The sequence below is a fragment of the Mesorhizobium sp. M8A.F.Ca.ET.181.01.1.1 genome (assembly GCF_004792025.1).
Taxonomy (GTDB): Bacteria; Pseudomonadota; Alphaproteobacteria; order Rhizobiales; family Rhizobiaceae; genus Mesorhizobium.
In genome coordinates this window covers 111,156-339,197 of sequence record NZ_SRTV01000007.1, presented here as the reverse complement: position 1 = coordinate 339,197, position 228,042 = coordinate 111,156, and the positions used below count along the sequence as shown (strand labels likewise).

Below are 228,042 nucleotides of genomic sequence, written 5' to 3'. Positions count from 1 at the left end.
ACATCGCGACTCAATTCCGCCGACCCTGCTTGCCATCTGCCGTCTCACTTAATAGGGTGTTAAGTGGAACGGAGACAGCAATGCCACGCGCATCGGACTCCACGGCAAAACAGTTGGATGGTGTAGCGGCCGCGCCGGAGGCGGGCGGCGTCGGCCCTCGCATCAAGGCGTTGCGCACGGCACGGCGCGTCTCGCTGCGCCAGCTCGCCGACATGACCGGCACGACGGCGAGCTTCATCAGCCAGCTCGAGCGCAATCTATGCGGCGCCAACACCGGCACGCTGCTCAAGATCGCCGGCGCTCTAGACCTTGGCATCAACGATCTGTTCGAGGACAATGCCCGCCCCTTGCACAAGGTCCTGCGGCGTGAGGAACGGCCGGTCGTCCCGGTCGGCAGGTACGGCCGCAAGATGCTCCTGTCGCGGCGGCCGATCCACCAATTCGAGGCCTATGCCGGCCATTTCGAGGTGGGCGGCTCGACCGGCGACGAGACCTATGCCCATAGCGGCGAGCACGAAATGTTCATGGTGCTCAAGGGCACCGTTGAACTGACACTCGCCGATGAGCGCCACGTCATGCACGAAGGCGACAGCGTCGAATACGCAACCTCGGTGCCGCATCGCACGGTCAATATCGGCGACACGCCGGCGGAGGTGCTGTGGATCATCGCCCCGCCGACCGCCGGCGCGTTCGAACTCGATCAATACAGGTCCGGAAACCGCTCGCGTCCGGGTGAATGAAAACACATGCGAGTTCTGCAATGGAAAAACTGGCGCTCGCCCGTCGCGGCGTTGCCGGTGACGGCCGCAACCGGCTCACGGGGCGCATCGGCGAAGCGATCTACCTCGGTTCGGGCTCCAAATACGAGGTCGATCTGGCCGACGGCTCGAAAGCGATCGTGCGCTCGACGCTGGAAGCAGACAGTTTTGCCATCGGCGACGAGGTCGATGTGCTGTTCGCCGGCAGCGACGTGAAGCTGCTCGCCGATGACGACAAGGCCGACCTTACGCTCACCTGATTTCGGAACGGATTTCAAAAAATGCAAGCCAAGCACAATGGCGACGTGTCGTTCTGGTATGCCGATATCGGCGGCGTGCCGGCCTATCGCCCGTCCCTGCCCGGCGACATCGAGGCCGATGTCTGTATCGTCGGCGCCGGCTACACCGGCCTGTGGACCGCCTACTATCTGAAGAAGGCGCAGCCCGCGCTGCGCATCGCCATCGTCGAGAAGGAGTTCGCCGGCTTCGGCGCTTCGGGCCGCAATGGCGGCTGGCTGTCGGGCGGCTTCAGCTGGTCGCGCGAGAAATACGCAAAAACCTCGTCGCGTGGCGCCGTGATCGACATGCAGCGCGCCATGTTCGGCACGGTCGACGAGGTGATCGCGGTGACGGAAGCCGAGGGCATCGACGCCGATATCCGCCGTGTCGACAACATCACCGTCGCCACCAACGCCGCGCAATTGCAGCGCGCCAGGGCCGAATACGAGGAGCTGCTGAGCTGGGAGATGCCGCCGGAGCGGCTGGCCTTCCTCGACGCGCGGGAGGCGCGCCAGCGCATTGCCATCGACAAGGTGCTGAGTGCTTTCGTCGTGCGCAACGTCGCGCGCGTGCAGCCGGCCAAGCTGGTCCAGGGTCTGGCGGCGGCGGTCGTGCGGCTCGGCGTGCCGATCTACGAGCAGACACAGGTGCTGGCGATCGAGAAGGGCAAGGTCACCACCACCAGGGGCATCGTGCGGGCGCAGAAGATCGTCCGCGCCACCGAAGGCTTCACGGCGGGCATTCCCGGCTATGAGCGTCTCTGGCTGCCGCTCAACAGCGCCATCGTGGTGACGGAGAAGCTGCCGCAGAAGCTCTGGGACGCGATCGGCTGGAACGGCTACGAGGTGCTGGGCGATGCCGCCCACACCTATTGCTACGCGCAGCGCACGCGCGAAGGCCGCATCGCCATGGGTGGCCGCGGCGTGCCCTACCGCTTCGGTTCACGCACCGATGTGCGGGGCCGGACCCAGCAGGCGACCATCGACCAGCTGCAGGAGGTGCTGACCAGGCTGTTGCCGCAGACCAAGGGCGCGCGTCTCGACCATGCCTGGTGCGGCACGCTCGGCGTGCCGCGCGACTGGTGCACGACTTCGGGTTTCGATAGGGAAAGCGGCATTGGCTGGGCCGGCGGCTATGTCGGGCTCGGTGTGTCGAGCTCCAACCTGTCGGGCCGCACCTTGTGCGACCTGGTGCTCGGCCACGACACCGAGTTGACCCGGCTGCCCTGGGTCAACCGTACGGTCAAGAAATGGGAGCCGGAACCGCTGCGCTGGCTCGGTGTGCACACCATGTACCAGCTCTATCGCATCGCCGACCGGCGTGAAGCAAACGGCCTGGGCCGGACCTCACGCCTTGCGGCCTTTGCCGATCGCCTGACCGGGCACTGACGATGTGCAGCGGTTTCCGTCTGGAACCGCGCCGAACCGCGTGACGTTACAGTTTTCGATCGAGGGAGGTCTCGGATCCGGGCTTGTGAATGAAAGCCGCACCCAGGATGGGACCTGGCAGGCCATCCTTGCCGACCGACTGCAGAAGCACGGCGCAACCGCCCTTCTTGGTGATCTCGCTCAGCGGCAATTCGTAGCGCTGCGCCTTGCCGTGCCACATGCCGGCGGTCTGGATCCCGGTCACCGCGTTCCAGTAGGTCATCTTGCGGCCGGAGTTCTCACCCTCGGCGATCTTGACCGTCTGCGGAGGCTCGAAATAGACGATGACGACATGGGCGTCGCTGGGGCCCGCCCCGGCATCGCCGGCGTCTATGATCACGCGGTCGCTGGTCCGGCTGACCTTGATAGCGACGCGCATGCCTTCGCCGCCCCGCGCCATGCGGGCAAGCGCGCCGTCGACTTCGCCGCGGTTGGCGCCGTTGACGTGGACACGGCCATTGATGACCGCTTGCGGCGTGTACACGGAGCGGCTGCCGAAGGCGCGCATATAGTCGTTCTGGCGCTCGGTATTCTCTTTGTGGCTCAGCGTGTCCCGCCAGCCGAGATAGTCCCAATAGTCGACGTGATAGGAGAGCGCGACGAGGTCTTCCTGGACAGCAAGTTCGGCGAAGAAGGCATCGGCCGGCGGACAGGAACTGCAGCCCTGGCTGGTGAAAAGCTCAACCACGCCGAGCGGCTTCTCCAGCTGGGGCTTGTCTGCCTGGGCCCTCTCGGTCTCGCCGGCATGGCCAGCGCCGGCAAAAGCCGGGAAGGCCAGCGCGAAGGCTGCCAGCCACAATGATCGTCGCGAGGCCATGACCATTCCAATTCCCGCCGGTGATGCCGGCTTTGTTCTGCTTTGCCGAAATATGTGGCAGAACGGGAAGTCAACGGGAAGTCACGTTGCGGTGAAATTTTACCGCTGCAACCGTGGGGTAAGGCCGCAATAGGGGAAGCCACTGCATTTCAGGGCGTGGTTCGATTCGGCGGCGGCATCATCCCCATGTGGCAGGTTCTCCTCACCCCCGTCGATCTCTATTGCGAGCGAACCGGCCGTGGACTTTGGTCCGAGCCGGTCAATGCTTTGACGAACCTTGCCTTCATCGCCGCAGGACGGGGGAGTAGGGGAGTAGGGGAGTAGGGGAGTAGGGGAGTAGGGGAGTAGGGGAGTAGGTTACCCATCCCCAGCTAGTTCCCTACTCCCCTACTTTCTACGCTGCCAGATCGCGCAGCACGTATTGCAGGATGCCGCCGTTCTTGAAGTAGTCGAGCTCATCCAGCGTATCGATGCGGCAGATGATCGGCACGTTCTTCACCGTGCCGTCGCCATAGGTGATCTTGGCGGTCATCGTCTGGCGCGGCTTGATGGCGCTCAAGCCATCGATCTCGACCAGCTCGTCGCCCTTGAGGTTGAGCGAGGCCCAGGAGGTGCCTTCCTCGAAGACGAAGGGGATGACGCCCATGCCGACCAGGTTCGAGCGGTGGATGCGCTCGAAGGACTGGGCGATGACGGCGCGGACACCAAGCAGGTTCGTGCCCTTGGCCGCCCAGTCGCGCGACGAGCCGTTGCCGTATTCGACGCCGGCGAAGATGACCAGCGGCACGCCTTCCTTCTTGTATTCCATCGCCGCGTCGTAGATCGATTCCTCTTCCTTCGTGGGATAGTGGATGGTGTAACCGCCCTCGCGGCCATTCTCGCCCAGCATGTGGTTGCGGATGCGGATGTTGGCGAAGGTGCCGCGCATCATCACCTCATGGTTGCCGCGCCGCGTGCCGTACTGGTTGAAGTCGGCGACGCCGACGCCATGGTCGGTGAGGTATTTGCCGGCCGGCGAGGCGGCCTTGATCGACCCGGCGGGCGAGATGTGATCGGTGGTGATCTTGTCGCCGAACAGGCCGAGCACGCGGGCGCCCTTGATGTCGCCGATCTTGCCGAAACCTGATGTCATGCCGGCGAAGTAGGGCGGGTTCTGCACATAGGTCGAATTGTTGTCCCAGGCATAGGTCTGGCCTTCCGGCGCCTTGACGTTCTGCCAGTACTCGTCGCCCTTGAAGACGTCGGCATATTTGCGGGCGAACAGCTCGCGGGTGACGTTCTTCTCGATGAACTCCTGGATCTCGGCCGAGCTTGGCCAGATATCCTTGAGATAAATCGGATTGCCATTCTTGTCGTCGCCGAGCGGCTCTGATGTCAGGTCCTTGGTGACGGTGCCGGCGAGCGCGTGGGCCACGACCAGCGGTGGCGAGGCGAGGTAGTTCGCCTGCACGTCGGGAGAGACGCGACCTTCGAAGTTGCGGTTGCCGGAGAGCACGGCGGCAGCGATCAGGCCTTTGTCGTTGATGGTCTTGGAGATCGGCGCCGGCAGCGGGCCGGAATTGCCGATACAGGTGGTGCAGCCGAAGCCCACCAGGTTGAAGCCGATCTGGTCGAGCTCCTTCTGCAGGCCCGACTTTTCCAGATATTCGGCCACCACCTGACTGCCGGGGGCCAGCGAGGTTTTTACCCACGGCTTCTGCTTCAAACCGAGGCGGTTGGCGTTGCGGGCAAGCAAGCCGGCGCCGATCAGCACGCTCGGATTCGAGGTGTTGGTGCACGACGTGATGGCGGCGATGACGACGTCGCCATGGCCGAGGTCATGGTCGGTGCCTTCAACGGCGTAGCGCTTGGAGATTTCCGCCGCCTTCTTGTACTCGGTGTCCATCGCCTTGGCGAAGCCGGCCGGAATGCCTTCGAGCGCCACACGGCCTTCCGGGCGCTTGGGGCCGGCCATGGACGGCACGACGCTGTCGAGTTCCAGTTCGAGCAGGTCGGTGAAGACCGGATCGGCGGAACCGGCCTCGCGCCACATGCCTTGCGCCTTGGAATAGGCCTCGACCAAGGCGATGCGGTCCTCGCTGCGGCCCGACATTGTGAGGTAGCGGATGGTTTCCGAATCGACCGGGAAGAAACCGCAGGTGGCGCCGTATTCGGGCGCCATGTTGCCGATGGTGGCGCGGTCGGCCAGCGTCATGTTGGACAGACCGGGCCCGAAGAACTCGACGAACTTGCCGACGACGCCCTTCTTGCGCAGCATCTGGGTGACGGTGAGCACGAGGTCGGTGGCGGTGACGCCCTCCTTGAGCTTGCCGGTGAGGCGGAAGCCGATGACTTCGGGCAACAGCATGGAAACCGGCTGGCCGAGCATGGCCGCCTCGGCCTCGATGCCGCCGACGCCCCAGCCGAGCACGCCAAGGCCGTTGATCATGGTGGTGTGCGAATCGGTGCCGACGCAGGTGTCGGGATAGGCTGTGGTTTCGCCGTCCTCGGTGCTGGTCCACACGACCTGGCCGAGATATTCGAGGTTGACCTGGTGGCAGATGCCGGTGCCGGGCGGCACGACGCGGAAGTTGCGGAACGCCTGCTGGCCCCATTTCAGGAATTTGTAGCGCTCTTCGTTGCGCTCATATTCGAGTTCGACATTGCGGGCGAAGGCCATCGGCGTGCCGAACTCGTCGACGATGACGGAATGGTCGATGACGAGGTCGACCGGGACCAGCGGGTTGATCTTCTGCGGATCGCCGCCGAGCGAGGCCATGGCGTCGCGCATGGCGGCGAGATCGACCACGGCCGGGACGCCGGTGAAATCCTGCATCAAGACGCGGGCCGGGCGGTAGGCGATCTCGACGCCGGCGGTGCCCTTGTCGGTCAGCCAGCCGGCCACCGCCTGGATCGATTCCTTGGTGACGGAGCGGCCATCCTCGTTGCGCAGCAGGTTTTCCAGCAGCACCTTCATCGAATAGGGCAGCTGGGCAATGCCGGTGAGGCCGTTCTTCTCGGCCTCGACGAGGTCGAAATAGACATACTCGGCGTCGCCCGCTTTCAGCGTGCGGCGGCAATTGAAACTGTCGAGGGATTTTGACACGTGCGATCCTTGTCTGTTCAGCCTGAAAGGGAACGGACGCCGATGGCATGCAATCACGCGCAAAGGTGCGGGTACGGCCATTTCCGCTGTCCGCTCCCAAGCAACCCGAGCCGTTCAAGGCGGCGCGTGCGCTGGTTCGGCGCTAATTCTGTTCCCGTGCCGACCGCTGGCACGGATGACCCGCATATAGAGAATTTTCTGGAATAGTTCTAGACAGTTGCAAAGCAAATTTGTGCGATGCGGCAGCGGCCGTGCCGCTTCGTTCGAGGGACAGGCAAGGGATGCGGCTGATCGCCGAAAATCTGGGCGGCGAGCGCGGCGGCGAGGCGGTGTTTTCCGGCATCGGGTTTGCGTTGGAGGCGGGGCAGGCGTTGGTCGTCACCGGGCCGAACGGCTCGGGCAAATCGACCTTGCTCAGGGTGGTCGCCGGGCTACTGCCGAAAGCCGCAGGCCGCCTGCTGCTCGAAGGCGGCGGCGACGCATTCCCGTCGATCGCGTCGGCCTGCCACTATCTCGGCCATCAGAATGCAATGAAGACGGCGCTGAGCGTGGCGGAGAATTTGCGCTTCTGGCGGGAGTTCCATGGCGAAGGCCGGCTCGGTGTCGAGGAGGCGCTGGAAACGGTCGGGCTGGGCGGCATCGGTCATTTGCCGTTCGGCTATCTCTCGACCGGGCAAAGGCGCCGCGCGGCGATCGCCAAGCTTTTGGTCAGCCATAGGCCGCTGTGGCTGCTGGACGAGCCGACGGCGGGCCTGGACAAGGCTTCGGAGGGAAGGTTCGCGGGGTTGATGCAGGAGTATTGCGCGGAAGGCGGGATGATAGTCGCGGCGACGCATCTGCCGCTGGGGTTGGAAGGGGCGCGCGAGCTGCAAATGAGGGTAGGCCATTGATTTCCGTGCTCTACGGCGCCCCCCTCTGGCCTGCCAGCCATCTCCCCCACGAGGGGGGAGATTGGTGGCTTCGGCGCCTCGCTCATCTTGGCGACGCTAGTGATTGGCGAAAGCCGAACCGACGGCTGATCTCCCCCCTCGTGGGGGAGATGTCCGGCAGGCCAGAGGGGGGCGTGACGGAACGCCTTCTTCAACCGGGGACCACATCGTAATGTGGTCCCTCTTAGCCCGCGACATCCGCCTCAATATCCGTGCCGGCGGTGGCGCGTTGACCGGCGTTATCTTCTTCCTTGCCGTCATCGCCACCATCCCCTTCGGGGTCGGGCCGGACCTCAAGCTCTTGGCCCGCATCGGCCCTGCGATCCTGTGGATCGGCGCCTTGCTTGCCTGCCTGCTCGGCCTCGACCGGCTGTTCCAGGCCGACCGCGAGGACGGCGCGCTCGATCTGCTGGTGCTCGGCCACGACCGGCACATGCTGGCGCTGACGGTGCTGGTGAAATGCGTCGCGCATTGGGCGGGAAGCGTCTTGCCGCTGGTGGTCGCCGCGCCCCTGCTCGGCCTGTTCATGAACATGGAACCGGTCGCCATCGGCGCCACGGCACTGACGCTTCTGGTCGGCACGCCGGCCATCACCTTCATCGGCGCCGTCGGCGCCGCGGTGGCGGTGGCGCTGCCGCGCGGCGGGCTGTTGATCTCGGTGTTGGTGCTGCCGCTGACCATTCCGGTGTTGATCTTCGGTGTTTCGGCAAGCTACGGGGCAACGGCGAATCCCGATCCGTTCCTGCAGCCTTTCCTCATTCTTGCCGCGCTGACGTTGTTTCTTGCGGTGCTGGGCCCCGTGGCCGCGGCGCTGGCGCTGCGCCATGGCACGGATTGAGGCGGCCGCGAGCGGCAGAGGCTGCGGCGCGGCGGCAGATTGCGCGGCCCGTGGCGCGAGGTTAAGGGAAGGCATGAGCGAGCGCAGCGAACGGACCGGGTTGGCGAGCGGCATGCCAGGGAGGCGGCCGGCATGAGCCCGCACGCACTCTACGTCACCGCCGCCTATGCCATCACCGCGATCGTGCTGGCCGGGCTGATCGGCTGGATCCTGCTTGACCAGCGGGCACGCAAGCGCGAACTCGCCGAACTCGAGGCGGCCGGGGTGCGGCGGCGCTCCGACAAGACCGGGGCGGGAAAGCCGTGAGCAGCGAAATCGAAACGCGGACGCGTCGCCGCCTGTTCGTGTTCTTGCCGCTGCTGGTTTTCCTCGGCCTGGCCGGCCTGTTCCTGTCGCAGCTTCTGTCGGGACGCGATGTCTCGGAAGTGCCATCGGCGCTCATCGGCCTGCCGGCGCCGCAGACCAGTCTGCCGGCGCTGGAGGGGTCAAACCTGCCGGGGCTCGATTCGAAAGCCTTCGCCGGCAAGGTCACTCTGGTCAACGTCTTTGCGTCGTGGTGCGCGCCGTGCCGGGAAGAGCACCCGGTTCTGTTGGCGCTGGCGCAGGACAAGCGGTTCACGATGGCGGCGCTGAATTACAAGGACCGGCCGGAAAACGCCCGCCGCTTCCTCGGCGACCTCGGCAATCCGTTCCAGGCGATCGGCGTCGACGAAGCCGGCCGCACGGCGATCGACTGGGGCGTCTATGGCGTGCCGGAAACCTTCGTCATCGGCAAGGATGGCAAGATAGCCTACAAGCATGTCGGCCCGCTGACGGCGGAGTCGGCGAGGGATCTCTTGCTGCCACAGATTGAAAAAGCGCTGGGCGTACCGAACTGACAACTCCAACTCGCCTTCGTCATCCTAGGGCGAAGCAAGGAGCGAAGCGACGCGGCGCAGACCCCTGGAGCTGCTTTGCAGCCCAAGGGATCCATGCCGTGATATTAGTGACAGGCAAGGCGGATCAGGATAAGGGACTCTTCGCCGCTGATAGAACCGCTATTCCGAGCCGCTGCATGCTTCGTTTGAAGTCGCGGCATGGATCCTCGGGTCAAGCCCGAGGATGACGAAACGCGGTGGGGCTCAGCCGTAGATCTGCTTGTGGATCTGGTAGAGCATTTCCGAGCGGTCGGCGCGCATGTCGGCGAGGTCGCGGCTGGAGAAGCTGTCGATTTCGGCGACGAGGCGGTTGTAGTGCTTGCGCTTGGCGATGCTGCTGCGAGCGCGGGTCATCAGGTCATTCAAGATCATAGCAAGGTTCCTTCTGTGCCGCATTCTCGCGGCGGGTTCTTCCTCCCTTGATCGATACGGAGCATGACATAGTAATGGTGCATTGCAAAAAGAAGATGTTGCAATGCACCATTGCACTGCGCGCATAGCCGGTTAATGGCGTCCTAAGGAACGTCCCGCCGTTTTGTCTTACAAATTGCTGATACCCCGTCTTGCCAGATCGATCGCGGGCTGGCTTGATCCGGCGTCACGTGATGCCGGGAGGAAATGCATGGCGGCCGCAGACTATTACGAAATTCTCGATCCGCGTTTCGCGCGCCTGTTCAATGGCAGCGCGCAAGTGGAGAAACTGTTCACCGGCTGCCGCTGGGCCGAAGGGCCGGCCTGGTTCGCCGCCGGCCGCTATGTCGTGTGGTCGGACATTCCGAACAACCGCATGCTGCGTTATGACGAAACCGACGGCAGCGTCAGCGTGTTCCGCCAGCCCTCGGGCAATTCCAACGGCAACACCGTCGACCGGCAGGGCCGGCTCGTCACCTGCGAGCATTCGGGCCGCCGCGTCAGCCGCACCGAGCATGATGGCTCGGTCACCACCATCGCCGCCAAATGGAAGGGCAAGCGGCTGAACTCGCCCAACGACGCGGTGGTGAAATCCGACGGCTCGGTCTGGTTCACCGACCCCAGCTACGGCATCGACACCGACTATGAGGGCGACAAGGCCGAGAGCGAGATCGGCGCCTGCAACGTCTACCGGGTGGATCCCGACACGGGCGAGGTCGAGGCCGTGATCACCGACATGGTCAGGCCGAACGGGCTTGCCTTCTCGCTCGACGAAAGCCTGCTCTATGTCGTCGACACCGGCCGCACGCATGGCGCTGAGAACCCGGCGCATATGCGGGTGTTCAACGTCGGCAAGCACGGCAAGAAGGTTTCCGGCGGCAAGGTCTTCGCCGACTGCACATCAGGCCTATTCGACGGGTTCCGGCTCGACGCCGACGGACGCATCTGGACCAGCGCTGCCGACGGCATCCACTGCTACGATCCGGACGGCACGCTGATCGGCAAGGTCAAGGTGCCGGAGGTGACCGCCAATTGCGTGTTCGGCGGCACCAAGCTGAACTGCCTCTACATCGCCGGCACCACCTCGCTCTATTCGGTGCGGCTGATGGTGAATGGGGCCAAGACTTTTTGAGGCTGCTCGCAACTTTTCTCTGGCGGCCCTTGTTGGCGCTTCTGCGGATAGCCGCGGCACCCGCTTCGCCGCGGCTTCCGCAGCCGCCATTATTTGCTCCGCCGGAGCGGAGTTCGAAGCAGTCCGCCGATGGTATCAGGCACAAATCAATGGGAGGACGTCATGCCATTCGTCAACATCCGCATCGTCAAGGAAGTGATCGCCGCCGATCCGGCAGGCAAGAAGGCTGACATCGCCAGAAAAGTCACGGCGGCCATCATGGACGCCACCGGACTCGGCAATGACGACGTCTGGGTGGTGTTCGAAGAGGTCAACGCCCGCGACTGGTATGTCGGTAAGACCGATGTCGAGACCTTGCGGAAGGGGTAGATCGAAGGAAGGCGAAGTCCTTTCCACTTCGTCATCCTAGGGCGAAGCAGTCGCGAAGCGACGTCGCGGAGACCCTAGGATCCATGCCGGACCTTTCGAACGTCGCGGCGGTGCAGTTTCCGTCTGTGATACGGTCAGTGTACTAGCCACGTCGGGGTGCCTGTTCTGAACCGCTGCATTCTTTGGCAAATGTCACGGCATGGATTCTAGGGTCTGCGCCGCGTCGCTGCGCTCCTTGCTCCGCCCTAGAATGACGAAGTCGCATGGTTGGCCGCTAAAGGATCAAGGCTAGCGTATGAAATCTGCGAAACCGGACAGCGCATTGCGCATTGCCAGCACCTTTTCCGGCTCAGCCAAAATGGCCTCCATCTCCGCTGGCTTCTTCCCGAGCAGGGCGATCTCCAACCCACCATCATGCAGCGCGAACGACATGGTCCGCATGATCTCGGCCAAAGCGGCTCGGGCATAGAGCGAACGCGGCGAGGCGTGGGCCAGCATGGCCGGCTTGTCGACGGCGGCGTCGCGCGAGACCAGCCAGTCGAGCGCGTTCTTCAGTCCGCCCGGCACGCCATGCGCATATTCGGGGCAGGAGACGATGACGCCGTCGGCGCGGGTGACGGCGTCGATCAGGTCGGAGGCTTCGCCCGGTGTTCGCTCGCCCTCGTCGTCGGGGTTGAAGATCGGCAGGCCGCGAAGTCCGTCATAGACGGTGATACGACAGCCCTCGGGCGCGTTCAGCGCCAGTGCCGCGACCAGGGCCGAATTGGTGGAGGCCGCCCGCAGGCTGCCTGAGATGGCAAGAAGGTGGAGCAAGATGGATAGGTCCGGGCGAATCGTGGGCCGAAAACCCTACCACATCGTCTGCTTGTACTCGTCGTCCAGCCAGCGGTCGGTCGCCTCGGCCGAATCGGCCAATGCCAGTTGATCGCGCAGGATCTGGCCGAGCGTCGGCAGCGTGGCACGGTCGTACCAGCTCTCGGGCTTCCACAGATCGGAGCGCATGAAGGCCTTGGCGCAATGCATGTAGGCGGCCTTGACGGCGACCACGATGACGCTTTGCGGCTCCTTGCCGTCGACCGCGAGGCGCTCGCGCAAAGTGGCATCCACGGTGATGCGGGCTTCGCCATTGAGGCGCAGCGTCTCGTTCATGCCCGGGATGAGGAAGAGCAGCCCGACCGAGGGATTGCGCAGGATGTTCTCCAGCGTATCCAGCCGGTTGTTGCCGGGCCGGTCGGGAATGGCGATCGTATTCTCGTCGAGAATGGCGGTGAAGCCGGGCTTGTCGCCTTTCGGGGTAACGTCGGCATTGCCTTCGCCATCGGACGAGCCGATCAGCACGAACGGGCTCTTGCCGATGAAGGAGCGGCAATGGCCGTCGAGCGCCTTCAATTCCTTGCGGATCGAACCATCGGTCGGGCGCGGCGTCTTGTAGATCGTCCGCAGCTCTTCCTGGGTGGTGACGAATTCCATGGCTCTCCCCTTTATTCCCTGCCTTATTTGCCGGCTTTCTCTTCCCCGCCGGCTTTGTCGTCGAGCGAATGGCGCAGGATGAGCGGCATCTGGCTGAAGGTGAACAGAAGCGTTATCGGCATGATGCCCCAGACCTTGAAGGTAACCCAGGCGTCGGTGGAAAAATTGCGCCAGACCACTTCGTTGACGATGGCCAGGAACAGGAAGAACAGGCCCCAGCGGAAGGTGAGCTTGCGCCAGCCTTCGGCATCGAGTTTGAAGGCGGACTCGAAGACATAGCCGAGCAGCGAGCGGCCGAAATACAGGCCGCCGAGCAGCACCCCGCCGAACAGCGTGTTGACGATGGTCGGCTTCATCTTGATGAAGATGTCGTCCTGCAGATAGAGCGTCAGCGCGCCGAAAATGAAAACGACGACGCCAGACACCATCGGCATGATCGGCAGGGTGCGGGTCAGCAGCCATGAGGCGATCAACGCGATCGCGGTCGCGGCCATGAACAGGCCGGTGGCGACGAAGATCGGACCGCCGAATTCGGCCAGCACCGGAAATTTCTGCGTCAGCCACTCGCCGCGCGCATTGGCGAAGAAAAAGACGAGCAGCGGCCCCAGCTCCAGCGCCAGCTTGAGCAGGGGGTTGATGCCTTCCTTCTTCTCTTTCTGCGGGTCGGACGGATCGCGTTCGAGAATGGGTGGGTTCATGGTTTCCTTCTTACGCACGATCCAATCCGGAAGCCTCACTTCCGGCATCGTGCCTGTTCAAGCCACTCCAGCGATCGCCCTGGCGAATTCGCTTGCGGAAAACGGTTCGAGGTCGTCGACTTGCTCGCCGACGCCGATGAAATAGACCGGCAATTTGTGCTTTGCCGCGATCGCCACCAGAATACCGCCGCGCGCCGTGCCGTCCAGCTTGGTCATCACCAGGCCGTTGACGCCGGCGACATTGCGGAAGATTTCGACCTGGTTGAGCGCGTTCTGGCCGGTGGTGGCGTCGACTGTCTGCAGCACGGTGTGCGGCGCTTCGGGATCGAGCTTACCAAGCACGCGAACGATCTTTTCCAGCTCGGCCATCAGTTCCGTCTTGTTCTGCAGCCGGCCGGCAGTGTCGATGATCAGCACGTCGGAGCCCGCCTCCTTCGCCTTCTCGAAGGCGTCGTAGGCAAGGCCGGCGGCATCGGCGCCGAGCTTGGAGGCAATGACGGGCGATTTCGTGCGTTCGCCCCAGATCTTCAGCTGTTCGATGGCGGCGGCGCGGAACGTGTCGCCGGCGGCCAGCATCACCGACAGGCCGCCATCGGTCAGCTTGGCGGCGAGCTTGCCGATGGTCGTGGTCTTGCCGGTGCCATTGACGCCGACCACCAGGATGACATGCGGCTTGTGCGAGAGATCGAGCTCGAGCGGCTTTGCGACCGGGGCGAGCACCTTCTCCACCTCGGCCGCCATGACGGCGCGCACCTCGGTATCGGAAACATCCTTGCCGTAACGGCTCGAGGCCAGTGAATCGGTGACGCGCAGCGCCGTCTCCACGCCAAGATCGGCGCGGATCAGCACGTCCTCCAGGTCCTGCAGCGTCTCCTCGTCCAGCTTGCGCTTGGTGAAAACGCCGGCAATGTTGCCGGTCAGCTCGCGCGACGACCGGGCAAGTCCGTCCCGCATGCGCTGGAACCAGGACCGCCTCGGCGCCGGCTCGGGCGCCTTCTGCACTTCGGCCTTCTGCTCGACCTTCCTGGCCACCGTCACCTTGCCGGGAGCGGGTTTGGGCTCCGGGGCGGGTTGTGGGATCGATTGAGGCTCGGGCGCGATCTCGGCAATGACCGGCTGGGTTTCGACGGGTGCCGGCTGGCGGATAGGTGACGCGATTTCCGCCGATGGAGCGGTTTCGATCGGAGATGGGATGGTTTCCGCAGGCTGGCGCTGCCCCTCACCCTCTCCCAGTGAAGGACGGAGAGAGGGAGGCGTCAGCGTTGAGCTTTTCTCCTTGACGTCGCCAAGAGGGGCGCCGGCATCGCGATCAGCTCCGTTCTCCTCGTCCCTATGCGGGGAAAAGGTGCCGGCAGGCGGATGAGGGGCAGCGCCAGCCTCTGAAGTCGGCTGCTCGGAGGCGGCCGTCGACTGAGGGGCTTCAACCGGCGACGCCGGCGGCACTTCGACCGGTGCGGGCATGTCGGCCGGCACTTCGACTGGGGGCGCCGGCACTTCCACAGGCGCGGGTTCGGGTTGCCTCTCCGGACGCGATGGAACGATCTCCGGCTCGGATGGCGCGGGCGGAATCTCCCGCGGCCGCCGTTCGGGCGCGGGCTCCGGAACGACGGGCGGCTGCGGCACTTCTTCGGGCGCCGGCGGTTCAGGCGTCTGGGGCGGGGCTGCCGGTTTCTCTTCCGGCGCAGGCTCCGGCTGCCGTTCCGGTTCTGACGGAACGGTAGGCTCCGGCGGGGGCGGAATGGTGGGGACAGGTTCGGGCTTGGGCTCCTCGGGCTCCGGTCCAGGCGCGGCCGCCGGCGCGGCTTCCGCCACAGCCTCCTCCCGCTTCAAAAACTCCGGCACGGCCTGCTCGGCCGCCGGCTTCAGCGCGTCGAGCTGATCCCATTTGATCGGCGGGAGGGGGGCGGTCTCGTCGATGCGCTCCTCGACGACCTCCTTCTTGCCGAACGAAAATATCTTCTTGAAAAAACCAGCCATGCTTTTGCGTTTCTCAGGCGGCGCGGGCGGCAAGGGGAGCGGCTGTCAGCCGCGCGCCATCGTGGCCGGTTATTTCAGCTTCGACGATCTCTCCCGGCGCGCCGGTGGCGAGTGCGGCAAGCGTGAACCCTTCGGTGCGGCCAAGGCCGTCGCGCTCGATCAGGATCGACTGGCGGCTGCCGGCGAGCGAAGACAGATGGCGCTGGTAGGTCGCTTCGCCGGCTGCGCGCAGCCGGGCGGCGCGCTGCTTGACCAGCTCGCGGCGAACCTGCGGCATGCGCGCGGCGGGAGTGCCTTCGCGCGGTGAAAACGGGAAGACGTGGAGATGGGTCAGGCCGCATTCCTCGACGATTTTTTCGGAATTCTCGAACATGGCTTCGGTCTCGGTCGGGAAGCCGGCGATGATGTCGGCGCCGAAAACAATGCCGGGACGCAGCTTGCGCACATCCTCGCAAAAGCGGATCGACTGGTCGCGCAGATGCCTTCGCTTCATGCGCTTCAGGATCATGTCGTCGCCAGACTGCAGCGACAGATGCAGATGCGGCATCAGCCGCGGCTCGGTGGCGATGGCGTCGAGCAAGTCCTCGTCGGCCTCGATCGAGTCGATCGAGGACAGCCTGAGCCGCTTTACGTCGGGCACCTGCCTCAGGATGGTCTTCACAAGCTTGCCGAGCTTCGGCACACCAGGCAGGTCGGCGCCGAAAGACGTCATGTCGACGCCGGTCAGCACGATCTCGGCATAGCCGTTGCCGGCCAAGCGCTTGACCTGCTCGACCACGGCGCCCATCGGCACCGAGCGCGAATTGCCGCGGCCATAGGGGATGATGCAGAAGGTGCAGCGGTGGTCGCAGCCGTTCTGCACCTGCACGAAGGCACGTGCCCGGCCCTCGATGGCGTCGACCATGTGGCCGGCGGTTTCGCGCACCGAGAAGATGTCGTTGACGCGCGCCTTCTCGGTGTCGTTGACGCCGAAATCGGGCAGCGCGCGATAGGAATTCGCCTTGAGCTTTTCCTCATTGCCAAGCACGAGATTGACCTCGTCCATGGCGGCGAATTTTTCGGGCTCGGTCTGCGCGGCGCAGCCGGTGACGATGATGCGCGCGGCCGGGTTGTCGCGGCGCGCCTTGCGGATCGCCTGCCTGGCCTGGCGCACCGCTTCGCCGGTGACGGCACAGGTGTTGAAGATGACGGCGCCGCCGTCGAGCGCGCCGAGGCCCGCGCTTTCGGCCTCGCGCCGCATCACCTCGGACTCATAGGTATTGAGACGGCAGCCGAAGGTCACCACGTCGATGCGGCCGGGCTGCTTCGCCACGTCGACGCCTTTGGCAAGAGCGGACATCAGGCCGCGCTTTCGGTGTCGCGGGCCCATTGTCCGGTCGACGGATCGAAGCTGCCGGAAAATTCCCATTCGGCCGCCCCGGTCAGGATGACGTGGTCGTCATCGCGCCATTCGACATGCAGCGTGCCGCCGCCAGGCGTCAGCAGGTTGACGCTGCGGCCCGTGCGCCGGGTGCGGGCCGCTGCGACGACAGCCGCGCAGGACGCGGTGCCGCAGGCCTTGGTCAGGCCGGCGCCGCGCTCCCAGGTGCGGATGATCATGCTGTCGGGCGAGGTCACCTGCGCGATGGTTATGTTGGCGCGTTCGGGAAAGATCGGATGGTTTTCCAGAAGCGGGCCGAAACGGTCGAGTTCATAAGTCCAGACGTCGTCATCGACCCAGAAGATGGCGTGCGGGTTGCCCATCGAAACGGCGGAAGGCGAATGCAGCACAGGCGCGTCGATCGGGCCGACCTGCAACTCGATCATGCGGGTGTCGCGGAACTCCTCGGCCAGCGGAATGTCGCGCCAGCCGAAGCGCGGCGTGCCCATGTCGACAGAGATCGAGCCGTCGGCGTGTTCGCGGGCATTGAGGATGCCGGCCACGGTCTCGAAGGTGAAGGTCTTCACGCCGGTCTCGGCGGCCAGGGCCTGGACGACGCAGCGCATGCCGTTGCCGCAGGCCTGCGCTGCGGAGCCATCGGAATTCAGGATGTCGACGAAATAGGCGGTGCCTGGCGTCCTGGCGTCGTGGATCGCCATGATCTGGTCGAACCGCGTCGCGACGTCGCCATTGAGCGCGATGGCGGCCGCGGCCGTCACCCGATCCGCACGGCCACGCATGTCGGCAACGATGATCTCGTTGCCGATGCCGTTCATCTTGGCGAAAGGGGCCGTGCCTGCCATTGCTCCGAAATTCCATGTCCGTTCGGCGCTATATGGCGGAAACGGGCAGGAATTACCAGTGCGCAGCCGCTTTCACGCGACGGCGCCGGACTTACGTCACCGCGAAGACCCCCAGCAAGATCAACAGGAAGATCACGAGCACGACGCCGATGAGAATGCGCGCGCCGGTGGCGGCGGCGCCGGCCAGCGCCGGCATGCCGAGCAGGCTCGCCGCGGCGGCGACGATGAGAAGAATGATGATCCATTTGAGCATGGGAATGCCTCGTAAGCCGACAGATTTGAAACCGCAGGAAAAACGCGGCTGTCGTGCTTGGGTTCCCGCTCGTTTCGAAGCCTGGTCGGTTCAGGCCGCCGTCGTTTCCGGCACGTCCCAGACTTCGCCGGCCCGCAAGGCGCGAAAATGCTCTTGCGGTACACCCTCAGCCCCGAGCGCCTCGGCCAGTTTTCGGACCGGTTCGTCGATCGGCTCGTCGGTGAGCTGGAAGGTGCCCCAGTGGCAGCCGGCGGCAAAGCTTGCGTTGCACAGCTTCATGCCTTGCACCGCTTCCTCGGGATTCTGGTGCTGCGGGGCCATGAACCAGCGTGGCTCGTAGGCGCCGATCGGCAGGATGGCGAAGCGGAAGCCGCCATGTTTTTCCGCCATCAGCCGGTAGTTGATGCCGTCGTGGAAGCCGGTATCGCCGGCGAAGTAGGTCTTCCCGCCCGCTGTTTCGATGACGAAGCCGGCCCACAGCGCCATGCGCCGGTCGCGGGCACCCCGCGCCGACCAATGATGCGCGGGCTCGATGTGGATGGCGGTGCCGTCGGAGACGTCGACCCTGTCGCCCCAGTCATGCGCGGAAAGCCGCATGCCGGGCACCGCGGCGGCGATGATGGCATCGTTGCCGAGCGGCGTCACTACCAGCGGATCGTGCGTCTCCTTCAGCTTCCTCAGCGTGGCAAGGTCGAGATGGTCATAGTGGTTGTGGCTGACCAGCACGACGTCGATCGCCGGCAGATCGTCAAAAGCGATGCCCGGCGGATTGACGCGCCGGGGTCCGGCAAAGGAGAACGGCGAGGTGCGCGCCGACCACACCGGATCGGTGAGGATGTTGAGCCCGGCGGTCTGGATCAGCAAGGTGGAATGGCCAACCATGGTCACGGTCAGTTCGGTACCTTCGACCATCGCGGCCGGCCTTGCCTGTGCGAAGGGGCTCGGACTCGCAGGCGGCCATTTCGAACGCTGGCCGCTGAACTGCCATTTCAGCAGGTCCGTGAAGGGGCCAGGCATCCGGCCGTCGGGGTTGAAGAACAGGGTGCCGTCGAAATGATCGCTGGGCGGGCCGCTGTAGTAGCGGTTGGCGGCTTTGTGTCTCGCGGCCAAGGTCTGCGCTCCGGCGGGTTTCGGTGAACTCTTTGTTTTCACGCAATTCCCTGGGGGGAAGCGCTACGCGTTTTCCCGGGAAAACCGCTGCACACTTTTCCTGGGACTATTCTAGACATAAGCCTTGCCGCGGCTGGCGCAAGCGTTTGCCGGCCGAAGGCCAAGGGGGACGAAGCGGCCTCGGCTAGGATCGCGGATCAGGAGGAGGACGCCATGGCGATGAAGCGGACGAAGACGCTCTGGATGAAGGCCGAGGATTTTGGCCGCTCGCTGCCGCGCGGCGTCGGCGTCAATTTGCTGGTGACCGACATGCCGGCGATGGAAGCCTTCTGCCGCGACGTGCTTGGCGCCCGGGTCATCTATGCCGACGAGGATTTCGCGGCGATCGAGCTTCTGGGGTCGGTATTCATGCTGCATGCCGACCATTCCTATCTCGACAACCCGATGACGGGCTCCATCACGGGCGCCGAGACACGCGGTGCTGGCATCGAATTGCGCCTCTATGGCGCCGATCCCGACGCGATCGAGGCGGCGGCGCTGGATCATGGCCACATCGTGCTGGCCGGCGCCGTCGACAAGCCGCATGGTCTGCGCGAGTGCTATATCGTGGGGCCGGACGGATATGTGTTCGTCCCAAGTGCCGCCCTGGCGTGATGATTGCGATAAATTTGCAACAATCTTGCCGCAAACCCTATTTTAACCATATCGGGTTGAAATTTCGCCACCTTCTCCATCTTGGTGGAGGTGAGATTGCGCGGACGGCACCCCCAGCCGATTCCGACGGAGGTTGTAATGAATTTTGCGAAAGGCGGCCTGGTGGCCGTATCCCTGGCGGCGCTCGTTGCGAGCGGCTGCTCAACCTCACGCTTCTCGTCGATGGACGACCAGCAGCCCGCCCCGCTGCAGCCGGCGCCTGCCGGCCAGGTGAGCTCGAATCAGCTGCCGCCGCCGGCGTCCCCCGGCACCACCGACCCGTCTCAATTCCCGACCGCGCCGGCAAACACGCAGGTTGCCTCGCTGCCGCCGGATGGCGCGGCGCCTGCGGGTGCCGCGGATCTCAACGCGGCAAGCGTCGCCGGTGTCTGGAACGTCAGCGTTTCCGGCCAGAGCTGCAAGGTGGCGACGCCACAGACCAAGTTCGGCGCCGGCTTCCGCGCCGGTCCGCTGCACTGCCCGGCGCCGATCGACGGCATCAAATCGTGGAACGTCGCCGGCAAGCAGCTGACGCTTTATGACGAGAATGGCGGTTCGCTGGCACGTCTCTATTCGTCGGGCGGCTCGAAATTCGACGGCCAGACTTCCAACGGGCAACCGATTTCGCTTACAAGATAGGCTGGGTATGCCGGTATTCAGGTGATGCCGGCCTGCGAATCGCGGCTTCCTGCCCTTTCGGCTCGGCCTGGCCTGAATCTCAACATACCTTCTCTCTTGAGCATACCGCTCCGAACAACGACGTGACCGATGCATCTGCGTGACGGCCTCCAGACCCATGCGACCGTCCGGCAGCGCTACGACCATCTGGTGGTATCAGGCGCGATCGGACGCGACCCCGCGCAGGAGGAGATCGCCGCCGCGCTCGACCGGCTGACCGACGAGATCTCGGCCAAGCGGCTTGCGCAAAAGTCCAGCGCGCTGGGCTGGCTGTTTGCCCGCAAGCGCGAGACGCAGGAGGCGGTCAAGGGCCTCTACATCCATGGCGGCGTCGGGCGCGGAAAGACCATGCTGATGGACATGTTCTTCGAACTCTTGCCGGTCAGGCGCAAGCGCCGCGTCCATTTCAACGACTTCATGGCCGACGTGCAGGACCGCATCCAGAAGCACCGGCAGGCGCGCAAGGAAGGCACGGTCAGGGAAGACGATCCGATCCCGCCGGTGGCCAAGGCGCTCGCCGAGCAGGCCTGGGTGCTGTGCTTCGATGAATTTTCGGTCACCGACATCGCCGACGCCATGATCCTGTCCAGGCTGTTCTCGGCACTGTTCGCCAGTGGGGTCGTGCTCGTCGCCACCTCGAACGTGGCGCCTGAAGACCTCTACCGTGACGGGTTGAACCGCCAGCTCTTCCTGCCGTTCATCGCCATACTGAAACGCCATGCTGAGGTGCTGTCGCTGGACAGCGACAAGGACTACCGGCTGGAAAAGCTTGCCCGCACGCCTGTCTACGTCATGCCGGCGGATGCGGCTGCCGACGAGGCGCTCGACGAGGCCTGGCAGGCGATGACGCACGGGGCGCCGACGGCCGAGACGTCGCTGACGCTGAAGGGCCGCAAGGTGGCCGTGCCGGCCGCCGCCGGCGATGCGGCGCGCTTCTCCTTTGCCGACCTGTGCGAAAAGCCGCTCGGCGCGCGCGATTACCTGGCGATCGCCGGCCGGTTTTCGACCGTCTTCATCGACCATGTCCCGGTGCTGGGCGAAGGCAAGCGCAACGAGGCCAAGCGCTTCATCCTGTTGATCGATACGCTCTACGACCATCATGTGCGCCTGGTGGTGAGCGCGGATGCGCCGCCGCACGAGCTTTATGTGGCTAGGCGCGGCGTCGAGGTGTTCGAATTCGAGCGCACGGCCTCGCGTCTGATCGAGATGCAGAGCCGCGACTGGCTGGACGATTGGGCCGTGCGGCGGAAGGCGAAGGCTGCCCCGGCTGACGCGTCACGGGCGCAGGCCACCATGCCTTCGTCATCCTAGGGCGAAGCGACGCAAGCGGAGCGCGGACCCTAGGGATGACGGCGGTAGCGGGGCTTCGATCGTCCCGCTAAAGTCGATACACATACATCACAAAGCTCTCCGCCTCGGCATGCGGCTTGCGCGCCTCGTAAAGCGCTCGGGCCGGCAGATTGTCAAGTTCGGTGCCGACCCAGGCCTCCTCGCAACCATGCTCCCTGCCGAGCGCGAACATGGCGTCGAGCATTTTGCGCGCAATGCCCTGGCGCCGGAAGGCCGGCGAGACGCCGACCTCGTCGATATAAAGTTCGGTCGGCTTGTCCGGATGGCGGTGGATGACCGCCGCGCATTGGCCGACGACCAGGCCCTCGACGAGGGCGACCATCATGAAATGGCCCGATTGCGCGAGATAACTGGCCAGGCGATCGGGCCGGACCGGCTCGTCGAACACGTCGTCGGCAACCCGCATCACAAGGGCGTCATCGCCGGGATAGAGCCTTCTGATCTCGACCGTCATTGTGTAAATTCTCCCAAGTCGGCTTACAAATTTTGACGTTTACGTAAATCCCAAGCACTCTAACCGATTGAAAATGCAGGGGTTGAAATAATCGTTTGAATTTATTTCGCACCAGAGCTATTGGGTGCGGCGATATCAGCGGTTCCCCGCAGCATTCCGGCCTCTTCCTCGACGCCGTGTTGGCGTCGCCACAGACAAAGGGAAATCATCCTCACATGGCACGCAACAAGATAGCGCTTATCGGCTCTGGCATGATCGGCGGCACGCTCGCGCATATGATCGGCCTCAAGGATCTCGGCGACGTGGTCCTGTTCGATATTGCCGAGGGTATTCCGCAGGGCAAGGGGCTCGATATCGCGCAGTCATCGCCGGTCGATGGTTTCGATTCCCGGCTGACCGGCGTCAACGACTATGCCGGCATCGAGGGCGCTGATGTCTGCATCGTCACCGCCGGCGTGCCGCGCAAGCCGGGCATGAGCCGCGACGACCTGCTGGGCATCAACCTGAAGGTCATGGAGCAGGTCGGCGCCGGGCTGAAGAAGTACGCGCCGAAGGCCTTCGTCATCTGCATCACCAATCCGCTGGACGCCATGGTGTGGGCGCTGCAGAAGTTTTCGGGCCTGCCCAAGACCCATGTCGTCGGCATGGCCGGCGTGCTGGACAGTGCGCGTTTCCGCTATTTCCTGGCCGAGGAGTTCAAGGTCTCGGTCGAGGACGTCACCGCCTTCGTGCTCGGCGGCCACGGCGATTCCATGGTGCCGATGATCCGCTATTCGACGGTGTCGGGCATTCCGCTTCCAGACCTGATCAAGATGGGCTGGACTTCGAAGGAAAAGCTCGACCAGATCGTGCAGCGCACCCGCGACGGTGGCGCCGAGATCGTCGGCCTCTTGAAGACCGGCTCGGCCTATTACGCACCGGCGGCCTCGGCGATCCAGATGGCCGAATCCTATCTCAAGGACAAGAAGCGCGTGCTGCCGTGCGCGGCGCACCTCTCCGGCCAGTATGGCGTCAAGGGCACCTATGTCGGCGTTCCCGTGGTGATCGGTGCCGGCGGTGTCGAGCGCGTCATCGAGATCGACCTCAACAAGGCCGAGCAGAAGATGTTCGACACCTCGGTGGCGACCGTGCAGGGCCTGACCGAGGCCTGCGTCAAGATCGCGCCGCAACTCGCCTCGAAGTGACCTCCCCAACATCACCCCCGGCAAACGACCTGGAGATAGTTCCCCATGAACATCCATGAATATCAAGGCAAGGCGCTGCTGAAGAGCTTTGGCGCGCCGGTGGCCGAAGGCGTGCCGGTGTTCAAGGCAAGCGAGGCGGAAGCCGCCGCGCAAGCGCTGCCCGGCCCGCTTTATGTGGTGAAGAGTCAGATCCATGCCGGCGGCCGTGGCAAGGGCAAATTCAAGGAGCTCGGCCCCGACGCCAAGGGCGGTGTGCGGCTGGCGAAGTCGGTCGCCGAGGTGGTCGCCAACGCCAATGAGATGCTCGGCCACACGCTGGTCACCAAGCAGACCGGTCCGGCCGGCAAGCAGGTCAACCGTCTCTATATCGAGGACGGCGCCGATATCGAGCGCGAGCTTTATCTGTCGATCCTGGTCGACCGTTCGGTCGGCCGCATCGCTTTCGTCGTCTCGACCGAAGGCGGCATGGACATCGAGGGTGTTGCCCACGACACGCCGGAAAAGATCATCACCGTCGCCATCGATCCGGAAAAGGGCGTGACGGCGGATGATGTCAAGGCGCTCAATGGCGCGCTGAAGCTCGACGGCGACGCGGCCAAGGATGGCGGCACGCTGTTCCCGATCCTCTACAAGGCCTTTGTCGAGAAGGATATGAGCCTGCTCGAGGTCAACCCGCTGATCGTCATGAAGAACGGCCGGCTGCGCGTGCTCGACGCCAAGGTTTCGTTCGACAACAACGCGCTGTTTCGCCACCCCGACCTGATGGAACTGCGCGACACCACCGAAGAGGACGAGAAGGAGATCGAGGCGTCGAAATACGACCTCGCCTATGTCGCGCTCGACGGCAATATCGGCTGCATGGTCAACGGCGCCGGCCTTGCCATGGCGACCATGGACATCATCAAGCTCTATGGCGCCGAGCCCGCCAACTTCCTCGACGTCGGCGGCGGCGCGTCGAAGGAGAAGGTGACGGCGGCGTTCAAGATCATCACCAAGGACCCGGCGGTGAAGGGCATCCTGATCAACATCTTCGGCGGCATCATGAAGTGCGACATCATCGCCGAAGGCGTGATCGCCGCGGTCAAGGAAGTCGGCCTGAAGGTGCCGCTGGTGGTGCGCCTTGAAGGCACCAATGCCGAGCTCGGCAAGAAGATCATCAACGACAGCGGCCTGAACGTCGTGTCCGCCGACGATCTCGACGACGCGGCCAAGAAGATCGTTGCGGCGGTGCAGGGCTGAGCCGGTGCCTCCGCGCAAGATAAACCTGGTCGAGGCGGCGGATCGCAAGATCACGAAAGTCTTCGATCCGCATGTCGCCGGCGACGTCAATGACAGCCAGGCCAAGGTCGCCAAGTTCGGCGAGGCCTTCGACTGGCACGCGCATGACAATGAGGACGAAGCTTTCCTGGTACTGCGGGGCAGGATCGCCATCGATTTTCGCGATGGGCCGGTCGAGCTCGGCGAGGGCGACTTCATCGTCGTGCCGCGCGGTGTCGAGCACCGGCCGCGCTCGCTGACATCAGAGCCCGTGGTGCTGATGTTCGAGCCGGCGACGACGCTCAATACCGGTAATGCCAAGAGCGATCTGACCGTCACCGATCTGAAGCGGCTCTGACCATGAACGCGGCGTCCTTCTCTTCGCTCTCGGCCGACCACCAGCGCCTGCAGGCGCTGGTCGGTGCGTGGCGCGGCGAGGAAGAGGTGGCGGACACGCAATGGGCCGATGGCGGTGCGGCGACCAGCGAAGTGCTGGCTGAGGCACAGTTCGGCGGCCAGTTCGTGGTGCAGCGTTATCGCCAGCGCCGCGACGGCACGATTTCCTTCGGTTCGCACAATGTGTTCGGCTTCGACCAGCCGAACAGCCTCGTCACCATGCACCAGTTCGATTCGATGGGCTTTGTACCGGCCTCGCCGGCCACGGGCACGTGGAACGGCAGCGAGCTCAATCTGGAGCGGTCGTCGCCGCGCGGCGCGGCGCGCGTGACGTATATTTTCGACGATGCCGACACCTACCGCATGCGACTGCATTTCAAACCCGCCGGCAGCGATGGCTGGCAAGACATGGTGAGTGGCGTCTACCGGCGCGTCTCGCCTTCCTCGATCAACAGTTTTTAGAAAAGGGCTCCGATGTCCATTCTCGTCGACAAGAACACCAAGGTGCTGGTGCAGGGCCTGACCGGCAAGACCGGCACGTTCCACACCGAACAGGCGCTGGCCTATCACGGGACAAAGATGGTCGGCGGCATCCACCCCAAGAAGGGCGGCGAGACCTGGACCGGCTCGAAGGGCGAGAGCCTGCCGATCTTCGCCACCGTCGCCGAAGGCAAGGAAAGGACGGGCGCCAATGCCTCCGTCATCTATGTGCCGCCGGCGGGTGCGGGCGAAGCCATCATCGAGGCGATCGAGGCGGAAATCCCGCTCATTGTCTGCATCACCGAAGGCATTCCGGTGATGGACATGGTCAAGGTCAAGGCGCGGCTCGACCGCTCCAAGTCGCGGCTGATCGGGCCGAACTGCCCGGGCGTGCTCACCCCCGACGAATGCAAGATCGGCATCATGCCCGGCAACATCTTCCGCAAGGGTTCGGTCGGCGTTGTTTCGCGCTCGGGAACGCTTACCTATGAGGCTGTGTTCCAGACCACCAATGTCGGCCTCGGCCAGACCACCGCCGTCGGCATCGGCGGCGATCCCGTCAAGGGCACCGAGTTCATCGACATGCTCGAGATGTTCCTTGCCGACGACGAGACCAAGTCGATCATCATGATCGGCGAGATCGGCGGCTCGGCCGAGGAAGACGCCGCGCAGTTCCTCAAGGACGAGGCCAAGCGCGGCCGCCGGAAACCGATGGCGGGCTTCATCGCCGGGCGCACCGCACCGGCCGGCCGCACCATGGGTCATGCGGGCGCGGTCATCTCCGGCGGCAAGGGCGGCGCCGAAGACAAGATCGCGGCGATGGAATCGGCAGGCATCAAGGTTTCGCCCTCGCCGGCGCGGCTGGGCACGACCTTGGTCGAGGCGATCAAGGGTTAAGTGAGTAGGCAGTAGTGAATAGGGACTAACGGTGAGTAGCAGCTGACTGCTCACCATTCCCTTCAAAAGGAGACGGAGCCAGGCTCCGCGGACAAAAATGGCACGACAAGATCAGGCCAACGACCAGTTTTCGCTCACCTCATTCCTCTATGGCGGCAATGCCGATTACATCGACGCACTCTACGCCGCCTATGAGGACGATCCTGCATCGGTCAATCCCGAGTGGCAGGAGTTCTTCGCCGGACTGAAGGACGATGCCGGCGATGTGCGCAAGAACGCCAAGGGCGCTTCCTGGGCCAAGCCTTCCTGGCCGCTGCAGGCCAATGGCGAACTGGTGTCGGCGCTCGACGGCAATTGGGGCCTCGTCGAGAAGCACCTGGAAAAGAAGGTCAAGGACAAGGCGGTCACCAACGGGGTCGTGCTGTCCGACGCCGACGTGCACCAGGCGACGCGCGATTCGGTGCGCGCCATCATGATGATTCGCGCCTTCCGCATGCGCGGCCATCTGCACGCCAATCTCGACCCGCTCGGCATTGCCAAGCTCGAAGACTATAACGAGCTGTCGCCGGAGAATTACGGCTTCACCGAAGCCGACTATGACCGGCCGATCTTCCTCGACAATGTGCTTGGGCTCGAATTCGGCAGCATCCGGCAGATGCTGGAGATACTCACCCGCACCTATTGCTCGACGCTCGGCGTCGAGTTCATGCATATTTCCGATCCCGAGGAGAAAGCCTGGATCCAGGCGCGTATCGAAGGCGCCGACAAGGAGATTTCCTTCACCGCCACCGGCAAGAAGGCGATCCTGCAGAAGCTGGTCGAGGCGGAAGGCTTCGAGCAGTTCATCGACGTCAAGTACAAGGGCACCAAGCGCTTCGGCCTGGACGGCGGCGAATCGCTGATCCCGGCGCTGGAGCAGATCGTCAAGCGCGGCGGCCAGCTTGGCATGAAGGAAATCGTGCTCGGCATGGCCCATCGCGGCCGGCTGAACGTGCTTTCCCAGGTCATGGCCAAGCCGCACCGCGCCATCTTCCACGAGTTCAAGGGCGGCTCGGCCGCCCCCGACGAGGTCGAAGGCTCGGGCGACGTGAAGTACCATCTCGGCGCCTCGTCCGACCGTGAGTTCGACGGCAACAAGGTGCACCTGTCGCTGACCGCCAACCCCTCGCATCTGGAAATCGTCGACCCGGTGGTGATGGGCAAGGCGCGGGCCAAGCAGGATTATCTGTTCGGCCGCGGCCGCGAGGAGATCGTGCCGCTGGAAGAGCGCGCCAAGGTGCTGCCGCTCTTGCTGCACGGCGACGCCGCTTTCGCCGGCCAGGGCGTGATCGCCGAAATCCTCGGCCTGTCGGGCCTGCGCGGCCACCGCGTCGCCGGCACGCTGCACTTCATCATCAACAACCAGATCGGCTTCACCACCAATCCGCGTTTCTCGCGCTCGTCGCCTTATCCGTCCGACGTCGCCAAGATGATCGAGGCGCCGATCTTCCACGTCAATGGCGACGACCCGGAAGCCGTGGTGCACGCCACCAAGGTGGCGATCGAGTTTCGCATGAAGTTCCACAAGCCGGTGGTCGTGGACATGTTCTGCTACCGCCGCTTCGGCCACAATGAGGGCGACGAGCCGGCCTTCACGCAGCCGCTCATGTACCGCAACATCCGCACCCACAAGACGACGGTGCAGATCTATGGCGACCGGCTGATCGCCGAAGGCCACATCACCCAGGCCGAACTCGACCAGCTCAAGGCCGACTGGCGCGCGCATCTGGAAGCCGAATGGGAAGTCGGCCAGGCCTACAAGCCCAACAAGGCCGACTGGCTCGACGGCGCCTGGTCGGGCCTGCGCACGGCCGACAACCAGGACGAACAGCGGCGCGGCAAGACCGCCGTGCCGGTCAAGACGCTGAAGGAAATCGGCAAGAAGCTGACCGAGGTGCCGAAGGATTTCGAGGCGCACAAGACGATCATCCGCTTCCTCGAGAATCGGCGTCAGGCGATCGAGTCCGGCGAAGGCATCGACTGGTCGACGGCGGAGGCGCTGGCCTTCGGCGCGATCCTGCTCGACGGCAACCCGATCCGGCTTTCGGGCCAGGATTCCGAGCGCGGCACCTTCTCGCAGCGCCATTCCGTGCTTTACGACCAGCGCGACGAGACCCGCTACATCCCGCTCAACAATCTGTCGGCGGCGCAGGCCGGCTACGAAGTCATCAACTCGATGCTGTCGGAAGAGGCGGTGCTAGGCTTCGAATACGGCTACAGCCTGGCCGAGCCGAAGGCGCTGACCTTGTGGGAGGCGCAGTTCGGCGACTTCGCCAACGGCGCCCAGGTGGTGTTCGACCAGTTCATATCGTCGGGCGAGCGCAAATGGCTCAGAATGTCGGGCCTCGTCTGCCTGCTGCCGCACGGCTATGAAGGCCAGGGCCCGGAGCATTCCTCGGCCCGGCTGGAACGCTTCCTGCAGCTTTGCGCCGAAGACAACATGCAGGTCGCCAACTGCACGACGCCGGCCAACTACTTCCACATCTTGCGCCGGCAGCTGAAGCGCGACTTCCGCAAGCCGCTGATCCTGATGACGCCGAAGTCGCTGCTGCGCCACAAGCGGGCGGTGTCGACGCTGCCGGAAATCTCGGGCGAAAGCTCGTTCCACCGGCTGCTGTGGGACGATGCCCAGCTGCTGCCCAACCAGGCGATCAAGCTCACCAAGGATTCCAAGATCCGCCGCGTCGTGCTGTGCTCGGGCAAGGTCTATTACGACCTCTACGAGGAGCGCGAGAAGCGCGGCATCAACGACATCTACCTGCTGCGCGTCGAACAGCTCTACCCGTTCCCGGCCAAGGCGCTGATCACCGAGCTGTCACGCTTCCGGAACGCCGAGATGGTGTGGTGCCAGGAGGAACCCAAGAACATGGGCGCCTGGTCGTTCATCGATCCGTATCTGGAATGGGTGCTGGCGCATATCGACGCCAAGCATCAGCGGGTGCGCTACACCGGCCGTCCCGCGGCCGCGTCGCCGGCGACCGGCCTGATGTCGAAGCACCTTGCCCAGCTCGCCGCCTTGCTCGAAGACGCGCTCGGCGAATAGGCAGAACTGGGCGAATAGAACTGAACCGAAAGAACGGACAGGCACAATGGCTACCGAAATCCGCGTCCCCACCCTGGGCGAATCCGTCACCGAAGCGACCGTCGGCAAATGGTTCAAGAAGGTCGGCGATGCCATTGCCGCCGACGAGCCGCTGGTCGAGCTCGAGACCGACAAGGTGACGGTGGAAGTGCCTGCCGCCGCCGCCGGCACGCTCGGCGAAATCACTGTAAAAGAAGGCGAGACGGTCGGCGTCGGCGCGCTGCTCGGGTCGATTTCGGGCGGTGGGGCGGCTGCTCCCGCCACCAAGCCGCAAGCGGTGGCGCAGGCGTCCAGCCCCGACGCGGCGCAGACCACCAAGCAGGCCGCGGCCGAGACCGCCAAGGTTGCCGGCGATGCGGGCGCGGTCGAGCCGCGCACCATGCCGCCGGCCCCGGCGGCGGCAAAACTGATCGCCGAGAACAATCTGTCGGTCGACCAGCTTTCCGGCTCGGGCAAGCGCGGTCAGGTGCTGAAGGGCGACGTGCTCGACGCCATCTCCAAGGGCGCGCCGTCGCAGCCAGCCGAAACGCCAAAGGCGGCGCCGGCACCGGTTGCCGTGCGCGCGCCGTCGTCCGGCGACGATGCTTCGCGCGAGGAGCGCGTGCGCATGACCAAGCTGCGTCAGACCATCGCGCGCCGGCTGAAGGAAGCGCAGTCGACCGCCGCCATGCTGACCACCTTCAACGAAGTCGACATGTCGGCGGTGATGGCGCTCAGGACCAAATACAAGGACGTGTTCGAGAAGAAGCACGGCGTGAAGCTCGGCTTCATGGGTTTCTTCACCAAGGCCGTCACCCACGCGCTGAAGGAAATCCCGGCGGTCAATGCCGAGATCGACGGCACCGACATCATCTACAAGAACTTCGCCCATGTCGGCGTCGCGGTAGGCACCGAAAAGGGTCTCGTGGTTCCGGTCGTGCGCGATGCCGACCAGATGTCGATTGCCGAGATCGAGAAGGATATCGGCCGGCTGGGCATCGCCGCGCGCGACGGCAAGCTGTCGGTCGCCGACATGCAGGGCGGGACCTTCACCATCTCCAATGGCGGCGTCTATGGCTCGCTGATGTCGACGCCGATCCTCAACGCGCCGCAGTCGGGCATTCTCGGCATGCACAAGATCCAGGACCGGCCGGTCGTGGTCGGCGGCCAGATCGTGATCCGGCCGATGATGTATCTGGCGCTCAGCTACGATCACCGCATCGTCGACGGCAAGGAAGCGGTGACCTTCCTGGTGCGCGTCAAGGAAAGCCTGGAGGATCCGGAACGGCTGGTGCTTGATCTCTGAGGCGGTCGGATGGCGGGTTGCGGCAGGGGTGGCCAATGACGGCCCGTTTGCTTGGGCTCGCCGGACCGGTCGTGCTGGTGGCCGGCATTCTCGCGCCTGTTGCAAATGCCCAGGCCGCCTGTCCAATCAAGCTTGCCGTTTACGGCGATGCACAAAGTGGCGCCGAGATCGACTTCACCCCGACAGGCACCTCGGCCACAGTCACCAACACGTTTCGCTTGATCCTCGACAACAATGTGGTGCTGAACGGCATCGTCATGTGGACCCAGGACGTATCGCGGCCAAACGGCGCGCTGATGTACAAATGCCCGGAGGGTGACGTGACCGGCGCCGAGCTTGCCGCCTGCACGTTGTGGAACGGCGTCATCTATACGGCCGATGACAAGGGCGCTGTCGGCCTGTTGCCGGCCGAGGGCGTAGAGGCGCCAAAGACGCTGATCCTGCCCGATCTCGGGCCGGTGCTACGGCAATCCCGGGCCTATGGCGGCAGCGGCTTTTCGAAGGTGCCGTCGGATGTGTTCTCGATGAAGGGGTGCCAGGAATGACCACGGTGCAAAAAGTGCTGCTGGTCACCGGCGGCAGCCGCGGCATCGGCGCCGCTATCTGCCGGCTCGGAGCCAAGGCCGGCTATCGTGTCGCGGTCAATTACGCCTCCAACAAGGCTGCCGCCGATGCGCTGGTTGCCGAGATCAAGGCCGGCGGCGGCGACGCTGTTGCCGTCAGGGGCGATATCGGCAAGGGAACCGACATCGTGGCCATGTTCGGCGCCGTCGACCGCGCCTTTGGCAGGCTCGATGCCTTCGTCAACAATGCCGGCATCGTCGACGTCAAGGCGCGCGTCGACGAGATGGATGTGTCGCGGCTTGAGCGCATGATGCGCATCAACGTCGTGGGCTCGTTCCTGTGTGCCCGGGAGGCGGTCAAGCGCATGTCGACGCGGCATGGCGGTTCGGGCGGCGCGATCGTCAACATCTCTTCGGCGGCGGCGATGCTGGGCTCGCCGGGTGAATATGTCGACTATGCCGCCTCCAAGGGCGCCATCGACACCTTCACCGTCGGGCTTGCCCGCGAGGTGGCTCTGGAAGGCATCCGCGTCAATGCGGTGCGGCCTGGGATCATCGACACCGAAATCCACGCCTCCGGCGGCCAGCCCGACCGCATCGAACGGTTCCGCGACCTGCTGCCGATGAAAAGAGCCGGTACCGCGGATGAAGTCGCGGGCGCGGTCCTCTATCTTTTATCCGACGCCGCGTCCTATACGACGGGCGCGATCCTGAATGTCAGCGGCGGCCGCTGAGCCCCAAGCAAAAGGGAAACAAACATGGCTTATGACGTGGTTATCATCGGCTCTGGACCGGGCGGCTATGTCTGCGCCATCAAGGCGGCACAGCTCGGGCTGAAGGTCGCGGTGGTCGAGAAGAACGCTACCTTCGGCGGCACCTGTCTCAACATCGGCTGCATCCCGTCCAAGGCGCTGCTTCATGCCTCGGAGATGTTCGCCGAGGCCGGCCATTCCTTCGACACGCTCGGCGTCGAGATACCGGCGCCCAAGCTGAACCTGAAGAAGATGATGGCGCACAAGGACGCGACGGTGTCGGCCAACGTCAACGGCGTCGCCTTCCTGTTCAAGAAAAACAAGATCGATGCCTTCCGCGGCACCGGCAAGGTTGTCGCCGCCGGCAAGGTCTCGGTGACCGGCGAGGACGGCAAGGTCGAGGAGATCGAGACCAGGAACATCGTCATCGCCACCGGCTCCGACGTCGCCGGCATTCCCGGCGTCAAGGTCGACTTCGACGAGAAGGTGATCGTGTCGTCGACGGGCGCACTGTCGTTGGAGAAGGTTCCCGGCCATCTGGTGGTGGTCGGCGGCGGTGTCATCGGGCTCGAGCTCGGCTCGGTCTGGGCACGGCTCGGCGCCAAGGTCACCGTGGTCGAGTTCCTCGACACCATCTTGGGCGGCATGGACGGCGAGGTGTCGAAACAGTTCCAGCGGCTGCTCTCCAAGCAGGGCTTCGAGTTCAAGCTCGGCGCCAAGGTCACCGGCGTCGCCAGGGCCAAGAAGGGCGCGACCGTCACCTTCGAACCGGTGAAGGGCGGGGCGGCTGAGACCATCGATGCCGACGTCGTGCTGATCTCGACCGGGCGCCGCGCCTTTTCAGACAGCCTTGGGCTGAAGGAAGCGGGCGTCGAGGTCGACGAGCGCGGCCGGGTCAAGACCGATGGGCATCTCAGGACCAACGTGCCCGGCATCTATGCCATCGGCGATGTCATCGCCGGGCCGATGCTGGCGCACAAGGCCGAGGACGAGGGCGTGGCGGTGGCCGAAACCATCGCCGGCCAGGCCGGCCACGTGAACTATGATGTCATACCGAGCGTCGTCTACACCAGTCCGGAAATCGCCTCGGTCGGCAAGAGCGAGGAGGAGCTGAAGAAGGCCGGCATCGACTACAAGGTCGGCAAATTCCCCTTCACCGCCAACGGCCGCGCCCGCGCCATGCTGCACACCGACGGTTTCGTGAAGATCCTCGCCGACAAGCAGAGCGACCGCGTGCTCGGCGTGCATATCGTCGGCTTCGGCGCCGGCGAGATGATCCATGAGGCGGCGGTGCTGATGGAGTTCGGCGGCTCGTCGGAGGATCTGGCCCGCACCTGCCACGCGCATCCGACGATGTCGGAAGCGGTGAAGGAAGCGGCGCTGGCCACGTTCTTCAAGCCGATCCACATTTAGGGTTGTCTTGATATTCAGGTGATGCCGGCCTGCGAACGACGGGTCGGTTCGGCCTGCCCTGAATCTCAAAACACCCCGTGCCCGTCGCCCAAAACAAAACGGCCCGCCATTCGGCGGGCCGTTCGTCTTTGATATCGAGCCGATCAGTTGGCCGGTGCCGGAGCCGGTGCCGGAGCTGGCGCGGGGGCCGGCGCTGGGGCCGGCGCGGGCGCTGGTGCAGGAGCCGGGGCGGGCGCGGGCGCCGGTTCGGCTGGCTTGGCCGGTTCGGCAGGCTTCATCGGTTCAGCCGGCGCGGGCGCCGGGGCCGGTGTGCTGGCTGCTGGCGGCTCTGCGGGTGCCGGGTGCTCGCCGCTTCTTCCGAAAACGTAATACGCGACAATCGCCAGAATAACGACGACCAGGGCAATCAGCCAAGGGCTGCCGCCGCCGCCGCTTGGCCTGGGAGTGTCGTTTGGTGTGTTCGCCATGAAAGTGTCCTCCGTGGATGAAAATTATCAATCAACAGACATCAACGCGCTATCGTTGAACAGGTTTCACGCTAGCGAAGGGACACGCCGAAAATACGACGGGCAGATCCGCCAGTTGCCATCCGACTCAATTGACAGCGGCGACAGTATAGCCGGCTTTACGAAAATCCTCGACCAGTCCCTCTGGATCGGGAAGTGCGGCCCGCCGACCGCGATGAAAGCGTCGGTCAGGCGGCGTTTCGCCACGCAGCCAGCCACACCAGCGGATGCTATCGTTGGTTACGAGGGATTTGCCGGTATGACGCCCACTGCACGGACTTTTCCTGATCCCGAAGGTGCTCTTGCCGGCGCTCAGTTCGCCGACCGATATGTGCTGATAACCGATGGCCTTGCCCTGACCGCCATTGGCGCGGCCGAACGCGTGCTGGGGCGGACACCGGGATGGGTCGGCCTGCTGACGCAGCTGCGCAACCTCGCCGTCAGGCCATTTGGGCTGAAAACGGGGGCGGAACCCGACGCGCCGCCGGAAAGCAGGATCGGCATATTTCCGCTCATCAGCCAGACACATGGCAGGGTCGTCCTTGGGCTGGACGACCGGCATCTCGATTTCCGCATCCTGGTGGAGGTGAACGATCTCGGCGCGGGCCGGCAGGAGGTGGCTGCGTCGACGATCGTGAAGACGCATAATCTGCTTGGGCGGACCTATCTCGCCATCATCATGCCGTTTCACCGCATCATCGTTCCGGCGATGCTGGCTCAGGTCTTGATCAAATAGGGCTTAAAGCCCCACCGCCGTGACGGTATAGCCGGCTTTGCGGAAATCCTCGACCAGTCCCTCGGGACCGGGAAGATGCAGCGCGCCGACCGCCATGAAGGCGTTGCCCTTGGCCAGGATCGGCCCGGCATGATCGACCATCACCTTGTTGCGGCTGGTGATCATGGTCTCCTCGAAGGCGGCGTAGCCCGCAGGGTCGTTCTGCTCGTCGGGCATGGCGGCGCGGAACAGCGGCCAGAACATGCCGGTGTCGCCACGCTGGTAGAGCACGATCATGGTCTCGTTGATGTCGTTGACCTTGTCGCCCAGCTTCAGCGTGTCGACCAGACCCTTCATGTGAAAGGCGAGCGGCAGCGAAGCCATGGCGCGCAGCTGGCTCTCGGCTGTTTCCAATCCTTCCACCGGCTTGCCCGCCGCCTTGGCGCTCTCGGCCAGCTTGACGTCAAGCACCGGCGCTCCGCTGGACTGGCGGGCGAGTTCGCAAGCCGGAAGCGCCATCATGGCCGACAGCATCCACGGCTTCATCTTGGCGACCGTTGCCGGCGGGATGCCGCGCGCGTCGAGCGCGGCGTTCATGGCTGCCGCCTCGTCCGGCGACAGCAATGACGACAGCGTCGTGGAGTCGGTGAACATCATCAGGTCCGGCTCCTTCAGCATCGCCGTCATCATCTTCTGCTTGTCGAGCACGTCGGTGGTCTCGATGATGAGGGTGCCGGCGGCGTCAAAGGCCTTCTGTGCATAGGCCGGCAGCGTGGTGACGCGCGGATCGGTCATGTGCATGGTGCCGAACAGGTAGGATGGCTGTTCGCCTGATTTTTCCAGCTTCCACAGCAGACCCTTGCCGTTGAGCGTGGCAGCGGCCTCCGCCTCGATCTTGTCGTAGGTGGCGGGGCTGCCCTTCTGCAAGGCCGACAGCATGTCGGCGCCAGTGCAGGTCGGGATTTCCGCGTGCGCCCTGCCGGCCGCGAACAGCAGGACAGCAAGGAAGGATAGGAAAAACAGCACGTTGAGCGCGACAAGCAGCTTCAGCGAGATGGAAGCTGCACGGTCGGCGATGGCGATGACGCGTTTCATGATCCCATTCCTAGGACCGAAAAGCGGCAAAACCGTTAATCGGGACGGCAAAATTGAAGGGTTCAGGCTCTGGGATGGGCCGATTCGTAGATTTCCAGCAGTCTCGTCGTGTCGACGCCGGTGTAGATCTGCGTCGTCGACAGGCTGGCGTGGCCGAGCAATTCCTGGATGGTGCGCAGATCGCCGCCTCGGCCGAGCAGATGAGTGGCGAAGGAATGGCGCAAGGCATGCGGTGTCGCTGTATCGGGCAGGTTGAGCGCCGAGCGCAGTTTTGCCATGTCGCGCTGGATGATGGCCGGGTTGAGCGGGCCGCCGCGCGCGCCCCGAAACAGCAACTCCTTTGGATCGAGATGGTAGGGACAGAGCCGGCGGTATTCGGCGATAGCCCTGAGCGCGACCGGCAGCACCGGCACCAGCCGCGTCTTGCCGCCCTTGCCGGTGACGCGCAGCACGGTGTAGGCTTCAGATGCCAAATCGGCGGCGCTGAGGCCAAGCGCTTCCGAAATGCGCAGGCCCGAGCCGTAGAGCAGCGTCAGCACGGCGGCGTTGCGGGCGGCGATCCAGGGTTCTTCGGCCAGTTGACCCTCGACGGAGACCACCTGCCTGGCATCGCTCGCCGTCAGCGGCTTGGGCAGCGATTTGGGCTGGCGTGGCGCCCGCAGGGCCGCGGCGCCCGCCGCATTGGCCAGGCCTCGCCGTTCGAGGAATCGCAGCAGCGAGCGGATGCCTGCCAGCCCGCGGCCGAGCGTGCGAGCGCCGGCGCCGGCATTGCGCCGGGTGGCGAGGAATCCGCGCAGATCGGCCGGGCGCAGATTGGCGATATCGGAAATGCCGGGCGGTCCGCCGATATGGCCGGTGAGGAAGTGCAGGAACTGGCGAGAATCGCGCTCATACGCCTCGACGGTTTGCGGCGACAGCCGGCGTTCGCGCGCCAGCATCTTCAGCCAGTTTTCACGCGCCGCCTGGAGATCGGGTTTTGCCGGTATGAGGAATTCCTGCATCGGGTCTGTTCCGGTTCGCGGTCATTTTCCGGCAGCCGGGTTAGGAAGCGGTGAAGAGCCCGTCATTGAAATGACGGCGGGGCGGCGCTAGAGCAGGGACAAAGGATTTTTCGCCATGAGCAAGCTCCAAAACCCCGTCCAGATGGCCGTGATCGGTGCCGCCCACGGCATCAAGGGCGAGCTCCGGGTGAAAACCTTCACCGGCGATCCAATGGCGCTGGCAGACTACGGGCCGCTCTACGCCAGGGACGGCCGTGCCTTCCAGATCACCGACATAAGGCCCGCCAACACCGTTGTCGTGGTGCGCTTCAAGGGCGTCAGCGACCGCAACGCGGCCGAAGCGCTCGCCGGCACGGAGCTGTTCGTCGACCGTTCGATGCTGCCGGACGATGGCGAGGAGGACGAATTCTACCATGCCGACCTGATCGGGCTGGAAATCCGGGATGATACCGGTGCTGCCATCGGCAAGGTCGTCGCGGTGCACAATTTCGGCGGCGGCGACATCCTCGATGTGACGCTCGCCGGGCGCAAGGGCGTGCTGATCCCGTTCACGCAGGCCGCCGTGCCTGCCGTGTCGATCGCCGAGGGGTTCGTCCGCGTCGACCCGGTGGCGGCCGGCCTGGTCGAGGACGAGGATGGCGAGGCGCCGCGCGAGGACGATTTCGATCCCAAGGGCCGGCCGCGCGGACCGCGTGACGCCGGGGGCAACCGGTGAGCTTTGCCGCGTCGGTGCTGACGCTCTATCCCGAGATGTTTCCGGGCGCGCTCGGCCTGTCGCTGGCCGGGCGGGCGCTGGAGGCGGGCACCTGGTCGCTTGATGCGATCCAGATCCGCGACTTCGCCACCGACCGCCACCGCACCGTCGACGACACGCCGGCCGGCGGCGGCGCCGGCATGGTGATGCGCGCCGATGTGCTGGCGAAGGCGATCGACCATGCCTCGCCGCCGGGAGATGCGCGCCCCCGCCTGCTGATGAGCCCGCGCGGCAAACCACTGACGCAGGCGCGCGTGCGCGAACTCGCCGCCGGGCCGGGCGCTGTCATCCTGTGTGGCCGCTTCGAAGGCGTCGACCAGCGGGTGATCGACGCGCGGGGCCTAGAGGAAGTCTCGATCGGCGATTTCATCCTGTCGGGCGGCGAACCGGCAGCACTCGTGCTGCTCGACGCGGTGGTGCGGCTGTTGCCCGGCGTGATGGGCAATGCGGTCTCCGGCGAGGAAGAGAGTTTCGAGAACGGCCTGCTCGAACATCCGCATTACACGCGGCCGCAAGAGTTCGAGGGCAGGCCGATTCCGGACGTACTGATCTCCGGAAATCACAAGAAGATCGCCGAATGGCGGCGGGACCAGTCAGAGCGGCTGACGAAGGAGAGGCGGCCCGATCTTTTGAGCGCTCAGCCCTTGGTGAAATAGTAAAAAGCCAGAAACAGGCCGACGGCGACGACGAAGCCGCGCACCGCGTTCTGCGGCACGCGCTTGGCGATCCAGACGCCGGCATAGCCGCCCAGCGCTCCGCCCGGGATCATGACGATCGCCTGCGGCCAGGCGACGACACCGCCCGAGACGAAGACGACGATGGCGACTGCCGCGATGACCACGGCCAGCATGTTCTTCAGCGCGTTCAGCCGGTGGTAGTCGCCGGCCTGGGTCAGACCGAGCGTTGCCAGCATCATCACGCCCATGCCGGCGCCGAAGAAGCCGCCATAGATGGCGGTGATGAACTGCGCCAGCGAACCGGCGAGCGAGCCCACGGCCGCTTCGTGTCCGGCTTTCGGCGCCGGCTTCAGCCATGGTCCGGCGGCAAACAGCGCGGTCGCGCCCAAAAGCAGCCATGGCACCAATGCCCGAAAGGATGGATTGTCGAGCGCGAGCAGAATCAGCGCGCCGGCCATGGCGCCGATGGCGGAGATCAGGCAGAGCAGCAGCGCGCCGCGCCAGAAGTGCCTGATGTCGTCCCAGTAGGCGAGCGTCGAGGTGATGTAGCCGGGAAATTGCGTTACCGAGGAGGTGGCGTTGGCGACGATCGGCGGCACGCCGATCAATGTCATGGCGCCAAAGGTGATGAAGGTGCCGCCGCCGGCGACCGCGTTGGCGGCGCCTGACAGAAAGCCCGCCAGGAAGAGCAGGATGGCATCGAAGACTGACATGGAAGGCCGCCGTGAAGAACTGTGCTATTTCTGGCTTAGGAAGCTTGCCGGACCGGCGCAACCCGGCACGACAGGATTACGATGGTGCCATGCCGGGAGCCATGCCGGCAAAAAATGCATGGCCAAGGCGTGACAAAGCGCCGAAATAGCTGTATGTGCCCGCCCGTACCGGCAAGAACAATCTTCCGGACCCGTCAACAATGACGGTGTAGTCGCCCCTGTCCGATGTTTTAAAGACAATTGTCTTGGAGACAAAGGGCATAGCCGAGCGGTCAATGGAACGGCAAGGCAAGCGTAGGGCGCTCTGACTGTCGGAAGAACAAGAAGTGGATTTCAAGATGGATCTCATCCGTCAGCTCGAGGCCGAACAGGCCGCCAAGATCGAAGCCAAGCGCAAGCTTCCCGAATTCCAGCCCGGCGACACCGTGCGCGTCCAGGTCCGCGTGACCGAAGGCACCCGCACCCGCGTCCAGGCCTATGAGGGCGTCGTCATCGCCCGCGCCGGTTCCGGCTTCCAGGAAAATTTCACCGTCCGCAAGATCTCCTATGGCGAAGGCGTCGAGCGCGTGTTTCCGGTGTTCTCGCCGATGGTCGAAGGCGTCGAGATCGTGCGCCGCGGCAAGGTGCGCCGCGCCAAGCTCTATTACCTGCGCGACCGTCGCGGCAAGTCGGCCCGTATTTCGGAAAACACCGGCGTGCGCGCCCGCAAGCTCAACGATGAGGAGCGCGATGCGCTGAACGCCGAGAAGGCCCGCATCGAGGCCGAGAAGGTCGCCGCCGCCCAGGCGCTGGCCGCCGAGACGGCCGCCAAGGAAGCCGCCGAGAAGAAGGCGGCCGCCGAGGCCGAAGCAGCCAAGGCCGCCGCGGAAGCCACTCCGGCCGAATAAGGTTTCGGAAATCCATTCAAAAGGCGGCTTCGGCCGCCTTTTTCGTTTTGGCGAACAGCCAGGCATTCTACCGTGGTTCTTCGTGTTTACGGACACCTTGGCGATTGGCCGAGACATCTGTGTGTCGTCATCCACGGGCGAAGCAAGGAGCGAAGCGACGCGGCGCAGACCCGAGGATCCATGCCGCAACTTCTGAGCGCCGCTACGGTGCAGAGCTGGCTCCGGTGAGCGCGACCCCATCTGAACCGCTGTGCTAGGTTGACCATCACGGCATGGATCCTAGGGTTTCCGCGACGTCGCTTCGCGACTGCTACACCCTAGGATGACGAAGTCTGGGATTCCCATCCTCTAAGATAGCGAAAACACAGCGGCAGGGAGCTTGACGCCTGATTATATTGTGTACTAACTAATCGTGTACAAATTAATTGGAGACTACGATATGGCACTCTACACCACACAGGCTCGCGTCACCGGCGGCCGCGCCGGCCATGGCGAGACCGCTGACGGTTTGCTCAAGGTCGACCTGGCGATGCCCAAGGAGCTCGGCGGGCCGGGCGGCGCCACCAATCCCGAGCAGCTCTTCGCCATCGGCTATGCCGCCTGCTTCGAAAGCGCCGTCCGCTTCGTCGCGCGCAAGCAGAAGCTGCCGCTCGCGGATGCCGCGGTAACCTCCACGGTCAGCCTGCTTCCCAATGGCGAGGGCTTCAGGCTCGGCGTCGCGTTGGCGGCGGAGACGAAAGGCCTTGATCAGGCGGCCGCGGAAGCGCTTGTATCGGCGGCGCATCAGATTTGCCCCTATTCGAACGCCATCAGGGGCAATGTCGAAGTGGCGCTTTCGGTAAAGGCGGTATGACGGCAAAGGTCGAAACGAAAGCCAGCGAAGTCCCGGCGGAAGCCGCCGGGGCGATCCCCGTGCCACGGCTCGATCAGCAGCTCTGCTTCGCGCTCTATTCGGCGAGCGGGCTGATGACTAAGCTCTACCGGCCGCTGCTCGATCCGCTTGGCCTGACCTATCCGCAATATCTGGTGATGCTGGCGCTGTGGGAACGCGCGCCGAGCACGGTGGGCGACCTTGGCGAGGCGCTCGGCCTGGATTCGGCGACGCTGACGCCGCTGCTCAAGCGGATGGAGGCGGGCGGGCTCGTCACCCGCCGGCGCGATGCCGCCGATGAGCGCCGGGTGCTGGTCGAGCCGACGGCCAAGGGCCAGGCCCTGCGCGCGAACATGAAGGATGTGCAGACCGCGCTCGATTGCGGCATGCCGCTGGAGCGGACCGAGCTCAAAACCCTACACGGCACGCTCACCCGCCTGGTCGCGGGATTGCGCGAAGCCACGATTGACCAAGATTGATCGCGGCAAGGACTGTCCTCAAAACCGCCTCCCAGAAGCCGGGAATCCACGTTGACGCGTAACGTCGCAGTGGACCCGTCTTGCAAGGCGCTTGCGGAAAGCTAAAGTCGGCGCTGGATTTTCCTGCCGCGCCGGCATCGCGCGGCCAATCATTTCGGGGGTGTGTCGTGACAAAATCAAAATTGCTGCTGGCCGGCCTGTTGGCTCTGGTCCTGGCGCCCGTTGCCGCCTTCGCGCAGGCGCTGCCCGATCTCGGCGGCAAGAAGGTGGTGGTGGTGACGGAAAACGCCTATCCGCCGCTGCAGTTCATCGATGCCAAGACCGGCAAACAGATCGGCTGGGAATATGACGCGATGAACGAGATCGCCAAGCGGCTCAATTTCAAGGTCGAGTACCAGAACACCTCCTGGGACGCGATGATCCAGGCGGTTTCCGACAACCAGTACAACATCGGCATGACCGGCATCACCATCAAGGACGACCGCAAGGAGAAGGTGGATTTCTCCGATCCCTACATGCGCTCGGAACAGTTCATGCTGGTGCGCGGCGATGAAAGCCGCTTCACCGACGCCAAGACCTTCGGCGCCTTCAAGGACGGACTGATCGGCGCGCAGGCAGGCACGACGCCGTTCTACACCGCCGTCTACAGCGTGCTCGACGGCAACGAGCAGAACCCGCGCATCAAACTGTTCGAGACGTTCGGGGCCACGGTACAGGCGCTGAAATCCGGCGACGTCGATGTCGTGCTGACCGACGGCACCGCCGGCAAGGGCTATGTCGACGCTTCGGCGGGCAAGCTGAAGCTGATCGGCGGCCCGCTCGGCACCGAGGATTTCGGCTTCATCTTCCCCAAGGGGTCGGACCTGGTGAAGCCGGTCAACGCCGCGATCGCCGCGCTCAAGGCGGATGGCACGCTGGATGCGCTGAACAAGAAGTGGTTCCTTGATTACAAGATGGGGCAGTGAGCCCATCTTGGTGCGCGCAGTGGATTTGCAGGAAATTGCGCTGACTCGGCGCGATTTCCTTTCCGGCGCCTTTTGATGCCATCCGCATCCACCACCAAACCCGAATTCCCCTGGTGGCTGGCCGTCGCCGCCATCCTTGCCTTGGCGGCGGCGCTGTTCATCGCCACCAGCGATCTCTACGCCCAGGTCTTCGCCACCGTCGCCAAGGGTATCGGCATCACCGTCTTCGTCACCGTCGTTGCCTTCGCCATGGCGTCGGTCATCGGTCTCGGCATCGCGCTGATGGGCCTGTCTGCTTCAACCTGGCTGCGGCAGATCGCGCGCTTCTATGTCGAGATCATCCGTGGCGTGCCGATCCTGGTGCTGCTGTTCTGGATCGCGTTTGCCGGCGCGCCGGCCTCCGTCGCGGCCTGGAACGCGCTGACCGCGCCGCTGCAGAATGCCGGCCTGTTCGGCGAGCTTCTGGTGCGCGACGTGTCGTTGCTGTGGCGCGCCATCATGGCGCTGACCATCGGCTATTCGGCCTTCATCTCGGAGGTCTTCCGGGCCGGCATCCAGTCGGTCGAGAAAGGCCAGATAGAGGCGGCGAAGGCTTTGGGGCTGAGTCGCGCGCAGCGCTTCCGGCTGGTCGTGTTCCCCCAGGCGATCCGCACCATCCTGCCGCCGCTCGGCAATGATTTCGTCGCCCTGGTCAAGGATTCCTCGCTGGTCTCGGTGCTCGGCGTCGCCGACATCACCCAGATGGGCAAGGTCTATGCGGCCGGCTCATTCCGCTTCTTCGAGACCTATTCGATAACGGCCTATATCTACCTCATCCTCACAGTCGGCCTTTCGCTGGCGCTCAGGACGCTGGAGCGGCGTTTGCGCCGCCAGCAGGAGGAATAGTTTTTCGGCAAGGACAGCGTTAGGCTCGGCTGCTGACCGGAGGAGGAGCTTGCCCATGAACATCGACAAGGCCAATGCGGCGCTGGATTCGGTCTACACCGCCGATACGCCCGAAACGCTGGCGCAGGCCTATGCCGCATGGGCGGCGACCTATGACAGCGAGACCGCCTCGCTCGGTTATCTCCTGCCGTTCCTGATCACCGCCTGGGTGGCGCGCCACGTGCCGGCGGGCGAGGGGCCGCTGCTCGACGCCGGCTGCGGCACCGGCCTGTCGGGACCTTCGTTGAAGGCGCTCGGCTACGGCGACATCGCCGGGCTGGATCTCTCGAACGACATGCTCAAGATCGCCGGCAGCCGCAACGCCTACAGCGAACTGAAGCAGGCGATGCTGGGCGGACCGCTGCCGTGGCCGGATGGGCATTTCCGAGCCTTCTTCTCGACCGGCGTGTTCACAATCAGCCATGCGCCGGCATCGAGCCTGCACGAACTGGTGCGCATCACGAAGAAGGGCGGCCACGCCATCTTCACCGTGCGCGACCAGGTGTTCGAGAGCGGCGGTTTTCAGGCTGTCTTCGACGAATTGGAGCAGGCAGGGAAATGGCGGGCGGTCGAGGCAAGCCCGTGGTTCCGCTGCTATGCGATCGGCGAGCCGGAGGCTCTGGTGAAGACGTTTGTGTTCGAGGTGCTTTGAGCGGACTTCCCTTCCCCCCTTGTGGGGGAAGGTGGATCGGCGCGATAGCGCCGAGACGGATGAGGGGTGTTCCAGGGGAAAGCCAGCGTCTCACTCCGCTGGAACACCCCTCATCCGTCGCCTGCGGCGACACCTTCTCCCACAAGGGGAGAAGGAAGAAGCGCTGACCCACGCCGCAATTGCCGAAAAGCCAAAACATTGCTATCTACCCGGCCATGGAAGAGCTTTTTGGCGATCCGGCTTACAAGGGATTCGTGCTGCAGGACAGAAAACGCCTGCCGTCGCGCTTTTCCGCGCGCGTGTCCGGCGCCCTGACCAGCCGACTTCGCTGATCCTGACGGCCGGCCGCGGGTTTGCGGCATCAGCTCTTTCCCATTCTCATATCGACGGATTTACGCACATGAGCGCACCGCGCACCCTCTACGACAAGATTTTCGACGACCATGTCGTCGACCGCCAGGACGACGGCACCTGCCTGCTCTATATCGACCGCCACCTCGTCCATGAAGTGACCAGCCCGCAGGCCTTTGAAGGCCTGCGCATGAGCGGCCGAAAAGTCCGCCATCCGGAAAAGACGCTGGCCGTGGTCGATCACAATGTCTCGACTTCGCCCGAGCGCAAGTTCGGCATCAAGAACGAGGAAAGCCGCATCCAGGTCGAGGCGCTGGCCAAGAACGCCAGGGATTTCGGCGTCGAGTATTATTCGGAGAACGACATCCGCCAGGGCATCGTCCACATCATCGGCCCCGAGCAGGGCTTTACGCTGCCCGGCATGACCATCGTCTGCGGCGACAGCCACACCTCCACCCATGGTGCTTTCGGCGCGCTGGCGCATGGCATCGGCACGTCCGAGGTCGAGCATGTGCTGGCGACGCAGACGCTGATCCAGCGCAAGGCCAAGAACATGCTTGTGCGCGTCGATGGCGTGCTGCCTGAAGGCGTCACCGCCAAGGACATCATCCTCGCCATCATCGGCGAGATCGGCACCGCTGGCGGCACCGGCTACGTCATCGAATATGCCGGCGAGGCGATCCGTGCGCTGTCGATGGAAGGCCGCATGACGATCTGCAACATGTCGATCGAGGGCGGTGCGCGCGCCGGCCTGATCGCGGCGGACGAGACCACCTTCGCCTATGTCAAGGACAAGCCGCGCGCGCCCAAGGGCGCTGCCTGGGACGCGGCGCTCGAATACTGGAAGACGCTGCGGACCGACGAAGGCGCGCATTTCGACAAGGTGATCGTGCTCGACGCGGCCAAGCTGCCGCCGATCGTCTCCTGGGGTTCCTCGCCCGAGGACGTCGTCTCCGTGCAAGGCATCGTGCCCAACCCGGAAGACATTCCAGACGAGAACAAGCGCACCTCCAAGCTGCGCGCGCTCGACTATATGGGCCTGACGCCAGGGACGAAAATCACCGACATCACGCTCGACCGCGTCTTCATCGGCTCCTGCACCAATGGCCGCATCGAGGATCTCCGCGCCGTCGCCAAGGTGGTCGAGGGCAAGACGGTCAGCCCGCATGTCGATGCCATGATCGTGCCGGGCTCCGGCCTGGTCAAGGAGCAGGCGGAAGCCGAGGGTCTCGACAAGATCTTCCGCGCCGCCGGGTTCGACTGGCGCGAGCCGGGCTGCTCGATGTGCCTTGCCATGAACGACGACCGGCTGAAGCCGCATGAACGCTGCGCCTCGACCTCGAACCGCAATTTCGAGGGCCGGCAGGGCTTCAAGGGCCGCACCCATCTGGTGTCGCCGGCGATGGCGGCGGCGGCGGCGATCGCCGGCCACTTCGTCGACATCCGCGACTGGAAGTAGGCCGTCCGATCCCGAGCGCATTCCAGGCCCCGGACCGCGTCGCTGTCCGGGGCCTTTCTTCATTCACGCGGCCGCATATGCGCCTTCGCTTAACCGCTTGTTTGGGCTTGCCCCCTATGGTCTTCCCCGACGTCAAACGAAGGGAAGTCACGGTCCTTTGGACACTGGCCTATTGATAGCGCTGCTCAATCCGACGATCGCGCTGGCGCTCGGCGCGGCGTTCCTCGTCCTGTGGTTCTATCAGCGCCATCGTCCCTACCTGGCGGTGCTGGCGCTCAGCTACTGCGTGTCGGCGCCGGGATTCCTGTTCCAGTATTTCACCTTGCCCATTGGCGTGGTGCTGACCAAGCTGGTGTCGAACATCTGCTTCTCCATCGCCGCCTGCTGCCTGTCCGGCGCCATCATTGCCCGCTATGGCAGGAAGGTGCCCGCAGTGGGAATCGCCGTTCTGGCGGGCGGCGGCCTTGCGGCCTTCGCGTGGTTCCTGTTCGTCACGCCGGATCTCACCTGGCGCATCCTGGCGATGAATTTCGGTTTCGGTGGCGTCAGCCTGCTCGTCGCCGCCGAACTGCGCCCGGTGCGCAACAATGGCCCGACAGAAATGATCCTGTTCGTGTTGTCGCTGCTGTCCAGCGTCAACTTCTTCGTACGCACCCTGGTGGTGGTCATCGCGCACGGGCCCTTCGCCAGTTATGACGGCTTCTACGGCTCGTCCTATTGGACGACGGCGCTGTTGTCGCACGCGCTGCTGTCGCTGCTGATCGCGCTTTGCCTCTTCACCGCCGCCGCGCTCGACGTGATGAAGGCACTAAAGACGGAAACCCATACCGATCCGCTTTCGGGGCTGCTCAACCGCCGAGGTTTCGGGGAGCGCGCGGCCATGCTGCTGCAGCGTTGCGCCGTGGCCAAATTCCCGGTGGCGCTGGTGCTGGCCGACCTCGACCATTTCAAGGCCCTCAACGACGTGCACGGGCACGCCGCCGGCGACCGGGTGATCGCGGACTTCGCCGCCAAACTGCGCTCGGCCACGGGAGCACGAGGTGCCGCGGGCCGTATCGGCGGGGAGGAGTTCGCCGTGCTCCTGCCGCTGACCGATCTCGCCGCCGCGCGGCTGTTCGCCGAAGCGGTGCGCACGGTCTATTCGGCCGGCGGCGTCGACGGGCTTCCCGCCGGCACCAAGGTCACCGCCAGTTTCGGCGTGGCGGCCCGCAGCGGCGACGAGACGCTGGAACCCTTGATGCGCCGGGCCGACGAGGCGCTTTACAAGGCCAAGAAAAACGGTCGCGACAGCGTGCGCCTTTCCTACGAGCGACCGGAGACGGTGTTCGTGCCGGAGCCGGTCAAGGCCTGCTGACCACCACCTCCGCGCTTCGCGTTAACGTCTTTTTCGCCCGTCGATGTTTAGCTGTCGGCGGGGGTTTGAGGATCTATGAACGGCGCCAACTTCATCCTGTTGATCAACCTGTCGGTTGCCGGCCTGCTGGCGGCATCCTTCATGGCGGTCTCGTTCCATGATGCCGGCCGCGCCCCGGCGCGCTGGCTGGCGTCAGGCTATGTCCTGGGCATGGCCTACTTTGCCATCGAATTCAGCATTCCCGCCTTCAGCGACGCGCGGCTTCCGGTGGCTGCCGCCTTCGCCGTCTTCCTTGGCGCCACCATTGCCTTCAATGGCGGGCTTGCGCGAAAATATGGCGTGGCGCCGCCATGGACGCCGATGCTGTTCTTCCTGGCCGCCGCCACCATCGCGGTCTATTTCGTGCAGGATCTGCCGCGCCAGTCGCTCACTCGCATGATGGCCTACCAGCTTCCCTACGCAGTCATGCAGTTCGTCGGCCTTGGCATCGTCTGGTCGTCGCGGCAAAGCCGTGGCCGGCTCGATCTGATCCTGATGGCGGTGCTTGCCGCCAGCGGCCTGCAGTTTGCCTCAAAGCCTTTCATCGCGCATGCGCTGGGCGGCTGGGGCGCCAATCCGCAGGCCTATCTGCAAAGCAGCTACGCGCTGGTGTCGCAGTCGCTCGGCACGGTCTTCGGGCTGGCGCTGGCGCTGCTCATTCTGGCCATCCTGGTCCGCGACATACTCGCCGAAGTGACATCGAAGTCAGAGATGGACACGCTGTCGGGCCTGCTCAACCGTGGCGGCTTCACGCGTCAGGCGGAGCTGGCCGTGCACGACGCCACGCGTTCGGGCATGCCGGTGGCGATGGTCATTGCCGATCTCGATCATTTCAAGACCATCAACGACAGTTTCGGCCATGCCTCCGGCGATCGGGTGATCGAGACCTTCGCCGGCCTGCTGCGAGAAGCGGCCGAGAGCCATCACGTGGTTGGCCGCATCGGTGGCGAGGAGTTTGCCGTTATCCTGTCAGGCGCCAATCTTGCAACCGCCCGGCTGTTCGCGGAAGGCACCCGCCACGCATTCGGCGCGTTGCCCATCAGCGGGCTGCCGGCCGACAGCCGCTGCACGTCGAGCTTCGGCATTGCCGAGCTTCACATCGGCGAGGGTTTCTCCGACCTGATGCGGCGTGCGGATGAAGCGCTCTATCTGGCAAAGAATGCCGGGCGCGACTGCGTGCGTGTCTCCACCGGGCCGGCCGATGGGCTGGCCGTTGTAAAAATCGGCCAGGCCCGTTTCAGCGGCAGGGGCTGAGCTGCGGCATCTCGCCATCGGAAAGGCCGTACATATAGGAGCGGCCCTTGACGAACACCGGCGGGCGATAGCAGTCGCCGTCGCCCGATATGTCGTCGGATTCGTTCTGGTAGATCACCTTGGGCTGGCCGGCGCTGGTGTAGTCGGACAGCTGCTTGGCCAGCTTGCCTTCGCCGACGATGATGCGCTTGTAGCCAGCGGCGCTGTCGATGACGAGATTGCCGAACGAATCGGCGTAGACGCGGTCATGGTGGCGCAAGCCGGCCTCGGCCGGCGCGGCCACCGCAACCGCAAGTGCCGTCAGCGTGACGGCCGCGAGGCTTGTCCGTACTGATTTGGCCCGCACTGATTTGGAACGCATGTCGCTCTCCCTTTGTCGGCGCGAGAGAGATCGCGCCCCGATCTGGTCCGAATCGGAAATTAACCCTTTCTTAACCTTTGTTAAGGGGCGGAGCGGTTCCGTGGCCGTTTCTTAATGAACATGGTTAATTTATAGGCGTCGCGTTCGAGTTGCCGCCGATATCCACGGCCGGCCGGCGTGGCCCGCTGGAATCCCGGGTGAACTTGATCTCGGCGCGCCGCGTGGCTAGCGTGCCCGGGCATGAGAGGGGCAGCACATGATGTTTGGCCGAACGGTTCGGGTGTCGTTCGTTATTCCGCTGCTTCTCGCGGCCGGTGCCTGTGTGCCGCAAGACGGCGCGCCCAAGGCAGCGAGCACGGTGACACCCGTGGTGGCGCCTGCCGCCCCCACCCAGCAACAGCCCGCGCCGCCGGCGACCAAGATCACCACGGACCTCACGGCGCCACGCTTCACCACGGGCACGGCCACCTATAGATGCGGCAATGGCGGCATGATCACCATCCAGAATTTCGGCACGTCGCTGCGTGTGGTGGGGCAGGAAGGCGCCACCGAGGAGTTCGCGGCGTCGCCGGCCAACCAGAGCAGCCGCTACCAGGCGGTGACGCATGACGCAATCGTGATCGACGGACGCGAGGCGCTGGTGATGAAGAGAGGGTCGACGCCGCAGACCTGCACCCGCTGACGCAAATCCCGACACGGCAGCGCCCCGGGCCAGACATGCTGCACTGCAGCGATATCGAGCCGGCTTCGGGTGTCCGGCCGCTAATCGATTGAAGCCGCATCCGACCTTTTAGTCAGACTAAATTACGTTTTCGAAACGGTTTTCTGGCTTTGACGCGGTGCAAAAAGAGCATTAGAAACCGGCTGTCCGAAGTCGCAACCGGAAGCGGCAATGCCGCATTTCCACCTGAGGCGGGAGACGCCGAACTGGGGCAGCCATGAGCAAATCACCAGCCACCCAAGCCAGACGCGAAAGGCCGCTTTCGCCGCACCTGACGGTCTACCGGCCGCCGATCACCATGACGATGTCGATCATCCATCGCATCACGGGTGGCGCGCTCTATTTCGGCACGCTGCTGGTCGCCGTCTGGCTGATGGCGGCGGCGAGTTCGCAAGCCACGTTCGACTGGGTGAACTGGGCTTTCGGCACCTGGCTCGGCCGGCTCATCCTGTTCGGCTACACCTGGGCGCTGATGCATCACATGCTGGGTGGTGTCCGCCATCTGGTCTGGGACACCGGCGCCGGCCTGGAAAAACACACGGCCTCGAAGATCGCCTGGGCGACGCTTGCCGGCTCGGTCCTGCTCACACTCCTGATCTGGATCGCCGGCTATATGGCGCGGGGGGCCTGACCATGAGCACCGGAAAGACCGACATGCGTACGCCGCTGGGCAAGGTCCGCGGCCTGGGCTCGGCCCGCGAAGGCACCGGGCATTTCTGGCGCCAGCGGCTGACGGCCATCGCCAACATCCCGCTGACGCTGTTCTTCGTCGGCTTCCTCATCGCGGTCAATGGTCATGGCTACGCGGAAGTGCGCGCGACGCTCGCCAATCCCTTCGTGGCCCTGGTGCTGGCGCTGATGCTCATCTCCGGGCTCTATCATATGCGGCTCGGCATGCAGGTGATCATCGAGGACTATCTGCATGGCGAGGGCATGAAGCTCGCGCTGATCGCACTCAACGCCTTCTTTTCGATAGCGGTCGGCGTCGCTTCGCTCTTCGCCCTGCTCAAACTGGCATTCGGAGGCTGAAGTCTTGGCCCAGGACACGAAATCAGCCAACACGGCAGGCTACACCTTTGTCGACCACAAGTTCGACGTGGTCATCGTCGGCGCCGGAGGCGCTGGCCTGCGCGCCACGCTCGGCATGGCCGAACAGGGCCTGCGCACGGCCTGCATCACCAAAGTGTTCCCGACGCGCTCGCATACGGTCGCCGCGCAAGGCGGCATCGCCGCCTCGCTCGCCAATATGGGTCCGGACAACTGGCAGTGGCACCTCTTCGACACCGTCAAGGGGTCGGACTGGCTGGGCGACATCGACGCGCAGGAATACATGGTGCGCGAGGCACCTGCGGCAGTCTACGAGCTCGAGCACTACGGCGTGCCGTTCTCGCGCACGGAAGAGGGCAAGATCTACCAGCGGCCCTTCGGCGGCATGATGATGAATTTCGGCGAAGGGCCGCCGGTGCAGCGCACTTGCGCGGCCGCCGACCGTACCGGTCATGCCATGCTGCACACGCTCTACGGCCAGTCGCTGAAGAACAACGCGCAGTTCTTCATCGAATATTTCGCGCTCGACCTGATCACGGAGCCGGACGGCACCTGCACCGGCGTGGTGGCCTGGAACCTCGACGACGGCACCATCCACCGGTTCTCCGCCAAGATGGTGGTGCTGGCGACCGGCGGCTATGGCCGCGCCTATTTCTCCGCCACTTCGGCGCATACCTGCACCGGCGACGGCGGCGGCATGGCGGCGCGCGCGGGGCTTGCGCTGCAGGACATGGAGTTCGTGCAGTTCCATCCGACCGGCATCTACGGCGCCGGCTGCCTGATCACCGAGGGCGCGCGCGGCGAGGGCGGCTATCTCGTCAATTCCGAGGGTGAGCGCTTCATGGAGCGCTATGCGCCGTCGGCCAAGGACCTTGCCTCGCGCGACGTGGTCTCACGCTGCATGACGATGGAGATCCGCGAAGGCCGCGGCGTCGGGCCGAAGAAAGATCACATCTTCCTGCACCTCGACCATCTCGACCCGGCCGTGCTGCATGAGCGGCTGCCGGGCATCTCGGAATCGGCCAAGATCTTCGCCGGCGTCGACCTGACCAAGGAGCCGATCCCGGTGCTGCCGACGGTGCATTACAATATGGGCGGCGTGCCGACCAATTACTGGGGCGAGGTGCTCAACCCGAATGCCGAAAATCCAGACCGGGTCTCGCCCGGCCTGATGGCGGTCGGAGAGGCCGCCTGCGCATCCGTGCACGGCGCCAACCGGCTGGGCTCGAATTCGCTGATCGATCTGGTCGTCTTCGGCCGTGCCGCGGCCATCCGCGCCGGCGAGGTGATCGACCGCAATTCGCCCATCCCTTCGCCCAACGCGGCTTCGGTCGAGAAGATCATGGACCGCTTCGACAGGCTGCGTCATGCCAACGGCTCAACGCCGACGGCGGTGCTGCGCGAGAAGATGCAACGCGCCATGCAGGAGGACGCTGCGGTGTTCCGCACGCAGGAATCGCTCGAAAAAGGCTGCAAGCGCGTTTCCGAGATCTGGGGCGAGCTCAAGGACATCAAGGTCACCGACCGCTCGATGATCTGGAATTCGGACCTGGTCGAGACGCTGGAGCTGGAAAACCTGATGGCCAACGCCATCACCACCGTCTATGGCGCCGAAGCGCGCAAGGAGAGCCGCGGCGCGCATGCGCGGGAGGATTTTTCCGCCCGTGACGATGCCAACTGGCGCAAGCACACGCTTGCCCATCTGAGCGAGGACGGCAATGTCACGCTGACCTACCGGCCGGTGCACACCGAGCCGCTGGTGGCCGAAAAGGACGGCGGCATCAGTCTCGCCAAGATCGCGCCGAAGGCGCGAGTGTACTGACAATGGCTACGGCGGCGGGATATTCCGGTACGCCCCTTCCGGCCAAGCTCGGCCTGAAGGACGGCATGATTGCCGCCTTCATCGCGTTGCCGAGGGAACTCGAGAGCCTCACAGGGGCCGTTGATTTCGCCGAGGTCGACCGGCTGGCCGAATGGTCCGACATTTCGGGCGCAACCCTGAAATACGATGCCGTCCACGCCTTCACCAGACAGCGCGCCGAGATCGAGGATCGCCTCGGCGCCGTCGAAGCGGCGATCAAGCGCGATGGCATGGTCTGGGTGTCCTGGCCAAAGAAGGCCTCGAAGGTGGTCACCGACGTCACCGAGGGCGTTGTCCGCGCTGAAGCGCTCAAGCTCGACCTTGTCGACGTCAAGGTCGCCGCCGTGAACGAAATCTGGTCCGGGCTGAAGCTCGTCATCCGAAAGGACCTGAGGTAATGGTCGAACTCACGCTTCCCAAGAATTCCAAGGTCCAGCAGGGCAAGACCTGGCCGAAGCCGGAAGGCGCGACCAACCTGCGCGAATACCGCATCTACCGCTGGTCGCCGGACGATGACGAGAACCCGCGCATGGACACCTATTTCGTCGACATGGACGATTGCGGGCCGATGGTTCTCGACGCGCTGCTCTACATCAAGAACAAGATCGATCCGACGCTGGCCTTGCGCCGCTCCTGCCGCGAAGGCATTTGCGGCTCCTGCGCCATGAACATCGACGGCTCGAACACGCTCGCCTGCACCAAGGGCTGTGACGACATTTCCGGCGCCGTCAAGGTCTACCCGCTGCCGCATATGCAGGTGGTCAAGGACCTGGTGCCGGACCTCACCAATTTCTATGCCCAGCACGCCTCGATCGAGCCGTGGCTGAAGACGGTGTCGCCGACGCCAGCCAAGGAATGGCTGCAGAGCCATAAGGACCGCGAGAAGCTCGACGGGCTTTACGAGTGCATCCTGTGTGCCTGCTGCTCGACGTCCTGCCCGAGCTACTGGTGGAACGGCGACCGCTATCTCGGCCCGGCGACACTGCTGCAGGCCTATCGCTGGCTGATCGACAGCCGCGACGAGGCCAAGGGCGAACGACTCGACAATCTGGAAGACCCGTTCCGGCTCTATCGCTGCCACACCATCATGAATTGCGCGCAGACCTGCCCGAAGGGGCTGAATCCCGCGAAGGCGATCGCCGAAATCAAGAAGATGATGGTGGAGAGACGGGTTTAGGCCTTCGCTTGCGGCAATCTCCAACGCAGCGATCCTTCGCGCCCCCCTTTGTCCTGCCGGACATCTCCCCCACGGATGGGGAGATTGGCCGTCATCCTGGCTTTGGCCAATCTCAAGGTTGAAAGATCGGGCGCCGTCGGCGAAGCTGCCGATCCCCCATGGGGGGAGATGTCCGGCAGGACAAAGGGGGGCGCTGTCCGGCGAGCGTCAGAAAGGATAGCAGCCCAATGACTGACCTTCCCATCCTCTCTCCCGTCGAAGCGCGCGTGCTTGGCTGCCTGATCGAGAAGAAGGAGCTGACGCCGGACGTCTATCCGCTGACGCTCAATGCGGCACTTGCCGCGGCCAACCAGAAGACGGCGCGTGAGCCTGTCATGGCGCTGGAACAGACAGAGGTGCACCGGGCGCTGAAGCTGCTTGAGCAGAAAGGGCTGGTGCGGCAGATGTTCGGCTCGCGCGTCGAGCGCTACGAGCACCAGATGGCGCAGCGCTTTTCACTGACCACGCCGCAGACCGCCTTGCTTGGCCTGCTCTTGCTGCGCGGACCGCAGACGGCGCATGAACTGCTGGCGCGAGCCGAGCGCATGGCACGGTTTTCGTCGATCGAGGATCTGCGCGGAGAACTCGACATGCTGATCGGCCGCCGGCCGCCGTTGGTGCAGGAAATTCCGCGCGGGCCGGGCCAGCGCGAGGACCGCTATGTGCATCTGCTCGCCGGCCCGGTGGACGTCGCAGCGCTATCGGCGCAACGGAGTGTGACGGCGATGCCTGCCTCCGACCTGGAAGCACGGTTGGAGGCGCTGGAGCAGGAAGTCGCGGCACTACGCGCGCGGCTTGATGCGCTGGGCGCTTAGCCCTCTTCTCTGATTAACGTGCCCGGCGCGACCATGCGCGCCGGATTTCACACGGGATGCCGCAATCTCAGCCCAGCCTGGCGTCGAGCGAAACCTTGATGGCGCCGAGCGCCTTGGAGACCGGGCATTCGGCCTTGGCCTTCTCGGCCAGTTCCTTGAACTTCGCAGCATCGATGCCGGGCACCTTGCCGACCAGCGTGATCGCGCTGCCGGTAATGCCAGTGCCCGGAATCAGCGTTACCACCGCCTTGGCGTCGAGCTCGGCCGCCGGCGTGCCGTTCTCGGCCAGGAAATGCGAGAGCTGCATGGCGTAGCAGCCGGCATGGGCCGCGGCGATCAACTCTTCCGGATTGGTGCCGGACTTGCCGCTTTCGTCCTCGAAGCGCGCCTTGAACGAATAGGGTGTACCCTTCAGGGTTCCGCTCTGCGTGTCGAGCGTGCCCTTGCCTTCTTTCAGATTGCCTTTCCAGACGGCGTTTGCGGTGCGGTCCATGGAGTCCTCCTGGGTTGTCGTGAACTTGTCCTGGGTGAGTCAGCTTCAGGCCAACTATAGCGCGGGCGTGCGCGAAGACCACTGCGCTGTTTGCACCACGGCGCGATGACGGCCCCCTTCTTCCGGGAAAAATATGCATGCAAAAATGTCGGCTTCCATCCGGGCCGACCGTCCTGCGGGCGGCCACGGGAATTGTGGCCGGATGGAGGTTCACATGGACAATCTGTTTTTCGCGCTGTGGAAGAGGCCGGGCCGCGGGCCGGAGCGAGAGGAAGACTTCTGGCTGGACCCGCCGGCGTCCGGCTTCGGCAGGCTGCTGGCCGCTGTTGCCATCATTGTGGTCGCGGCATGCCTTCTCGATCATGCGGCGGCGGTCGACCGCAAGGCTGACATGGTTGTCGCCGCATCCTATGGTTTGGCGCAGGAAGGGAGCTTGAAATGAAATATGTCTGTCTGGTCTATGGTGAGGAAAAAGATCTTTATGCACTTACCGCCGAAAGGTCGGCCAAACTCGACGCCGACTCGCTGGCCTACGACAGGTCATTGGATCAACAAGGCAAGCTGATCGTCGCGCAGGCACTGCAATCGGTGACGACAGCCAAGACCGTGCGCCGTCGCACGGGCAAGCGGTTGATCATCGATGGGCCCTTCGCCGAAACCAAGGAGCAGTTGCTTGGCTTCGTCATGGTCGAGGCCGAAAATCTCGACGAGGCGCTGGACATTGCCGCCGGCATTCCGCTGGCCGAAATCGGCACGATCGAGGTTCGGGCCGTCTACGACATACCGGGGTCATAGGCGGCCCCCGGCTTCGATGGCGCGAACCGGCTTGTTTACCCGCCTAAGCTTCACCAGCCACGAATTGTTTTTTCTTCGTTAGAGGCAACTCTTGCGTGTTGAAGCAACGCGACAGTTCTCCTATCGTCGCCGGGATTTTCGGGGGATTTGGACATGCCTTTCCTGATTGCTGTCCTTGGCGTGCTCGGCGCGGCGGCGTTCTGGTGGTACCGGATGAAGGCGATGAACGACGCCGCGCGCGAGGTCGCCGACGTCGTCGGGCGCGTGCAAGGCAACATCAGGCGCAAGAAACTGCGCAAGCAGGCCGCGCTCTCGCCGCTGACGGCGATCGACGATCCGGTTGTGGCCGCCGCGACGCTGATCACCGCGATGGTTTCGGAAGATGGCCCGATTCTGCCGCAGCGCGAGGCCGTCATTCGCGAGGTGATTTCGCAGATCGCGGCCGGCCAGAAGAAGACCGACGAGGCGGTTGTCTATGCCAAGTGGGCTGCCTCGCAAATAGACGACACCACCATTGTCATCGACAAGCTAGCACCCTTCTTGCGCGAGCGCCTCGACCCGAGCGAACGGGACGATCTGCTGCAGATGCTGAACCGGGTTGCTCAAGGCGGTGAGCGGGGCCTGAAGATACCGGACCAGCGCATGCTGCGGCTGCGCCAGAAGCTCGGTTTTGAAGTGAACTAGGACCCTTGGGTCCATCGGCAGTTCGCAGACCTTGGTGATTGATGACGAAGCTGGGCAGGTTCAGATCGCCTCGCCCTTCAGCAGCCTTGGCGTGCCGGCGGAAAGGCCCGATGCCTGGCGGATGAAGAACTCCTTCAGCCGTGGCATGCGTTCCACGAGGCCGAGGCCGATGTCGCGGACGGTGCGCAGCGGGGTGATGTCGTTGGAAAACAGCCGGTTCAGCACATCCGTCGTGACGCCCATCTGCACCGTGTCGAAACGGCGCCATTGCTGGTAGCGTTCCAGCACGTCGAGCGCGCCGATGTCCTGGCCGAGCCGGTCGGCCTCGACGATCACCTCGGCAAGTGCGGCTACATCCTTGAAGCCGAGATTGAGGCCCTGGCCGGCGATCGGATGGATGCCGTGCGCGGCGTCGCCGGCAAGTGCGATGCGCGGCGCGACGAAGGCGCGCGCGATGGTGAGGCCGAGCGGCCAGGCGCGCGGCTTGTCGGCGACGCGGATTTCTCCCAACTTGAGGCCGAAGCGCTGTTCGAGTTCATGCTCGAAGACGAGATCGTCGCCTTCCACGAGCGTTTTGGCGTCTTCCGTCCGTTCGACCCAGACGATCGACGAACGGTTGGTGCCGTCCTCGTCGGGTTTCAGCGGCAGCGTGGCGAAGGGGCCGGCGGGCAGGAAATGCTCTTCGGCGCGACCATTGTGCGGCCGCTCGTGAGCGACGGTGCAGACGATGCCGGACTGGCCGTATTCCCACTTGACCGTCTTGATGCCGGCCATGTCGCGCAGTTTCGAATTGACGCCGTCGGCGGCAACCAGCAGCCGCGCCGTCAACGTGGCGCCGTCGGCCAGGTGCACCGTGATGCCGGCGCCATTGGTCTCAAAACCTTGCACCGCCACGCCTTCGATGATGTCGATGCCGAGCCTTTCGGCTTTGGCCCGCAAGGCGCCGTTCAACGCCCGGTTGGCGACCATGTGCGCGAAGGGTTCGCCCGGCGCCACCTCGCCGCCGAAGGTCAGGAAAACCGGGCGCACCGGATCGGCGCTGCGTGAATCGGTGATGATCATCTCGGTGATCGCTTGCGCCCTCGGCGCGATTTCGGCCCAGACGCCGAGCTGGTCGAGCATGCGGCACGCGGCCGCGGCGATGGCCGAGGCGCGGCCATCCCTTTGCCAGGATCCGGCGGGCGCCGCATCGACCAGCGCCACGGCGAGGCCCGGCCGTGCCTGCTTCAGCGAGACGGCGGCGGCCAGGCCGACATAGCCGGCACCGGCGACGAGAACATCGAGCCCGGATCTGGTCTTGGCGTCCGCCTTGCGTTCCATTGTCCTGGCTCCTTCTCTCGGCGACCCTTTGGGCGCGCCGACCGGGGGCTCGCGCCCTTGACGGCTCGTTCTTCCTGTCGGAAACGGCCATAGCAATTTTGCGGCGAGGTCACAAAACATGACGGCGGCGATCGACGAGCTTCTGCGCATTCTCGACCTCGAGAGGCTGGAACACAATCTGTATCGTGGTCGCAGCCCCCAGGTGGAGTGGCAGCGCGTGTTCGGCGGCCAGACCATCGCCCAGGCGCTGGTGGCGGCGCAGCGCACGGTGGAGCCGGACCGTTTCGTGCATTCGCTGCACGGCTATTTCATGCGCCCGGGCGACATCAAGGTGCCGATCATCTACGAGGTCGACCGCATCCGCGACGGCGGTTCCTTCACCACGCGGCGCGTGCTGGCGATCCAGCACGGACAGGCGATCTTTTCGCTGGAGGCTTCGTTCCAGGTCGACGAGAAAGGGCTCGAGCATCAGTTCGCGCTGCCCGACGACGTGCCGCCGCCGGAAGGGCTGAAGACGCAGCGCCAGCTGCTCGAAACTGCCGACCGGGTGCCGGAAGCGGTGCGCCGTTTCTGGGCGCGCGAGCGGCCGCTGGAACTGAGACCCGTCAATCTCCAGCATTATGAAAGCCGCGACAAGCTGCCGCCCCGGCAGAATGTCTGGATCCGCCTTGCCGGTCCCGTCCCCGACGACCGCGCGCTGCAGTCGGTGCTGCTCGCCTATCTCTCCGACATGACGCTGCTCGACACCTCGACCTTCGCGCATGGGCGCGGCCTGTTCGATCCCGACATCCAGGCCGCCAGCCTCGACCATTCGATGTGGTTCCACCGGCCGCATTCGCTCGATGGCTGGCTGCTCTATGCACAGGACAGTCCCTCGAGCTCGGGATCGCGCGGTTTCAGCCGCGGCACGCTCTATGCCCGTGACGGCACGCTGATTGCCTCGATGGCACAGGAAGGCCTGATCCGGCTCAAGCGTTGAGCACTTTGCGGGTCTTGTTTGAGCATGATCTTTTCCGAAACCCAGCCTCGCCTTTTCGGGGTCACTCCCAAAGCCGGCAAAATAGGCAATTTCGAAAAATTGCATAATTTTTGAGCATATGATGCACCGCAGGCGTCAGCACCTGCCGGTTCCGGCCACTCCATTCCCTTTGTTTACAACAGGTTAATACCCTGCTTCGGCACTTGGCACGGAGCTTGAATCCTTGGGGGCACTCTCCGGCTCCTCGGGATCGGTGAAGGTGTGCAAACGCGGGGGACCGCAACAGCAAAGGGTGAAACCTTATGAAAATCGTGATGGCAATCATCAAGCCGTTCAAGCTGGACGAGGTGCGCGAGGCGCTCACCGCCGTCGGCATCCAGGGCCTGACCGTCACCGAAGTCAAAGGCTACGGGCGTCAGAAGGGACATACGGAAATCTATCGCGGGGCGGAATACGCGGTCTCCTTCCTGCCGAAGATCAAGATCGAAGTCGCGGTCGCGGCCGACATGGTCGACAAGGCCGTCGAAGCCATCACCGCCGCAGCCAAGACCGGTCAGATCGGCGACGGCAAGATCTTCGTTTTCGGCATCGACCAGGCGGTGCGCATCCGCACCGGCGAAACAGACACCGACGCACTCTGAGCGGCGAACACGTATTCCAATGGAGAGTTCAATGAATATTCCTTCTACCTTGAAGACGACGGGACGGGCGGCCCTGCTGGGCTCGCTCGCTCTCGCAGCGTTGGGCAGCGTCGCCGCCTTCGCGCAGGAAGCCGCACCCGCTGCGGCGGCTGCCGCGCCGGCTGCCGCTCCGACCCCGGTGCTCGATACCGGCAACACCGCCTGGATGCTGACCTCGACGGCGCTGGTGCTGATGATGACCATCCCGGGCCTGGCGCTGTTCTACGGCGGCATGGTGCGCAAGAAGAACGTGCTTGCCACCATCATGCAGAGCTTCGCCATCACCTGCCTGGTGACGGTGCTGTGGTTCATGTTCGGCTATTCGCTGGCCTTCTCCGACGGCGGCGGCATGAATGCCTATCTCGGCGGCACCTCGAAATTCTTCCACCACGGCATCACCACCGCGAGCCTGTGGCTGCCGGGTGTGGCCAACATCCCTGAATTCGTCTTCTCGATGTTCCAGATGACCTTCGCCATCATCACGCCGGCGCTGATTGCCGGCGCCTTCGCCGAACGCTTCAAGTTCTCGGCGCTGCTGATCTTCATGGCGCTGTGGCTGCTGGTCGTCTACGTGCCGATCGCGCATTGGGTCTGGGGTGGCGGTTTCCTCGGTACGGCTGGCGTTCTCGACTTCGCCGGCGGCACGGTCGTCCACATCAATGCCGGTGTGGCGGGCCTCGTCTGCGCGCTGGTGCTCGGCAAGCGCGAAGGCTATGGCACCACCAACATGGCACCGCACAACCTTGTCTATTCGGTCATCGGCGCATCGCTGCTGTGGGTCGGCTGGTTCGGCTTCAACGCCGGTTCGGAACTGGCGGCCGACGGCCTTGCCGGTGCCGCCATGCTCAACACCCAGGTCGCCACAGCCGCCGCGGCTCTGGCCTGGATGTTCGCCGAATGGATCATCGCCAAGAAGCCTTCCGTGCTCGGCATCATCTCGGGCGCCGTGGCCGGCCTCGTCGCGGTGACGCCGGCTTCCGGTTTCGTAAATCCGACCGGCGCCTTCATCGTCGGCATCGTCGCCGGCGTCGTCTGCTACCTCTCGGCGGTCAAGGTGAAGCACATGTTCGGCTATGACGACTCGCTCGATGCCTTCGGCGTGCATGGCGTCGGCGGCGTGATCGGCGCCTTGCTGACCGGCGTGCTCGCCGACCCGGCGATCAACAGCCTCTCATCGGGCGCTTCGCTCGGCAAGCAGATCTACGGTGTCGCCGTCACCATTATTTGGACGGCGGTTGCCACCTTCGTCATCCTCTACGTCGTCAAGGCGCTGGTCGGCCTGCGTCCCACCACCCAGGAAGAGGTCGAAGGCCTCGACATTTCCCAGCATGGCGAAGTGGTGCCGTAAGGCATCCTTGCCACGGGGCCGGCGGAACCCTCCTCCCGCCGGCCCCATACCTCCAGGCACTTCCGGAAAACCGCAAAGGCACTTTTCCTGGAATTGCTGGAGTTCTTTGTTTTTACGCAATTCCGGACGGAAAACCGCGAAAGCACTTTTCCTGGAATTGCTCGAGTTCTTTGTTTTTACGCAATTCCGGACGGAAAACCGCAAAAGCACTTTTCCTGGAATTGCTTTGAAAAGCATCCCGTCGTGACGTCCTCGAAAGGGACTCACGCCTTGAGGCCCGGATCGCTCCGGGCCTCTTTTTTTGGCAAATTCTTCTTTCTGGTGGAGATCAACTTCGCGCAATCACGTTCGCGTGAAGGAGATTTTCGAGGAAACATCGACCGCCCTGTCTCCGAACTGTGGAGGCGCCCGTCGTTCTGACGCTCGTGTTTCGAAACATAGGGAAGGAATTTGCTCATGAACCTCAAGGATATCTGCCTCGGGGCACTCGCGCTTTCCATGGTCAGCGGCTTTGCATTTGCCGGCGCACTGGATGAGCCGGACAACATGGCGCCGTTCTTCACCGATTCCAGCATGAAAACCATGAAGCCGATGGAGGAATTCAAGGCAGCTTTCATGGCCATGCCGAAGGAGAAGCAGGACGCCATGATGAAGGAATGCCAGGACGCGGCGATGAGCAAGCCGCACGCCGAGTTCTGCGCCAATGTGAAGATGCTCGGCGGCGCCAACAAGTAAACGCACGGCCGACCCGACCAATGGATGGCGGGCCGAAGCGCCCGCCATTTTCATGTAACGCGAGCGCTGGAGGTGTCGATGTCGAAAGGACGATCGCCGCAGCCTTATAGTTAATGCGCCCTTAACCTTCCCACGCCTAGTCTGGCATCCGAATCTGCCGGAGTGCGTCATGCGCTCGGGCCAGGCAATCACTGACGGGGAAGAGCATGCGTTCAGGGGCTTCAGCACCGCTCGCGCTGACCGATACCGGGGGCGGCATCCAGGCATTCGCGCGGCGCCAGGTCGGCCGGCTGGTCGGCGCCGGCCTGTTCGCGTTCACCGCCTTCGCCGTCGCAAGCCTCGCGACCTGGAACGTCGCCGACCCGAGCTTCTCGCACGCCACCGCCAACACCGTCACCAACGCCATGGGCTATGCCGGCGCGGTCTTCTCCGACCTTGCGATGCAGTTCTTCGGCCTTGCCGCGGTTGCCGCGCTGGTTCCGGCCGTCGTCTGGGGCTATCTGCTGTTTTCGGCGCGCGGCGTCGACCGGCTGCCCAAGCGCGGGCTGTTCTGGTTCGGTTTTGCGCTGCTCGCCGCCGCGATCGCGGGCTGCGTGGTTCCGCCCAAGACCTGGCCGCTGCCTACCGGCCTCGGCGGCGTCTTCGGCGACATGGTGCTCAAGATTCCCGGCGTCCTCATCGGCGGCTATCCGACCGGACTGGTCGCCAGCGTGCTCGCCATATTGCTGGCTGCACCGGCGCTCTGGCTGTTCGCCTATGGCGCGGCGCTGATCGGGCGCAAGAACGGCTTCGCCGTGATGGAAGAACCGGCCGCGGCGGACCCGCGCGAGGACGAGCTTCTCTTCGACAATGACGAGGACGAGGGTGACGAGGGCATATTGGCGCTCGGCGCCATCACCCATTGGTGGCTGTCGTTGCGCGCGTGGATGCATCGCCGCGCGGTGCGCCGCAGGCAGGAGCGCGATGAGTTCGAGCCGGAGATGGAGCCACGCGCCAGTGCTTGGCGACGTGCCGCCGAACGGGTCGAGTCGGCCGAGTTCGCCGAATCCCGCATGAGCCAGGACGGCCGCGCCCGTGTCGAACCGGAATTCTTCGCCGCCATGGTGAACGACCGCGGCGTCTCCGTCGATCCGGCCGACGACGATGTCTTCGGCCGCGACGACGAGGACATGGATTTCGACGACGAGCCCGTCGCCCAGCGGCGTGCCCCCACTGCCAAGGTCCAGCAATTCCGTTCCGATGCCGCCACCCGGGTCGAGGCGCCGGCGGCGCGACCTGTGCCTGGCGCCCGCGTCCAGCGCGAGGCGCAGACCTCGCTGATCGGTTCGGACACGTTCGAAATGCCGTCGCTGCATTTCCTGTCCGAACCCAAGAACGTCGCGCGCGACCCAAGTCTTTCCAAGGACGCGCTGGAACAGAACGCGCGCCTGCTCGAAGGCGTGCTGGAGGATTTCGGCGTCAAGGGCGAGATCATCGCCGTTCGCCCGGGTCCGGTCGTCACCCTTTACGAGCTCGAACCCGCGCCGGGCATCAAGTCGTCGCGCGTCATCGGCCTTTCCGACGACATCGCCCGCTCGATGAGTGCGATCGCCTGCCGCGTCGCCGTGGTACCCGGCCGCAACGCCATCGGCATCGAACTGCCAAACGCCAAGCGCGAGACGGTTTATCTCAGGGAGATCATGGCCAGCCGCGATTTCGAGACGACCAAGGCCAAGCTGGCGCTGGCGCTGGGCAAGACCATCAACGGCGAGGCCGTCATCGTCGACATCGCCAAGATGCCGCACGTGCTGGTCGCCGGCACCACCGGTTCGGGCAAGTCGGTCGCCATCAACACGATGATCCTGTCGCTGCTCTACCGGCTCACGCCGCAGGAATGCCGGCTGATCATGATCGATCCGAAGATGCTCGAACTCTCCGTCTATGACGGCATTCCGCATCTTTTGACGCCGGTCGTGACCGATCCGAAGAAGGCCGTGGTGGCGCTGAAATGGACCGTGCGCGAGATGGAGGACCGCTACCGCAAGATGTCCAAGGTCGGCGTGCGCAACATCGACGGTTTCAACGCCCGCGTCCAACAGGCCGAGAAGAAGGGCGAAAAGATCTCGCGCACCGTACAGACCGGCTTCGACCGCCAGACCGGCGAGGCGATCTACGAGACCGAGAATCTCGATCTCGAGCCGATGCCCTATATCGTTGTCATCATCGACGAAATGGCCGACCTGATGATGGTCGCCGGCAAGGACATCGAAGGCGCCGTCCAGCGCCTGGCGCAGATGGCGCGCGCCGCCGGCATCCATGTCATCATGGCGACGCAACGTCCCTCGGTCGATGTCATCACCGGCACCATCAAGGCGAATTTCCCGACCCGCATCTCCTTCCAGGTGACGTCGAAGATCGACAGCCGCACCATTTTGGGCGAGCAGGGCGCCGAGCAGCTGCTCGGCATGGGCGACATGCTCTACATGGCCGGTGGCGGCCGCATCCAGCGCGTGCACGGGCCGTTCGTCTCCGATGACGAGGTCGAGAAGATCGTCGGGCACCTGAAGCTGCAGGGCGTGCCGGAATATCTCGACGCCATCACCGAGGATGACGGCGAGGACGACGACGAGCCGTCCGGAAAGGGCGGTTCCGGTGGCGGAAGCGGTGGCAATTTCGAGGATTCCGACGATCCCTACGATCAAGCGGTCTCGGTGGTGCTGCGCGACGGCAAGGCCTCGACCAGCTACATCCAGCGGCGTCTGGGCATCGGCTATAACAGGGCCGCCTCGATCATCGAGAAGATGGAAAAGGAAGGCATTGTCGGCCCGGCCAACCATGCCGGAAAACGCGAAATCCTGGTGCCGACCGAAGACGACAAATTCTAGCTGGTGGGAGTTCGCGGCAACTTTGAACCTGCTGGCGCGTTCAAGCGATTGAGCAGCGAGCGCCTCGCCAAACTTCAGCCCAACTGGGGGTTCACGACAGCGACCAAATCAGGAATCAAACGAGAGTGACCGATATGAAAAACGATCTTTCAGCGCTCAGCGATCTTGCCCCGACACGCCGCCAGTTGCTTGGCCTCGGTCTTGTGTTCGCCGGTGCCGCCGCCCTCAACGTGGTGCCCGGATTCGAGCTGCTGGCCTCGGCGCAGGCGGCCGCGCCTCCGGCGGCGCAAAAGATCGCCGACCATTTCTCAGCGGTCAAATCGATGAGCGGCGAATTCGTCCAGTTCGGCCCCAAAGGCGAGCAGACCGGCGGCAAATTCTTCCTGGAACGGCCGGGCAAGATCCGCTTCAATTATGACGGAGCTTCGAATTTCCGGGTGATTTCCGACGGCAGATCAGTTGCCATCCTCAACAAGAAACTGAACACGTCGGACCTTTATCCGCTATCAAAGACGCCGCTGAAGCTGCTGCTCGACGACCGCATCGACCTCTCCGGCGACCGCGTCAAGAGCGTCAAGGAAGAGGACGACCTCACCACCATCCAACTCTCCGACAGGTCGGTTTTCGGCAATGCGCGAATCACCATGATGTTCGACCCGAAAACCTACGACCTGCGGCAGTGGACGATTACCGACGCGCAGGGCAAGGACACGACGGTGATGATCTTCAACACCAAGGAAGGCGTCAGTTTCGCGCCGGACACCTTCGCCATCGACTATACGGCCAATCGCGAGCTGAACACGAAAACCAGGTAGGTTTCGTCGCCTCGCTTGTCTTTCCGGCGTGCGGCTGGCAGTAGTTCGGCGATCTCTCGCCGGACCTTGCCGCATGCCCTTTTCGATCGCGACCTGGAACATCAACTCCGTGCGCCTGCGCATGCCGATCATCGAACGCCTGCTCGATGAGTATGCGCCCGATGTGCTTTGCCTGCAGGAAACCAAGGTCCCGGACGAGCTCTTTCCCGAAAAAGCCTTTCGCAGGGTCGGCTATCCCTACATCGCATTCCATGGCCAGAAGGGCTATCACGGCGTGGCGACGGTGGCGCGGCGGCCGATCGAGGTCGTCGAAAGGCGCCGCTTCTGCGATATCGAGGACAGCCGGCATCTGTCGGTGACGGTGCGGGCCGGCGGCAAGACAATCCTGCTGCACAATTTCTACGTTCCCGCGGGCGGCGACGAACCGGATCCCGAGATCAACAGGAAGTTCAGGCACAAGCTCGATTTCGTCGCCGAGATGAATGCCATCCGGGCCGAGCATGACGAGGTGTCGGCCTCGGTTCTGGTCGGAGACCTCAATATCGCGCCGCTGGAGCATGATGTCTGGTCGCACAAGCAATTGCTCAACGTGGTCAGCCACACGCCGGTCGAGACCGAAAACTTCGAGGCGATGCGGCTGGCCGGCGGCTGGGTCGACCTGATGCGGCTCAACGTGCCTTCGGAACAGAAGCTTTACACCTGGTGGAGCTATCGTGCGCAGGATTGGGAGGCGTCCAATCGCGGCCGACGGCTCGACCATGTCTGGTCGTCGCCAAACCTGGTGCCTGATTTTGCCGGCTATGAGATCCTCCGGCAGGCACGTGGCTGGGACCGGCCTTCGGACCATGTGCCGGTCATCGCCAGGTTTGATCTGGATTAGTGCCACGTAGGTTTCGCGACGAATGTAGTGTGGTTCCGCTGGTTGTGCCTCAACCCGAAAAGCGCGGGGCCAGTTCCTCGATGCGGCGGATCATGTCGTGGAATTCCTCGGAGATGCGCTGGTGCAGTTTCACCGCCAATTCCGGATACTCCTCGAGGATGCGCCGGAACATCTTGCGGCTCAGCCTTATCACTTCCGAGTCGATTTCGGCCGAGGCGCTGGTCAGCCGGTTGGTGTCGGCGATCAGCGCCAGTTCGCTGAGCATCGTGCCGGGGCCGACTTTTCCAATCGGGATGCGCTCGCCATTTTGCTCGCGATAGAGCACGATGAGCCCGCTGACCACGACATAGGCCGAGTCGGCCACGTCGTCCTCGCGATAAAGCTTGTGGTCCGCCTGCACCAAAGTGGTCTCGGCACCGAAGGCGAGCAGGCGCAGCTGTTCCTGCGTGAAGCCCTCGAAAAGCCTCACGGCGGACAGGATGCGGATGTCGTCATCCAGCGCCATCTAGCTGTGTCCCCGAACGGTCAGTCCAATCCCTCCTCTGCGGTACGCTTCCTGAATCCCCCTCCAACAGGATCGTACCCGAAAACGGCCCCGTCCAGACCGCTCATTGGATAGTGAAATGTTTAAGGAACCAGCTTGTAGCCGCCGCTTTCTGTCACAAGAATTTCGGCATTGGAAGGATCACGCTCGATCTTCTGGCGCAGACGGTAGACATGGGTTTCCAGCGTGTGCGTGGTGACGCCGGAATTGTATCCCCACACTTCCTCCAGCAGCACGTCACGCGTTACCACCTTCTGGTCGGCGCGATAGAGATATTTGATGATCGAGGCCTCCTTTTCCGTCAGCCGCACCTTGCCGCCGCGCGGGTCAATGAGCAGTTTCTGGCTGGGCTTGAAGGTGTAGGGGCCGACCGAGAAGGTCGCGTCCTCGCTCTGCTCGTGCTGGCGCAACTGCGCCCGGATACGGGCAAGCAGCACGGCGAAGCGGAACGGCTTGGTCACATAGTCGTTGGCGCCGGCCTCGAGGCCCAGAATCGTGTCCGAATCGGTGTCGTGGCCGGTCAGCATGATGATGGGCGCCTTGTAGCCGCCCTTGCGCAGGATCTTCACCGCTTCCCTGCCATCCATGTCGGGCAAGCCGACATCCATGATGAGCAGATCGATGAGCCCGCCGCGCGCAGCGGTGACGCCTTTTGCCGCAGTGGATTCCTGCAGCACGTCGAATTCCTCGTAGAGGGACAGTTGCTCGACCAATGTGCCGCGCAGGTCGTCATCGTCGTCGACGATCAGGATGGTACGTGAGGTCATGGATCAATCCGTTGTTTTGAAAAGTGAATTCAGTTGACCGCTGCGTATTTATGCGGAAGCTGGCCGGCACAATAGCCGATCACAGTGATTTGTTCCGTGGCACGATCATACAAGAAAAAACGCGATCGCAATGCAGCCGGCGCAATTTTGGCAAAAGGGCTGCCCGTACTGACCGTGCGGGCGAGGCCCGGCCACCCAAGCCAAGGCCTGCTGCAGGCCGGCAAAACGGTGTTTGCGTGCGCGCTCGGGCGCGGCGGCATCTCGTCCGGCAAGCGGGAAGGCGACGGCGCCACGCCGCTCGCTTCGATGCGCATCCTGGCGGGCTATTTTCGGGGGGATCAGTTTGCCGCCGGCCGCAAGACGCGGCTGGCTATGGCGCCGATCGGGCCGGATCTCGGCTGGTGCGAGGTACCAGACGACCGCAACTATAACAGGCCGGTCAGGATTCCCTATGGCGCCAGCCACGAACGCATGCGGCGCGACGACCGGCTCTATGACGCCTGCCTGGTGCTCGACTGGAATATCGCGCCGCGCCGCCGCGGGCGCGGCAGCGCCATCTTCTTCCACCTGGCGCGCCCCGGCTTTACGCCGACGGAAGGTTGCGTGGCGGTGACCGCGCGCACGATGGCGCGGCTTTTGCCGCTGCTGTCGGACCGGACGGTGGTGAGGGTGGTGAGGTAAGGAATAGGGAATAGGGAATAGGGAATAGGGAATAGGGAAAGTCTTCAGTAGGAGCAGGCACGCCCAGGCCCCATCATCTGCCCTACTCCCTACTCCCTACTCCCTACTCCCTACTTCCTACCTCTTCCTATTCCGCTGCCAGCCGATGTCGAGAAGGCCCAGCCGGCCGGTCTCACGGTCCATGGCCTTCGCGATGTCCTTGCGGGCGGCGCCGATATCGCGCAACTGGCGGTCGGACAGGTCCTCGACGTCCTGGTGGGCAAGATTGATCGCGACCCTGGCCTGCCGCAGCCAATCACGGGCAGCCGACAGCCAGCTTGGCCGGGCGATGTATGCAGGGTGAAGAACGATGTGAGACATGATGGGATTCCTATACTCCGGACATCAAATCCGGTTTGATGGTGTTTTGATGCCGCGATCATGCCGGATTGGAAAACAAACGAGAAACGAGTAGTTCTTTTCTCATCATCAAGTTTTATTTGAGGATTGAGGCTTCATGGATCGCTTCGATCGGGCCGTGCGCTGATGGCGGCCCTGTTGCCGGGAACGCGGGCGCTGAGAACGCTGGAGGCGGCGGCCCGGCACCTCAATTTCACCCGCGCCGCCGACGAGCTCGGCCTGACGCCCGCCGCCGTCAGCCACCAGATCAAGGAAATCGAGGATCAGCTCGGCATCGTGCTGTTCACCCGCACCAGCCGCACCATCCGACTGACGGAAGCGGGCACGGTGCTGTACGAGGCGGCGACCGACACGCTCGACCTGCTTGGCCGGGCGGTGATGCGCGCGCGCAAGATGGCGCGCGGCACCGAATTCCTGAAAGTGACGCTGGATGCCCAGTTCGCGGCGAAATGGCTGATGCGGCGCGTCGAAAATTTCCGCAAACTGCGGCCGGGCATCGAGCTCAGGTTCGACATCGCCTATGGCTTGCGCGATTTCGATCTCGACGACGTCGATGTCGGCATCCGCTTCGGCGCCGGCAAATATCCGGGGCTCTGCGCGCATCGACTGTTCGACAACATCATCATTCCCGTGTGCAGTCCGGGCCTTCTGGCATCTGGGCCGCCCCTGCGCGAGCCGCGCGACCTGTTCAACCACACGCTTGCCCATATCGAATGGGCTCGCCAGGGCGTGACATGGCCGAACTGGCGCATGTGGATGGCGGCGGCCGGCATCAACGATTTCGACGACAGCCGCACTGTCGTCTTCGGCACGTCCACGGATGCTGTCCAGGCAGCGCTCGACGGCAATGCCGTCGCGCTCGCCGATTTCGCCATGGTGGCAAACGACCTGTCCGAGGGCCGGCTGGTGCGGCCCTTCGAGCTCAGCATCAGGGTTGCGCCGGAATTCGCCTATTTCCTTGTCTATCCGCAGGCGACAGCCGAGGATCCCCGTATCGTCGCCTTCCGCGAATGGATTCTGGAGGAGGTGGCGAGGACGCGCAGCGCGGACAAGCTGTAGGCGGCTTCGCGAGGTTCGGCCTTCCTTAGGACCGGGCGTTGTGGCCGAAGATCATGCGCCGGTACTTTTTCACGTTCCATTTCAGCTTCTTGTAGAGAAGCGGCTGTCTCTTGCCGGCGACGGACGTTTGGAAAGCGCCGTTCTCGCTGCCCTGCTCGACGATCGGCCGCTCGAACCACAGCATTTCAACACCGAGCTTCTCGTCCATCTGTTCGATCTGGTGGTCGATGGCCGTGTATATCTTGTTTTGCGCAATCCAGTTGCAACGGGCTTCGGCGACCGGCCGGGTGATCAGGTAGGAATCGGCGCAGCGGGCATGGAGCGCCGGGTAAAGCTTCTGGCCTTTGCGCAATTTCCAGCTCGGCGTGTAGTAGTTGCTTCCATTGCCGAGATAGATGACGGCCTTGCGGTTGGGATCGCCGAGTTCGGCGAGCCCCTGCCGGAACTTGGCGACAAAGTCGCGGGCGAGGAAGACGTCATCCTCGAACACCAGGCAATAGGGCTGGTCGGTTTCGAGGAAATCACGCCAGATGCCGACATGCTTCAGCGCCAGCGAGACAGCCGCCGGGTGTGTAAAGTCTGGAGCGACCAGTTCGGCCCGGATATCGGGCGTGATGTCAGGCTGGTCCCAGTCGGTGTAGAAGGTGACCGGCACGCCGCGCCGCTCGAACTCGCGCACGATATGCCGGCGCCGGTCGTCATAGCCGTTCTTGACATGACAGATCCGGCTGAACACCAGGTCGCGCGGAAAGCCGGTTTCGTCCGCCATCAAAACTAGCGCTCCATTCAGGCCGCGACGGCGCCGAACCAGCCGATCACCACACCGATGATCAGCAGCACGCCGAGCCAATGGCCACCATCGATGAGGGTCAGGTCCCAGCCGAAATTCTCGTAGCGATGGTTGACCGACAGCGTCGTGGCGACGAAACCCAGCCAAAGCACGAAGCCGAAGATCAGCCCCGCCAGCCAGGTCGGCTCACCACCCGTCATCGCGCCGACGACCAGGGCCATGACCAGCGCCATAATCAGTTCCGCGATGAAGGAGATGACGAAGGGCAGCGGCGATTTCTTCATCGTCGCCGGATCGAGCTTGGCGGCCTTCAGCCAGGGCTTGCTCAACGCCATGTACCAGGCGGCGCCGAACAGCCATGCGACGACGGCGGCGGCGACCACCGCCATCCAGTTCACTGCTGAAAAATCCATGAGCTTCCCCCTCCAGATGCGGTTTATGGAAACGCCTGTTCGGCGATGGCGTCAAGCAGTCGCCACACGGTCGTACGTTTGACCTCGGCATCCTCGAGCGCCCGTGTCACCGGCACCTGATAGACGCCAAGCGGCGCCAGCCCCGATCGCGGCAGGTAGGACCGGCCGGGATCGCCGACCAGTATGTCGGCGCCACGCCGTTTGAGCGCCGAAAACCACGGCATCAGCCGGTCGGCGAAGGGTTTGTCATAGAAGACGTCGCCAGCCAGGACCACGTCCCAGCCCGCATCGGTACCGATACAGTCCGCGCCGAGGAATTCGATCGGAACACCATTGGCCTCGCTGTTGAGACGAACCGCGGTGGCGCAGAACGGGTCGATGTCGGCGGCGGTCACGGCCGCCGCACCGGCCTTCGCGGCGGCGATGGCGACGAGGCCGGAACCCGAGGCGAAGTCGAGCACGCGCTTGCCTCGCACCATGGCGGGATGGTCGATGACATATCGGGCGAGGCCCTGGCCGCCGGCCCAGGCAAAAGCCCAGAAGGGCGGCGGCAGGCCGATCTCGACCAGTTCGTCCTCGGTCCGCTGCCAAAGATCGTGCGCTTCGTCGGCGAGGTGGAGAAGAATCTCCGGTACATGCGGCGGCGCCATCAGCGCCGTGTTGTCGAGAATGAACTGCCTGGCGCTGTCGGAGGTGAGCGCCGTCACGGCGCAGGCGTCAGGCCGCCCATGCGGCAGACTTCCTTCCATTCGGCCGGCGTCACCGGCTGCACGGAAAGCCGTCCGAGCCGCACCAGCGCCATCTCGGCCAGTTTTGGATTGGCCTTGACGTCTTCCAGCGTCGGCGGGTTCGGCACGTCCCTGACGGCGCGGATGTCGACACACTCCCAGCGCGGATCATCCGATGTGGTGTCGGGATGGGCCAGCGCGCAGACCTCGGCGATGCCGACCACGTTCAGCCCCTCGTTGGAATGGTAGAAGAAGCCGAGATCGCCGATCTGCATGGCCTTCATGTTGTTGCGGGCGGCGTAGTTGCGCACGCCGTCCCATTGGGTGCCGGCCTTGCCCTTGGCCTTCAACGCCTCGAAGGAGAAAACCGAGGGTTCGGATTTGAACAGCCAGTAGTTCATTTTCGTTCTCCTGCCGGTTAGCCGGCCGCCGGCTTGTTGAAGACCCAGTTCCACGGGCGGATTTCGACGCTCTCGAACAGCCCCGCCTTGGCATAGGGGTCGGCGGCCGACAGCGCCTGCGCTCCGGCCATATCGGGCGCTTCGATCACGGCGAGCGTGCCGTTCGGCTTGCCATCAGCATCGAGGAACGGGCCGGCGAAGGCCAGCTTCTTCTCGCCATTCAGCGCCTCGAGAAAGGCGACATGCGCGGGCCGCGTATCAACGCGCACCTGCAGGCTTCCGGGCTTGTCCTTGCAAATCAGTGCAAACAGCATGTCTTTCTCCTGATGGTCGTCAATCGTTGGTCTCGGTCTTCAGCGGCCGGGTCATCAAGGCCGTCACGGCCTGCCGGACGGTGATGGTGCCGTCCAGTATGGCGGCCACGGCGGCGATGATCGGCGCATCGATGTTGCGCTCGGCGGCGATGCGGGCGGCGATGGCCGCCGTCGGCACGCCCTCGGCCAGCGGCAGCCCGGAAAGCGCCTTGCCTTGCCCGAGCGCCAGCCCATAAGCGAAATTGCGCGATTGGGTGGACGAGCAGGTGAGCAGCAGGTCGCCGAGGCCGGAAAGCCCCATCAGGGTCTCGGGCCTGGCGCCGAAGGCGGCACCGATGCGGCGCAGCTCGACGAAGCCGCGCGTGACCATGGCGGCCTGGGCGCTGGCGCCGAGCCCGGCCCCGGTGACGGCGCCGGCGGCGATGGCGAAGACGTTCTTCAAGGCGCCGCCGATCTCGACGCCGATCAGGTCGTCGCTCGAATAGCAGCGCAGGTTTTCAGCCGAGAAACGGGCGGCAAGGTCGGCGGCGAGCGCCTCGTCGCCGGCGGCCACCACGACCGCCGTCGGCAGGCCGCGGGCGACATCGCTGGCGAAGCTCGGCCCGGACAAGGCGGCGACCGGGTTTCGCGGCAGGATTTCCAGGGCGATTGCCGACAGCAAGGCGCCGGTGTCGCGCTCGATGCCCTTGGCGCAGAGCACGAGCGGAATGCCGGCCGGCATATGATCCTTCGCGGCCGCCAGAGTCGCGCGCAACGCCTGCGCCGGCGTCACCGCCAGCACGCAATCGGCGCCAGTGAGCGCCGCCTCGATGTCACTCGTTGCCTCGATGCCTGGCGCGATGGCGATGCCGGGCAGGTAGCGTGGGTTCTCGCCTCGACCGATCGAGGCCACGGTTTCAGGGTCACGCGCGAACAGCCGCACGGCATGGCCGGCGCGCAGCATGGCCAGCGCCAGCGCCGTGCCCCAGGCGCCGCCGCCGAGCACGGCGACACGCCAGCCACTTTTGCCCCGGCCCGCGCTCTTCGTGGCCCGATCTGTCATGCCTTGGCTCCGCGCCGACCGGAGCCGACCATTGGCGTCGAGACGCTGTCCAGGGGCCAGCGCGAGCGCGGCACGAAATCGAAGCCGTTCTCCTGCGCCATGCCTGCGCGCAGCCGCTCGATGCCGGCCCAGGCAATCATCGCGGCATTGTCGGTGCACAATTTCAGCGGCGGCGCGACGAAGGTGAAGCCGGCCTCGGCGCAGAGCCGTTCCAGCGTCGCCTTGATGGCGCGGTTGGCGGCGACGCCGCCGGCGACGACCAGCGACGGGCTTTTCGTGCCAGGGAATGTCTCGCGAAAGCGTGCCAGGGCGCGAGAAACGCGGTCGGCCAATGCATCGGCGACCGCCGCCTGGAACGACGCGCAGATGTCGGCGACATCCTGGTCGCTCAGGGGCTCGATCGCGGTTGCCGCCTGGCGCACGGCGGTCTTTAAGCCGGAAAAGGAAAAATCGGGCTGCGCCGAGCCCTTCATCGGCCGCGGGAAGGCAAAGCGCGACGGGTTGCCCGATAGCGCCGCCTTCTCGACATTCGGACCGCCGGGATAGGGCAGGCCGAGCATCTTGGCGGTCTTGTCGAAGGCTTCGCCGAGCGCGTCGTCGATGGTGGTGGCCCAGCGCTGATACTCGCCGACGCCGCGCACGGCGAGGATCTGCGTGTGGCCGCCGGAGACCAGCAGCAGCAGGTAGGGGAATTCGAGCCCGTCGGTCAGCCGCGCCGTCAAGGCGTGGCCTTCGAGGTGGTTGACGGCGATCAGCGGCTTGTTCGCCGCGGCGGCGATCGCCTTGGCCGTCATCAGGCCGACGATCAGCCCGCCGACGAGGCCTGGACCGGCGGTTGCGGCGATCGCGTCGATATCGGCCAGCGCCACGCCCGAATCGGCGAGCGCCGCCTCGACGATGCCGTCCAGCGCCTCGACATGCGCGCGCGCGGCGATCTCGGGCACGACACCGCCGAAGGCGGCATGTTCCTCGATCTGGGAGAGCACGACATTGGACAGGATTTTCGGCGCGGCATCGCCCTCCAGCGCCACGACGCTGGCGGCGGTCTCGTCGCAACTCGTCTCAATACCCAGAACGCGGATCAATTCGTCGCTATCCCAAGAGATTGTTTATGAGGCTATTCCCCATTAGGAAAAGGCCGGCAAGACCTCGATTTCGCTCGGGGGTTATCACGGACCGCGCGCCATGCAAACTTTGAAAATCGGAACCTGCAAAATCGGAACGCGCGGCAGCCCGCTGGCGCTTGCCCAGGCGCATGAGACGCGTGTGCGGCTGATGAAAGCGCATGGCCTTCCCGAGCAGGCGTTTGAAGTGGTGCCCATCTCGACCAGCGGCGACCGTATTCAGGACCGGCCACTGTCGGAGGCCGGCGGCAAAGGCCTGTTCACCAAGGAAATCGAGGAAGCGCTGCTCGACGGGCGTATCGACATCGCCGTGCATTCGTCGAAGGACATGCCGACGGTGCTTCCGGGCGGATTGGAGCTTTCCACTTTCCTGCCGCGCGAGGACGCGCGCGACGCTTTCATAGGCAAGGCGGTCAGGCGGATCGCCGATCTGCCGCATGGCGCCAAGGTCGGATCGTCATCGCTCCGTCGCCAGGCGCTGATCCGCCGGATGCGGCCGGATTTCGAGGTGGTGATGTTCCGCGGCAATGTGCAGACGAGGCTGCGCAAGCTGGATGAAGGCATCGCCGAGGGCACCATTCTCGCCTATGCCGGGCTGAAGCGGCTCGGGCTCGAAGGCGTGATTACCGACCTGATGCCGCTGGAGGATTTTCCGCCGGCGCCGGGACAAGGCGCGATCGGCATCGAAACGCGCGTCGGCGACCGTGATATCGAGACAATGCTTGCGGCGATCCATCACGTGCCGACGGGCCAGGCCTTGGCCTGCGAACGCGCGTTTCTCGCCGCGCTCGACGGCTCGTGCCGCACACCGATCGCCGGCCATGCGACGGTGTCGGGGGGGAAACTGTCCTTTGCCGGGCTGATCATCTCGCCCGACGGCACGGAGTGGCATGACGTCCGGTTGGAAGGCGAGGCCACGGACGCGGCTGAAATAGGGGCTGACGCCGCGCGGGCGGTTCGCGCCAGGGCCGGCGAAAAGTTCTTCGACGGCTGGCTCTGAAAATGCCTCGCATCCTGGTCACCAGACCGGAGCCCGGTGCATCGCTCACGGCGCGAAAGCTGAAAGAAATGGGTTTTGAGCCTCTTCTCCTGCCATTGACGGAGACGACGGCACTGCCGGTCGATGCCAAGGCGGTTCCGGACGATGTCGCAGCCGTCGCCATCACCAGCGCCAATGCCGTGCGCCATGCCCCTGGAGATCTGGTAGCGGCGCTTTCCAGGCTGCCTTGTCATGCTGTCGGCAAGAGGACCGCCGAGGCCGCGCGCAAAGCCGGTTTTCTGTCGGTCAGCGAGGGGCCTGGCGATGCCGAGGCGCTGGCCGACGGCATGGCGACCGCCTTTTCCGGCAAAACGATCGTCTATCTCTGTGGGCGCGTGCGGTTTGCTGCCTTCGAACAGAAGCTGGAAGCAGCGTATGTCCAGGTCCATGCCGTAGAGACTTATGACACGCTTGCGGTGAGCTATTCGGACGAAGCGACCCTGCCGCTGCTATCAGGCCAAGCGGTCGATGTGGTGCTGCTCTATTCGGCCAACGCCGCTGCCGCGATGCAGGTCCTGGCCAGACGACCCGCCCTGCAAAAAGCCTTTGAAAAGACGCGTTTTTTTGTCCTTTCCGCGCGCATCGCCGCCGCCTTCGGCGACAGCGCCGGCAAAGCAATCCGTGTCGCCGCACGGCCCGACGAGGAGGCGCTGCTGGCACTTTTGCGGGCACGGCCCTGACCCGCGTCATCACACCGCCCCTTTTCACCGCTTGGTGATGTGCTAGACCCTTTTTAGAACCATCACGCGCCGCCGCGCGTTGAGACGAAGCGAATTTTGCGGAGCCCATGCATGGTCAAGACGCCGAAGATGCGACACTCGAAAAGCCGCCGCGAGCCGGTGACCATCGACCTCGATCCGGGCGCTGTCTCACGCATCGTCGACGAGGATGCCGCCAAGGTTACCGTCCAGACCGACGAGGCGAGGGCCGAGGAATCCGCGAACGCCTCGCGACCAGAGCTCCCGGAAGAGCCGGTGCATGCCGATCAGGCGGATCTCGAACCCTGGGAGCATGGCGACGACGCCGCCGGGCGGTCCGGCACAGAGGCGCCGCCGCATGCCGAGGCCGAAGCCGCCGAGCCGGAAATGCCTTATCCCGGTTCGGATACACCTCCCAACCAGTCCAGGGCGTTCGACTACAGCTTCGAGGACGCAAGCACAAAGACCGGCGAGGCCAAAGCGGCTGCCGGAAAAACCGACTCAAGGAGCGAGCCGATGGCAGCGCGGCCGAAGCGGGGCGGCCTCAACGGCATCGCCGCCGGCATCATCGGCGGTGTCATCGCGCTGGTCGGCGCCGGTGGCCTGCAATTTGCCGGCCTGCTCGGCGCGCCGGGTTCCGCTCCCGGTGCCTCGCTCGACGGCGTCAATGGCGAGATCGCCTCGTTGAAGAGCGAAATCGCAGACATGAGGGAAGCCGGCAACAACAATGGTGCATCGGCCAAGGTCGACGGCCTGTCGTCGGCGCTCGACCAGGTCAAGAGCGATGTCGCGGCGCTGAAATCGGCGGTCGAAAAGGGCGGCGCCGGCGACAATGCCGGGCTCGCCGCACTTGGCGACAAGGTCAAGCAGATCGAAACGGCCGTCGCCGCTCTCGGCAAGGCCGGCAGCGCGGCGCCCGTCGATCTCGGCCCACTCAACGAAAAAATGGCCGGTCTCGATGCGCTGGTGAAGTCGACGGGCGAGGCGGCGAAGGCGCAGGAAGGCCGGCTTGCCGCGCTCGAGCAATCGGTGTCGCAGCTTTCCGGGAAGGTCGACGCACAGGCGTCGCAGCCGAAGATCGCGATCGCCATCGCGGCTTCCGCGCTCAAGGCCGCGCTCGACCGTGGCGCGCCGTTTTCGGCCGAACTCGATACGCTGGCCGCGATCTCGCCTGATGCGCCGCAGCTTGCGACCTTGCGTGCCTATGCCGAAAAGGGCGTTCCGACCCGCACCGAGATCGCCTCGCAGATGGACGTCGCCGCCAATGCCATGGTCGCCGCCGCCACGCCGGTCGACCAGAATGCCGGCTTCCTGCAGAATTTGATGTCGAGCGCCGAGTCACTGGTCAAGATCCGGCCGATCGGGGCCGTCGAAGGTAAAGGTGCGCCGGAAACCGTGGCGCGCATGGAGGTTGCGGTCACTCAGGGTGACTACGCCAAGGCGCTCAGCGAATATGACACGCTGCCGGAAGCCGCGAAGGCCGCGGGCGCCGACTTTGCCGGCAAACTGAAGGCGCGCATCGAGGTCGAAACCCAGGTCGACGCGCTGATCTCCGGCGCGATGAAGGCATGAGGGCAACACGATGATCCGCCTGCTCGCTTTCCTCATCGTCGTCTTCGCGCTCGGGCTGGGCTTTGCCTGGCTGGCCGACCGGCCGGGCGACATGGTCGTCACCTTCAACGGCTATCAGTACCAGGTCAGCCTGATGGTGGCGGCGGTGGCCGTCGTCGCCGTCGTCGCGGCGGTGATGATCGTCTGGTGGCTGATCAAGTCGCTGTGGAACAGCCCCTACACAATTTCGCGCTATTTTCGCGTGCGCCGCCGCGACCGTGGCTATCAGGCGCTGTCGACCGGCATGATCGCCGCCGGCGCCGGCGATGGGGCGCTGGCCCGCAAGAAGACCAAGGAAGCCGCCAAGCTGATCCGCTCCGACCAGGAGCCGTTGATCCATCTGCTCGAAGCGCAGGCATCGCTGCTCGAAGGCGACCATGAAGGTGCGCGGCAAAAATTCGAGAGCATGCTCGACGATCCGGAAATGCGGCTGCTTGGCCTGCGCGGGCTTTATCTGGAAGCCGAGCGCCTGGGCGACCGCAACGCCGCCCGGCACTATGCCGGCCGCGCCGCCGCGGTGGCGCCGCAACTGGCATGGGCGGCCGAATCGACGCTGGAGGAGCTGACCGCGCGCGGCGATTGGGACGGTGCGCTGAAACTGGTCGAGGCGCAGAAGTCGACGCGGCAGATCGAGCGCGACGCTGCCAACCGCCGCCGCGCCGTGCTGTTGACCGCCAAGGCGCAATCGCTCGCCGACAGCGATCCCGCGGCTGCCAGGACAGCGGCGATCGAGGCCAACAGACTCGCCCCCGACTTCGCGCCTGCCGCCGTTGCCGCCGCCGCCGCGCTGTTCAAACAGAACGACGTGCGCAAGGGCTCGAAGATCCTCGAGACCGCATGGAAGGCCGAGCCGCATCCCGAAATTGCCGAGCTTTACACCCATGCTAGGCCTGGCGACGCCGTGCTTGATCGGCTCAACCGGGCAAAGAAGCTGCAGGAGATGAAGAAGAACCACACCGAATCGTCGATGACGGTGGCGCGTGCGGCGCTCGACGCGCAGGATTTGTCGACCGCCCGCCGCGAGGCCGAAGCCGCGATCCGCATGGACCGCCGCGAGGGCGCCTATCTGCTCCTGGCCGACATTGAGGAGGCCGAGACCGGCGACCAGGGCAAAGTACGGCAGCTGCTCTCCAAGGCGGTTCGGGCGCCGCGCGATCCGGCCTGGGTCGCCGACGGCATCGTCTCCGAGCGCTGGGCGCCGGTCTCGCCGGTCACCGGGCGGCTCGACGCCTTCGAATGGCGCGCGCCGATGGAACGCCTTGGCCAACTGATCGACAGTCGCGATGTTGAACCGGATGCCCCGGTGGTAGCCATCGAGGCGACGGGCAGGCCTGAAAAGCCGGTCGAGGTGATCGATCATGCCGCCCCGGGCAACGAGGCAACGGGCAAGGACGCCGAAAGCCGCGAGGATCATGTCACCCCGGTCACGGCCGCCGCCTTTGCCGCGGTGCCGGCCGATGCCGAGGCCGTCGAGCCGGCGGAAGAACTGGCGCGCCTGCCGGACGATCCAGGCGTCGATCCGGACGACGAGGCGGAAAAGTCGCCACGCCGGTTCCGGCTGTTTTGATTTTGGCCATCGGGTGATTTGACCTGGCCATCGGGCCGTTTGGGAATGAATTGATGTTCGAGCGCGTTCTGTCGTTTCTCAGGGATTTACCGGCCGGCTCGGCCAGCCACACCAGCGCGGACGATCCGCGCGTCGCGGCTTCGGCGCTGCTCTACCATGTGATGAATGCCGATGGCGTGCGCCAGGATGTCGAGTGGGAGCGCTTCAAGGCGGTGCTGGCGCAGAGCTATTCGATCAGTGGTGCCGAACTCGAAGCGCTCGTCGCCGCCGGCGAGCGCGCCGACAATGAAGCGATCGACCTCTATGCCTTCACCAGCGTGCTCAAGCGCCATCTCGACGCGGAGGGGCGCAAGGCCTTCATCGGCCTGATGTGGGAGATCGTCTATGCCGATGGCGAGCTGCATGAGCTCGAGGACAATACGGTGTGGCGCGTTGCCGAGCTGATCGGCGTCGAGCGCCACGACCGGGTCGAGGCGCGCCGCCAGGCCGCGGCGCATGCGCCAGGCGCGCGCGGGACGTCAAGCGACGAATAGACGGGATTTCGCCCAACGATGCAGCGCGCAACGAGCCCGAAGCCAAAGATCCTGATCGTGCTGCATCAGGAGAATTCGAGCCCCGGACGCGTCGGCCACATGCTCCTGGAAGAAGGCTTCGATCTCGACATTCGCCGCCCGCCGCTCGGTGACGCCTTGCCGGAAACGCTGGATGGCCATGCCGGCGCGGTGGTGTTCGGCGGGCCAATGAGCGCCAATGACGAGGACGAGTTCGTCCGCCGCGAAACCAACTGGCTGGAAGTCCCGCTCAGGGAAAACCGGCCGTTGCTCGGCATCTGCCTGGGCGCGCAGATGCTGGCCAATCATCTCGGCGGCAAGGTCGAGGGCCACGGCGAAGGGCTGGTGGAGATCGGCTGGTATCCGCTGAAGGGGACCGAGGCCGGCAGGAAGCTGATGCACTGGCCCGAAATGGTCTACCAGTTCCACCGCGAGGGCTTTTCGCTGCCGAGCGACGCGACGCTGCTGGCCACGAACGAGACCTATCCCAACCAGGCCTTCCGCTATCGCGACAATGCCTGGGGCATCCAGTTCCATGGCGAACTCACCAGGGTGATGATGCAGCGCTGGGTGGTGCGCGGCGCCCATCGTTTCGAGCTACCCGGCGCCCAGCCCGGCCGCGACCATCTCGGCGGCCGGCTGATCTGGGACATGCACCTAAAGCGCTGGCTCGACGAGTTCTTGCGGATGATTTTTGGCGGGCCGGCCGCGCGTTAGGGCAGACCAGTGGCCGCCAATGTGGCCGACCATCGCTTTTCGGAGTGTGGAAACTACTCCGAAAACCTCACGCTCACGCCGCGCTGCCGAAAGTAAGCCTGCATCAACTTGCGGCCCGAGCGGTTGTTCTGCGCCAATTTGGCAGGATCGAAGACCGCCTGTTTTATCCCCTCGCGTGTCAGCGCCGCCTTAAGCGTCGCGATATGCGCGTCGATGTCGGCATTGTCCGCCCGGAGCGACGCATAGATATTTTCGGTCGCCTCGGCCACGGTCGGTTCGCTCACAGGTGTCGTCCTTTCGTTGATTGGGCGGCGGCTTAGCACAGATTCGCGGCCCCGCCGATACCGATGAAGCCTTCAGTTTCGTCCCTTGAGGTGCCTGACCTTGCGCAGCGCGGGGAACAGATAGGCCCACAGGCCGGCAACCGCGACGGCGCCGACGCCGCCGATGACCACCGCCGGAACCGTGCCGATCAGTGCCGCCATGGTGCCGGCGCGGAATTCGCCGACCTCGTTGGAGGCGCCGACGAAGACCTGGTTGACGGCGTTGACGCGGCCGCGCACCGCGTCGGGCGTCCACAGCTGGATCAGCGTTTCCCTGATGTAAACGCTGAACATGTCGGTGGCGCCGAGCAGGGCAAGTGCCGCTATCGACAGCCAGGTAAGGGTCGACAGGCCGAACAGCACTGTGCAGGCGCCGAACGCCGCGACGAAGCTCAGCATGATCTTGCCGGCATGATCGCGGATCGGATGGCCGGCAAGCCAGATGGCGACGCAAATGGCACCGATGCCCGGCGCCGAGCGCAGCAGGCCGAGGCCCCAGGGGCCGAGTTGCAGAATATCGCGGGCATAGACCGGCAGCAGTGCCGAGGCGCCGGACAGAAGCACGGCAAAGAGGTCGAGCGAGATGGCGCCGAGCACGATCTTCTCGCTCCAGATGTAGCGGAAGCCGGCAAACAGCGTCTCCATTGTCGGCTTGTCCGTGGCCGTCTGTTGCGCGGGCTTGGGGATGGTGAAGATGAGCAACGCGGCAGCGAGCATCAGGACTGCCGCCGTGGCATAGGTCACCTCCGCCGACACGCCATAGAGCAAGCCGCCTGCGACAGGGCCGACAATCGTCGCCGTCTGCCAGGCGGAGGAGTTCCAGGCGATGGCGTTGGCGAAATCCCGCTGCGGCACAAGATTGGCGAACAGCGAGGACGAAGCCGGCCCATAGAAGGCTCGGGCAATGCCGAACATGACCAGTACGGCGAAGATCGGCAGCGGGGTCGTAAGGCCGCGCAGGGTCAGAAACAGCAGAGCCAGCGCGCAGGCGCCTTCGACCAATGTCGCCAGGGTCATGATCAGCCGGCGGCCGAAGCGGTCGGCGACGACACCTGTCACCAGCACCAGAAGCAGCGATGGCAGGAACTGGACGATGCCGACAATGCCGAGGTCGAACGGATCGCGCGTCAGGTCATAGACCTGCCAGCCGACGGCGACGGAAACGATCATGGTCGCGAAGGTGGTGAGAAAGCGCGCCGTCCAATAGCTGAGGAAGGCTTTGTGCCGGAACGCGGCGTAACGCTGCTCCGGCAAAGTTTGTTCTGGTATCATGGAAAGAGGCCCCGTTGCGGTGGGCATCGGCTCGCGGGGCACTTCCCGGATGGGCGCTGTTCGACCAATGGAACTGGATAAAAGTTCGGGGCGGATATGCTTCAAATTCAGACCTGGATCAAGGGACTTTCGGTCCGCACCGTCCAGCCCACGCGGAAGTTACTGCCGCAGCGCGGCCGAAATCGCGTCCAATCCGCCTTTCAACTCGGCCTCCGTCGGCCAGCCGAAGCCGACGCGGAAGAAGCGCTTTTCCATCTCGAACCAATGGCCGGGTCCGACATAGGTGCCGTGGTCTTCCAGCAGCCTGACATAGAACCGGTCGAGGTCGAAGCCGGGCTCGACATTGAGGCGCGGGAAGCCGACCACTCCGCCCTCGGGGCGCACCCAGTCGACTAAAGGTTCGCGGTCGATCCATGCCTGGACGATATCGCGGCGCCTGGCCATTTCGGGCAGCAGCTTTCCCAGAAACGCGTCCCGGCGCGCCAGCATGCCGCGCGCGATGCCTTCGTCGATGACGCTGCCGCAGATGCCGATCTGCTCCTTGGCGGCGAGGAATTTTTCCTGGAGGGCAGCATCCCTGGTGACCAGCCAGCCGATGCGGATGCCGGGAATGCCGAAGGCTTTCGACAGTGACGAGACGCTGATCGCCTTGTTGCTCAGCGAGGCCGCCGAGGGCAGGCGCCGTCCATAGGAGAGGTCGCGATAGGTCTCATCGACCAGCAGATGGCAGACGCTGGCTTCGGCGAGCGCGACCAGTGCGTCCAATTCGGCACGGCTCATCATGGTGCCGGTCGGGTTGTGCGGGCAAGTGACGCTGATCAGCCTGGTGTTCGGCCGCATCGCCGCCCTGACGCGCTCGACATCAATGGCGAAGCCTTCGTCGAAGGCGAGGTCGACGAAGCTGATGGCGCAGCCGATCGCCCGCGGCGTTTCGATGTTGGTGGCGTAGTTGGGCCTGATGACGACGAGATGATCGCTGGCCGACAGAAGCGATGTCGAGATGATGAACAGCGCGCCGGCGGCGCCGGCGGTGACCAGCACATCATCGGGCGAGATGCCGGCATCCTGCGCCGCGACCAGGGCGCGCAAGTCCTTGTCGCCACGATGCTCGCCATAGAAAAGCGTCAGGTCGGGCAGCGACAGGCCGATGTCGGAGAGCTTCTGGTCGGCGATCGAACTTTCGGAAAGATTGTAGCGGATACGATCGTAGCCGTATTCCTCCGGTGCTTCTTTCTCGATCACCATCCTGGTGTAGTTCATGGCAGTTCCCCCTCAAAGCACCTGTCCGGTTCATCCAAGCCACAAAAACATGAAGCCTGCCAAGGCGATTTTCGCCGGCAGGCTTCCGTTCCAGTCGTCCTAAATATTGGCTCAGGACTGAATTGCTCAGGCCGAAACCTTGGCCTTCCGGCCTTTGCCCTTGACGGGCGCCGGGGCGACGGCCTTGCGGCCGAGGCCGATCGACTTCGCCAGTTCGGAGCGCGAAGCCGCATAGTTGGGAGCAACCATCGGATAGTCAGACGGCAAGCCCCATTTGGCGCGGTAGGCATCCGGCGTCAGGCCGAAATGCACGCCGAGGTGACGCTTCAGCGATTTGAATTTCTTGCCGTCCTCGAGGCAGATGATGAAATCCGGCGTCACCGACTTCTTCGGGTTGACGGCCGGGACCAGCGGTGCCGCCACCGGAGCGACCGGCTGACCGAGCCCGCTGATCGAGGCGCTGACGCTGGCGATCAGCTCGGGAAGGCCGGACGCAGGCAGGCGATTCTTCTCGACATAAGCCGATACGATATGGGCGGTCAGTTCGAGAAGGTCGAGGGTCTTGCTGGCGTGGCTGTCTTCGTCGGTCAATCTATTTCTCCATCCATGGCGCATGACCTCGAAAATGGGGCCGTTTTCAAAAAGGATGATGCGCAAAATTAAAGTGCGTCGTCATTGTGCGTCGCGCGCGACGCGATGTAGTGGGGCTGACTTCCTAGTCGGCAAATCTGCACAATGCAATCTATCGGCGCGGCATCACACGTCATTTTGAACGACTATACTAAACTGTAATACTCTCAGACGATCAGCGCCTTGTCGCGCCATAGACGAAATCCGCCTTCGAAGGCGCGTGTGTTGTCACCGCGTCTGGAGTGGGCGGGCAATTCGTAGAGCTTGTCGACATTGCCGCCGCCGATGACGACATAGTCTGGCTGCAGGGCGGCTCGTAGCCGGTTGACGACGTCGAAGACATAGCCGCGCCACTTCTTCTTGCCGCGTTTTTCCAGGCCGCGTTCGCCGACATAATCCTCGAAACTCCGGCCTTTTCGGTAGGGAAGATGGGCGAGTTCCATCGGCTGACCGACATTGTCGAAGACCATCGCCGCGCCGAGGCCGGTTCCGAGACCGAGGAACAGCATGCGCCCGCCCTCATAGCTGCCGATGGCCTGCATCAGCGCATCATTGACGACCTTGACTGGCTTGCCGAACTCCGCGGCGAAATCGAAGCCGGCCCAGCCCTTGCCGAGATTCATGGGGTCAAGCATCGGCTTGTTGTGGCGCACCGGGCCTGGATAGCCCATGGAGATAACGTCATAGGACAGGCCCTCGGCGAGCTTTTTCACCTTGTCGATCATTTGCCGCGGCGTCAGGTCCGGTCCGGAATCCGTCCGGCGCTCGGTGCCGCCGTCGCTGGTCAGGATCTTGACGCGCGAGCCGCCAATGTCGACCGAAAGGACAACCTGCCCGGTGTCCGACGCAACCTGCTTCACCGCCTTGGCCATCTTGTCCCCTCCGTTCATGCCACCGGATCGATCCAGCCATTGGGCGGCCCGAAGCCGGCCATGGCGTCCTCCGGTCCCCATGTCTTCGGCTCGTAAAGATGTGGCGGCGTGGTGTCGCCGAGCACCGGGCCGACGATGCGCCAGGCCAGTTCCGCCGCGTCCTGACGGGTGAAGAGCTGGCCATTGCCGTTCATGGCGTCGCCGATCAGCCGTTCATAGGGCGGCATGTCGCCCTTCGAGTCGTCGAGCGCGGTCAGTTCCACCTGCTCGCCGATCATGTCGTCGCCGGGCGCCTTGCGCTGGGCGCCGATGGCGATCATCACCTGCGGGTCGATGCGGAAACGGACATAATTCTGGTCGGCGGGCTTGATCGGGTCGAAGACGTCGAGCGGCGGCCGCTTCAGCCGCACCACCACCTCGGTGACATGCACGGGCATGTTCTTGCCGGCGCGGATGAAGAACGGCACGTCCTGCCAGCGCCAGGTGTCGACGAAAAAACGCACCGCCGCGAAGGTCTCGACCGGCGAGTTCGGCGCGACGCCGGGCTCGGCGAGATAGCCGGTGAACTGGCCGCGCACGACATCGCTCTTGGTCAGGGTGCGGATGGCGCGCAGCACCTGCACCTTCTCGTCGATCAAGTCATCCGCCGAGCGGCCGACCGGCGGCTCCATGGCCAAGAGCAGCAGGATGTTGAGCAGATGGTTCTCGATGACGTCGCGGATAGCGCCGACATCGTCGTAGAACCGCCCCCGCCCTTCGACGCCGAAATCCTCGGCCATGGTGATCTGGACGCTCTCGACGTAATTGCGGTTCCAGATCGGCTCGAGCAAAGCGTTGGCGAAGCGGAAATAGAGCAGGTTCTGGATCGCTTCCTTGCCGAGATAGTGGTCGATGCGGAAGATCGACTGTTCGTCGAACACCAAATGCAGCACACGGTTCAGCCAGCGGGCCGACTGCAGATCGTGGCCGAAGGGCTTTTCGACCATCAGCCGGGCGCCGTGCGCGGTGCCGGATTGCTCCAGGCCTTGCACGACAGTCTCGAACATGGTCGGCGGCACCGCCATGTAGTGCAGCGGCCGCTGGGCGCTGCCGAGTGCGGTCTTCAGCTTCTCGAAAGTGGCCGGATCGCGGTAGTCGCCGCTGACATAGCGCAGCAGCGACGCCAGCTTGGCGAACACCTTCTCGTCGATCGTGCCGAGCGCGTTGACGATGCCGTCGCGGGCACGGTCCTGCAATTGCTTCAAATCCCAGGCGTCGAAGGCGACGCCGATCACCGGTTCGGTGAGCGTGCCCTTGGCGACCATCTGGTAGAGGGCTGGAAATATCTTCTTGTGGGCGAGGTCGCCGGTCGCTCCGAAGAGCACCAGCGTGTCGGACCGTTCCTGGCTCATGCCTGCGTCTCCCCTGTCGCCGTCACTTGCCGCCCTTCGGCTTTTCGATGTGGCCGCCGAAGGCGTAGCGCATGGCGGACAACAGCTTGTCGGCGAATTCGGATTCGCCTTGCGAGGAGAAGCGGTCGAACAGGGCCGAGGACAGGACCGGCGCCGGCACGCCGGTGTCGATCGCCGCCTTCAGCGTCCAGCGGCCCTCGCCGGAATCCGAAACCCGGCCGCCGAATTGCGCCAGGCCCGGATCGCTCTTCAACGCGCCGGCGGTGAGATCGAGCAGCCAGGAGCCGATGACGCTGCCATGCCGCCACACCTCGGCCACCTGCGGAAGATCGATGTCGAACTGGTAGTATTGCGGGTTTTCCAACGGGCTGGTCTCGGCGTCCGCCGTTCGTTGCCGCTTGCCCGCATTGGCCGACTTCAGGATGTTCATGCCTTCGGCATAGGCGGCCATGACGCCATATTCGATGCCGTTGTGCACCATCTTGACGAAGTGGCCGGCGCCACTCGGTCCGCAATGCAAGTAACCGAAGGGTGCGGTGCCGACGGTCTTGTCCGGGGTGGGTGCGCCGGCATCGGCGCCAGGCGCCAGCGTGGCAAAGACCGAATCGAGATGCTGCACCGCCACGTCGGGGCCGCCGATCATCAGGCAGTAGCCACGCTCCAGCCCCCAGACACCGCCGCTGGTGCCGACATCGACAAGGTGGATGCCCTTGGTGGCGAGTTTCGCGGCCTGGTCGACGGCGTCGTGATAATAGGAATTGCCGCCGTCGATGACGATGTCGCCAGGCTCCATCAGCGCCGAGACCTGGTCGATGATCTTGCCGGTGATCGCCGCCGGCAGCATCAGCCACACGCAGCGCGGCTTGGTGAGCTTGCCGACGAATTCCGCCATCGAGGCCGCTCCAGACGCGCCGTCGCTCACCAGCGCCGCGACGCTGGCCGGGTTGATGTCGTAGACGACGCATTCGTGGTCGTCGCGCATCAGACGCCGCACCATGTTGGCGCCCATCCGGCCCAGTCCCATCATTCCGATCTGCATGGTTTCGTCCCTGTTTGCTGAAGAGTCTCGGGTATCCCTGGAGAAGGGTCTACTGGCTATCCTGCCCGCCAGATATGACAGAGAAGTCGACATTCTCCCAATCGCCGGTGCCGGGCCAGAAAAAAGTGAAGACGAGCGTGTTTCCCTCGGGGAGGCCGGCCGTGGGCAGATCGACAAGGTGGATGCCGAACGCGTTTTCCACCGTCTGGCTGTCATGCGCGGTTGCCCAATCGTCGGTGCTCCAGTGGACAGTGGCTGCTGCCATCAATTCAATACGCAGCGCCTTGCCGGCCGGCAGCGTGCGGATCTTGTTGTTGAAGCGCCATGGCCTGAACGGCGATATGGTCTTGTTCTCGATGTAGCGCTTCACGCCTTGCGGCGGCATGTCGAAGACGGCGCCGTCGCGCAGCGAACGCAGCAGCTTGATATGCTCGGAGTGCGCCCAGACCAGCGGCATGGCGCTGCCCGATGGTTTGCCATGCAGCAGCTCGCGCTCCGGAATATCGGCGCCATCCCAGACCTGTTCGGGCAGCAGGCCGCCGGGTCCGGCCGACCGTTCCAGCGCATCGAGCAGGCTGGCCGCCTCGTCCTTGCGGCCGGCCGCCAGCTCATAATGCGCCCGTTCGCCGGCGAGCAACGGCCACGGCCGGCCCTGGCCGGTGCCGTCGAAGGGCGCGCCATCCTCGTGTTCGCCATAGCCGTCACTGTTATAGCGGTACCAGAGCGGCCCTTGCGGCAGCTCGCAGCGCAACTGCGCATCGATCACCTTCACTGTATCGACGATGCGCGGATCGTCGGCGGCTCTCAGGCCAAAGCGCACCAGCGCCAGGGCGTCGGGGCTGACGATTTCTTCGGCCGGTCGTTCCGTGTCGCCGGGCGGGCGGTTCTTGATGGGCACATAGCCGTCCTTCGGCGAGCCGGCATCGGCGCTGTCGGGCGGCGCGATGCGGACGTAGTAGCCGGCGACGCCGGCCACCTTGCAGGTGGCGGTACCGGTGACATAGGTCCAGCGCTCGACCTGATCGTTCCAGCAGTCCGCGGTCTCGCGCAGATAGGCCGCCTCCGCCGTCCGGCCGCAGGCGTCGAGCAGGTCCGCGCCGGCGAGCAGTGCAGCGATCTCGACGGCCAGGGTGAACGGGCTATAGCCGGCGTCTTCTTCCCAGCGGTCCTCGCCGGTGACAGGGCCGTTGCGCACGACATAGGAAGCGCCGCGCTCGATCATGGGCAGGAAGGCCTTCAGTCGCGCCTGCGGCAAATGGCCGGCGCGATGCAGGGCGTCTGCCAGCAGCAAGGGAAAGGCGCATTCGTCCATCTGGATGCCCGGCCAATAGGCCGATCCGTCGAGCCAGGCATTCTGCGGCCAATGGCCGTCAGGCTGCTGGATGGAGCGGAGGTATTCCAGGATCCGAAGGGCCGAGGCGGCATCGCCGGCGGCGAGGAAGCCGCCCGCCGTTTCGACCAGGTCGCGCGGCCAGACCAGATGGTAGCCGCCGAGATCATCATCGCCTTTGTTGAATCCCCACGGGATCGATAGGCTGGCCACCGCCGCGCCCGGCTTGGCCAATGACCGGTGGGTTGCCAGCACCGCGGTGGAGACGCGGTAGCTGTTCACCCCGGGCACTCCGGGCGTCCGGTCCAGCGGCAGCAGCCCCGCCTGCCATTCGTGCCATCTTTCGACATAGGATCTCGCTGCCGGCTCAAAACCACGCTTCAGGCTGGCGAAGGCGTTTTCGGCGGCCTCGTCCGGTGTCGCGCCAAAACCCAGCGCCAGCACGGCTTTTGTCTTCGTGGCGGTGAAGCCGATCTCGCCGGTCAGCGCGACATTGCCGTCCTCGGCGCGCCGGCAAGCCGGATCAAGCTTGCCGGTGTGGTTCAATTGCTGCCAGCCGTCGGAGAAGCCGACATAGCCGGTCGAACAGTCCCGCCAGGGCAGCGACGAGGCCAGCGCCAGGCAGGTGCCGCGCCCCGAGGCAAACAGGACAGGCTTTCCCCGGTGCTCGCCGACCCAGGCGGTGTTGCCCATGCCGGCATTGACCAGATGCGGCGCCAGAAGCGCGTAGACGCGGTAGTCGGCCGCGGAGCCCTTGAGCGGGCTGAAGGTGATCTCCTGCAGCAACGTCGGACGAGCCGGATCGGCCACGATGCGCTTCTCGATCCGGTAGGCGCCGTCATCAGCCGTGTTGACCAGCCTGTAGGCGGGCACGCCATCTCCGAACGGCTCGATGCCGTGCGCGGCATCGCGCTTCTCCTCGGAGAAATATCCATCCTTGCCGGTGACGATCAGGCCGAGGTCGCGCGTGCAGGCGCTGTCGACGCGCGGATAATACACTTCGTTCAGGATGCCGTGGCTGATGGTGAACCAGACGCGACTGGACGGCGAAAGCGCCACGCCGACGCCGCTCTTGGCGCTAGAGGTCCAGCGCGCGGGAATTCCCGGTGCGCCCGTCGGCACAATCGGCGTCACTGCCATGCTTGTTCGGTCTCCTGGCCCGCATGCCTAGCCATCAACCGAAACCATTTCAATCAGCGCACTGCAAGTTGATCGCCGGCGCGCATCGGATTGCAGTTGACAGCTCGGCGGCCTTCTGCACTTTTGTCTGACAATAGATAAAAAACAGGATCGCAATCGCGAAAATTCATCGACAGCCAACTGATCAACAACTCTCGGGAGGAGTATCCTATGAAGAAATTATTGGTTCTCGGCACGCTTGCGGCGGTGCTCGCAGCCGGTACGGCTTTCGCCGACACCAGCGGCAAGAAGATCGCGTTCTCCAACAATTACGCCGGCAATTCGTGGCGCCAGGCCATGCTCGACAGCTATGGCATCGTCACGAAGAAGGCGGTCGACGACAAGATCGTCGGCGCGGCCGATGTCTTCACCACCGCCGACAAGGAGGTGCCGACGCAGGCCGCCCAGGTGCAGAACCTGATCCTGCAGGGCTATGACGCCATCGTCATCAACGCCGCTTCGCCGGACGCGCTCAACGGCGCCATCAAGCAGGCCTGCGACGCCGGCATCACCGTCGTTTCCTTCGACGGCACGGTGACCGAGCCATGTGCCTACCGCGTCGTCGTCGACTTCAAGGACATGGGCAAGCAGGAAGTCGAGCAGATGGCGAAGTTCCAGCCCAAGGGCGGCAATCTGCTTGAAATCCGCGGGCTGGCCGGCACCTCGATCGACGACGCCATCCATGCCGGTATCCTGGAAGGGGTCGCTGCCCATCCCGAATTCAAGATCGTCGGTTCGGTGACCGGCGACTGGGACCAGACCACGGCGCAGAAGGCGGTCGCGACCATCCTGCCGTCGCTGCCCGACATCGTCGGCATCGTCGACCAGGGCGGCGACGGTTATGGCGCCGCGCAAGCCTTCGCCGCCGCCAACAAGCCGCGCCCGACCATCATCATGGGCAACCGGCAGGACGAGCTGAAGTGGTGGAAGGAACAGAAGGAGAAGGACGGCTACAAGACCTGGTCGGCGTCGATCGCGCCCGGCGTGTCGACGCTCGCCTTCTGGGTGGCGCAGCAGGTGCTCGATGGCCGCAAGGACATTCCGCACGATTTGCTGGTGCCGTATCTCGCCTTCACCCAGGACGATTTCGAGGCGGCCCTGCCTAAGATCAAGGAGGGTGGCGTCGCCACTCACGAATACACCCAGGAAGATGCCATCGCGGCCATCAAAGCCAACATCAAGTGAAAGCCGCATCCGCGTTGCCTAGCGCATCACTGAACGGATATCGTTGAGCATGGCTGCAGGCAACACGGGCATCATCAGGCTGGGCGGCGCCGAAAAACAGTTCGGCGCCGCCACTCTTGACGTCGTCAGACTTGACGGTGCCGAAAAGCATTTCGGCGCCGTCAGAGCGCTGGGCGGGGTGGATTTCCATGTCGGACCCGGCGAATGCGTCGGCCTCGTCGGCCATAATGGCGCCGGCAAATCGACGCTGATGCATATGGTGGCCGGCACCTTGACGCCCGACAGCGGCACCATCGGCGTGCATGGCGTCATCGAGGAGAACTACTCGGTTTCGCGGGCGCAGCAGCTCGGCATACGCTGCGTGTTCCAGGAGCTGTCGCTGTGTCCCAATCTCAGCGTCGCCGAAAACACCCGCATCAACCATGCCTCGCTGTCCGGCTTCGGCTGGCGGCGCAAGGCGGCCGAGCTGATCGCCGCCAAGCTAGACGAGATATTCCCGGACCATGGCATCTCGGCCTGGGACATTGTCGGCGATCTGTCGATCGGCCGGCGGCAGATGGTCGAGGTGGCGCGCGCCTTCACGGTGACGCAGGACCGGCTCGACCTGGTCATCCTCGACGAGCCGACCTCCTCGCTCGACGCGCACACGGCAGGCCAGCTGCTGGCTTTCGTGCGCCGCTTCGTCGCTGGCGGGAAAAGCTGCATCCTGATCTCGCACGTGCTGGGCGAGGTGTTGCGCAACGCCGACCGGATCGTGGTGATGCGCGACGGCAAGATGGTGGCGTCGGACGCGGCTGGCGCCTTCGACCGCGACCGGCTGGTGACGGTGATGGGCGGGGCTGAGGCGCGCCAGAAGACCGCCGCGCAGGCCGCTGCCGCAAAGCCAGGCGCCAGCCCGCTGCGCGTCCGGGCGCGGCCCGCCGGGCAGACTGACGGCAAGGAGCTTGTCGCCCGTGCCGGCGAGATCATCGGCCTTGCCGGGCTGGCCGGTCACGGACAGACCGACTTGCTGCTGCGGATCTTTGGTGCCACCGCACGCGCCAAAGCCGGCATCGAGGTCACGGCGCCGGTGGCGCTGGTGGCGGGCGACCGCCAGTCGGACGGCATTTTCCCGCAATGGTCGATTGCGCAGAATATCGGCATCCGCTCGCTGGCGCGTCTGCGCAACGGCTTGCTGATCTCGCCGCGACGCGAGGCGGAACTCGCCGATGCCTGGAAGAAGAAGATCGGCATCCGCACGCCCGACATGGACAACAACATCTTTTCACTGTCGGGCGGCAACCAGCAGAAGGCCCTGTTTGCCCGCGCACTGGGCTCCGATGCCGAAATCGTGCTGATGGACGATCCGATGCGCGGCGTCGACATCGGCACCAAGCTGGAGGTCTACGACCTCGTGCGCGAGGAGGCTGGCCGCGGACGCACCTTCCTCTGGTACACGACCGAAACCGAAGAGCTCGACAATTGCGATCACATCTATGTCTTCAAGAACGGCCGCATCGTCGCCAATTTGACGCGCGACGAGCTGACCGAGGAGAAGATCATCCAGTCCTCCTTCGGCGACGCGGCCTGAGATGACGGCGACGCCAATCGACAATGGCTTCAAGGGATCGGCGGCGCGCAATGCGGCGGCGCGGGCGCGGCTGTTGCGCGCCCTGCTGCCAGCGCTGTCGCTGGCCTTGGTGCTGGCCGCAATCGCCTGGCTCAACCCGCGCGCCATCAGCTATTTCGGCTTCAGCCTGATGCTGAACCTGGCTATCCCGATCGCGCTGGCGACGATCGCGCAGATGTTCGTCATAGCCGGCAACGAGCTTGATCTGTCGATCGGCACCTTTGTCGGTTTTGTCGGCTGCGTCACGGCGACATGGCTGAAGGACGCGCCGCTCATCGGCGTCCTCATCCTCGCCGGGTCGATCGGCATCTATGCGCTGCTCGGCGCGCTGATCCATCTGCGCAACCTGCCTTCCATCGTGGTGACGCTGGGCATGAGTTTCGTCTGGCAGGGCCTGGCCATCCTCGTCCTGCCAAAGCCCGGCGGTAAGGCGCCGGACTGGCTGCTGGCGATCATGTCGTTCAAGCCGCTCTTCATTCCGTTCCCGATCATCGCCGCGCTGCTGATCGCGGCGGTGGTGCATTTCGGCCTGATGCGCACCTCCTACGGCGTGATCCTGCGCGGCTCCGGCGGCAATCCGGCAGCACTGCGGCGCGCCGGCTGGTCGCTGCTCAAGACCAAGATCGTGCTGTTTGCGCTGGCCGGCCTGTTCGGCGTGCTGTCGGGCATGGCGCTGATCGGCATCACCACCTCGGCGGATGCCAATATCGGCAATGGCTACACGCTGCTGGCCATCGCCGGCGTCATCCTCGGCGGCGGCGAGTTCGTCGGCGGCCGGGTCTCGCCGATCGGCGCCGTCATCGGCGCGCTGACGCTGGCGCTGGCCGCCTCGCCGCTGCTCACCTTCATGCACATTCCGCCCGACTGGCAGGTGGCCGCCAACGGCGCCATCCTGATCATCGTGCTGGCGGCGCGGGTGCTGATCAGCCGCAGGGAAAGGTGAGCGATGGCTTCGCTGAAAACGCTGCTCACAAAACCCTGGATCTGGTCGTTTGCCGGTGCGCTGCTGGTGTGGCTGGCGACGATCGCCTTCACCGGCGGCTATGGCGCCGGCGGCATGGTCACGGCGGCGCTCTCGCTTGCCGTGTTCACGGTCATCGTCGGCGTCGGCCAGATGTTCGTCATCACGCTCGGGCCCGGCAATGTCGACCTGTCGCTGCCGGCCAATATCGGCCTGGCAAGCGCGGTTGCCATGAAGGTGATGGGCGGCAGCGATGCCATGATCGTGGTTGGATTGCTGGCGGCGCTCGCCTGTGGTGCCGCCATCGGCGCCATCAACTACCTGCTGATCTGGGCGCTGCGCATTCCGCCGATCATCGCCACGTTGTCGGCGAGCTTCATCATCCAGTCGGTCGACATCAGCTACGGGCGCGGGCTGCAGATCAAGCCGCCGCCGGGCTTCGCCGATTTCACCAACTGGCAGGTGCTGGGCATTCCGGTGCTGGCGATGCTCACCGTGCTGTTCACCATCGGCGCGGCCATCGCCTTGCAGCGCATGATCTATGGCCGCTCGGTGCTGGCGATCGGCCAGAACATCCGCGCCGCCTGGCTCGCCGGCGTCAATGTCGGCCGCATCCGCTTCCTCACCTACACGCTGTCGGGGGCGCTCGGCGGCATCGACGGCGCGCTGCTCGCCGGCTATTTCCGCGGCGCCAATGTCGATATCGGCAATGAATATCTGCTGGCTTCGATCGCGGTCGTCGTCATCGGCGGCACGTCGGTGGCCGGCGGCAAAGCCAATGTGCCCGGCGTCTGGGGCGCGGCGCTGTTCCTGGTGCTGCTGCTCACCATGCTCAACACATTCGGCGTCAGCGCCGGCGTGCGGCTTCTGCTTACCGGGCTGATCATCGTAGGGGTGATCACGGCGGCGGGTGGCGAGAAGGCGGTGCGCTGACTGCAACGTCGACGGCGCGACCGCGGCCTGTCGGGCCAATCATTGGACCAGTTCAACATCCGGTTCCCATTCGCGGCGTGGCCTAGTAAACCGGTCCGCGATCTCAGTCGGTCCCGGGAGGCCTCCGCTTGTCCAATTCTGTCAGCGTCGCGAACGAGGGTGGCGTGGCCATCGTCACCATCGACAATCCGCCGGTCAACGCACTGAGTTTTCACGTCCGCGAGCCGCTGATGCAGGCCCTGGTCGCCCTGCGCGATGACGCATCGGTCGCGGCAATCGTCATTGCTTGCGCCGGCCGGACCTTCGTCGCCGGCGCCGACATCACCGAATTCGGCAAGCCGGTGCAGCAGCCAGACCTGCGCGCCATCGTGGCGACACTTGAAGCCATCGCCAAGCCGACGGTCGCCGCCATTCACGGCACCGCGCTCGGCGGCGGGCTGGAACTGGCGCTCGGCTGTCATTTCCGTGTTGCCGATCAAGGCGCGAAGCTCGGCCTTCCCGAGGTGAAGCTCGGCTTGTTGCCCGGCGGCGGCGGCACGGTGCGGCTACCGCGTCTCGTGGGCGCTTTAAAGGCGATGAGGATGATCGTTTCCGGCACCCCGATTGGCGCGCAAGAGGCGCATGGCGCCGGTCTGGTCGATGCCGTTTTCGAGGGTGATCTGACCACGCATGCCGTGAATTTCGCCCGCGAGATCGCCCGCAAGGGTGGTCCGTTCACGCCGGTGCGCGAACGCGATGAAAGTCTGGGGGAAACCGACCTTGCCGCCTTCGATGCCGAGGCGGCGGATCTTGCCAGGAAGGCGCGCGGGCTCGAGGCGCCTGTTGCCTGTGCGCAGGCGGTGCGCAATGCCGTCACGCTGCCCTTCGACGAGGCGCTGGCGGTCGAGCGGGCGCTGTTCGTGAAACTCGTCGCCAGCGACCAGTCGCGCGCGCAACGGCATCTGTTCTTCGCCGAGCGCGAGGCGGCCAAGCTCCCCGGCAAGGATGTCGTCAAGCGCAGGATCAGCCGCGTCGGCGTCATCGGCGCCGGCACGATGGGCGGCGGCATCGCCATGGCTTTCGCCAATGGCGGCCATCCCGTCACCTTGCTGGAAACCAGTCAGGAAGCGCTGCAGCGAGGGCTGGCGACGATCGAGAAGAATTATGCCGTCTCGGTCACACGCGGCTCCTTGAGCGAAGACGCCAGGCAGCAGCGGCTCGGTCAATTCAAAGGCTCGATCGACCATGCCGATCTCGGCGATTGCGATCTGATCATCGAGGCGGCGTTCGAGGACATGGCGGTCAAGAAGGAAATCTTCGGCAAGCTCGACGCGGTGGCGAAACCAGGCGCCATCCTTGCCACCAACACGTCCTATCTCGACATCGACGAGATCGCCGCCTCGATCTCGCGACCACAGGACGTGCTCGGCCTGCATTTCTTCTCGCCGGCCAACGTCATGAAGCTGCTGGAGATCGTGCGCGCCGAAAAGACGGCACCGGATGCGCTGGCGACCGTCGTCGACCTGGCACGCAGGATCGGCAAGGTGGCAGTCGTCGTCGGCGTCTGCCACGGCTTCGTCGGCAACCGCATGCTGGCCGCGCGTGGCTCGGAATCGGAAGCGCTGCTGCTGGAGGGCGCGACACCCAGCCAGATCGACAAGGCGTTCACCGATTTCGGCTGGCCGATGGGGCCGTTCCAGATGGGCGACCTGGCCGGCCTCGACATCGGCTGGCGCAACCGCAAGGCGCGTGGGCTGACGGCCGTCATCGCCGACACGCTGTGCGAGCAGGGCCGTTTCGGCCAGAAAACCGGCCGTGGCTTCTATCTCTACGAGAACGGTTCGCGCACGCCGATACCCGATCCCGAGGTCGAGGCGCTGATCCGCGACAAGGCCGCCGAAAAGGGCATCGCGCCGCGCACGATAGCCGCAGACGAGATCATCGAACGCACGCTCTATCCCCTGATCAACGAGGGCGCGAAAATTCTGGAGGAAGGGATTGCAGCCCGCGCCTCCGACATCGATGTCGTCTGGGTCAATGGCTACGGCTTTCCCATCGGCAAGGGCGGCCCGATGTTCTGGGCCGGTCTCGTAGGCGCGGGCAAGATCATCGAGCGGCTCGAATATTGGCTGGAGCTGACCGGCAAGGATGTTTTCAAGCCGGCGTCCTTGCTCAAGCGGATGGCTGAGAGCGGCTCTTGGGAAGCCGGCTCAACAGCCTGATCCGGGTAGCGGAATCATCGGATCCGCGCGTCGATGATCTCGACGAAGCGGGCGAAAAGGCCGGCTTGCGACTTGATCTTGAGCTTGCGGTAGATGTTGCGGCGATGGACCTTCACGGTTCCCGGCACGATGCGCATGGCCCTGGCGATCGATTCCGTCGAATGCCCCTGCAGCACCAGGTCGACGACGTGCTTTTCGCGCGGCGTCAGTGACAGGCTTTTCCAGATATGGGCGCGGTCGAATTCGTTGACCGCGGCTATTTCCTCGTCCTGCTTCGTCACGGCCGGTTCGTCGGCGGGGAGGGCAGGCCAGCGCGATCTGATGAAGCTGATCACCGCGGGCGCCATGTCGCGCAGCAGCCTGGCATCGGCGGTGCCGAACGGGCCGGAAGCACTGAGCCGCATCAACGACAGCACCAGCGCGTCCTTGCCCGGCAGCGGCACGAAGAAGCCGACTTCCTCGGCCAACCGGGTCTGGCTGTAGTAGGAGCGAAAATATTCGCTGGCGTAGAAACGATCGGGCGCGAGTTCCCGCATGCGCCAGAACCCTTCCTTGCGCTCGACCGCCGCGTGATGGAACGGGTCGAGCAGGTAAGGCCCCTCCTGGTAGAGCGCGACGAAGACGTGGCTTTCGGCCGGTGTGAACGTCTCGAACAGCAATGGCGGTCGTGAGGCGCCACGATAGCCGAAGATCACGCAGTGGTCGAAGCCGACATGCTGGCGCAGCCAATCGACCATCGCGTGGCCGAACAGGTCGCCGCTCGTCTCCCGCGTCGCCGCGACAAGGGCGGCGAGCCGGCTGTATTCGTCGCTGCGGGAAGTGCTCAATCAATACCCCCTTAAACGAGAAAATAGATCAGATATACCACCCGCGAGGTATATACTAGCTGCCATTGGCTCTGGTAGCGTCTTGAAATCGCATCGTCCTGGAGCCGCAGCCTTGACCGCAGTGCCCGACATCGAATTTCGCGGCGTGGCCAAGCGCTATGGCGCGGTGACTGCGGTCAGCGGTATCGACCTTGCCGTGCCGCCCTCCGCCTTCGTTGCGCTGCTTGGACCGTCTGGCTGCGGCAAGACGACCTGCCTGCGCATGATCGGCGGCTTCGAACAGCCGAGCGAAGGCCAGGTGTTCATCCGCGGCCAGGACATGGCCGGCACGCCACCCTACCGGCGGCCGGTCAACATGGTGTTCCAGCAATACGCGCTGTTCCCGCATCTCGACGTCGAAGCCAATGTTTCCTATGGCCTGCGCCAGGCAAGGCCACGGCTGTCGTCGCGCGAGATCGGCCAGCGGGCCGGCGAAGCGCTCGAAATGGTGCGGCTCGCCGGCTATGGCGGCCGCAAGATCCACGAACTGTCCGGCGGCCAGCAGCAGCGTGTCGCGCTGGCGCGCGCGCTGGTCAACAAGCCGGCGGTGCTGTTGCTCGACGAGCCACTGGCGGCGCTCGACAAGAAGCTGCGCACCGACATGCAGATCGAGCTGCAGAACCTGCAGCGCGAGATCGGCATCACCTTCGTGCTGGTGACGCACGACCAGGAGGAAGCGCTGTCGATGAGCGATTTCGTCTGCGTCATGAATGGCGGCCGCATCGTCCAGCTTGGACAGCCCAATGAGATCTACGACGAGCCGGCCGATCTGTTCGTGGCCGATTTCGTCGGCAAGACCAATCTGCTTGCCGGCAAGGTCGCGGGGCATACGGGCGAACTGGTGGACGTTGCGCTGGCGGACGGCACCATCATCGCGGCGCGCAAACGCACCGCCTTGCAACAGGGCGAGACCGTCTCGGTCAGCCTGCGTCCTGAATCACTCAGCCTCGGCGCTCCGGCAAGCGGCCCGCTCAAGGGTGTCGTCCGCAACCGGATTTTCCTGGGATCGACGGCGGAATACGCGATCGAGGTCCAGGGCATCGGAACATTACTCGCCAAGGCCGACCATTTGATCGGCCAAGGCAATCTCTTCAAGCCGGGTGAACCCGTCGCCATCGGCTTTGCCACCGGGACGCCGCTCGCGTTTCCGGAGACCAAGAACAACGGGACCAACCAGAGGGTAAACAAACATGTCGAAATCATATCGTGACGGACTGCCGATAAGCCCCGAGAATTTCGTCGACCAGCTGATGCGCTTGAAGCGCGGCTCGATCGGCCGCCGCGACTTCCTTGGCCTCACCGGCCTCGGCATCGCAACGGCGGTGATGGCGCGCGAGATCGGCATCATGCCGACGCCGGCCTTCGCCGCCGAAAGCCTTGGCGACCGCATGTCGATCGCCACCTGGCCGAACTATCATGACCCGCAGACCTTCGAGAACTTCAAGAAGGACACGGGCGTCGCCGTCGAGGTCAACGTGTTCGGCTCGAATGAGGAGATGCTGGCCAAGCTGCAGGCCGGCGCCTCGGGCTGGAGCCTGTTCGTGCCGACCAATTATACGATCTCGACCTACAAGAAGCTCGGCATCATCGAGCCGCTGGAGATGGCGAAGCTGCCGAACTTCGATGGCACCCAGGAAGATGCGCGTTTCACCTCCGAGGGTACCATCGATGGCACTATTTACGCCGTGCCGAAGAACTGGGGCACGACGGGTTTTGCCGTGAACACCAAGAAGCTCGCCAAGCCGATGACGAGCTGGAAGGAGTTCTGGGACACCGCCATGGCCGAGGGCGATGGCCGCACCATGGTGCATGACTACCAGCTCACCACCATCGGGAACGCGCTGAAATATTACGGCTATTCGTTCAATTCGCTGAAGCAGGACGAGCTCGCCAAGGCGGAGGAACTGCTGCTCAAGGTCAAGCCGCATCTGTTCGCGGTCTCGTCCGACTACCAGCCGGGCATGCGCGCGGGCGACGCGTGGATGACGATGTGCTGGACCAATGACGGCGCGCAGCTGCATCGCGACATTCCCGAGATAGCCTATGTGCTTGGCAAGGAAGGCGGCGAGATCTGGACCGATTTCTATGCCATCCCGAAGGACGCGCCGAACAAGCCCGCCGGCTACGCGCTGCTCAATTATCTGATGAACCCGCAGGTCGCGGTGAAGGAGCACCTCGCCAACGGCGCTCCTTCCACCGATGCGCGCGTCAACAAGCTGCTGCCCAAGGAAGTGCTCGACAATCCGATCCTCTATCCGGCGGCGGACCTGCTGACGCCGCTCGAATTCGGCGCGGCGGCAACGCTGACCGATCCGGGCCGTGCCGAACTGATGGCGCGCTTCAAATCGGCTTGAGACTGGCCTGGACAAAGACAAACGACCGGCGGGCCCATGTCCGCCGGTACCGGGACGGTTTCGATGCAGGGCAACAGATTTCGGCATAATTTCCTGACCGCCTTGCTGCTCGCGCCGGCGACAGTATGGCTGGTGGTGTTCCTGGTGCTGCCGTTCATCGCCATAGCCGTGTTCAGCGTCGGCGAGCGGGCCCCCGAGGGCGGATACCAGGCGGCCTTCACGCTGGCGCAATACGCCAATCTTCCGGCGCGGGCGACCGCGTTCTGGAACACCATGGTGCTGGCGCCGGTGGGCGCGCTTGCCTGCCTGCTCGTTGCCTATCCGGTCGCCTATTATCTTGCCTTGCAGGCGCCGCAGCGCTGGCGGCTGATCCTGCTTGCGCTGGTCGTCATTCCGTTCTGGACGAGCCTGCTGATGCGCACCTATGCCTGGATGTACATTCTGGGCGGACGCGGCATCCCCGCGCTGCTCGCCTTCGTAGGCATCGAGGATGTCAGGCTGATCAACACGCCGGGTGCCGTCCTGCTCGGCATCGTCTACGGCTATCTGCCGCTGATGATCCTGCCGATCTATGTCAGCCTCGAGCGGCTCGACCGAAGGCTGCTGGAAGCTTCGGCCGATCTCGGCGCGACCCCGCTCTCCACCTTCCTTGGTGTGACCCTGAAGCTGTCGCTGCCGGGCGTGATGACCGGCTTTTCGCTGGTCATGATCCTGCTGCTTGGCGAGTACCTGATCCCGACGCTGCTCGGCGGCGGCAAGGTGTTCTTCATCGGCAACGCGCTGGTCGACCTGTTCCTGCAGTCGCGCAACTGGCCGTTCGGATCGGCCATCGCAATCACGCTGGTGCTGGTCTCGGTGGTGGTGCTGATTGTCGCCAACCGCATTTCGAACCGGGTTGCGGGCGCCCGCCGGGTGGACCTCATCTGATGCGCGCCTTCGTCATTGCCGTCTTCGCGTTCCTCTATCTGCCTATCGTGCTGGTCGTGCTGTTTTCCTTCAACGCCGGCCACCATGCCAGCGAGTTCACCGGCTTCTCGGTGCAATGGTACGGCAAGGCGCTGTCCAACCCGTTCCTGGTCGAGGCGCTGAAGAACAGCCTGTTCATTGCCACCACCAGCGCCCTGCTGGCGGCGGTGTTCGGCACCGCGGCAGCCCTTGGCCTGGCGCGTGTCGGCGTCAGAACCCGCGCCGTCTTCGATGGGCTGCTTGGCGCGGCGATCGTCGTTCCCGGCGTCGTCATCGGCATCTCGACGCTGGTCGCGCTCGTCCAGCTGTTCGCCGTCGTCAACCCGTTCCTCGCCTCGGTCTGGCCCGGTGACCAGCCACCGCGCCTGTCGCTCGGCTACGGCTCGATCATCGCCGCGCATGGCCTGTTCTCGATGGCGCTGGTGACGATGATCGTCGGCACGCGTCTGGGCAGCCTCGACCGCAATCTGGTCGAGGCTTCGAGCGATCTCTACGCGACGCCGCTGACGACGTTCCGCTCGATCGTCCTGCCGCAGATCATGCCGGCGGTGGTCGCCGGCTTCCTGCTGGCCTTCACCTTCTCCTTCGACGATTTCATCGTCGCCTTCTTCGTCGCCGGCGCGCAGACGACGCTGCCGATCTATGTGTTCGCGTCGATCCGGCGCGGGGTGACGCCGGAGATCAACGCCATCGCGACGATCGTGCTCGTCGCTTCCGTCCTGCTCGTGGTGCTTGCCCAATGGCAGCTGCGCCAGCGCAAGCCATCCAACTGAAAGCTGCTGCTCCATGATCCTCAAAGACCGCATCGCCGTGGTGACAGGCGCCGGATCCGGCATCGGGCGTGCCGGCGCCATGATCATGGGCAGGGAAGGTGCGGTGGTCGTCATCGCCGACCGGGATGCGGCCGCCGGCGAGGCAACAGCCTCAGGCATCCGCGCAGTGGGCGGCCGGGCCGAGGCCATCGCCACCGATGTCGGGGAGGACGTGGCTGTCGAGCACCTGATAACCGGCACGCTCGAGAAGCATGGGCGCATCGACATCCTGCACAATCATGCCGGCATCCAGGTCGGCGGCACGCTGACCGAGGTCGAGACCGCCGGCATGGACGCCTCGTGGCGGGTCAATGTGCGGGCGCAGTTTCTCGCGGCAAGGATCGTCATGCCGTCGATGATTGCGCAAGGCGGCGGCGTCATCCTCAACACGGCTTCGAATTCGGGTGTCTTCTATGACCGCGAGATGATCGCCTACGCGACATCGAAACATGCCGTGGTGGCGATGACCAGGCAGATGTCGCTCGACTATGCCCGGCACAATGTGCGTGTCAACGCGCTCTGCCCGGGCTGGGTCGACACGCCCTTCAACGAACCGTTCATCGCCCAGATGGGCGGACGCGAGGCGATCGAAACCTATGTCCGCACCAAGATCCCGATGGGGCGCTGGGCCGTGGCCGAAGAGATCGCCGAGGCGATCCTGTTCCTCGTCTCGGACCGCTCGTCCTTCATGACCGGGCAGGCGCTGGTGATCGATGGCGGCGAAAGTATCGGCTGACACCGACGCTTTCATCTATCGACCTTCCCATTTCAGCCCCCTTTTTGCTGCGGTTTGCGTGGCGTCGGACGGCACAGGACTATGGTCTGGTTGTCATGGGACTTCAGTGCCATGGCAGGACCAGAGCGGCAATTTCTGTGACTTTTCAACTCGTTACAGCTTGGTAACGGCGTCCGCTCTCGGATTGCGACCGAGTTTGTCTAAAGTTTACCGGGTATAATTAGCGATTTCTCATACCCAGATGGTTCAGCGGTGGGCGAGTAGGCGATTCCCGAGGAGATTAACATGACAAACCGGAAAACTCTGTTCGCGGCGCTGGCCGCTTTGGCGCTTCTGGCGTCTCCGGCGCTCGCCGGCAATGGACATGGCAATGGCGGCAATGGCGGAGGTAACGGCGGCGGCAACGGGAATGGCGGTGGCAATGGCAACGGCGGCACCCACGGTAATGGCAGCGGCAACAGCGGTGCTTCGCATGGCAAGTCGTCGTCGGCACCGGGACATGCAGCCAAGACGGAAACCGACACAACCACCGACACCACGGTCGATACGACCACAACAGTCTCGTCCGTACCGAAGGACAAGAACATTCACGCCAAACTCGGCCGGCTGAACTCGCTGCAGCGCAACATCAACGCCTACATGAACTCCAAGAGCAAGAAGTTTGCCGGCATTCAGGCCTTCGTGACGCAATCGGCGACGGCCAAGAATGCGCAAGCAGCGGCCGCTGCCGCCGCCGCCACGGCCGCCGCCGCCCAAGCCCAGCTAGATGACCTGAATTCGCAGCTGAGCGCGCTGACGTCGCTGACGCCGGATCAGATCGCCGCCATGACGCCCGAAGAACAGGCGGCCTTGCCTGGCCAGATAGCGGCCCTGCAGGCAGATGTCACCGCACAGGAGGCCGTGGTGGCCGCCGACAATGCGGCGGCCGACCAGGCCGAGGCCGACGCTGCCGCGGCAGCGGTCGGCACGGATCCGGCGGCGCTCGACGCGGCACTGGCGGATATGGCCAACAAGCCCGTCGACGCCGATGTCACGGCCTGGGCCCAAGGCGTCCTTGCCGACAAGATCGATCAGATGGCGGCCAAGCTTCAGGCGGGAACGACGCCGTAGCGGATCGTCCCTGAAAAAGGCGGTAGCCAGTCGAAGAAGATGCCGCTGGGCTTTGCCCGGCGGCATTGCTTTTCCTGCTCGCACGTCCTGGTCGTAGCGATCGAGGCATAAGGATAGGGCGCGCGGTGTTGCCGCGCGCCATTCTTCATACGTGTTTGCGGCCGCCGGTCTCGCGAAACCAGCTGTCGGGATAGGGATACCACCAGTCCTGGATGGCCGGTCTGTGATCGATGATGACCATCTTCGAGCGGCGGAAGGCGTCGAGCCCCTGGCGCCCGAGTTCGCGGCCAAGGCCGGAAGCCTTCCAGCCGCCGAAGGGCAGGGCGTCATTGTCGATCAGCGGGTTGTTGACCCAGACCATGCCGGCCTCGAGCCGTTCGGCCGCCTCATGCGCTTCGGCCAGATCCGTCGTGAACACCGAAGCGCCGAGCCCGAACGGGCTGTCATTGGCAAGCCGGATCGCCTCGTCGAAATCCCTAACCCGGCAGATGGCGGCGACCGGGCCGAAACACTCCTCGCGCACGATCGCCATGTCTGGGGTGACGCCAGTCAGGATGGTCGGCTCGTAGAACCAGCCGGTGTTGTGCTCCGGCGGGATGCGGCCGCCGGTAATGGCCGTGGCGCCGTTGCAGATGGCATCGTCGACCAGCCGCATGACCTTGGCCCGTGCTGCCTCGCTGACCAGCGGGCCGATCTCGGTTCTGTCCATGCCGTTGCCGATGCGCAGCGCCCGTGTCTTCTCGGCAAACAGTTCGACAAAGCGATCGTGGACCGAATCGACGACGAAGAATCGCTCGGCCGACGTGCAGACCTGGCCTGTGAGGTGGAAGGCGGCTGTGACGGAGCCAGCCGCCGCCACGTCGAGCGGCGCGTGCTGGCTGATGATCAGCGGATCGCTGCCGCCGGCCTCGATGACGCAAGGCTTCATGCGTTCCGCGCAGGCCACGGCCACCGCCTTGCCGGCCGCGACCGAGCCGGTGAAAGCGACCGCATCGGTGCGATCGGCACTGATCAGTGCCTGCGCGGTGGCCGCGCCACCAGGCAAGCAGGAGACGAGGCCCTCGGGCAGCGACCGGAATACGGTCATGTAGTCCAGCGTCGAGAGCGTCGTCGCTTCCGCCGGCTTGATGACGCAGGCGTTGCCGGCGGCGAGCGAGGCCGCGACGGTCCAGCACATCAGCAGGATCGGAAAGTTGTAGGGCATGATGTGGACGGAGACACCATAGGGCTCGTAGCGCGCATACTGGAACGAGCCGGCCTGCGTCGTGCCGGCGATCTTGCCGGCATCGTCGCGCGCCATCTCGGCATAGTAGCGGAAGATCGGCGCGCAATTGGCGATCTCGCCGATGGCTTCGGGATAGGGCTTGCCCATCTCGCGCACCATCAGTTCGGCGCAGCGCGTGAAGTCCGCCGCCTCGATGGCGTTGGCGACGGCGTGCAGATGCTTTGCCCGGCTCTTGGCGTCGAGCTTTTTCCAGGCAAGCTGCGCCTTGGTCGCGGCGGTGAGCACGGTGTCGACCTCGCCGTCGCTGGCCGCCGCGATCGCGCCGACGGTTTCCAGCGTCGCCGGATCGATTACCGGCCTGTTCGCGCCGGTCATTGGCCGGTAGTCCGGATTGACGAAGAAAATCGGCCGGCCGGGGGAGAAATGCATGGACATCCTCTCGGATCCGCTCAACGGATCATGTAGACCTTCTTGATCGTCTCATGGACGGTGCAGACGCCTTTCCAGTCCTGCGGGAAGAAGGCCGCCGTGTCCGGCTCGATCTCGATGACCTCGCCGGACTCATGCACGTAGGTGCAGCGACCCTCCAGGAAGTGGCAGAACTCGTCGCGGGTGACGTGGCAGTGCCACTTGCCTGGCGTGCAGACCCAGAGGCCGCATTCCGAACGGCCTTCCGGCCCCTTGTGGAGCAGCTTGCCCGACGTATGGGATTGCCCCTCGATCATTGTCGGGATGACGCCCCAGTCGACGAGGTCCGTGATGGCAAGCGGCGATTGCATGATCGGCGTGGTCATAGGATTTTCCTGGTAAGTGCTCACCGGCACATGAAGGCCTTGGTCAGCGTTTGCGTGATGATGGAGATGCCGGTCCAGCCGGCGGGAAAGAAGATGAGCGTGCCGGCTCCGACCGGGATGTCCTCGCCATCGTCCCTGACATAGCTGCCGCGCCCCGACAGGAAATGACAGAACTCGTCGGCGGCAAAGGTCACCTTGCGGGTGCCCGGCGTGCACGACCACAGGCCGCACTCGCTCGATCCGTCCGGATTCCTGGAGAGGATCTTGCCTGAGGCCCGCGGCGCGCCGGCGAGCGTGTTGGCGCCCGCGCCCCAATCTTCCAGCTCCACGGTCGAGGCCTCAGGCCAATGCGGTGTCGGCATGTCTTGCTCCTCTGCGGCTTATTCTTGCTCACGCCAGCATGTAGACGTTGCGCATGGTCTCATGCACGGTGCATTCGCCCGTCCAGCCGGCGGGAAACATGACCACGCTTCCCCTGGAGATTTCTATCACCTCGCCGACATCCGACCGGTAGGTCGCGCGGCCGGCGACGAAGTGGCACAGTTCGTCGCGCGGAATCGAGAGCCGCCAGCGGCCCGGTGTGCAGACCCATATTCCGGATTCCGGCTGATTGTTCGGCCCTTTGTGCACGAGCTTGCCGGTGGAGTGGGAGACGCCCGACAGGGCATCGGGCTGGACGCCCCAGTCGACGAGGTCGGTGCGGGTCGAGGCCTGGTGGAGGTGCGGGGCGGAGGAAGTCATGCTGATGCTCCTGCGCGCCGCCTGAGAAGCTCGTGCTCTACGGCGCCCCCCTCTGTCCTGCCGGACATCTCCCCCACGAGGGGGGAGATCGGCAACTTCGGCCTCGGCGTTTCGTCATCGACGTCGAAAATTGGCGAAGGCAGTCGCGACATCCAATCTCCCCCCTCGTGGGGGAGATGTCCGGCAGGACAGAGGGGGGCGCGAAGGAACACCATGCTGGCCAACTCAATCACAGCAACGCCTCCAGCAAACCCGCAGCCTTCTCAGGTCCATTCTGCACGTGCATCTGTGCCGATGTCTGCGCCAGCTTCGCCTTCATTTTCGGATCGGTCAGGCAGGCTTCGATCTTCGCGATCAACTCCGCGTCCGTCCAATCGTAGCGCGGCATGCCAAAGCCATGGCCGGTTTCCTGGACCCGGGTGGCGTTGTCGTGGCCGTCCCAGACATAGGGCATGATGATCGCGGGCTTGCCGAAATAGAGGCACTCGGTGAAGGAGTTGTTGCCGCCATGGTGGATCACGGCATCGACCTGCGGGATCACCGAAGGCTGCGGGAACCAGCTGTCGACGATGACGTTGCCGGGCACGTCGGTGTACTGATCCCTGTAGCCGCCGACATTGACCAGCGCGCGGTAGCGGGTCTTGCCCAGCGTCGCGATGATCCGCTTCAGCAAGTCGACATCGCCGGCCCCCAGGCTGCCGAAGGAGACGTAGAGCAGCGGCCCGTCGTTGTTTTTGGCGAAGGCCGGGACGGGATAGGGCTTTTCCTGCCGCACGCAGCCTTCCAAATACTGGAATTTTGCCGGATCGAGCGGATGGCGGCGCTTGAATTTCGCGGCTTCGGGATAAAGCAGCAGGTTCAAATAGGGCGAAGCCTCGAAGAACTGGCCGATCGGATAGGGCGCCTCATCATTGGCGCCGAGGAACGCGTTGAAGTCATCATGGATCGGCTTGATCACGGCATTGAAGTGATCGCGGTAGCGCTGGTGTCCGGCATGGTCGTTTTCGCCGCAGCCGGAGAGATGCGGTGGGATGCCCTCGTCCTCGATCTCGTTTTCGGAACAGGAGATGACGCGCACCCACGGCTTTCCGAACTGCTTGATCGCCGGGAACAGGATGACGTTGTCGACGCAGATCACATCAGGTTTGATGGCGGAAAGCACGCGCGGCAGGTCCTTCTGCGCCCATTTGGCGCTGTCGACGATCGCAGTCCAGCAATCCTTGACGTAATTGTCGACCTGGTCGTAGGGCGACTTGCGGAAGTTGGGGATGTGGCCGTTGATGAAGTCCTCCCAGAACTTGGCCATCTGCTCGGGCGGCATCGGTTCGGAAAGGTTCACCGGATGCGCCTCGAAGCCATAGCCCTTGTAGACATCGACGAATCCCGGATCGGACAGGAACACCGCTTTGTGTCCGCGCGCCTCCACGGCTTGCGCGATGCCGACGGAATTGAGCGCCGGGCCGTAGGCGGCTTCGGGAAAAAACGCGATCGTCTTCTGCGCCATCAGGCTTCTCCTTCACTCTGCGAAAATTCTGACGTCGGCGGCATCCCAGCCGAGTTCGACCTGGTCGCCCGATGCGACCGGCCGCCGGTCGGCTGCGTCGGCGGTTACACGCACAAGGAACGGTTTTGGCGACAGCGGCGTGCGGACATGCAGCTGCAGGTCGAGCCCCTGATAGGCCAGCACCTCGACCGTTCCGGTCGTCCGGTTCGCGGTATCCGCTGACGGGAACAGCCGGACGCGTTCGGGCCGCACCGACGCGACGGCAGCCGCCCCGGACGAAAGCGCTGCGGGGACCTTGCCGGCGATGCGCGCGCCATTCGCGGCCACGACGCCATCGGCTGACACCTTGCCCGGGATAAAATTCATCACGCCGATGAAGTCGGCGACGAAACGCTCAGCCGGATGCTCATAGACCGCATGCGGCGTGTCGCATTGCAGCAGCTTGCCGTCTTTCAGCACCGCCATGCGGTCGGCCATGACCAGCGATTCCTCCTGATCATGGGTGACGATGACGAAGGTGATGCCGACCTCGTGCTGCAGGCGCTTCAATTCCAGCTGCATGGCGCCGCGCAGCTTCTTGTCGAGCGCGCCGAGCGGCTCGTCGAGCAGCAGCAAGCGCGGGCGCTTGACCAGGGCGCGAGCGAGCGCCACGCGCTGCTTCTGACCGCCCGATAGTTGCTCCGGCTTGCGGTCGGCGAATGGCACGAGTTCGGTGGTCGCCAGGATGGCGTCGACGCGCGCGCGGATTTCTTTAGCCGGCAAGCGCTCCATCTCCAGCCCGTAGGAGACATTGGCGCGAACGCTCATATGCGGGAACAGCGCGTAGGACTGAAACATCAGATTGACCGGCCGCTTGTTGGGCGGCATCCTGGCTATGTCCTTGCCGTCGAGCAGGATGCGCCCATCGCTCGGCGTCTCGAAGCCGGCCAGCATGCGCAAGAGCGTGGTCTTGCCGCAGCCCGATGGACCGAGCAGCGCGAAGAACTCGTTCTCCCTGATATCCAGCGAGATGCCGTCGACGGCGGTGACGCGGCCGAAATTCTTCGACACACGATCGATGGCCAGCAGCGTGCGCGGTTCGCTCATTGGCCTGTTATTCCCCGGTTGAGCCGCTGCGACAGGGTCAGCGCGGTGACCGAGACCGCCATGACGATGGTGGCCAGGGCGTTGATCTCGGGTGTGATGCCGAAGCGGATCATGGCGTAGATCTGCATCGGCAGCGTGGTCGAGGCGCGGCCCGCGCCCGCGGTGAAGAAGGCGATGATGAACTCGTCGACCGAGAGCGTGAAGGCGAGCAGTGCGCCGGCAATCACGGCCGGCGCGATGACCGGCAAGGTGATCCGCCGGAAGGTGGTGATGGCGGAGGCGCCGAGATCGGTGGAAGCCTCGACGATCGACCAGTCGAAACTCTTCAGCCGGGCACGCACCACCGAGCAGACGAAGGCGAGGTTGAATACGACATGGGCGAGGATGATGGTGTGCAGGCCCATGGTGAGGTTGAGCATCGAAAAGAACGACAGGAGCGCGATTGCCAGCACGATGTCGGGAATGATCATCGGCGCGAAGATCAGCGCCTCGAGCCCCTTGCCATATTGCCGGCGCATCTCGACGCCGATCGCCAGCAGCGTGCCGAGCAAGGTGGCGATCGCTGTCGAGACCAGCGCCACGATCAGCGTGTTGAGGGCGGCGGAGAGGATGGCGGAATTGCCGGCCAGCGAGACGTACCATTTCAGCGAAAAGCCGGACCATGCCGTAGGCAGCCCGCCTTCGTTGAAGGACAGCGCCACCAGCACGGCGATCGGGATGTAGAGGAAGGCGAAGACGAGACTCAACACGAGCCAAAGCATGCGCCGTGTGGCTGGTGAGCGTTCAGCCATTCGCGTTGCCCTCGGCTTCCGCGATGCGGCCAGAGGCGCGATTGGCGGCGATCGCTTGCGCCATCAGCACCAGCAGCATGATGGCGATCAGCGCCATCGCCAGGGCCGCGCCGAACGGCCAGTCATTGGCGGTCAGGAACTGGTCGTAGACAAGGTTGCCGATCATCTGGAAGCGGCCGCCGCCGAGCAGCGCCGGGGTGACGAAATTGCCGATCGACAGCACGAAGACGAAGACGGCGCCGGCGGCGATGCCGGGCACGGTCAGCGGCAGGATGACACGGCGAAACGTCGTCATCGCCGAAGCGCCGAGATCGCGCGAGGCTTCGGCCAGTTCCGGGTTGAGCCGCGACAAAGGCGCGTAGCAGGCGAGGATGACGAAGGGCAGATAGTTGTAGACCAGGCCGGCGATGACCGCGCCTTCGGTGTAGAGCATCGAGGGCGGTTCACCGGTGTAGCCCACCCAGCGCAGGAGCTGGGTGATAAGCCCTTCGCGGTTGAGCAGCACGATCCAGGCATAGGTGCGGATCAGGTAGTTGGACCAGAACGGCAGCACGGCGAAGAACAGGAACACCGGCTGCCAGCGGCGCGGGGCGGCCGCGATCGCATAGGCTGCGGCATAGCCGATCACCACCGCGATCAGCGTGGCGGTGCCGGCAATGCGCGCCGAGTTCAGGAAAATGCCGGCATAGAGCGGGTCGAAGACCTGCCCGAAATTCTCCAGCGTGAAGGTGTAGTCGATGCCGCCATAGATGCCGCGCCGGAAGAAGGCGAGTGCCAGCACCAGCGCGCACGGCACAACCATCAAGGCCGCGAGCCAGGCCAACGCAGGCGCCATCAGCAGGGAGGAGCGGGAGGGGACGTATCTCACGAGGCGCCGCCGAGGGTCTCGAAATGGCGTCTCGGCAGTTGCCCCCTCACCCGGATTGCCAACCGAATTGCGAAGGGCAATTCGGGGCAATCCGACCTCTCCCCGAGGGGAGAGGAGGTCGCGCCCACCGATGCTTTCCTCTTCTCCCCGCCGGGGAGAAGGTGGCCGCGAAGCGGCCGGATGAGGGGGCGCTGCGCTGGAGATTGGCGAAGGCCCGCGAGCCAGCCGGTCTCCCCGCTCGAGGGGGAGATGGCCGGCAGGTCAAAGGGAGGCGTGAAGGAACGCAAGCGTGATTCCAGCAATCGATCTTACTGCGCGGCCTTGATCTCGCTGACGATCTTGGAATAGTCGCGCTGGGCTTCGCCGACGTCACGCAGCTGCTCGAACTTGACGAGGTCGGCCACCGGCATCGCCATGTTGGGGAACTTTGCCAGGAAATCGGCCGGCAGGCTTTCCATCGCCGGCTTGTTCGGAACCTTGTAGTCGATATTCTGGGCCGCCCAGGCGTGGTTCTTGGCATCGAGCATGAAGTTGATGAACTGGAACGCGGCATCCTTGTGCTCGGAGGCCTTCATCACCACCATCGTGTCGACCCAGAGATCCGAACCTTCCTTGGGAATGATGTATTTGATCTCCGGCTTGTCGGCGATGCCGTAATTGCACCAGCCGTCCCAGGCCTGGACCATCAGCGCCTCTCCGGAGACCAGTTTCGAATAGAAGGTGGTGTCGTCATAGGCGAGCAGGGTTTTCTTGGCCGAGATCAAGAGGTTCTTGACCTCGGCCATCTTGGCCGGATCTGTCTCGTTGACGGAGAAACCCTTGTCGAGCTGCCCGGCGGCGAGCAGCCAGCGATCAGTCGCCAGCATGGTGGTCTTGCCCTTCAGCTCATCCGACGGCGCCAGCAGGTCGCTCCAGCTCGTGGGCGCCGTCTTGACCAGGTCCGAGCGGTAGCAGAGGCCGGTCGTGCCCCAGGTGTAGGGCACGGAGAAAGTGTTGCCGACATCGTGCGGCAGCTTGGTCGCTTCGGGATAGAGGTTGGCGAGATTGGGGATCTTGGCGTGGTCCATCGGCTCGGTCAGGCCGAGCTTGTTCAGAACCTCGGCGAAGGGCGAGGAGACAAAAACCACGTCATAGCCCTTGCCGCCGGCGGCAATCAGCTTGCCCATGATCTCTTCATTGGTGGCGTGCACCACGACTTCGCCGGAAACGCCCGTCGCGGTCTTGAAAGACGCCATGGCATCGGGCGCCATGTAGCCGTCCCAATTGGAAATGACGAGGTCGGCGGCCATCGCCGGCGCGGACAGCGCCACGGCAAGCCCGAGGGCGATCGAAGGCATTTTCAGCGCACGGCGCCGCAGGCTGGTAGCAGTCATGGCAGGCTCCCATTCCGGTTGGTTCGTCGAATTCGTGCTGGACCCGCGCGACATGCGCCGCTGCATCGATCCTGTTCCCTCGGTCTTTTGTCGCCGATTGCACCGACAGTACTATTGCAGAAAAAAGTACGTCAATCCATAATTTGACAACCGGCCTCGGAATCTGGCCGATTGCGTCCACGCCGGTGATGGGTCAAATCAACGAGGTCACGTCCGTTCCACGAGAATGTCATGCAAGCCGCAACCCGACGACCTCGCACCAACCATCTCGATCTGGCCCAGCGCATCCTGGATGTGGCGCGGCAACGTGGCTTCGCGCCCGGCACACGCCTGCCAGAGCAGCAGATCGCCTCGCTGTGCAACGTCTCGCGCACTCCGGTCCGGGCGGCACTCACCCTGCTCGCGGAGCAGGGTGTCGTGCGCTGGGAGGCGGACACCGGATATCACCTGGCGATCGACCTCGCCGCGCAGCCGGCGATATCAGCCGAATTGCCCGCCGCCGAGGAAGACGAGCTTGCCGAAGCCATCCTGCGCGACCGTTCGGCGCGGCGCCTGGACCAGACAGTGACCGTCGCCGGGCTGATGCGGCGGTACAGTGCCGAACGGAAAACGGTACTAAAATCTCTGAACAGACTGACGGAGGAGAATCTTCTCGATCGCGCTCCCGGTCAATCCTGGCTGTTCCGCCGTGCGCCCGACGATCCCGGGGCGCAGGGCGAAAGCTACGAGTTCCGGCTTTTGCTGGAGCCCGCCGCCATCCTGACGCCCGGCTTCCGGCTCGATGGCGCGCGCGCCGCGATGTTGCGCCAGGGCATGGAGGCGCTATCGGCGCTGCCCGACGCCGCGTTCGATACACGCGAGTTCCAGCGGCTCGACATCGATTTCCACGGCATGATCGCCGAAGGCAGCGCCAACCGCTTCGTCGCCGACGCGCTGGCCGATCACCTCAGGCTGCGGCGGCTTCCGGGCATCTATGCCGGCGTCAACGTCTTCCGGCTGAAGCAATCGTTGCGCGAACACCTGAACATACTCGACCATCTTGAGAGCCGGCAGTATGAGGTTGCTGCCGATCTGCTGCGCATCCATCTGCGGCTGTCGCGCAGCCAGCGGCCGCAGGCGGCCAGTCGCGGCGCTCCCGCGCTGTTCGGCATGATCAGCCGGCCGGAATGAAGAGGATTTAATTGACGCGTAGAGCGAGCCCGACCATCGCGCTGTTTCCCGAGGCCAGTTTCGGGGCGGCGTTGAATTGCGTCGGCATCGCGCAGGCGCTGCGCGCGAAGGGCGCGCGGCCGGTGTTCATCTGCCATGCCGGCTTCTCCGGCGTCTTTGCCGACTATGGTTTCCAGGAATACCAGCTGCCGACCGAGGAGCCGCTGAGCGACAGCGAGCGCCAGAGCTACTGGCAGGCGTTCGTGCGCCGGCATCTGCCGCATTTCAGGCTGAGCCCGATCGACCAGCTCGAAACCTATGTCGCGCCGACCTGGCAGGCGATCGTCGACACGGCGGTCAATGCCGAGGCGCCGCTGCGCCAATTGCTGGCGCGGCTGAAGCCCGACGCGGTGGTGCTCGACAATGTCATCATGTTCCCAGCGATAGCGGCAGCCGGCTGCCCGTGGGTGCGCGTCGTTTCCTGCGCCGAGACGGAACTTCCGGACAACGCCGTGCCGCCCTATCTGTCGGGCCTCGGCGCTGGCGATCCGCAACGCGCGGCGTTCGAGGCGCGATATCTCGCAGCCTCGGCGCCGGCGCATGACCGCTTCAACCGCTTTCGCGCCGATTGCGGCCTAGCGCCGCTGCCGAAGGGCCTGTTTCTTGAAACCTCACCCGATCTCAATCTGCTCTTGACGCCGGCGATCGTGCGCCGCGAACGCGCCGAGCCGCTCGACCCCGAGCGCTTCGTCTATCTCGAAGGCTGCGTGCGGTCGGAAGGGCCATTCGAGGTGCCGGTTTTCCCGCGCAATGGCGGGCCGCTGGTCTATGTCAGCTTCGGCAGTCTCGGCGCAATGGATGTCGGCCTGATCGAGCGCATGCTTGCCGTATTCGACCGGCTGCCGGCCCGCTTCATCGTCAATGTCGGTGGCCTGCGCGATGCCTACCGCGCGGTGCCCGACAATGTCTACCTCGACGCCTGGTTTCCGCAGCCCTCCGTGGTGGCGAAGTCGGACTTGTTCATCCACCACGGCGGCAACAACAGCTTTTGCGAAGCGCTGCGCTTCGGCGTGCCGTCGCTGATCATGCCCTATTGCTGGGACGGGCACGACAATGCGCAACGCGCCGGCGAAACCGGCGTCGGCGACCATATCGGCCGTGACGGCTGGACCGAAGGGGGATTGGAGAGAGCCATTCTCGGCCTGCTGGCCGATGACGCCATGCGCGCCCGCCTCAGGGACAATGCAGCCGAGATGGCGCTGAAACCCGGAACGGACGTGGCCGCGCAAGCCATTCTCTCCCTGATACGGACTTGAACGAAATGCTCGATAAGAACACGAATACCGCAAACCTCTTCAATGGCAACGACCCCAAGGCCTGGCTTACGCAGCACGGCATCACCGAGATCGAGTGCCTGGTGCCCGACATGAACGGCGTCCTGCGCGGCAAGGCGCTGCCGACCGCCAAATTCCTCAAGGCGCTGGAAGACCGCGCGCTCTACCTGCCGAGCAGCGCCTTCCTGGTCAGCATCGACGGCCGTTATTCCGGCTCGATCGACGAGGGTTTTGCCTATTCGGACCCCGACATGCGCATGGTGCCCGATGTCTCGACGCTGTGCCTGGCGCCGGGCGCAGGGGCGGGGAAGGCCTATGTTTTTGCCGATGCCTTTCATATGGATGGCAGGCCGTGGATGGCTTCGCCGCGTCATGTGCTGCGCGCCGTGCTCGATCTCTATCGCCAGCGCGGCTGGCGCGCGGTGGTCGCACCCGAGCTCGAATACTACCTCACCGCGCCCAGTCCCGATCCGGACAAGCCGCTGACCGCGCCGGTCGGTGCCAATGGCCGCGCCGAGGGTGTGCAGCATCCCTATGACATGGCGGCACTCGAAGAATTCGAGCCGGTGATCCGGCGTATCTATGACTATTCAGCGGCAGCCGGACTGCCGCTCGACACGCTGATCCATGAATCGGGCACGGCGCAGCTCGAAATCAATCTGCTGCATGGCGACGCCCTGCCGCTGGCCGACCAGGTGCTTTTGTTCAAGCGGTTTACGCGCCAGGCCGCGCAGCAATGCGGCATGCATGCGACCTTCATGGCCAAGCCGATCGCGGCCCAGGCGGGCAGCTCGATGCATCTGCACATGTCCGTCGTCGACGAGGCCGGCAACGCGCTTTTCGCCGGCAGCGACGATGCCGACACCGGGATGTTCGGCCATTTCATCGGCGGCCTGCAGAAGTACATTCCCGAAATCATGCCGCTGTTCGCGCCCAACGTGAACTCGTTCCGCCGCATAAGGCCGAACCACAGCGCGCCGGCCAACATCGAGTGGTCGCATGACAACCGCTCCTGCGGCCTGCGCGTGCCGGCAGGTGGGCGCATGGCGCGGCGGGTGGAGAACCGGCTGCCGGGTGCGGATTCCAATCCCTATCTGGCGATCGCCGGTTCGCTGCTTGCCGGCTACCTCGGTGTCGAGCAGAAGCTGGCGCGCTCGGCCGAGGCGTCGGGCAACGCCTACAAGATCAAGAGCACGCTGCCGAAGACCATGGAGGAGGCGCTCGACCGCTTCACCGCCTGCGACCCGGTTCGAGCATTGCTGGGCGAGGACTTCTTCCAGACCTATCTGCGCGTCAAGAGCGTCGAGCTCGACCTGTTCCAGAGCGTGGTGACGAGCTGGGAACGCGACCACCTCTTGCTGAAGGTGTGATCATGGCATCTTCAACGGGTTTCAATTCCGGTCTCGATATCGGCAAATCCTACTATGTCGCCACCGCCAATGCGGCGCCGGACCATCCGGCGCTTGCGGGCGCTGTCGAAGCCGACCTGGTGGTGGTCGGTGGGGGCTGCACCGGGCTGTCCGCCGCCTTGCACGCCGCCGAGCGCGGCCTGAAGGTGGTGCTGCTCGAAGGCGGCAAGATCGGCTGGGGCGCCTCGGGCCGCAATGGCGGCCAGATGATCCCCGGCCTGCGCAAGGGCGCCAAGGGTCTGGTCAAGCTCTACGGACCCGAGCGGGCGAAGGTGCTGTTCGACCTCGCCTTCCAAGCGCGCGGGCTGGTGCTCGACATCATCGAGCGCCATGCCATCGACTGCGACCTCAGGCTGACCGGCCATCTGGTCGGCGCGGTCAATGGCTCCGACCTCAGGGATCTGGAGGAAGAAGCCAAATGCCTCGAGAACGTGATGAAATTCCGCGACGTCGAGATACTTTCGGCGGCGGAAGCGCGGGCCAAGGTCGACACGCCTTATCAGGGCGCGATGTATGAGCCGCTCGGCGGCCACATGCACCCACTCAACTATACGCTCGGGCTTGCCCGCGTGGCTGTCGCGGCCGGCGTCACCATCCACGAGAATTCGGTGGCGGTGAAACTGGAGCGGGAGCCTTCGATCCGGGTTTCGACGGCAAAGGGATCGGTGCGGGCCAGACACGTCGTGCTGGCGGGAGACGCGCTGCTCAACGGGCTGGAGCCGCGCGTCAACAGCCGCATCATGCCGGTCGGCAACTACATCGTCGCCACCGAGCCGCTGGAAGGCGCCCGCAACGTCATCCCGGCCAATGTCGCGGTGTCCGACACACGCTTCGTCGTCAACTACTACCGCATGTCGGCGGACGGTCGCCTGCTGTTCGGCGGCGGCGAGCGCTACACGCCGTCACCGCCGGCCGATATAGCCGGCTTCGTGCGGCCGCACATGGAAGGCACCTTCCCGCAGCTCAAGGGATGCCGCATCGATCATGCCTGGGGCGGGCTGGTGTCGGTGACGACGTCGCGGCTGCCGCATGTCGGGCACTATGGCGAGGTCTATTTCGCGCATGGCTATTCCGGCAAGGGCGTCATCCTGTCGACACTGTCGGGCAAGCTGCTCGCCGAAGCGATCACCGGCGATGCGTCGCGGCTCGACCTGTTCTCGACGCTGACCCCGATGCCGTTCCCGGGCGGCACGGCGCTGCGCGGGCCACTCTATGTGCTGGGGATGTTGTGGTACGCGATGCGGGATCGGATGAAGCATTGAGGGGCTAGACTAACGATCAGAGGCTGGCGGGACCGCGCCCCCCTTTGTCTTGCCGGACATCTCCCCCACGAGGGGGGAGATTGGCAGCTTTGGCGCCCCGCCTTTTCCTTGCAAATGTTAAATTTGGCGAAAGCCGGCGTAGCATCCGATCTCCCCCCAAGTGGGGGAGATGCCCGGCAGGGCAGAGGCGGGCGCTGGCCCGCCGACGTCGGAAGGCTAGCAAGGCCTCTTACACCACAAAAAATTCCTCGATACGCTGCCTGGCATCCAGCAGCGCCGGCAGGATCTCCCGTTCCATCTCCGCGACCGAAAACCGTGCCGACTGTGTAGAGACATTGATCGCCGAGACCGTGCGTCCGGACCTGTCGCGGATCGGCACGGCGATGGAGCGCAGGCCGAGTTCCAGCTCCTCGTCGACGATGGCGAAGCCATCCGTTCCAGCCTTGCCGATGGTGTTCGCCAGCAATGACCTGTCGGTAATCGTCTTCGGCGTCCGGCGTTCGATGGCTGCGTGGCTAAGAAATGCGTCGAGTTCCTCTGGCGTCAGCCCGGCGAGCAGCATCCGGCCCATCGAGGTGCAATAGGCGGGCAGCCTGGTGCCGACATCGAGCGAGACGCTCAGGATACGGCGCCCGGGAATGCGGGCGACATAGACGACATCATCGCCCGACAGGATCGCCGCCGAGCAAGCTTCGTTCAGCTGCGCCGCCACCGCGCGCATGATCGGCGCGGCGAAGCTCCACAGCGAGCCGCCGCCGAGCCAGGTGCGGGCGATGGTCAGCAGGCGTGGCGACAGGGAGAACACACGGCCGGATTGAGTCGCGTAGCCGGTCGCGACCAAGGTCAGCAGGAAGCGGCGGGCGCCGGCGCGAGTCAGGCCGGCTTCCTCGGCCATTTCGGTCAGGGTCATGCCCGCAGGATGCCGGGCCAGGATTTCCATCACGGCAAGACCGCGCCCGAGCGAGCCGACTTGATCACGGGAAACGGCCTCTTCGTCCATCTCATCTCCGGGCGACGTCAGGATTGACTCCGCGTCATAGGGTAGCTTAAAAAGTATCACATATAAAACAAAAGTTCGCAATACGAACTTTTGGAGTTGGAGTCTAGGTGATGGTCAAGTTCCTGTCGCTCAAGCAAGCCGTCGCGGAGAACCTGAACAATGGCGACTCCGTCGCCTTCGAAGGCTTCACCCATCTGATCCCGACAGCTGCCGCGCATGAGGCGATCCGCCAGGGGTTTCGCGACCTGACCCTGATCCGCATGACACCCGATCTGATCTACGACCAGATGATCGGCATGGGCATGGCGAAGAAAATCGTCTTCTCCTATGTAGGCAATCCCGGTGTCGGCCTGCTGCGGCGCGCCCGCGATGCGATCGAGAACGGCTTTCCCCGGTCGATCGAGGTCGAGGAGCACAGCCATGCCGGCATGGCCAACGCCTATGAGGCGGGCGCGGCCGGCCTGCCTTGCGCGGTGTTCCGCGGCTATCGCGGCGCCGGGCTGGCCGCAGTCAATCCGAACATCAAATCGGTCACCTGTCCGTTCACCGGCGAGGTGCTGGCGGCGGTGCCGTCGATCCGGCCCGATGTTACCTTCATCCATGCGCAGAAGGCCGACAAGAAGGGCAATGTGCTGGTCGAAGGCATTATCGGCATCCAGAAGGAGGCGGTGCTGGCGGCCAGACGCGCCGTGGTGACGGTGGAGGAAGTGGTCGACAGTTTCGGCGATTTGCATCCGAACCTGACCGTGCTGCCGCGCTGGACGATCGCGGCGATCTCGGTGGTGCCCGGCGGTTCGCATCCGTCCTATGCGCACGGCTATTATGCGCGCGACAATGCCGCCTATCTCGAATGGGACGAGATTGCCGCCGACCGTGAGAAATTCCAAAAGTGGATGCAGGCCAACGTTATCGAAAGAGCCGCCGACGATTTCGCGGGCCGCGTCGAACATCTGAGGAAAGCGGGATGAGCGACAACCAGAACCCCTTGGGCTTTACATCAAACGAGATGATGACGATCGCGGCCAGCCGGGCCCTGGGGAACGACGACGTCTGCTTCGTCGGCATCGGCGCGCCGTCGGCTGCCTGCAATGTGGCGCGGCTGACGCATGCACCCGACATCACGCTGATCTATGAGAGCGGCACGATCGGCACGGCGCCCGACGTGCTGCCGCTGTCGATCGGCGACGGCGAATTGTGCGAAACCGCGGTCACCACCGTCGCGGTGCCGGAGATGTTCCGCTACTGGTTGCAGGGCGGCCGCATTTCGATCGGCTTTCTCGGCGCGGCGCAACTCGACAAGTTCGGCAACATCAACACCACGGTCATCGGCGACTATTTTCATCCCAAGACCAGGCTGCCGGGTGGCGGCGGCGCGCCGGAGATCGCGACGTCGTCGAAGGAAATCTACATCACCATGGCGCAGACCAAGCGCGGCATGGTCGAAAAGATCGACTTCTTCACCTCGTTCGGCCATGGCGAGGGCGGCGATCATCGCCAGCGGCTGGGCATCGACACCGCTGGCCCGACCTTGCTGATCACCGATCTCGCCATCTGGAAGCCGGACCCGGTCACCAAGGAATTCACCGTTGTCTCGCTGCATCACGGCGTCACCCGCCAGCAGGTGCAGGAAAGCTGTGGCTGGGTGGTTAAGTTCGCCGAGGCGCTTGACGAAACGCCGGCGCCAAGCGAACTCGAACTCGAGACATTGCGTGACCTGCAGGCCCGCACCAAGGCGGCGCATGAGGGGACCGGAAAAGGGAAAGCAGCCTGACATGGCCGAGGCCTATATTTGCGACTATATCCGCACGCCGATCGGCCGCTTCGGCGGTTCGCTGTCCTCGGTACGTACCGATGACCTTGGCGCCATCCCGTTGAAGGCTTTGCTTGAGCGCAATGCCGGGATCGACTGGCAGGCGGTGGACGACGTCATCTACGGCTGCGCCAACCAGGCCGGCGAGGACAACCGCAACGTGGCGCGCATGGCGCTGCTGCTGGCCGGCCTGCCGCAGGATATTCCAGGCTCCACCGTCAACCGGCTGTGCGGCTCGGGCATGGACGCGCTGACCATCGCCGCGCGCGCCATCAAGGCGGGTGAGGCCGAACTGATGATATCAGGCGGCGTCGAGTCCATGAGCCGGGCGCCTTTCGTCATGCCCAAGGCCGACACGGCGTTCTCGCGCAATGCCGAGATTTACGACACCACCATCGGCTGGCGCTTCATCAACCCGCTGATGAAGAAGCAGTACGGCGTCGATTCCATGCCGGAAACCGGCGAGAACGTCGCCGAGGATTTTGCCGTGTCGCGTGCGGACCAGGATGCCTTTGCCGTGCGCAGCCAGGACAAGGCGGTCGCGGCGCAGGCCAATGGGCGGCTGGCGAAGGAAATCACCGAAGTGACCATTGCGCAGCGCAAGGGCGATGCGATCGTGGTGTCGAAGGATGAGCATCCCCGCGCCGGCACCACGGTCGAGGCGCTGGCCAAATTGCCGACGCCGTTCCGGCAGGGCGGCACGGTGACTGCCGGCAATGCGTCCGGCGTCAATGACGGGGCGGCAGCGCTGATCGTCGCTTCCGAGGCCGCTGTGAAGAAGTACGGCCTGACGCCGATCGCCCGCATCCTCGGCGGGGCCGCCGCCGGCGTGGCGCCGCGCATCATGGGCATCGGCCCGGCGCCGGCGACGCAAAAACTCTGCGCGCGGCTTGGCCTGACGCCAAAACAATTCGATGTCATCGAACTCAACGAAGCCTTTGCCTCGCAAGGCATCGCCGTGCTGCGCCAACTCGGCATCGCCGAGGACGCACCGCACGTCAATCCGAATGGCGGCGCCATCGCGCTCGGCCATCCGCTGGGCATGTCGGGCGCCCGCATCTCCGGCACGGCTGCGCTGGAGCTGCGGGAACGCGGCGGCCGCTATGCGCTGGCCACCATGTGCATCGGCGTCGGCCAGGGCATCGCCATCGCGCTCGAACGGGCCTGATCGGAGACTGCAAATTGCCAGGGTTGGCGCCGCCCCTCATCGCCCTGCCGGGCACTTCTCCCCGTATAGTGACGGGGAGAAGGAAGCTGGCGGCAATGCCGGCGCCCTCCTTTGAACGCCGGTGATTGGCGAAACCGGCAATGACGGGCATCCTCTCCCCGTCACTATACGGGCAGAGGATGCCGGCAGGCAGGTGAGGGGCGGCGCCAACCTGAAGCGATTGGCCGCTCTCAAATTTGACCATGTGGACAAAAGTCTAGACCCGTTCCATAGTTCCTCGTCTGACATTCTTAGGGAACGGCCGGCTCGACACGGCTGTCGAACAGAGGGGCACTTCAATGGAAGACCGAAAGAGCAAATCCCATTCGATGCGCGAAGGGCTGTCGCGACGCAACGTGCTGGAGCTGGGCGCGCTGGGTTTCGCTGCGGCGATGCTGCCGGGTGCGGCCTTCGCGGCGGGCAAGAAACTGAAGGTGGCGGCTATCTTCGCCACGCCGATCGAGGAACCCTGGGACAACCAGATCCACGTCGCACTGCAGAAGGCCGAAAAGGAACTCGGCATCGAATACAAATGGTCCGAGAAGGTGCAGACCGCCGACTTCAGCCGCGTCATGCGCGAATATGCGCAGGGCGGGTACCAGCTGGTGCTGGGCGACGCCTTCGCCGCCGAGCGTGAATCGCGCCGCACGGCCAAGCAGTTCCCCAAGACCGCATTTCTGTTCGGCTCAGGCGCGGGGCCGGCCGAACCCAATTTCGGCGTCTTCGACAACTGGATCCACGAGCCTGCTTATCTCTCCGGCATGATCGCCGGCAAGATGTCGAAGTCGGGTACGGTCGGCGCGGTGGCGGCGATGGGCATTCCGGAAGTGAACCGGCTGGTCAATGCCTTCTTCGCTGGCGCCAAGGAGGTCAATCCGAACGTCAAGAAGAAGGTCGCCTTCATCGGTTCCTTCTTCGATCCGCCCAAGGCCAAGGAAGCGGCGGTGGCGCAGATCGACGCCGGCGTCGACGTCATCTATGCGGAACGCTTCGGCGTCATCGAGGCGGCGGTCGAGAAGAAGATCCTCGCCATCTCCAACATGTCCGACCAGTCGAGCCTCGGCCCCGATACGGTCATCACCGGCCCGGTCTGGGACATGTACCCGACGGTCGAGCAAGCGATCAAGCTGGTCAAGGCCGGCGTCTACACGGCGCAGGACTACGGCGATTTCTCGCGCATGGCCAAGGGCGGCTCCTATCTCGCGCCCTTCCACAAGTTCGACAAGACCTTGCCCGCCGAGGTCAAGGATCTGGTCGAGAAGAAGAAGGCCGAGATCCTGGAAGGCAATTTCCGGGTGGATGTCGACGAGAACACGCCGGTTTCGGATTGAGCGCTTCGGCTTAAGGTGGGCGCCAAGCCCCCCTCTCTGCCCTGCCGGGCATCTCCCCCTCAAGGGGGGAGATCGGCAGCTTCCTTGATGGCTTTATTGTGCACGGCCAAAGTTGGCGAAAGCCTGCGTGACATCTGATCTCCCCCTCGAGGGGAGATGGCCGGCAGGCCAGAGGGGGGTGCAGCGCTGCCCTCTGCGGTTAGTCACCGGATCGCAAGTCAGGAGCACCCTTGCCCGCCCCACTCATCGAAATGCGCGGCATCACCAAGAGCTTCGGCGCCGTCAAAGCGAACGAGGCTGTGGATCTCAGCGTGGCGCCAGGAGAAATCCTCGGTTTGCTCGGCGAGAACGGCGCCGGCAAGACCACATTGATGAACGTGCTGTTCGGTGCTTATGCGCCGGATGCCGGCGAGATCCTGATCGAGGGCCGGCCGGCGCGGATCACCAGTTCGGCTGATGCGCTGGCCGCCGGCATCGGCATGGTGCACCAGCATTTCCATCTGGCGCCACGGCTGACAGTGCTGGAAAACCTGCTCATCGGCATTCCCGGCAAGTCGGGGCGGATCGATCGCGCCGGCGGGCTGGCGCGGCTCGCCGAAATCAGCAGCCAGCATGGGCTGACGCTCGACCCCAATCTGCCGGTCTCGGCACTGTCGGTCGGCGAGCAGCAGCGGCTCGAAATCGTCAAGGCGCTGTTTCGCGGCGCCAAGCTCTTGATCCTCGACGAACCGACGGCGGTGCTGGCGCCGAGCGAGGTCGGCGGGCTGTTTTCGGCGTTGCGGTCGATGGCGGCGCAGGGGCTCGGCATCATCTTCATCTCGCACAAGCTCAACGAGGTGCGGGCGCTGACGCATCGCTGCACCGTGCTGCGGCATGGCCGCGTCGCCGGCCGTGTCGATGATCCGGCAAACACGACGTCGGCTGCAATGGCGCAATTGATGTGCGGCCATGAAATCGTGCCGCCGGCGCGTGGGCCATCGACACCGGGCGCCGATGTGCTGATCCTCGACCGCATTTCGACCTCACGGCATTCGGGCACCGCGTTGCGCGATGTGTCGCTTGTGGTGCGTGCTGGCGAGATTCTCGGCATTGCCGGAGTCTCGGGCAATGGCCAGCGAGCGCTGGCGGAGGTGATCTCGGGCGTGCGCGCGCCCGACAACGGCCAAATGACGATAGCCGGCAAACAGGTCGTGCACTTCTCGCCGCGCGAGGTGCAGGCGCTGGGCCTTGGCCGCATCCCGGAAGACCGCATGACGACGGGGCTGGTCACCAATCTGCCACTCGCCGATTCGATGGTGCTGCCGCGCATCGGCACATCAGCCTTCTCCGTCAGGGGGCTGCTCAAGCCGGATGCGATCCGCGCTTTCGCCGAGGCGCAGATCAAGGCCTATGATATCAGATGTCCCGGGCCGATGATGCGGGCCGGCGCGCTGTCCGGCGGCAATCTGCAGAAGGCGCTGCTGGCGCGCGAGCTTGCCTTTGACCCAAAGGTTCTGATCGTCTCACAGCCGACGCGCGGCCTCGACATTGGCGCGGCCCGTTTCATCCACGAGAAATTCCTCGACATGCGCGCCAAGGGCTGCGGCATCGTCGTCATCGGCGAGGATCTGGAGGAACTGATGGTGCTCTGCGACCGCATCGCGGTGATGTATGAGGGCCGCATCGCCGGCACGCTCGACAGCGCCGATGCGAGTGTTGCGCGACTTGGCCTGCTGATGACCGGAGCGGAGGGGAAGGCGTAGCATGGGTTTGCCTCGACGTTTCGCTTGGGAGGTCGGCGCCGCCCCTCACCAGCCTGCCGGCATCCTCTCCCCGTATAGTGACGGGGAGAGGGGCGCTCTCGTCGATGGTTTCGCCAACCATCAAGGTCGCGAAAACAGTCGCCGACGTTGCCGCCAGTCCCCTTCTTCCCGTCACTGTACAGGGAGAAGGTGCCGGCAGGCGGATGAGGGGCGGCGCCAACGTTCCGCGGCTAGCCCAAGAGCGGAGGGCCAAGGCTGATGTTTCGCCTCGAAGTCCGGACCTCCACGCCAGCCTGGTTCAACCTGGCACTGCCGTTGCTGGCGATCGCTGCCACGCTCGTCTTGTGCAGCGGCCTGATCGCGCTGGCCGGGGCTGGTGTGTTCGAATCCTATGGCGTCATGTTCACCGCTTCGCTCGGCGACAGCTATGCCATCACCGAAACGCTGGTGCGCGCCGCACCGATGATCTTCACCGGGCTGGCGGTCGCCGTCGCCTTCCGGGCCAAGTTCTGGAACATCGGCGCCGAGGGGCAATTGCTGGCCGGCGCGGTGGCCAGTTGCTTCGTCGGCGCGATCCCGATGCCGGGGCCACTCGCCATGCTGCTGATGGCAATCGCCGGTGCTGCCGCCGGTGCGGCGGTGGGGCTTGTCCCCGCGGCGCTACGGGTCAAATTCAAGGTCGACGACGTCGTCAGTTCGCTGCTCCTCAACTCGGTCATCTACTACGCGTTGATGGCGCTGATCGAAGGGCCGTGGAAGGATAGCTTCAGCGGCTACCCGATCTCGCCCCCGATCGAGGATTCGGCCAATTTTCCGGTGCTGATCGAAGGCACGCGGCTGCATCTCGGCGTCATCGTGGCGCTGGTCGCGGCGCCGCTGATCTGGTTCCTGATCGTGCGCACGACGCTCGGTTTCCGCATCCGCGTCACCGGTGAAAACCCGGAAGCCGCCAGATATGGCGGCATCCATGTCGAGCGAGTGCTGATCTCGACAGCATTGCTTTCCGGCGCGCTGGCCGGCCTTGCCGGTGTCGGCGAGGTCGGCGGCGTGCACTTCCAGGTGATGAGCGATATTTCGCCGGGCTACGGCTATTCCGGCATCGTCGTCGCCATGCTGGCGCGGCTCAACCCGCTCGGCGTGGTGCCGGCGGCGATCTTCCTTGCCGCCGTGATGACCGGTGCGGAAGCGATGTCGCGCGCGACCGGCGTGCCGGCGTTCCTCAGCGACGTCATCCAGGGCACGGCTCTGCTCGCCATGCTGGTCGCGCTGCTGTTCACCGCCTATCGGATCCGCCGCGTCGGGGTCGCCCGATGAGCGCCGTGCTGGAACAGATTTTTCAGGTCGGCTTTCTCGCCGCCATCATCCGCATCGCCACGCCGCTGGCCTTTGCCACGCTCGGCGAAATGTTCTCCGAACGGGCCGGCGTGCTCAATCTCGGCATTGAAGGCATCATGCTGCTATGCGCCATGACCGGCTTCACGGCCACCAGCCTCAGTGGCAGCCTGTGGCTTGGCGTGCTGGTGGCGGTGCTGACCGGCATGCTGATGGGCGCGCTGCATGCGCTGTTCACGGTGGCGCTCGGCCTCAGCCAGCATGTCTGCGGCATCGGCGTGACGCTGTTCTCATCGGGGCTTGCCTATTTCCTCTACCGGCTGATCTTCGGCCAGCAATCGGTGCCGCCAAGCATCAAGGGTTTTCAGACGCTGCCGATCCCGGTTCTGTCCGATATTCCGGTGCTCGGGCCGGCGGTGTTCAACCAGTTCGCGCTGGTCTACATGGCGATCCTGGCCATCCCGCTCGCTGCCTTCGTGCTCTACCGCACGCCATGGGGCCTGTCGGTGCGCATGGTCGGCGAGAACCCGCGTGCCGCCGATTCCGCCGGCGTCAGCGTCATTGCCACGCGCTTCCAGGCCGTCATCCTTGGCGGTGCACTGATGGGGCTCGCCGGCGCCTTCCTGTCGATGGCGCAGTTCAACGCCTTCACCTTCGGCGTGGTGTCCGGACGCGGCTGGGTGGCGATCGCGCTGGTCGTGTTCGGCCGCTGGGATCCGTGGCGCTCGGCGGGTGCGGCGCTGCTGTTTGCCTTCGTCGATGCGCTCCAGCTGCGCATGCAAGCGAGCGGGCTCGGGCATATCCCTTACGAGGCGTTCCTGATGCTGCCCTTCATCTTTACGATTGTCGCCATGGCGGTGATGTCGCGCAACGCGGTGGCACCCTCGGCGCTGCTGAAGCCGTTTCGACGAGAGGAGCGGTAGGCAAGAGCCTTCCTGCATCGCGCTAGGGATGCCGCCACGCTGTGTGCGTCGATCGCTTGGATCTATCTTCACAGCAACTTCACACCAATTTTTGGCGATCAATGAGAAAAAAATTCTGCGAATAATCGAAAAATAGCAATCGACAAAGTCTACAAGTTTTATAGATTAACCAGCGAGACGGAGGTCGATATGTCCTATATCCAGAACGCCCAGACCGACAGCAGCGGCCAGAGGCTGGCCAATGCCCAGGGCTTTCGCCCGGCCTATGCCGGCGCTTTCGCCTATCTCGTCTTTGCCCTTGCGTTCGTGTTCACCGGGGCAGTCGTTCTGGGCCTCATTCCCTAAGGCACCGGATCGGCAGGGGCTGTTGCCCCACAGCTTTCAGGCAATCGGAGTTGAATGAACCGGATCCCGGAGCGCTTTGGCGCGCCTGAGGGTTCGCATTTCACAGCATCAGTGATTCCAGTGATGGAGGAGATGACAATGCCGATCGAATTCACGCATGTTCCCGGCAAGACCGCCGATGCGACGGTTCCCTTTTTCTATGACTTCGCAGAGACCGCGACCAAACTCGGGCTGATCGAGGACGGGGGTTTCCAGAAGATCGTCGTCGACGATTCGGCCGGGCTGCTGACCAACATGGATCTTGCCGCCCAGGTGCTCGACCGCACTGCTTCGCTGGAAGTGGTGCTCACCCATTGGGCCGGCGTGATCGAACCGACGGTGGCTGCCCGCCAGTTGGCGTCCATCGACAGGGGGAGCGGCGGACGGCTGGCCCTCAGGATGATCAGCGACGACGATGCCGAGACACGGCCGGTCGGACGTGGCGTCGTCTGGCAGCGGATCGACGAATATCTGGTGCTGTTGAAGCGGCTGTGGTCGAACGACCGGCCCTTCGACCACGAAGGTGCGTTCTACAGCATCAAGGGTGGTTATATCGAGCGCAAGGGTCCGCATGGCGCCGACCTCGTGATCCGTATGGGCGGGCAATCCGGAACTGCGCTGAAGGTGGCAGGCCGGCATGCCGATGTCTTCGAACTGGCGCCGGGTCCGATCGACGATATCAGGCAATTGATGGAGCGGGCGCGTCGCGCCGCGGCCGAACATGGCCGCGCCGGCAAACTGCGCTTCGCGCTTCCGGTCAGGATCCACCAAGGTGTTTCCGTCGCCGGCCAAAAGACGGTCGACCTCTCCGGGCCTCCGGCCCAGGTCGCGCTGTCGCTGCTTGCCTATGCGGCTCTCGGCATCGATGAGTTCATGGTCATCGGCGTCGACACGCCACACGAGATCGCGACGGCTGGCCGGGAAACCATTGCGTTGCTGCGCAACTCCCTGGCGCGCCGGGAGGCTAGCGAATTCCACCACGGAGCTTATGCGCCTGGCGCAGGGCTGGAGACGCGAGCAGCGGGCTGAGGTCCATCAATCTTCTGTTGCTTGGTGTCTGCCGGCAAGCCGCGACAGCCCTTCGATGACGGCGTCCGAATCGGCCAGCACGCCGAAGACGCCATCCTCGACCGTCACCATGTGCAACGCCGCTTCATGCGCCTTTTGATCACCGCTGGCGCAGGCGTCCGAAATGGTCAGGCATTGGAAATTGCGGTCACAGGCCTCGCGCAGCGTGGTGTGAACGCAAACATCCGTCGTGCATCCGGAAAAAATCAGATGCGTGATACCTCGAGCGCGCAGCACGAGCTCGAAATCCGTATAGGTGAAGGCGCTGTTGCAGGTCTTGTCGACGATGATGTCGTGCGCTGCGACATCGATCTCCGGAACGATCTGGAATCCCGCGCCCGAGCGCAACAGGACGTCGGTGCCGTCGAGACCGGCGCGCTTGCGGCGCCATTTCTCATAGGGCGTCATGTCGGCCATGTCGGCGCGGTAACCCTGCCTGGTGTGGACGATGGTGAGCCCGGCCCTGCGCGCGGCCGCGATCAGGCGGTTCACCGTGGGCAGGATCGCCCGCAGCGGCGAGGGGTCATACCCCTTCCTGGCGAAATAGCCCGATGTCGACAGGAAATCCTGTTGCAGGTCGATGACGATCAACGCGGTGTTTTCGGCCACCAGCCTGCCATCATAAGGGTAGTCGAAGGGTATTGCCTTGATCATCCGGAGCTCCTTGCGGCCGGATCATTCTAGCGAGTTCGCACCGATGCCGCGACACCGGATGTCCGGCATTCGCCAGGGCGGATCGGGCGAATGACCGCCCGTAACCGGCAACATGCCACGACGCTTCAGGTTTTTGGCCGGCACATCTCCGAGATTTGTTGAGCGGCGTTGTCATCTTCAATGTTGACTAGTAAGTTCATGTTTTATAGTCAACCCGGGCGCCTGCCTGCCGTAGCCAGGATTGGAAAACGGTAGCCACGCTGGAGAAACGCCATGGCCGGGGCCGAAGCCGATACCCAGACCGCATTCTGGCCGCCGTGAGAGCAAGGAAGAAGCTCGTGTCGAGACATGGTTCGTTGGCGGCGTTGGTCGCATCGGTGATCCTGGCGGCGACCGGCGCGGTGGCCCAGGAGCAACCGGCCGACGCTGCAGCAGTAGTCGGGGCTCCTGCCGCGCCGGCAGAAGCGGCACAAGCTGCTCCAGCTGTACCGGCACCCGCCCCACCGGCGGCTGAAGTACCAGCGATGCCTGCGCAGCCGCAGCCGGCGGGGACGGGCCTTGCGGGGACGATGGAGCTGAACCTGCCGCACGACCTGTCGCCATGGGGCATGTTCATGGCCGCCGACATCATCGTGAAGGCGGTGATGATCGGATTGGCGTTCGCGTCGCTCGTCACCTGGACGATATGGCTGGCCAAGTCGCTGGAAATTTTCGCCGGCAAGCTGCGTGTCCGCCATGCCGTCCGCGCGATCGGCGATGCCGCGACGTTGAAGCAGGCGAGCCGCGCGCTCGACCGCAGTGGCGGCCCCGGCGCGCTCCTGGTGCGGGCCGCCGAGGAAGAGACCGCGCTTTCGGCCGGCGCGCTCGACCATGTCGGCGGGGAGGGACTGAAGGAACGGGTCGCCTCGCGCCTGTCGCGCATCGAGGCGGCGGCGTCGCGGCGCATGTCGCGCGGCGCCGGCCTGCTGGCGACGATCGGGTCCACGGCGCCTTTCGTCGGCCTGTTCGGCACAGTCTGGGGCATCATGAACGCCTTCATCGGCATTTCGCAGGCGCAGACCACCAATCTCGCCGTGGTGGCGCCGGGCATCGCCGAGGCGTTGCTGGCCACCGCGATGGGGCTGGTCGCGGCAATTCCGGCGGTGGTGATTTACAACGTCTTTGCCCGCTCGATAGCCGGCTACCGGCAGACACTGGCCGACGCCTCGGCGGGCGTCGAACGGCTGGTCAGCCGCGACCTCGATTTCCGCGCGATAGCACCCGCGGCGGTGCTGGCGGCAGAGTAGAGGGGGCGGTGTCGTGGGAAGCAGGCTTCGACAGACCATGGACGACGATCTCGAGGAGGGCCACGAGATCAATGTCACGCCGTTCATCGATGTCATCCTGGTGCTGTTGATCATCTTCATGGTCGCAGCGCCGCTGGCGACGGTGGATGTCAATGTCGACCTGCCCGGCTCGACCGCGATGCCGGCGCCGCGGCCAGAAACGCCGATCTTCCTGACATTGAAGGATGATCTCACGCTCGCGATCGGCAACGACACCGTGCCGCGGCCGGCTTTTGCCGCCACGCTCGACAGCCGCACCAAGGGCGACAAGCAGACGCGAATCTTCCTGCGCGCCGACAAGGCGGTGGCCTATGGCGACCTGATGGAGACGATGAACCTGCTGCGTGCCGCCGGCTATCTGAAGGTCGCCCTGGTCGGCCTGGAGGCGGCGCCCGCCGGTGATGCCGCCGCACCGGTGCCAGGCGGAACGGCTGCCCCATGACACGATCGGCCGCCTCGCCCACGATGGGGCTGTCGCGCTTCGGCTGGCGCGACCTTGCCCTATGGGCATGTGCGGCCGTGCTGATGCTTGGGGCGCATGTCGCCGTCGCTTATGCCGTGCAGAATTTCAGTCCAGTCGAACCGTCGGATAGCGGGCCGCCGCCGGCGCCGGTGATCGAAATGGCGCCGATGATGATGACGCCGGCGGCACCCGAACAGGCGGCGATGCTCGATGCGGCGATTCCCGACCAGACCGAGCCGGTCGAGGAGACGGAGAAGACCGCCGAGCCCGACAAGGTAGTCGAGCAAGCCGAACGTGCCGCCGAGCCGGAGACGGTGCCGCCGGACGAACCCATGGAGATGATGGAGGTCGAACCGGTCGTCCAGCCGCCCTTGGACGAGGTCGTCCCCGATATTGTCGAGGCGGTCGCGCCGGAGGTTGTCGTCCCGATGCCGCGGTCAAAGCCGGCCGAAAGACGCAAGGACAAGAAGCCTGCCGAAGCCAAGGTCAAAAGGCCTGCCGACAAGCTCAAGCCAAGGCCGAAGAAGGAAAAGGCCGAACCACTGAAGACGGCAAGTGCCGCGAGCGCCGAAGCCAGGCCCGCCGCCAAGGCAGCGGCGCCGAGTTCGGCGGCCGGGTTTTCGGGTGTCAGCCCGGCCAAATGGGAATCGCGGCTGACGGCATGGATCAATCGCCATAAGCGCTACCCGAGTGCCGCGAAATCCCGTCGCGCGCAAGGCAATGTGAATGTGACTTTCACCATGGACCCGTCCGGCCGGGTGCTGTCGGCGCGGGTCGTGCGTTCGTCCGGTGATGCCGAGCTCGACCGCGCAGCGCTCGCGGTGCTACAGGGCGCCACCGTACCGGCGCCGCCGCCGGAACTCGGCTCGCGCGTCAGCCGTACGGCGCCGTTCGTGTTCAGTCTACAGGACTAGCGCCGCCCCGTCGCGCTACGCTGTTCTTGGTTGAGCGTGGTTGTCTTTCGCGTGTGCCTTGGGATGCATCGGGTTGCCGCTGAGCTGCGCATGTCTGGCCGGGCGTGCGCCGCGCAAGACATCGAAGGCCTCGGCATAGGCCATGCCGAGCAGATAGGAGATCATGGGAAAACGGCTTGCTTCGGCCATCTGCACCAGTTCGTTGGTCATCGTCGCGATATATTGCAGACTATCGAGCTCTGACTGACGTAGTGACTGATTTGACACCTGCTGCTCCTGTCATCGGATGGAACTCTAGGAATGCGTATGGGCTACACTGGACATGTCGAGTCGGCCAATTGATGGTCGAGCCCGCCGAATGCGGGCCAAGTTCGTACCCGCGAGTAGAAAGGTAAGGTCCGGAGAGTTAATGATTTGTTAAAATTGTAGTAAATCAAATATGATCTAAAATATCTTTCCTGGCTGTAAAGTCTAAAAAAATCGATTTTACTCAGATATGGAGTAGGCAATCGCTAGCATACGCTTTTTCGGGATATTCTTGTTCTTATTTAGCGTAAGCAAGTTGCTAATCCAGCCCGTCCCGGGCAAGGCTGACGACGAGCTGATCGACGCCGGGATCATCGAGCCTGACGACATGCGCCATGCGGATCGCATGCCTGGGCGGGATATTGGACATGTCCTGCCGCATGATGACCGACACGAATGCCGGCCCGGTTTCGGTCAGAAGCATGGCCTTGCCTCTCAGCACCGGTTCGGAGATAGGCGCCCATTGCACCGAGATCAGCGATGGCTCGCCTGTCTGGCGGCGGTTGACGCCGCTGAAATAGATCCAGTTGAGGCGCGAGATCGCCACGCCATAATGGTTGCCGCGCGCCCGCGCCCATGTCGAGCCGCGGCGCTCCGACCATCCGGTGACCCAGCGGAATGTGACCAGTTCGGCCTCGCGACGCACGAAGGTCACTGACCGCATCAGGAGGTCGGCGCGGGTCGGGATCGAAAAATAGGTGAAATAGGTGCCGCCCGCGATCGACGGGGCGGGCGGGCGGATCATCTGGGTGAACAGGCTTTCGGAGATCGGCGGCAGGCCGGGAGCCGTGGGCTCGGGGGTGCCGGGGTCCCGGTACAGTTCGGCCTCGTCGATTCGGAAGTAGTCGCAGATCAGCTTGGCGGTGGCCTTGTTGGGGACGGTCTGCCCCTGCAGATAACGCTCGAACTGCGTGCGGTTGATGCCCAGTTCGCGGCACACCGCGCTGACGGAAGCATGGTCCTTGCAGAGCCGCCTGAGATTTGCAGCGAGATTGTCGCGAATGGACACTTTTTTGCTTCCGCGGGCGGCTTCTTCATTTCGACTCGGAATCCGTATAGCGCCTTCGGTCGCCCCCGCCGAAACGCCTTGTCACAACACACAGAAAAACTGATTTGAGAACGCCAGTCTAATGGGGCGGCTTCCAAAAAAAATAGCGCCGATCGGAAACCGGCCATCGCCATAAGTCCAATTGACAACCATTTCGCCTTGGAAAGGCGAAGTCGCTTCTGGCCATTTTTGGGGGCATTCTCGCCGGGTGATGCATCGCGATGTATCGGATGATGCTTGGGCGTTACCGCGCGGGAAAGGCGGACAATCGATTATTCCGCTGGTGGAGCTGAGGAGGATCGAACTCCTGACCTCGTCATTGCGAACGACGCGCTCTCCCAGCTGAGCTACAGCCCCGTCCAGCGGATGGCGCATTTATCGGGCGACGCGGTTTCCTGTCAAGGCGGCGCTTCACCAAAAACCCGCCCGCCGGTCGCGTGGCTGAACCCTGCCCTTGCCGGTTCGGCGCGTAGTGGCTACATGTCGGCAACAATTGGAGACCGGCATGCTCGCCCTCATTCAAACCATCGTCATGGCGCTCGACCTCTATTGGTGGGTCATCATCGCTTCGGCGATCTTTTCCTGGCTCTATGCCTTCAACGTCGTCAACTCGCGCAATCAGTTCGTCGGCAGCATCGGCAACATGCTCTACAGGTTGACCGAGCCGGCGCTGCGGCCGATCCGCCGCTTCATGCCCGACCTTGGCGGCATCGACATCTCGCCGATCATCCTGCTTTTGATCCTGTTCTTCCTCAGGCAGTTCATTCTCACCACGGTGGCGCCGCTGTTGCTGGCCTGACGATCGCATGAGCGCGCCGTACCGCATTCGCGAGAACGGCGTCGATCTGTTCGTTCGGCTGACACCGAAGTCTTCCGTGGACCGGCTGGAAGGCGTCGAAACATCGGCGGACGGACGAAGCCATTTGAAGGCGCGGGTCCGCGCCGTGCCGGAAAATGGCGCCGCCAATCAAGCGCTGGAGAAGCTGGTCGCCAAGGCGCTGGGCGTGCCGGCATCTTCGGTTTCGGTCGTTGCCGGCGGCACGGCCCGTCTCAAGACGCTGCGCATTTCAGGCGAACCGGCGGCGCTGGCAAGAAGTGTCGATGCGCTCTGCCGTCTATCCTCTACCTGAAGTTCAATCCCCCAGCGGCAAACGCGGATCGTCGACCTTCAGCGTGTTCACGCTCTGCTTGATGCGGCGCAGGTTCTCCAGCACCTTCGGGCCGCGCGTCTCGGCGACCGATGTCACGATCATGTCGACGATCGCCAGCAGCGCGTAGCGCGACGATGTCGGCTTGTAGATGTTGCCGTCCTCGAGCGGCTGCAGGTGGATGACCGTGTCGGCGACCTTGGCCAGCGCGGAGTCGGGCGCGGTGACGGCCACCGTGGCGGCGCCATATTGCTGGGCGACCTGCACCGCCTCGATGACCGAGCGCGCATAGCCGGAGACCGAGAAGGCGACGACGGTGGTGTCCGGCGTGGCAACGGCGGCGTACATGCGCTGCAACTGGCCGTCGATCTGCGCCAGGACCGGCAGGCCCAGCCTGAAGAGCCGGTTCTGCATCTCGGTCGCCATCATCGAGGAAATGCCACCCGAACCGATGCACAGAACATTGCCTGACGCCGCGAGGCGCGCGGCGACGTCGACCAGTGTCGTCATGTCGAGGTTTTCGCTGACGCGCTGGATGGAGGCGATCGCGGCTTCGGTGATGGCCGATGCGATGCGCTGTTCGCGGGCATCGCGGCTCAGCGGCTCCGGCGACAGATACTGGCCGCCGATGGCAATGGCCTGCGCCAGATAGAACTTGAAGTCGCGCAGGCCCTCGCAGCCGAGGTTGCGGCAGAAACGGGTGACTGTCGGCTCACTGACGCCGACGCGCGCGGCAATTTCCGAGATTGCTGCCTTGGAGGCGAAGTCGAGATCGGACAGAACGAGGCTTGCCAGCCGGCGATCCGACTTGGTGCCGTCCTGCGACATCAGTTGCAGCCGCGTGATGATGTCGGCCGGCGTCTTCATATTCGAGTTTCCGTCGTCATCTCAGCGGCAGGCCCGTCGCCGTGTCGAACAGATGGATGTTGCCGGGGGCGACCGAGACCGGCAGCAGGTCGCCAGGCCGGACCGGCACCCGGTCGCGGAACACGGCGCGCACAGTGTCGGCGCCAATGGTGCCGTAGACATGGGTTTCGGAACCGGTCGGCTCGACGACATCAACCTTGAGCGCCATGGCATCAGTGGCCTCGCCGACGATGAAATGTTCGGGCCGGATGCCGGCCTCCACGGCACTGCCTGCCGGCACCGGTTTGCCGGCGAGCGCAAGCCGTCCGCCGCCGGTCGACTCGAACCAGGTTCTCTCGGGCGTCGTCTTGAGCGCCCCGGAAACAAAGCTCATCGACGGCGAGCCGAGGAAGCCGGCGACGAACTTGTTGGACGGCCTGTCATAGAGCTCCAGCGGCGCTCCGACCTGCTGGATCCTGCCGCGATCCATCACCACGATGCGGTCGGCCATGGTCATGGCCTCGATCTGGTCGTGGGTGACGTAGACGATGGTCGATTTCAGCCGCTGGTGCAGTGCCTTGATCTCGGTGCGCATCTGCACGCGCAGCTGCGCGTCGAGATTGCTGAGCGGCTCATCGAACAGGAAGACGGAGGGTTCACGCACGATGGCGCGGCCCATGGCGACGCGCTGGCGCTGGCCGCCGGAGAGCTGGCGGGGATAACGGTCGAGGTAGGAGAACAGGTTGAGGACGCCGGACGCCTTCTTGACCTTCTGGTCGATGGCGGTGCGGTCCTCGCCCCGGATCTTCGGACCGAAGCCGATATTGTCCGAGGCCTTGAGGTGAGGAAATAGCGCATAGGACTGGAACACCATGGCGATGTTGCGCTGCTGTGGCGGCAGGTCGTTGGCGCGTGTGCCGCCGATCAAGAGGTCGCCGGAACTGATGGTCTCCAGGCCCGCCAGCATGCGCAGCAAGGTCGACTTGCCGCAGCCGGACGGACCGACCAGCACCACGAATTCGCCGCTCGTGATGTCGAGGCTGATGTTCTCGAGTATCTTGTGCTGGCCGAAGGATTTCGACAGGTTGCGAAACTCGACGTCGGTCATGGTCACGCTCCCAATATGTCGTCGATGAACGGCAGGCAGCCGGCGGTCAATCCCGCGTCCACGGGCATCACCACGCCTGTTACGCCCGAGGCCCGGTCGGAGGCAAGGAAAGCCACCGCTTCGGCCACTTCCGAGGCGTTGACGATGCGGCCGAGCGGATAGAGCCGCTGCAGCTTGCCGATTATGTCGGGGTTCTTGGCGAGGCGATGGTCCCAGGCGGCGGTGCGGATCGATCCGGGGCAGACCACATTGGCGCGCACGCCGCTGCGGCCGAGCTCGACGGCGATCGATTTGGCATAGGCGTTGATGCCGGCCTTGGCAGCGGCATAGGCGGGGTTGCCGAAATGCGCGATGGCGTTGACGGACGAAATGAAGACGACGCTGCCCGAACCGCGCGCGGCCATCGCCTTGGCAATGGGATCGGCGAAAATCATCACGCCGGTCAGGTTGAGGTCGAGTTCATGCTCGATCCTGTCCGCCGTCAGCGCATCGAGCGTCTCGGCGCGCGTCCAGCCGGCATTGTTGATCACAATGTCGGGGACGCCGTCCTTTTCGAGCACTGCGGCGACCGCGGCTTCGACCGAGGCCCGGTCGAGAAGATCGAAGACATGACGCGAGGCAAGGTGCGGGCTCGCCAGCGCCTCCTCGGACTGGTCGCAGCCGACCACCCGTGCGCCCCTGCCGGCCAGCAGTGCGGCGATCGCGGAGCCAAGGCCGCCACCGGCGCCGGTGATGACGACCGTCCTGCCTTCGAATTCGGCTCTCGAAACCACGGCGCTTGCTCCTCCGGCAGGTCAGGCAGATGCCGGCAGGCTAAAGAATGGAATGTAATTAAGCAACATCATAATCCGCTTGCATGCGGCAAATTCATCGATAATGTAGGAAAGTCACATAAATCTTGTGTCAGCACCGGCACAGGGAGCGCAAAAGCGTGGACCAAATGGGAGAGATCAGATGAACCTTGCGAAATGGACTGCCGGCCTGATGGCCGGAATGGGCATTCTGGCCTTCGCGGCGCAGGCAGAAGCTGGCGAAGTGCGGGTTACCGTCGCCGAATACAGCGCCAAGACCGGCCCCTACTTCGAAGAGGTCAAGAAAGAGTTCGAGGCGAAGAATCCCGGGATCACCGTCAAGTTCGAGGTGGTGCCCTGGGATGTGCTCCTGCAGAAGCTGACCACCGACATCACCGCCGGCACCAATGCTGATCTCTCCATCATCGGCACGCGCTGGCTGATCGACTTCGTCCAGCAGGATGTCGCCGAGCCGCTCGACAGCTATATCACGCCCGAATTCAAGGGCCGCTTCATCGACACCTTCCTGTCGCCCTCGATCATGGGCGGCAAGACCTATGGGTTGCCGATCGCCGCTTCGGCGCGCGCCATGTATTACAACAAGGAGCTGTTCGAGAAGGCCGGCATCGCCAAGCCGCCGGCAACCTGGACCGAACTGCAGGAGGATGCCCGCAAGATCAAGGCGCAGGGTGCCTTCGGTTTCGGCCTGCAGGGCAAGGAGATCGAGACCGACGTCTACTACTACTACGCCATGTGGTCGCAGGGCACCGAGATCCTCAACAAGGACGGCACGTCGGGCCTCGGCACGCCGGGCGCGCTCGAAGCCGCCAAGCTCTACAAGTCGATGATCGACGAGGGGCTGACGGAGCCCGGCGTCACCTCCAACAACCGTGAGGACGTGCAGAACCTGTTCAAGCAGGGCAAGGTCGGCATGATGATCACCGCGCCCTTCCTGTCCAACCAGATCAAGGATGAGGCGCCGAGCCTCAAATACGGCGTGGCCGCCATTCCGGCCGGGCCGACCGGCGCGCGCGGCACCTATGGCGTCACCGATTCCATGATCATGTTCAAGAACTCCAAGAACAAGGATGAGGCCTGGAAGCTGATGGACTTCCTGTTCACCACGGAGCAGCGCGCCAAGTTCACGCAAGGCGAAGGCTTCCTCCCGGTGAACAAGGAAGAGGCCAAGATGGACTATTACGTCAACAACGCCGATCTCGCCGCCTTTACCGCGCTGCTGCCGGATGCCCGTTTCGCGCCGATCATCCCGGGCTGGGAAGAAGTCGCCCAGATCACCTCGGACGCCATGCAGAAGATCTATCTCGGCGGCGACCCCGAGGCAGGCTTGAAGGAGGCGGCAGTCAAGGCCAATGCGGTGCTGAAGAAATAGGGCCGTGTTCAAGAAATAGGGCGTATCTCCCTGCGCCCGTGGCGCGCCCCCGACTCAGGCGGGGCGCGCCACACTTCTAGAAGTGTTCGGCTGCTCTCCAATGTCAGCGCCGCCCCTCATTGCCCTGCCGGGCATTTCTCCCCGTATAGTGACGGGGAGAAAGGGCTGGTCGCAATCTCGGCGCCCTTCTTGGACGCTGGTGACTGGCGAAAGCGGTGACGAAAGCACCCCCTCTCCCCGTCACTATACGGGGAGAGGATGCCGGCAGGCAGGTGAGGGGCGGCGCCGACGGCGGGAAAGAGTTCGAAACCGGGCGCCTGGGAAGAACAGGTCTGTTGGCCAACCAGCGCTACTGATGCCTCGCAAAGCGGTACAAACCAGCCGATGCAAAATCGCTTCCTGCCCTATCTCCTGACCCTGCCCAGCCTGTTCCTGGCTGCGGTGGTCATTTTCTGGCCGGTCTGGGACCTGATCCAGATCGCGACGCACGACGTCAATCGGTTTGGCCAGTTGCGGGAGTTCAGCGGCCTGACCAATTTCGCCGCGCTCACCGCCGATCCCGATTTCATCGCGGCCCTCTGGCGTACCGGGCTGTGGACGGTGCTGGTGGTCGGCGGCGCGCTGCTGGTCTCGATCCCGGTGGCGATGATCCTCAACACCGATTTCTATGGCCGTGGCCTTGCGCGCGTCATCATCATGCTGCCCTGGGCGGTGTCGTTGACCATGACGGCGGTGGTCTGGCGCTGGGCGCTGAGCGGCGAAAGCGGCATGCTGAATTCGGCGCTGATCGGGCTCGGCCTGATCGACCACAACATCCAATGGCTGGCACAGGCCGGCACGGCCTTTCCGATGCAGGTGCTGATCGGCATATTGGTGACGGTGCCGTTCACCACGACGATCTTCCTCGGCGGCCTGTCGTCGATCCCGGATGATCTCTACGAGGCGGCCGCCTTGGAGGGGGCAACGCCGCTGCAGCAGTTCCGCGAGATCACCTTTCCGCTGCTGAAACCGTTCATCAACATCGCCATCGTGCTCAACACGATCTACGTCTTCAATTCCTTCCCGATCATCTGGGTGATGACGCAGGGCGGGCCGGCCAATTCGACCGACATCCTGGTGACCCACCTCTACAAGCTCGCCTTCCGCATCGGCAAGCTGGGCGAGGCGTCGGCGGTGTCGCTGGTGATGTTCGCCATATTGCTGGTCTTCACCATGATCTATGTGCGCCTCGCCATGCGGGAGCAGCGCGCATGAGCAGCAAACTGAAGCGTACCGCCATCGCGTGGCTGCTGCTGGCGCCTTTGATCGTGGTGACGATCTTCCCCTTCGCGGTGATGTTCCTGACCGCGGTGAAGCCACGGACCGAAGTGCTGACACCCACCTGGTGGCCGAGCGAGTTCCGCTGGTCGAATTTTTCCGACATGTGGGTGGCGACCGGCTTCGGCCAGGCGCTGGCCAATTCGCTCTACGTCTCGGTGATCGCTACCGTCGGCGCCATCTTGATCTCGGTGCCCGCGGCTTACGCGATGTCGCGCTTCCGCTTCGCCGGCTACGGCGCCTTCCGCCAGTTCCTGCTGATCTCGCAGATGATCTCACCGATCGTGCTGGTGCTCGGCCTGTTCCGGCTGATGGCCGCCTGGGGGCTGGTCGAGAGCACCACGGCGCTCGGCTTCATCTACATGGCCTTCAACGTCGCCTTCACCGTGTGGATGCTGCAGAGCTATTTCGACACCATTCCGCGTGACCTCGAGGAGGCGGCCTGGATGGAAGGGGCCGGGCGCTGGCTGACCTTGCGAAAAGTGTTCCTGCCGCTTTGCCTGCCGGCGATCGCGGTGACGGCGATCTTCACCTTCATCAACGCCTGGAACGAGTTCGTCGTGGCGCTGACCATGCTGCGCAGCCAGGAGAGCTACACGCTGCCGATCCAGGTGTTCTCGCTGGTCGCTGGCCGCTACACGATCGAATGGCATCACGTCATGGCGGCGACGCTGTTGGCCACCTTGCCGGTGGCGATTCTGTTCATTTGGCTGCAGCGTTATCTCGTCCGGGGGCTGGCGCTCGGGGCGGTCAAATAGCATTCCAGCAATTCAGGAAAAGTTCCCAGCGGTTTTCCGCGCGGAATTGCGAAAAAACAAGAAGTCCACGGAGCTTTCATGCGTATCTTCACCGCCTCGCTGGCGACGGAAACCAACACCTTCTCGCCGGTGCCGACAGACCGGGCCTCGTTCGAGATGGCTTTCTATGCCGGTCCGGGCAAGCATCCGGAAACGCCGACGCTGTGCTCTTCGCCGATCGTGGCGCTGCGCCGCCGCGCGGCCGCGGAAGGTCTCACCGTGATCGAAGGCACCGCGACCTGGGCCGAGCCCGGCGGTCTCGTGCAGCGGCAGACCTATGAGGCGCTGCGCGACGAAATACTTGGCCAGCTCAAGGCCGCCTTGCCGGTCGATGCCGTCATGCTGGGCCTGCATGGCGCCATGGTGGCGCAAGGCTATGACGACTGCGAGGGCGATCTGCTGGAGCGCGTGCGCGGCATCGTCGGGCCTGGCGTGGTGATCGCCTGCGAGTTCGATCCGCACAGCCATCTGACGCCCAAGCGCGTGGCGGCGTCCGACATCATGGCCTATTTCCTCGAATTCCCGCACACCGATTTCTACGAGCGCGGCGAACACGTCGTCGAACTCGGGCTTGCCGCGGCGCGTGGCGAGATCAAGCCTGTCATCTCGACCTTCGACTGCCGCATGATCCAGGTGCTGCCGACCAGCCGCGAGCCGATGCGCTCCTTCGTCGACCGCATCAAGGCGCTGCACGGCAAGGACGGCGTTCTGTCGGTCTCCGTCATCCACGGCTTCATGGCCGCCGACGTGCCGGAAATGGGCACGCGCATCCTCGTCGTCACCGACAATGACAAGGCCAGGGGCGACGCGCTGGCGGAACAACTCGGACGCGAGCTCTATTCCATGCGCGAAAAGACAGCGATGACGATGTTTGATGCCGCCGACGGCATCGACCGGGCGCTGGCCGTACGTGCCGGGAATCCCGGCAAGCCCGTGGTCATCGCCGACGTCTGGGACAATCCCGGCGGCGGCGTTCCCGGCGACGGCACCTTCGTGCTGCGCCAGATGCTGGCGCGCGGCCTCGACAAGCTTGGCGTGGCGACGATCTGGGATCCGATAGCGGTGACCTTCTGCCTGGCAGCCGGCGAGGGCGCTGTCATAGACCTGCGTTTCGGCGGCAAGGCCGGGCCTCAAGCGGGTGAGCCGATCGACGCGCGCGTCAAGGTGCTGAAGGCTGTCAGCGAAAGCTGGCAGAGTTTCGGGCCGAGCCGCGTGACATTGGGACCGTCAGCGGTGGTGCGCATCGAAGGCACCGAGGTCGACGTGATCCTCAACACCAATCGCACGCAGACTTTCGAGCCGGACATTTTCTCCAACATCGGCGTCGATCCGCTGGCCAAGGACATGCTGCTGATCAAGTCGACCAACCACTTTTATGCCGGCTTCGAACCGATCGGCGCCGAGATCATCTATGTCTCGGCGCCGAGTTCCTATCCGAGCAATCCTGCGGTGACCGATTACAGGAAGCTGACACGGCCGGTGTGGCCGAGGGTGAAGGATCCGTGGAAGGTGTGACGCTGCCGATCTCCCCCCTTGAGGGGGAGATGTCGCCAAAGGCGACAGAGGGGGTCGCCTCACGTGAAGCGCCAACCTTCATCCGCAGGAGGCCGCGTCCGGTCGGACCGACCCCCTCTGGCCGCTTCGCGGCCATCTCCCCCTCAAGGGGGGAGATTAGCTGGCGCTACACCAGCCCCCGCTTGACCATCATCGCATCTGCCGTAGGCATCTTGCCGCGAAACGCCGTGTAGAGCTCTTCGGGATCCTTCGAGCCGCCGGCGGCGTAGATGTTCTTCCTCAGCCGCTCGGCAAGCGCCGGGTTGAAGGGGTCTCCGGTCTCCTCGAAGGCGGCGAAGGCATCGGCGTCGAGCACCTCCGACCACATGTAGGAATAATAGCCGGCCGAGTAACCGTCGCCCGAGAAGACGTGGCCGAAATGCGGGGTGCGATGGCGCATCGCGATCGTGTCGGGCATGTCGAGCTTTTCCAATGTTTCGCCCTCGAAACGAAGCGGCTGTTCCGGCGCGTCGGGCCGTGCATGGTAGGCCATGTCGATCAAGGCGGAGGCGGTGAACTCGACAGTGGCGAAGCCGGCGCCGAAAGTGCGCGCGGCCAGCATCTTGTCGAGCAGCGCCTTGGGCATCGGCTTGCCGGTCTTGACATGAAGCGCGTGCTTTTCCAGCACCGCCGGCACCGTCAACCAGTGCTCGTAGAGCTGCGAGGGAAGTTCGACGAAGTCGCGGCTGACCGAGGTTCCGGAAACCGATGGCCAGGTGACGTCGGTCAGCATGCCATGCAGCGCATGGCCGAATTCGTGGAACAAGGTCTTCGCCTCGTCGACCGACAGCAGGGCCGGCTCGCCCGCCGGCGGCTTGGCGAAGTTCATGACGTTGTAGATCACCGGCTTCGCGCCGTGGCCGAGCTTATACCCGGACTTCAGCGCGCTCATCCAGGCGCCGGAGCGTTTCGAGGGTCGGGCGAAATAGTCGGCCAGGAACAGGCCGCGCTCGCTGCCGTCGGCGTTTTTCACCACGAAGACACGCGCGTCCGGGTGCCAGGCGGCAATACCCTTCTTCTCCTCGAACGTGATGCCGAACAGCCGCGTCGCCACGTCGAAGCAGGCGTCGATGACGCGATCGAGCTGCAGATAGGGTTTCAGCTCCGCCTCATCGAAAGCGAACTTTTCCGCGCGCAGCTTCTCCTGATAGAAGCGCCAGTCCCAGGCGGCGAATTTCTCGTTGCTGCCGGCTTCGGCCGCCAGCCGCTCCAGTTCTTTCTGGTCGGCGGCGGCCCTTTCCACCGCCTTTTCCCAGACCGGGTCGAGCAGCGCATGCACCGCCTTCGGTGTCTTGGCCATGGTGTCGTCGAGCTTGAGCGCGGCGAAGGAGGCATAGCCGAGCAGCTTCGCCTTCTCGGCCCGCAGCTTCAGCATGTCGCGCACCACGGTCGTGTTGTCGGACGCACCGCCGTTCTGGCCGCGCATGGTGAAGGCGCGAAAGACGATCTCGCGCAGGTCGCGGCGCTCGGAGAAGGTGGTGAACGGCTCGTAGATCGAGCGCGACAGTGTGACGGCGTAGCGGCCCTTCTGACCACGTATCTCGGCGGCCTCGGCCATCGAGCTTTTTACGAAGTTCGGCAGGCCGGCAAGGTCGGCCTCGTCGAGGAACAGCGCCCAGTCGCGCTCGTCGGCAAGCACGTTCTGACCGAAAGTCGTGCCGAGCGACGACAGCTCCTCGCTGATTTTCGCCAACCGCTTCTTGCCGTCGGCATCGAGCTTGGCGCCGGAACGGACGAAGCCTTTCCAGGTCTTCTCCAGGACGCGCAGCGTCTCGGGATCGAGCTTCAGGCTCTCGCGGCGTTGGTAGAGGTCGTCGATGCGGGCAAACAATTTTTCGTTCATCGAGATCGCCGAGAAGTGCCTCGACATCTTCGGCGAAATGTCGCGCTCCAGCGCCTGGATCGTCTCGTTGGTGTAGGCGCCGGCACGGCACCAGAAGATCGACGAGACGTGATCGAGCGCCTCGCCGCCCAGTTCCAGCGCGGCAAGCGTGTTGTCGATGGTCGGCGCATCCTTGTTGGTGGCGATCGCGTCGATCTCGGCCTCATGCGCCTTCAGCGCGGCGTCGAAGACAGGGGAGAAATCACCGTCGCCAATATGGGCAAAATCGGGCAGGCCGAGCGGTCCTCGCCACGCGGTCAACGGATGGGCGGCGAGATCGACGGCTTTCGGAGAGGGCATGGAGGGTCTTTCGCTGGCATCAGAAGGAGGGTGTCACCGATGTAGGGCGTGGCCCGCGGGCCCGCAATATGCCAGTTGGCCGATCCGCCTCAGTAGCCCTCGCAGTTTTCGGCGATCGCGGCTTGCGAGCTGGCGGTGATGCGGTTGTTGTTCACCGCGAAGGTTTCCTGCATCAGCATGTCATTGTCGGGGAAATCGTAGCAGGCGATCACGGTGGTGACCCCGCCCTCGCTCTTCTCGATGCGGTGCCGGATAGCAGCACCGGCAACCGCGCCTTTCCATTCGTCGAGCGAAGCGATGAATTCCTGCTTGCTCTGGACGACGCCGAGGTCGTCGAGCTTGATGCGGACGTCGTCGGCGAGCAGGTCTGACAGATCGGTGCGATCGGCGACCAGCAGCGCCGAATACCAGCGGCTGATGATGGCGCGGTCATCGGCGCGAGCGGCAACGATCGCTATCAGCAGCGCGGCCGCCGCGAAAACGACCGGCCGGACGCTCATCGCCTGCCGCGCCGTACCGGTCATTCCAGCACCGGGCGCTCGAAATCGCCGGTTTCCTTGTTCATCACCCAGAGCTCGCCGGTCGAAATGTCGAACCAGGCTCCGTGCAGCGACAGCCGCCCCTTGCCCTCGAGGATCGAGACGCAGGGAAAGGTCCTGAGGTTGGCGAGGGAATAGCGAATCGAGATGCGCTCGAGTGCCGTCTGGCGCTCCGTCGCCGTCATGAAGGTGCTGGCCGACACCGTCTCGGCGGCGGGCGCGATCAGGCTCATCCACTTGCCGATGAAGTCGCCGGGAGACAGCGGCGCGGCGTTGCTGTCGAGCGCGGCGCGGATACCGCCGCAGCGGCCGTGGCCCATGACGACGATGTTCTTGACCTTGAGACTCTGCACCGCGAATTCGAGCGCCGCCGAAGTCGAATGGAACTCGCCGTCCGGCTCGTAAGGCGGCACCAGGTTGCCGACATTGCGCAGCACGAAGAGCTCGCCGGGGCCGGCGTCGAAGATCGCCTCGGGCGCGGATCGCGAGTCACAACAGGCGACGATCATGGTCTCGGGCGCCTGGCCTTCGCGGGCGAGCTCGCGATAGCGGCCGCTCTCGGTGAGGTAGCGGCCGTTCATGAAATTGCGGTAGCCGGCGAGGAGGTGTTCGGGAAGATGAGGCATGGGCGGCTAAGGCCTTTCCGGGTTGGAGGCGGCAGCTCTGCTATTTTGTTTACGCATCGTGCTTTCCGAAAGCCGATTCCGGCTTTCGGGCCGATACGTTGCGGTCGAGGAAAGGCTCTAACGGCAAAAGCCCGCTACGAGCAATGCAGAATTGTAGGGGCTGGCCATAAATGCCATGCGCCAAAAGCGTGACGCCCGCCGACATTGTCATGCCCAGATGGCGACCGGTATGCCAAAACCGTCAGCGAGCGGCGGGTCGGGAAACGGTTTTGCTTTGCCGCTGGCGATGCGGCCGGCGATCAGCGCCATCGCCGCCGCATCGAGGAAATCGTCGGCGGCCGCACCACGTGGCGGCGGCTGGTCGAGGAAATCCATTTCATAGCCATGCCGGCAAAGCAGTGCCTTGCGCTCCGCCATGCCGGCCGGGTTGACACTGCCCTTGATCTTCTTCGGCAACAGCATGGCCTGGTCGCCATTCAGGCGGCAGAAGGCGACTTCCGGATGCGATTCGAAGACGCGGCCGCGCAGTTCGGGCTGCGCGATCAGCAACGCGTCTATTTCACGGATCTTGGAGAAGATGCCGAAGGTCTGGATGGAAACGCCGCGCGGTGGATCGGATGTGGTCCTGGCCACCTCGCTTGCGCTGCGATGCGCGGCGTACCAGGCTTCGATCGTGGTGAAGCCGCAGGTGTCGGCATAGAGCGCGGCGCGGGACGGGATCGAAAAGACGCTGGACTGGCGCGCGCCGAGCAGCGGCCGCACCAGCGCTTCCGGTCCGCGCCCGCCATTTTGCGAAAATTCCGGCAAGCCGATCGGCATGTCGACGGCGACGATCGCGTCATCGGGGATCGCCGCCAGCAGGGCGGCGAAGGTGGGGAAGACATCGACCGAAGGCGCGGGGCTGGCGTCACGAGGTGTCGAACCGGGTTCGTGCAGCACGGCGATCCAGCCGGCCTTGCAGCCATCGGCGCCGACGAGCACGATTTCGGCGGGGGTCACGCCCGGCGGTCCCGCCCCGGATGCGTCAGGTGGCGAAGCTGGACCATGGCCATCGGGTGCGACAGGCTCTGCGCATCGGTTTCGAGCTGCAATTCGTCGCCGCCGCGCTTGGCCGTGCGCGCCAGGATCTCGTAGACCGCCGCCGTGGTCGACTGCAGCGCCTTGATCGCCGGCTGGCCGGACAAGATGCGCGCCAGGTAGACGGCGGCCGTCAGGTCGCCCAGGCCGTTCGGCGGCTTGTCGATCAGGCGGTGTTCGGCGAGCAACGCCTGGGTGCCGTCGAGCAGCAAATTGCCGGTGCCGCCTGAAATCATCGACGGTGCCGAGGTGACCAGCATGGTCGACGGTCCGGCATGGAGCGCCGCCGAGATCACCGATTTCAGGTCGGGCAGCGGCGCGCCGGCCATCCATTCCAGCTCATAGCGGTTGGGGGTGGCGATGTCGGCGATCGGCATCAGGCGGTCGCGCATGGCGGCGGCGGTGAGCTCGGGCACATAGAGGCCGCCGGAATCACCCATCACCGGATCGCAGATATAGACGGCGTCAGGCGTCCTGGCCTTGACCGCGGCGACCAGCGAGGCGACCGCCTCGGCCTGGCCGGCCTCGCCGAGGTAACCGGAGAGCACGGCGCCGACTTCACCCAGCCACGGCGCGCGCTCCAGATCGGCCATCAGCGCCTTGAACTGGTCGAGCGGCGGCACGATGCGGGTGGCGCGGCCATGTCCGGGATGCCAGGGCAGGATGATTGTCGGCACCGCCCACACCGGAAAGCCCAAGGTCTCCAGCGCGAAGACGGCGGCGCGGTTGCCGACGGAGCCACGGGCGACATGGCTGGAAATGACGATGACCGCGCGCGGCGCGTCGGCTTTTTCGGCGCTCATTGTTTCTTGATTCCTAGCTGCCCCGGGTGAGGAAAAGCACGAGCCAGACCATCAGGCCCAGCGCCAGAAGCAGTCCGAGTATCCGGCCAACGCGCGTGCCCCAGACTTCGATCGGATCCGTGCGATCGGCGTCGGCCGCGGAGACGTGGTCGCGCATGCCTTTCGTCGTCCGTGCCACGAAAGAGTTGCCGGCCGGATCGGTCTCCTGCGCGACGCGCTGGAGGATACGGTGCGATTCGCTGTCGCTGTTCTGGCGCTGCGCCATGATGATGTCCCGTTCTGATCGGATCTTATCGCGTTCGCGGACCCAATCACAGGGCCTTGCGCGGGCCCGATTCACGCAGAGCCTGCTCCAGAGGTCGAGGCCGTTTTCTTGCGCGCCGATTGTGGTAATGCTTCGCCTGCAACTTCTATCGAGGGAACCCCATCATGCTTGCCCAGCGCCTTGCTCGACCATCGACATTCCGCACGCTGCCCGCCTTCCTGATGATGGCAATCGTGCTGCCGCTGCTTGCTGGCTGTGGCTACAACACCATCCCGACAGCGGAAGAAAACGCCAGGGCGGCATGGAGCGAGGTGTTGAATCAGTATCAACGCCGCGCCGATCTCATTCCCAATCTGGTCGAGACGGTCAAAGGCTATGCTTCGCATGAAAAGGACACGCTCGACGCGGTGGTCGAGGCGCGCGCCAAGGCGACGCAGATCACGGTGACGCCGGAAACGCTGAAGGATCCGGAAGCGCTCAAGAAGTTCCAGGATGCCCAGGCAGGGCTGACCAGCGCGCTGTCGCGGCTGATCGCGGTGTCGGAGGCCTATCCCGACCTCAAGGCCAACCAGAATTTCCTGGCGCTGCAGGCACAGCTCGAAGGCACCGAGAACCGCATCGCGGTGGCGCGGCGCGACTACATCCAGGCCGTCAGGGACTACAATCTGACGCTGAAGACCTTCCCGTCGGTGCTGTGGGCGACCTTCTGGTTCCGTGGCAACGAGCCGTTCGCCAACTTCACCGTCGACGAAGACAAGATGCAGCCGCCGAAGGTCGATTTCGGCACGAAGCAGGGCGGGTGAACGGGCCATTGTTTCGCGGGGCCTGAAAGCATTGCGTTCCGTGGCGCCCCCCTCTGTCCTGCCGGACATCTCCCCCACGAGTGGGGAGATCACATGTCGCGTTGGCTTTCGCCAATCTCCAACGCCTAAAAGGGAGAGCCGGCGGTCAAGCCGCCAATCTCCCCCCTCGTGGGGGAGATGTCCGGCAGGACAGAGAGGGGCGCCTCGCGCGTACCTCACTCTTCTTGGGTTTCTTCTCGGTTTCCTCCTCCTACCCCTAAGCGCCTTCGCCGCCGATCTGCCGGCGCTCACCGGCCGCGTGGTCGACAATGCCGGCATCATCGATGCCGGCACACGTGCCGCGCTGACCCAAAAACTCGCCGCCTTCGAAACCAAGGGCTCGGACCAGATCGTCGTCGCCACCATCCCCAGCCTCGACGGCGAGGAGATCGAACCCTACGCCAACCGGCTGTTCCGCTTCTGGAAGCTCGGCCAGGCCAAGGAGAACAACGGCGTCCTGCTCCTGGTCGCGCCGAACGATCGCAAGATGCGCATCGAGGTCGGCTATGGGCTCGAAGGCACGCTGACCGACCTGCACACCAAGCTGATCATCGAAAACGACATGGTGCCGGCGTTCCGTGCCGGCGATTTCCCGGGCGGTATCTCCAAGGCCGTCGACGACATGATCATGGTGTTGGAGGGCAATCCGGAGGAGTTGGAGGCGCGCGGCAAGCGCAACGAGCAGGCGCCGTTCAATGCCGACGACCTGTTCTTCGCCGTCTTCATCAGCATCTGGGCGATCATTTTCTTCGGCAGCATCGCGGCCTCGGTCCTGCCGCCGATCTTCGGCCAGAAGCTCGGGCCCGGACGCTATCGCTGGCTGGGCATGACCTTCGAACCGCACCGGCGGTCCTCATCGGGGGGCGGCTGGTCGTCCGGAAGCTCCGGCGGCGGCTGGTCTTCGGGTGGCGGGGGTGGCGGCTTTTCGGGCGGCGGCGGTTCGTCCGGCGGCGGCGGCTCCTCGGGAAGCTGGTAGGCCATGGTAAGAGCCGCCGTCCCATCGATGCCCGGCCGATGCGCCACGGGATTGCGCCTGGCCTTAATCACACTGGCGTCCCTGCTGCTTGCCTCGATCGCCGCCGTGGCCGCCGATCTTCCGGCTCTCACCGGCCGCGTGGTCGACAATGCCGGCATTATCGATGCCGCGACCAAGGCCGCGCTGACGCAGAAGCTGGCGGACTTCGAAACCAAGGGCTCGGATCAGATCGTCGTCGCCACCATCCCCAGTCTCGACGGCGAGGAGATCGAACCCTACGCCAACCGGCTGTTCCGCTTCTGGAAGCTCGGCCAGGCCAAGGAGAACAACGGCGTCCTGCTCCTGGTCGCGCCAAACGACCGCAAGATGCGCATCGAGGTCGGCTATGGGCTCGAAGGCACGCTGACCGATCTGCATACCAAGCTGATCATCGAGAACGACATGGTGCCGGCGTTCCGTGCCGGCGATTTCTCCGGCGGCATCTCCAAGGCCGTCGACGACATGGTCATGGTGCTGGAAGGCAATCCCGAGGAACTGGAGGCGCGCGGCCGCCGCAATCCCGCCGACAGCAGCACTTCCATGGACCCGATCGTCGCCGTGTTCCTGATCCTGTGGGCGACGATGTTCTTCGGTGGCCTGGCAATGGCATTCCTGCCGCCGATGTTCGGCACGAAGCTGTCGCCGGGCGTGTATAGATGGCTGGGGATGACGTTTCGCTATGGCCAGGGAGCGGGCGGATCCACGGGCAGCAGCGGCTGGACGACGGGGTCGTCGGGCGGCGGCTGGTCCTCGGGCAGTTCCGGCGGCGGGTGGTCCTCGGGGTCAAGCAGCGGCGGCGGCGGGTTTTCGGGCGGCGGCGGCTCGTCCGGCGGTGGCGGTTCTTCAGGAAGCTGGTGAGACAAGATCATGGCAACACGACCGATCAGCCCGCAGGATCATGAGCGCATCGCCGCTGCGATCCGTGCCGCCGAAGCGCAAACCGATGGCGAGATATATTGCGTCGTGGCGCATGCCAGCGACGGTTATTTCGCCCCCGCCGCGCTGATGGCGACCCTCGGCATGCTGATCGTCAGCCTTGCCGTCGCCTATGGGCTGGAAGCCTGGTGGCTCACCATCCGCCTGCCGCATTTCGTCATTGCCGAGTTGCTGGCGCTGGCCTGCGTGCTGGCCCTGCTGTGGACGCTGCCCGGCCTGCGCATCCACATGGTGCCACGCCGGCTGCGCTATCAGGCAGCGCACGCCAATGCGGTCAAACAGTTTCTCGCCCGCAACGTTCACCGCACCACGGCGCGCACCGGCGTGCTGATCTTCGTCTCGATCGCCGAGCGCTACGCCGAGGTGGTGGCCGATTCAGGCATCGACGCCAAGGTCGGCCAACAAGTCTGGGACGGAGTGGTGCGTGACCTGACCGCCCATGCCGGGGACAACCGGCTCGCCGACGGCTTCGTCAAGGCGATCGAGCAGGTGGGGGCGGTGCTGGCCGAGCATTTCCCTGTTACGCCGGGCGATACCAACGAACTGGACGACCATCTGGTCGAAATCTGAGTCTGCCGGCAGACGCCACCCTGCCGATCCGGCCCATTTCGGGACGGGGCTTATCCAATTTCGGCAATGTCAGGATCGGATGTAGAAAGCGGTTGGCGGGCCGCCCCGGACTCTTGCAATCGGCCGATGCGGGTTTATGGTTAACAAATCATGAATACGCTGACGATCGATATTCGGAAGGCAGACCCGCGCGATGCCGGCGCCATTGCCGAGGTGCACCTGGAAGCCTGGCGCGGCGCCTATAGCGGCATCATCCCGCACCGCACGCTGACGTCGATGATCAACCGCCGGGGAACCGACTGGTGGGCGAATGCCATACGCCGCGCGGCGACCGTGCTGGTCGTCGAGATCGGCGGCACGATTGCCGGCTATGCGACGATCGGCAAGAACCGCGCCAAGGAGCTCAAGCAGCAAGGCGAGATCTACGAATTGTACCTGCGCCCGGAATATCAGGGCATCGGGCTGGGCAGGCGGCTGTTTTCAGCGGCCAGGGCGCGGCTTGCCGACCATGGGCTGAAGGGCATGGTGGTGTGGGCGCTGGAAGACAACCAGAACGCACTCGCCTTCTACGCAGGTGCCGGCGGCCGCGACATCGCCGAAGGGGTCGAGATTTTCGAGCAGAAGGCGCTGAAGAAGGTCGCCTTCGTCTGGGAGTGACTGCCGGGCACGATCGCGGAAGGCGAAGTCCCGGGCTCACGTAAATCACGACGCTGAAACATCTTGTGCCGATGATTGAACGCGCCGAACGCCATCGCGTCCCGCCGGATGCATGTAAGCACCATTCGCCGCATTGCACCATTTTGCGCCGCCCGCTATCTCCTGCCAATCGAGAGAGGGACAAAAGCCATGCGCATCGAAGCCATAGCCACTGGAAAGAATCCGCCTGAGGACGTCAACGTCATCATCGAGGTGCCGATCGGCGGCGAGCCGATCAAGTACGAGATGGACAAGGAGGCCGGCACGCTGTTCGTCGACCGCTTCCTGCACACCTCGATGCGCTACCCCGGCAATTACGGCTTCGTGCCGCACACGCTGTCGGGCGACGGCGACCCGATCGACGTGCTGGTTTGCAACACGCGTGCGCTGGTGCCGGGCTGCGTCATCAATGTGCGGCCGATCGGCGTGCTGATCATGGAAGACAATGCCGGCCAGGACGAGAAGATCATCGCGGTGCCGTCACCGAAGCTCACACTGCGCTACGAGAACATCACCGAATACACGCAGCTGCCCGACATCACGCGCCAGCAGGTGCAACACTTCTTCGAGCACTACAAGGATCTCGAGCCCGGCAAATGGGTCAAGATCGAAGGCTGGCACGATTCCAAATACGCCAAGAGGATGATCATCGACGCGGTTGCACGGGCAAAGGCGAGCAAGTAGCTCGAGCGGTCAGTTATCAACCCGGCCGAAAGCCGGCACGTCGCCGATCACCACGCGCTTGTCCTTGCCGCAGGCGAAGCCTTTCGCCTTCTCGTCGGCGATCTTGCGCGCCTGGTCGTTGGCGGTGGGGTTGCCGGTGGCCAGCACCAGGCCGACGGTGCAGCCGTCACGGGCGTCCATCTGGGCGACCTTGGCGACGAGCAGCACCTCGGTCTTCCTGGTCTCGTCCTCGGGATTGCTGATCGAGCGGCGGTGGATGACCGCGAATGGCACCGCCTTGTCGCCATTGGTTTCGATGCGCCACTCGACCTTGGCCCCGGACGAATTGAAGGCCGAAAAACTTTCCCAGACGGACGTCATGTCGCCGCCGGGCGGAAAACCGTAGAACAGCGATTCGCGGGCGTCGTCATATCCGATCAGCACGGAATAGCCGCGATAGCCGGAGCAGGCGAGGTCGGCCCAATCGCCGTCGCCCTGCTCGGCCTGCGCATAGGTCACGCAGTCCTTCTTCCAGTCGAGGTCGGTGTAGGCGCTGGATATCTCGCCGGCTTGTGCCGCCTGGCAGAGGCCGGCGAGGATGAGCGGGATCAACAGGCTGCGCATCGCGGGGATCTCCGTTGGCGGTCGTCCCAGCGTATCGCCAATCGCTATTTCTTCAAGCTCGCCTCGATCAGCAGGTCGGCGTTGCGGGCGACCGACTGTGCCGGTCCGCCGAGGCCGAACAGCTGGCCGCTGATATAGGCGCCTTCGATGAGCAGCAGCAGCCCGTCGCCCAGCGTGTCAGGGTCATGCGCGCCCATCGCAGCCGCCATGGCGCGCAGGCGGCGGCGCAATTCCTGCTTGTTGGCCTCGCTGACGACGCGGGCCGGATGGCTGTGGTCGGGATATTCGACCGCCGCATTGGTCATGCCGCAGCCGCGATAGTCCGCCACCTGCGTTCGCTTGCCGATGCGGGTCAGAAAAGCCTTGATCTGCGCACGAGGGTCACCGGGATTGGCGGCAACCGCCTCATCGAAACGCTCCCAGTATTCAAGATCGTATTGCCTGAGGTAGGAGGCGGCCAGTTCGTCCTTGGAGGGAAAGCTGCGATAGAGGCTCGGCTTGGTGACGCCGGCGCGCTTGACGATCTCGTCGACACCGATCGCCCTGATACCTCGCCGGTAGAACAGGTCATAGGCCACGTCGAGGATCTTCTTGGCGGCCTTGGGTGGCGCCGACGCATGACCGTCGCTGATGGTCAGTTCAATATTTTTGTCGCTTGGCATCATGGGACTCGATTGACAATGTTACCGATCGGTACGTATACATACTCCCACCTTGCAACGTACCGGTCAGTAACATGATAGCTCAATCCCGTCCGTTTGGCCAGCGCTACGCTTTCGTCGTGGTTGGCGTCATCTTCCTCTGCCTGCTGATCGCGGCCGGCCTGCGCTCCGCGCCGTCCGTCATGATGCTGCCGCTGGAAAACAGCTTCGGCTGGCGGCGCGACGTCATTTCATTGGCCGCAGGCGTAGGCATCCTGCTCTATGGGCTGACCGGTCCGTTCGCCGCGGCGCTGATGGAACGCATCGGGCTGCGCCGCACGCAGCTTGCGTCGCTGGTGGTGATGTCGGCTTCGACCGGGCTCAGCCTGCTGATGACCAAGCCCTGGCATCTGTTCATCACCTGGGGCGTTTTTTCCGGCATCGGATCTGGGGCCGTCGCCAGTGTGCTGGGTGCCACCATCGTCAACCGCTGGTTCAAGACCAATCGCGGCCTTGTCATGGGGCTGATGTCGGCCTCCAGTGCCACCGGCATGCTGATTTTCCTGCCGCTGATCGCCTCGCTTGCGCAGGCAGGCGGCTGGCAGCCTGTCGTCATCGCCGTCGCGATCGCGACCGCGGCGTTGATCCCTCTGGTCTGGCTGCTGGTGCCGGAGCGCCCGGCCTCGATCGGCATGGTGCGTTATGGCGCAGAGGCGGATGATGTGCCGCCGACTTCGCCCGCGTCACAAGGCAACTTCCTGGCGCATACGCTCAACACGTTGCGCCGGGCCGCCGGCACGCGGGTGTTCTGGTACCTGTTCGCCACCTTCTTCGTCTGTGGCTTCACCACCAACGGTCTCGTCGGCACACATCTGATCGCGTTCTGCGGCGACATGGGCATCGGCGAGGTGCAAGCGGCCGGCCTGTTGTCGATGATGGGCATTTTCGACCTGATCGGCACGACGCTGTCAGGATGGCTCACCGACCGTTACGACCCGCGCAAGCTGCTTGGCGTCTACTACGCGGTGCGTGGTCTCTCGCTCATCTACCTGCCCTATTCCGGCTTCTCGGCGACCAGCCTGATCATCTTCGCGGTGCTCTATGGTCTCGACTGGATCGCCACCGTGCCGCCGACGCTGCGGCTCGCCAACGAAGCCTTCGGCGACCGTAGCGGGCCGATCGTGTTCGGCTGGATCGTCGCCGGTCACCAGGTGGGTGCCGCCACCGCCGCTGCCTTCGGCGGTACGATGCGCGAACTGCAGGGCAATTACGAACTGGCGTTCCTGATTGCCGGCATGACGGCGATCGCCGCCGCCTGTATTTCGCTCCTGATCAACACCAGCCGGCCGGCTTTCGATCCGGAACCGCAGCCGGCTTGAGGCGGCCGGCGATTTTGGCGATCTCCCCACTTGTGGGGGGATGCCCGGCAGGTCAAAGGGGGGCGCTGTCCCGCCGACCTTTCTGACCCAATTGCAAGAGTATGCCGACGCCAGGTTCTTGGTGATCGAGAAATTAACTCAAGGGTGGCGCTTCCCCTCTGTCCTGCCGGACATTCCCCCACGAGGAGATCGGCAGCGGCGCGGGCAGCGCAAGGCATCTCAATCCGGATAGCAGACCATCGGAATGTTGGGCCAAACCGCCGCATCACAATTGGCGCTGGCCTGTCTCTGCTTGAAGGCGGCGCTGACCGGGCCGGTCACCACCGGGTCGACGCCATCGGGTGCGTCGGCAAAGGCCTGTTGCGCGGAAGGCGCGTCAGCCGGTAGGACAGCACGCGCTTCCTTCAGCGTCGCGGCCGATTGCGCGGCATTGGCCGCCAGCAGGACGGCAAAGGCGGCGGACGCGATCAGCGGCCAAAATCGGTTGAGTTTATCGGTCATGACGTTCGAACTGTCCGGGCCCTCAAAGGTTCCCGCCTTGGTTAACAAAATCATTTCACACGCAGATGCTTAAGATTTGATGAGTATTTGGTGTCGCGCTTCCCCTTTCGCAACTGCGAAAAACCCTGTATGAGCCGCGCAACCGAAAGAGGCAGCGCCTTTGGCCTGCTGCCTGCAACGCTTCCGAGACCAGAATCATGAACCTCCGTAATATCGCGATCATCGCGCACGTCGACCATGGAAAGACCACCCTGGTCGACCAGCTTTTGAAGCAATCCGGGTCTTTCCGAGACAACCAGCGCGTCGCCGAGCGCGCCATGGATTCCAACGACCTCGAAAAGGAACGCGGCATCACCATCCTGGCCAAGGCGACCTCGGTCGACTGGAAGGACACCCGCATCAACATCGTCGACACCCCCGGCCACGCCGATTTCGGCGGTGAGGTCGAGCGCATCCTCTCGATGGTGGATTCGGCCATCGTGCTGGTCGACGCCGCCGAAGGGCCGATGCCGCAGACCAAGTTCGTCGTCGGCAAGGCGCTGAAGGTCGGTTTGAAGCCGATCGTCGTCATCAACAAGATCGACCGTCCCGACGCCCGCCATGTCGAGGTGGTCAACGAGGTGTTCGACCTGTTCGCCGCGCTCGATGCCACCGACGAGCAGCTCGACTTCCCGATCCTCTATGGTTCGGGCCGCGACGGCTGGGTGTCGGAAAATCCCGAAGGCCCGAAGGACCAGCAGCTTGCGCCGCTGTTCGACCTCGTCATCAAGCATGTCCCGGCGCCGACCGTTCATCCCGGCCCGTTCCGCATGATCGGCACCATCCTGGAAGCCAACCCGTTCCTCGGCCGCATCATCACCGGCCGCATCGAGAGCGGCACGCTGAAGTCGAACCAGGCGGTCAAGGTGCTGCACAATGATGGCACCCAGATCGAAACCGGCCGCATTTCGAAGATCCTTGCTTTCCGGGGCCTCGAGCGCCAGCCGATCGAAGAGGCGCAGGCAGGTGACATCGTTGCCATTGCCGGCCTGTCCAAGGGGACCGTCGCCGACACGTTCTGCGACCTGGCGGTGACCGAGGCGCTGCATGCGCAGCCGATCGACCCGCCGACCGTGACCATGTCCTTCCTCGTCAACGACAGCCCGCTCGCCGGCACCGAAGGCGACAAGGTGACCAGCCGCGTCATCCGCGACCGGCTGCTGCGCGAGGCCGAAGGCAATGTCGCGCTGAAGATCGAGGAATCGCCCGACAAGGATTCGTTCTTCGTCTCCGGACGTGGCGAATTGCAGCTCGCCGTGCTGATCGAGACCATGCGCCGCGAAGGCTTCGAAATCGCCGTGTCGCGTCCGCGCGTCGTCATGCAGAAGGGCGAGAACGGCGAATTGCTGGAGCCGGTCGAGGAAGTCGTCATCGACGTCGACGAGGAGCATGCCGGCGTCGTCGTGCAGAAGATGTCGGAGCGCAAGGCCGAAATGGTCGAGCTGCGGCCCTCGGGCGGCAACCGCCAGCGCATCGTCTTCCACGCGCCGACGCGCGGCCTGATCGGTTACCAGTCGGAATTGTTGACCGACACGCGCGGCACCGCCGTGATGAACCGGCTGTTCCATGCCTACGAGCCCTACAAGGGCGAATTGCCCGGCCGCACCAACGGCGTGCTGATCTCCAACGAGCAGGGCGAGTCGGTCGCCTACGCCATGTGGAACCTGGAAGACCGTGGCCCGATGGTCATCGATCCGGGCGTCAAGGTCTATCAGGGCATGATCATCGGCATCCACAGTAGGGACAACGACCTCGAAGTGAACGTGCTGAAGGGCAAGAAGCTGACTAACATCCGCGCCGCCGGCAAGGATGAAGCGGTCAAGCTCACCCCGCCGATCCGCATGACGCTGGAGCGCGCGCTGGCCTGGATCCAGGACGACGAGCTGGTCGAGGTGACGCCGAAGACTATTCGCCTGCGCAAGCTCTATCTCGACCCGAACGAGCGCAAGCGCTTCGAGAAGTCGTCGAAGGCGGTCGGCGCGGCGTAATTTTCCATTTTACGGAACTGACGGAAGGGGCGAGGCACATCGGTGCCTCGCCCCTTTTTCATCCCCCAGCGGCCAGGATGATGGCCTGCCGATCTGGTTCGCTGGCAAGATTGACGCGGATCGTCGTCCCCTCGCGGGCTGGCTTGCGAAGGGCTTTGCTCCCCTCGGGATCAACGGCCAGCAGCCGTCGCTCCTCCAGCGCCTGGAGCCGCGATCGCGAGATGCCGAATTCGCTGGCCAGCAAGCGGTCGAGCCTCAGCGATATCGGCACTTCCAAACCCAGCCGGAGTTCCAGCGCCGTCGCGCCCTGCTTCATCCCGCCGATCACCTGTTTGCGCACGGCGGCATCAGGGAATTCCTCGACGCGCCCAACCTGGTCGCGCAGGGCGACGATGTCGAAGGCATGGCGACGTGCCAACTCCGGATCGTTGCTCTCGAGCGCCGCGAGCAGCGCCGGCTCGATGTCACGGCGGTTGCAGCGTTCGAAAATGCCGAAATTCCAGGAATTGTCGCAGTCGGCGCAACGATAGATCAGCCAGACGTCGATGCGCTTGCCATTGGCGTTGACGCGGAATTTCCCGCTGCAGCGATAGGCTTTCACGCCGCCGCAGCGATTGCAGTTGATCAATGGGCGCGGTGCGATTTCAGGCGCGATCGTCCAGTGGATGCGCAGGATAGAAGACATGCCGGTAAGTCCTTCCCGTCGGGAAGTTCATCCGGTCGGCGATGTCGAGATGCCCGTGCGGGCGCGGCGTGGCGGGTGGCTGCGGAGATCGTGAAGTCAGGTGTCGCTGGGCGAAAAGCGCGCGACAGCGGTTCAGCAGTGCCAAACCGGTCTCGAACCGCCGCCCAGAGGAACACATGAAAAATGAAACAGGCACTGCTGATGCGGCGCCATGCAGGTGTGTCGGGGGAGTTGACGAGACCGGCGGTTACTGAGGCAAAGTGAAGCTCGAAATTGTTTCGCGGCGGCCCTTCTAGCGGCGTGACGCCGCGCGGACAAGCGTCATTTTGTCGGCGCTACCGCAGCTCGATCGCTTGCGCTAGTGTCAGGCTTCAAAGGTTGCCAGACAGAGACCCTCGCCATGCACCTCACCTCGCTCCTGATCTTCGCCGCCGCCTTGTTCGTGGCCGCCGGTTCGCCCGGTCCATCGATCGCGGCGCTCGTCGCACGCGTCATTTCGAAGGGCTTTCGCGACGTGTTCCCGTTCCTGCTTGCCATGTGGATCGGCGAAGGCATCTGGCTTTCGCTGGCGGTGTTCGGGCTTGCCGTGGTGGCGCAGACCTTCCATCTCGCTTTCGTCGCGGTGAAATGGGCTGGCGTCGCCTATCTCGCCTACCTCGCCTGGAAGATGTGGACGGCGCCCGTCGATGCCAAGGAGGGCGAGATGCCGCGTGAAGACTCGCCGGCGAAGCTTTTCTTCGCCGGCATGGCTGTCACGCTCGGCAATCCCAAGATCATGATGTTCTACCTGGCGCTGTTGCCGACCATCATCGACCTCGCTTCGGTCAGTCTCGTCGGCTGGGTCGAACTGACGGCGACCATGGCGGTGGTGCTGATCGCCATCGATCTCGCCTGGGTGCTCGCCGCCTCGCAGGCGCGCAAACTGCTCAGGAGCAAGCGCGCCATGAAGATCGCCAACCGCGTCAGCGCCACGACGATGGCCGGTGCCGCGGCGGCCATCGCGGCGCGCTCTTGAGGCGACCCGTCAGCCCATCATGTTGATGATGGGGGCGATCTCGACGTTGCAGTTTGGCATGGCCAGCATCGGGCAGCCCTTGGCCTTCTCGGCGGCTTCGTCGATATCCCTGGCCTCGATGATCGAGTAGCCGCCGGTCGGGTTGCTGCCGCCATTGTTTTCGACCTTGCCGCCGGGCAGCACCGTCTTCGACATGCCGACAGGATTGCCGCGCTCGACCACGGCCGAGCCGAGTTTTCCGAACCAGTCGGTCCAGGCGTCGGTCATCGCCTTTCGCTCGGAGTCGCTCGTCGGCATCTTGCCGGAGCCGTGATAGACGTAGAGAAACTTCGCCATGTTCTCCTCCCTTGATGAGCGGCATCGAACCGGCATGCGGTCATGCCGCATGCCGATCATCGGACCAAAATGACGAGTGGGCAACGAAAATACGCAATCGCTAATATTCGTGCTGCCGCGAGGTGATCGCCTTGCGCCCTCCTGCCATTCTGAAGGGTGGCGCGCCGGCTCCTGGAATACCGCCTTGCGGCAAGCTCATCAGTTGGGCAGAACGCCGGCCGCCGGAAGTGAAGCACTCTTCGGGGCCAGCGGCCCGCCGGAATAGAATTTCGAAGCCGGGTTCTCCTGCATGAAATCGTAGCCGACCATGCCGAGCGGCCGCTTTTGCCGTTCCGATGCCGCCTGATGCCAGGGGATTACCTGGCGCAGCGCCTCGAGTGCCGCGGTTGGCGCTGCGCCGAATTTCCGCTGCGGGTTCTGCGCCTTGCGGATTTCCATCCAATAGCTTGCCGTCAACAGGTCCTGCGCCAGCAGGTGGAACGACACGTCGACCGCCTCACGGGCGCGTTGCGTCTTGATGCGGGTTTGCGCTTCCAGGTCCTCGACGGTGGCGACGATCGCTTGGCCATTCGGCGTCACCGGGGTGCCGAGGTCGGCCAGCTCCTGCCAGAGATCGGTCGGCAGATAGCCGTCGAAGGTCGGGATGTCCTTGCGCTCTTCGGGCTTCAGCACATCGGCCGGCTTGACCACGGTGAAGAAGGGGTTGCGGAAGCGCTCGATGCGCTGCGCCACCGCGACGCCAAGATTGGTCAGCGAGATGGTGAAAGCCTCGACCTGATTGGCCATGGGATAGGGATCCCAGTTGGCGTTGGAGAAGATATAGCCGGACTTGCCGTTACTCAGCGGCCCGCCCTTGATGTAATATTTCATGAATTGCGGCGTGCTCAGCTCCGGCGAGCTCTGCGGCGTCAGGCCCGGCAGGATGGCCGGATTGTGATCCGACGAATTGATCGAAAGCAGCACGGATTGGCGCAGATCCGCCCAGGCATGCCAGGCCGAGCCCTGGCGCTGGCTGGAGGCGCGCATGCTTTCCGGGTCCTGGATGATGCGGGCCGGATCCTCGTCGAAGAGATAGCTGCCCTTGATCATGTCCATGATCCTCGCCGCGTCCCATGTCAGCCACGGGTAAGGCCGCATGGATTGCACCGGCACCGATATCGGCGTCACGCTGGAGTTCATGCCGTTGAGCCCCATGGCGTAGCTGAGGTCGGTCCATTCCAGCAGTTTTCGCGCGTCCTCGAGCAAGAGCACGGCTTGCGCCTGGGCATAGGCATTGGTGCTGATCAGCGCGGCCTGGTCGGCGGCGAAGGGTTCGAGCGGCTTCAGGCCGGCCTGGGAGAGGGCCTGGGAGGCGGGCATGCGTGTGCCGTTGAAATAGGCCTCGCCCTCGCCGACCATCGTCGCGCCGATATTGCCGAGTGTCGCGAGGTCGCCTTCGCCGAGCGTGCCGCGCGATTGCACCACCGGCGTCACCCGCTTGTTCAGCATGTCGACAAGCATATGCGTCAGCTGCGGGCTGGCGGCTTCGTAGGACATGGTGTTGGCGCGGATCGCCATGATCGCGCGCACCAGCGCTTCTTCCTGCAGTTCCGGCCCGTAGCCTCTGTTGACCCCGCCCTTGAAGCGGGCGAGCTGCTGCTCCTTGAGGAGCTTGCTGTTTTCCGGCGTCGTCGGATCGCCGGAGAAGATCACCGTTTCGCGCTGATCGCCGGCGCCACGGTTGAACCAGTAGATCGTGATACCTTCGGCCGCACCCTCGAGCAGCAGGCCATAGGCATCCGCCGAGCGCTGCAGCGCTTCCGGGCTAAGCTCGACCTTGGCGCCGTTGCGGGCGATGTCGATGACCTGATCGATAGTCAGGTCATGCCCGGTCAACGTTACTGTCTTGGCTGCCGCGGTCTCGAAAATGGGCTGATAGGTGGTCGCTGCCTCGAAGGCATGAGCGGGTGGGGTGGCGAGCGCCAGTGTCATGGTCAGGGCGCAGAGAAAAATCCGGGGTTGGGCAATTCGCTCAAGCATAAGGGCTCCTATTCTCGAAGCGTTAGCCTCGGGCACGAAGTTTCACCCCTCGGAAATTTTGTTTCCCGGAAAACTAACTGGCTGCATTCGCCTGTCAACGCTTGATGAGAGCAGGACTGACGGTGCAGCCCGCGTGGCCCTATCGCGCCATGGCGTGGTATTCGTCGTTGGGCCGCATGTCGATTGCCGCCGCGACGCGGTTCGACATGTTGAAGAAGGCCGCGGTCGAGGCGATGTCCCAGATGTCGCGGTCGCTGAAGCCTGCCTGGCGCAGCGCCGCGCGGTCGGCCTCGACGATCCTGGCCGGTTCTTCGGTCAGCTTGACGGCGAATTCGAGCATCGCCGTTTGCTTCGGCGAAAGGTCGGCGGCGCGGAAATTCATCACCATCGTCTCGCCAAGCAAGGGGTCGCCCGAGAGCTGGCGCACCGCCGCGCCATGCGCGGTCAGGCAATAGTAGCAGTGGTTGATGGAGGAGACGGCGACCGCGATCATCTCGCGTTCCAGTTTCGACAGGCCGGATTCGCCCAGCATCAAATCATTGTACATGTCGGTGAAGGCGCGCAGCTTCTTGTCGTCGAAGGCATAGGCCCTGAGGACGTTGGGGACGAGGCCGAGCTTCTCCTCGCATTTGGCGAAATAGGCTTTTGTAGGTTCGCTCGGCTCTGCCGGGGCCAGGTCAAGCGCGGTGATTTTGCCTGTCATGGATCATTTCTCCTCGTCACGCGATGGCCTGCCGCCGAATTCCGATAATTCTTGGCAAGCCGTCAAACCTTTGTCGCCAAACAGCGGTCATCTGCTACCATAGTCGCAAAAGCATGCGACGGGAGGGAAGAAGCGTCATGGCCAGCGTGAAGTCCGCAGCTAAGTCGAAGAAGAAGGCAACGGCGGCGAAGACGGAGGACAGACCGGCCAGGCTTGCCGACTATCTGCTCGCCCGCGCGCCGGCTGAGGATATCGCCGCCTATGACGTGGCCGACCTCGAACGCGCCGCCGATCTCGCCGGCAAGGCGGTCGCCGGCCACAAAAAGGGTGAGTGCGTCGTCGCCGTCGAAGCCGATTCGGGCGTCGTTCGCGAAGGCCGCCCGGTGACGGTCATCACGGTCGTCAACGACAACATGCCGTTCCTGTTCGATTCCATCCTCGGCGAAGTCACGGAGACATCAGGGGGACCGACCCTGGTCACCCATCCGGTGATCACGGTTCGCCATGGCAAAACGGGTGTGGACGAAATCCTCGGCGATGGCAATTTCGCCAAGGACGACGGCAGCCACGACCGGCTGAGCGTGATCCATGTGCACATTCCCCGGTTGACGTCAGCACAGGCAAATGGCTTGACCGAGCGGTTGCGCAAGATGCTTGGCCAGGTCCACGCCGCGGTCAACGACTGGCGGCCGATGCTCGCCCGGCTCGATCAGGCCATCTCCGAATTCCGCTATTCTGCGGTGCCGCTCGACAAGAAGAGCGTCGCCGAGGCCATAGCCTTCCTGGAGTGGCTGCGCGACGACAATTTCACCTTCCTCGGCATGCGTGAATTCAAGTACATCGGCGGCGAGGAAAGCGGCAATCTGGAGCGCTCCGAAAAACCCGGCCTCGGCATCCTGACCGACCCGGACGTGCTGGTGCTGAGGCGCGGCACCGAGGCAGTGACGACGACACCGGAAATCCGCGCGTTCCTGCACGGACCGGAGCCGCTGATCGTCACCAAGGCCAATGCCAAGTCCTTGGTGCACCGGCGCATCTATCTCGACTATATCGGCGTCAAAACCTACACCGCCAAGGGCACGTTGGCGGGCGAACTGCGCATCGTCGGCCTGTTCACCTCGACCGCCTACACGCGCTCGGTGATGAAGATCCCGTATCTCAGGTCCAAGGCCGAAACCATTATCGCCAAGTCGGGTTTCGACCGCCACGATCACTCCGGCAAGGCGCTGATCAACGTGCTGGAAAGCTATCCGCGTGACGAGCTGTTCCAGGTGCCGGTGCCGATCCTGCGCAAGCATGCCGCTGCCATTCTCGGGCTGATCGAGCGGCCGCGCGTGCGGGCGCTGGTGCGTGCCGACCAGTTCGATCGTTTCGTGTCGATCCTCGTCTTCGTGCCGCGCGACCGCTACGACAGCGTCGTGCGCGAGAAGATCGGCGCCTATCTGAAAACCGTATTCGAGGGCCGGCTGTCGGCCTATTATCCGGCCTTCCCCGAAGGCGGGCTGGCGCGTGTGCACTTCATCATCGGCCGGTCCGGCGGCAAGACGCCGAAGGTCGAGCAGGCTACGATCGAGGCGGCGATCCGCGACATCGTGCGCACCTGGGAAGATGCGCTTGCCGATGCGGCCGAAGCCGACGGCAGCGACCCGGCGTTGAAAGCCATCGCCGCGCGGCTGCCGGAAAGCTACCGGGATTCGTTCAGCGCGGCGGTGGCGCTGGCCGATGCCGGGCGCATCGCCAAGATCAGCGCCAGCAATCCGATCGCCATCGACTATTACCGCCATACCGGGCAGAAACCGCAGCAGGCGGCGCTGAAAATCTATCACCATGGCAGTCCGGTGGCGTTGTCGCGGCGCGTTCCGGTGCTGGAGAACATCGGCTTCCGCGTCATCAGCGAGCGGACTTTCGCAGTCGGCGACCAAGCCTCCGGGATGGTCTTCATCCACGACATGGAGCTGGAGAACAGCTACGGCGCGCGAATAGACCTCGCCGACGGCGGCGCGCTGTTCGAGGACGCGTTCCTGTCGGTGTGGCGCGGCGACGTCGACAATGACGGCTATAACGGCCTTGCGCAAACCGCCGGCCTGTGGTCGGGCGAGATTACCATCCTGCGGGCCTATGGCCGCTATTTGCAGCAGGTCGGCATTCCGCAGAGCCAGGATTTCATCGCCGCCGCCCTCAACCGCTATCCCGAAATCGCGCGCGGCCTGCATGACCTGTTCATCGCCCGCCTCGGCCCGACGGCGGAAACGGAAGGCGTGGTGGCGGCCAAGCACCTCAAGGCCAAGATCAAGGATGCGCTCGAAGATGTCCCCAACATCGACGACGACACGATCATACGGCGCTACCTGAACCTGATCGAAGCCTCGCTGCGCACCAATCATTTCGTTGCCGATACGAAAGAGAAAGGCCAGTCGCTGGCGATCAAGCTCGAGTCGCAAGCGGTCGAGGGATTGCCGGCGCCGCGGCCATGGCGGGAAATCTTCGTCTACGGTTCCGAGGTCGAAGGCCTGCATCTGCGCTTCGGCCCGGTCGCACGCGGCGGCCTGCGCTGGTCGGACCGCGCCCAGGACTACCGCACCGAAGTGCTCGGCCTGGTCAAGGCGCAGCAGGTCAAGAACGCCGTCATCGTGCCGGTCGGTGCCAAGGGCGGCTTCTATCCCAAGAAACTGCCGATGAGCGCCGGACGCGACGCCATCTTCGAGGCCGGCACCTCCGCCTACAAGAACTTCGTCTCCAGCCTTTTGTCGATCACCGACAATATCGGGCTGGACGGTGTCATTCCGCCGGCCGGTGTCGTGCGCCGCGACCAGGACGATCCCTATTTCGTCGTCGCCGCCGACAAGGGCACGGCAACCTTCTCCGACACCGCCAACGCCATCTCGGAAAAGCATGGCTTCTGGCTCGATGATGCCTTCGCCAGCGGCGGTTCGGCCGGCTACGACCACAAGAAGATGGGCATCACCGCCAAGGGCGCCTGGGAAGCGGTCAAGCGGCATTTCCGCGAGATGAACCGCGACATCCAGACCTCGCCCTTCACCGTCGTCGGTGTCGGCGACATGTCGGGCGACGTGTTCGGCAACGGCATGCTGTTGTCGCCGAAGACGCGGCTGATCGCAGCCTTCGACCATCGCGACATCTTCATCGATCCCGATCCTGACATGGCTGCCTCGATGGCCGAGCGCGAGCGGATGTTCGCGTTGCCGCGTTCGAGCTGGCAGGACTATGACAAGACCAAGCTGTCGGAAGGCGGCGTCATCGTCTCGCGCAGCCAGAAGTCGATCACCTTGCCGGCTGCCGCGGCGGCCGCGATCGGCCTCGCCAAGACGACCGCCACGCCGGTCGAGATCATGACCGCCATCCTCAAGGCGCCCGTCGATCTCCTGTGGTTCGGCGGCATCGGCACCTATCTCAGGGCATCGACCGAAACCAATGCCGAAGTCGGCGACCGCGCCAATGATGCCATCCGCATCACGGCGCTCGACGTGCGTGCCAAGGTGATCGGCGAGGGCGCCAATCTCGGCGTCACGCAGCGGGCACGCATCGAGTTCGGCATGAATGGCGGCCGCTGCAATTCCGACGCCATCGACAATTCGGGCGGCGTCAACTGCTCCGACGTCGAGGTCAACATCAAGATCGCGCTGGCGTCGGCCATGCGCAAGGGATCATTGACGCGACCGGCGCGCAACAAGCTGCTGGCCGAAATGACCGACGAGGTCGGCGGCCTGGTGCTGTCCAACAACTACCAGCAGACGCTGGCGCTTTCGATCGCCCGCAAGCGCGGCCTCGCCGACATCGCGCATCAAAGCCGCTTCATGACCGCGCTGGAGGCGCGTGGCCTGCTCGACCGCGTGGTCGAGACGCTGCCGTCGCCGGCGGCCCTTGCCGAGCGCGAGGCGCGCGGCGAGCCGCTGACCCGGGCCGAACTCGGCGTGCTGCTCGCCTATGCCAAGATCGTGCTGTTTTCCGACATCGTCGCCAGCGACGTGCCGGATGATGCGCATTTCGACCGCGACCTGATGGGCTATTTCCCGGACCGGATGGCGAAGAAATACGCTTCCGAGATTCATGGCCACCGGCTGCGCCGCGAGATCATCGCCCGAGTCGTCGCCAACGATCTGGTCAATCGCGGCGGCCCATCCTTCGTCAACCGGCTGCAGGAAGCGACGGGGCGCACCGCCGCCGACGTGGTGCGCACCTTTGCCGTGGTGCGCGACGGCTTTGCGCTGCCGGCGCTCTATCGCGAGATCGACGCGCTCGATAACCAGATCGACGGCCAGGTGCAGCTCGATCTCTACCAGATGGTGAGCCGGCTTATCTATATGAGCAGCGGCTGGTATCTGAAAAACGATGCCGGCACGGCATCGCTTGGCCAACGCATCGCCGAGTTACAGGATGCACGCAAGGCGCTGGAGCCCAAACTGGTATCGCTGCTGCCGGCTTTTTCGCGCGAGCGGATCGAGGAGAAGCGGCACGGGCTGTTCAAGGCGGGCGCTCCGGAAAAGCTCGCCGAGCAGCTGGCGATGAGCGAGGCGGCGGAGCTCATTCCCGACATCGCGCTGACGGCGCGCACCTCCGGTGCCGATATCGTCGCGGCCGCCAAGGCGTTCTTCGCCGTCAGCGATGCCTTCCGCATCCCACGCGTCGAGGATGCGGCGCGCTCGATCACGCCATCGGACTATTATGATCAACTCGCTCTGTCCCGCGCCACCGACACGATCGGCGCGGCGCGGCGCGGCATCGCGGTGGCCGCGCTCACCGGCCATGCCAAGGCCGCGGATCCGGTGGCGGCCTGGCTCGAAGCGGGCGGCGAGCGGGTGGCGCGCATCCGCGAACGGCTGCAGGCGTTGACCGAAGGCGGCGACATCACCGTGTCGCGGCTGTCGGTCGCGTCGGGGCTGATGAGCGATTTGACGGGGATGTGAGCATCTCCGAAACGCCGGCGCCGCCCCTCATTGCCCTGCCGGGCATTTCTCCCCGCATAGTGACGGGGAGAAAGGGCTGGCCGCGGCCTCGGCGCCTTCTTTTGGGACGCTGGTGATTGGCGAAATCCGCAGTGACGGCGCCCCTCTCCCCGTCTCTATACGGGGAGAGGATGCCGAAAGGCAGGTGAGGGGCGGCACGAACATTTGCCAGTTTGCATGCCCATGAAAAACATGCAGACATGACGCCCGACGCGGGCGGGCCGGGGGAATCAGCATGGCGGCGGTAGAGACAGTGCAGCGGGCGTCGGGGCGCGGCATCTGGGGGTGGATGTTCTTCGACTGGGCGGCGCAGCCGTTCTTCACCGTCGTCACCACCTTCATTTTCGGACCGTATTTCGTCTCGCGCATGGCGAGCGACCCGACCGCCGGACAGGCGGCCTGGGGTTATGGTATCGCCGCGGCGGGGCTGGTCATCGCGATCCTGTCGCCCATCCTCGGTTCGATCGCCGACCAGACCGGGCCGCGCAAGCCGTGGATCGCCTTCTTCGCGACGATCAAGATCGTCAGCCTCACCCTGCTGTGGTTCGCCGCGCCCGGTTCGAACCTGTTCCTGGTCGTGCTGTTGTTCTCGCTGGCTTCGGTGGCGGCCGAGTTCTCGACCGTGTTCAACGATTCCATGATGCCGCGCCTGGTGCCGAAGGCCGAGATCGGCAGGATCTCCAACATGGCCTGGGGACTTGGCTATCTCGGCGGTATGATCGCGCTGATCTTCGTCGTCCTGTTCCTGGCAGGCAATCTGGAGACCGGCAAGACGCTTATCGGCATCGACCCGCTGTTCGGGCTCGATCCGAAGCTTGGCGAGGACGCGCGCTTCACCGGACCGATGTCGGCCGGCTGGTATTTCCTGTTCATCCTGCCGATGTTTTTCTTCACGCCCGACGCCGTCAAGGGCATCCCGATCGGGCCGGCGGTGCGCGAGGGCCTGTCGGAACTCAAGTCGACACTCGCCGAAGTGCGCAACCGCAGCGGCATCCTGCGCTTCCTCGCGGCGCGGATGATCTATCAGGACGGCGTCAACGCGCTGCTGGCGCTGGGCGGCACGTTCGCGGCCGGCATGTTCCACTGGTCGATCACCGAGATCGGCCTGTTCGGCATCATCCTCAACGTCGTCGCCATCTTCGGCTGCTGGATCGCGGCGCGGCTCGATACCGCGCTCGGCTCGAAGCACGTCGTGATGGTTGCGCTGGTCATGCTTTCGGTCGCCACCGTCGGCGTCGTCTCGACCGGACCGGGCTTCACACTGCTCGGCCTTATACCGCTGTCGACCGCCGATTCAGGCGGGCTGTTCGGCACCGCCGCGGAAAAGGCATACATCATGTATGGCCTTTTGATCGGCCTCGCCTTCGGTCCGGTGCAGGCCTCGTCGCGCTCCTACATGGCGCGCAGCGTCACCGCCGCCGAATCCGGGCGCTATTTCGGCATCTACGCGCTGGCCGGGCGGGCCACCAGCTTCCTGGCGCCGTTCATGGTGGCGACCATCACCACGCTCAGCGATTCGCCACGGCTCGGCATGGCCGCGATCATCCTGTTCCTCGGCATCGGCATGGCGATCCTGGTTGGAACGCCATATCCGGCGGATCGGCCGGTTGAGTAGCAGCGCCACTTCCTTCTCCCACAAGGGGAGAAGGATGGGGGTGCTCAATGCCGGAAATGCCGCACGCCCGTGAACACCATGGCGATGCCATGTTCATCCGCGGCGGCGATGACGTCGTCGTCGCGCATCGAACCGCCCGGCTGGATCACGGCCGTGGCACCGGCCTCGATGGCCGACAGCAGGCCGTCGGCGAAGGGGAAGAAGGCGTCCGAAGCGACCACCGAGCCCCTGGTCAGCGGCTCAGTCACCCCGGCGGCCTCCGCCGCGTCGAGCGCCTTGCGGGCGGCGATGCGTGAGGAATCGACGCGGCTCATCTGGCCGGCGCCGATGCCGACGGTGGCGCCGTCCCTGGCATAGACGATGGCGTTCGACTTGACGTGCTTGGCGACGCGGAAGGCGAATTTGAGGTCGGCCATTTCGGCCGGCGTCGGCGCGCGCTTCGTCACCACCCTCAGTTCGAGGTCGTCGACCACGGCGTTGTCGCGGCCCTGGACGAGCAGGCCGCCGGAAACCGACTTGACCGTGGTGCCGGCCGCGCGCGGATCGGGCAGGCCGCCGGTGACCAGCAGGCGCAAATTCTTCTTGGCGGCGATGATTGCCGCGGCCTCGTCGGTGGCGTCGGGCGCGATGATCACCTCGGTGAAGGTTTTCACGATTTCCTGCGCCGCCTCGGCGTCGAGGGTGCGGTTCAAGGCGACGATGCCGCCGAAGGCCGAGACCGGGTCGCAGGCGAGCGCCTTGGCGTAGGCCGCCTTCAGCGACGCGCCCTCTGCGACGCCGCAGGGATTGGCGTGCTTGATGATGGCGACGGCGGCCGAGCGGTTGGGGTCGAACTCGCCGGCCAGTTCGAAGGCGGCGTCGGTGTCGTTGATGTTGTTGTAGGATAGCTGCTTGCCTTGCAGCTGCCGCGCCGTGGCGACGCCCGGCCGCTTGTCGCCATTGACATAGAAGCCGGCGCCCTGATGCGGGTTCTCGCCATAGCGCATGACTTCGGCCAGCCTGCCGCCGAAGGCGCGCCAGGTCGGATGCTCGATCTCCAGCGCCTCGGCGAACCAGCCCGAGATTGCCGCGTCATAGGTGGCGGTGCGGGCGAAGGCCTTGGCCGCCAGCTTCTTGCGGAAATCCAGCGACAGCGAGCCGATGTTCATCTCCAGCGCGTTGAGCACCGCGGCGTAGTCGCCGGGATCGGTGACGATGGCGACGTAAGCGTGGTTCTTGGCCGAGGCGCGGATCATCGCCGGGCCGCCAATGTCGATATTCTCGACGATCGCCGCGTAGTCGGCGCCGGAGCGGCGGACTTCCTCGAAGGGATAAAGATTGGAGACGACGAGATCGATCGGCTCGATGCCATATTTGCGCATCGCCAATGCATGCTCGGGATCATCGCGCACGCCTAGCAGCGCGCCGTGCACCGACGGGTGCAGCGTCTTGACGCGGCCGTCCATGATCTCGGGAAAGCCGGTGAGCTCGGAGACGTCGCGTACCACCATGCCGGCCTCGGCGATCGCTTTTGCCGTGCCGCCAGTGGAGACCAGCTCGACGCCGGCCGCGGCCAGCGCCCTGGCAAAGTCGAGCATGCCGGTCTTGTCGAAGACAGACAGCAGCGCGCGGCGGACCGGAACGAGGTCGGGGGCGGGAATGTTCTTGGCAGGAACGGCCATGGGCTGGCGGCCTTTCAAGTCTGGAGGAGCAAGCCCGCGCCGTAGCACATGAGGCCCGGAAATCAAGCGTTCGCTTTTTCACGGCATGCCATTGCCGCCGCAAGCTCAGTTGTTTTCGGGATAACCGGTGATCTTTGTCCGCGTCAGCTGCCAATGGACTTCGGCAATTTCGGACGCCCTGAAAGCGAGCACGATCTGGCGGCTGCGGCGTGGACCGCCCAGACCGGCGAAATAGATCGATTCCTCCACCTCGGGCATCACTTCGCTGGAGGTGAACACCCAGGTGTCGGCCTGATCGGCGGTCAGGATCAGCCGCTCCTGTTCGTCCTGCAGCAGATTGATGTCCGGATGGATGTGAAAACGCACGGTGATGAAATCGCGGCCGTTGTTGCGGACCGCGGCGTTGCCGGGTCGCTGGAACCGGTCCCGGCCCGCCAGCACATTGCCGTCCGAGGAGAGTTTCAGTTCACGCTCATGCAGGAAGCCGAAACGCTGGAGATAGCCATCATGACGGGCGATGAAGCCGTGGACGCCCTTCTGGTCGATGCGTTTGCACTGCACTTGCTGCGGGCCGCCGATTAGCGGTGAACCCAACTGGTCGTTGACCCGCAGCGCATGGGTGAAACGCGCCGAAGACGTGTCGTTGATGGTGGCTGTCGAATGCGCGGCGGTGGCGCGGGCCAGCGGCCTGAACTCGGCGGCGCCGTAGGTGTCGATGCCGGCATTGACGATGTAATGCTGGCGCCCGGACGACAGTTCGAAGGCGAGGCAGCCGGCATGGGCTGCATTGGACACGTCGACCGGCGGCGGCAGGCCGGTATCGGCGATGACCGTGGTGCCACCGATCGCCAGCCGCTCATAGCCCGAATGCGGCGCATGCAGCAGCGGCGAGCCGGCAGTGTCGTCGTGGCGCAGGATGGTGGCGATGCGGTCATGGATGGTGGCGCCCATGCCGTTGAAGCGGGCGAGGCTGCCATCCTGATGGCGGAAGAAGCGCAGCGCCGGCAGCATGCGGTCGATGGCGCCGATCAGCGCCTGCGGCGGCGCTTCGGCCTGGTTGGCATAGGTCTGCCGCAGCGGCAGAAGGTCGGCGAGGATTTCCAGCACCACCATCGGATTGCGCGAGACATGGCCGCCGTCGGCAAGAATCTGGCGATTGAGTTCTTCGGCGAGGTTGCGGGTGGCGCTGCGCAGCGCCGAGGCCGGCGCCGGCAGGGACAGTGCGGCGAATGCCAGCGCGATGCGAGCGCGTAGCCGGTCCTTGCCGTCGGGCATTTCGCGCGCCATGGACTTGAGATAGCGGATCTGCATCGCCAGCGATTTCAGGAAGGCCCGGTAGAAGGGAAATTCGGCGCCCTGCAGCACGACGGAAGAATGCTGCAGCCAGGCGATGATGCGTTTGGCCGTCGTGCCTGGCTCCCAGGCAATGCCCGAAATATGGCTGCCATGCATGGTGATCCAGTCGGAAACGAGCGCGCGGGCGTTTGCCGCGGCCAGCTCCGTGCCGGCGGCGCGCATGTGGCGCAGCCAGCGGAAGCCATGCAGGGTCTTCTGCCAACCGTGATTGGGGACATTGATCTGGAAAGGGGATTTGCCGCCGGTCTCGACCAGATGGCCAGACAGGGGATAGCGGCCGTAATAGATCTCGAGTGCGATCTGCGGATCGGCGAGGCGCAGGTCAGGCGGCGCGATCAGGACGCGTTCGGGCGTGCGGCCGGAATAGCGCCAGCGATAGACCGGCCCGGCACGCAGGCGCCGGCGCGTCTTGCGCCAGAACTCCTTCGCGACCAGCGTCCACAGACGCGTCGTGTTGCCGGCAGCAAGTGCCAAAAGCCCTCCTGGTCGTCCTCTACCCCGGCCCAAGTTTACATGATTGAACGTAGCGTGCGAAGGCGAATTCCTGGCAACGGGTCCAGTTAACCCGGTCTTAACCCTGGCTCGTCCTAAAAAAGTCAACAAATCCGGGCGGTTACACGCTTAGCCGGCGCGGCGCATACGCGCGGCGAAGAAGCCGTCCAGACCGGAGCGCTCCGGCGCGCCGAGGTCGAGATCGGCGGGCGTGGTGCGCAGCGTGCCTTGCTGCGTCAGGAACGAATCGATGCCGGCGATCTCGCCCTGATGCAGCGGATCGTCAATGACCGTAGCCGCGTCCTTGAGGAAGGAACGATGCAGTTCTTCACCTTCGAGCGGGTCGAGCGAACAATTGGAAAAGACGATCCGGCCGCCGGGCCTGACCAGCGTGACGGCGCGGGCGAGCAGCCTGCGCTGCAGGTCGGCGAGTTTTTCGACGTCCGCCGCCGTCTTGGTCCACGGCACGTCGGGATGCCGCCGCACCGTGCCGGTCGAGGAACATGGTGCGTCGAGGAGCACGGCGTCGAACAACGCCGCCGGCTCGTATTTGAGCAGGTCGGCCTGGACGATTTCGGCGGACAGTCCGAGGCGGTCGAGGTTCTGCTCCAGCCGCGCAAGCCGGTTCTTCGAGGTATCGACGGCGGTGACCCTGGCGCCGGCCAGGATCAGCTGAGCTGTCTTGCCGCCGGGCGCGGCGCAGAGATCGGCGATGCGCAATCCGCCGACATCGCCGAACAGTCTTGCCGGCAAGCTGGCGGCCGCATCCTGGACCCACCAGGCGCCTTCGGCGAAGCCAGGCAGTTCGGTGACAGGGCCGGCAAGCTTCTCCACGCGCACCGTGCCGGTTGGCAGGACTATGCCGCCGAGCTTTTCGGCCCAGAGTTCGGCATCGGCCTTGACCGAGAAGTCGACCGGCGCCTCGTGGCGATGGGCGGCCAGGATCTGCCCAGCCTTCTCGGCGCCGTAGGCCGCCTTCAGCCGGTCGGAAAACCATTTCGGCGCTTCGTCGGTGGCGGCAAGCACTGCCGGAAGTTCGGCCTCCTTGGCGCGCGCGAGCGTGCGCAGCACGCCGTTGACCAGGCCGGAAAAACGCTGCGTGCGGGGGTCGGACTTGGCGTGCGTCACGGCGAGGTCGACGGCCGCGCTGTCGGGAATGTCGAGGAACAGGATCTGGGCCGCCGCCACATGCAGTATGTGCGACAAGGCGGTCGCGTTGGGCGGCAGCGGCTTTTCCAGGCGCCGCGCCAGCAATCCCGATATGGTCATGCGGTAACGCAGCGCGGTGACCAGTATGGCGCGCACAAGGCCACGGTCGCGCAAATCGAGCGCCTTGTATTGCGGATGGCCGTTCTCGTGGTCGGTCAGGCCATCAAGCGGCGTGCGGGCGTCGATGACGGCGGCCAGCAGCCGCGCCGCCGCCTTGCGCGCGGCAAGGCCGGCAACGAACTCGCCGCCGGCATTGTGTTCCTGATCGCCTGAAACCGTGCGTCGAGGTGCTCTGCCCGCCACGCTCACGACCACCGGCCCTTGGGTCCGGTCGGGTTGCGGCCCCACGGATTGGATTTCGGGCTGGCCGGTTCGGCCTGTTGTTCCGGTTCGGCCGGCTTGCCCCACGGTCCGGCCGCCTGCGGCTCGTCCGCCCGCGGCGGCGTCTGTGTCTGGCGCTGCGTGGCCCGCGCAGCGCCATCGCCCATTTCGCGCGCCATCGCCTGCAGCGCGGCGATGCGGTTGTCGGTGCTCGGATGGGTGGAGAACAGACTGTCCATGCGCTCGCCATGCAGGGGGTTGATGATGAAGAGATGCGCCATTGCCGGATTGCGCTCGGCGTCGGGGTTGGGAATGCGTTCGGCCCCGCGGGCGATCTTGTCAAGCGCGGAGGCCAGCCACAGCGGGTGTCCACAGATTTCGGCGCCGCGCCGGTCGGCCTCATATTCGCGGGTGCGGCTGACCGCCATCTGCACGATCATGGCCGCGAAGGGCGCCACGATCATCGCCGCCAGCACGCCGACAAAGCCGAACGGATTGTTTTCGCGGTTGCCGCCGAGGAAAAAGGCGAAATTGCCGAGCATCGAGATGGCACCGGCAAAGGTGGCGACGATGGCCATGGTCAGCGTGTCGCGGTGCTGGACGTGGGCGAGCTCATGCGCCATCACGGCGGCGACCTCTTCGTGGGTCAGCCGCTGCAACAGGCCCGTCGAGGCGGCCACCGCCGCGTTCTGCGGGTTGCGGCCGGTGGCAAAGGCATTCGGCTGCGGATTGTCGATCAGATAGGTTTTCGGCATCGGCAGCCCGGCCTGCTTGGCCAGTGCCTGGACGATGGCGTAATATTCCGGCGCGTTCTTCTCGTCGACCTCGACGGCGCGGTTCATCGACAGCACCATCTTGTCGGCGTTCCAATAGCTGAACAGATTGGTACCGGCGGCGACCACCAGCGCGACCATCATGCCGCCCGAGCCGCCGATCAAAAAGCCGACGCCCATGAACAGCGCCGTCATGGCGGCGAGAAGCATGGCGGTGCGAATGGTGTTCATCGTCTGCTCCTGTCGCGATGGTGGTGAAAAAGGGTCGATCCTTGCGAGGTCATCGCTATATGATGGGAAACGCCTGTTCCTGTTTCAATCCGCGGGAAATATCGCATGAACGACGAAACCAGTAAAACGCACGCCGGCGATGGCAATGCGCCGCGGAAAGATTTGACGCCAGCCGCCCGCCGGGCGCTGGCGGAAGCAGACGCACGACGCACCGACTATCTCGCGCAGGAAGCCGCCCTGCCGAAAGAGATCGGTGGCCGTGGCGGCAAGGAGCCCGGCCGCTATGGCGACTGGGAGATCAAAGGCCTGACCAGCGACTTTTAGAGTGTGTCGATATTCAGCTGAGGCCGGCCGGCGTATCTCGCCATAGCTGGTGCGCCCAGACTAAGCGGCACTGCGCTGGGGCTCGAGCGCCAGCCAGCCTTGCTCGTCGACCGTGAGGCCGACGATGTCATAGGCCGATATCGCGGCATGCGGGGTCTGCAGCGCGTGCTCGTGCGTGGCGTTGATCACCATGACCGAAGCGCCCGCCGCCTCGGCCGCCGCAATGCCGGCCGGCGCATCCTCGAACACCAGACAATCGCGCGCGTCGAAGCCAAGCCGTCTCGCGCCGAGCTGGAAGCAATCGGGCGCCGGCTTGCCGCGGGAAACATCCTCCGCCGCGACGAGGACCGCTGGGACAGGAATGCCGGCGACCTTCATGCGTGCAAGCGCCAGCGAGCGTGGCGCCGAGGTTACGATCGCCCAGCGCTCCGGTGGCAGCGAATTGAGGAACGCAACGGCGCCGGCGATCTGGAGAATGCCATCCAGATCGGCCGCTTCCGCCTTCAGGAGCAGGTCGGCTTCGTGCGTCGGATCGACGCCCGGGAGCGCCAGGGCGGTGATGGTCTCGATCGCCCGCACGCCATGGATGGTCGGCAGGAAGGCGGCGACGTCGAGGCCGTGACGTCGTGCCCAATCACTCCATACCCGCTCCGCCGAGGCGATGGAATTGATGAGCGTGCCGTCCATGTCAAAGAGAAAGGCGGCGAATTTCTTGCCTGGGTACATGATTTTCCTTGGATTGCGGGGTGTGCCTTGGGGAAGAGCGCAACCGTATCTTCCAGGCGCCGGCATGGAAAGGCGCGAAAACGCCTTTTCGGACGGTCCAGGGAACCACCATCCCCCAACCGCGTTTCAGCCACACTATCTCCATGACCATCGAAGGGGGACGCGATGCTGATACGGCTCGGCTACGAAATCGCCATTGAATGCACAGAGCCGACGCCGGTGATTTCGCTGCTCGAGATTCACCGGGACAGGCAGGCCGATATCAAGCGGCAGACGCGGGTGCTGACGTCGCCTTCGGTGCCGACTCGGCTCTACCATGACCTGCACGGCAATGCCTGCCGCCGCTTCACTGCCCCCGCCGGCGGCTTTCGCATCCTCTACGACGCGGTGATCGAGGACAGCGGCGAGACGGACGAGATCAATACGCTGGCCAGGGAAATGCCGGTCGCCGAATTGCCCGACGAGGTGCTCGGCTATCTCCTCGGCAGCCGCTATTGCGAGACAGATCATTTGAGCAATCTCGCCTGGCAGCTTTTCGGCCATCTTCCCTCCGGCTGGGCGCGCGTACAGGCAATCGTCGATTATGTCCACAACCGGCTGTCTTTCGGCTACGGCTATGCGCGTTCGACTCGCACCGCCGCGCAGGCGCACGAGGAACGTGTCGGAGTGTGCCGCGACTTCGCCCATCTGGCGATCACGCTTTGCCGTTGCATGAACATTCCGGCGCGCTACGTGAACGGCTATCTCGGCGACATCGGCGTGCCGGCCGATCCGGCGCCGATGGATTTCTCAGCCTGGATGGAAGCATTCCTCGACGGCAAGTGGTACACGTTCGATCCGCGCCATAACCGGCCCAGAATTGGTCGCGTCGTCATCGCGCGCGGCCGCGATGCCACCGACGTTCCCTTGCTGCACAGTTTCGGCCCGCACCGGCTTACCTTGTTCAAGGTATGGACCTACGAGCAGGAAGGCAGGCTGTTCAATCCACCCCACCACGGTATCGACAGGACGGCCAGCGCACAGATGCTGGCCTAGGCATGTCGATATTCGGATGAGGCGGCCTGCAATTGCCTCACCTGAATCTCAACACAGCTGTCCTGGTACAGTTGACCCGTTGCGGCACAGAGACGCTGTTCCGCAACAAGACGTCGCCGCACACCCCACGAGGTCTTTGGTCTCGCATGGTAAGCGTCCGGTAAACGCGCGCGCGAATACAGTCCGACGTTTACCGGTCATTCACCTTCCTGCGCTGTGAAAATCCAACAAAAACAATGTTCTGCTGGCGAACTCCTGGTCTGCGGTCCGATCGCCGCGTCATCCGGCTGGAATCCTGCACTGCCCTGTCCGCGGCGACGAGGCCGAGGCAAGCGGAGGCTGTTGGATGCGGAATTACGGGGGTCTTGTTCACGCGGTCGGCGGGTTGGCCAGGGATCGCGGTGGAAATTTCGCGGTCCTGTTCGGCTTTGCCGCCTCGGTCTTGGCGCTGGTCGCGGGCTTTTCGGTCAATGTGACCCAGCTCTACAATGCCAAATCGAGCCTGCAGGGCGTGGTCGATGCGGCTGTAACATCGACGGCGCGTGACCTGACCACCGGTGCCATCAAGGAAGCCGACGCCAACAAATCCGTGCAGGCTTTTCTGGAAGCCAACAGCACGGCGGGCATGCTGCACGCCGGCCAGATCGTGCTCGACAAGCTGATCGTCGACAGGACCGCCAATACGGTCCAGGCGGATGCCCACGTCGATGTCGGCCTCTATTTCCCGTTGTTCAGCACCGGTGCCATGCAGCGCGTCGGCGCTTCCACCACAGCGCTCTATTCCGACAAGCAGATAGAGGTGGCCATGATGCTCGACATAACGGGATCGATGGCCAAACGGGGCAACGTCAACAAGATCGGCGACCTGAAAGCAGCTGCGCGAAATGCCGTCCAGACGATGCTCGAGAACCAGGACTCGAAGAACCCCCGCGTTCGTGTCGCGATTGTGCCTTATGCATCTGGCGTGAACGCCGGCAAACTGGCGGAGAACGTCTATGCCGAAAAGCAAGGGAGTTCTGAACTGCCACCCGTCGCCGGCAGTTCGCTTCTGGTTGCCAAGACGGGCAAAAATCTGCTGCCGTCCTTCAGCGACTACATCTCCATTGTTGGTGCGGCCATGCCGCGCCCGGATAATTGCGCTACGGAGCGCAAGAACAAAAACGGCGACGCGGATTTGAGCGCCGACGGCCCAGACACTGTTCGCACAGACAGGAACGGCAAGAAATATTATGCCCTGGTCAATCGGGATGATCATCTCGGCGGCGAAGGAATGAACAGGTGTCCTGACGCGCAAGTGATCCCGCTGACCGCGGATTCCGATGCATTGCTTGATTCGATCGACGACTTCCGGGCCGGTGGTTATACAGCCGGCGCAATCGCCATTCAGTGGACCTATTATATGCTGTCGCCGCAATGGCGCAGCGCGATCAAGAATGCCGGCCTCGGCAACGGCGCTTCGAATGCCAATGGAAAGAAGATTGCAAAGGTCGCAATCCTGATGACCGATGGCCAGTTCAATACGGCCTTCGCGGGTGCCGCCGGGAGCTACAACGGCCAGGGTAACCTTGCGCGCGGCAATGCTGAAACGCTGTGCGGCAACATGAAAAATGACGGCATCGAGATTTTCACCATCGGCTTCGACCTGAACGATAAGGACATGTCGGCAACCGAGCGGGACCAGGCAAAGGCGGTGCTAAAGGATTGTTCGTCGAAAGACGCCTCCGCCACCGAGAAACATTATTTCGAGGTGTCCACCGGAAGTGAATTGGACGATGCCTTTCAGGAAATCATCCGCAACACCGAAAAGGTCATACTGACCCAATAATCCGCGAAACGGAAAAGGCCGCCGCTTCTTTCGAAGCCGGCGGCCTTCCGTGTTTCCGTCCATGGCGCGGCTCAATGGCGGTGACCCGCCGCGCATCTCGCGCCTTAACGGGAAGACTGCTTCCCGAAAGTGCAATCCGCTGAGGCCACGTTCTGGAAAACGAAATCACTCGACATCGGATCACCTCCTTTCAGTTCGTTGAACACACCTTCATGATGGGGTGCGTTGCAGCAAATGACAAGTGCCCTGCTGAAAAAGGCGTCCTTGCCGGAAGATGGCGCCGCATGCTCCGGCTTGCGATCCAGGTCTTAAACGGACAAGATTGAGCCATCGACCGCGGGGGGAAGGACATGGACGCCACCGAAAGAGCGGCGCGCATCGTTAGAACGGTAGTCGAGGCGGTGAAACCCAGCTTCGCGGTCAGGCTGTGGACAGGTGAGCGGATCGGCCCTGCCACCGGCCCCGTGCTGATCATCAACGACCACGACATTGTCTGGCAGATCGTTCGCCGACCGTCCCTGTCGACCCTTATCGAGATGTGGATTTCCAAGGCAGTCGACATCGAAGACGGATCGCTGTTCGATTTCTATGCCCTGCCTTCGACGGGCAAGCTGCGGCCGAAGCTGAAGACTTTGCCGAAACGGGCGCTTCTGCGTGACTTGCCGGCGGTGTTGTTTTCGAGAAAGCAGATGACGTCGCGGGTAGATCTCGCCGGTCGCAACCCGTTCGTCAGCGGCTCCAGCAAGGAGGCGATCCAGCATCACTATGATATCTCGAATGCCTTCTATGGGCTCTTTCTCGACGAGCGCATGGTCTATAGCTGCGGGTATTTCCAGGATTTCGCAAACGGCATCGACGAGGCGCAGGTCGACAAGCTCGACCATATCTGCCGCAAGCTTCGGCTGAAACCCGGTGAAAGATTGCTCGATATCGGCTGCGGCTGGGGCGCGATGCTGATCCACGCCGCGAAAAATTATGGTGTCGTCGGACACGGCGTTTCGCTGTCGCAAGCCCAGACCTCGCTAGCCCGCGAGCGCATTCGCGCCGAGGGTCTGGGGGACAAGATCACCATCGAGATAAAGTCCTACGCGGAGCTGACCGGCACCTTCGACAAGATATCGTCCATCGGTATGTTCGAACATCTAGGCCTGGCAAACCATGCGGCCTACTTCTCCGCCGTCCACCGGCTGCTGAAGCCGGGCGGCATCTATCTGCATCACGCCATCACAAGGCGCAGCAAGGGCGACATCAAGAAGACCCTGCGCAAGGGGCCGGAATACAAGGCACTGATCAAATACATCTTCCCGGGTGGCGAGCTGGACACGATCGGCATGACGCTCGGCAATCTCGAAGCACACGGCTTCCTCGTCTACGATGTCGAGAATTTGCGCGAGCACTATGCCCGCACCTGCAGGCTGTGGGCCGAGCGTCTGCAGGCGCGGTTCGGCGAGGCGATCGCCGAGGTCGGCGAAGCCAAGGCGCGGCTGTGGCTGCTTTACCTGAGCGGTTGCTCCATCACCTTCGAACGCGCCTCGGCTCAGATATTCCAGACCGTCGCCACAAAGCGCGCGCGGGGTCCAAGTGGCTTGCCGCCGACGCGGGCGGATCTCTACCGGTAGCGCGGCGCGCCGAGCTCGGGCCCTATTCGGCGATGCCGAGCGAGGCGATATAGGCCGCCGAAGCCGGTATCCGGGACTTGTCCCTGATCTCGATGATGAGGCGCGGATTGCTTTCGAGCCTGGCGAGCGCGGCAAAGACAGAACGCCATTGGATCGTGCCTTCGCCGAGGCTCCAATGACGATCGGCGTAGCCGTCGGCATCCTGCAGATGGACATGCTGCAGGCGGTTGCCGGCGGCGTGCACAAAGTAGTCCACCGGTGGAGCGCCGGTCGAGCCATGGGCATAGTAGGCGTGGCCGGTGTCGATGGAGACCGCGACCGCGGGCGACTTGAAGCTGTCGGCCAAGGCCACGCGGATGTGCGGATCCTTGTCCTCAATGTTTTCGAGCACCATGGTGCAGCCGATGTCTTCGGCCCGCTTGACGGCGTCGCGCAGTGTCAGGTGGCAGTACTCGGTGATTTTTTCGCGCTCGCCGGGATTGTTGTCGAGGTTGTTGTAGGACCAGGTCGTGTAGGGCTATGGACGACCATGTGCGTCGCGCCGACGGCGGCGCAGACATCGAGACCTTGCAGCAGGCGTTTGCTGACGACGCCGCGGATATCGGGGTCCTGCGAGGCGATGGTGAAGCCCCAGAAAGGTCCGTGAATCCCGAGCCGCCCCTTGTGGCCGTCGAGAAGCTTTCTGGCGCGGGCGGCGAGCGGTGCCCAGTCGCCGTTAAGAACGCTGGCCTCGGCGAAGCTTTGCAATTCGAGGTCACGCTGCCTTTCGAAAAGCCAGTCGCGGTGGATCTCAAGGTCGTCCAGGGTCATGGCCGCGCCAAGGATGGGCAGGGAAGTCATAGGCACTCCGATTGGTGGGATCTGAAATTGGTGGACGACGGAAGCGGCAAGGCGAGCCGCGCCAGCTGTATGGCGCGGTTTTCTGTCATGCGTATTACAGGCAGCGTGAAGAGGGAGGCCACATCTCTATCGCACCAGGGCGGCGCGCTACGGGGCTATGCCGCCACGAAACGCATCGGCGCACCGATATCGACACGGCCGGGTTGGTCGACGGTGCAATAGACGCCGAGATTGTGTGCGTTGTAGCGCACCAGATTGCGCAGGATGCCGGGATCGTTGTCGAAACCGTCCTGGGCAATGATGGTGAAGCCGCAGCGGCGGCATGGCTCGGAGATGGTCAAGACGAGGTCGCCGATGGCGAGCTTGCGGCCGATCCATTCGGTTTCGGGAAACGAGCCGTCGACTGGAGCCATGTCGACGACGATGTTGGGGCGGAAGCGGCGCGGATCGGCGGCACCATCGGGATGCAGTGCCTTCAGCCGCGCCAGCGAGGCCGTGGTCAGGAGATGGATCGGCGCCTTCTTGTAGCGCGCCTGCGTCAGCGGGCCGGCATAGGCGGGCGGGGCGTTCTCGCGGCCGAACGGGCGAATCGAGGCGGCAAAGCCAAGATAGTTCGACACCGCGCGGTCGCATTCGGGGCCTGGCGCGCTGAGCCAGTCGCCGCCGGGAACGGCGATTTCCAGTACGCGATCATGGCTCAACCGGGTCCTGATGCGCGGCACCTTGTGCCACTTGGCGTCACGATCGGGCCGGGCGATCTCGTTGTCCGACGTATCGACGAGGCCGAACATACGGTCGCCCTCGATACTGTCGGTGCCAACCGCGATCGCCTCCAGCCGCTCGCCGGCGAGCGAACTCGCCGGATAGCGCCAGAGTTCGGCAACGCAGCCGACCGCGGCCATGGCCGGCGTCAGCCCTTCTTGTTCTGCCGGTTGGCGACGAGGTCGTCGACCACGGCCGGATCGGCAAGCGTCGAGGTGTCGCCAAGGGCGCCGAAATCGTCCTCGGCGATCTTGCGCAGGATGCGGCGCATGATCTTGCCCGAGCGGGTCTTGGGCAGGCCGGGCGCGAACTGGATCTTGTCAGGCGTGGCGATGGCGCCGATCTCCTTGCGGACATGGGCGACAAGTTCCTTGCGCAGATCTTCGGTCGCTTCGACGCCCCTCATCAAGGTGACGTAGCTGTAGATGCCCTGGCCCTTGATATCATGGGGATAGCCGACGACTGCGGCTTCCGAGACTTTCTCATGGCTGACCAGCGCCGATTCGACCTCGGCGGTACCCATGCGGTGGCCGGAGACGTTGATGACGTCGTCGACGCGGCCGGTGATCCAGTAATAGCCATCGGCATCGCGGCGGCAGCCGTCACCGGTGAAGTACTTGCCCTTGTAGGTCGAGAAATAGGTCTGCACGAAACGGTCGTGATCGCCATAGACGGTGCGCATCTGGCCCGGCCAGGAATCGGTGATGCAGAGATTGCCATCGGCCGCACCCTCCAACACCTTGCCCTCGCCGTCGACCAGCTGCGGCTTGACGCCGAAGAAGGGCCGCGTCGCCGAACCCGGCTTGAGGTCGGTGGCGCCGGGCAGCGGCGTGATCAGGATGCCGCCGGTCTCGGTCTGCCACCATGTGTCGACGATCGGCACCTTGCCGTCGCCGACGACGTTGAAATACCACTCCCAGGCTTCCGGGTTGATCGGCTCGCCGACGGAGCCCAGCACACGCAGCGACTTGCGCGACGTCTTCTTCACCGGGTCGTTGCCGGCGCCCATCAGCGCGCGCAGCGCCGTGGGCGCGGTGTAGAAGATGTTGACCTTGTGCTTGTCGATGACCTCCCAGAAGCGTGACTGCGAGGGGTAGTTCGGCACACCTTCGAACATCAGCGTCGTGGCGCCGTTGGCGAGCGGCCCGTAGACGATGTAGCTGTGGCCGGTCACCCAGCCGACATCGGCGGTGCACCAGTAGATGTCGCCGTCATGATAGTCGAAGACATATTGGTGCGTCATCGACACATAGACGAGATAGCCGGCGGTGGTGTGCAGCACGCCTTTCGGCTTGCCGGTCGAGCCCGACGTGTAGAGGATGAACAGCGGATCTTCCGCCTTCATTCTCTCCGGCTTGCACTCGGACTTCACCGTCGCGACTTCGTCGTGATACCAGACATCGCGGCCCGGCGCCCAGCCGATCTTGGCGCCCGTGCGGCGCACGACCACGACGTTCTTGACCATGACGTGGTGCTTGGCGGCGATGTCGATCGCCTTGTCGGTGTTGTCCTTGAGAGGAATGGGTTTTCCTCCACGCAGGCCTTCATCCGATGTGATGACGAAGGTCGATTCGCAGTCGACGATGCGGCCGGCAAGCGCATCCGGCGAAAAGCCGCCGAAGACGACCGAATGGATGGCGCCGATACGCGTGCAGGCCAGCATCGCGTAGGCCGCCTCCGGGATCATCGGCATGTAGATGGTGACGCGGTCGCCTTTCTTGACGCCGTGCTTCTTCATCACATTGGCGAGCCGGCAGACATGCTCGTAGAGCTCGTTGTAGGTGATTTTCTTGTCGTCGTAAGGGTTGTCGCCTTCCCAGATGATGGCGGTCTGGTCACCGCGCTTCTTCAGGTGGCGGTCGATGCAATTGTACGAGACATTGGTCTGGCCATCCTCGAACCACTTGATGGAGACCTTGCCGTCGAAGGAGGTGTTCTTAACCTTGGAGAAGGGCTTGAACCAGTCGATGCGCTTGCCGTGCTTGCCCCAAAACTTGTCCGGGTTTTTCACGCTGTCGGCATACCATTTTAGGTAGGTGTCATTGTCGATCAGGGCGTTCTTCTTCCACGCCGGCTTGACGCGATGAACATGAACCTCGGACATTTCTTGGCTTTCCTCCCGAACCAATCCGCCAGCTTGAAACGCCTGCGGGATCGCGGCGACGCAGCCGCGAATTCGGCGGCATTATTACCAGTTCCGCCGCGACGGCAATATTAGACGTTGGATTCGCGCGGCGGGATGCCGCAGGGGCGCTTTTCGAGACTGTCAGCACTCGAAACGGTTCGCTGCTAACTGCATGTTTTCGTGGGAAAAGTTCGTTTTGCGATCAAGAAAAATCAATAGACAGTTAAGTAACGGCGCGCACAATTGGTGCCTGGGAGGAAAGGAGAATCAACCTTGGGGACCGCAATGCGCGACCATCTTGAAATGGACCTGATGCTCAAAGGCTACGGCCTGACCACGGCCAAGATTCTTTATCATTTTCCCGACCACCCGCATCTCCTGCAGAGCTTCGTCTGGCAGGACTACGACATCGCTCCGAAGTTCCCGGTGCTGATCCGGTTCATCGAATTCTGGAAAGCCAAGCTGGATGGGCCGCTGCATTCGGTGGTCTATACGCACCAGAAGCTGATCGCGCCGAATGAATGGCGCAAGGTGGATGGGGAGTTCGTCCTGCACTGAGGGTCGGATAGGGCGACGATGGCTGTCGAGGAAGGCGTCCTACGGCGCCCCCCTCTGTCCTGCCGGACAATCCGGCAGGACAGAGGGGGGCGCTGTCCCGCGACGTAACCTGTTAGCGCCTATCAATCACACCGCCGGCGGGTTCAGCCGTGCGAAGCCTTCCTGCCGCCGATAGGGGAAGTACGGATAGGGGGCGGTGACTTCGCTCGCCGCGTCCAGCTTCTTGACCTGCTCCGGCGTCAGCGTCCAACCGACGGCGCCGAGGTTCTGGCGCAGTTGCTCCTCGTTGCGGGCGCCGATGATAACAGATGAGACGGTCGGGCGCTGCAGCAGCCAGTTAATGGCGATTTGCGGAACCGTCTTGCCGGTCTCCTCAGCCACCGCGTCAAGCGCCTCCATGACCCTGTAGAGATGTTCGTCCTCGACCGGCGGGCCGAAGCTCGCGGTCTCGTGCAGTCGGCTCTTTTCCGGCAAGGGCTGGCCACGGCGGATCTTGCCGGTCAGGCGGCCCCAGCCGAGCGGACTCCACACCAACGCGCCGACGCCCTGGTCGAGGCCGAGCGGCATCAGCTCCCATTCATAGTCGCGGCCGAGCAGCGAATAGTAGACCTGGTGCGCGACATAGCGTGGGTAGCCGTGCGTCTGCGCCAAGCCGAGCGACTTCATCACTTGCCAGCCGGAGAAGTTGGAAACACCGACATAACGCAGCTTGCCGGAGCGAACGAGGCCGTCCAGCGTCGCCAGAACTTCCTCGATCGGCGTCCCGGCATCGAAGGCGTGCAGCTGCAGCAGGTCGATATAGTCGGTGCCGAGACGCTTCAGCGCGGCATCGACCGACTTGATCAGCCGCGAGCGTGACGAGCCGTGGTCGGCCGGGCCGTCGCCCATCGGCAGCGCGGTCTTGGTCGAGATCAGAACGGCGTCGCGGCGGCCTTTTATCGCCTCGCCGAGCACCTCTTCCGAGGCGCCGTTCGAATAGACGTCGGCGGTGTCGAAGAGGTTGACGCCGGCCTCGAGGCAGATGTCGATAAGCCGCCGCGCTTCTTGCGCGTCGCTGTTGCCCCAGGCGCCGAACAGTGGGCCGGATCCGCCGAAGGTTCCGGCGCCGAATGAAAGCGCCGGGACCTTCAAACCCGATGCGCCGAGACGTCGATAGTCCATTTTCTTGCTCCTGGTGGTTTGTGAAGAAGTGAGGCGATTCGGATGTCGGCTGATGTCACAACCGGACGGAGGCGGGCGCGCCTGATGTGGCGCCGCGATCGAGGCGCAGCGCCAGTCCGGCCACGGCGAGTGCCGCGAGCGGCAGCAGGGCAGCGACCCAAGTGAGCGAACCCAGTCCAAGGCCATGGGCGATGACCGCGCCGCCAAGCCAGGCGCCGGCGGCATTGCCGAGATTGAAGGCGGCGATGTTGAACGATGAGGCCAGGCTTTGGCCGGCGCCTTGCGCCTTTTCCAGCACCCACATCTGCAGTGGCGCCACGGTGGCGAAGGCGGCCGCACCGAGCAGGCCGACATAGATCACGGCCATGACCTGGCTGTGGATGGCGAAGCTCATCGTGGCAAGCACCAGCGCCAGCACCACGAGACTGCCGAGCACCGCCGGCACCAGCCAGCGATCGGCGACCTTGCCGCCTGCGAGATTGCCGGCGATGAGGCCACCGCCGAAGACGAGCAGAATCGGCGACACGGCTGCTTCCCCGAAGCCGCTGATCTCGGTGAGCAACGGAGCGATGTAGGTGAAGACGGCGAAGACGCCGGCATAGCCGAGCACCGTAGTGGCGAGGCCGAGCAGGACGGGCGTTCGGCGCAGCACAGCGAGATCGGCGCGCAAGTCGCTCTTCTCCGGCGTCGCCTGGCCACGCGGCACCAGGGCCAGGATGACGGCGAAGGCCGCGAGGCCGACCGCGGTCACTGCCCAGAAGGTCGCGCGCCAGCCAAAAGCCTGGCCGAGCCAGGTGCCGAAAGGTACGCCGAGGATGTTGGCGATGGTCAGGCCGGTGAACATCAGCGCGATCGCCGAAGCCTTCCTGTTGGGCGCGACCAGACCAGTGGCGACCACCGAGCCAACGCCGAAGAAAGTGCCGTGGGCAAAGGCGGTGATGATGCGGGCACCCATCAGCGTCCAGTAATCGGGCGCCAGCGCACAGGCGAGGTTGCCAATCGTGAAGATCGCCATCAGCGCCAGCAGCACGGTTTTGCGCGGCCAGTTGCCGGTGGCGATGGTCAACAGGGGTGCACCGATGACGACACCGAGCGCATAACCCGAGATCAATTGGCCGGCGGCCGAGATCGACACACCAAGATCCTTACTGACATCGATGAGCAGGCCCATGATGACGAATTCGGTGACACCGATGCCAAAGGCACCGGCGGCGAGGGCGTAGAGAGCAAGAGGCATGGCGTTTCCACTTTGAAAGACGGGCCGTTCAGGCGATGAGCGCCTGTCCAACCCGCGCCCCGACCGGGAAGATCGTGTTGCCGAGTGCTGTGAACCAGACTTGATCAGGGCATATTTTCTGTGAAATAGATTCACAGATGGCCAGACCCGACATAAACCGTTCCGGCGAGATCGAAGTCTTCGTGCGCGTTGTCGAGGCAGGCAGCTTTTCCGCCGCGGCGCGCGCGCTGCGCATGACGCCGTCGGCCGTCAGCAAGCTGATCGCGCGGCTGGAAGCCCGGCTTGGCGCGCGGCTGGTCAGCCGCTCGACGCGCAAGCTGCTGCTGACGCCGGAAGGGGCGGCGTTTTATGAAAGCGGGCTACGCATCCTTGCCGACATGGCGGCGGCTGAGCGTGAGGCGGCCGCGGGCGCCGCGCCGCGCGGGCGGCTGCGCGTCAACACCTACGTGCCGTTCGGGGTGCACCGGCTGATCCCGCTGCTGCCGCGCTTCCTCGAACGCTATCCCGAAATCTCGGTCGATCTGGTGCTGACCGACAGTGTCATCGACCTGATGGCCGAACGCGCCGATGTAGCGATCCGGGCCGGGCCGCTCGGCGAATCACGGCTGGTGGCGCGCAAGCTCGGGCAGAGCCCGGTGGTCCTCGTTGCGGCCCCTTCCTACCTCGAGCCGCATGGCACGCCGCTGACGCCAGCCGATCTCGACACACACAACCGGATGGGCTTCGGCTTCGTCAGGCATATTGACGGCTGGCCGTTCCTCGACGCGCAGGGCAATGCCGTCATGATCCCGATCACCGGCAACGCGCTGGTCAGCGATGGCGAGGCAATGCGGCTGATGACGCTGGCCGGGGTAGGCATTTCCCGGCTGGCGCGCTGGCATGTGGCGGCCGATATCGCCGCCGGGCGGCTGGTGCCGCTGCTGGAGGATTTCAACCCGGGCGACGAGGAGGCGACGCACGCCGTCTATGTCGGCCAGGGCCGCCATCTGCCGGCACGGGTGCGGGCCTTTCTCGATTTCCTGGCCGAGACGGTTCGGCTGTAGTTGGAGCCGCGCGTCCATGGGATACGCGGCTTCGAAAAGGCCGGCTTTCCCGCAGGCTATGCCTTAGGGACGAAGGGCGCCGGACGCCGGCCGGCGCCCTGGCGCTCGACCATCCAGCCGGGATATTCGGCCGGCAAGGCGCTCACCTCATCCAGCCTGGCGAGATCGTCGGCATCGAGCTTGAGGCTGGTGGCGGCGAGGTTTTGTTCGAGCTGCTCCATGCGGCTGGCGCCGATTATCACGCTCATGACGAAAGGCTTGGCCAGGACATAGCCGAGCGCCACGGTGGCGACGCTGACATCATGCTTCCTGGCGACCTCGCGCATGGCGGCGACCGCTGCCCAGGCGCGCTCCTCGTTGACCGGCGGGAAGTTGAAGGACGCGCGGCGGCCCTCGCCATTGCCCGGCGCGCCAGGGCCGTATTTGCCGGACAGCAGGCCGCCGGCCATCGGCGACCACACCATCAGGCCGAGCTTCTCCTCGTTGATCAGCGGCACGATCTCGCGTTCGAGGTCGCGGCCGGCGATCGAATAATAGGACTGGATGGTCTCGAAGCCGGCAAAGCCCTTGCGGTCGGCGATGCCGAGCGCCTTGGCGATGCGCCAGGCCTGCCAGTTGGACACGCCGACATAGCGGACCTTGCCGCTGGAGACGAGATCGTCGAGTGCCCGCAGCGTTTCGTCGATCGGCGTTACCGCGTCGGTGCCGTGCAACTGATAGAGATCGATATGGTCGAGCTGCAGCCGTTCGAGGCTGGCATCGACCGAATCCATGATGTGGCCGCGCGAGGAGCCGCGCTGGTTCGGCCCGTCGCCGGTGGCGGCATGGACCTTGGTGGCGATGACCACGCTCGACCTGGCAATGCCGAGATCCCGGAGCGACTGGCCGAGCAGGCGTTCGGACTCGCCGAAGGAATAGACGTCCGCCGTGTCGAAGAAGTTGACACCGGCGGCAATCGAACGGCCGACGATCTCGTTGACGCCCTTCTGGTCGAGGCTGGCGATCAGGCCCCATTGGGCGTTCTGGCCGGCGGCGCCGAAGGTCATGGTGCCGAGGCAAAGTTCGGAAACGAAAAGCCCGGTATTTCCAAGCTGATTGTAGCGCATGGCGAAAGCTCCAGAGAAATGTGTGATGACACGAAACAAATAGGAACGGTACGTTTCGTTTCCAGTGCTGGTGCAGCGACCTCGTCGATCTGGCCCAACGGCTAGCGGCTGCCGAAGATGGCGGAGCCGACTCGTATGCTGGTGGCGCCAAAGGCGATCGCCGTTTCGTAATCGCCCGACATGCCCATCGACAGTCCGGCGACGCCGGCCTCCCGCGCCAGTTTTTCCAGCAAGGCGAAGTGCGGGCCGGGATTCTCGTCAGCCGGCGGGATGCACATCAGGCCTTCGATGGTGAGGCCGTGGACTTCCCGGCAGCGTTTGACGAAGGCGACCGCCTCGCGCGGTTCGATGCCGGCCTTTTGCGGTTCGGAACCGGTATTCACCTGGACATAGAGTTTTGGCGCCCGACCTTGCCGGACAATTTCCTTGGTGAGCTCGGCGGCGATCTTTTCGCGATCCACCGTTTCGATGACGTCGAACAGCGCTACCGCCTCCTTGGCCTTGTTCGACTGCAGCGGGCCGATCAGGTGCAATTCAATGTCGGGGAAAGCCTCCTTCAGGTCAGGCCATTTGCCTTGTGTTTCCTGGACGCGGTTCTCGCCGAAGACGCGCTGCCCGGCCTCGATCACGGGTTGGATATCGACGGCGTCGAAGGTCTTGGAGACCGCCACCAGCGTCACCGCGCCGGCTTCACGGCCAGCCTCCTGCTCGGCGGCGGCGATCCTCGCCTTGACCGCGAAAAACTGCTGAACGGTGTCGCCCATATGCAAATCCCGCTGTTTTGACCCGCGTTTTTGTCGGACGCGATGCCCATATGGTTGACGGGTTTGCCAAACCATGGTGAACACCCGGACCACATTTCGCGAACTGCCGGGCTCTTGCCCGCAGTCCGCATGCTTTTAAGTGAAAAACGTCCCATGGCAACCGAACGATACAATCCGCGCGCGTCAGAACCCAAATGGCAGAAGGCCTGGGCCGAAAAGAAGCTTTTCGAAGCGCACAATGACGATCCGCGCCCGAAATACTACGTGCTGGAAATGTTCCCCTATCCGTCGGGGCGGATCCATATCGGCCACACCCGCAACTATACGATGGGCGACGTGGTGGCGCGTTACAAGCGGGCCAAGGGCTTCAACGTGCTGCATCCGATGGGCTGGGACGCCTTCGGCATGCCGGCCGAAAACGCCGCCATGCAGAACAAGGTTCATCCCAAGGAGTGGACCTACCAGAACATCGCCACTATGCGCGAGCAGCTCAAGGTGATGGGCCTGTCGCTGGACTGGGCGCGCGAATTCGCCACCTGCGATGTCGATTACTACCACCGCCAGCAGATGCTGTTCCTCGACTTCGTCGAGAAGGGGCTGGTGACGCGCAAATCCTCCAAGGTCAACTGGGACCCGGAGGACATGACGGTGCTCGCCAACGAGCAGGTCATCGACGGACGCGGCTGGCGCTCCGGCGCGCTGGTTGAGCAGCGCGAATTGACGCAGTGGTTCTTCAAGATCACCGATTTCGCGCAGGACCTGCTGGATTCGCTCGATGGCCTCGACGAATGGCCCGAAAAAGTGAAGCTGATGCAGCAGAACTGGATCGGCCGTTCGGAAGGTCTGCTGATCCGCTGGCCGCTGGCCTCGGAAATTGCCGGCGAGCACGAGCTTGAGGTCTACACGACGCGGCCCGACACCATTTTCGGCGCCTCGTTCATGGCGATCGCCGCCGATCATCCGCTGGCCAAAAAGGCCGCCGAGACCAATCCGGCGCTGGCGAAATTCATCGACGAAGTCCGCCATATGGGCACTTCGGTGGCGGCGCTGGAGACGGCTGAGAAGAAGGGCTTCGACACCGGCATCCGCGTCGTCCATCCCTTCGACGGTACTTGGACGCTGCCGGTCTATGTCGCCAATTTCGTGCTGATGGAATATGGCACCGGCGCCATCTTCGGCTGCCCGGCGCATGACCAGCGCGACCTCGACTTCGCCAACAAATACGGCTTGCCGGTGGTGCCCGTGGTGATGCCGGACGGCGAGGACCCGTCGGCTTTTCAGGTGATCGACGTGGCCTATACCGACGACGGCGCGATGATCAACTCGCGCTTCCTTGATGGCATGACTCCGGACCGGGCTTTCGACGAGGTCGCCAGGCTGCTGGAACAAAAGACCATCGGTAATCGCCCCATGGCCGAGCGCAAGGTGAACTTCCGCCTGCGCGACTGGGGCATTTCGCGGCAACGTTACTGGGGCTGCCCGATCCCGATGATCCATTGCGAGGATTGCGGCGTGGTGCCGGTGCCGAAGGCCGACCTGCCGGTCAAGCTGCCGGACGATGTCGATTTCGACCGGCCGGGCAATCCGCTCGACCGTCACCCGACCTGGCGGCATGTTAAGTGCCCGCAATGCGGCAAGGACGCGCGCCGTGAAACCGATACGATGGACACGTTCGTCGATTCGTCCTGGTATTTCGCCCGCTTCACGGCGCCGTGGGCGCATGACCCGACCGATCCCAAGGCAGCGAACGAGTGGCTGGCGGTCGACCAGTATATTGGCGGCATCGAGCATGCGATCCTGCATCTGCTCTATTCACGCTTCTTCACCCGCGCCATGCGCGAGACCGGCCATGTCGACCTGGCCGAGCCGTTCAAGGGCCTGTTCACGCAAGGCATGGTCGTGCACGAAACCTACCGTGTCGGTTCGGCATCGAACGGCCGCTGGCTGGCGCCGGCCGAAGTGCGGCTGGAGGATGTCGACGGCAAGCGCCGCGCCATCGACATCGCCACCGGCGAGGCGGTCACCATCGGCCCGCTCGAAAAGATGTCGAAGTCGAAGAAGAACACGGTGAGCCCGGAAGACATCACCGATGGCTACGGCGCCGACACGGCGCGCTGGTTCATGCTGTCGGATTCGCCGCCCGAACGCGATGTCGAGTGGACCGACGATGGTGCGGCCGGCGCGCATCGCTTCATGCAGCGCATCTGGCGGCTGGTGTCGACGGCGGCCGAGACGCTGGCAGGCATCGCACCGAAGGCCGCCAATGATGGCGACGCCGGAGCGGTTTCCAAGGCCGCGCACAAAATCCTGAAGGCGGTCGGCGAAGACATCGAGAAGCTCGCCTTCAACCGTGCCATCGCCCGCATCTATGAACTGGCCAACGCGCTGACCACTCCGCTCAACGAGGTGACGGAAGGCAAGGCTGATACGGCGCTGAAAAGCGCTTGCCGCGAGGCCGTGGAGATCATGGTGCATCTGATCGCGCCCGTGATGCCGCACCTTGCCGAAGAGTGCTGGGAGGTGCTGGGCGGCACCGATCTGCTCGCCGAACGGCCGTGGCCGGTCTTCGATCCGGCGCTGGTCGTCGACAACGAAGTCACCTATCCGGTGCAGGTCAACGGCAAGAAGCGGGGCGATTTGACAATTGCCCGCGACGCGGACCAAGGTGCGGTCGAAAAAGCGGTCTTGGCGCTCGACTTCGTGCAGAAAGCACTTGAAGGTCAGGCTCCGCGCAAGGTGATCATCGTGCCGCAGAGGATCGTCAATGTCGTTGCCTGATCGGGAAAAGACAGAGTTGAGCGGTCTGCTGCGCCGCATCGCGCTTGCCGGTCTTGTCGGTTCGCTTGCGCTCGTCTCGGCCTGCCAGGTGCGGCCGCTCTATTCCAGCGCGCCGCTGTCGACCGGCTCGACCGCCAATGCCGAACTGGCGTCGATTGCCGTCAAGCCGGTCCGGACGCGTTATGCCCAGCAGGTGCGCAACAATCTGATCTTCGGGTTCGGGCGCGGCGCCGGCGAACCGGCCTCGCCGCTTTATTCGCTCGATCTCGGCGTGACCGAAGCCGTTGAATCCTCGGCGCTGGTCCAGGTTGGAACCGATCAAGACGAGCCGACCGCCGGTTCGGTGACACTGACCGCCGGCTACACGCTAACCGATGCGAAAACCGGCGCGGTGATCGCGGTCGGCAAGCGGGCGATCACCTCGTCCTTCGACAGGCCGCGTCAGGAGTTTGCTTCCTACCGGGCGCAGATCGACGCCGAGAACCGTGCCGCGCGCGAACTGGCCGAGGCCCTGCAACTGTCCATCGCCCAGGATCTGGCCCGGCACGGCAAGACGGCCAGCTAGCGCGAGTCGCCGTATCAGATGAGGGCCGAATCGCCCCTCTCTCCTTGATCGCATTTCCTGTTCCCGGCGATCGGACTCGTCGGCAGCCGTGCTGTTTGGCGGCATGTAAATCTCCGCCCGCTGGTTGTCACGCGAGCAAAGGCTCGCCCTTTTTCCAATAGCCGCATTCGGATGAGCAACCGGTTGTGGAAACACGATCGGCTGCTCGAATCCTCATCGTGCGGCGTCGCCGCGAAAGATGCGTCTCGATCGCTCCAGCGACGCTGACAGGAAGCAACTGTTAACCACTCGCTCCCTATTGCTCAGCAGACATTTCACAGTGAGTCTTGAGCATGGAAGCCAGGCGTTTTTCTCGGGTCAATTCGTTGCACGCAGTTTCGCCCGATGACCCCCAAGGAGAGCGTTCCGGCGGCCCGCGCGGCAAGGCGGATGTTCGCCAGCCCGGCGCTTCTCACGCAGGTCATTCCGAGCGGGTCGCCGATTTCGGCGGCGACACCGAAAGCCCTGCCTGGCAAGAGTATTTTTTCCTTGCGCCCAATGTGCGTTTTACACGCACGCCGGACTATGAGCCCAAGCATCGCCAGCAGGACGAGGTTGCCGGGGAGGGTCGCCCGCAGGCGCTCCCGACGCAGCAGGCCGGGCCTGGCGCCGTCATGCATCGCGGGGCGTCACCGGCCGGGTCCGCTCAGCCAGCGCGCGGCGGCGAGACGTCGAAAGGCGTTGTGCCGGCGGCTCCGAAGGTGCCCGCAACGGCACCAGCGGCCACGCGTCCGGCACCCGTCGCCGGGAATGGGGCGCCGGCCAAAGCAGCCACCGCTGAAAAAGCCCGGCGGCCCTATCTTTCGGATCACGCCTTCTTCGAGGGCCTGGCGCCCCTTCTGGTCGATGTGACGTCGCCGGTCCGGCAGGTCAGCCCGGCTCCGCGCGCACCGGTCGCGGCTCCACCGCTTGCCGCGGCGCGAGCCGACGTCTCCGCGTCCGCCGCGGCCGATGTCACCGCCTTGTTCCGTGTCATCGAATGCCTTCCCGGCCAGGCACCGTCCGCCCCGCCCGACGTCTTTCCGGCCAACTCCAACAAGGCCGTGGCCGAGCCGTCCGTTCCGGCTGGCAGGGCTGCCCGGCAGGCTCGGATGGCGGCCGCAGTCGCACCTGCCGCAAGCAGCGCCGCCCCGGCGCCGATTGTGCAACGCGTGGGCGAAGCCGTTCCCGCAGCGCGCGCACCGTCGCTGCCCATGGCTGGCAAGGTTGCCCAGCCGGAGACGGGCGAAGGCTACGAGCTTCCCTCGGAGGAGCTGTTGCAGCAGCCACCCGAGGGCCAAGGCTTCTACATGTCGCAGGAGCGGCTGGAGCAGAATGCCGATCTCCTGGAAAGCGTGCTGGAGGATTTCGGCGTGCGCGGCGAGATCATCCACGTACGCCCCGGTCCGGTCGTCACCCTCTACGAATTCGAGCCGGCACCTGGCGTCAAATCCTCGCGCGTCATTGGTCTCGCCGACGACATCGCCCGCTCCATGTCGGCGGTCTCGGCGCGCGTCGCCGTGGTGCCCGGCCGCAATGTCATCGGCATCGAGTTGCCGAACGAGACCCGTGAAACCGTCTATTTCCGCGAACTGATCGAATCGCAGGGCTTCCGCAAGACCAGCTGCAAGCTGGCGCTTTGCCTTGGCAAGACGATCGGCGGCGAACCCGTCATTGCCGAGCTGGCGAAGATGCCGCATCTCCTCGTCGCCGGCACCACCGGCTCCGGCAAGTCGGTCGCCATCAACACCATGATCCTGTCGCTGCTCTACCGGCTGAAGCCGGAAGAATGCCGGCTGATCATGGTCGACCCGAAGATGCTCGAACTGTCCGTCTATGACGGCATCCCGCACCTTCTGACCCCCGTCGTCACGGACCCCAAGAAGGCCGTTACCGCGCTCAAATGGGCGGTGCGCGAGATGGAGGACCGCTATCGCAAGATGGCGCGGCTCGGCGTGCGCAACATCGACGGCTACAACGAGCGCGCCGCCCAAGCCCGCGACAAGGATGAGACGGTCATTATGACCGTGCAGACCGGCTTCGAGAAGGGCACCGGCGAACCGCTGTTCGAACAGCAGGAAATCGACCTCGCGCCGATGCCCTACATCGTCGTCATCGTCGACGAGATGGCCGACCTGATGATGGTCGCCGGCAAGGAGATCGAAGGCGCCATCCAGCGCCTGGCGCAGATGGCACGGGCCGCCGGCATCCACCTGATCATGGCGACGCAGCGGCCTTCGGTCGACGTCATCACCGGCACGATCAAGGCCAATTTCCCGACCCGCATCTCCTTCCAGGTCACCTCCAAGATCGACAGCCGCACCATCCTGGGCGAGCAGGGCGCCGAACAGCTGCTCGGCCAGGGCGACATGCTGCACATGATGGGCGGCGGGCGCATCGCCCGTGTGCACGGCCCCTTCGTGTCCGACGCCGAGGTCGAGCATGTCGTGGCGCATCTGAAGGCGCAGGGCCGCCCCGAATATCTGGAGACGGTGACGGCCGACGAGGATGAAGAAGAAGAGGAAGGCGACCAGGGAGCGGTCTTCGACAAGGGAGCCGTTGCCGCCGAGGATGGCGATTCCAGCTATGACGAGGCGGTCAAGGTGGTGTTGCGCGACAAGAAATGTTCGACGTCCTACATCCAGCGCCGCCTCGGCATCGGCTACAACCGCGCCGCGTCACTGGTCGAACGGATGGAGAAGGAAGGTCTGGTCGGCGCACCGAACCATGTCGGCAAGCGCGAGATCATGGCGGGCAAGCGCCAGCCGGCGGCCGCGCCCGCCGATGACGACGCGGATTGAGCGGCAGGCCGCTCAGCCGATCTTCTGGCCGGTCTTTGCCCAGTCGGCGAGGAAAGCGGCAAGGCCCTTGTCGGTCAGCGGATGGTTGACCAGCGCCTTCAGCGTCGCTGGCGGCGCGGTGATGACGTCGGCGCCGATGAGAGCCGCCTGCTTGACGTGGTTCACCGTTCGCACGGAAGCGGTCAGGATTTCGGTCTGGAAGTCGAAATTGTCGTAGATCTGTCGGATCTCCTGGATCAGCTCCATGCCGTCCGAGCCGGTGTCGTCGATGCGGCCGACGAAGGGCGAGATGAAGGAAGCGCCGGCCTTGGCGGCGAGCAGCGCCTGGTTGGCCGAGAAGCACAGCGTGACATTGACCATGCGGTTCATCTCGGTGCGGATGGTCTTGCAGGCCTTCAGGCCGTCCAGCGTCAACGGCACCTTGATGCAGACATTAGGCGCGATCTTGGCCAGCACTTCGGCCTCCGCCAACATCTGCTTGTATTCGATCGCCACGACTTCCGCCGAGACAGGTCCTTCGACGATGTCGCAGATCTGCTTGGTGACCTCGGCGATCTTGCCGCCCGATTTCAGGATCAGCGAGGGGTTGGTGGTGACGCCATCGAGCAGTCCCAGATCGTTCAGTTCCTTGATCTCTTTGATATCGGCGGTGTCGGCAAAAAATTTCATGGCGGGTCTCCTGACGATTTCGTCGTGCTTGGGAAGGCGCGTTCAGCGTTGCTCTTTGATCTAGACCAAAGTCAGGGCAAGGTCACGCCTCATGATCGAAGATTCGCCCTTTGTCGCGGCCGCACCGGTGCTGGTGCCGATGCCGGCCGAACGTCCCTACACCTATGCCGTGCCGGCCGGCATGCGCGTGGTGCCGGGTTCGATCGTGCGCGTGCCGCTTGGGCCGCGCCAGGTCGCCGGGATCGTCTGGGACAGCACGGTCGAGCAGGTCGATGCCAGGAAATTGCGCCCGATCGAGCAGGTTTTCGACTGTCCGCCGATCGACCGCGCCATGCGCCGATTCGTCGACTGGGTGGCGCAATACACGCTGTCGGCGCCGGGCATGGTGGCGCGCATGCTGCTCAGGGCGCCGGAGGCCTTTGATCCCGAACCCTGGATCGAGGGGCTGCAGCGCACCCTGCTTGTGCCCGACCGGATGACGGATGCGCGGGCACGCGTGCTGGAGACGGCCGAGGGCGGGTTGGCCTGGACGCGCTCCGGCCTCGCGCACGCCGCTGGCGTGTCGTCGACGGTGATCGAGGGGCTCAAGGCGCAAGGCGTGTTCGAGACGGTGATGATCCCGCCGCGCCCGGTGGTGGCCGCGCCTGACCCAAGCTATGCCGTTCCCGAACTGATGCCGGACCAGAACGAGGCCGCGTCAATGCTGCGCGCCAATGTCGCGGCCGGCGAGTTCAATGTCGCGTTGCTCGACGGCGTCACCGGTTCGGGCAAGACGGAGGTCTATTTCGAGGCGGTGGCGGCCGCGCTCGAGCAGGGCGGCCAAGTGCTCATCCTGCTGCCGGAAATCGCGCTGACGCATGCCTTCCTCGAACGCTTCCAGCAGCGTTTTGGCGCCAAGCCGGCCGAGTGGCATTCCGACCTGCCGCCGCGAATGCGCGAAAAAGTCTGGCGGCAAGTGGCGGAAGGCGGCGTGCGCGTCGTCGCCGGCGCGCGCTCGGCGCTGTTCCTGCCATTCAAGGAGCTTGGCCTTATCGTCGTCGACGAGGAACACGACCCCGCCTACAAGCAGGAAGACCGCGTCTTCTACAATGCGCGCGACATGGCCGTCGTGCGCGGCCATATAGGCGGCTTCCCCGTGGTCCTGGCGTCGGCGACGCCGTCGGTCGAGAGCCGGGTCAATGCCAGCCAGGGCCGCTATGCCAGGGCTGTGCTTTCCGCCCGCTTCGCCGAGGCGGCCCTTCCCGACCTCAAGTCGATCGACATGCGGCGCGCGCCGCCGGCGCGTGGCGGCTTCCTGTCGCCGGTGCTGATCGACCATATGCGCAGGACGCTGGAGAAGAAGGAGCAGTCGCTCTTGTTCCTCAACCGGCGCGGCTACGCGCCGCTGACGCTGTGCCGGGTCTGCGGCCATCGCTTCGGCTGCCCGGTGTGCTCGGCCTGGCTGGTCGAACACCGCTTTCGCGGCCAGTTGATCTGCCACCATTGCGGCCATAATGAGCGCCGTCCCGAAGCCTGCCCGGAATGCGGCACGCTCGACCACCTGGTTGCTTGCGGTCCGGGAGTCGAGCGCATTGCCGAGGAGGTCGTCACGCATTTCCCGGACGCGCGCACCATCGTGCTGTCGTCGGACATCATGGGGGGTGTACGACGGTTGCGGCTGGAGCTGGAGGCAATCGCCAATGGCGAGGCCGATATCGTCATCGGCACGCAACTGGTCGCCAAGGGCCACAATTTCCCTGATATGACGCTGGTCGGCGTCGTCGATGCCGATCTCGGCCTTGCCAATGGCGATCCGCGCGCCGCCGAGCGCACCTTCCAGTTGCTCAGCCAGGTGACCGGCCGTGCCGGCCGCACCGGCAAGAAGAGCCTGGGCCTGCTGCAGACGTTCCAGCCCGACCATCCGGTGATGCGGGCGATCGTCTCCGGCGACGCCGAATCTTTCTACCAGCGTGAGATTTCTGAGCGCGAACGCGCTGCCTTGCCGCCCTTCGGCCGGCTGGCCGGCGTCATCGTCAGCGCCGTGACGCGGGCGGAGGCGGAAGGCCATGCCCGCGGCCTGCGCCGCGCCGCGCCCGAGGCGTCGGACCTGTTCGTGCTCGGGCCGGCCGAGGCGCCGCTGTCCCTGCTCGGCGGCCGCCATCGCTTCCGCCTGCTGATCCAGGGCGAGCGCCGCGCCGACATGCAAGGTTTTATCAGAGCTATGCTGGCCAATGGACCGAAACAGCGCGGCTCGGTCCGGGTGCAGGTCGACATCGACCCGCAGAGCTTTCTGTAGGGACGCAATTTCAGCTACAGCTGTCTCGGCGAGAGAAACGGAAAGATCACATGAAAACCCTTGGCCTGCTCGGCGGCATGAGCTGGGAATCGACCGCCATCTATTATCGCCTGCTCAACGAGATCGTGCGCGAGCGGCTGGGTGGGCTGCATTCGGCGAAGCTTCTCATGTGGTCGTTCGATTTCGCCGAGATCGCCGAGCGGCAGCATCATGGTGATTGGGACGGCGCCGGCGCGCTGCTGGTCGATGCCGCGCGCAAGCTCGAGGCCGGCGGCGCGCAAGGCCTGCTCTTGTGCACCAACACCATGCACAAGCTGGCCGACCAGGTGCAGGCGGCCGTGTCGATCCCGCTGATTCACATCGCGGATGCCACGGCATTGGCGATCAAGCGCGCGGGCATGCAGCGGCCGGCGCTGCTGGCAACGCGGTTCACCATGGAGCAGGACTTCTACAAGGGCCGGCTCGCCGACAAATACGGCCTCTCACCGGTCGTACCCGATGCGGCCGGCCGCGACATGGTGCATGGCGTCATCTATGACGAGCTTTGCCAGGGCATTGTCTCCGAAGCCTCGAAGGCCGCCTATGTCGCCGAGGCAAACCGCTTGCGCCGCGAAGAGGCCGCCGACAGCCTGATCATGGGCTGCACTGAGATCACCATGCTCATTGGCCAGGGCGATTTCGACATTCCGGTTTTCGACACGACCCGCATCCATGCCGAGGCGGCGGTGGAATTCGCGCTCGGTTGATGCGGGTCTCCTAAAGTGCCTTGAGCCATCTGGCGCGGCATTTTTCCTCCGCTAGAATGCCCGCGATTTCAAAATAGGCATTTCGAGGGACACGATGGATTTTGCGCTTCCATGGCCGACGAGCCAGGGCGAATGGCTGGCCTGGTCGAGCGCGGTCTTCACCGTGCTGCTCGGCCTTCTGTTTTTCCTGGCGCCGGGTCTGGCGTTCCGCATCCTGCGCCTGCAGGCGAAACCCGAGAAGGCGGCGGCGATTGCCGAAGGGCGCGGTCGCATGTCGGGCTTCTATCTCGGGGTCGGCCTGTGCTGCATCCTGCTAGCGCAGCCGCTGGTCTACATGGCGCTCGGCTTCTCCTGGCTGTTCACTGCCTTCGGCCGGCTGCTGTCGATGATGTCGGATGGCGCCAATACACCTTTCAATTGGGTTTCCATTGTGGTCGAATTGGCGCTCGCGGCCTTGCCGCTCGCCTTTGCCTTCGGCTTTGTGCCCTGAATCCAAGGGTATTCCGGCGCGCAGGACGCGGATCTTTCGCCGGATGCGACAATAGTGCCTGAAAACCATGCGGAACGACGCATTGCGGTCTTAAAATGCCTGTGCTAGACGGCAATCGACTTTCGGCCGGGGATAGCGGAAGCCGCGCCTCCGTGCTTGGAAAAATGCAGTAAGGTCAAAGATTTAGCCAGAGTTTTTGCTCGCGCCAACAATCTGCGGCCTGTCAGACAAGAGAAAAGACGGTCCGTGGCCCAATCGTCATCGCCAATCTCAGGTGTCGCAGAACGCTATGCCGGTTCGCTGTTCGAACTGGCATCGCAGGCAAATTCCGTGGCCAAGGTCGAGGCCGACCTCAACGGTTTCGAGGCACTGCTCGCGGGCAGCGCGGACCTCACGCGGCTGATCAACAGCCCGGTGTTCTCCAGCGAGGACCAGGCCAAGGCCATCGCGGCGATAGCCGACAAGGCAGGCATCACCGGCCTGACCGGCAATTTCCTGCGCGTCGTCGCCAAGAATCGCCGCCTGTTCGCGGTGCCCGGCATGATCAAGGCGTTCCGCCAGATCGCGGCCGAAGCCCGCGGCGAGGCCGCCGCCGAAGTCACCTCGGCTCATGAGCTGACTGCGGCCCAGCGGACCGAACTCAAGGCCGCGCTGAAGAGCGTTGCCGGCAAGGACGTGGCCATTTCCGTCACCGTCGACCCGTCGCTGCTCGGCGGGCTGGTGGTCAAGATGGGCTCGCGCCAGATCGATACGTCGCTCAAAACCAAACTCAATTCGCTCAAGCTTGCACTGAAAGAGGTCGGCTGATGGACATCCGCGCCGCGGAAATTTCCGCAATTCTGAAAGACCAGATCAAGAATTTCGGCAAGGAGGCCGAGGTTTCCGAAGTCGGACAGGTGCTGTCCGTCGGTGACGGTATCGCCCGCGTCTACGGCCTCGACAATGTCCAGGCCGGCGAAATGGTCGAATTCCCCGGCGGCATCCGCGGCATGGCGCTCAACCTCGAAGCCGACAATGTCGGCGTCGTCATCTTCGGCGCCGACCGCGACATCAAGGAAGGCGACACCGTCAAGCGCACCGGCGCCATCGTCGACGCGCCTGTCGGCCCCGGCCTGCTCGGCCGCGTCGTCGACGCGCTCGGCAATCCGATCGACGGCAAGGGCCCGATCAAGGCGGTCGAGCGCAAGCGCGTCGACGTCAAGGCGCCCGGCATCATCCCGCGCAAGTCGGTGAACGAGCCGATGTCGACCGGCCTCAAGGCCATCGATGCGCTGATCCCTGTCGGCCGCGGCCAGCGCGAGCTGGTCATCGGCGATCGCCAGACCGGCAAGACCGCCATCATCCTCGACACGATGCTTAACCAGAAGTCGGTGCACGACAACGGCCCCGAGAAGGAAAAGCTCTACTGCGTCTACGTCGCCGTCGGCCAGAAGCGCTCGACCGTCGCGCAGTTCGTCAAGGTGCTGGAAGAGCGCGGCGCGCTCGAATATTCGATCATCGTCGCCGCCACCGCTTCCGACCCGGCGCCGATGCAGTTCCTGGCGCCGTTCACGGCCTGCACCATGGGCGAATATTTCCGCGACAACGGCATGCATGCGCTGATCAGCTATGACGATCTGTCGAAGCAGGCCGTCGCCTATCGCCAGATGTCGCTGTTGCTGCGCCGCCCGCCGGGCCGCGAAGCCTATCCTGGCGACGTTTTCTACCTGCACTCGCGCCTGCTCGAGCGCGCCGCCAAGCTCAACGACGATCTGGGTGGCGGCTCGCTGACCGCGCTGCCGGTCATCGAGACGCAGGCCAACGACGTTTCGGCCTACATCCCGACCAACGTGATCTCGATCACCGACGGTCAGATCTTCCTCGAAACCAACCTGTTCTTCCAGGGCATCCGTCCGGCCGTCAACGTCGGCCTGTCGGTGTCGCGCGTCGGTTCGTCGGCGCAGATCAAGGCGATGAAGCAGGTTGCCGGCTCGATCAAGGGCGAGCTCGCGCAGTACCGCGAAATGGCTGCTTTCGCGCAGTTCGGCTCGGATCTCGATGCCGCCACGCAGCGCCTGCTCAACCGCGGCTCGCGCCTGACCGAGCTCTTGAAGCAGCCGCAGTTCTCGCCGCTGAAGACGGAAGAGCAGGTCGCGGTGATCTTCGCCGGCGTCAACGGCTATCTCGACAAGCTGCCGGTCAACCAGGTCGGCAAGTTCGAGCACGGCCTGCTCAGCCACATGCGTTCGGCCGGCAAGGACGTGCTTGACGCCATCCGCAAGGAAAAAGCGCTGTCGGATGATCTGCGCGCCAAGCTGAAGGCCGAGATCGACGCCTTCGCCAAGACCTTCGCCTGAGCGAAGTGCCAGTCCGGATGAGACAAGACGGGATCAGGTTTGAAGCATGCCTTCATTAAAAGACCTTCGTAACCGTATCGCCTCGGTCAAGGCGACGCAGAAGATCACCAAGGCGATGCAGATGGTCGCCGCGGCGAAGCTGCGCCGTGCGCAAGAGGCGGCGGAAGCGGCGCGTCCCTATTCGGAGCGCATGGGTTCCGTGCTGGCCAACATCACCCAGGCTGTCGGTGGCGGTGGCGATGCCCCGGCGCTGATGACCGGAACCGGCAAGGACGACGTGCATCTGCTCGTCGTCTGCACCGCCGAGCGTGGCCTGTGCGGCGGCTTCAATTCGCAGATCGCCCGTCATGCCCGCGACCATATCCGCAGGCTCCTGGCCGACGGCAAGCAGGTCAAGATCATCTGCGTCGGCAAGAAGGGTTTCGACATCCTGCGCCGCGACTATGCCGCGATGATCATCGAACGCGTCGATCTGCGCGAGGTCAAGACGCTCGGCTTCGTCAATGCCGATGCGATCGCCCGCAAGGTCATCCATCTGTTCAACGAGGGCGCCTTCGACGTCTGCACGCTGTTCTACTCGCAGTTCAAGTCGGTGATCAGCCAGGTTCCGACCGCGCAGCAGATCATTCCGGCAGCGTCCGCCTCTTCGGCTCAGCCCGAAACGGCGGATGGCGCCAGCGCCGTCTACGAGTATGAGCCGGAGCCGGGCGAAATCCTGTCCGACCTCATCCCGCGCAACATCGCGGTGCAGATATTCCGTGCGCTGCTCGAAAACGCGGCGGGCGAAATGGGCGCCAAGATGAGCGCCATGGACAATGCGACGCGCAACGCCGGCGAGATGATCAACAAGCTGTCGATCACCTACAACCGCCAGCGGCAGGCGCAGATCACCAAGGAACTGATCGAAATCATTTCGGGCGCCGAGGCGCTCTAGGCCTGGTCAGCGGGTCATTGGCCCGCGAACCGGACCGCGTGAGAAACAAAGGACGAAAAGGGTAAAGACGATGGCGAAAGCAGCGACCCCGAAGACGGCAGCCCCCAAGGCAGCAGCTCCCGCGAAGGCGGCCAAGGCTCCGGCAGCAAAGGCGGCTCCGGCCAAGGCGGCAGCAGCGCCGGCCAAGGCCGCCGCTGCCAAGACCCAGGCCGTGGCCACCAAGGCGACCGGCGTTGTCGGCAAGGTCCGCCAGGTCATCGGCGCCGTCGTCGACGTGCAGTTCGGCGAGCATCTGCCGCCGATCCTGAACGCGCTCGAGACCAACAATGTCGGTAATCGCCTGGTGCTCGAAGTTGCGCAGCATCTGGGTGAAAACACCGTGCGCTGCATCGCCATGGACTCCACCGAAGGCCTGGTGCGTGGCCAGGAAGTGCGTGACACCGGCGGCCCGATCGCCGTGCCGGTCGGCCCGGGCATGCTCGGCCGTATCATCAACGTCATCGGCGAGCCGGTCGACGAGGCAGGCCCGGTCGACGCGGTCGAATTGCGCTCGATCCACCAGCCGGCTCCGGCCTATATCGAACAGTCGACGGAAGCGCAGATCCTGATCACCGGCATCAAGGTGCTCGACCTGCTCGCGCCCTACGCCAAGGGCGGCAAGATCGGCCTGTTCGGCGGCGCCGGCGTCGGCAAGACCGTGCTGATCCAGGAACTGATCAACAACATCGCCAAGGCGCATGGTGGTTACTCGGTGTTCGCCGGCGTCGGCGAGCGCACCCGCGAAGGCAACGACCTTTACCACGAGTTCATTGAATCCGGCGTCAACAAGAAGGGTGGCGGCGAAGGTTCGAAGGCGGCGCTGGTGTACGGCCAGATGAACGAGCCGCCGGGCGCGCGCGCCCGCGTCGGCCTGACCGGCCTGACGGTTGCCGAATATTTCCGCGACCAGGGCCAGGACGTGCTGTTCTTCGTCGACAACATCTTCCGCTTTACGCAAGCGGGTTCGGAAGTGTCGGCTCTGCTCGGCCGTATCCCGTCGGCCGTGGGCTATCAGCCGACGCTCGCCACGGACATGGGCGCGCTGCAGGAACGCATCACCACCACCACCAAGGGCTCGATCACCTCGGTGCAGGCGATCTACGTGCCGGCCGACGACTTGACCGACCCGGCGCCGGCGACCTCGTTCGCCCACCTTGACGCGACGACGACGCTGAACCGTTCGATCGCCGAAAAGGGTATCTATCCGGCTGTCGATCCGCTGGACTCGACCTCGCGCATGCTCGACCCGCTGGTCGTCGGCGACGAGCACTATGCCGTTGCCCGCCAGGTGCAGTCGATCCTCCAGCGCTACAAGTCGCTGCAGGACATCATCGCCATCCTGGGCATGGACGAGCTCTCGGAAGAGGACAAGCAGACCGTGGCCCGCGCCCGCAAGATCGAGCGCTTCCTGTCGCAGCCGTTCTTTGTCGCCGAAGTGTTCACCGGCGCGCCGGGCAAACTGGTCGACCTCGCCGATACCATCAAGGGGTTCAAGGGCCTCTGCAACGGCGACTATGACCACCTGCCGGAAGCCGCCTTCTACATGGTCGGCGGCATCGACGAAGCGGTCGAGAAGGCACAGCGCCTCGCGGCTGAAGCGGCTTAATCAAGGGAATAGGGAGTAGTCAGTAGTCAGTAGTGAATAGCAGCTGGGTGATCGGGGCGGTTGTCCTCTCTCCCTACTTCCTACTCACTATTCCCTACTCACTAAATTGACATGGCTGAAGCTTTCAAGTTCGAACTGGTCTCGCCGGAGCGCCTGCTGGTTTCCGCCGAGGTCGAATCCGTGGTCATTCCGGGCGCCGAGGGCGAGATGACCGTCATGGCCCATCACGCGCCGGTCATGACCACGATCAAGCCGGGCGTCGTCACGGTGAAGAATGCCTCGGGCAGCGAAGAACGCTATGTCGTGTTCGGCGGCTTCGCCGACATCGTCCCGGCCGGCTGCACGCTGCTGGCGGAATCGGCTGTGGCGGTGAAGGATGTCGACCGCGCCGACCTCGCCCGCCGCATCCAGGAAGCCAAGGAAGACGCCGCGGACGCCAAGGACGACCAGTCGCGCAGCAAGGCGGAGCAGTTCCTCAGCCAGCTCACCACGCTGGAAGGCGCAATCCTGCCTGCCTAAAATTCGGTTCAGATAACTTGATGAAAAGCGGGGCCTTGCCTCGCTTTTTTGTTTGTTGGGGTGTCATGCGTTTCAGCTACGGCGGCGATATCGTACCGCCGACATCGAGGTCCTCTACCGGCCTGTTGACCCGTCCAGCTCCGCCTTACGGTCCTTCGCCGTCTATGCCGAGCGCGGCGAAGGCCAAGGTCGTGCCGTCCCTCCGCAGATGGACAAGATGGATGGCCACGAGTTCGATCAGCGTCTGGCGTTCGGCGTGATCCCCGGCGAAGCCGGCCAGATCGAACACCGCCGTCACGGTTTCGTTCGCCGGCAGCTGCTGGTCCAAAAGCGCCGTCAGCTCCGCATCGAGCGGATCGGTGAAATGGCCCTCCGGCAAGCTCTTTCCGCGCGCCGCGCAGGCGGCGATCCAGGCTGCCACCACCAGCGTGAGGTGGACCAGCTCGGTGCCGGCTTCCAGGCACTCGATGGCCGAGGCAATGATGCGCTGCGGCAGTTTCTGGCTGCCGTCATTGGCGATCTGCGCCGTGCGGTGGGCAAGTGCCGTGTTCGAAAAACGCTCGGCAAGCTCGGCCGTATAGGCTGATGTGTCGAGGCCGGCATCGTCAGGCAATGTCGATTTGGCCTCGTCCCACAGCGCATCGACGAACCGCCGGATCGCCGGATCGGCGAAGGCGCGATCGACCGTGGGGTGGCCGCTGAGCAGGCCAAGATAGGCGATGCCCGAATGCGCGCCGTTGAGCAGCCTCAGCTTCATGTCCTCGAAGGGGGCAACATCGCCGACCATGGTGACCCCGAATTTTTCCCAGGCCGGACGCCCGGCCGGGAAATCGTCCTCGATCACCCATTGGCGGAAAGGTTCGGTCATCACGGGCCAGGCGTCCTCGATGCCAAGTTCGCCTGATATCCGCGCCCGGTCGGCATCGGTCGTGGCCGGCACGATGCGGTCGACCATGCTCGAGGGAAATGCGACCTGACCGGCGATGTGGCCGGCAATTCCAGCACCGCCCGCCGAACCAGGACTGGCATCGCGCAGTGTGGCGAATTCGATCAGCAGCCTGTGCAAGGTGGCGCCGTTGGCCGGCAGGTTGTCGCAACAGAGCACGGTGAAGGGCGGGGTGCCGGCGGCCAGCCTCCGCGCGAGCGCTTCGGTCAGAAAACCATGAGCGGTCTTCGGCTTTTGCGGATTGGCCAGGTCGTGGACGATGTCGGGATGCGCCGTGTCCAGCCCGCCGCCGACCGCCCGCAAATAGGCTTTCTCGGTGATGGTCAATGTCACGATGCGGGTGCGCGGATCGGTCAGCACCGCCAGCACCGCCGCCGGGTCTTCAGGCGCCACCAGCAGCGAGCCGATGGAACCGATGACATGCAGCTTCTCGCCGCCGCTGCCTCGAACCGCCAGTGTGTACAGCCCATCCTGCGGCGCCAGCGCGTCGCGGGTGTCGGCGCTGCGCAACGACACGCCTGTTATGCCCCAGCCCGTCTCGCCGGCGGCCAGGCACTCATCGATGTAGGCGGCCTGATGGGCCCGGTGAAAGGCGCCGACGCCAAGATGCACAATGCCCGGCGTAATCGCGCCACGATCGTATCGAGGCGCGGCGACCTTGGTCGGCAAGGCCTGCGCCGTGCGGTTGGAAAGGCGAAGGGCTGTCATCGGTTTGCGGCACTCATCTCGGGGAACGGCTGGTCATGGGATGGCTGGTGAGCCACGGGCGGATCGCAAGCGGCGTAACACCGGCGGCCTTCGCCGACAATGCGCAGCTTGGCTCAAAAGTCATCATACAACAATCTAATTTTTGTATGTTGACATTATTTCTGACCAACCCTACCGATAGCGACCCTGGGAGGATGGCCGTGGCACTGACCAACGCGGATTTGCTGTTTCCAGCCGAGGCGCGTCCGCGCTCGATCGCCCGCGATCTCTACGCCGGCATCAAGGACCTGCCCATCATCAGCCCGCACGGCCACACCGACCCGCGCTGGTATGCGCTGAACGAGCCGTTCTCCGATCCCGCGCAGCTGCTCATCGTGCCTGACCACTATATTTTTCGCATGCTGTTCAGCCAGGGCGTGCGGCTGGAGGCTCTCGGCGTGCCAACGCTCGATGGCGCGCCCGTCGAGACCGATGGCAGGGCGATCTGGCGGCTGTTCGCCGAGCACTATCATCTCTTCCGTGGCACGCCGACCCGGCTGTGGTTCGACCATGTGCTTGCGCATCTGTTTTGCATCGAAGAGCCGTTGAGCGCCGCAACCGCAGATCGCCATTACGACACGATCGCGACGGTGCTGCAGTGGGAGAACTTCCGTCCTCGCGCCCTGTTCGAGCGCTTCAACATCGAGGTCATCGCAACGACCGAAGGCGCGCTCGACGACCTCAAGTGGCACCAGATGATCCGCGACAGCGGCTGGGAGGGCCGCGTCGTCACCGCCTATCGGCCGGACGCCGTTATAGATCCCGATTTCGAGGGGTTTTCGGTCAATCTCGACCGGCTCGGCGAGATCACCGGGTGCGACACCGCGAGCTGGGCCGGCTATCTCGACGCGCACCGCCAGCGCCGCGCCTTCTTCAAGAGCTTCGGCGCGACCTCGTCGGATCATGGCCATCCTACGGCCGAGACCGCCAACCTTTCCGATGCTGCGGCGCAGGAGCTGTTCAACCGGATTCGCTCCGGCTCGCAGGACGAGCGTGAACGAAAGCTGTTTCGCGCCCAGATGCTGACCGAAATGGCCAAGATGAGCCGGGATGACGGGCTGGTGATGCAGGTTCATCCCGGCTCCTGGCGCAATCATTCGCCTGGAATTTTCCAGAAATTCGGCAGGGACAAAGGCTTCGATATCCCGACCCGCACCGATTATGTGACGGCGCTGAAGCCGCTGCTCGACTGCGTCGGGCTCGAGCGCGACCTGACCGTCATTCTGTTCACGCTTGATGAGAGCAGTTACGCGCGCGAGCTGGCGCCGCTGGCCGGCGTCTACCCGGCGCTGAAGCTCGGGCCGGCCTGGTGGTTCCACGACAGCCCGGAAGGCATGCGCCGTTTCCGCGAGATGACCACCGAGACCGCCGGCTTCTACAACACCGTCGGCTTCAACGACGACACGCGCGCCTTTCCCTCGATCCCGGCCCGTCACGACGTGGCGCGGCGGGTCGACTGCGCGTTCCTGGCGCGCCTCGTCGCCGAGCACAGGCTGCGCGAGGACGAGGCTCATGAACTCGCGAAGGAGCTTGCCTACACGCTCGCCAAGACGGCGTACCGGCTCTGAACGGGACGCTCCGATTTTTCAAAGGGAGGAAGTCATGTTGCATTTTTCGAAATTGACGGCGGCCACATTCGCCTTCGGTTCGCTGCTGATCGGCATTGCAAATGCCGAAACCGTGCTGCGATCCTCGGATACCCATCCGGACGGCTATCCGACCGTCGAAGCGGTCAAGTACATGGGCGACCTCATCAAGCAGCGCACCGCCGGCCGCTATTCGATCGAGGTCTATCACTCGGCGCAGCTCGGTGAGGAGAAGGACACGATCGAGCAGACCCAGGCCGGGGTCATCGACCTCGACCGTGTCTCGATGGGACCGTTCAACGGTATCGTGCCGGAAACCGCCGTGCCGTCGCTGCCCTACATGTTCCGCTCGGTCGAGCACATGCGCCATGTCATGGACGGGCCGATCGGCGACCAGATACTCAAGGCGTTCGAGGCGCATGACCTCGTCGGCCTCGCCTTCTACGATTCCGGCGCGCGTTCCTTCTACAACACCAAGAAGGACATCACCTCGATGGCGGACATGAAAGGCATGAAGTTCCGCGTCATCCAGTCCGACGTGTTCGTCGACATGGTCAACGCGCTTGGCGCCAATGCCACGCCGATGGCCTATGGCGAGGTCTACTCGGCGCTGCAGACCGGCGTCATCGACGGCGCCGAGAACAACTGGCCGAGCTTCGAATCCGCCAAGCACTACGAAGTGGCCAAGCACTACACCATGGACCAGCACCAGATCGTGCCGGAAGTGCTGGTCATGTCGAAGGCAAGCTGGGAGAAGCTGTCGCCGGAAGACCAGGCGATCGTGCGGCAGGCGGCCAAGGACAGCGTCGTGAAGATGCGCGAGCTCTGGGACGCGCAGGAGAAGAAGTCGCGCGACATCGTCGAGAAGGCCGGCGTCAAGGTCAGCGAGATCGACAAGCAGCCGCTGATCGACGCAATGAAGCCGGTCTACGACAAATATTTGTCGACGCCGGAACTGAAGGATCTGGCGGCGAAGATACAGGCCGAGAAATGAACGGGGCTAACAGGTCAGGCAGCGCGAGGACTCCTGCGCTGCCTTCGGACGCCCCTGCCACGAGAGGCTTCTGGCTCGCTGCCGAGCGCGTTCTCTCCGGGCTTGCCCGGCTGGCGTTGTGGGTCAGCGGCGCCGGCCTGACGCTGATGACGATCATCATCTTCTGGCAGGTCTTCTCGCGCTACATGCTGAACCGTTCGCCGAGCTGGACCGAATCCTTCTCGGTGCTGCTGATGGGCTGGTTCATCTTCCTGGGTGCCGCGGTCGGCGTGCGCGAGCGCACGCATCTGGGCTTCGACGTGCTGCTTTACGTCCTGCCTGCCTCGGCCAAGGCGGTGCTGCGCAGCATTTCCGATCTTGTCGTGCTGGCCTTCGGCGCCGGCATGATCGTCTACGGCGTGCAACTGGCGAGGCTGACCTGGAATACGGTGATGCCTTCGCTCGCCCTGCCGGGCGGCGTCAGCTTCCTGCCGGTCATCCTGGGAGGCGCGTTGGTCTGCCTGTTTTCACTGGAACGGCTGGCCGGGCGTTTTGCCGGCCTGCCCGTCGACGCCGACATCCATGCAACCGGCGAGGAGGTCTGAACCATGGCCTTGATGGTCCTTTTCGGCACCTTCGTGTTCCTGCTGGTCATCGGCACGCCGATCGCGTTCTGTCTGGGCGTCGCCAGCTTCGCGACGATCCTCACGCTAGGCCTTCCGCCGGTCGTGGTGTTCCAGCGGCTCAATTCCGGCGTCAGCGTTTTTTCACTGATGGCCATACCCTTCTTCATCTTCGCCGGCGACCTCATGGTGCGTGGCGGCATCGCCGCGCGGCTGGTCGCGCTGGCAGGCTCACTGGTCGGCCATTTGCGTGGCGGTCTGGGGCAGGTCAACATCGCGGCGTCGACCATGTTCGGCGGCATTTCCGGCTCGGCGGTGGCGGATGCGTCGGCAGTCGGCGGGCTGATGATCCCGCAGATGAAGGCGCGCGGCTACGGCATCGACTACGCCGTCAACATCACCTCGGTCGGCGCCATCATCGCGCTTTTGATCCCGCCCTCGCACAACATGATCATCTACTCGATTTCGGCCGGCGGCCGTATCTCGATCGCGGATCTGTTCACGGCTGGCGTGTTGCCGGGTCTGCTGCTGGCGCTGTCGCTGATGATAACGGCCTATTGGGTCGCCAGCCGCCGCGGCTACCCGACGGAGCCCTTCGCGGGCTTCGGTCGGGCCTTGCAGCTGCTTGTCGCCGCCATTCCGGGCCTTATCCTGATCGCCATCATCTTCGGCGGCGTCAGGTCCGGCATCTTCACCGCGACCGAGAGCTCCTGCATCGCTATCGTTTACGCCTTCCTGGTCACGCTGATCATCTACCGCTCGATGAGTTGGGGTGACTTCGTCGCGGCGACGACGGCCTCGGTACGGACCACCGCCATGGTGCTGATGATTATCGGCTGCGCGGCGGCCTTCGGCTGGCTGCTCGCCTATCTCAGAGTGCCGGCGGCGCTAGTCGCCTTTCTGCGGTCGGTATCCGACAACAAGCTGGTCATCCTGCTGTTGATCAACATCGTGCTGCTCATTCTCGGCACCTTCATGGACATGTCGCCGCTGATCATCATCACGACGCCGATCTTCCTGCCGGTGGTCATGGCCTATGGCGTCGATCCTGTGCATTTCGGCGTGATCCTCATCCTCAATCTCGGCATCGGCCTTTGCACGCCACCGGTTGGCGCGGTCCTGTTCGTCAGCTGCGCCATTGGCCGCATTCCGATCTGGACGGCGATGCGCTCGATCTGGCCATTCTATGGCGCCGCCTTCGTGGTGCTGATGCTTGTCACCTACATACCGGAAATCTCATTGTGGCTGCCGAGCCTGTTCCATTAGGAGATCACCCAGGTGTCCGATATCGCAAACGACCTCAGGGTCGAGAGAAAACCCAAACTGTCGGAAACCGTCGTGGCGGCGATCCGCAAGCAGTTGCATGCGGGTGAAATCCTGCCCGGCCACAAGCTGCCGACCGAGGGCCAGCTGACCGAGACCTTCGGCGTCAGTCGCACCGTCATCCGCGAGGCGATGGCCAAGCTTGCCGCTGACGGCCTTGTCGAGCCGCGGCAGGGGGCGGGTGTCTTCGTCACCGAGCACATCTCGACCATGTTCGGGGCGCTGGCTGCCGACATGGGGGCCAAGGATTCGATCGCGCTCAACGTGCTCGAGGTGCGGCTGGCGATCGAGATCGAATCGGCCGGGCTCGCCGCCATCCGCCGCAACGCCGCGCAGGAAGCGGCGATCCAGGAAGCCTTCTTCGAGTTCGAGAGGCTGCTACTCGACGGCCAGCCGACCGGACCCGCCGATCTCGCCTTCCATCGCGCCATCGCCAGCGCCACCAACAATCCGTTCTATGTCGAGATGCTCGACGTGCTCGGCCGGCGCGCCATTCCGTGCGACGTGACCTCGCCCTGGTCGACCGAGCTGGTGCAGTCCGACAGCTACCAGCGCGGGCTGCAGCGAGAGCATCTGGTGATCCTGAACGCGATCACGGCGGGCGATGCCGAGGCCGCGCGCGAGGCGATGCGTGCCCATCTCGGCGCCAGCCAGCAGCGCTACCGCGAACGCCTGCAGGCGCGGCAGGCCTATTACGCCAGTTCGACCAGGGCCGCCGCCGGCGAATGATCCACCGGAAGTCAGGACAGAGATGAGCCAGAACCACACAGACTACACATCGCGCTTCGCCATCGATCCGGCGGCCGCCGCCGCCATGGGAACGGACGAACTGCGCCATAATTTCCATATCGACGATCTCTTCCAGCTTGGCCGGATTAGCCTGACCTACACCCACTACGACCGGATGATCGTCGGCGGTGCCGTGCCGGTGGCGACGGCATTGCCGTTGGAAGCGATCAAGCCGACCGGCACCAAAGGTTTTCTCGACCGGCGCGAATTGATTGCCGTCAATATCGGCGGCGCCGGCTCGATCGAAGCCGGCGGCCAGTCCTTCGACCTGCGGGCGCGCGACATGCTCTATCTCGGCATGGGCTCCAGCGATGTGGCATTCGCTTCGGCAGATAAAGACGACCCCGCCAAGTTCTATCTGCTCAGCGCCCCGGCGCATCAGGCTCATCCCAGCCGGCTGATCCGCCTCGATGACGCCAAGCGCCTCGATCTCGGCAGCAAGGAGGCCTGCAACGAGCGCTCGATCTTCCAGTTCATCCATGCCGGGGGAACAAAGACCTGCCAGCTCGTCGTCGGCATGACGCAGCTGGCGCCGGGCTCTATCTGGAACACCATGCCGTGCCATGTGCATGACCGGCGCATGGAGGCCTATCTTTATTTCGACCTGCCCGAGGCGGCGCGCGTTTTCCATTTCATGGGCGAGCCGGACGAGACGCGCCATATCGTCATGCGCAACGAAGAGGTGGTGCTGTCGCCGGGCTGGTCGATCCATTCGGGCGCCGGCACGTCCAACTACGCCTTCATCTGGGCGATGGCGGGCGACAATGTCGACTACACCGATGTCGATGCCGTGGCGATGGACGCGCTGCGGTGAGCGACCTCACTGCCTTCAGCCTGGCCGGCAAACGCATCCTGGTCACCGGCGCCAACACCGGGATCGGCCAAGGCATCGCGGTCTCCATCGCGCGCGCCGGCGGCGCGGTGATCGGCGTCGGCCGCTCGTCGATGGCCGATACGGCGAGCAAGGTCGCGGCTCTGGGCGGCGAATTCAAGGCGGTCGCCGCCGACCTTGCCAACACCGGAGCGGCCGGACCGATGCTCGATCGTGTCTGGGACGAAAGCGGGCCGCTCGACGGGCTGGTCAACAATGCCGGCATCATCCGGCGCGCCGATGCCGTCGACCTGACGGAGACCGACTGGGACGATGTCATCGATGTCAATTTGAAGACGGTCTTCCTGCTCAGCCAGTCCTTTGCCCGGCGCGTCCTGGCAGACGGGCGCCAGGGCAAGATCGTCAACATCGCCTCGGTGCTGAGTTTCCAGGGCGGCATCCGCGTCGCGTCCTACACGGCGTCAAAGCATGGCGTGCTCGGCATCACCCGTCTGCTCGCCTGCGAGTGGGCGGCGAAAGGCATCAACGTCAACGGCATAGCGCCGGGCTATATCGAGACCAACAACACGCAGGCGCTGCGTGCCGATCCCGACCGCAGTGCCGCCATCCTCGGGCGCATTCCCGCCGGGCGCTGGGGCGAGCCGGGAGACATTGGCGATGCCGCCGTCTTCCTGCTGGCACCGGCCTCGAACTACATGCATGGCGCGGTGGTGCCGGTGGACGGCGGCTGGCTGGCGCGGTGAGGAGATGACGATGACCGATCCGAAAATCTTCGCGCAAGCCGGCGAGGGTGCCTGGACGCCGACCCTGGACGGGAATCGCCGTCGCGTGCTGCTGTCCACCGACGAATTGATGATGGTCGAATTCGGCTTCGACAAGGGTGGCGTCGGCGCGCTGCATTCGCACCCCCACGTCCAGGCAAGCTATGTCGCCGAAGGCCGTTTCGAGGTGACCATCGACGGACGGACCGCAATCCTCGAGACCGGCGGCAGCTTCATCGTGCCGTCCGGCCTGGTGCACGGCGTCAGGGCGCTGGAGGCGGGACGGCTGGTCGACAGTTTCACGCCACACCGCGCCGATTTTCTCGCCTGACCGGGCCGCCGGCGATTTCCCGGCCAATGAAAAAACCCGCACTTCCAAGGAAGCGCGGGTTTGTTGCCTGGGCGCCAATGGCGCCGCGGTACTCGAAACATCACCGCAGGACCGGAAACCTGCCGGATCATGGTGAATATAAACTTAATGCGTGTCAGGTGATGCGCCTGAGCAGGCCGAAAAGCCGTTCGAACGTCCTGCCATAGGGCGGACGCAGAAGGGCTCCCGCGCTCAAGCGCGACTGCTGGAAGACCGGCTTCTCCTTGCTGAAGGTGCGGAAGCCCCACTCGCCGTGATAGGCACCCATGCCGCTGGCGCCGACACCGCCGAAGGGCTGGTTCTCCTGCACCAGATGCAGCATGCAGTCGTTGATGGTGACGCCGCCGGCGACGGTCTCGCGCAGGATGCGCCGGCGGTTGCCGCTGTCGCGCCCGAACCAGTAGAGCGCCAGCGGCCGGTCGGCCCGGTTCACATAGTCGATGGCGTCGTCGACCGTGGCGTATTCGACGATCGGCAGCACCGGGCCGAAAATCTCCTCGCGCATCACCCGCAGGTCCGGCCCGGCGTTGCTGACCAGGGTCGGCAAAAGCTTCCGGCCCGTATTGCCGAGATCTTCGCCGGCCGGGTTGATCTCGGTGATATCGGCGCCGGCCTCGCGTGCTTCCGCGATCATGGCGCGCAGGCGCTGGTAATGCCGGTCGCTGATGATGGCGGTATAGTCGGGGTTGTCGCGCAGCGAGGGATAGAGCCGCGCCACCGCGATTGCGAGCTTGGCAGCGACCGTGGCTGCCTGTCCCTTGGGCACCAGCAGATAATCCGGCGCGATGCAGGTCTGCCCGGCATTCAGCAGCTTGCCATAGGCGACGCTGGCTGTTGCCGCGTCGAGATCGCAGGAAGGGTCGAGGATCGCCGGCGACTTGCCGCCGAGTTCGAGCGTGACCGGGGTCAGGTTGGCGGCGGCGGCGATGGCGACCTCGCGTCCGACCGCGGTCGAGCCGGTGAACAGCAGGTGGTCGAAGGGCATCGAGACGAAGGCCTTGCCCATCTCGGCATCGCCGGTGATGACGCTGAATTCATCCGGGGCGAAGTGCTCGCCGGCCAGTCTGGCCAGCAGTTCGGAGAAAGCAGGCGTCAATTCGAAGGCTTTACCAGGACGCGGTTGCCGGCGGCGAGGGCCGCCGTGACCGGCGCCACGGCGAGCTGAAAGGGGTAGTTCCAGGGCGATACGACGCCGACCACCCCAAGTGGCTGCGGCAGAAGGCGGTTTTTGCCCGGCAAGAAGGGCAAGGTGGTGGCGACACGACGCTCCCGCATCCAGCCGCCGACATGCGCAAGGGCATGGCGAATGCCGGCGCGCACGACGAACAGTTCCGCAAGACGGGTCTCATGCGCCGAGCGGCCGCCGAAGTCAGCGTCGATCGTGGCGCAGATTTCGCTCTCATGCCGCTCGGTCAGCGCCAGCAGGCGTTTGAGACGGTCTTTCCTCGGGCCAAGGTCCGCAAAGGGTTGCTTCTCGAAAGCGGCGCGCTGTAGCCGGAACCGCTCGTCGAGAGCATCCTGTCTTACCTGCAGCATCGTGCCCTCCCGGCCTGATTGGCCAAGTTTACATCGCAGAGCGAAGGAATCCAGCGGGAGCGATGGTGTCGTTGGGGAAGGAGGCGCGATGATGCCCCGATGCCATAAGCGGCGTTGGCGATTTTGCAGAAGGTGGTGCGGCAGGCCTTGTGCAATCCTTGGTTGCATGCTGCAATGCTGGACGGGCAAGAGCTCGACACCAAGGGGGTTCGAATGAGCGGAAAACACCACATGCTGGCAGTGGCCGGCATTTTCTTAGTAACCGGCGCGATCGGCATCCTGTCCGCGATCGTCCTGCTGGCCTTTGGACATTCGCCGAATATTGTGGGTTCCGCCTCAAGTGTGGCCTACGTCATCGGTGGCTACTACTTCCTGAAAGGGTCAAGGCTGGCGAAGATTTTCCTGACGGTCATGGCGGCTCTCGCCACGCTGCTGGAAGCCGTCATCGGCATCCTCATGCTGAGCGACGGCCAATTGCCGATAGGCCTGTTTATCATGCTGCTGGCGGTCCTTACCGGCTATTGCTTCCATGCGCTGCAACTGTCGAAGGCTCTCAAGGCCGAATTCGATCGCCGGTCCGAGACATATCAGTTGGAGAAGGGCAAGGCCGCCCAGGCGCTATTATGACGAATTGGAGCAAGGCGGCAGCGGCGAGTGATGCCTGGGAGGGAGCTATATCTCTGTATCACCTTAGTCTGACCTGTCAGGCGGTCGTGCGCGGCACTGGTGCAGATCGGCGATATCGACCGTTGTGATCGGATGAGGGCTGCGCTACTCCAGGCCCTCACCCGGAGGTCGCTTTGACCGGTTTGCCTATCCTCTCCAATCCACGAAAAGCCGTTCCCAGCCCGGCGGCCGCCTGATGCAGGTAATGGCAGCGAGCATCCGCGCCGAGGATCCCAAGCGGCGCGTGCTGAAGGACGTGTTCGGCTTCGACGATTTCCGCCCCGGTCAGGCCGAGGTCATGGACGCGCTGCTCGGCGGGCGCCATGTGCTGGCTGTCATGCCCACGGGCGCCGGCAAATCGCTTTGCTACCAGGTTCCGGCGCTGGTCCTGGGCGGGCTCACCCTCGTCGTGTCGCCGCTGGTGGCGCTGATGCAGGATCAGGTCGCGGCGCTGCGGCTTGCCGGGGTAGCGGCCGATACGATCAATTCCTCGCTCGATCGCGAGGCCAATGTCGCGGCCTGGCGTCGCGTCGCTTCGGGCCAGACGCGGCTGCTCTATCTGGCGCCGGAGCGGCTGATGACCGAGCGCATGCTAGAGGCGCTCTCCAGGCTCGACGTCAGCCTGATCGCCATAGACGAGGCGCACTGCATCTCGCAATGGGGGCCGGCATTCCGGCCCGAATATGAAGATCTGTCTCGGTTGCGCGGCATCTTTGCCAATGTGCCGATCATCGCGGTGACGGCGACGGCCGACGAGAGCACGCGCACCGACATCGCCGCTCGGCTGTTCGCCGAGCGGGTCGAGACGCTGGTGCTGGGTTTCGACCGGCCCAACATCAAGCTGGCCATCGAGTCCAAGCAGGACAGCAAGCGGCAATTGCTGCGGTTCATCGAGCGCCATGCGGGCAAGAGCGGCATCATCTATTGCCTGTCGCGCAAGAAGACCGAGGAGATGGCGGCCTTCCTCGAGAGGAACGGCGTCAGAGCGCTTGCCTATCACGCTGGCATGAGCAAGGAGGCGCGCGAGGCGAATCAAAACGCCTTCATGACCTTGTCCGGCGTCGTCATGGTGGCGACCATCGCCTTCGGCATGGGCATCGACAAGCCCGATGTCGCCTATGTCTTCCACACCGATATGCCGGGCAGCCTGGAGGCCTATTATCAGGAAATCGGTCGTGCCGGCCGCGACGGACGCGAGGCCGAGGCGCATATGCTCTACGGTCTTGGCGACATCCGCATGCGGCGGCTGTTCATCGATGACGAGGACGCCTCGCCCGAGCACAAGAGACGGTCGCATCGCCGGCTCGACACGCTGATCGGTTATTGCGAAACGGCGCAATGCCGTCGCCAGGTGCTGCTCGGCTATTTCGGCGAAGAGGCTCAAGCCTGCGGCAATTGCGACAACTGCCTCGATCAGGCGCCGCGCGCCGATGGCAGTGCCGAGGCGCGGAAAATCCTCGCGGCGGTCGCGCAGAGCGGCGAGCGCTTCGGCGCGGCCCATGTCATCGACATCCTGCTTGGCCATGAGACCGAGAAGGTGCTGGCGCGGGGCCATCAATCGCTGAGCAGTTTTGGCACCGGCGCCGCGCACAGGAAGACTGTGTGGCTGTCACTGATCCGGCAATTGGTTGCCGGCGGGTTCCTGATGCCGGATCCCGAGGGCCATGGCGGTCTCGCCATCTCCGAAAGCGGCCGCGCGCTCGGCCGCGGCGAGGTTGAATTCCGGTATCGCGTCGAGAACCGCGACCCTCTCACGCGCGGCAGGAAGCGTTCCGGGGAAGGCTCTCCCGCCGATGCCGAGGGCGTGGATGCCTCGCTGCTGGCGGCGCTCAAGGCGCTGCGGCTGCGGCTCGCCAAGGAGCGCCAGGTGCCGGCCTATGTGGTGTTTTCCGACCGCACGCTGATCGACATGGCCGCCCGCCGCCCGCGCGACCTCGACGCCTTCGCCGAGGTGAATGGCGTGGGCGGGGCGAAGCTCAACGAGTTTGGGGCGGTTTTTCTGGCCGCGATCGCGGCGCATCGGCCCGACGGGGCAGGCTGAGGATCAGGCTTGGCGATGGGACTGCCTTCAGCTGCTGTTAGGCTACCCCGCCTCCGCCGAAACGACGGCCACCGCCATACTTCCGACGGTGTACCGATTGTTTGCGGATCGAACTTACCCACCCGCTCTCTTCTCCCAGACGACGACATGCGTCTTCGGCAGACGGGATCTGAGGCGTTTCTATGGGATTGTCATTTGAGGACGATGTAGAGCGGGATGAGGATTGCCAAGGCGGCGACGCCAATAGGTTAGTGATCATGCGCCGCCGCAGCGACGTGTCGGAATCTACGCAAAACCCGCCCCTCATTATTGCGCCAACTCAGCATCGCGTAATCAAGGCGCGAGCGCAGGTATCGGCTAAATTGGATGCTCAGGTTAGTCCGGCAGAGGATTATGAAGGCGCGAACGGCTACGTGACCTCGTCCACCAGAGCAGCGCCGGCCCGATAGCGATGCAGCGGCTCGGCGTCCTTGCAAGAGTTGCCTGATGGCGCCGAGCCTAACCGGCGAGAGACTGGTAGGGGGCACGGCATCCCGCTGGCCAGGATGATCATGCGCCTTCCTCCAATAGAAGCGAAGTTATCCGAATGAATGAAATAGGAGGTATCCTTAGCGCGACCACGTCAGCGCCTCGCCAGTATGATCAACGCGGCTGAAACGATCGCCATCACGATCATGAACAGCGCACCGACCTCAGCCAATTTATACATCAGGGGGTCAGTGGGGAGCGGGTCGTTCGCCATGCGAGCGATCAACCGTCGGGCACGTTCGTCCTCTTGGCGAGTTTCAGATTTCGCCTTGCACGCATCAAGCAACTCTTGGGCGTAGAGTTGTCTGGAGTCTTCCGAAGCGACCTGCGAATTGGTGTCCAACCAAACTTTGAACAAGTCGGGCTTGATGCGCATGGTAGCGTAGCTTAGCCCCTCCAAGCTCTCCATATGCGTCGCATCGAAATTCGCGTGCCACTCTTCCCAAGTCGGGGGCATATCATCGGCACCAGGAAGTTGCCGGATAAGTGGGTAATCTTCTGGGGTGTAGACCGGCAATACCCGCACCACTTTCTAACCCGCCAAGGCGCGCACGATGGCGAAGCCCACGCCGATCGCAAGGCCCGCGGCGAGGCTTTCGGCAATGCGGATGACAAAGGCGCCGTAGCGCTCGCGCAAACACGCTGGCGGGGCTCTCAGGACAGCAGGAATGTCGAAAGTGCGTTCCATGCCGAGCAACATAGATCGAAACCGGGAATCTATGAATCCCCTCGATATGGCGTCATCGAACCCGGACGGGGGCGGTCAAGACGGTTTTAGCAGTGATCTCGCGGACCACAACTGGTTAATCAAAATCCGGTTAAGCGAAGTAATATCATTATGCAAGCGAAACGAATTAGCCCGGCGGCCTCGGCTTCCGGACTTTTTGTGGGCATGCGACGGTTGTTATTGATGTTGTGGCGGAGAGGGAGGGATTCGGTTTCACGCCTATCCTGCTGAAAATGCTAATCTTTTCGCGCTTTTTGTTACGCAGTTTGTTACACTGCTACAACTGCGATTTACAATCGCTCTTTTGAGCTCGCCTGCCCAATCCATCTTATCTGTCGAAACCGACGCAATGGCGCGGCGGTGGATTGGGTCACTCTGTCATAGTATCCGCGCTTCATTAAGTTGACGATGCCGTTTAGACTCGGAGCTGATCCTTTCCGGTCGATCACCAGGATTTGGCGCGCGACCCGGCACCGGCGGTTCGTCTTTGTACGTTTGTGTCATCCAGGCCGGATCAACTCGGCCATCAGGCTTCTCACGACTTATGCATGCGTTTCCCACTTTTATTAGCATTCGGTGCGAACCCGCACCCTGCACCAAACCTGCGACGCCTAAGCTATCGTCCTCGACTTGAGCGTTCCCTGCTTCTCGTGGAAGACGCTAAATTCGCTCGTGCGTTATTGCCGGCCAGCAAAGGCTGCGGGTCGGCGGTGAGGGTGTCGAGGAGCGGCGGCCGTTCCCTTTCACTCAATAGTGCCGCCGGCGCCTGGATGGTTTCCACGACGCCGCCCCCGCAATCGTAGCCGTTGTGATGATCATCGTGCATGCGCTGAGCTGTTGGGGACATGCTGATGGCGGTGCCGGAAGCACCGGAGACATGTGATATCTCGGCAGCGGGCAGAGCGGCTTCTCTGTCGCTGCACAGGAAAGCGTAGAGTTCCTTCACGCAAATGCGGGCGTCCTTCTTGTCTTTTTGAAAGGGCGGGACGAGGGGCAACCTGATATCGGCCTTTTGGTAGAACGGACTGCGCTCTTCGTACAGCTGGTCAACCTTCTGCTCGATGTCGGCGCCTTGCAGCAGCGGCCGGCTGGTGTCCCTCTCGAGGCGCCTGCGGAGCTCTTTCAGCTCGGGTGTCGAGCCAGATCGACCTCGCCTTATTAAGAATCAGGGCTTGATTGGACTCCTTGCCAAAGCAGCCGCCGCCGGTTGCGATGACGATGGGGCCTCTCTCCAGCTGCTTGGCGAGCTCTTTGGTCTCCAGGTCCCTGAAGTGCGCCTCGCCACGGCCAGGGTCGGCGAACATCTCCATCAGATTGCCGTGATCGGCGACGATATGCTTATCGATGTCGACAAACTCCACCCCCAACTCCTTGGCAAGCTGGGCGCCGATGGTCGACTTGCCGCTCGCCGGCATGCCGACGAGCACGACCGGCCGCGTACCGAGGGCCGCGAGGATCTCGCCGGCTTGCGGCGAGCGAGCGACCGCAATCTGTTGTCTTGCGACGATGGGCGACCTGGAGGTCCCTGCCGCCCTCGACCTGCTTTCTCCTGACGAGTCCCAGTGTAATATCTCCCAGGCACCACGGGGAATGGGGACTAGCTGTGAGCTCTGCGCGCGGTGCGCGAGCTCGGCCCGATAACTGGCCGGCGTAGGGAACTCGACCTCGAAGCGATAGTTCTGCGCGGTTCTGAACGCCGTGTGAACGCCGCGTAACCGCGGCCTGTCCATCCTGATGACCCAGTTGGTGGTCTCGACCTCGCTGCAGTCCCGCTCCTCGAAGGCCAGTGCCGCCTTCCTGAAGGCGCGCGTAAAAGCCTCGTCCGGGATCTCGAAGACATGGCGCACGGCATTGGTGACCAGTTGGGCCTCCGGCGCCGTGCTCACGCTCTGGCCGGTCAACTCGTCGGCTATCCAGACCTGCCCGCCCGACCGTTGGTCAAGATGCGGCACCTTCACCTCGATGCCGTCCTGCCGCAAAAGCTCGGCAACCGCATGCACAATTTTTGGTAATCGCGCTTTCTTGCGCTTCGGCGGGGGCGGCTTCGAGCCTGGCCCGCTCAAGGGCCTGTTCGCTGCTCAGCGTTATCGTGCTGGCGCGGTCGTCTTCGGCCGAGATTGCTAAGGCGCTGAGCAGAATGCGCTTTTCGACGGCGAGTCTGATCGAGGCCTCCATGACCGATGCCGCCAGCGTGGGGTTGTCCTTCAGATCCGCCAGGCTGCCATCGACGTCGAACCGGCCCTGGTGGAGCTTTGCCGCCTGCGCCTTGACATATGGCGCCGACTTGAAGCCCGGCCTCTGCTCCAAGAGCCGCTGCAATTCGGTGGTTTTTTGCATGAACACCCGCGCACCGGTATCGGACTTGTAGGCGTCAGTGCCGACCTTGATGCCGACGCTCAACAGATTGATGGCGCTTTCATGCAGCTTGACTTCCGACTGCTCATGAGCCGGCTCGCTATTGAGCTGCAGGTTCCAGTCCTGGAGCTCGGCCACTAACAACGCGGCCAGTTCGCAGGCCACCGGATGCCTGGCGGCCTTGCTGTCTTCCCTCGCCCTGGCGATGAGCTCATGGAGGGCCTGGCCATCCGGCCGATCTTCCTGCAACAGTGCGCGGATGTCGGCCTTGAGCTCATTATGAATGCCCTCGTAGGTGCCGAAGATGGCACGCTCGGCAAACCAGCGTTGCGCCTCCAGCGGCTGCGCCAGCACGTTGCGCTGCAGGCAGCTGTAGGTCTCCAGCACCAGCCCGGTGGCCGACAGGATCTGCTTGGACCGGGTGAACTGGTAGCCGCTTTTCTCAATGGCCGGCGTGTGCGACTTCGGCGGCTTCATCGAGGCGATGCCGCGCGCCTGCAGCTGCGCGTCGAACTGGCGCACATGCTCGTAAAGGCGAGGCTGGTCGCCAATGATGACGACGGTGTCGCCATCAAAATCGCCGTCGAGCATTTTTTGTTCGACGCTTGGAACCGCAACCAAAGAGCCGGGCGCGAACACCTCCGTCGCCTGCAGGATGCCGACGCACTCGAGCGCGGTGTCGGCCTTGACCCGGTCCTTTTCCTCCAGCCAGTACGAATGGCACTTTACGTCCTCGGCAGACATCACGACCCCGCGCTCGGCGAAGTCCGCCGGCCACATTTCGTCGGGCACAACGATCAAGATGCCTTTGGCAAAGAAGGTCGGATCGTCGGCGGCAAGCCCAGCCCCCGACCTGTGCGCGAAGTTGAAGCTATATTGGAAGGCCACGCACCGATCCAGGAACGCCGCGGTCCGGTCGCCATCGCGCGCCGACCTGACCCGGTCGGCGGCGAACGGGCGCAGGTTGGGCTTGTCATAGGGGGAGCGTCCGACAAGCACGCCAGCGTCACGGGTCAAGGTCTTGCTCTTGCCCGTCGGCACATGCAGGCATTCGTCGCTGGACGGCACGGCGATAGCGCTCGAACCCTCGATATGCCCGCCCGTGACCGTCCGGAACAGCTCCTCGGCGGTGAGGCTTTGATGGGTTTCGAGCCAAGCCTGAGCCTTCTCGCGGGTCTCCTGTGCTACCTCGACGCTACGCGGATAATGTTGCAGCGCCGAGGGCGGTACCGCCGATTGCCTTTTATCGGCATAGGCAGGCATCCGCTCGGGAGCGTCGTGGCGAGCCCGGGCAATGGACGGCATGCGCTCGGCCAGTGAGGCCCTAATGAAGCCGCAGCCGTCATGCGGCCGCAAGGCGATCTCGCCGTCTCGCCCCTCGAACCGGAAGGGATGCACTGCGCCTGCGGGATGGTCGGGCAGAAGGGACAGCTTGAAGCACCCTTCCAGCGCATAATCATGGGGGCCAATGTCGGGGATGCCCGGCGGCGCGGCAAATCCGCGGCGCTGGGTATAGTAATAGGCTTCCTTGAACGGCGCCCAGGCCCGCGACAGCTGCTCAAAGGCCGTACCCGGAGCCGTCTCGGCATAGGGGATCGCCAAAAGCTTGCCGCTTGGGGCCTCTGCGGCCGTGAAAGGCAGGTGAGAGGCAAGCTGGTTCAGGCTCTTTTGCGGCGGCTTCAGTTTGCTGCCGCCGAACAGGTCCATGCGGTAGGGCACGCCCTCCACGGTGAACGTGCGTGTCAGCATGGCTCCAGTCGGAGTTCCCTTTAGCTGCACCGCCACCACCTTCACCGCGCCCGAGGTCAAGCGGTGGAAAATGGAATAGCGCAACTCGGCTTCGCTGGCCAGCGGCCGGCCTTGCATGTCGACCACCGGCAGCCGCATCAGTCCGGCATCGCCTTGCGGCGGTCTCGGCTCGTGGTCCATGGCCTGAAGGACCCGATGGACATCGAAGCTGGAGGCTGCATGCTGGGCCTGGATCATCGATGCGTTCTGCGCCATGAAGGTGTCGAGCGCTTCGAGCGGCTCCTTCGCCTCGATCTCGGCGATCACGCTCGAGTTCGCGCACCGCCTCGGCGCGCGCCGCGGCGCTCCTTCCTCGGCTGATGAACACTGCCGATCATAGATTCGACTGCCAGCCTCAAAGCCCCATCGTCGTGCATAATATGGGCTGGCCTCGCTACATTCGAAGGGGATCGAAGGCCGATCCCACGGTGCGGTGAAAGAAGCTGCAAGCGGCTTCCAAGACTAGGTGCGAGCACCTCGATCTCATTGTAGGCCCGTCATCGGATCATATGGAAATCGGTGAGCTTCATCCGCCGGCCTTTTACAACGTGGTTTGGTCGATCCTCTAGGGGATTACGCAGTCTTAAGCCAGCATTAATACCTTAGACGCGACACTAGGAATACTTTTACTATTCGCTAAAGCTCGATGCTATTTGACGAGGACTGGTCTTGCGTTTGCAGTTTTCTAGATGAGAGGGCTAAAGGACATTAGCGTCGGGACCAAGCTCTCGTTGGGCTTTGGGCTGGCGCTGCTGTGCGTCGTGGCCGTGGGAGTATTTGGGGTCGCGCAACTGCGATCACTCAACAAGGTCACGAGCGAGATCACCAGCGTTTGGTTGCCCCAGGTCCAGATCGTCGGCGAGATGAAGCGCAACCTCGCGGAACACCAGCTCTATGCGACGTTGCGCGTGCGCACTGCCGAGGCTGCGCAGATAGCCGGCATTGAGAAGGAGATGGCGAGGGAAAGCGACGAAATACTGCAAGGTCGGCGCGCCTATCGCCGGAGTGCCGGATCGCTGGCCGAGCAGCAGCTGTTCGACCAGTTCGTCAACCTATGGACGGCCTACGAAGATTCCCTGACATCGATTTTCCCGCTCCTCGAAACAGGAGGGCGAACAATGGCTGTCAAGGAGTTCGAGACGGTATCGCTCCCGACCGTTGCCGCCGCCACGCAGCGATTGGACGACCTGCTGGCCCTCACCAACGAGCGCAGCACGGCCGCGGCGGTGATGGCGGACAGGACCTACACCGTTGCGCAAAGATTGACTTGGCTGGCAGTTCTTTTTGCCGCCGGGTGTCTTGGTGGGCTTGTCGCCTGGATACGCCACAATGTCAGCAAGCCGATCCTCGCCGTGACCGAGGCGATGCGTTGCTTGGCGCAGGGCGAGCGCCGTTCGAGTCTCATTGCGCTGAAAAGGGATCGGCAGGACGAGGTTGGAGTGCTGTTCTCGGCCTTTGCCGGCTACCGGGCCAGCCTGGAGCGCAGCGATGCCTTGGCCCGAGAAGCCGAGCTGGAGCGGCAGCAATTGGCCGCGGCCGCCGCCAATATGCCCGTAGGGCTTTGCATGTTCGATGCGGAGAGGCGGCTGGTTCTGTGCAACCAAAGCTACGCCGATCTCTACCATGTGCCGGAGCCCCTGACTCGTCCCGGCACGCCGTGGATCGATTTGATGCGGTTCCGGATCGCGGCGGGCCTCTATGCCGGCCATGACCCGGAAAAGTATGTGCAGCAGCTGACGGAGACCATCGATCGCGCAGAGCGGACGGTGAGCCTGGTGGAACTCAGGGACGGACGCACCATCGACCTCATCCATCAGCCACTGCCGGGCGGCGGGTGGCTTGCCACTCACCATGACGTGACCGACTTGCGGCGGAGCGAAGCCAAGATTTCATACATGGCGCGCCACGACGGACTTACCGAGCTTCCAAATCGCATATTGTTCCGCGAACGCGCCGAGGAGGCTTTGGTCGAGATGCGGCGTGATGGTAGCAAGATTGCTTTCCACTGCCTCGATCTCGATCATTTCAAGATGGTCAACGACACGCTGGGGCACCCGGTTGGCGACGCCTTGCTGAAGGAGGTCGCCGCCAGACTGAAACAGGTGGCCCGTGAAGGCGACACCGTGGCAAGGCTCGGCGGCGATGAGTTCGTGATCATTCAAACCGCGGTTGATCAGCCGGTCGAGGCGACAGCTCTTGCCCAACGGGTCATTGATGGGCTGAGCGCACCTTATGTCGTCGATGGCCACGGGGTTATGATCAGCGCCAGCATCGGCATCTCGATCGCGCCGGACGATGGCATTGACGCCGACCAACTTCTCAAGACCGGCGACATGGCGCTCTACCGGGCGAAGGCGGAAGGCCGCGGAACCTACAGGTTCTTCGAACCGGAAATGGATGCGCGCATGCAGGCGCGGCGGTTTCTCGAACTCGACCTGCGCGAAGCGGTGGTGCGGCAGCAGTTCGAAATCTACTACCAACCGCTCCTCAATCTCGACCGCGGCGAGGTCAGCTGCTTCGAGGCGCTGCTGCGCTGGCATCACCCGACGCGCGGCATCGTATCCCCGGGAGAATTCATCCCGCTGGCCGAGGACATCGGCCTCATCGTCCCGATCGGTGAATGGGTTATCAAGCAAGCCTGTCTCGACGCGGCAAGCTGGCCCGGTAGCATCAAGGTCGCCGTCAATCTGTGCCCGGCGCAATTTCGCAACGCGCGCTTGCTCTCCACCATCGTCGAGGCATTGGATATCTCGGGACTGCCCCCCAGCCGGCTTGAGCTTGAGATCACCGAGACAGTGCTGCTGGCCAACAGCCAGGCGACTCTCTCGATGCTGCAACATATCCACATGCTCGGCGTTCATATCGCGATGGACGACTTCGGAACCGGATATTCGAGCTTGAGCTATCTGCGCTCGTTCCCATTCGACAAGATCAAGATCGATCAATCCTTCATCACGGACGCCGGAGATATCGACAGTTCCGTCGCCATCATTCGAGCGGTCACGAGCCTCGGCAACAGCCTCGGGATGCAGACCACCGCCGAGGGCGTCGAGACCGTGGAGCAGCTGGAACGGGTCCGAAGAGAAGGCTGCACCGAGGCGCAGGGCTTCCTGCTCAGCCGCCCGCTGCCCGCGCGGGACATCCCCGCGATGCTGGAGCGGACCCGCGCCGTGGTGGCGGGCGAGATCATTGAGACCGAACCCGAAACGTCAGGCGAGCGAGACACGGACAAGCCGGGCAGGCGTCGCAGTAGGGCGTCTGTCCCCGCCTAACCGGGATGCAAGCGAAAAACAGTGCCAACGAACATGAGTTTGCCGGCCTAGTTCAGGCCGCCACTCGGATCATGTCGATAGCGGGTGTGTAGGTCGGCGCGGCTCGAAATTAGGTGTGCTGAGCGCCGGTCAAAGTGGGATTAGCTTGTCATATCGATTATGGGATCCAGGTTGAACCCGACTTGCAGGACTCTGCTCGTAACCGAGCAGATCAACCTCACATTCGGTCGCTGCTCTTCACGGCTGCACCAACATCCCGCCTACGGCCGCTGGGCTCGGGCGACGAGACCATTCTGAGTGAGCGGCGTTTTATATACCCGTTCGGTCGTCAGTACCTTGCGTTCACGACAGATACGCCGGCGATCCTCCTGCTCCGGTGTTGGCTCTTTGACCATTGCACATATGCGCGGTTCGCCTCGCTTGAAGGCAAGGAGAGACGAGCGTTTCACCATCGATCTTATCGGTTTTGGCTCGGCGACTGCGACGAGACACTGCGATAGAAGCGGGATCAACGACGTAGCTCTCGATCCCCGCCTTGCTCAGAACCCGATGGATCCAGGAGCCATCGAGCCCGGCTTCCTGGATAGCGACGACGGGGAAGTCTGGCCCCATGCGTGCTCTTGCCTTCTCTCGCACGCTATCGAAGCGACGGAACAAGGCGGATAAATCACCACTGGGGACACTGTGTTTCGACAACTTCTCGCCGCCACCTGGCGACAACGACGAGATCAGCCAGGTTGAACGGCTGAGCTCCAGCGATACGAAGATTGCGCCCAGACCAGTCCGGATAGCAGTCAGAGTTTCGGATCGGTCGGCCACTACATGCATGGTGTTCCTCCGCGGGGTGTTTGTTAGCAGCGTCACTCTGCCAGAGCACGCGCCGCTATCCATCCGTCGCCATGGGATCTGGTGATTGTTCATGTCGCCGATTCCCGCGAAGGAACGCCACCATGACCAAGATTGAAAGTAAGACCGCCAGCGCTGCCGTCAAAGACATTCTGCTTTCAGACCCGGACGGACTTCACGAAATGATCCGTGCGGTGATGCAGGAGGTGCTCGAGGCCGAGATGGACGACGGTGGAGGAGACCATCGAGCGCACGCTGACCTTCTTTTGCCTGCCGCGCCAGCATCACAAGCATCTCAAGAGCACCAACATGCTTGAACGGCTCAATGAGGAAATCCGCCGGCGCACCTATGTCGTGCGCATCTTCCCCAACGCCGAAAGCTGCCTGCGCCTCGTCAGGGCGCCGGCTGTCGAAACCAACGAAAACTGGATGGAGGCCCTACATCAACATTGACGACCTGCGCGAGCACAAGAAGCTCGCTCTACGCCAAGCCGCATGACCAGCATCGTGGCCGCCCCATTTTGCAGAACTTGACGCACACAACCGCCACTTCGAGTTTACCGACCGCACCGAGTCATCCACGCAAAGACCTGCGCAGCGTCAGCTTCAGAGCTTGGTCCCACCGGCTGAACGCCAAAAAAGCGGATCTTGGCCATCGGAAGCGCCCTCAAC

General features: G+C 64.2%; 216 protein-coding genes, 1 tRNA gene and 4 pseudogenes. 133 read left to right on the top strand and 88 right to left on the bottom strand.

The features are described from left to right. The first annotated feature begins 80 nt into the window (after positions 1-80). Genes EN824_RS24850 through EN824_RS24840 form a run of 3 tightly spaced genes read left to right on the top strand, consistent with a single transcriptional unit; the run spans position 81 to position 2,425 of the window. A complete protein-coding gene (locus tag EN824_RS24850) occupies positions 81-740 on the top strand; it encodes an XRE family transcriptional regulator (RefSeq protein ID WP_135932795.1) in 660 nt (219 codons plus the stop codon). 20 nt (positions 741-760) lie between these two features. Continuing rightward, positions 761-1,018, top strand: coding sequence for a TOBE domain-containing protein (locus EN824_RS24845; RefSeq protein ID WP_245521007.1), 258 nt, complete (start codon positions 761-763; stop codon positions 1,016-1,018). A 21-nt stretch (positions 1,019-1,039) separates the two neighbouring features. Next, positions 1,040-2,425: an FAD-binding oxidoreductase gene (locus EN824_RS24840; protein ID WP_135932794.1), complete on the top strand. Its 1,386-nt coding sequence runs from the start codon at positions 1,040-1,042 to the stop codon at positions 2,423-2,425. Positions 2,426-2,471: 46 nt separating this feature from the next. On the opposite strand, the gene EN824_RS24835 is transcribed toward EN824_RS24840, so the two are convergent. After that, positions 2,472-3,287 (bottom strand): thioredoxin family protein, encoded by an 816-nt coding sequence (locus EN824_RS24835; protein WP_127279203.1) that lies wholly within the window; start codon positions 3,285-3,287, stop codon positions 2,472-2,474. 388 nt (positions 3,288-3,675) lie between these two features. Further along, positions 3,676-6,366 (bottom strand): aconitate hydratase AcnA, encoded by a 2,691-nt coding sequence (gene acnA / locus EN824_RS24825; protein WP_135932793.1) that lies wholly within the window; start codon positions 6,364-6,366, stop codon positions 3,676-3,678. Between the two features lie 281 nt (positions 6,367-6,647). On the opposite strand from acnA, the gene ccmA reads away from it, so the two are divergent. The 4 genes from ccmA (at position 6,648) to EN824_RS24800 (ending at position 9,011) form a co-directional block, all read left to right on the top strand. Continuing rightward, positions 6,648-7,256 (top strand): heme ABC exporter ATP-binding protein CcmA, encoded by a 609-nt coding sequence (gene ccmA, locus EN824_RS24820; protein WP_135932814.1) that lies wholly within the window; start codon positions 6,648-6,650, stop codon positions 7,254-7,256. Positions 7,257-7,467: 211 nt separating this feature from the next. Continuing rightward, on the top strand, positions 7,468-8,133 hold the full coding sequence (gene ccmB, locus EN824_RS24810) for a heme exporter protein CcmB (protein WP_127872807.1): 666 nt from the start codon (positions 7,468-7,470) through the stop codon (positions 8,131-8,133). 132 nt (positions 8,134-8,265) lie between these two features. Then, positions 8,266-8,439, top strand: coding sequence for a heme exporter protein CcmD (gene ccmD / locus EN824_RS24805; protein WP_127280270.1), 174 nt, complete (start codon positions 8,266-8,268; stop codon positions 8,437-8,439). Beyond that, positions 8,436-9,011, top strand: coding sequence for a DsbE family thiol:disulfide interchange protein (locus EN824_RS24800; RefSeq protein ID WP_135932792.1), 576 nt, complete (start codon positions 8,436-8,438; stop codon positions 9,009-9,011). The genes ccmD and EN824_RS24800 overlap by 4 nt, the downstream gene beginning before the upstream one ends. A 243-nt stretch (positions 9,012-9,254) precedes the next feature. Here the strand turns inward: EN824_RS24800 and EN824_RS24795 are convergent, their stop codons facing one another. Beyond that, positions 9,255-9,422 carry a hypothetical protein gene (locus EN824_RS24795; protein WP_127280268.1) on the bottom strand — a complete coding sequence of 56 codons (168 nt, stop codon included), beginning with the start codon at positions 9,420-9,422 and terminating at the stop codon, positions 9,255-9,257. A gap of 250 nt (positions 9,423-9,672) precedes the next feature. Here EN824_RS24795 and EN824_RS24790 point away from each other — a divergent pair, with 250 nt between their 5' ends. Continuing rightward, entirely contained in the window at positions 9,673-10,593 is a 921-nt protein-coding gene (locus EN824_RS24790; RefSeq protein WP_127872809.1) for an SMP-30/gluconolactonase/LRE family protein, read from the top strand. A 162-nt stretch (positions 10,594-10,755) separates the two neighbouring features. Beyond that, positions 10,756-10,962 (top strand): 4-oxalocrotonate tautomerase family protein, encoded by a 207-nt coding sequence (locus EN824_RS24785; protein ID WP_127280266.1) that lies wholly within the window; start codon positions 10,756-10,758, stop codon positions 10,960-10,962. Between the two features lie 288 nt (positions 10,963-11,250). On the opposite strand, the gene EN824_RS24780 is transcribed toward EN824_RS24785, so the two are convergent. The 8 genes from EN824_RS24780 to EN824_RS24745 all read right to left on the bottom strand — a co-directional run bounded on the left by EN824_RS24780 (position 11,251) and on the right by EN824_RS24745 (position 18,693). Beyond that, positions 11,251-11,775, bottom strand: coding sequence for an NADPH-dependent FMN reductase (locus EN824_RS24780; RefSeq protein ID WP_127872810.1), 525 nt, complete (start codon positions 11,773-11,775; stop codon positions 11,251-11,253). 36 nt (positions 11,776-11,811) lie between these two features. Continuing rightward, entirely contained in the window at positions 11,812-12,432 is a 621-nt protein-coding gene (locus EN824_RS24775) for a pyridoxamine 5'-phosphate oxidase family protein (RefSeq protein WP_127872811.1), read from the bottom strand. 23 nt (positions 12,433-12,455) lie between these two features. After that, positions 12,456-13,130 (bottom strand): septation protein A, encoded by a 675-nt coding sequence (locus EN824_RS24770; protein ID WP_127872812.1) that lies wholly within the window; start codon positions 13,128-13,130, stop codon positions 12,456-12,458. Positions 13,131-13,187: 57 nt separating this feature from the next. Continuing rightward, positions 13,188-15,107 carry a signal recognition particle-docking protein FtsY gene (gene ftsY, locus EN824_RS24765; RefSeq protein ID WP_127872813.1) on the bottom strand — a complete coding sequence of 640 codons (1,920 nt, stop codon included), beginning with the start codon at positions 15,105-15,107 and terminating at the stop codon, positions 13,188-13,190. Between the two features lie 13 nt (positions 15,108-15,120). Further along, complete coding sequence (mtaB, locus tag EN824_RS24760; RefSeq protein WP_127872814.1) at positions 15,121-16,446, bottom strand: tRNA (N(6)-L-threonylcarbamoyladenosine(37)-C(2))-methylthiotransferase MtaB; 1,326 nt, start codon at positions 16,444-16,446, stop codon at positions 15,121-15,123. Next, the gene (gene dapF / locus EN824_RS24755) at positions 16,446-17,330 is read right to left on the bottom strand and encodes a diaminopimelate epimerase (protein ID WP_135863427.1); all 885 of its coding nucleotides are present in this window, start codon (positions 17,328-17,330) and stop codon (positions 16,446-16,448) included. Before dapF ends, mtaB begins: the two co-directional genes overlap by 1 nt. 91 nt (positions 17,331-17,421) lie before the next feature. Continuing rightward, positions 17,422-17,583, bottom strand: coding sequence for a DUF1328 family protein (locus EN824_RS24750; protein WP_127281226.1), 162 nt, complete (start codon positions 17,581-17,583; stop codon positions 17,422-17,424). Between the two features lie 90 nt (positions 17,584-17,673). Next, a complete protein-coding gene (locus tag EN824_RS24745; RefSeq protein WP_127872816.1) occupies positions 17,674-18,693 on the bottom strand; it encodes an MBL fold metallo-hydrolase in 1,020 nt (339 codons plus the stop codon). A 213-nt stretch (positions 18,694-18,906) separates the two neighbouring features. Here EN824_RS24745 and EN824_RS24740 point away from each other — a divergent pair, with 213 nt between their 5' ends. The 3 genes from EN824_RS24740 (at position 18,907) to zapE (ending at position 21,375) form a co-directional block, all read left to right on the top strand. After that, the gene (locus EN824_RS24740) at positions 18,907-19,347 is read left to right on the top strand and encodes a hypothetical protein (RefSeq protein WP_127872817.1); all 441 of its coding nucleotides are present in this window, start codon (positions 18,907-18,909) and stop codon (positions 19,345-19,347) included. A gap of 138 nt (positions 19,348-19,485) precedes the next feature. Beyond that, on the top strand, positions 19,486-20,025 hold the full coding sequence (locus EN824_RS24735; protein WP_127872818.1) for a protease inhibitor Inh/omp19 family protein: 540 nt from the start codon (positions 19,486-19,488) through the stop codon (positions 20,023-20,025). 129 nt (positions 20,026-20,154) lie between these two features. Further along, complete coding sequence (gene zapE / locus EN824_RS24730; RefSeq protein ID WP_135932791.1) at positions 20,155-21,375, top strand: cell division protein ZapE; 1,221 nt, start codon at positions 20,155-20,157, stop codon at positions 21,373-21,375. A 67-nt stretch (positions 21,376-21,442) separates the two neighbouring features. On the opposite strand, the gene EN824_RS24725 is transcribed toward zapE, so the two are convergent. Further along, complete coding sequence (locus tag EN824_RS24725; RefSeq protein WP_135932790.1) at positions 21,443-21,868, bottom strand: GNAT family N-acetyltransferase; 426 nt, start codon at positions 21,866-21,868, stop codon at positions 21,443-21,445. 215 nt (positions 21,869-22,083) lie between these two features. Here EN824_RS24725 and mdh point away from each other — a divergent pair, with 215 nt between their 5' ends. The 11 genes from mdh (at position 22,084) to EN824_RS36700 (ending at position 34,458) form a co-directional block, all read left to right on the top strand. Continuing rightward, complete coding sequence (gene mdh / locus EN824_RS24720) at positions 22,084-23,052, top strand: malate dehydrogenase (protein ID WP_135932789.1); 969 nt, start codon at positions 22,084-22,086, stop codon at positions 23,050-23,052. Between the two features lie 45 nt (positions 23,053-23,097). Beyond that, positions 23,098-24,291 carry an ADP-forming succinate--CoA ligase subunit beta gene (sucC, locus tag EN824_RS24715; RefSeq protein ID WP_127872821.1) on the top strand — a complete coding sequence of 398 codons (1,194 nt, stop codon included), beginning with the start codon at positions 23,098-23,100 and terminating at the stop codon, positions 24,289-24,291. Between the two features lie 4 nt (positions 24,292-24,295). After that, positions 24,296-24,667 (top strand): cupin domain-containing protein, encoded by a 372-nt coding sequence (locus EN824_RS24710; RefSeq protein WP_135916568.1) that lies wholly within the window; start codon positions 24,296-24,298, stop codon positions 24,665-24,667. 2 nt (positions 24,668-24,669) lie between these two features. Further along, on the top strand, positions 24,670-25,167 hold the full coding sequence (locus EN824_RS24705) for a DUF1579 family protein (protein ID WP_135932788.1): 498 nt from the start codon (positions 24,670-24,672) through the stop codon (positions 25,165-25,167). Positions 25,168-25,179: 12 nt separating this feature from the next. Continuing rightward, the gene (gene sucD, locus EN824_RS24700) at positions 25,180-26,082 is read left to right on the top strand and encodes a succinate--CoA ligase subunit alpha (RefSeq protein WP_135932787.1); all 903 of its coding nucleotides are present in this window, start codon (positions 25,180-25,182) and stop codon (positions 26,080-26,082) included. A gap of 97 nt (positions 26,083-26,179) precedes the next feature. Beyond that, entirely contained in the window at positions 26,180-29,164 is a 2,985-nt protein-coding gene (locus EN824_RS24695; protein WP_135932786.1) for a 2-oxoglutarate dehydrogenase E1 component, read from the top strand. Positions 29,165-29,210: 46 nt separating this feature from the next. After that, positions 29,211-30,488 carry a 2-oxoglutarate dehydrogenase complex dihydrolipoyllysine-residue succinyltransferase gene (gene odhB, locus EN824_RS24690; RefSeq protein ID WP_135932785.1) on the top strand — a complete coding sequence of 426 codons (1,278 nt, stop codon included), beginning with the start codon at positions 29,211-29,213 and terminating at the stop codon, positions 30,486-30,488. Positions 30,489-30,523: 35 nt separating this feature from the next. After that, a complete protein-coding gene (locus EN824_RS24685) occupies positions 30,524-31,033 on the top strand; it encodes a hypothetical protein (protein WP_245521006.1) in 510 nt (169 codons plus the stop codon). Continuing rightward, positions 31,030-31,785, top strand: a complete 756-nt coding sequence (locus EN824_RS24680) for an SDR family oxidoreductase (protein ID WP_135932784.1) — start codon at positions 31,030-31,032, stop codon at positions 31,783-31,785. The genes EN824_RS24685 and EN824_RS24680 overlap by 4 nt, the downstream gene beginning before the upstream one ends. A 24-nt stretch (positions 31,786-31,809) precedes the next feature. After that, a complete protein-coding gene (lpdA, locus tag EN824_RS24675) occupies positions 31,810-33,216 on the top strand; it encodes a dihydrolipoyl dehydrogenase (protein WP_135916571.1) in 1,407 nt (468 codons plus the stop codon). 465 nt (positions 33,217-33,681) lie between these two features. Continuing rightward, the gene (locus EN824_RS36700; protein ID WP_335930844.1) at positions 33,682-34,458 is read left to right on the top strand and encodes a DUF2867 domain-containing protein; all 777 of its coding nucleotides are present in this window, start codon (positions 33,682-33,684) and stop codon (positions 34,456-34,458) included. 3 nt (positions 34,459-34,461) lie between these two features. On the opposite strand, the gene EN824_RS24660 is transcribed toward EN824_RS36700, so the two are convergent. Continuing rightward, positions 34,462-35,532: a TraB/GumN family protein gene (locus tag EN824_RS24660; RefSeq protein ID WP_127276291.1), complete on the bottom strand. Its 1,071-nt coding sequence runs from the start codon at positions 35,530-35,532 to the stop codon at positions 34,462-34,464. Between the two features lie 62 nt (positions 35,533-35,594). Then, positions 35,595-36,533, bottom strand: a complete 939-nt coding sequence (locus tag EN824_RS24655; protein WP_135916572.1) for a tyrosine recombinase XerC — start codon at positions 36,531-36,533, stop codon at positions 35,595-35,597. Between the two features lie 115 nt (positions 36,534-36,648). Between EN824_RS24655 and rimM the strand changes: the two genes are divergently transcribed. Together rimM and trmD are read left to right on the top strand one after the other, a co-directional pair. Beyond that, positions 36,649-37,248, top strand: coding sequence for a ribosome maturation factor RimM (rimM, locus tag EN824_RS24650; protein ID WP_127276297.1), 600 nt, complete (start codon positions 36,649-36,651; stop codon positions 37,246-37,248). Next, positions 37,245-37,943 (top strand): tRNA (guanosine(37)-N1)-methyltransferase TrmD, encoded by a 699-nt coding sequence (trmD, locus tag EN824_RS24645; protein WP_127872825.1) that lies wholly within the window; start codon positions 37,245-37,247, stop codon positions 37,941-37,943. The genes rimM and trmD overlap by 4 nt, the downstream gene beginning before the upstream one ends. On the opposite strand, the gene EN824_RS24640 is transcribed toward trmD, so the two are convergent. After that, positions 37,925-38,677, bottom strand: coding sequence for a sulfite exporter TauE/SafE family protein (locus tag EN824_RS24640; RefSeq protein ID WP_127281190.1), 753 nt, complete (start codon positions 38,675-38,677; stop codon positions 37,925-37,927). The two genes, trmD and EN824_RS24640, sit on opposite strands and share 19 nt — an antisense overlap. Before the next feature lie 338 nt (positions 38,678-39,015). Here EN824_RS24640 and rplS point away from each other — a divergent pair, with 338 nt between their 5' ends. The 9 genes from rplS (at position 39,016) to EN824_RS24585 (ending at position 47,912) form a co-directional block, all read left to right on the top strand. Further along, the gene (rplS, locus tag EN824_RS24630) at positions 39,016-39,564 is read left to right on the top strand and encodes a 50S ribosomal protein L19 (RefSeq protein WP_096451662.1); all 549 of its coding nucleotides are present in this window, start codon (positions 39,016-39,018) and stop codon (positions 39,562-39,564) included. Positions 39,565-40,003: 439 nt separating this feature from the next. Next, a complete protein-coding gene (locus tag EN824_RS24625; protein WP_127276798.1) occupies positions 40,004-40,417 on the top strand; it encodes an organic hydroperoxide resistance protein in 414 nt (137 codons plus the stop codon). Then, positions 40,414-40,914 carry a MarR family winged helix-turn-helix transcriptional regulator gene (locus EN824_RS24620; RefSeq protein WP_127872826.1) on the top strand — a complete coding sequence of 167 codons (501 nt, stop codon included), beginning with the start codon at positions 40,414-40,416 and terminating at the stop codon, positions 40,912-40,914. Before EN824_RS24625 ends, EN824_RS24620 begins: the two co-directional genes overlap by 4 nt. Before the next feature lie 167 nt (positions 40,915-41,081). Beyond that, positions 41,082-41,879 (top strand): transporter substrate-binding domain-containing protein, encoded by a 798-nt coding sequence (locus EN824_RS24615; protein ID WP_127276794.1) that lies wholly within the window; start codon positions 41,082-41,084, stop codon positions 41,877-41,879. Positions 41,880-41,954: 75 nt separating this feature from the next. Beyond that, positions 41,955-42,764, top strand: a complete 810-nt coding sequence (locus EN824_RS24610; protein ID WP_127276792.1) for an amino acid ABC transporter permease — start codon at positions 41,955-41,957, stop codon at positions 42,762-42,764. Between the two features lie 55 nt (positions 42,765-42,819). Continuing rightward, positions 42,820-43,455 carry a class I SAM-dependent methyltransferase gene (locus EN824_RS24605; RefSeq protein WP_127276790.1) on the top strand — a complete coding sequence of 212 codons (636 nt, stop codon included), beginning with the start codon at positions 42,820-42,822 and terminating at the stop codon, positions 43,453-43,455. Between the two features lie 400 nt (positions 43,456-43,855). Next, entirely contained in the window at positions 43,856-45,265 is a 1,410-nt protein-coding gene (leuC, locus tag EN824_RS24595) for a 3-isopropylmalate dehydratase large subunit (RefSeq protein ID WP_135863418.1), read from the top strand. Between the two features lie 157 nt (positions 45,266-45,422). Beyond that, a complete protein-coding gene (locus EN824_RS24590) occupies positions 45,423-46,619 on the top strand; it encodes a GGDEF domain-containing protein (protein WP_135883207.1) in 1,197 nt (398 codons plus the stop codon). A gap of 75 nt (positions 46,620-46,694) precedes the next feature. Beyond that, a complete protein-coding gene (locus EN824_RS24585; RefSeq protein WP_135863416.1) occupies positions 46,695-47,912 on the top strand; it encodes a GGDEF domain-containing protein in 1,218 nt (405 codons plus the stop codon). Here EN824_RS24585 and EN824_RS24580 read toward each other — a convergent pair. Then, positions 47,896-48,258: a hypothetical protein gene (locus EN824_RS24580; protein WP_127872906.1), complete on the bottom strand. Its 363-nt coding sequence runs from the start codon at positions 48,256-48,258 to the stop codon at positions 47,896-47,898. The two genes, EN824_RS24585 and EN824_RS24580, sit on opposite strands and share 17 nt — an antisense overlap. Positions 48,259-48,529: 271 nt before the next feature. On the opposite strand from EN824_RS24580, the gene EN824_RS24575 reads away from it, so the two are divergent. From EN824_RS24575 to EN824_RS24540, 7 genes are all read left to right on the top strand, one after another. Continuing rightward, positions 48,530-48,955, top strand: a complete 426-nt coding sequence (locus EN824_RS24575) for a hypothetical protein (protein ID WP_135863414.1) — start codon at positions 48,530-48,532, stop codon at positions 48,953-48,955. Positions 48,956-49,211: 256 nt separating this feature from the next. Continuing rightward, positions 49,212-49,625, top strand: a complete 414-nt coding sequence (gene sdhC, locus EN824_RS24570; protein ID WP_127276780.1) for a succinate dehydrogenase, cytochrome b556 subunit — start codon at positions 49,212-49,214, stop codon at positions 49,623-49,625. Positions 49,626-49,627: 2 nt separating this feature from the next. Next, positions 49,628-50,023, top strand: coding sequence for a succinate dehydrogenase, hydrophobic membrane anchor protein (gene sdhD / locus EN824_RS24565; RefSeq protein WP_135916574.1), 396 nt, complete (start codon positions 49,628-49,630; stop codon positions 50,021-50,023). Positions 50,024-50,027: 4 nt separating this feature from the next. Further along, a complete protein-coding gene (gene sdhA / locus EN824_RS24560; protein ID WP_135932783.1) occupies positions 50,028-51,863 on the top strand; it encodes a succinate dehydrogenase flavoprotein subunit in 1,836 nt (611 codons plus the stop codon). A gap of 2 nt (positions 51,864-51,865) precedes the next feature. Continuing rightward, complete coding sequence (locus EN824_RS24555) at positions 51,866-52,300, top strand: DUF3052 domain-containing protein (RefSeq protein ID WP_127872833.1); 435 nt, start codon at positions 51,866-51,868, stop codon at positions 52,298-52,300. After that, positions 52,300-53,079 (top strand): succinate dehydrogenase iron-sulfur subunit, encoded by a 780-nt coding sequence (locus EN824_RS24550; protein ID WP_135921982.1) that lies wholly within the window; start codon positions 52,300-52,302, stop codon positions 53,077-53,079. Before EN824_RS24555 ends, EN824_RS24550 begins: the two co-directional genes overlap by 1 nt. A gap of 227 nt (positions 53,080-53,306) precedes the next feature. Continuing rightward, entirely contained in the window at positions 53,307-53,933 is a 627-nt protein-coding gene (locus EN824_RS24540) for a DUF480 domain-containing protein (protein ID WP_127276769.1), read from the top strand. Positions 53,934-54,000: 67 nt separating this feature from the next. On the opposite strand, the gene EN824_RS24535 is transcribed toward EN824_RS24540, so the two are convergent. After that, complete coding sequence (locus EN824_RS24535; protein WP_135932782.1) at positions 54,001-54,426, bottom strand: OsmC family protein; 426 nt, start codon at positions 54,424-54,426, stop codon at positions 54,001-54,003. A gap of 214 nt (positions 54,427-54,640) precedes the next feature. On the opposite strand from EN824_RS24535, the gene EN824_RS24530 reads away from it, so the two are divergent. The 3 genes from EN824_RS24530 (at position 54,641) to EN824_RS24520 (ending at position 55,905) form a co-directional block, all read left to right on the top strand. After that, complete coding sequence (locus tag EN824_RS24530) at positions 54,641-54,868, top strand: hypothetical protein (RefSeq protein WP_127872836.1); 228 nt, start codon at positions 54,641-54,643, stop codon at positions 54,866-54,868. Continuing rightward, the gene (locus EN824_RS24525) at positions 54,865-55,221 is read left to right on the top strand and encodes a YciI family protein (RefSeq protein ID WP_127276761.1); all 357 of its coding nucleotides are present in this window, start codon (positions 54,865-54,867) and stop codon (positions 55,219-55,221) included. The genes EN824_RS24530 and EN824_RS24525 overlap by 4 nt, the downstream gene beginning before the upstream one ends. A gap of 153 nt (positions 55,222-55,374) precedes the next feature. Then, positions 55,375-55,905, top strand: a complete 531-nt coding sequence (locus EN824_RS24520) for a hypothetical protein (protein ID WP_135932781.1) — start codon at positions 55,375-55,377, stop codon at positions 55,903-55,905. A 60-nt stretch (positions 55,906-55,965) separates the two neighbouring features. Here EN824_RS24520 and EN824_RS24515 read toward each other — a convergent pair whose 3' ends face one another. Beyond that, positions 55,966-57,225: a ubiquinone biosynthesis hydroxylase gene (locus tag EN824_RS24515; RefSeq protein WP_135932780.1), complete on the bottom strand. Its 1,260-nt coding sequence runs from the start codon at positions 57,223-57,225 to the stop codon at positions 55,966-55,968. 118 nt (positions 57,226-57,343) lie between these two features. Here EN824_RS24515 and tesB point away from each other — a divergent pair, with 118 nt between their 5' ends. From tesB to EN824_RS24480, 7 genes are all read left to right on the top strand, one after another. Further along, a complete protein-coding gene (tesB, locus tag EN824_RS24510) occupies positions 57,344-58,204 on the top strand; it encodes an acyl-CoA thioesterase II (RefSeq protein WP_023771879.1) in 861 nt (286 codons plus the stop codon). A gap of 302 nt (positions 58,205-58,506) precedes the next feature. Beyond that, positions 58,507-58,845: a P-II family nitrogen regulator gene (locus EN824_RS24505; protein ID WP_127280023.1), complete on the top strand. Its 339-nt coding sequence runs from the start codon at positions 58,507-58,509 to the stop codon at positions 58,843-58,845. Positions 58,846-58,876: 31 nt separating this feature from the next. Then, complete coding sequence (locus tag EN824_RS24500) at positions 58,877-60,232, top strand: ammonium transporter (protein WP_127280024.1); 1,356 nt, start codon at positions 58,877-58,879, stop codon at positions 60,230-60,232. A 456-nt stretch (positions 60,233-60,688) separates the two neighbouring features. Then, the gene (locus tag EN824_RS24495; RefSeq protein ID WP_127280025.1) at positions 60,689-60,967 is read left to right on the top strand and encodes a hypothetical protein; all 279 of its coding nucleotides are present in this window, start codon (positions 60,689-60,691) and stop codon (positions 60,965-60,967) included. A gap of 206 nt (positions 60,968-61,173) precedes the next feature. Further along, complete coding sequence (locus tag EN824_RS24490; protein ID WP_127872839.1) at positions 61,174-63,831, top strand: DNA translocase FtsK; 2,658 nt, start codon at positions 61,174-61,176, stop codon at positions 63,829-63,831. Between the two features lie 134 nt (positions 63,832-63,965). After that, entirely contained in the window at positions 63,966-64,646 is a 681-nt protein-coding gene (locus tag EN824_RS24485; RefSeq protein ID WP_127278263.1) for an outer membrane lipoprotein carrier protein LolA, read from the top strand. A 73-nt stretch (positions 64,647-64,719) separates the two neighbouring features. After that, the gene (locus EN824_RS24480; protein WP_135916576.1) at positions 64,720-65,526 is read left to right on the top strand and encodes an exodeoxyribonuclease III; all 807 of its coding nucleotides are present in this window, start codon (positions 64,720-64,722) and stop codon (positions 65,524-65,526) included. 49 nt (positions 65,527-65,575) lie between these two features. On the opposite strand, the gene EN824_RS24475 is transcribed toward EN824_RS24480, so the two are convergent. Together EN824_RS24475 and EN824_RS24470 are read right to left on the bottom strand one after the other, a co-directional pair. Then, the gene (locus EN824_RS24475) at positions 65,576-66,031 is read right to left on the bottom strand and encodes a cyclic nucleotide-binding domain-containing protein (RefSeq protein WP_135932779.1); all 456 of its coding nucleotides are present in this window, start codon (positions 66,029-66,031) and stop codon (positions 65,576-65,578) included. A gap of 122 nt (positions 66,032-66,153) precedes the next feature. Next, the gene (locus tag EN824_RS24470) at positions 66,154-66,837 is read right to left on the bottom strand and encodes a response regulator transcription factor (protein WP_027145512.1); all 684 of its coding nucleotides are present in this window, start codon (positions 66,835-66,837) and stop codon (positions 66,154-66,156) included. 144 nt (positions 66,838-66,981) lie between these two features. On the opposite strand from EN824_RS24470, the gene EN824_RS24465 reads away from it, so the two are divergent. Further along, entirely contained in the window at positions 66,982-67,518 is a 537-nt protein-coding gene (locus EN824_RS24465; protein ID WP_167531445.1) for a L,D-transpeptidase, read from the top strand. Positions 67,519-67,635: 117 nt separating this feature from the next. Here the strand turns inward: EN824_RS24465 and EN824_RS24460 are convergent, their stop codons facing one another. Then, a complete protein-coding gene (locus EN824_RS24460; RefSeq protein ID WP_127278259.1) occupies positions 67,636-67,878 on the bottom strand; it encodes a hypothetical protein in 243 nt (80 codons plus the stop codon). Between the two features lie 165 nt (positions 67,879-68,043). On the opposite strand from EN824_RS24460, the gene gcvA reads away from it, so the two are divergent. After that, positions 68,044-68,976 (top strand): transcriptional regulator GcvA, encoded by a 933-nt coding sequence (gcvA, locus tag EN824_RS24455; RefSeq protein WP_127278258.1) that lies wholly within the window; start codon positions 68,044-68,046, stop codon positions 68,974-68,976. Positions 68,977-69,001: 25 nt separating this feature from the next. On the opposite strand, the gene EN824_RS24450 is transcribed toward gcvA, so the two are convergent. From EN824_RS24450 to tsaD, 7 genes are read right to left on the bottom strand one after another with little or no spacing between them, the layout of a single operon-like run. Then, positions 69,002-69,745, bottom strand: a complete 744-nt coding sequence (locus EN824_RS24450; protein ID WP_127278257.1) for a glycosyltransferase family 25 protein — start codon at positions 69,743-69,745, stop codon at positions 69,002-69,004. Between the two features lie 17 nt (positions 69,746-69,762). Next, positions 69,763-70,179 (bottom strand): DUF1761 domain-containing protein, encoded by a 417-nt coding sequence (locus EN824_RS24445; protein ID WP_127278256.1) that lies wholly within the window; start codon positions 70,177-70,179, stop codon positions 69,763-69,765. Between the two features lie 23 nt (positions 70,180-70,202). After that, positions 70,203-70,886 carry a methyltransferase gene (locus EN824_RS24440; protein WP_127278255.1) on the bottom strand — a complete coding sequence of 228 codons (684 nt, stop codon included), beginning with the start codon at positions 70,884-70,886 and terminating at the stop codon, positions 70,203-70,205. Then, a complete protein-coding gene (locus EN824_RS24435; RefSeq protein ID WP_127278254.1) occupies positions 70,883-71,308 on the bottom strand; it encodes an EVE domain-containing protein in 426 nt (141 codons plus the stop codon). Before EN824_RS24435 ends, EN824_RS24440 begins: the two co-directional genes overlap by 4 nt. A gap of 17 nt (positions 71,309-71,325) precedes the next feature. Beyond that, the gene (locus EN824_RS24430) at positions 71,326-71,622 is read right to left on the bottom strand and encodes a YciI-like protein (RefSeq protein WP_127278253.1); all 297 of its coding nucleotides are present in this window, start codon (positions 71,620-71,622) and stop codon (positions 71,326-71,328) included. Positions 71,623-71,641: 19 nt separating this feature from the next. Continuing rightward, a complete protein-coding gene (locus tag EN824_RS24425) occupies positions 71,642-72,664 on the bottom strand; it encodes an NAD(P)H-dependent glycerol-3-phosphate dehydrogenase (protein WP_127278252.1) in 1,023 nt (340 codons plus the stop codon). Further along, on the bottom strand, positions 72,661-73,746 hold the full coding sequence (gene tsaD / locus EN824_RS24420) for a tRNA (adenosine(37)-N6)-threonylcarbamoyltransferase complex transferase subunit TsaD (RefSeq protein WP_189343598.1): 1,086 nt from the start codon (positions 73,744-73,746) through the stop codon (positions 72,661-72,663). Before tsaD ends, EN824_RS24425 begins: the two co-directional genes overlap by 4 nt. 103 nt (positions 73,747-73,849) lie before the next feature. Here tsaD and hemC point away from each other — a divergent pair, with 103 nt between their 5' ends. From hemC to EN824_RS24390, 6 genes are all read left to right on the top strand, one after another. Next, positions 73,850-74,788 (top strand): hydroxymethylbilane synthase, encoded by a 939-nt coding sequence (gene hemC / locus EN824_RS24415; protein ID WP_127280870.1) that lies wholly within the window; start codon positions 73,850-73,852, stop codon positions 74,786-74,788. A gap of 2 nt (positions 74,789-74,790) precedes the next feature. Further along, on the top strand, positions 74,791-75,507 hold the full coding sequence (locus tag EN824_RS24410; protein WP_127280871.1) for a uroporphyrinogen-III synthase: 717 nt from the start codon (positions 74,791-74,793) through the stop codon (positions 75,505-75,507). Between the two features lie 111 nt (positions 75,508-75,618). Then, positions 75,619-77,097 carry a COG4223 family protein gene (locus EN824_RS24405; protein WP_135863390.1) on the top strand — a complete coding sequence of 493 codons (1,479 nt, stop codon included), beginning with the start codon at positions 75,619-75,621 and terminating at the stop codon, positions 77,095-77,097. A gap of 10 nt (positions 77,098-77,107) precedes the next feature. Continuing rightward, positions 77,108-78,703 carry a heme biosynthesis protein HemY gene (locus EN824_RS24400; protein WP_127277926.1) on the top strand — a complete coding sequence of 532 codons (1,596 nt, stop codon included), beginning with the start codon at positions 77,108-77,110 and terminating at the stop codon, positions 78,701-78,703. A gap of 53 nt (positions 78,704-78,756) precedes the next feature. Further along, the gene (locus EN824_RS24395; protein ID WP_127277927.1) at positions 78,757-79,236 is read left to right on the top strand and encodes a TerB family tellurite resistance protein; all 480 of its coding nucleotides are present in this window, start codon (positions 78,757-78,759) and stop codon (positions 79,234-79,236) included. Between the two features lie 18 nt (positions 79,237-79,254). After that, complete coding sequence (locus EN824_RS24390) at positions 79,255-79,971, top strand: glutamine amidotransferase (RefSeq protein WP_127277928.1); 717 nt, start codon at positions 79,255-79,257, stop codon at positions 79,969-79,971. Positions 79,972-80,024: 53 nt separating this feature from the next. Here EN824_RS24390 and EN824_RS24385 read toward each other — a convergent pair whose 3' ends face one another. The 8 genes from EN824_RS24385 to EN824_RS24350 all read right to left on the bottom strand — a co-directional run bounded on the left by EN824_RS24385 (position 80,025) and on the right by EN824_RS24350 (position 89,228). Further along, a complete protein-coding gene (locus EN824_RS24385; protein ID WP_127277929.1) occupies positions 80,025-80,255 on the bottom strand; it encodes a hypothetical protein in 231 nt (76 codons plus the stop codon). 72 nt (positions 80,256-80,327) lie between these two features. After that, positions 80,328-81,566: an MFS transporter gene (locus tag EN824_RS24380; protein WP_127277930.1), complete on the bottom strand. Its 1,239-nt coding sequence runs from the start codon at positions 81,564-81,566 to the stop codon at positions 80,328-80,330. A 159-nt stretch (positions 81,567-81,725) separates the two neighbouring features. Then, positions 81,726-82,826, bottom strand: a complete 1,101-nt coding sequence (locus EN824_RS24375) for an aminotransferase class I/II-fold pyridoxal phosphate-dependent enzyme (RefSeq protein WP_127277931.1) — start codon at positions 82,824-82,826, stop codon at positions 81,726-81,728. A gap of 126 nt (positions 82,827-82,952) precedes the next feature. Then, complete coding sequence (locus EN824_RS24370; protein WP_127277932.1) at positions 82,953-83,417, bottom strand: MucR family transcriptional regulator; 465 nt, start codon at positions 83,415-83,417, stop codon at positions 82,953-82,955. Positions 83,418-83,623: 206 nt separating this feature from the next. Further along, positions 83,624-84,328, bottom strand: coding sequence for an ROK family protein (locus EN824_RS24365; RefSeq protein ID WP_135863539.1), 705 nt, complete (start codon positions 84,326-84,328; stop codon positions 83,624-83,626). A 14-nt stretch (positions 84,329-84,342) separates the two neighbouring features. Beyond that, positions 84,343-85,719 (bottom strand): glucose-6-phosphate dehydrogenase, encoded by a 1,377-nt coding sequence (gene zwf / locus EN824_RS24360; protein ID WP_127872854.1) that lies wholly within the window; start codon positions 85,717-85,719, stop codon positions 84,343-84,345. A 22-nt stretch (positions 85,720-85,741) separates the two neighbouring features. After that, on the bottom strand, positions 85,742-86,758 hold the full coding sequence (gnd, locus tag EN824_RS24355) for a phosphogluconate dehydrogenase (NAD(+)-dependent, decarboxylating) (RefSeq protein WP_127277935.1): 1,017 nt from the start codon (positions 86,756-86,758) through the stop codon (positions 85,742-85,744). A gap of 49 nt (positions 86,759-86,807) precedes the next feature. Next, positions 86,808-89,228 carry a glucan 1,4-alpha-glucosidase gene (locus EN824_RS24350; RefSeq protein ID WP_135863388.1) on the bottom strand — a complete coding sequence of 807 codons (2,421 nt, stop codon included), beginning with the start codon at positions 89,226-89,228 and terminating at the stop codon, positions 86,808-86,810. A gap of 210 nt (positions 89,229-89,438) precedes the next feature. Here EN824_RS24350 and EN824_RS24345 point away from each other — a divergent pair, with 210 nt between their 5' ends. The 5 genes from EN824_RS24345 (at position 89,439) to EN824_RS24325 (ending at position 96,156) form a co-directional block, all read left to right on the top strand. Then, positions 89,439-90,452: an ABC transporter substrate-binding protein gene (locus tag EN824_RS24345; protein WP_127280402.1), complete on the top strand. Its 1,014-nt coding sequence runs from the start codon at positions 89,439-89,441 to the stop codon at positions 90,450-90,452. A gap of 49 nt (positions 90,453-90,501) precedes the next feature. Continuing rightward, entirely contained in the window at positions 90,502-92,022 is a 1,521-nt protein-coding gene (locus EN824_RS24340; protein WP_245512015.1) for a sugar ABC transporter ATP-binding protein, read from the top strand. Between the two features lies 1 nt (position 92,023). Further along, complete coding sequence (locus EN824_RS24335) at positions 92,024-93,004, top strand: ABC transporter permease (protein ID WP_127872856.1); 981 nt, start codon at positions 92,024-92,026, stop codon at positions 93,002-93,004. 3 nt (positions 93,005-93,007) lie between these two features. Beyond that, entirely contained in the window at positions 93,008-93,955 is a 948-nt protein-coding gene (locus EN824_RS24330; RefSeq protein ID WP_135863386.1) for an ABC transporter permease, read from the top strand. 128 nt (positions 93,956-94,083) lie between these two features. After that, complete coding sequence (locus EN824_RS24325; RefSeq protein WP_135932778.1) at positions 94,084-96,156, top strand: 3-hydroxyacyl-CoA dehydrogenase NAD-binding domain-containing protein; 2,073 nt, start codon at positions 94,084-94,086, stop codon at positions 96,154-96,156. A gap of 14 nt (positions 96,157-96,170) precedes the next feature. Here the strand turns inward: EN824_RS24325 and EN824_RS24320 are convergent, their stop codons facing one another. Continuing rightward, the gene (locus EN824_RS24320) at positions 96,171-96,983 is read right to left on the bottom strand and encodes a LuxR C-terminal-related transcriptional regulator (protein ID WP_127280016.1); all 813 of its coding nucleotides are present in this window, start codon (positions 96,981-96,983) and stop codon (positions 96,171-96,173) included. Between the two features lie 112 nt (positions 96,984-97,095). On the opposite strand from EN824_RS24320, the gene EN824_RS24315 reads away from it, so the two are divergent. The 6 genes from EN824_RS24315 (at position 97,096) to EN824_RS24290 (ending at position 103,000) form a co-directional block, all read left to right on the top strand. Further along, the gene (locus tag EN824_RS24315; protein WP_127280015.1) at positions 97,096-98,232 is read left to right on the top strand and encodes an ABC transporter ATP-binding protein; all 1,137 of its coding nucleotides are present in this window, start codon (positions 97,096-97,098) and stop codon (positions 98,230-98,232) included. Continuing rightward, positions 98,213-99,376: a spermidine/putrescine ABC transporter substrate-binding protein gene (locus EN824_RS24310; protein WP_127280014.1), complete on the top strand. Its 1,164-nt coding sequence runs from the start codon at positions 98,213-98,215 to the stop codon at positions 99,374-99,376. The genes EN824_RS24315 and EN824_RS24310 overlap by 20 nt, the downstream gene beginning before the upstream one ends. Before the next feature lie 63 nt (positions 99,377-99,439). Next, on the top strand, positions 99,440-100,303 hold the full coding sequence (locus EN824_RS24305) for an ABC transporter permease (RefSeq protein WP_127280013.1): 864 nt from the start codon (positions 99,440-99,442) through the stop codon (positions 100,301-100,303). Next, positions 100,303-101,115 carry an ABC transporter permease gene (locus tag EN824_RS24300; RefSeq protein WP_135863378.1) on the top strand — a complete coding sequence of 271 codons (813 nt, stop codon included), beginning with the start codon at positions 100,303-100,305 and terminating at the stop codon, positions 101,113-101,115. The genes EN824_RS24305 and EN824_RS24300 overlap by 1 nt, the downstream gene beginning before the upstream one ends. A gap of 13 nt (positions 101,116-101,128) precedes the next feature. Continuing rightward, positions 101,129-101,890 carry a glucose 1-dehydrogenase gene (locus EN824_RS24295; protein WP_127278200.1) on the top strand — a complete coding sequence of 254 codons (762 nt, stop codon included), beginning with the start codon at positions 101,129-101,131 and terminating at the stop codon, positions 101,888-101,890. Between the two features lie 285 nt (positions 101,891-102,175). Further along, positions 102,176-103,000 (top strand): hypothetical protein, encoded by an 825-nt coding sequence (locus tag EN824_RS24290; RefSeq protein ID WP_135863374.1) that lies wholly within the window; start codon positions 102,176-102,178, stop codon positions 102,998-103,000. Between the two features lie 145 nt (positions 103,001-103,145). Here the strand turns inward: EN824_RS24290 and EN824_RS24285 are convergent, their stop codons facing one another. From EN824_RS24285 to EN824_RS24240, 9 genes are all read right to left on the bottom strand, one after another. Then, positions 103,146-104,654, bottom strand: coding sequence for an aldehyde dehydrogenase family protein (locus tag EN824_RS24285; RefSeq protein WP_135863372.1), 1,509 nt, complete (start codon positions 104,652-104,654; stop codon positions 103,146-103,148). 20 nt (positions 104,655-104,674) lie between these two features. Continuing rightward, on the bottom strand, positions 104,675-105,019 hold the full coding sequence (locus EN824_RS24280) for a cupin domain-containing protein (protein ID WP_095202811.1): 345 nt from the start codon (positions 105,017-105,019) through the stop codon (positions 104,675-104,677). A gap of 20 nt (positions 105,020-105,039) precedes the next feature. Continuing rightward, complete coding sequence (locus tag EN824_RS24275) at positions 105,040-105,381, bottom strand: cupin domain-containing protein (protein WP_135863368.1); 342 nt, start codon at positions 105,379-105,381, stop codon at positions 105,040-105,042. 28 nt (positions 105,382-105,409) lie between these two features. Continuing rightward, entirely contained in the window at positions 105,410-105,760 is a 351-nt protein-coding gene (locus tag EN824_RS24270; RefSeq protein ID WP_127872867.1) for a cupin domain-containing protein, read from the bottom strand. A 229-nt stretch (positions 105,761-105,989) separates the two neighbouring features. After that, positions 105,990-107,264, bottom strand: a complete 1,275-nt coding sequence (locus EN824_RS24260) for a glycosyltransferase (RefSeq protein WP_135916589.1) — start codon at positions 107,262-107,264, stop codon at positions 105,990-105,992. A gap of 12 nt (positions 107,265-107,276) precedes the next feature. After that, positions 107,277-108,350, bottom strand: coding sequence for an ABC transporter ATP-binding protein (locus EN824_RS24255; protein ID WP_135863365.1), 1,074 nt, complete (start codon positions 108,348-108,350; stop codon positions 107,277-107,279). Then, positions 108,347-109,141, bottom strand: a complete 795-nt coding sequence (locus EN824_RS24250; protein WP_127872870.1) for an ABC transporter permease — start codon at positions 109,139-109,141, stop codon at positions 108,347-108,349. The genes EN824_RS24255 and EN824_RS24250 overlap by 4 nt, the downstream gene beginning before the upstream one ends. Continuing rightward, positions 109,134-109,976, bottom strand: a complete 843-nt coding sequence (locus tag EN824_RS24245) for an ABC transporter permease (protein ID WP_135863533.1) — start codon at positions 109,974-109,976, stop codon at positions 109,134-109,136. The genes EN824_RS24250 and EN824_RS24245 overlap by 8 nt, the downstream gene beginning before the upstream one ends. A gap of 341 nt (positions 109,977-110,317) precedes the next feature. Continuing rightward, positions 110,318-111,382 (bottom strand): spermidine/putrescine ABC transporter substrate-binding protein, encoded by a 1,065-nt coding sequence (locus EN824_RS24240; RefSeq protein WP_135932777.1) that lies wholly within the window; start codon positions 111,380-111,382, stop codon positions 110,318-110,320. A 231-nt stretch (positions 111,383-111,613) separates the two neighbouring features. Here EN824_RS24240 and EN824_RS24235 point away from each other — a divergent pair, with 231 nt between their 5' ends. From EN824_RS24235 to EN824_RS24220, 4 genes are read left to right on the top strand one after another with little or no spacing between them, the layout of a single operon-like run. Next, complete coding sequence (locus EN824_RS24235) at positions 111,614-112,552, top strand: GntR family transcriptional regulator (RefSeq protein WP_135932776.1); 939 nt, start codon at positions 111,614-111,616, stop codon at positions 112,550-112,552. An 11-nt stretch (positions 112,553-112,563) separates the two neighbouring features. Beyond that, positions 112,564-113,847 carry a glycosyltransferase gene (locus EN824_RS24230; protein ID WP_135916592.1) on the top strand — a complete coding sequence of 428 codons (1,284 nt, stop codon included), beginning with the start codon at positions 112,564-112,566 and terminating at the stop codon, positions 113,845-113,847. A gap of 5 nt (positions 113,848-113,852) precedes the next feature. Continuing rightward, positions 113,853-115,235 (top strand): glutamine synthetase family protein, encoded by a 1,383-nt coding sequence (locus tag EN824_RS24225; RefSeq protein ID WP_135932775.1) that lies wholly within the window; start codon positions 113,853-113,855, stop codon positions 115,233-115,235. A 2-nt stretch (positions 115,236-115,237) separates the two neighbouring features. Continuing rightward, positions 115,238-116,536, top strand: a complete 1,299-nt coding sequence (locus EN824_RS24220; protein ID WP_189522218.1) for an FAD-binding oxidoreductase — start codon at positions 115,238-115,240, stop codon at positions 116,534-116,536. A gap of 229 nt (positions 116,537-116,765) precedes the next feature. On the opposite strand, the gene EN824_RS24210 is transcribed toward EN824_RS24220, so the two are convergent. After that, positions 116,766-117,536, bottom strand: coding sequence for an IclR family transcriptional regulator C-terminal domain-containing protein (locus EN824_RS24210; protein WP_135932774.1), 771 nt, complete (start codon positions 117,534-117,536; stop codon positions 116,766-116,768). Positions 117,537-117,646: 110 nt separating this feature from the next. Between EN824_RS24210 and EN824_RS24205 the strand changes: the two genes are divergently transcribed. From EN824_RS24205 to EN824_RS24150, 9 genes are all read left to right on the top strand, one after another. After that, positions 117,647-118,504 carry a CoA transferase subunit A gene (locus EN824_RS24205; protein WP_135932773.1) on the top strand — a complete coding sequence of 286 codons (858 nt, stop codon included), beginning with the start codon at positions 117,647-117,649 and terminating at the stop codon, positions 118,502-118,504. Further along, positions 118,501-119,307 carry a CoA-transferase subunit beta gene (locus tag EN824_RS24200; RefSeq protein ID WP_135932772.1) on the top strand — a complete coding sequence of 269 codons (807 nt, stop codon included), beginning with the start codon at positions 118,501-118,503 and terminating at the stop codon, positions 119,305-119,307. The genes EN824_RS24205 and EN824_RS24200 overlap by 4 nt, the downstream gene beginning before the upstream one ends. 1 nt (position 119,308) lies before the next feature. Further along, positions 119,309-120,514, top strand: a complete 1,206-nt coding sequence (pcaF, locus tag EN824_RS24195) for a 3-oxoadipyl-CoA thiolase (RefSeq protein WP_135932771.1) — start codon at positions 119,309-119,311, stop codon at positions 120,512-120,514. A 338-nt stretch (positions 120,515-120,852) separates the two neighbouring features. After that, the gene (locus tag EN824_RS24185; RefSeq protein WP_135932770.1) at positions 120,853-121,884 is read left to right on the top strand and encodes a BMP family protein; all 1,032 of its coding nucleotides are present in this window, start codon (positions 120,853-120,855) and stop codon (positions 121,882-121,884) included. Between the two features lie 230 nt (positions 121,885-122,114). Beyond that, positions 122,115-123,626 carry an ABC transporter ATP-binding protein gene (locus EN824_RS24175; RefSeq protein WP_135932769.1) on the top strand — a complete coding sequence of 504 codons (1,512 nt, stop codon included), beginning with the start codon at positions 122,115-122,117 and terminating at the stop codon, positions 123,624-123,626. A gap of 258 nt (positions 123,627-123,884) precedes the next feature. After that, on the top strand, positions 123,885-124,940 hold the full coding sequence (locus tag EN824_RS24165) for an ABC transporter permease (protein WP_135932768.1): 1,056 nt from the start codon (positions 123,885-123,887) through the stop codon (positions 124,938-124,940). Continuing rightward, positions 124,937-125,881 (top strand): ABC transporter permease, encoded by a 945-nt coding sequence (locus EN824_RS24160; RefSeq protein WP_135863337.1) that lies wholly within the window; start codon positions 124,937-124,939, stop codon positions 125,879-125,881. The genes EN824_RS24165 and EN824_RS24160 overlap by 4 nt, the downstream gene beginning before the upstream one ends. A gap of 189 nt (positions 125,882-126,070) precedes the next feature. Next, positions 126,071-126,226 (top strand): hypothetical protein, encoded by a 156-nt coding sequence (locus EN824_RS24155; protein ID WP_127279725.1) that lies wholly within the window; start codon positions 126,071-126,073, stop codon positions 126,224-126,226. Between the two features lie 138 nt (positions 126,227-126,364). Then, the gene (locus EN824_RS24150; RefSeq protein WP_135932767.1) at positions 126,365-127,294 is read left to right on the top strand and encodes an LLM class flavin-dependent oxidoreductase; all 930 of its coding nucleotides are present in this window, start codon (positions 126,365-126,367) and stop codon (positions 127,292-127,294) included. Between the two features lie 6 nt (positions 127,295-127,300). Here the strand turns inward: EN824_RS24150 and EN824_RS24145 are convergent, their stop codons facing one another. Then, entirely contained in the window at positions 127,301-127,987 is a 687-nt protein-coding gene (locus EN824_RS24145; RefSeq protein ID WP_135932766.1) for an isochorismatase family cysteine hydrolase, read from the bottom strand. A 338-nt stretch (positions 127,988-128,325) separates the two neighbouring features. Between EN824_RS24145 and exbB the strand changes: the two genes are divergently transcribed. From exbB to EN824_RS24130, 3 genes are read left to right on the top strand one after another with little or no spacing between them, the layout of a single operon-like run. Continuing rightward, positions 128,326-129,273: a tonB-system energizer ExbB gene (gene exbB, locus EN824_RS24140; RefSeq protein ID WP_135932765.1), complete on the top strand. Its 948-nt coding sequence runs from the start codon at positions 128,326-128,328 to the stop codon at positions 129,271-129,273. A gap of 13 nt (positions 129,274-129,286) precedes the next feature. Continuing rightward, entirely contained in the window at positions 129,287-129,754 is a 468-nt protein-coding gene (gene exbD, locus EN824_RS24135; protein ID WP_135932764.1) for a TonB system transport protein ExbD, read from the top strand. After that, the gene (locus tag EN824_RS24130) at positions 129,751-130,689 is read left to right on the top strand and encodes an energy transducer TonB (protein WP_135932763.1); all 939 of its coding nucleotides are present in this window, start codon (positions 129,751-129,753) and stop codon (positions 130,687-130,689) included. Before exbD ends, EN824_RS24130 begins: the two co-directional genes overlap by 4 nt. 15 nt (positions 130,690-130,704) lie before the next feature. Here EN824_RS24130 and EN824_RS24125 read toward each other — a convergent pair whose 3' ends face one another. The 3 genes from EN824_RS24125 to EN824_RS24115 form a co-directional block, all read right to left on the bottom strand. Then, a complete protein-coding gene (locus tag EN824_RS24125; protein WP_127277088.1) occupies positions 130,705-130,956 on the bottom strand; it encodes a hypothetical protein in 252 nt (83 codons plus the stop codon). 298 nt (positions 130,957-131,254) lie between these two features. Next, on the bottom strand, positions 131,255-132,004 hold the full coding sequence (locus EN824_RS24120; protein ID WP_127277086.1) for a helix-turn-helix transcriptional regulator: 750 nt from the start codon (positions 132,002-132,004) through the stop codon (positions 131,255-131,257). Positions 132,005-132,324: 320 nt separating this feature from the next. Further along, a tRNA-Ala gene (locus EN824_RS24115) sits at positions 132,325-132,400 on the bottom strand. 148 nt (positions 132,401-132,548) lie between these two features. On the opposite strand from EN824_RS24115, the gene EN824_RS24110 reads away from it, so the two are divergent. Then, positions 132,549-132,842, top strand: coding sequence for a YggT family protein (locus EN824_RS24110; RefSeq protein ID WP_015315112.1), 294 nt, complete (start codon positions 132,549-132,551; stop codon positions 132,840-132,842). A gap of 7 nt (positions 132,843-132,849) precedes the next feature. Then, positions 132,850-133,173 carry a DUF167 domain-containing protein gene (locus tag EN824_RS24105; RefSeq protein WP_135929958.1) on the top strand — a complete coding sequence of 108 codons (324 nt, stop codon included), beginning with the start codon at positions 132,850-132,852 and terminating at the stop codon, positions 133,171-133,173. Between the two features lie 3 nt (positions 133,174-133,176). On the opposite strand, the gene EN824_RS24100 is transcribed toward EN824_RS24105, so the two are convergent. The 3 genes from EN824_RS24100 to EN824_RS24090 are packed head-to-tail and all read right to left on the bottom strand — an operon-like array spanning position 133,177 to position 135,918. Beyond that, positions 133,177-134,058: a MurR/RpiR family transcriptional regulator gene (locus tag EN824_RS24100; protein ID WP_127277082.1), complete on the bottom strand. Its 882-nt coding sequence runs from the start codon at positions 134,056-134,058 to the stop codon at positions 133,177-133,179. A 16-nt stretch (positions 134,059-134,074) separates the two neighbouring features. Beyond that, the gene (locus tag EN824_RS24095) at positions 134,075-135,145 is read right to left on the bottom strand and encodes an ABC transporter ATP-binding protein (protein ID WP_135863333.1); all 1,071 of its coding nucleotides are present in this window, start codon (positions 135,143-135,145) and stop codon (positions 134,075-134,077) included. Between the two features lie 2 nt (positions 135,146-135,147). After that, positions 135,148-135,918 carry an SDR family oxidoreductase gene (locus EN824_RS24090; RefSeq protein WP_135883248.1) on the bottom strand — a complete coding sequence of 257 codons (771 nt, stop codon included), beginning with the start codon at positions 135,916-135,918 and terminating at the stop codon, positions 135,148-135,150. A gap of 181 nt (positions 135,919-136,099) precedes the next feature. Between EN824_RS24090 and EN824_RS24085 the strand changes: the two genes are divergently transcribed. The 4 genes from EN824_RS24085 to EN824_RS24065 all read left to right on the top strand — a co-directional run bounded on the left by EN824_RS24085 (position 136,100) and on the right by EN824_RS24065 (position 140,955). Next, positions 136,100-137,326, top strand: a complete 1,227-nt coding sequence (locus tag EN824_RS24085) for a sugar ABC transporter substrate-binding protein (protein WP_127277076.1) — start codon at positions 136,100-136,102, stop codon at positions 137,324-137,326. A 384-nt stretch (positions 137,327-137,710) separates the two neighbouring features. Then, positions 137,711-138,580 carry a sugar ABC transporter permease gene (locus EN824_RS24075; RefSeq protein WP_127277074.1) on the top strand — a complete coding sequence of 290 codons (870 nt, stop codon included), beginning with the start codon at positions 137,711-137,713 and terminating at the stop codon, positions 138,578-138,580. Then, positions 138,577-139,401 carry a carbohydrate ABC transporter permease gene (locus EN824_RS24070; protein WP_127277072.1) on the top strand — a complete coding sequence of 275 codons (825 nt, stop codon included), beginning with the start codon at positions 138,577-138,579 and terminating at the stop codon, positions 139,399-139,401. Before EN824_RS24075 ends, EN824_RS24070 begins: the two co-directional genes overlap by 4 nt. Before the next feature lie 78 nt (positions 139,402-139,479). Further along, entirely contained in the window at positions 139,480-140,955 is a 1,476-nt protein-coding gene (locus EN824_RS24065) for a M81 family metallopeptidase (RefSeq protein ID WP_127277070.1), read from the top strand. Positions 140,956-141,121: 166 nt separating this feature from the next. Here EN824_RS24065 and EN824_RS24060 read toward each other — a convergent pair whose 3' ends face one another. The 6 genes from EN824_RS24060 to EN824_RS24035 form a co-directional block, all read right to left on the bottom strand. Continuing rightward, positions 141,122-143,176 carry a M3 family metallopeptidase gene (locus EN824_RS24060; protein ID WP_127277068.1) on the bottom strand — a complete coding sequence of 685 codons (2,055 nt, stop codon included), beginning with the start codon at positions 143,174-143,176 and terminating at the stop codon, positions 141,122-141,124. Between the two features lie 89 nt (positions 143,177-143,265). Further along, positions 143,266-143,700 (bottom strand): nuclear transport factor 2 family protein, encoded by a 435-nt coding sequence (locus EN824_RS24055; protein WP_127277066.1) that lies wholly within the window; start codon positions 143,698-143,700, stop codon positions 143,266-143,268. Continuing rightward, entirely contained in the window at positions 143,697-144,341 is a 645-nt protein-coding gene (locus tag EN824_RS24050) for a carbonic anhydrase (RefSeq protein ID WP_127872892.1), read from the bottom strand. Before EN824_RS24050 ends, EN824_RS24055 begins: the two co-directional genes overlap by 4 nt. A 207-nt stretch (positions 144,342-144,548) precedes the next feature. Beyond that, complete coding sequence (locus EN824_RS24045; RefSeq protein WP_135932762.1) at positions 144,549-145,340, bottom strand: DUF429 domain-containing protein; 792 nt, start codon at positions 145,338-145,340, stop codon at positions 144,549-144,551. Beyond that, a complete protein-coding gene (gene pdxY / locus EN824_RS24040) occupies positions 145,337-146,221 on the bottom strand; it encodes a pyridoxal kinase PdxY (RefSeq protein WP_135883251.1) in 885 nt (294 codons plus the stop codon). The genes EN824_RS24045 and pdxY overlap by 4 nt, the downstream gene beginning before the upstream one ends. Positions 146,222-146,234: 13 nt before the next feature. Beyond that, complete coding sequence (locus tag EN824_RS24035; RefSeq protein ID WP_135932761.1) at positions 146,235-146,486, bottom strand: hypothetical protein; 252 nt, start codon at positions 146,484-146,486, stop codon at positions 146,235-146,237. Positions 146,487-146,650: 164 nt separating this feature from the next. Here EN824_RS24035 and EN824_RS24030 point away from each other — a divergent pair, with 164 nt between their 5' ends. The 6 genes from EN824_RS24030 (at position 146,651) to ppa (ending at position 151,229) form a co-directional block, all read left to right on the top strand. Beyond that, positions 146,651-147,289 (top strand): LemA family protein, encoded by a 639-nt coding sequence (locus EN824_RS24030; protein WP_127280912.1) that lies wholly within the window; start codon positions 146,651-146,653, stop codon positions 147,287-147,289. A gap of 277 nt (positions 147,290-147,566) precedes the next feature. Continuing rightward, positions 147,567-148,304, top strand: coding sequence for a YgcG family protein (locus tag EN824_RS24020; protein WP_335930843.1), 738 nt, complete (start codon positions 147,567-147,569; stop codon positions 148,302-148,304). Positions 148,305-148,331: 27 nt separating this feature from the next. Continuing rightward, positions 148,332-149,201: a YgcG family protein gene (locus EN824_RS24015; RefSeq protein WP_245521008.1), complete on the top strand. Its 870-nt coding sequence runs from the start codon at positions 148,332-148,334 to the stop codon at positions 149,199-149,201. A gap of 9 nt (positions 149,202-149,210) precedes the next feature. Further along, positions 149,211-149,849 (top strand): TPM domain-containing protein, encoded by a 639-nt coding sequence (locus EN824_RS24010; protein WP_135932760.1) that lies wholly within the window; start codon positions 149,211-149,213, stop codon positions 149,847-149,849. A gap of 150 nt (positions 149,850-149,999) precedes the next feature. Then, complete coding sequence (locus tag EN824_RS24005) at positions 150,000-150,506, top strand: GNAT family N-acetyltransferase (RefSeq protein WP_127278725.1); 507 nt, start codon at positions 150,000-150,002, stop codon at positions 150,504-150,506. 189 nt (positions 150,507-150,695) lie between these two features. Then, entirely contained in the window at positions 150,696-151,229 is a 534-nt protein-coding gene (ppa, locus tag EN824_RS24000; protein WP_127278724.1) for an inorganic diphosphatase, read from the top strand. A gap of 9 nt (positions 151,230-151,238) precedes the next feature. On the opposite strand, the gene EN824_RS23995 is transcribed toward ppa, so the two are convergent. Together EN824_RS23995 and EN824_RS23990 are read right to left on the bottom strand one after the other, a co-directional pair. After that, positions 151,239-151,832: a hypothetical protein gene (locus EN824_RS23995; protein WP_135932759.1), complete on the bottom strand. Its 594-nt coding sequence runs from the start codon at positions 151,830-151,832 to the stop codon at positions 151,239-151,241. Positions 151,833-151,876: 44 nt separating this feature from the next. Then, the gene (locus tag EN824_RS23990; RefSeq protein WP_127278722.1) at positions 151,877-152,494 is read right to left on the bottom strand and encodes a TetR/AcrR family transcriptional regulator; all 618 of its coding nucleotides are present in this window, start codon (positions 152,492-152,494) and stop codon (positions 151,877-151,879) included. 74 nt (positions 152,495-152,568) lie between these two features. Here EN824_RS23990 and EN824_RS23985 point away from each other — a divergent pair, with 74 nt between their 5' ends. Beyond that, entirely contained in the window at positions 152,569-153,852 is a 1,284-nt protein-coding gene (locus EN824_RS23985; protein WP_189522217.1) for an MFS transporter, read from the top strand. Positions 153,853-154,071: 219 nt separating this feature from the next. Here EN824_RS23985 and EN824_RS23980 read toward each other — a convergent pair whose 3' ends face one another. Then, on the bottom strand, positions 154,072-154,353 hold the full coding sequence (locus EN824_RS23980) for a hypothetical protein (RefSeq protein WP_245464393.1): 282 nt from the start codon (positions 154,351-154,353) through the stop codon (positions 154,072-154,074). 197 nt (positions 154,354-154,550) lie between these two features. Between EN824_RS23980 and typA the strand changes: the two genes are divergently transcribed. After that, entirely contained in the window at positions 154,551-156,380 is a 1,830-nt protein-coding gene (gene typA, locus EN824_RS23975) for a translational GTPase TypA (RefSeq protein ID WP_027145159.1), read from the top strand. A 58-nt stretch (positions 156,381-156,438) separates the two neighbouring features. Here the strand turns inward: typA and EN824_RS23970 are convergent, their stop codons facing one another. Beyond that, positions 156,439-157,065 (bottom strand): DUF1062 domain-containing protein, encoded by a 627-nt coding sequence (locus EN824_RS23970; RefSeq protein ID WP_135932758.1) that lies wholly within the window; start codon positions 157,063-157,065, stop codon positions 156,439-156,441. 400 nt (positions 157,066-157,465) lie between these two features. Here EN824_RS23970 and EN824_RS23965 point away from each other — a divergent pair, with 400 nt between their 5' ends. After that, on the top strand, positions 157,466-158,080 hold the full coding sequence (locus EN824_RS23965) for a LysE family translocator (protein WP_127278719.1): 615 nt from the start codon (positions 157,466-157,468) through the stop codon (positions 158,078-158,080). A gap of 9 nt (positions 158,081-158,089) precedes the next feature. Here the strand turns inward: EN824_RS23965 and EN824_RS23960 are convergent, their stop codons facing one another. From EN824_RS23960 to EN824_RS23950, 3 genes are all read right to left on the bottom strand, one after another. Continuing rightward, entirely contained in the window at positions 158,090-158,416 is a 327-nt protein-coding gene (locus EN824_RS23960) for a YciI family protein (RefSeq protein ID WP_127278718.1), read from the bottom strand. Positions 158,417-158,614: 198 nt separating this feature from the next. Further along, entirely contained in the window at positions 158,615-160,435 is a 1,821-nt protein-coding gene (locus tag EN824_RS23955) for an aromatic amino acid ammonia-lyase (protein WP_135932757.1), read from the bottom strand. A 139-nt stretch (positions 160,436-160,574) separates the two neighbouring features. Beyond that, positions 160,575-161,138, bottom strand: coding sequence for a peroxidase-related enzyme (locus EN824_RS23950; RefSeq protein ID WP_127278616.1), 564 nt, complete (start codon positions 161,136-161,138; stop codon positions 160,575-160,577). Positions 161,139-161,275: 137 nt separating this feature from the next. On the opposite strand from EN824_RS23950, the gene EN824_RS23945 reads away from it, so the two are divergent. Next, complete coding sequence (locus tag EN824_RS23945; RefSeq protein ID WP_135863325.1) at positions 161,276-166,063, top strand: NAD-glutamate dehydrogenase; 4,788 nt, start codon at positions 161,276-161,278, stop codon at positions 166,061-166,063. 274 nt (positions 166,064-166,337) lie between these two features. Beyond that, positions 166,338-167,717, top strand: coding sequence for an MFS transporter (locus tag EN824_RS23935; RefSeq protein WP_127278614.1), 1,380 nt, complete (start codon positions 166,338-166,340; stop codon positions 167,715-167,717). A gap of 44 nt (positions 167,718-167,761) precedes the next feature. On the opposite strand, the gene purH is transcribed toward EN824_RS23935, so the two are convergent. From purH to htpX, 4 genes are all read right to left on the bottom strand, one after another. Next, positions 167,762-169,378 (bottom strand): bifunctional phosphoribosylaminoimidazolecarboxamide formyltransferase/IMP cyclohydrolase, encoded by a 1,617-nt coding sequence (purH, locus tag EN824_RS23930; protein WP_135932756.1) that lies wholly within the window; start codon positions 169,376-169,378, stop codon positions 167,762-167,764. Between the two features lie 105 nt (positions 169,379-169,483). After that, positions 169,484-171,208 (bottom strand): heparinase II/III family protein, encoded by a 1,725-nt coding sequence (locus EN824_RS23925; RefSeq protein WP_127280849.1) that lies wholly within the window; start codon positions 171,206-171,208, stop codon positions 169,484-169,486. A gap of 147 nt (positions 171,209-171,355) precedes the next feature. Next, positions 171,356-172,744 (bottom strand): RsmB/NOP family class I SAM-dependent RNA methyltransferase, encoded by a 1,389-nt coding sequence (locus EN824_RS23920; RefSeq protein ID WP_189522216.1) that lies wholly within the window; start codon positions 172,742-172,744, stop codon positions 171,356-171,358. Next, the gene (htpX, locus tag EN824_RS23915) at positions 172,741-173,760 is read right to left on the bottom strand and encodes a zinc metalloprotease HtpX (RefSeq protein WP_135932755.1); all 1,020 of its coding nucleotides are present in this window, start codon (positions 173,758-173,760) and stop codon (positions 172,741-172,743) included. The genes EN824_RS23920 and htpX overlap by 4 nt, the downstream gene beginning before the upstream one ends. A 105-nt stretch (positions 173,761-173,865) precedes the next feature. Between htpX and EN824_RS23910 the strand changes: the two genes are divergently transcribed. Continuing rightward, on the top strand, positions 173,866-174,084 hold the full coding sequence (locus EN824_RS23910; RefSeq protein WP_135863315.1) for a DUF1674 domain-containing protein: 219 nt from the start codon (positions 173,866-173,868) through the stop codon (positions 174,082-174,084). A 60-nt stretch (positions 174,085-174,144) separates the two neighbouring features. Here the strand turns inward: EN824_RS23910 and EN824_RS23905 are convergent, their stop codons facing one another. Further along, on the bottom strand, positions 174,145-174,810 hold the full coding sequence (locus tag EN824_RS23905) for an HAD-IA family hydrolase (protein WP_135932754.1): 666 nt from the start codon (positions 174,808-174,810) through the stop codon (positions 174,145-174,147). 165 nt (positions 174,811-174,975) lie between these two features. On the opposite strand from EN824_RS23905, the gene EN824_RS23900 reads away from it, so the two are divergent. From EN824_RS23900 to EN824_RS23890, 3 genes are all read left to right on the top strand, one after another. Continuing rightward, complete coding sequence (locus EN824_RS23900; protein WP_127277740.1) at positions 174,976-175,845, top strand: transglutaminase family protein; 870 nt, start codon at positions 174,976-174,978, stop codon at positions 175,843-175,845. A 346-nt stretch (positions 175,846-176,191) separates the two neighbouring features. Continuing rightward, positions 176,192-177,670 (top strand): pilus assembly protein, encoded by a 1,479-nt coding sequence (locus EN824_RS23895; protein ID WP_135932753.1) that lies wholly within the window; start codon positions 176,192-176,194, stop codon positions 177,668-177,670. Positions 177,671-178,020: 350 nt separating this feature from the next. Further along, positions 178,021-179,289, top strand: a complete 1,269-nt coding sequence (locus EN824_RS23890) for a cyclopropane-fatty-acyl-phospholipid synthase family protein (protein ID WP_135932752.1) — start codon at positions 178,021-178,023, stop codon at positions 179,287-179,289. A 22-nt stretch (positions 179,290-179,311) separates the two neighbouring features. On the opposite strand, the pseudogene EN824_RS23885 reads toward EN824_RS23890, so the two are convergent. The 3 genes and pseudogenes from EN824_RS23885 to acs all read right to left on the bottom strand — a co-directional run bounded on the left by EN824_RS23885 (position 179,312) and on the right by acs (position 182,995). Beyond that, positions 179,312-180,129, bottom strand: a pseudogene (locus EN824_RS23885) (sugar phosphate isomerase/epimerase family protein). Positions 180,130-180,284: 155 nt separating this feature from the next. Next, positions 180,285-181,031, bottom strand: coding sequence for an MOSC domain-containing protein (locus EN824_RS23880; protein ID WP_135932751.1), 747 nt, complete (start codon positions 181,029-181,031; stop codon positions 180,285-180,287). Positions 181,032-181,039: 8 nt separating this feature from the next. Beyond that, positions 181,040-182,995 (bottom strand): acetate--CoA ligase, encoded by a 1,956-nt coding sequence (gene acs, locus EN824_RS23875; RefSeq protein ID WP_135932750.1) that lies wholly within the window; start codon positions 182,993-182,995, stop codon positions 181,040-181,042. 306 nt (positions 182,996-183,301) lie between these two features. Between acs and EN824_RS23870 the strand changes: the two genes are divergently transcribed. After that, positions 183,302-183,574 (top strand): usg protein, encoded by a 273-nt coding sequence (locus tag EN824_RS23870; protein ID WP_023784217.1) that lies wholly within the window; start codon positions 183,302-183,304, stop codon positions 183,572-183,574. Positions 183,575-183,700: 126 nt separating this feature from the next. Here EN824_RS23870 and EN824_RS23865 read toward each other — a convergent pair whose 3' ends face one another. Then, positions 183,701-184,735 (bottom strand): aldo/keto reductase, encoded by a 1,035-nt coding sequence (locus EN824_RS23865; protein WP_127277734.1) that lies wholly within the window; start codon positions 184,733-184,735, stop codon positions 183,701-183,703. A gap of 55 nt (positions 184,736-184,790) precedes the next feature. Beyond that, positions 184,791-185,972 carry an MFS transporter gene (locus EN824_RS23860; protein WP_127277733.1) on the bottom strand — a complete coding sequence of 394 codons (1,182 nt, stop codon included), beginning with the start codon at positions 185,970-185,972 and terminating at the stop codon, positions 184,791-184,793. A gap of 137 nt (positions 185,973-186,109) precedes the next feature. On the opposite strand from EN824_RS23860, the gene EN824_RS23855 reads away from it, so the two are divergent. Beyond that, the gene (locus EN824_RS23855; RefSeq protein ID WP_127873371.1) at positions 186,110-187,015 is read left to right on the top strand and encodes a LysR family transcriptional regulator; all 906 of its coding nucleotides are present in this window, start codon (positions 186,110-186,112) and stop codon (positions 187,013-187,015) included. Positions 187,016-187,071: 56 nt separating this feature from the next. On the opposite strand, the gene EN824_RS23850 is transcribed toward EN824_RS23855, so the two are convergent. Continuing rightward, positions 187,072-188,121, bottom strand: coding sequence for an aldo/keto reductase (locus tag EN824_RS23850; protein ID WP_127873372.1), 1,050 nt, complete (start codon positions 188,119-188,121; stop codon positions 187,072-187,074). Positions 188,122-188,222: 101 nt separating this feature from the next. Beyond that, positions 188,223-188,885, bottom strand: coding sequence for a YggS family pyridoxal phosphate-dependent enzyme (locus tag EN824_RS23845; RefSeq protein ID WP_127873373.1), 663 nt, complete (start codon positions 188,883-188,885; stop codon positions 188,223-188,225). A gap of 153 nt (positions 188,886-189,038) precedes the next feature. Between EN824_RS23845 and leuS the strand changes: the two genes are divergently transcribed. The 3 genes from leuS to EN824_RS23830 all read left to right on the top strand — a co-directional run bounded on the left by leuS (position 189,039) and on the right by EN824_RS23830 (position 195,047). After that, a complete protein-coding gene (leuS, locus tag EN824_RS23840; protein ID WP_135932749.1) occupies positions 189,039-191,663 on the top strand; it encodes a leucine--tRNA ligase in 2,625 nt (874 codons plus the stop codon). Continuing rightward, positions 191,650-192,228 (top strand): LPS assembly lipoprotein LptE, encoded by a 579-nt coding sequence (gene lptE, locus EN824_RS23835; protein ID WP_127279371.1) that lies wholly within the window; start codon positions 191,650-191,652, stop codon positions 192,226-192,228. Before leuS ends, lptE begins: the two co-directional genes overlap by 14 nt. A gap of 332 nt (positions 192,229-192,560) precedes the next feature. After that, the gene (locus EN824_RS23830; RefSeq protein ID WP_135932748.1) at positions 192,561-195,047 is read left to right on the top strand and encodes a DNA translocase FtsK; all 2,487 of its coding nucleotides are present in this window, start codon (positions 192,561-192,563) and stop codon (positions 195,045-195,047) included. A 12-nt stretch (positions 195,048-195,059) separates the two neighbouring features. Here the strand turns inward: EN824_RS23830 and fsa are convergent, their stop codons facing one another. Further along, positions 195,060-195,716, bottom strand: a complete 657-nt coding sequence (gene fsa, locus EN824_RS23825; RefSeq protein ID WP_135932747.1) for a fructose-6-phosphate aldolase — start codon at positions 195,714-195,716, stop codon at positions 195,060-195,062. 91 nt (positions 195,717-195,807) lie between these two features. Here fsa and EN824_RS23820 point away from each other — a divergent pair, with 91 nt between their 5' ends. The 8 genes from EN824_RS23820 (at position 195,808) to EN824_RS23785 (ending at position 204,661) form a co-directional block, all read left to right on the top strand. Continuing rightward, complete coding sequence (locus EN824_RS23820; RefSeq protein WP_135932746.1) at positions 195,808-197,991, top strand: primosomal protein N'; 2,184 nt, start codon at positions 195,808-195,810, stop codon at positions 197,989-197,991. Positions 197,992-198,041: 50 nt separating this feature from the next. After that, entirely contained in the window at positions 198,042-198,737 is a 696-nt protein-coding gene (locus tag EN824_RS23815; protein ID WP_135916631.1) for an aspartate/glutamate racemase family protein, read from the top strand. Positions 198,738-198,831: 94 nt separating this feature from the next. Continuing rightward, the gene (locus EN824_RS23810; RefSeq protein WP_127275645.1) at positions 198,832-199,227 is read left to right on the top strand and encodes a DUF4345 family protein; all 396 of its coding nucleotides are present in this window, start codon (positions 198,832-198,834) and stop codon (positions 199,225-199,227) included. A 246-nt stretch (positions 199,228-199,473) separates the two neighbouring features. After that, positions 199,474-200,034 carry a F0F1 ATP synthase subunit delta gene (locus tag EN824_RS23805; protein WP_135932745.1) on the top strand — a complete coding sequence of 187 codons (561 nt, stop codon included), beginning with the start codon at positions 199,474-199,476 and terminating at the stop codon, positions 200,032-200,034. Next, positions 200,034-201,563: a F0F1 ATP synthase subunit alpha gene (atpA, locus tag EN824_RS23800; RefSeq protein ID WP_127275643.1), complete on the top strand. Its 1,530-nt coding sequence runs from the start codon at positions 200,034-200,036 to the stop codon at positions 201,561-201,563. The genes EN824_RS23805 and atpA overlap by 1 nt, the downstream gene beginning before the upstream one ends. A gap of 46 nt (positions 201,564-201,609) precedes the next feature. Further along, complete coding sequence (locus EN824_RS23795; RefSeq protein ID WP_127275642.1) at positions 201,610-202,497, top strand: F0F1 ATP synthase subunit gamma; 888 nt, start codon at positions 201,610-201,612, stop codon at positions 202,495-202,497. A gap of 70 nt (positions 202,498-202,567) precedes the next feature. Next, positions 202,568-204,142, top strand: coding sequence for a F0F1 ATP synthase subunit beta (gene atpD / locus EN824_RS23790; RefSeq protein WP_167531538.1), 1,575 nt, complete (start codon positions 202,568-202,570; stop codon positions 204,140-204,142). 111 nt (positions 204,143-204,253) lie between these two features. After that, positions 204,254-204,661 (top strand): F0F1 ATP synthase subunit epsilon, encoded by a 408-nt coding sequence (locus tag EN824_RS23785; protein ID WP_135883279.1) that lies wholly within the window; start codon positions 204,254-204,256, stop codon positions 204,659-204,661. A 145-nt stretch (positions 204,662-204,806) separates the two neighbouring features. On the opposite strand, the gene EN824_RS23780 is transcribed toward EN824_RS23785, so the two are convergent. Further along, positions 204,807-206,315 (bottom strand): mannitol dehydrogenase family protein, encoded by a 1,509-nt coding sequence (locus EN824_RS23780; RefSeq protein ID WP_135932744.1) that lies wholly within the window; start codon positions 206,313-206,315, stop codon positions 204,807-204,809. 194 nt (positions 206,316-206,509) lie between these two features. Here EN824_RS23780 and uxaC point away from each other — a divergent pair, with 194 nt between their 5' ends. From uxaC to EN824_RS23740, 8 genes are read left to right on the top strand one after another with little or no spacing between them, the layout of a single operon-like run. Further along, complete coding sequence (gene uxaC / locus EN824_RS23775; protein WP_167531539.1) at positions 206,510-207,922, top strand: glucuronate isomerase; 1,413 nt, start codon at positions 206,510-206,512, stop codon at positions 207,920-207,922. A 34-nt stretch (positions 207,923-207,956) separates the two neighbouring features. Beyond that, entirely contained in the window at positions 207,957-208,934 is a 978-nt protein-coding gene (locus tag EN824_RS23770; RefSeq protein WP_127275636.1) for a TRAP transporter substrate-binding protein, read from the top strand. Further along, entirely contained in the window at positions 208,931-209,518 is a 588-nt protein-coding gene (locus tag EN824_RS23765) for a TRAP transporter small permease (RefSeq protein ID WP_167531540.1), read from the top strand. The genes EN824_RS23770 and EN824_RS23765 overlap by 4 nt, the downstream gene beginning before the upstream one ends. A gap of 3 nt (positions 209,519-209,521) precedes the next feature. Beyond that, positions 209,522-210,802 (top strand): TRAP transporter large permease, encoded by a 1,281-nt coding sequence (locus EN824_RS23760; protein ID WP_135932743.1) that lies wholly within the window; start codon positions 209,522-209,524, stop codon positions 210,800-210,802. A gap of 12 nt (positions 210,803-210,814) precedes the next feature. Next, on the top strand, positions 210,815-211,588 hold the full coding sequence (locus EN824_RS23755; protein WP_127275634.1) for a FadR/GntR family transcriptional regulator: 774 nt from the start codon (positions 210,815-210,817) through the stop codon (positions 211,586-211,588). Positions 211,589-211,610: 22 nt separating this feature from the next. Continuing rightward, entirely contained in the window at positions 211,611-212,462 is an 852-nt protein-coding gene (gene kduI, locus EN824_RS23750) for a 5-dehydro-4-deoxy-D-glucuronate isomerase (protein ID WP_127873381.1), read from the top strand. Then, positions 212,459-213,223, top strand: coding sequence for a 2-dehydro-3-deoxy-D-gluconate 5-dehydrogenase KduD (gene kduD, locus EN824_RS23745; RefSeq protein WP_135932742.1), 765 nt, complete (start codon positions 212,459-212,461; stop codon positions 213,221-213,223). The genes kduI and kduD overlap by 4 nt, the downstream gene beginning before the upstream one ends. Positions 213,224-213,233: 10 nt before the next feature. After that, on the top strand, positions 213,234-213,572 hold the full coding sequence (locus EN824_RS23740) for a cupin domain-containing protein (protein WP_127275631.1): 339 nt from the start codon (positions 213,234-213,236) through the stop codon (positions 213,570-213,572). A 154-nt stretch (positions 213,573-213,726) separates the two neighbouring features. Here the strand turns inward: EN824_RS23740 and EN824_RS23735 are convergent. After that, positions 213,727-215,147, bottom strand: a pseudogene (locus EN824_RS23735) (coniferyl aldehyde dehydrogenase). A 114-nt stretch (positions 215,148-215,261) separates the two neighbouring features. Between EN824_RS23735 and EN824_RS23730 the strand changes: the two are divergent. Together EN824_RS23730 and recQ are read left to right on the top strand one after the other, a co-directional pair. Then, a complete protein-coding gene (locus tag EN824_RS23730) occupies positions 215,262-215,774 on the top strand; it encodes a hypothetical protein (RefSeq protein WP_135932741.1) in 513 nt (170 codons plus the stop codon). Between the two features lie 235 nt (positions 215,775-216,009). After that, entirely contained in the window at positions 216,010-217,854 is a 1,845-nt protein-coding gene (gene recQ / locus EN824_RS23725; protein ID WP_135932740.1) for a DNA helicase RecQ, read from the top strand. A 622-nt stretch (positions 217,855-218,476) separates the two neighbouring features. On the opposite strand, the gene EN824_RS23720 is transcribed toward recQ, so the two are convergent. The 5 genes from EN824_RS23720 to EN824_RS23715 form a co-directional block, all read right to left on the bottom strand. Next, the gene (locus tag EN824_RS23720) at positions 218,477-218,899 is read right to left on the bottom strand and encodes a hypothetical protein (protein WP_135863279.1); all 423 of its coding nucleotides are present in this window, start codon (positions 218,897-218,899) and stop codon (positions 218,477-218,479) included. A 15-nt stretch (positions 218,900-218,914) separates the two neighbouring features. Next, a complete protein-coding gene (locus tag EN824_RS35360; protein WP_189343589.1) occupies positions 218,915-219,070 on the bottom strand; it encodes a hypothetical protein in 156 nt (51 codons plus the stop codon). 655 nt (positions 219,071-219,725) lie between these two features. Beyond that, the gene (locus EN824_RS36155; RefSeq protein ID WP_245454879.1) at positions 219,726-220,187 is read right to left on the bottom strand and encodes a hypothetical protein; all 462 of its coding nucleotides are present in this window, start codon (positions 220,185-220,187) and stop codon (positions 219,726-219,728) included. Beyond that, positions 220,156-221,109 carry a shikimate kinase gene (locus EN824_RS36575; protein ID WP_245467324.1) on the bottom strand — a complete coding sequence of 318 codons (954 nt, stop codon included), beginning with the start codon at positions 221,107-221,109 and terminating at the stop codon, positions 220,156-220,158. The genes EN824_RS36155 and EN824_RS36575 overlap by 32 nt, the downstream gene beginning before the upstream one ends. Then, entirely contained in the window at positions 221,048-223,519 is a 2,472-nt protein-coding gene (locus EN824_RS23715; protein WP_245455307.1) for a hypothetical protein, read from the bottom strand. Before EN824_RS23715 ends, EN824_RS36575 begins: the two co-directional genes overlap by 62 nt. A gap of 422 nt (positions 223,520-223,941) precedes the next feature. Between EN824_RS23715 and EN824_RS23710 the strand changes: the two genes are divergently transcribed. Then, positions 223,942-226,524, top strand: a complete 2,583-nt coding sequence (locus EN824_RS23710) for an EAL domain-containing protein (RefSeq protein ID WP_126057614.1) — start codon at positions 223,942-223,944, stop codon at positions 226,522-226,524. 314 nt (positions 226,525-226,838) lie between these two features. On the opposite strand, the pseudogene EN824_RS35355 reads toward EN824_RS23710, so the two are convergent. Then, positions 226,839-227,352, bottom strand: a pseudogene (locus EN824_RS35355) (transposase); the annotation flags it as partial. A gap of 122 nt (positions 227,353-227,474) precedes the next feature. On the opposite strand from EN824_RS35355, the gene EN824_RS23700 reads away from it, so the two are divergent. Both EN824_RS23700 and EN824_RS23695 read left to right on the top strand, forming a co-directional pair. After that, complete coding sequence (locus EN824_RS23700) at positions 227,475-227,687, top strand: hypothetical protein (protein ID WP_126057615.1); 213 nt, start codon at positions 227,475-227,477, stop codon at positions 227,685-227,687. Further along, a pseudogene (locus EN824_RS23695) lies at positions 227,587-227,869 on the top strand (transposase); the annotation flags it as partial. The gene EN824_RS23700 and the pseudogene EN824_RS23695, both read left to right, overlap by 101 nt. Positions 227,870-228,042: the final 173 nt, after the last annotated feature.

Coding starts and splice junctions, on each gene's coding strand:
- EN824_RS24850 (WP_135932795.1), top strand. CDS start 81: ATGCCACGCGCATCGGACTCCACGGCAAAACAGTTGGATGGTGTAGCG.
- EN824_RS24845 (WP_245521007.1), top strand. CDS start 761: ATGGAAAAACTGGCGCTCGCCCGTCGCGGCGTTGCCGGTGACGGCCGC.
- EN824_RS24840 (WP_135932794.1), top strand. CDS start 1,040: ATGCAAGCCAAGCACAATGGCGACGTGTCGTTCTGGTATGCCGATATC.
- EN824_RS24835 (WP_127279203.1), bottom strand. CDS start 3,287: ATGGTCATGGCCTCGCGACGATCATTGTGGCTGGCAGCCTTCGCGCTG.
- ccmA (WP_135932814.1), top strand. CDS start 6,648: ATGCGGCTGATCGCCGAAAATCTGGGCGGCGAGCGCGGCGGCGAGGCG.
- ccmB (WP_127872807.1), top strand. CDS start 7,468: ATGTGGTCCCTCTTAGCCCGCGACATCCGCCTCAATATCCGTGCCGGC.
- ccmD (WP_127280270.1), top strand. CDS start 8,266: ATGAGCCCGCACGCACTCTACGTCACCGCCGCCTATGCCATCACCGCG.
- EN824_RS24795 (WP_127280268.1), bottom strand. CDS start 9,422: ATGATCTTGAATGACCTGATGACCCGCGCTCGCAGCAGCATCGCCAAG.
- EN824_RS24790 (WP_127872809.1), top strand. CDS start 9,673: ATGGCGGCCGCAGACTATTACGAAATTCTCGATCCGCGTTTCGCGCGC.
- EN824_RS24785 (WP_127280266.1), top strand. CDS start 10,756: ATGCCATTCGTCAACATCCGCATCGTCAAGGAAGTGATCGCCGCCGAT.
- EN824_RS24775 (WP_127872811.1), bottom strand. CDS start 12,432: ATGGAATTCGTCACCACCCAGGAAGAGCTGCGGACGATCTACAAGACG.
- EN824_RS24770 (WP_127872812.1), bottom strand. CDS start 13,130: ATGAACCCACCCATTCTCGAACGCGATCCGTCCGACCCGCAGAAAGAG.
- ftsY (WP_127872813.1), bottom strand. CDS start 15,107: ATGGCTGGTTTTTTCAAGAAGATATTTTCGTTCGGCAAGAAGGAGGTC.
- mtaB (WP_127872814.1), bottom strand. CDS start 16,446: ATGTCCGCTCTTGCCAAAGGCGTCGACGTGGCGAAGCAGCCCGGCCGC.
- dapF (WP_135863427.1), bottom strand. CDS start 17,330: ATGGCAGGCACGGCCCCTTTCGCCAAGATGAACGGCATCGGCAACGAG.
- EN824_RS24750 (WP_127281226.1), bottom strand. CDS start 17,583: ATGCTCAAATGGATCATCATTCTTCTCATCGTCGCCGCCGCGGCGAGC.
- EN824_RS24740 (WP_127872817.1), top strand. CDS start 18,907: ATGGCGATGAAGCGGACGAAGACGCTCTGGATGAAGGCCGAGGATTTT.
- EN824_RS24735 (WP_127872818.1), top strand. CDS start 19,486: ATGAATTTTGCGAAAGGCGGCCTGGTGGCCGTATCCCTGGCGGCGCTC.
- zapE (WP_135932791.1), top strand. CDS start 20,155: ATGCATCTGCGTGACGGCCTCCAGACCCATGCGACCGTCCGGCAGCGC.
- EN824_RS24725 (WP_135932790.1), bottom strand. CDS start 21,868: ATGACGGTCGAGATCAGAAGGCTCTATCCCGGCGATGACGCCCTTGTG.
- mdh (WP_135932789.1), top strand. CDS start 22,084: ATGGCACGCAACAAGATAGCGCTTATCGGCTCTGGCATGATCGGCGGC.
- sucC (WP_127872821.1), top strand. CDS start 23,098: ATGAACATCCATGAATATCAAGGCAAGGCGCTGCTGAAGAGCTTTGGC.
- EN824_RS24705 (WP_135932788.1), top strand. CDS start 24,670: ATGAACGCGGCGTCCTTCTCTTCGCTCTCGGCCGACCACCAGCGCCTG.
- sucD (WP_135932787.1), top strand. CDS start 25,180: ATGTCCATTCTCGTCGACAAGAACACCAAGGTGCTGGTGCAGGGCCTG.
- EN824_RS24695 (WP_135932786.1), top strand. CDS start 26,180: ATGGCACGACAAGATCAGGCCAACGACCAGTTTTCGCTCACCTCATTC.
- odhB (WP_135932785.1), top strand. CDS start 29,211: ATGGCTACCGAAATCCGCGTCCCCACCCTGGGCGAATCCGTCACCGAA.
- EN824_RS24685 (WP_245521006.1), top strand. CDS start 30,524: ATGACGGCCCGTTTGCTTGGGCTCGCCGGACCGGTCGTGCTGGTGGCC.
- EN824_RS24680 (WP_135932784.1), top strand. CDS start 31,030: ATGACCACGGTGCAAAAAGTGCTGCTGGTCACCGGCGGCAGCCGCGGC.
- lpdA (WP_135916571.1), top strand. CDS start 31,810: ATGGCTTATGACGTGGTTATCATCGGCTCTGGACCGGGCGGCTATGTC.
- EN824_RS36700 (WP_335930844.1), top strand. CDS start 33,682: ATGAAAGTGTCCTCCGTGGATGAAAATTATCAATCAACAGACATCAAC.
- EN824_RS24660 (WP_127276291.1), bottom strand. CDS start 35,532: ATGAAACGCGTCATCGCCATCGCCGACCGTGCAGCTTCCATCTCGCTG.
- EN824_RS24655 (WP_135916572.1), bottom strand. CDS start 36,533: ATGCAGGAATTCCTCATACCGGCAAAACCCGATCTCCAGGCGGCGCGT.
- rimM (WP_127276297.1), top strand. CDS start 36,649: ATGAGCAAGCTCCAAAACCCCGTCCAGATGGCCGTGATCGGTGCCGCC.
- EN824_RS24640 (WP_127281190.1), bottom strand. CDS start 38,677: ATGTCAGTCTTCGATGCCATCCTGCTCTTCCTGGCGGGCTTTCTGTCA.
- rplS (WP_096451662.1), top strand. CDS start 39,016: ATGGATCTCATCCGTCAGCTCGAGGCCGAACAGGCCGCCAAGATCGAA.
- EN824_RS24625 (WP_127276798.1), top strand. CDS start 40,004: ATGGCACTCTACACCACACAGGCTCGCGTCACCGGCGGCCGCGCCGGC.
- EN824_RS24620 (WP_127872826.1), top strand. CDS start 40,414: ATGACGGCAAAGGTCGAAACGAAAGCCAGCGAAGTCCCGGCGGAAGCC.
- EN824_RS24610 (WP_127276792.1), top strand. CDS start 41,955: ATGCCATCCGCATCCACCACCAAACCCGAATTCCCCTGGTGGCTGGCC.
- EN824_RS24605 (WP_127276790.1), top strand. CDS start 42,820: ATGAACATCGACAAGGCCAATGCGGCGCTGGATTCGGTCTACACCGCC.
- leuC (WP_135863418.1), top strand. CDS start 43,856: ATGAGCGCACCGCGCACCCTCTACGACAAGATTTTCGACGACCATGTC.
- EN824_RS24585 (WP_135863416.1), top strand. CDS start 46,695: ATGAACGGCGCCAACTTCATCCTGTTGATCAACCTGTCGGTTGCCGGC.
- EN824_RS24575 (WP_135863414.1), top strand. CDS start 48,530: ATGATGTTTGGCCGAACGGTTCGGGTGTCGTTCGTTATTCCGCTGCTT.
- sdhC (WP_127276780.1), top strand. CDS start 49,212: ATGAGCAAATCACCAGCCACCCAAGCCAGACGCGAAAGGCCGCTTTCG.
- sdhD (WP_135916574.1), top strand. CDS start 49,628: ATGAGCACCGGAAAGACCGACATGCGTACGCCGCTGGGCAAGGTCCGC.
- EN824_RS24555 (WP_127872833.1), top strand. CDS start 51,866: ATGGCTACGGCGGCGGGATATTCCGGTACGCCCCTTCCGGCCAAGCTC.
- EN824_RS24550 (WP_135921982.1), top strand. CDS start 52,300: ATGGTCGAACTCACGCTTCCCAAGAATTCCAAGGTCCAGCAGGGCAAG.
- EN824_RS24540 (WP_127276769.1), top strand. CDS start 53,307: ATGACTGACCTTCCCATCCTCTCTCCCGTCGAAGCGCGCGTGCTTGGC.
- EN824_RS24535 (WP_135932782.1), bottom strand. CDS start 54,426: ATGGACCGCACCGCAAACGCCGTCTGGAAAGGCAATCTGAAAGAAGGC.
- EN824_RS24530 (WP_127872836.1), top strand. CDS start 54,641: ATGGACAATCTGTTTTTCGCGCTGTGGAAGAGGCCGGGCCGCGGGCCG.
- EN824_RS24525 (WP_127276761.1), top strand. CDS start 54,865: ATGAAATATGTCTGTCTGGTCTATGGTGAGGAAAAAGATCTTTATGCA.
- EN824_RS24520 (WP_135932781.1), top strand. CDS start 55,375: ATGCCTTTCCTGATTGCTGTCCTTGGCGTGCTCGGCGCGGCGGCGTTC.
- EN824_RS24515 (WP_135932780.1), bottom strand. CDS start 57,225: ATGGAACGCAAGGCGGACGCCAAGACCAGATCCGGGCTCGATGTTCTC.
- tesB (WP_023771879.1), top strand. CDS start 57,344: ATGACGGCGGCGATCGACGAGCTTCTGCGCATTCTCGACCTCGAGAGG.
- EN824_RS24505 (WP_127280023.1), top strand. CDS start 58,507: ATGAAAATCGTGATGGCAATCATCAAGCCGTTCAAGCTGGACGAGGTG.
- EN824_RS24500 (WP_127280024.1), top strand. CDS start 58,877: ATGAATATTCCTTCTACCTTGAAGACGACGGGACGGGCGGCCCTGCTG.
- EN824_RS24495 (WP_127280025.1), top strand. CDS start 60,689: ATGAACCTCAAGGATATCTGCCTCGGGGCACTCGCGCTTTCCATGGTC.
- EN824_RS24490 (WP_127872839.1), top strand. CDS start 61,174: ATGCGTTCAGGGGCTTCAGCACCGCTCGCGCTGACCGATACCGGGGGC.
- EN824_RS24485 (WP_127278263.1), top strand. CDS start 63,966: ATGAAAAACGATCTTTCAGCGCTCAGCGATCTTGCCCCGACACGCCGC.
- EN824_RS24480 (WP_135916576.1), top strand. CDS start 64,720: ATGCCCTTTTCGATCGCGACCTGGAACATCAACTCCGTGCGCCTGCGC.
- EN824_RS24475 (WP_135932779.1), bottom strand. CDS start 66,031: ATGGCGCTGGATGACGACATCCGCATCCTGTCCGCCGTGAGGCTTTTC.
- EN824_RS24470 (WP_027145512.1), bottom strand. CDS start 66,837: ATGACCTCACGTACCATCCTGATCGTCGACGACGATGACGACCTGCGC.
- EN824_RS24460 (WP_127278259.1), bottom strand. CDS start 67,878: ATGTCTCACATCGTTCTTCACCCTGCATACATCGCCCGGCCAAGCTGG.
- gcvA (WP_127278258.1), top strand. CDS start 68,044: ATGGCGGCCCTGTTGCCGGGAACGCGGGCGCTGAGAACGCTGGAGGCG.
- EN824_RS24450 (WP_127278257.1), bottom strand. CDS start 69,745: ATGGCGGACGAAACCGGCTTTCCGCGCGACCTGGTGTTCAGCCGGATC.
- EN824_RS24445 (WP_127278256.1), bottom strand. CDS start 70,179: ATGGATTTTTCAGCAGTGAACTGGATGGCGGTGGTCGCCGCCGCCGTC.
- EN824_RS24435 (WP_127278254.1), bottom strand. CDS start 71,308: ATGAACTACTGGCTGTTCAAATCCGAACCCTCGGTTTTCTCCTTCGAG.
- EN824_RS24430 (WP_127278253.1), bottom strand. CDS start 71,622: ATGCTGTTTGCACTGATTTGCAAGGACAAGCCCGGAAGCCTGCAGGTG.
- EN824_RS24425 (WP_127278252.1), bottom strand. CDS start 72,664: ATGACAGATCGGGCCACGAAGAGCGCGGGCCGGGGCAAAAGTGGCTGG.
- hemC (WP_127280870.1), top strand. CDS start 73,850: ATGCAAACTTTGAAAATCGGAACCTGCAAAATCGGAACGCGCGGCAGC.
- EN824_RS24410 (WP_127280871.1), top strand. CDS start 74,791: ATGCCTCGCATCCTGGTCACCAGACCGGAGCCCGGTGCATCGCTCACG.
- EN824_RS24405 (WP_135863390.1), top strand. CDS start 75,619: ATGGTCAAGACGCCGAAGATGCGACACTCGAAAAGCCGCCGCGAGCCG.
- EN824_RS24400 (WP_127277926.1), top strand. CDS start 77,108: ATGATCCGCCTGCTCGCTTTCCTCATCGTCGTCTTCGCGCTCGGGCTG.
- EN824_RS24395 (WP_127277927.1), top strand. CDS start 78,757: ATGTTCGAGCGCGTTCTGTCGTTTCTCAGGGATTTACCGGCCGGCTCG.
- EN824_RS24390 (WP_127277928.1), top strand. CDS start 79,255: ATGCAGCGCGCAACGAGCCCGAAGCCAAAGATCCTGATCGTGCTGCAT.
- EN824_RS24380 (WP_127277930.1), bottom strand. CDS start 81,566: ATGATACCAGAACAAACTTTGCCGGAGCAGCGTTACGCCGCGTTCCGG.
- EN824_RS24375 (WP_127277931.1), bottom strand. CDS start 82,826: ATGAACTACACCAGGATGGTGATCGAGAAAGAAGCACCGGAGGAATAC.
- EN824_RS24365 (WP_135863539.1), bottom strand. CDS start 84,328: ATGGCCAAGGCGGTGAAGCAGGTTGCGTCGGACACCGGGCAGGTTGTC.
- zwf (WP_127872854.1), bottom strand. CDS start 85,719: ATGAGCCAGGAACGGTCCGACACGCTGGTGCTCTTCGGAGCGACCGGC.
- gnd (WP_127277935.1), bottom strand. CDS start 86,758: ATGCAGATCGGAATGATGGGACTGGGCCGGATGGGCGCCAACATGGTG.
- EN824_RS24350 (WP_135863388.1), bottom strand. CDS start 89,228: ATGGCAGTGACGCCGATTGTGCCGACGGGCGCACCGGGAATTCCCGCG.
- EN824_RS24345 (WP_127280402.1), top strand. CDS start 89,439: ATGAAGAAATTATTGGTTCTCGGCACGCTTGCGGCGGTGCTCGCAGCC.
- EN824_RS24340 (WP_245512015.1), top strand. CDS start 90,502: ATGGCTGCAGGCAACACGGGCATCATCAGGCTGGGCGGCGCCGAAAAA.
- EN824_RS24335 (WP_127872856.1), top strand. CDS start 92,024: ATGACGGCGACGCCAATCGACAATGGCTTCAAGGGATCGGCGGCGCGC.
- EN824_RS24330 (WP_135863386.1), top strand. CDS start 93,008: ATGGCTTCGCTGAAAACGCTGCTCACAAAACCCTGGATCTGGTCGTTT.
- EN824_RS24310 (WP_127280014.1), top strand. CDS start 98,213: ATGTCGAAATCATATCGTGACGGACTGCCGATAAGCCCCGAGAATTTC.
- EN824_RS24305 (WP_127280013.1), top strand. CDS start 99,440: ATGCAGGGCAACAGATTTCGGCATAATTTCCTGACCGCCTTGCTGCTC.
- EN824_RS24300 (WP_135863378.1), top strand. CDS start 100,303: ATGCGCGCCTTCGTCATTGCCGTCTTCGCGTTCCTCTATCTGCCTATC.
- EN824_RS24295 (WP_127278200.1), top strand. CDS start 101,129: ATGATCCTCAAAGACCGCATCGCCGTGGTGACAGGCGCCGGATCCGGC.
- EN824_RS24290 (WP_135863374.1), top strand. CDS start 102,176: ATGACAAACCGGAAAACTCTGTTCGCGGCGCTGGCCGCTTTGGCGCTT.
- EN824_RS24285 (WP_135863372.1), bottom strand. CDS start 104,654: ATGCATTTCTCCCCCGGCCGGCCGATTTTCTTCGTCAATCCGGACTAC.
- EN824_RS24280 (WP_095202811.1), bottom strand. CDS start 105,019: ATGACCACGCCGATCATGCAATCGCCGCTTGCCATCACGGACCTCGTC.
- EN824_RS24275 (WP_135863368.1), bottom strand. CDS start 105,381: ATGCCGACACCGCATTGGCCTGAGGCCTCGACCGTGGAGCTGGAAGAT.
- EN824_RS24270 (WP_127872867.1), bottom strand. CDS start 105,760: ATGACTTCCTCCGCCCCGCACCTCCACCAGGCCTCGACCCGCACCGAC.
- EN824_RS24260 (WP_135916589.1), bottom strand. CDS start 107,264: ATGGCGCAGAAGACGATCGCGTTTTTTCCCGAAGCCGCCTACGGCCCG.
- EN824_RS24255 (WP_135863365.1), bottom strand. CDS start 108,350: ATGAGCGAACCGCGCACGCTGCTGGCCATCGATCGTGTGTCGAAGAAT.
- EN824_RS24250 (WP_127872870.1), bottom strand. CDS start 109,141: ATGGCTGAACGCTCACCAGCCACACGGCGCATGCTTTGGCTCGTGTTG.
- EN824_RS24245 (WP_135863533.1), bottom strand. CDS start 109,976: ATGGCGCCTGCGTTGGCCTGGCTCGCGGCCTTGATGGTTGTGCCGTGC.
- EN824_RS24240 (WP_135932777.1), bottom strand. CDS start 111,382: ATGACTGCTACCAGCCTGCGGCGCCGTGCGCTGAAAATGCCTTCGATC.
- EN824_RS24235 (WP_135932776.1), top strand. CDS start 111,614: ATGCAAGCCGCAACCCGACGACCTCGCACCAACCATCTCGATCTGGCC.
- EN824_RS24225 (WP_135932775.1), top strand. CDS start 113,853: ATGCTCGATAAGAACACGAATACCGCAAACCTCTTCAATGGCAACGAC.
- EN824_RS24220 (WP_189522218.1), top strand. CDS start 115,238: ATGGCATCTTCAACGGGTTTCAATTCCGGTCTCGATATCGGCAAATCC.
- EN824_RS24210 (WP_135932774.1), bottom strand. CDS start 117,536: ATGGACGAAGAGGCCGTTTCCCGTGATCAAGTCGGCTCGCTCGGGCGC.
- EN824_RS24205 (WP_135932773.1), top strand. CDS start 117,647: ATGGTCAAGTTCCTGTCGCTCAAGCAAGCCGTCGCGGAGAACCTGAAC.
- EN824_RS24200 (WP_135932772.1), top strand. CDS start 118,501: ATGAGCGACAACCAGAACCCCTTGGGCTTTACATCAAACGAGATGATG.
- pcaF (WP_135932771.1), top strand. CDS start 119,309: ATGGCCGAGGCCTATATTTGCGACTATATCCGCACGCCGATCGGCCGC.
- EN824_RS24185 (WP_135932770.1), top strand. CDS start 120,853: ATGGAAGACCGAAAGAGCAAATCCCATTCGATGCGCGAAGGGCTGTCG.
- EN824_RS24165 (WP_135932768.1), top strand. CDS start 123,885: ATGTTTCGCCTCGAAGTCCGGACCTCCACGCCAGCCTGGTTCAACCTG.
- EN824_RS24160 (WP_135863337.1), top strand. CDS start 124,937: ATGAGCGCCGTGCTGGAACAGATTTTTCAGGTCGGCTTTCTCGCCGCC.
- EN824_RS24155 (WP_127279725.1), top strand. CDS start 126,071: ATGTCCTATATCCAGAACGCCCAGACCGACAGCAGCGGCCAGAGGCTG.
- EN824_RS24150 (WP_135932767.1), top strand. CDS start 126,365: ATGCCGATCGAATTCACGCATGTTCCCGGCAAGACCGCCGATGCGACG.
- EN824_RS24145 (WP_135932766.1), bottom strand. CDS start 127,987: ATGATCAAGGCAATACCCTTCGACTACCCTTATGATGGCAGGCTGGTG.
- EN824_RS24130 (WP_135932763.1), top strand. CDS start 129,751: ATGACACGATCGGCCGCCTCGCCCACGATGGGGCTGTCGCGCTTCGGC.
- EN824_RS24110 (WP_015315112.1), top strand. CDS start 132,549: ATGCTCGCCCTCATTCAAACCATCGTCATGGCGCTCGACCTCTATTGG.
- EN824_RS24105 (WP_135929958.1), top strand. CDS start 132,850: ATGAGCGCGCCGTACCGCATTCGCGAGAACGGCGTCGATCTGTTCGTT.
- EN824_RS24100 (WP_127277082.1), bottom strand. CDS start 134,058: ATGAAGACGCCGGCCGACATCATCACGCGGCTGCAACTGATGTCGCAG.
- EN824_RS24095 (WP_135863333.1), bottom strand. CDS start 135,145: ATGACCGACGTCGAGTTTCGCAACCTGTCGAAATCCTTCGGCCAGCAC.
- EN824_RS24085 (WP_127277076.1), top strand. CDS start 136,100: ATGAACCTTGCGAAATGGACTGCCGGCCTGATGGCCGGAATGGGCATT.
- EN824_RS24075 (WP_127277074.1), top strand. CDS start 137,711: ATGCAAAATCGCTTCCTGCCCTATCTCCTGACCCTGCCCAGCCTGTTC.
- EN824_RS24070 (WP_127277072.1), top strand. CDS start 138,577: ATGAGCAGCAAACTGAAGCGTACCGCCATCGCGTGGCTGCTGCTGGCG.
- EN824_RS24065 (WP_127277070.1), top strand. CDS start 139,480: ATGCGTATCTTCACCGCCTCGCTGGCGACGGAAACCAACACCTTCTCG.
- EN824_RS24060 (WP_127277068.1), bottom strand. CDS start 143,176: ATGCCCTCTCCGAAAGCCGTCGATCTCGCCGCCCATCCGTTGACCGCG.
- EN824_RS24055 (WP_127277066.1), bottom strand. CDS start 143,700: ATGACCGGTACGGCGCGGCAGGCGATGAGCGTCCGGCCGGTCGTTTTC.
- EN824_RS24050 (WP_127872892.1), bottom strand. CDS start 144,341: ATGCCTCATCTTCCCGAACACCTCCTCGCCGGCTACCGCAATTTCATG.
- pdxY (WP_135883251.1), bottom strand. CDS start 146,221: ATGAGCGCCGAAAAAGCCGACGCGCCGCGCGCGGTCATCGTCATTTCC.
- EN824_RS24035 (WP_135932761.1), bottom strand. CDS start 146,486: ATGGCGCAGCGCCAGAACAGCGACAGCGAATCGCACCGTATCCTCCAG.
- EN824_RS24030 (WP_127280912.1), top strand. CDS start 146,651: ATGCTTGCCCAGCGCCTTGCTCGACCATCGACATTCCGCACGCTGCCC.
- EN824_RS24015 (WP_245521008.1), top strand. CDS start 148,332: ATGCCCGGCCGATGCGCCACGGGATTGCGCCTGGCCTTAATCACACTG.
- EN824_RS24010 (WP_135932760.1), top strand. CDS start 149,211: ATGGCAACACGACCGATCAGCCCGCAGGATCATGAGCGCATCGCCGCT.
- EN824_RS24005 (WP_127278725.1), top strand. CDS start 150,000: ATGAATACGCTGACGATCGATATTCGGAAGGCAGACCCGCGCGATGCC.
- ppa (WP_127278724.1), top strand. CDS start 150,696: ATGCGCATCGAAGCCATAGCCACTGGAAAGAATCCGCCTGAGGACGTC.
- EN824_RS23995 (WP_135932759.1), bottom strand. CDS start 151,832: ATGCGCAGCCTGTTGATCCCGCTCATCCTCGCCGGCCTCTGCCAGGCG.
- EN824_RS23990 (WP_127278722.1), bottom strand. CDS start 152,494: ATGCCAAGCGACAAAAATATTGAACTGACCATCAGCGACGGTCATGCG.
- EN824_RS23985 (WP_189522217.1), top strand. CDS start 152,569: ATGATAGCTCAATCCCGTCCGTTTGGCCAGCGCTACGCTTTCGTCGTG.
- EN824_RS23980 (WP_245464393.1), bottom strand. CDS start 154,353: ATGACCGATAAACTCAACCGATTTTGGCCGCTGATCGCGTCCGCCGCC.
- typA (WP_027145159.1), top strand. CDS start 154,551: ATGAACCTCCGTAATATCGCGATCATCGCGCACGTCGACCATGGAAAG.
- EN824_RS23970 (WP_135932758.1), bottom strand. CDS start 157,065: ATGTCTTCTATCCTGCGCATCCACTGGACGATCGCGCCTGAAATCGCA.
- EN824_RS23965 (WP_127278719.1), top strand. CDS start 157,466: ATGCACCTCACCTCGCTCCTGATCTTCGCCGCCGCCTTGTTCGTGGCC.
- EN824_RS23960 (WP_127278718.1), bottom strand. CDS start 158,416: ATGGCGAAGTTTCTCTACGTCTATCACGGCTCCGGCAAGATGCCGACG.
- EN824_RS23955 (WP_135932757.1), bottom strand. CDS start 160,435: ATGCTTGAGCGAATTGCCCAACCCCGGATTTTTCTCTGCGCCCTGACC.
- EN824_RS23950 (WP_127278616.1), bottom strand. CDS start 161,138: ATGACAGGCAAAATCACCGCGCTTGACCTGGCCCCGGCAGAGCCGAGC.
- EN824_RS23945 (WP_135863325.1), top strand. CDS start 161,276: ATGGCCAGCGTGAAGTCCGCAGCTAAGTCGAAGAAGAAGGCAACGGCG.
- EN824_RS23935 (WP_127278614.1), top strand. CDS start 166,338: ATGGCGGCGGTAGAGACAGTGCAGCGGGCGTCGGGGCGCGGCATCTGG.
- purH (WP_135932756.1), bottom strand. CDS start 169,378: ATGGCCGTTCCTGCCAAGAACATTCCCGCCCCCGACCTCGTTCCGGTC.
- htpX (WP_135932755.1), bottom strand. CDS start 173,760: ATGAACACCATTCGCACCGCCATGCTTCTCGCCGCCATGACGGCGCTG.
- EN824_RS23910 (WP_135863315.1), top strand. CDS start 173,866: ATGAACGACGAAACCAGTAAAACGCACGCCGGCGATGGCAATGCGCCG.
- EN824_RS23905 (WP_135932754.1), bottom strand. CDS start 174,810: ATGTACCCAGGCAAGAAATTCGCCGCCTTTCTCTTTGACATGGACGGC.
- EN824_RS23900 (WP_127277740.1), top strand. CDS start 174,976: ATGCTGATACGGCTCGGCTACGAAATCGCCATTGAATGCACAGAGCCG.
- EN824_RS23895 (WP_135932753.1), top strand. CDS start 176,192: ATGCGGAATTACGGGGGTCTTGTTCACGCGGTCGGCGGGTTGGCCAGG.
- EN824_RS23890 (WP_135932752.1), top strand. CDS start 178,021: ATGGACGCCACCGAAAGAGCGGCGCGCATCGTTAGAACGGTAGTCGAG.
- EN824_RS23880 (WP_135932751.1), bottom strand. CDS start 181,031: ATGGCCGCGGTCGGCTGCGTTGCCGAACTCTGGCGCTATCCGGCGAGT.
- acs (WP_135932750.1), bottom strand. CDS start 182,995: ATGTCCGAGGTTCATGTTCATCGCGTCAAGCCGGCGTGGAAGAAGAAC.
- EN824_RS23870 (WP_023784217.1), top strand. CDS start 183,302: ATGCGCGACCATCTTGAAATGGACCTGATGCTCAAAGGCTACGGCCTG.
- EN824_RS23865 (WP_127277734.1), bottom strand. CDS start 184,735: ATGGACTATCGACGTCTCGGCGCATCGGGTTTGAAGGTCCCGGCGCTT.
- EN824_RS23860 (WP_127277733.1), bottom strand. CDS start 185,972: ATGCCTCTTGCTCTCTACGCCCTCGCCGCCGGTGCCTTTGGCATCGGT.
- EN824_RS23855 (WP_127873371.1), top strand. CDS start 186,110: ATGGCCAGACCCGACATAAACCGTTCCGGCGAGATCGAAGTCTTCGTG.
- EN824_RS23850 (WP_127873372.1), bottom strand. CDS start 188,121: ATGCGCTACAATCAGCTTGGAAATACCGGGCTTTTCGTTTCCGAACTT.
- EN824_RS23845 (WP_127873373.1), bottom strand. CDS start 188,885: ATGGGCGACACCGTTCAGCAGTTTTTCGCGGTCAAGGCGAGGATCGCC.
- leuS (WP_135932749.1), top strand. CDS start 189,039: ATGGCAACCGAACGATACAATCCGCGCGCGTCAGAACCCAAATGGCAG.
- lptE (WP_127279371.1), top strand. CDS start 191,650: ATGTCGTTGCCTGATCGGGAAAAGACAGAGTTGAGCGGTCTGCTGCGC.
- EN824_RS23830 (WP_135932748.1), top strand. CDS start 192,561: ATGGAAGCCAGGCGTTTTTCTCGGGTCAATTCGTTGCACGCAGTTTCG.
- fsa (WP_135932747.1), bottom strand. CDS start 195,716: ATGAAATTTTTTGCCGACACCGCCGATATCAAAGAGATCAAGGAACTG.
- EN824_RS23820 (WP_135932746.1), top strand. CDS start 195,808: ATGATCGAAGATTCGCCCTTTGTCGCGGCCGCACCGGTGCTGGTGCCG.
- EN824_RS23815 (WP_135916631.1), top strand. CDS start 198,042: ATGAAAACCCTTGGCCTGCTCGGCGGCATGAGCTGGGAATCGACCGCC.
- EN824_RS23810 (WP_127275645.1), top strand. CDS start 198,832: ATGGATTTTGCGCTTCCATGGCCGACGAGCCAGGGCGAATGGCTGGCC.
- atpA (WP_127275643.1), top strand. CDS start 200,034: ATGGACATCCGCGCCGCGGAAATTTCCGCAATTCTGAAAGACCAGATC.
- EN824_RS23795 (WP_127275642.1), top strand. CDS start 201,610: ATGCCTTCATTAAAAGACCTTCGTAACCGTATCGCCTCGGTCAAGGCG.
- atpD (WP_167531538.1), top strand. CDS start 202,568: ATGGCGAAAGCAGCGACCCCGAAGACGGCAGCCCCCAAGGCAGCAGCT.
- EN824_RS23785 (WP_135883279.1), top strand. CDS start 204,254: ATGGCTGAAGCTTTCAAGTTCGAACTGGTCTCGCCGGAGCGCCTGCTG.
- EN824_RS23780 (WP_135932744.1), bottom strand. CDS start 206,315: ATGACAGCCCTTCGCCTTTCCAACCGCACGGCGCAGGCCTTGCCGACC.
- uxaC (WP_167531539.1), top strand. CDS start 206,510: ATGGCCGTGGCACTGACCAACGCGGATTTGCTGTTTCCAGCCGAGGCG.
- EN824_RS23770 (WP_127275636.1), top strand. CDS start 207,957: ATGTTGCATTTTTCGAAATTGACGGCGGCCACATTCGCCTTCGGTTCG.
- EN824_RS23765 (WP_167531540.1), top strand. CDS start 208,931: ATGAACGGGGCTAACAGGTCAGGCAGCGCGAGGACTCCTGCGCTGCCT.
- EN824_RS23760 (WP_135932743.1), top strand. CDS start 209,522: ATGGCCTTGATGGTCCTTTTCGGCACCTTCGTGTTCCTGCTGGTCATC.
- kduI (WP_127873381.1), top strand. CDS start 211,611: ATGAGCCAGAACCACACAGACTACACATCGCGCTTCGCCATCGATCCG.
- EN824_RS23740 (WP_127275631.1), top strand. CDS start 213,234: ATGACCGATCCGAAAATCTTCGCGCAAGCCGGCGAGGGTGCCTGGACG.
- recQ (WP_135932740.1), top strand. CDS start 216,010: ATGCAGGTAATGGCAGCGAGCATCCGCGCCGAGGATCCCAAGCGGCGC.
- EN824_RS35360 (WP_189343589.1), bottom strand. CDS start 219,070: ATGGAACGCACTTTCGACATTCCTGCTGTCCTGAGAGCCCCGCCAGCG.
- EN824_RS23710 (WP_126057614.1), top strand. CDS start 223,942: ATGAGAGGGCTAAAGGACATTAGCGTCGGGACCAAGCTCTCGTTGGGC.
- EN824_RS23700 (WP_126057615.1), top strand. CDS start 227,475: ATGACCAAGATTGAAAGTAAGACCGCCAGCGCTGCCGTCAAAGACATT.